This window comes from Ruegeria sp. CJ6 (genome assembly GCF_056536665.1).
Genome location: NZ_JBQFQB010000002.1, coordinates 226549 through 457234 on the forward strand (window position 1 = coordinate 226549; position 230686 = coordinate 457234).

General features: G+C 56.9%; 197 protein-coding genes, 2 pseudogenes and 1 riboswitch (1 of these 200 cut by a window edge). Of the genes and pseudogenes, 117 read left to right on the forward strand and 82 right to left on the reverse strand.

From position 1 onward, the window contains the following. Positions 1-150: 150 nt before the first annotated feature. The 3 genes from ACR0BT_RS06760 to ACR0BT_RS06770 are packed head-to-tail and all read right to left on the reverse strand — an operon-like array spanning position 151 to position 2560. Positions 151-1230: a helix-turn-helix domain-containing protein gene (locus ACR0BT_RS06760; RefSeq protein WP_170646940.1), complete on the reverse strand. Its 1080-nt coding sequence runs from the start codon at positions 1228-1230 to the stop codon at positions 151-153. Positions 1231-1289: 59 nt separating this feature from the next. After that, on the reverse strand, positions 1290-2027 hold the full coding sequence (locus ACR0BT_RS06765) for a hypothetical protein (protein ID WP_170596179.1): 738 nt from the start codon (positions 2025-2027) through the stop codon (positions 1290-1292). Continuing rightward, positions 2024-2560 (reverse strand): sigma-70 family RNA polymerase sigma factor, encoded by a 537-nt coding sequence (locus tag ACR0BT_RS06770; RefSeq protein ID WP_170422839.1) that lies wholly within the window; start codon positions 2558-2560, stop codon positions 2024-2026. Before ACR0BT_RS06770 ends, ACR0BT_RS06765 begins: the two co-directional genes overlap by 4 nt. Before the next feature lie 86 nt (positions 2561-2646). On the opposite strand from ACR0BT_RS06770, the gene ACR0BT_RS06775 reads away from it, so the two are divergent. Then, the gene (locus ACR0BT_RS06775; RefSeq protein WP_170422841.1) at positions 2647-3228 is read left to right on the forward strand and encodes a YceI family protein; all 582 of its coding nucleotides are present in this window, start codon (positions 2647-2649) and stop codon (positions 3226-3228) included. A 37-nt stretch (positions 3229-3265) separates the two neighbouring features. Here ACR0BT_RS06775 and ACR0BT_RS06780 read toward each other — a convergent pair whose 3' ends face one another. The 3 genes from ACR0BT_RS06780 to ACR0BT_RS06790 form a co-directional block, all read right to left on the reverse strand. Then, positions 3266-4288, reverse strand: a complete 1023-nt coding sequence (locus ACR0BT_RS06780) for a trans-3-hydroxy-L-proline dehydratase (RefSeq protein ID WP_480762772.1) — start codon at positions 4286-4288, stop codon at positions 3266-3268. Positions 4289-4351: 63 nt separating this feature from the next. Next, positions 4352-5410, reverse strand: coding sequence for an ABC transporter ATP-binding protein (locus ACR0BT_RS06785; RefSeq protein WP_480614367.1), 1059 nt, complete (start codon positions 5408-5410; stop codon positions 4352-4354). Further along, entirely contained in the window at positions 5407-6201 is a 795-nt protein-coding gene (locus tag ACR0BT_RS06790; protein WP_170394450.1) for an IclR family transcriptional regulator, read from the reverse strand. The genes ACR0BT_RS06785 and ACR0BT_RS06790 overlap by 4 nt, the downstream gene beginning before the upstream one ends. Positions 6202-6341: 140 nt before the next feature. On the opposite strand from ACR0BT_RS06790, the gene ACR0BT_RS06795 reads away from it, so the two are divergent. The 12 genes from ACR0BT_RS06795 (at position 6342) to ACR0BT_RS06850 (ending at position 20511) form a co-directional block, all read left to right on the forward strand. Then, positions 6342-7601, forward strand: a complete 1260-nt coding sequence (locus ACR0BT_RS06795; RefSeq protein ID WP_170394448.1) for an ABC transporter substrate-binding protein — start codon at positions 6342-6344, stop codon at positions 7599-7601. A gap of 94 nt (positions 7602-7695) precedes the next feature. Beyond that, positions 7696-8622 (forward strand): carbohydrate ABC transporter permease, encoded by a 927-nt coding sequence (locus ACR0BT_RS06800; RefSeq protein WP_170394445.1) that lies wholly within the window; start codon positions 7696-7698, stop codon positions 8620-8622. 1 nt (position 8623) lies between these two features. Next, on the forward strand, positions 8624-9472 hold the full coding sequence (locus tag ACR0BT_RS06805) for a carbohydrate ABC transporter permease (RefSeq protein WP_170394442.1): 849 nt from the start codon (positions 8624-8626) through the stop codon (positions 9470-9472). Positions 9473-9494: 22 nt separating this feature from the next. Continuing rightward, the gene (gene melA, locus ACR0BT_RS06810) at positions 9495-10835 is read left to right on the forward strand and encodes an alpha-galactosidase (RefSeq protein ID WP_480762773.1); all 1341 of its coding nucleotides are present in this window, start codon (positions 9495-9497) and stop codon (positions 10833-10835) included. A gap of 54 nt (positions 10836-10889) precedes the next feature. Then, entirely contained in the window at positions 10890-12599 is a 1710-nt protein-coding gene (locus ACR0BT_RS06815) for an IlvD/Edd family dehydratase (protein ID WP_480762774.1), read from the forward strand. Then, positions 12599-13366 carry an SDR family oxidoreductase gene (locus ACR0BT_RS06820; RefSeq protein ID WP_170394433.1) on the forward strand — a complete coding sequence of 256 codons (768 nt, stop codon included), beginning with the start codon at positions 12599-12601 and terminating at the stop codon, positions 13364-13366. Before ACR0BT_RS06815 ends, ACR0BT_RS06820 begins: the two co-directional genes overlap by 1 nt. Before the next feature lie 4 nt (positions 13367-13370). Then, positions 13371-14264 (forward strand): 2-dehydro-3-deoxygalactonokinase, encoded by an 894-nt coding sequence (locus ACR0BT_RS06825; RefSeq protein ID WP_480762775.1) that lies wholly within the window; start codon positions 13371-13373, stop codon positions 14262-14264. Next, positions 14261-14866 carry a 2-dehydro-3-deoxy-6-phosphogalactonate aldolase gene (locus tag ACR0BT_RS06830; RefSeq protein WP_480762776.1) on the forward strand — a complete coding sequence of 202 codons (606 nt, stop codon included), beginning with the start codon at positions 14261-14263 and terminating at the stop codon, positions 14864-14866. Before ACR0BT_RS06825 ends, ACR0BT_RS06830 begins: the two co-directional genes overlap by 4 nt. Next, the gene (locus ACR0BT_RS06835) at positions 14863-15723 is read left to right on the forward strand and encodes an SMP-30/gluconolactonase/LRE family protein (protein ID WP_480762777.1); all 861 of its coding nucleotides are present in this window, start codon (positions 14863-14865) and stop codon (positions 15721-15723) included. The genes ACR0BT_RS06830 and ACR0BT_RS06835 overlap by 4 nt, the downstream gene beginning before the upstream one ends. Then, positions 15720-17633 carry a beta-galactosidase gene (locus ACR0BT_RS06840; RefSeq protein WP_480762778.1) on the forward strand — a complete coding sequence of 638 codons (1914 nt, stop codon included), beginning with the start codon at positions 15720-15722 and terminating at the stop codon, positions 17631-17633. The genes ACR0BT_RS06835 and ACR0BT_RS06840 overlap by 4 nt, the downstream gene beginning before the upstream one ends. Before the next feature lie 67 nt (positions 17634-17700). Continuing rightward, positions 17701-19545, forward strand: coding sequence for a family 1 glycosylhydrolase (locus ACR0BT_RS06845; RefSeq protein WP_480762779.1), 1845 nt, complete (start codon positions 17701-17703; stop codon positions 19543-19545). Positions 19546-19584: 39 nt separating this feature from the next. After that, complete coding sequence (locus tag ACR0BT_RS06850; protein ID WP_223118484.1) at positions 19585-20511, forward strand: carbohydrate kinase family protein; 927 nt, start codon at positions 19585-19587, stop codon at positions 20509-20511. A gap of 135 nt (positions 20512-20646) precedes the next feature. Here ACR0BT_RS06850 and ACR0BT_RS06855 read toward each other — a convergent pair whose 3' ends face one another. The 3 genes from ACR0BT_RS06855 to ACR0BT_RS06865 form a co-directional block, all read right to left on the reverse strand. Then, positions 20647-21912, reverse strand: a complete 1266-nt coding sequence (locus ACR0BT_RS06855; RefSeq protein WP_170394412.1) for an ABC transporter permease — start codon at positions 21910-21912, stop codon at positions 20647-20649. Next, positions 21909-22715 carry a taurine ABC transporter ATP-binding protein gene (locus ACR0BT_RS06860; RefSeq protein ID WP_170394409.1) on the reverse strand — a complete coding sequence of 269 codons (807 nt, stop codon included), beginning with the start codon at positions 22713-22715 and terminating at the stop codon, positions 21909-21911. The genes ACR0BT_RS06855 and ACR0BT_RS06860 overlap by 4 nt, the downstream gene beginning before the upstream one ends. A gap of 74 nt (positions 22716-22789) precedes the next feature. Beyond that, the gene (locus ACR0BT_RS06865) at positions 22790-23785 is read right to left on the reverse strand and encodes a taurine ABC transporter substrate-binding protein (protein ID WP_170394406.1); all 996 of its coding nucleotides are present in this window, start codon (positions 23783-23785) and stop codon (positions 22790-22792) included. Between the two features lie 176 nt (positions 23786-23961). Between ACR0BT_RS06865 and ACR0BT_RS06870 the strand changes: the two genes are divergently transcribed. From ACR0BT_RS06870 to hisD (ACR0BT_RS06885), 4 genes are all read left to right on the forward strand, one after another. After that, positions 23962-24936, forward strand: coding sequence for a LysR family transcriptional regulator (locus ACR0BT_RS06870; RefSeq protein ID WP_170394403.1), 975 nt, complete (start codon positions 23962-23964; stop codon positions 24934-24936). Positions 24937-25154: 218 nt separating this feature from the next. Continuing rightward, positions 25155-26168, forward strand: coding sequence for a D-cysteate sulfo-lyase (gene cuyA, locus ACR0BT_RS06875; RefSeq protein WP_480600422.1), 1014 nt, complete (start codon positions 25155-25157; stop codon positions 26166-26168). A gap of 35 nt (positions 26169-26203) precedes the next feature. Then, the gene (gene cuyB / locus ACR0BT_RS06880) at positions 26204-26899 is read left to right on the forward strand and encodes a cysteate racemase (protein WP_480762780.1); all 696 of its coding nucleotides are present in this window, start codon (positions 26204-26206) and stop codon (positions 26897-26899) included. A gap of 8 nt (positions 26900-26907) precedes the next feature. Beyond that, on the forward strand, positions 26908-28182 hold the full coding sequence (gene hisD, locus ACR0BT_RS06885; protein ID WP_480762781.1) for a histidinol dehydrogenase: 1275 nt from the start codon (positions 26908-26910) through the stop codon (positions 28180-28182). 33 nt (positions 28183-28215) lie between these two features. Here the strand turns inward: hisD (ACR0BT_RS06885) and ACR0BT_RS06890 are convergent, their stop codons facing one another. Genes ACR0BT_RS06890 through ACR0BT_RS06910 form a run of 5 tightly spaced genes read right to left on the reverse strand, consistent with a single transcriptional unit; the run spans position 28216 to position 33034 of the window. After that, positions 28216-29682, reverse strand: a complete 1467-nt coding sequence (locus tag ACR0BT_RS06890) for an aldehyde dehydrogenase (protein ID WP_480762782.1) — start codon at positions 29680-29682, stop codon at positions 28216-28218. A gap of 9 nt (positions 29683-29691) precedes the next feature. Beyond that, the gene (locus ACR0BT_RS06895; protein ID WP_480762783.1) at positions 29692-30729 is read right to left on the reverse strand and encodes an LLM class flavin-dependent oxidoreductase; all 1038 of its coding nucleotides are present in this window, start codon (positions 30727-30729) and stop codon (positions 29692-29694) included. A gap of 1 nt (position 30730) precedes the next feature. After that, complete coding sequence (locus ACR0BT_RS06900; RefSeq protein ID WP_170561568.1) at positions 30731-31651, reverse strand: flavin reductase; 921 nt, start codon at positions 31649-31651, stop codon at positions 30731-30733. Further along, on the reverse strand, positions 31648-32460 hold the full coding sequence (locus tag ACR0BT_RS06905) for an alpha/beta fold hydrolase (RefSeq protein ID WP_480762784.1): 813 nt from the start codon (positions 32458-32460) through the stop codon (positions 31648-31650). Before ACR0BT_RS06905 ends, ACR0BT_RS06900 begins: the two co-directional genes overlap by 4 nt. Beyond that, positions 32432-33034, reverse strand: coding sequence for an amino acid synthesis family protein (locus tag ACR0BT_RS06910; RefSeq protein WP_480762785.1), 603 nt, complete (start codon positions 33032-33034; stop codon positions 32432-32434). The genes ACR0BT_RS06905 and ACR0BT_RS06910 overlap by 29 nt, the downstream gene beginning before the upstream one ends. Positions 33035-33136: 102 nt before the next feature. Between ACR0BT_RS06910 and ACR0BT_RS06915 the strand changes: the two genes are divergently transcribed. Continuing rightward, positions 33137-33823 (forward strand): GntR family transcriptional regulator, encoded by a 687-nt coding sequence (locus ACR0BT_RS06915; RefSeq protein ID WP_170511995.1) that lies wholly within the window; start codon positions 33137-33139, stop codon positions 33821-33823. Positions 33824-33923: 100 nt separating this feature from the next. Beyond that, positions 33924-34898, forward strand: coding sequence for a LysR family transcriptional regulator (locus ACR0BT_RS06920; protein ID WP_480762786.1), 975 nt, complete (start codon positions 33924-33926; stop codon positions 34896-34898). A gap of 14 nt (positions 34899-34912) precedes the next feature. Here the strand turns inward: ACR0BT_RS06920 and ACR0BT_RS06925 are convergent, their stop codons facing one another. Next, on the reverse strand, positions 34913-36430 hold the full coding sequence (locus ACR0BT_RS06925) for a trimethylamine methyltransferase family protein (RefSeq protein ID WP_480762787.1): 1518 nt from the start codon (positions 36428-36430) through the stop codon (positions 34913-34915). Between the two features lie 189 nt (positions 36431-36619). Here ACR0BT_RS06925 and ACR0BT_RS06930 point away from each other — a divergent pair, with 189 nt between their 5' ends. Continuing rightward, entirely contained in the window at positions 36620-39055 is a 2436-nt protein-coding gene (locus tag ACR0BT_RS06930; protein WP_480762788.1) for a GcvT family protein, read from the forward strand. Between the two features lie 8 nt (positions 39056-39063). Here the strand turns inward: ACR0BT_RS06930 and ACR0BT_RS06935 are convergent, their stop codons facing one another. Continuing rightward, positions 39064-39981, reverse strand: coding sequence for a GlxA family transcriptional regulator (locus tag ACR0BT_RS06935; RefSeq protein WP_480762789.1), 918 nt, complete (start codon positions 39979-39981; stop codon positions 39064-39066). A 95-nt stretch (positions 39982-40076) separates the two neighbouring features. Between ACR0BT_RS06935 and ACR0BT_RS06940 the strand changes: the two genes are divergently transcribed. From ACR0BT_RS06940 to ACR0BT_RS06955, 4 genes are all read left to right on the forward strand, one after another. After that, positions 40077-41237: an acyl-CoA dehydrogenase family protein gene (locus ACR0BT_RS06940; RefSeq protein WP_223118494.1), complete on the forward strand. Its 1161-nt coding sequence runs from the start codon at positions 40077-40079 to the stop codon at positions 41235-41237. Between the two features lie 7 nt (positions 41238-41244). Further along, complete coding sequence (locus ACR0BT_RS06945) at positions 41245-43260, forward strand: acetate--CoA ligase family protein (RefSeq protein ID WP_480762790.1); 2016 nt, start codon at positions 41245-41247, stop codon at positions 43258-43260. 3 nt (positions 43261-43263) lie between these two features. Continuing rightward, positions 43264-44043, forward strand: a complete 780-nt coding sequence (locus ACR0BT_RS06950; RefSeq protein WP_170407705.1) for a carnitinyl-CoA dehydratase — start codon at positions 43264-43266, stop codon at positions 44041-44043. A gap of 147 nt (positions 44044-44190) precedes the next feature. Beyond that, positions 44191-44772, forward strand: a complete 582-nt coding sequence (locus ACR0BT_RS06955) for an XRE family transcriptional regulator (protein WP_170801715.1) — start codon at positions 44191-44193, stop codon at positions 44770-44772. Positions 44773-44786: 14 nt separating this feature from the next. On the opposite strand, the gene ACR0BT_RS06960 is transcribed toward ACR0BT_RS06955, so the two are convergent. The 3 genes from ACR0BT_RS06960 to ACR0BT_RS06970 are packed head-to-tail and all read right to left on the reverse strand — an operon-like array spanning position 44787 to position 46845. After that, on the reverse strand, positions 44787-45584 hold the full coding sequence (locus ACR0BT_RS06960) for a metal ABC transporter permease (protein WP_480762791.1): 798 nt from the start codon (positions 45582-45584) through the stop codon (positions 44787-44789). Beyond that, positions 45584-46330, reverse strand: a complete 747-nt coding sequence (locus ACR0BT_RS06965; protein ID WP_480762792.1) for a metal ABC transporter ATP-binding protein — start codon at positions 46328-46330, stop codon at positions 45584-45586. The genes ACR0BT_RS06960 and ACR0BT_RS06965 overlap by 1 nt, the downstream gene beginning before the upstream one ends. A 2-nt stretch (positions 46331-46332) precedes the next feature. Continuing rightward, entirely contained in the window at positions 46333-46845 is a 513-nt protein-coding gene (locus tag ACR0BT_RS06970) for a Fur family transcriptional regulator (RefSeq protein ID WP_223118497.1), read from the reverse strand. A 56-nt stretch (positions 46846-46901) separates the two neighbouring features. On the opposite strand from ACR0BT_RS06970, the gene ACR0BT_RS06975 reads away from it, so the two are divergent. Continuing rightward, on the forward strand, positions 46902-47900 hold the full coding sequence (locus ACR0BT_RS06975) for a zinc ABC transporter substrate-binding protein (protein ID WP_480762793.1): 999 nt from the start codon (positions 46902-46904) through the stop codon (positions 47898-47900). A 463-nt stretch (positions 47901-48363) separates the two neighbouring features. Here the strand turns inward: ACR0BT_RS06975 and ACR0BT_RS06980 are convergent, their stop codons facing one another. The 3 genes from ACR0BT_RS06980 to ACR0BT_RS06990 form a co-directional block, all read right to left on the reverse strand. Further along, positions 48364-48633, reverse strand: coding sequence for a hypothetical protein (locus ACR0BT_RS06980; protein ID WP_480762794.1), 270 nt, complete (start codon positions 48631-48633; stop codon positions 48364-48366). Positions 48634-49080: 447 nt separating this feature from the next. Then, the gene (locus ACR0BT_RS06985; protein WP_480762795.1) at positions 49081-50229 is read right to left on the reverse strand and encodes a TolC family protein; all 1149 of its coding nucleotides are present in this window, start codon (positions 50227-50229) and stop codon (positions 49081-49083) included. Positions 50230-50674: 445 nt separating this feature from the next. Further along, positions 50675-51817 carry an alpha-D-ribose 1-methylphosphonate 5-triphosphate diphosphatase gene (locus tag ACR0BT_RS06990; RefSeq protein ID WP_480760884.1) on the reverse strand — a complete coding sequence of 381 codons (1143 nt, stop codon included), beginning with the start codon at positions 51815-51817 and terminating at the stop codon, positions 50675-50677. A gap of 49 nt (positions 51818-51866) precedes the next feature. Between ACR0BT_RS06990 and ACR0BT_RS06995 the strand changes: the two genes are divergently transcribed. Beyond that, the gene (locus ACR0BT_RS06995) at positions 51867-52538 is read left to right on the forward strand and encodes a DUF1045 domain-containing protein (RefSeq protein WP_480762796.1); all 672 of its coding nucleotides are present in this window, start codon (positions 51867-51869) and stop codon (positions 52536-52538) included. Here ACR0BT_RS06995 and phnN read toward each other — a convergent pair. Genes phnN through phnG form a run of 7 tightly spaced genes read right to left on the reverse strand, consistent with a single transcriptional unit; the run spans position 52514 to position 57470 of the window. Further along, the gene (gene phnN, locus ACR0BT_RS07000) at positions 52514-53065 is read right to left on the reverse strand and encodes a phosphonate metabolism protein/1,5-bisphosphokinase (PRPP-forming) PhnN (protein WP_480762797.1); all 552 of its coding nucleotides are present in this window, start codon (positions 53063-53065) and stop codon (positions 52514-52516) included. The genes ACR0BT_RS06995 and phnN overlap by 25 nt on opposite strands. Next, complete coding sequence (gene phnL, locus ACR0BT_RS07005; protein ID WP_170394324.1) at positions 53062-53745, reverse strand: phosphonate C-P lyase system protein PhnL; 684 nt, start codon at positions 53743-53745, stop codon at positions 53062-53064. The genes phnN and phnL overlap by 4 nt, the downstream gene beginning before the upstream one ends. A 3-nt stretch (positions 53746-53748) precedes the next feature. Beyond that, the gene (gene phnK, locus ACR0BT_RS07010) at positions 53749-54519 is read right to left on the reverse strand and encodes a phosphonate C-P lyase system protein PhnK (protein ID WP_480762798.1); all 771 of its coding nucleotides are present in this window, start codon (positions 54517-54519) and stop codon (positions 53749-53751) included. Then, the gene (locus ACR0BT_RS07015) at positions 54516-55367 is read right to left on the reverse strand and encodes an alpha-D-ribose 1-methylphosphonate 5-phosphate C-P-lyase PhnJ (RefSeq protein ID WP_170509531.1); all 852 of its coding nucleotides are present in this window, start codon (positions 55365-55367) and stop codon (positions 54516-54518) included. The genes phnK and ACR0BT_RS07015 overlap by 4 nt, the downstream gene beginning before the upstream one ends. Further along, positions 55364-56452: a carbon-phosphorus lyase complex subunit gene (locus ACR0BT_RS07020; RefSeq protein ID WP_480762799.1), complete on the reverse strand. Its 1089-nt coding sequence runs from the start codon at positions 56450-56452 to the stop codon at positions 55364-55366. Before ACR0BT_RS07020 ends, ACR0BT_RS07015 begins: the two co-directional genes overlap by 4 nt. Then, positions 56452-57015, reverse strand: coding sequence for a phosphonate C-P lyase system protein PhnH (gene phnH, locus ACR0BT_RS07025; protein ID WP_170407664.1), 564 nt, complete (start codon positions 57013-57015; stop codon positions 56452-56454). The genes ACR0BT_RS07020 and phnH overlap by 1 nt, the downstream gene beginning before the upstream one ends. Next, positions 57015-57470, reverse strand: coding sequence for a phosphonate C-P lyase system protein PhnG (gene phnG, locus ACR0BT_RS07030; protein WP_170394307.1), 456 nt, complete (start codon positions 57468-57470; stop codon positions 57015-57017). Before phnG ends, phnH begins: the two co-directional genes overlap by 1 nt. Positions 57471-57551: 81 nt before the next feature. Here phnG and phnF point away from each other — a divergent pair, with 81 nt between their 5' ends. Next, entirely contained in the window at positions 57552-58271 is a 720-nt protein-coding gene (gene phnF, locus ACR0BT_RS07035; protein ID WP_170407661.1) for a phosphonate metabolism transcriptional regulator PhnF, read from the forward strand. Here phnF and ACR0BT_RS07040 read toward each other — a convergent pair. The 5 genes from ACR0BT_RS07040 to phnC all read right to left on the reverse strand — a co-directional run bounded on the left by ACR0BT_RS07040 (position 58268) and on the right by phnC (position 62933). Next, on the reverse strand, positions 58268-58885 hold the full coding sequence (locus ACR0BT_RS07040) for a DapH/DapD/GlmU-related protein (RefSeq protein ID WP_170407658.1): 618 nt from the start codon (positions 58883-58885) through the stop codon (positions 58268-58270). The two genes, phnF and ACR0BT_RS07040, sit on opposite strands and share 4 nt — an antisense overlap. Next, complete coding sequence (phnE, locus tag ACR0BT_RS07045) at positions 58885-60210, reverse strand: phosphonate ABC transporter, permease protein PhnE (protein ID WP_480762800.1); 1326 nt, start codon at positions 60208-60210, stop codon at positions 58885-58887. Before phnE (ACR0BT_RS07045) ends, ACR0BT_RS07040 begins: the two co-directional genes overlap by 1 nt. After that, a complete protein-coding gene (phnE, locus tag ACR0BT_RS07050) occupies positions 60207-61082 on the reverse strand; it encodes a phosphonate ABC transporter, permease protein PhnE (RefSeq protein WP_170509514.1) in 876 nt (291 codons plus the stop codon). Before phnE (ACR0BT_RS07050) ends, phnE (ACR0BT_RS07045) begins: the two co-directional genes overlap by 4 nt. A gap of 65 nt (positions 61083-61147) precedes the next feature. Further along, positions 61148-62059, reverse strand: coding sequence for a phosphonate ABC transporter substrate-binding protein (phnD, locus tag ACR0BT_RS07055; protein ID WP_170407648.1), 912 nt, complete (start codon positions 62057-62059; stop codon positions 61148-61150). 58 nt (positions 62060-62117) lie between these two features. Next, the gene (gene phnC / locus ACR0BT_RS07060) at positions 62118-62933 is read right to left on the reverse strand and encodes a phosphonate ABC transporter ATP-binding protein (RefSeq protein WP_170465735.1); all 816 of its coding nucleotides are present in this window, start codon (positions 62931-62933) and stop codon (positions 62118-62120) included. Between the two features lie 218 nt (positions 62934-63151). On the opposite strand from phnC, the gene ACR0BT_RS07065 reads away from it, so the two are divergent. Next, entirely contained in the window at positions 63152-63445 is a 294-nt protein-coding gene (locus ACR0BT_RS07065; protein WP_170646977.1) for a hypothetical protein, read from the forward strand. An 86-nt stretch (positions 63446-63531) separates the two neighbouring features. On the opposite strand, the gene ACR0BT_RS07070 is transcribed toward ACR0BT_RS07065, so the two are convergent. Both ACR0BT_RS07070 and ACR0BT_RS07075 read right to left on the reverse strand, forming a co-directional pair. Continuing rightward, the gene (locus ACR0BT_RS07070) at positions 63532-63918 is read right to left on the reverse strand and encodes a carboxymuconolactone decarboxylase family protein (RefSeq protein WP_480436495.1); all 387 of its coding nucleotides are present in this window, start codon (positions 63916-63918) and stop codon (positions 63532-63534) included. 198 nt (positions 63919-64116) lie between these two features. Next, a complete protein-coding gene (locus ACR0BT_RS07075; RefSeq protein WP_170394282.1) occupies positions 64117-65208 on the reverse strand; it encodes an aromatic ring-hydroxylating oxygenase subunit alpha in 1092 nt (363 codons plus the stop codon). A gap of 214 nt (positions 65209-65422) precedes the next feature. Between ACR0BT_RS07075 and ACR0BT_RS07080 the strand changes: the two genes are divergently transcribed. From ACR0BT_RS07080 to ACR0BT_RS07095, 4 genes are read left to right on the forward strand one after another with little or no spacing between them, the layout of a single operon-like run. After that, complete coding sequence (locus tag ACR0BT_RS07080) at positions 65423-67897, forward strand: FAD-dependent oxidoreductase (protein ID WP_480762801.1); 2475 nt, start codon at positions 65423-65425, stop codon at positions 67895-67897. A 47-nt stretch (positions 67898-67944) separates the two neighbouring features. Next, positions 67945-69060 carry a mandelate racemase/muconate lactonizing enzyme family protein gene (locus ACR0BT_RS07085; protein ID WP_480762802.1) on the forward strand — a complete coding sequence of 372 codons (1116 nt, stop codon included), beginning with the start codon at positions 67945-67947 and terminating at the stop codon, positions 69058-69060. A gap of 13 nt (positions 69061-69073) precedes the next feature. Continuing rightward, entirely contained in the window at positions 69074-70177 is a 1104-nt protein-coding gene (locus ACR0BT_RS07090) for a mandelate racemase/muconate lactonizing enzyme family protein (protein ID WP_170611748.1), read from the forward strand. Positions 70178-70206: 29 nt separating this feature from the next. Then, complete coding sequence (locus ACR0BT_RS07095) at positions 70207-71568, forward strand: aminotransferase class III-fold pyridoxal phosphate-dependent enzyme (protein WP_480562081.1); 1362 nt, start codon at positions 70207-70209, stop codon at positions 71566-71568. 173 nt (positions 71569-71741) lie between these two features. On the opposite strand, the gene ACR0BT_RS07100 is transcribed toward ACR0BT_RS07095, so the two are convergent. Then, positions 71742-72221: an invasion associated locus B family protein gene (locus tag ACR0BT_RS07100; protein ID WP_170407630.1), complete on the reverse strand. Its 480-nt coding sequence runs from the start codon at positions 72219-72221 to the stop codon at positions 71742-71744. Between the two features lie 18 nt (positions 72222-72239). Continuing rightward, positions 72240-85451, reverse strand: a complete 13212-nt coding sequence (locus tag ACR0BT_RS07105; RefSeq protein ID WP_480762803.1) for a hypothetical protein — start codon at positions 85449-85451, stop codon at positions 72240-72242. Between the two features lie 384 nt (positions 85452-85835). Here ACR0BT_RS07105 and ACR0BT_RS07110 point away from each other — a divergent pair, with 384 nt between their 5' ends. Then, positions 85836-86873: a zinc-dependent alcohol dehydrogenase family protein gene (locus tag ACR0BT_RS07110; RefSeq protein WP_223118673.1), complete on the forward strand. Its 1038-nt coding sequence runs from the start codon at positions 85836-85838 to the stop codon at positions 86871-86873. Positions 86874-86938: 65 nt separating this feature from the next. Here ACR0BT_RS07110 and ACR0BT_RS07115 read toward each other — a convergent pair whose 3' ends face one another. Next, on the reverse strand, positions 86939-87742 hold the full coding sequence (locus ACR0BT_RS07115; RefSeq protein WP_170407624.1) for a helix-turn-helix domain-containing protein: 804 nt from the start codon (positions 87740-87742) through the stop codon (positions 86939-86941). A gap of 131 nt (positions 87743-87873) precedes the next feature. On the opposite strand from ACR0BT_RS07115, the gene ACR0BT_RS07120 reads away from it, so the two are divergent. The 11 genes from ACR0BT_RS07120 (at position 87874) to ACR0BT_RS07170 (ending at position 102051) form a co-directional block, all read left to right on the forward strand. Next, on the forward strand, positions 87874-89850 hold the full coding sequence (locus tag ACR0BT_RS07120; protein ID WP_480762804.1) for a CocE/NonD family hydrolase: 1977 nt from the start codon (positions 87874-87876) through the stop codon (positions 89848-89850). Between the two features lie 25 nt (positions 89851-89875). After that, entirely contained in the window at positions 89876-91441 is a 1566-nt protein-coding gene (locus tag ACR0BT_RS07125; RefSeq protein WP_170561646.1) for an ABC transporter substrate-binding protein, read from the forward strand. 86 nt (positions 91442-91527) lie between these two features. After that, positions 91528-92466 carry an ABC transporter permease gene (locus ACR0BT_RS07130; protein WP_170422950.1) on the forward strand — a complete coding sequence of 313 codons (939 nt, stop codon included), beginning with the start codon at positions 91528-91530 and terminating at the stop codon, positions 92464-92466. 11 nt (positions 92467-92477) lie between these two features. After that, positions 92478-93335, forward strand: coding sequence for an ABC transporter permease (locus ACR0BT_RS07135; RefSeq protein ID WP_170394253.1), 858 nt, complete (start codon positions 92478-92480; stop codon positions 93333-93335). Then, the gene (locus ACR0BT_RS07140) at positions 93332-94312 is read left to right on the forward strand and encodes an ABC transporter ATP-binding protein (RefSeq protein ID WP_480762805.1); all 981 of its coding nucleotides are present in this window, start codon (positions 93332-93334) and stop codon (positions 94310-94312) included. Before ACR0BT_RS07135 ends, ACR0BT_RS07140 begins: the two co-directional genes overlap by 4 nt. After that, the gene (locus ACR0BT_RS07145) at positions 94309-95253 is read left to right on the forward strand and encodes an ABC transporter ATP-binding protein (RefSeq protein WP_170596257.1); all 945 of its coding nucleotides are present in this window, start codon (positions 94309-94311) and stop codon (positions 95251-95253) included. The genes ACR0BT_RS07140 and ACR0BT_RS07145 overlap by 4 nt, the downstream gene beginning before the upstream one ends. Positions 95254-95256: 3 nt before the next feature. Further along, positions 95257-96900, forward strand: a complete 1644-nt coding sequence (locus ACR0BT_RS07150) for an amidohydrolase (protein WP_480762806.1) — start codon at positions 95257-95259, stop codon at positions 96898-96900. Between the two features lies 1 nt (position 96901). Further along, on the forward strand, positions 96902-98407 hold the full coding sequence (locus tag ACR0BT_RS07155) for a M81 family metallopeptidase (protein ID WP_480762807.1): 1506 nt from the start codon (positions 96902-96904) through the stop codon (positions 98405-98407). Positions 98408-99158: 751 nt separating this feature from the next. Further along, the gene (locus tag ACR0BT_RS07160) at positions 99159-100106 is read left to right on the forward strand and encodes a hypothetical protein (RefSeq protein WP_480762808.1); all 948 of its coding nucleotides are present in this window, start codon (positions 99159-99161) and stop codon (positions 100104-100106) included. Positions 100107-100320: 214 nt separating this feature from the next. Beyond that, positions 100321-101379 carry a glycosyltransferase family 2 protein gene (locus ACR0BT_RS07165; protein WP_480762809.1) on the forward strand — a complete coding sequence of 353 codons (1059 nt, stop codon included), beginning with the start codon at positions 100321-100323 and terminating at the stop codon, positions 101377-101379. Between the two features lie 12 nt (positions 101380-101391). After that, the gene (locus ACR0BT_RS07170; RefSeq protein ID WP_170407560.1) at positions 101392-102051 is read left to right on the forward strand and encodes a sulfotransferase; all 660 of its coding nucleotides are present in this window, start codon (positions 101392-101394) and stop codon (positions 102049-102051) included. 274 nt (positions 102052-102325) lie between these two features. Here the strand turns inward: ACR0BT_RS07170 and nadC are convergent, their stop codons facing one another. The 5 genes from nadC to ACR0BT_RS07195 all read right to left on the reverse strand — a co-directional run bounded on the left by nadC (position 102326) and on the right by ACR0BT_RS07195 (position 109575). Next, positions 102326-103192 carry a carboxylating nicotinate-nucleotide diphosphorylase gene (nadC, locus tag ACR0BT_RS07175; RefSeq protein WP_170635930.1) on the reverse strand — a complete coding sequence of 289 codons (867 nt, stop codon included), beginning with the start codon at positions 103190-103192 and terminating at the stop codon, positions 102326-102328. 12 nt (positions 103193-103204) lie between these two features. After that, positions 103205-104743, reverse strand: coding sequence for an L-aspartate oxidase (locus tag ACR0BT_RS07180; RefSeq protein ID WP_480762810.1), 1539 nt, complete (start codon positions 104741-104743; stop codon positions 103205-103207). Continuing rightward, on the reverse strand, positions 104740-105711 hold the full coding sequence (gene nadA / locus ACR0BT_RS07185; RefSeq protein WP_480591330.1) for a quinolinate synthase NadA: 972 nt from the start codon (positions 105709-105711) through the stop codon (positions 104740-104742). Before nadA ends, ACR0BT_RS07180 begins: the two co-directional genes overlap by 4 nt. A 77-nt stretch (positions 105712-105788) precedes the next feature. Next, positions 105789-106670 carry an NUDIX hydrolase gene (locus ACR0BT_RS07190; protein WP_170561666.1) on the reverse strand — a complete coding sequence of 294 codons (882 nt, stop codon included), beginning with the start codon at positions 106668-106670 and terminating at the stop codon, positions 105789-105791. An 865-nt stretch (positions 106671-107535) separates the two neighbouring features. Then, complete coding sequence (locus ACR0BT_RS07195) at positions 107536-109575, reverse strand: alkyl/aryl-sulfatase (RefSeq protein WP_480762811.1); 2040 nt, start codon at positions 109573-109575, stop codon at positions 107536-107538. Between the two features lie 317 nt (positions 109576-109892). On the opposite strand from ACR0BT_RS07195, the gene ACR0BT_RS07200 reads away from it, so the two are divergent. Next, positions 109893-111590 (forward strand): tetratricopeptide repeat protein, encoded by a 1698-nt coding sequence (locus ACR0BT_RS07200; protein WP_480762812.1) that lies wholly within the window; start codon positions 109893-109895, stop codon positions 111588-111590. Positions 111591-112156: 566 nt separating this feature from the next. On the opposite strand, the gene ACR0BT_RS07205 is transcribed toward ACR0BT_RS07200, so the two are convergent. Further along, positions 112157-112510, reverse strand: coding sequence for a hypothetical protein (locus ACR0BT_RS07205; RefSeq protein ID WP_170394225.1), 354 nt, complete (start codon positions 112508-112510; stop codon positions 112157-112159). Between the two features lie 341 nt (positions 112511-112851). Beyond that, positions 112852-114069, reverse strand: coding sequence for a 3-sulfinopropanoyl-CoA desulfinase (acdA, locus tag ACR0BT_RS07210; protein ID WP_480762813.1), 1218 nt, complete (start codon positions 114067-114069; stop codon positions 112852-112854). A 95-nt stretch (positions 114070-114164) separates the two neighbouring features. On the opposite strand from acdA, the gene ACR0BT_RS07215 reads away from it, so the two are divergent. Then, positions 114165-115049 carry a LysR family transcriptional regulator gene (locus ACR0BT_RS07215; protein WP_170596278.1) on the forward strand — a complete coding sequence of 295 codons (885 nt, stop codon included), beginning with the start codon at positions 114165-114167 and terminating at the stop codon, positions 115047-115049. A gap of 287 nt (positions 115050-115336) precedes the next feature. Here ACR0BT_RS07215 and ACR0BT_RS07220 read toward each other — a convergent pair whose 3' ends face one another. Then, on the reverse strand, positions 115337-116248 hold the full coding sequence (locus ACR0BT_RS07220; RefSeq protein WP_480614248.1) for a LysR family transcriptional regulator: 912 nt from the start codon (positions 116246-116248) through the stop codon (positions 115337-115339). 107 nt (positions 116249-116355) lie between these two features. Here ACR0BT_RS07220 and ACR0BT_RS07225 point away from each other — a divergent pair, with 107 nt between their 5' ends. The 5 genes from ACR0BT_RS07225 to ACR0BT_RS07245 all read left to right on the forward strand — a co-directional run bounded on the left by ACR0BT_RS07225 (position 116356) and on the right by ACR0BT_RS07245 (position 120919). Further along, entirely contained in the window at positions 116356-117132 is a 777-nt protein-coding gene (locus ACR0BT_RS07225; protein WP_480762814.1) for a CmcJ/NvfI family oxidoreductase, read from the forward strand. Positions 117133-117145: 13 nt separating this feature from the next. Continuing rightward, positions 117146-118111, forward strand: coding sequence for an LLM class oxidoreductase (locus ACR0BT_RS07230; RefSeq protein WP_480762815.1), 966 nt, complete (start codon positions 117146-117148; stop codon positions 118109-118111). A 12-nt stretch (positions 118112-118123) separates the two neighbouring features. Further along, positions 118124-118912, forward strand: coding sequence for an SDR family NAD(P)-dependent oxidoreductase (locus ACR0BT_RS07235; protein ID WP_170509410.1), 789 nt, complete (start codon positions 118124-118126; stop codon positions 118910-118912). A gap of 91 nt (positions 118913-119003) precedes the next feature. Next, positions 119004-119849 (forward strand): enoyl-CoA hydratase/isomerase family protein, encoded by an 846-nt coding sequence (locus ACR0BT_RS07240; protein WP_170394211.1) that lies wholly within the window; start codon positions 119004-119006, stop codon positions 119847-119849. An 83-nt stretch (positions 119850-119932) separates the two neighbouring features. Next, positions 119933-120919, forward strand: a complete 987-nt coding sequence (locus ACR0BT_RS07245; RefSeq protein ID WP_480762816.1) for a zinc-dependent alcohol dehydrogenase family protein — start codon at positions 119933-119935, stop codon at positions 120917-120919. 182 nt (positions 120920-121101) lie between these two features. Here ACR0BT_RS07245 and ACR0BT_RS07250 read toward each other — a convergent pair whose 3' ends face one another. From ACR0BT_RS07250 to ACR0BT_RS07265, 4 genes are read right to left on the reverse strand one after another with little or no spacing between them, the layout of a single operon-like run. Beyond that, positions 121102-121899: an ABC transporter permease gene (locus tag ACR0BT_RS07250; protein WP_170625582.1), complete on the reverse strand. Its 798-nt coding sequence runs from the start codon at positions 121897-121899 to the stop codon at positions 121102-121104. Continuing rightward, positions 121896-122648: an ABC transporter permease gene (locus tag ACR0BT_RS07255; protein WP_170423024.1), complete on the reverse strand. Its 753-nt coding sequence runs from the start codon at positions 122646-122648 to the stop codon at positions 121896-121898. Before ACR0BT_RS07255 ends, ACR0BT_RS07250 begins: the two co-directional genes overlap by 4 nt. Positions 122649-122657: 9 nt before the next feature. Continuing rightward, the gene (locus ACR0BT_RS07260; RefSeq protein WP_170394204.1) at positions 122658-123422 is read right to left on the reverse strand and encodes a transporter substrate-binding domain-containing protein; all 765 of its coding nucleotides are present in this window, start codon (positions 123420-123422) and stop codon (positions 122658-122660) included. Positions 123423-123463: 41 nt separating this feature from the next. Continuing rightward, positions 123464-124261 carry an ATP-binding cassette domain-containing protein gene (locus tag ACR0BT_RS07265; RefSeq protein WP_170561701.1) on the reverse strand — a complete coding sequence of 266 codons (798 nt, stop codon included), beginning with the start codon at positions 124259-124261 and terminating at the stop codon, positions 123464-123466. 77 nt (positions 124262-124338) lie between these two features. Between ACR0BT_RS07265 and ACR0BT_RS07270 the strand changes: the two genes are divergently transcribed. Genes ACR0BT_RS07270 through ACR0BT_RS07285 form a run of 4 tightly spaced genes read left to right on the forward strand, consistent with a single transcriptional unit; the run spans position 124339 to position 128563 of the window. Next, on the forward strand, positions 124339-124995 hold the full coding sequence (locus ACR0BT_RS07270; RefSeq protein WP_480735361.1) for a TetR/AcrR family transcriptional regulator: 657 nt from the start codon (positions 124339-124341) through the stop codon (positions 124993-124995). Then, positions 124992-126176 (forward strand): pyridoxal phosphate-dependent aminotransferase, encoded by a 1185-nt coding sequence (locus ACR0BT_RS07275; RefSeq protein ID WP_480762817.1) that lies wholly within the window; start codon positions 124992-124994, stop codon positions 126174-126176. Before ACR0BT_RS07270 ends, ACR0BT_RS07275 begins: the two co-directional genes overlap by 4 nt. Beyond that, on the forward strand, positions 126173-127777 hold the full coding sequence (locus tag ACR0BT_RS07280; protein WP_480762818.1) for a 5-guanidino-2-oxopentanoate decarboxylase: 1605 nt from the start codon (positions 126173-126175) through the stop codon (positions 127775-127777). Before ACR0BT_RS07275 ends, ACR0BT_RS07280 begins: the two co-directional genes overlap by 4 nt. 3 nt (positions 127778-127780) lie before the next feature. After that, complete coding sequence (locus tag ACR0BT_RS07285; RefSeq protein WP_480762819.1) at positions 127781-128563, forward strand: arginine deiminase family protein; 783 nt, start codon at positions 127781-127783, stop codon at positions 128561-128563. A 120-nt stretch (positions 128564-128683) separates the two neighbouring features. On the opposite strand, the gene ACR0BT_RS07290 is transcribed toward ACR0BT_RS07285, so the two are convergent. The 3 genes from ACR0BT_RS07290 to ACR0BT_RS07300 all read right to left on the reverse strand — a co-directional run bounded on the left by ACR0BT_RS07290 (position 128684) and on the right by ACR0BT_RS07300 (position 132819). Continuing rightward, positions 128684-130201 (reverse strand): glycosyltransferase family 2 protein, encoded by a 1518-nt coding sequence (locus tag ACR0BT_RS07290; protein ID WP_480762820.1) that lies wholly within the window; start codon positions 130199-130201, stop codon positions 128684-128686. Between the two features lie 92 nt (positions 130202-130293). After that, positions 130294-131424, reverse strand: a complete 1131-nt coding sequence (locus tag ACR0BT_RS07295; protein WP_480762821.1) for a glycosyltransferase family 61 protein — start codon at positions 131422-131424, stop codon at positions 130294-130296. A 522-nt stretch (positions 131425-131946) separates the two neighbouring features. Beyond that, positions 131947-132819 (reverse strand): hypothetical protein, encoded by an 873-nt coding sequence (locus tag ACR0BT_RS07300; protein WP_170647002.1) that lies wholly within the window; start codon positions 132817-132819, stop codon positions 131947-131949. A 474-nt stretch (positions 132820-133293) separates the two neighbouring features. Here ACR0BT_RS07300 and ACR0BT_RS07305 point away from each other — a divergent pair, with 474 nt between their 5' ends. From ACR0BT_RS07305 to ACR0BT_RS07365, 13 genes are all read left to right on the forward strand, one after another. Beyond that, positions 133294-134289 (forward strand): glycosyltransferase family 2 protein, encoded by a 996-nt coding sequence (locus tag ACR0BT_RS07305; protein ID WP_480614228.1) that lies wholly within the window; start codon positions 133294-133296, stop codon positions 134287-134289. A gap of 72 nt (positions 134290-134361) precedes the next feature. Beyond that, positions 134362-135057 carry an FkbM family methyltransferase gene (locus ACR0BT_RS07310; protein WP_480762822.1) on the forward strand — a complete coding sequence of 232 codons (696 nt, stop codon included), beginning with the start codon at positions 134362-134364 and terminating at the stop codon, positions 135055-135057. Between the two features lie 398 nt (positions 135058-135455). After that, positions 135456-135556: riboswitch (TPP riboswitch) on the forward strand. Positions 135557-135635: 79 nt separating this feature from the next. After that, positions 135636-136424: a bifunctional hydroxymethylpyrimidine kinase/phosphomethylpyrimidine kinase gene (gene thiD / locus ACR0BT_RS07315; RefSeq protein ID WP_480762823.1), complete on the forward strand. Its 789-nt coding sequence runs from the start codon at positions 135636-135638 to the stop codon at positions 136422-136424. Then, the gene (locus tag ACR0BT_RS07320; RefSeq protein ID WP_480762824.1) at positions 136421-137449 is read left to right on the forward strand and encodes an FAD-dependent oxidoreductase; all 1029 of its coding nucleotides are present in this window, start codon (positions 136421-136423) and stop codon (positions 137447-137449) included. The genes thiD and ACR0BT_RS07320 overlap by 4 nt, the downstream gene beginning before the upstream one ends. Further along, positions 137446-137643, forward strand: a complete 198-nt coding sequence (gene thiS / locus ACR0BT_RS07325) for a sulfur carrier protein ThiS (protein ID WP_170394182.1) — start codon at positions 137446-137448, stop codon at positions 137641-137643. The genes ACR0BT_RS07320 and thiS overlap by 4 nt, the downstream gene beginning before the upstream one ends. Before the next feature lies 1 nt (position 137644). Continuing rightward, the gene (locus ACR0BT_RS07330; RefSeq protein WP_170647008.1) at positions 137645-138415 is read left to right on the forward strand and encodes a thiazole synthase; all 771 of its coding nucleotides are present in this window, start codon (positions 137645-137647) and stop codon (positions 138413-138415) included. Next, entirely contained in the window at positions 138412-139008 is a 597-nt protein-coding gene (locus tag ACR0BT_RS07335; protein ID WP_480762825.1) for a thiamine phosphate synthase, read from the forward strand. Before ACR0BT_RS07330 ends, ACR0BT_RS07335 begins: the two co-directional genes overlap by 4 nt. Beyond that, on the forward strand, positions 139005-139973 hold the full coding sequence (locus ACR0BT_RS07340; RefSeq protein WP_480762826.1) for a ThiF family adenylyltransferase: 969 nt from the start codon (positions 139005-139007) through the stop codon (positions 139971-139973). The genes ACR0BT_RS07335 and ACR0BT_RS07340 overlap by 4 nt, the downstream gene beginning before the upstream one ends. A gap of 42 nt (positions 139974-140015) precedes the next feature. Then, positions 140016-140924, forward strand: coding sequence for an ABC transporter substrate-binding protein (locus tag ACR0BT_RS07345; protein WP_480763033.1), 909 nt, complete (start codon positions 140016-140018; stop codon positions 140922-140924). After that, a complete protein-coding gene (tenA, locus tag ACR0BT_RS07350; protein WP_480762827.1) occupies positions 140921-141592 on the forward strand; it encodes a thiaminase II in 672 nt (223 codons plus the stop codon). The genes ACR0BT_RS07345 and tenA overlap by 4 nt, the downstream gene beginning before the upstream one ends. Continuing rightward, positions 141589-142314 (forward strand): ABC transporter ATP-binding protein, encoded by a 726-nt coding sequence (locus tag ACR0BT_RS07355; protein WP_480762828.1) that lies wholly within the window; start codon positions 141589-141591, stop codon positions 142312-142314. Before tenA ends, ACR0BT_RS07355 begins: the two co-directional genes overlap by 4 nt. After that, the gene (locus tag ACR0BT_RS07360) at positions 142311-142964 is read left to right on the forward strand and encodes a TenA family protein (protein ID WP_170801767.1); all 654 of its coding nucleotides are present in this window, start codon (positions 142311-142313) and stop codon (positions 142962-142964) included. The genes ACR0BT_RS07355 and ACR0BT_RS07360 overlap by 4 nt, the downstream gene beginning before the upstream one ends. Further along, positions 142961-143704 (forward strand): ABC transporter permease, encoded by a 744-nt coding sequence (locus ACR0BT_RS07365; RefSeq protein ID WP_170625596.1) that lies wholly within the window; start codon positions 142961-142963, stop codon positions 143702-143704. Before ACR0BT_RS07360 ends, ACR0BT_RS07365 begins: the two co-directional genes overlap by 4 nt. A gap of 258 nt (positions 143705-143962) precedes the next feature. On the opposite strand, the gene ACR0BT_RS07370 is transcribed toward ACR0BT_RS07365, so the two are convergent. The 3 genes from ACR0BT_RS07370 to ACR0BT_RS07380 form a co-directional block, all read right to left on the reverse strand. Next, positions 143963-144892: a glycosyltransferase family 2 protein gene (locus tag ACR0BT_RS07370; RefSeq protein ID WP_480762829.1), complete on the reverse strand. Its 930-nt coding sequence runs from the start codon at positions 144890-144892 to the stop codon at positions 143963-143965. Further along, on the reverse strand, positions 144882-146630 hold the full coding sequence (locus tag ACR0BT_RS07375; protein WP_480502978.1) for an ABC transporter ATP-binding protein: 1749 nt from the start codon (positions 146628-146630) through the stop codon (positions 144882-144884). The genes ACR0BT_RS07370 and ACR0BT_RS07375 overlap by 11 nt, the downstream gene beginning before the upstream one ends. Positions 146631-146767: 137 nt before the next feature. After that, complete coding sequence (locus ACR0BT_RS07380; protein ID WP_480762830.1) at positions 146768-147481, reverse strand: DnaA N-terminal domain-containing protein; 714 nt, start codon at positions 147479-147481, stop codon at positions 146768-146770. A 440-nt stretch (positions 147482-147921) separates the two neighbouring features. Here ACR0BT_RS07380 and ACR0BT_RS07385 point away from each other — a divergent pair, with 440 nt between their 5' ends. Further along, a complete protein-coding gene (locus ACR0BT_RS07385; protein WP_170423104.1) occupies positions 147922-149229 on the forward strand; it encodes an AAA family ATPase in 1308 nt (435 codons plus the stop codon). Continuing rightward, positions 149226-150332: a ParB/RepB/Spo0J family partition protein gene (locus tag ACR0BT_RS07390; protein WP_480762831.1), complete on the forward strand. Its 1107-nt coding sequence runs from the start codon at positions 149226-149228 to the stop codon at positions 150330-150332. The genes ACR0BT_RS07385 and ACR0BT_RS07390 overlap by 4 nt, the downstream gene beginning before the upstream one ends. A gap of 881 nt (positions 150333-151213) precedes the next feature. On the opposite strand, the gene ACR0BT_RS07395 is transcribed toward ACR0BT_RS07390, so the two are convergent. The 8 genes from ACR0BT_RS07395 to ACR0BT_RS07430 are packed head-to-tail and all read right to left on the reverse strand — an operon-like array spanning position 151214 to position 158498. Then, complete coding sequence (locus ACR0BT_RS07395) at positions 151214-152056, reverse strand: fumarylacetoacetate hydrolase family protein (RefSeq protein WP_170423108.1); 843 nt, start codon at positions 152054-152056, stop codon at positions 151214-151216. A gap of 17 nt (positions 152057-152073) precedes the next feature. Further along, a complete protein-coding gene (locus tag ACR0BT_RS07400; RefSeq protein ID WP_480762832.1) occupies positions 152074-152829 on the reverse strand; it encodes an SDR family oxidoreductase in 756 nt (251 codons plus the stop codon). An 8-nt stretch (positions 152830-152837) separates the two neighbouring features. Continuing rightward, on the reverse strand, positions 152838-154340 hold the full coding sequence (locus ACR0BT_RS07405) for an aldehyde dehydrogenase (NADP(+)) (protein ID WP_480762833.1): 1503 nt from the start codon (positions 154338-154340) through the stop codon (positions 152838-152840). A 12-nt stretch (positions 154341-154352) separates the two neighbouring features. Beyond that, positions 154353-155465 carry a fumarylacetoacetate hydrolase family protein gene (locus ACR0BT_RS07410; RefSeq protein ID WP_170625603.1) on the reverse strand — a complete coding sequence of 371 codons (1113 nt, stop codon included), beginning with the start codon at positions 155463-155465 and terminating at the stop codon, positions 154353-154355. A 1-nt stretch (position 155466) separates the two neighbouring features. Beyond that, positions 155467-156297, reverse strand: a complete 831-nt coding sequence (locus tag ACR0BT_RS07415; protein ID WP_480762834.1) for an amidohydrolase family protein — start codon at positions 156295-156297, stop codon at positions 155467-155469. Then, positions 156294-156722 carry an RbsD/FucU domain-containing protein gene (locus ACR0BT_RS07420; RefSeq protein WP_170394147.1) on the reverse strand — a complete coding sequence of 143 codons (429 nt, stop codon included), beginning with the start codon at positions 156720-156722 and terminating at the stop codon, positions 156294-156296. Before ACR0BT_RS07420 ends, ACR0BT_RS07415 begins: the two co-directional genes overlap by 4 nt. Beyond that, positions 156712-157764, reverse strand: coding sequence for an aldo/keto reductase (locus ACR0BT_RS07425; protein ID WP_480762835.1), 1053 nt, complete (start codon positions 157762-157764; stop codon positions 156712-156714). Before ACR0BT_RS07425 ends, ACR0BT_RS07420 begins: the two co-directional genes overlap by 11 nt. After that, positions 157761-158498 carry a GntR family transcriptional regulator gene (locus ACR0BT_RS07430; protein ID WP_223118555.1) on the reverse strand — a complete coding sequence of 246 codons (738 nt, stop codon included), beginning with the start codon at positions 158496-158498 and terminating at the stop codon, positions 157761-157763. Before ACR0BT_RS07430 ends, ACR0BT_RS07425 begins: the two co-directional genes overlap by 4 nt. Before the next feature lie 84 nt (positions 158499-158582). Between ACR0BT_RS07430 and ACR0BT_RS07435 the strand changes: the two genes are divergently transcribed. The 6 genes from ACR0BT_RS07435 (at position 158583) to ACR0BT_RS07460 (ending at position 168256) form a co-directional block, all read left to right on the forward strand. After that, the gene (locus ACR0BT_RS07435; RefSeq protein WP_223118556.1) at positions 158583-160136 is read left to right on the forward strand and encodes a UxaA family hydrolase; all 1554 of its coding nucleotides are present in this window, start codon (positions 158583-158585) and stop codon (positions 160134-160136) included. A gap of 29 nt (positions 160137-160165) precedes the next feature. Next, complete coding sequence (locus ACR0BT_RS07440) at positions 160166-161704, forward strand: sugar ABC transporter ATP-binding protein (protein WP_480762836.1); 1539 nt, start codon at positions 160166-160168, stop codon at positions 161702-161704. Then, positions 161701-162708 (forward strand): ABC transporter permease, encoded by a 1008-nt coding sequence (locus ACR0BT_RS07445; protein ID WP_170394139.1) that lies wholly within the window; start codon positions 161701-161703, stop codon positions 162706-162708. Before ACR0BT_RS07440 ends, ACR0BT_RS07445 begins: the two co-directional genes overlap by 4 nt. Positions 162709-162755: 47 nt before the next feature. Beyond that, positions 162756-163700 carry an ABC transporter substrate-binding protein gene (locus ACR0BT_RS07450; RefSeq protein WP_170694956.1) on the forward strand — a complete coding sequence of 315 codons (945 nt, stop codon included), beginning with the start codon at positions 162756-162758 and terminating at the stop codon, positions 163698-163700. Positions 163701-164539: 839 nt separating this feature from the next. Next, the gene (locus ACR0BT_RS07455; RefSeq protein ID WP_480762837.1) at positions 164540-165790 is read left to right on the forward strand and encodes an aminotransferase class V-fold PLP-dependent enzyme; all 1251 of its coding nucleotides are present in this window, start codon (positions 164540-164542) and stop codon (positions 165788-165790) included. Positions 165791-165811: 21 nt separating this feature from the next. Next, on the forward strand, positions 165812-168256 hold the full coding sequence (locus ACR0BT_RS07460) for a GcvT family protein (protein WP_480762838.1): 2445 nt from the start codon (positions 165812-165814) through the stop codon (positions 168254-168256). 16 nt (positions 168257-168272) lie between these two features. On the opposite strand, the gene ACR0BT_RS07465 is transcribed toward ACR0BT_RS07460, so the two are convergent. Continuing rightward, positions 168273-169160: a LysR substrate-binding domain-containing protein gene (locus ACR0BT_RS07465; RefSeq protein ID WP_170423129.1), complete on the reverse strand. Its 888-nt coding sequence runs from the start codon at positions 169158-169160 to the stop codon at positions 168273-168275. A gap of 203 nt (positions 169161-169363) precedes the next feature. On the opposite strand from ACR0BT_RS07465, the gene ACR0BT_RS07470 reads away from it, so the two are divergent. Genes ACR0BT_RS07470 through ACR0BT_RS07500 form a run of 7 tightly spaced genes read left to right on the forward strand, consistent with a single transcriptional unit; the run spans position 169364 to position 178135 of the window. Further along, the gene (locus ACR0BT_RS07470) at positions 169364-170719 is read left to right on the forward strand and encodes an MmgE/PrpD family protein (RefSeq protein WP_170608943.1); all 1356 of its coding nucleotides are present in this window, start codon (positions 169364-169366) and stop codon (positions 170717-170719) included. 16 nt (positions 170720-170735) lie between these two features. Further along, on the forward strand, positions 170736-171977 hold the full coding sequence (locus ACR0BT_RS07475) for an FAD-dependent oxidoreductase (protein WP_480762839.1): 1242 nt from the start codon (positions 170736-170738) through the stop codon (positions 171975-171977). A 1-nt stretch (position 171978) separates the two neighbouring features. Next, a complete protein-coding gene (locus tag ACR0BT_RS07480; RefSeq protein ID WP_480762840.1) occupies positions 171979-172242 on the forward strand; it encodes a sarcosine oxidase subunit delta in 264 nt (87 codons plus the stop codon). Next, positions 172242-175079 (forward strand): 2Fe-2S iron-sulfur cluster-binding protein, encoded by a 2838-nt coding sequence (locus tag ACR0BT_RS07485; RefSeq protein WP_480762841.1) that lies wholly within the window; start codon positions 172242-172244, stop codon positions 175077-175079. The genes ACR0BT_RS07480 and ACR0BT_RS07485 overlap by 1 nt, the downstream gene beginning before the upstream one ends. Positions 175080-175081: 2 nt before the next feature. Then, positions 175082-175630 carry a hypothetical protein gene (locus ACR0BT_RS07490; RefSeq protein ID WP_480762842.1) on the forward strand — a complete coding sequence of 183 codons (549 nt, stop codon included), beginning with the start codon at positions 175082-175084 and terminating at the stop codon, positions 175628-175630. Continuing rightward, the gene (locus ACR0BT_RS07495; protein ID WP_480762843.1) at positions 175627-176592 is read left to right on the forward strand and encodes a D-2-hydroxyacid dehydrogenase; all 966 of its coding nucleotides are present in this window, start codon (positions 175627-175629) and stop codon (positions 176590-176592) included. Before ACR0BT_RS07490 ends, ACR0BT_RS07495 begins: the two co-directional genes overlap by 4 nt. Positions 176593-176596: 4 nt before the next feature. Further along, entirely contained in the window at positions 176597-178135 is a 1539-nt protein-coding gene (locus ACR0BT_RS07500) for a trimethylamine methyltransferase family protein (RefSeq protein WP_480568324.1), read from the forward strand. A 42-nt stretch (positions 178136-178177) separates the two neighbouring features. Here ACR0BT_RS07500 and ACR0BT_RS07505 read toward each other — a convergent pair whose 3' ends face one another. From ACR0BT_RS07505 to ACR0BT_RS07525, 5 genes are all read right to left on the reverse strand, one after another. Continuing rightward, complete coding sequence (locus tag ACR0BT_RS07505) at positions 178178-178918, reverse strand: aspartate racemase/maleate isomerase family protein (protein ID WP_170561818.1); 741 nt, start codon at positions 178916-178918, stop codon at positions 178178-178180. Further along, complete coding sequence (locus ACR0BT_RS07510) at positions 178915-179982, reverse strand: pyridoxal phosphate-dependent aminotransferase (protein WP_480562160.1); 1068 nt, start codon at positions 179980-179982, stop codon at positions 178915-178917. The genes ACR0BT_RS07505 and ACR0BT_RS07510 overlap by 4 nt, the downstream gene beginning before the upstream one ends. Further along, the gene (locus ACR0BT_RS07515; protein WP_480762844.1) at positions 179979-181631 is read right to left on the reverse strand and encodes a hydantoinase B/oxoprolinase family protein; all 1653 of its coding nucleotides are present in this window, start codon (positions 181629-181631) and stop codon (positions 179979-179981) included. Before ACR0BT_RS07515 ends, ACR0BT_RS07510 begins: the two co-directional genes overlap by 4 nt. Beyond that, on the reverse strand, positions 181631-183727 hold the full coding sequence (locus tag ACR0BT_RS07520) for a hydantoinase/oxoprolinase family protein (RefSeq protein WP_480762845.1): 2097 nt from the start codon (positions 183725-183727) through the stop codon (positions 181631-181633). Before ACR0BT_RS07520 ends, ACR0BT_RS07515 begins: the two co-directional genes overlap by 1 nt. Before the next feature lie 257 nt (positions 183728-183984). After that, positions 183985-185592: an ABC transporter substrate-binding protein gene (locus tag ACR0BT_RS07525; RefSeq protein WP_170596386.1), complete on the reverse strand. Its 1608-nt coding sequence runs from the start codon at positions 185590-185592 to the stop codon at positions 183985-183987. A 218-nt stretch (positions 185593-185810) separates the two neighbouring features. Here ACR0BT_RS07525 and ACR0BT_RS07530 point away from each other — a divergent pair, with 218 nt between their 5' ends. The 4 genes from ACR0BT_RS07530 to ACR0BT_RS07545 all read left to right on the forward strand — a co-directional run bounded on the left by ACR0BT_RS07530 (position 185811) and on the right by ACR0BT_RS07545 (position 190447). Then, positions 185811-186791, forward strand: a complete 981-nt coding sequence (locus ACR0BT_RS07530) for an ABC transporter permease (protein ID WP_170465664.1) — start codon at positions 185811-185813, stop codon at positions 186789-186791. Then, positions 186788-187708: an ABC transporter permease gene (locus ACR0BT_RS07535; RefSeq protein WP_170596389.1), complete on the forward strand. Its 921-nt coding sequence runs from the start codon at positions 186788-186790 to the stop codon at positions 187706-187708. The genes ACR0BT_RS07530 and ACR0BT_RS07535 overlap by 4 nt, the downstream gene beginning before the upstream one ends. After that, complete coding sequence (locus tag ACR0BT_RS07540) at positions 187698-189338, forward strand: ABC transporter ATP-binding protein (protein WP_480762846.1); 1641 nt, start codon at positions 187698-187700, stop codon at positions 189336-189338. Before ACR0BT_RS07535 ends, ACR0BT_RS07540 begins: the two co-directional genes overlap by 11 nt. 797 nt (positions 189339-190135) lie before the next feature. Next, positions 190136-190447 carry a helix-turn-helix domain-containing protein gene (locus ACR0BT_RS07545; RefSeq protein WP_170611906.1) on the forward strand — a complete coding sequence of 104 codons (312 nt, stop codon included), beginning with the start codon at positions 190136-190138 and terminating at the stop codon, positions 190445-190447. Between the two features lie 83 nt (positions 190448-190530). Here the strand turns inward: ACR0BT_RS07545 and ACR0BT_RS07550 are convergent, their stop codons facing one another. The 7 genes from ACR0BT_RS07550 to dctP all read right to left on the reverse strand — a co-directional run bounded on the left by ACR0BT_RS07550 (position 190531) and on the right by dctP (position 197587). Further along, on the reverse strand, positions 190531-191205 hold the full coding sequence (locus ACR0BT_RS07550) for an adenylate kinase (RefSeq protein ID WP_170596395.1): 675 nt from the start codon (positions 191203-191205) through the stop codon (positions 190531-190533). A gap of 121 nt (positions 191206-191326) precedes the next feature. Then, positions 191327-191734, reverse strand: a complete 408-nt coding sequence (locus ACR0BT_RS07555) for a universal stress protein (protein ID WP_170423167.1) — start codon at positions 191732-191734, stop codon at positions 191327-191329. 127 nt (positions 191735-191861) lie between these two features. Next, a complete protein-coding gene (locus tag ACR0BT_RS07560) occupies positions 191862-193376 on the reverse strand; it encodes a malonate--CoA ligase (protein WP_480762847.1) in 1515 nt (504 codons plus the stop codon). Positions 193377-193381: 5 nt separating this feature from the next. Next, positions 193382-194638 (reverse strand): malonyl-CoA decarboxylase, encoded by a 1257-nt coding sequence (locus ACR0BT_RS07565; protein WP_480762848.1) that lies wholly within the window; start codon positions 194636-194638, stop codon positions 193382-193384. Next, positions 194635-195951 carry a TRAP transporter large permease gene (locus ACR0BT_RS07570; RefSeq protein ID WP_170423173.1) on the reverse strand — a complete coding sequence of 439 codons (1317 nt, stop codon included), beginning with the start codon at positions 195949-195951 and terminating at the stop codon, positions 194635-194637. Before ACR0BT_RS07570 ends, ACR0BT_RS07565 begins: the two co-directional genes overlap by 4 nt. A 5-nt stretch (positions 195952-195956) precedes the next feature. After that, a complete protein-coding gene (locus ACR0BT_RS07575) occupies positions 195957-196499 on the reverse strand; it encodes a TRAP transporter small permease (RefSeq protein WP_170423175.1) in 543 nt (180 codons plus the stop codon). 101 nt (positions 196500-196600) lie between these two features. Next, positions 196601-197587, reverse strand: a complete 987-nt coding sequence (dctP, locus tag ACR0BT_RS07580; protein WP_480762849.1) for a TRAP transporter substrate-binding protein DctP — start codon at positions 197585-197587, stop codon at positions 196601-196603. 138 nt (positions 197588-197725) lie between these two features. Between dctP and ACR0BT_RS07585 the strand changes: the two genes are divergently transcribed. The 12 genes and pseudogenes from ACR0BT_RS07585 to ACR0BT_RS07640 all read left to right on the forward strand — a co-directional run bounded on the left by ACR0BT_RS07585 (position 197726) and on the right by ACR0BT_RS07640 (position 206348). Next, complete coding sequence (locus ACR0BT_RS07585; protein ID WP_170423179.1) at positions 197726-198382, forward strand: GntR family transcriptional regulator; 657 nt, start codon at positions 197726-197728, stop codon at positions 198380-198382. Between the two features lie 180 nt (positions 198383-198562). After that, positions 198563-198820, forward strand: coding sequence for a metal-sensing transcriptional repressor (locus ACR0BT_RS07590; protein WP_480735289.1), 258 nt, complete (start codon positions 198563-198565; stop codon positions 198818-198820). 4 nt (positions 198821-198824) lie between these two features. Further along, complete coding sequence (locus ACR0BT_RS07595; protein WP_480762850.1) at positions 198825-200162, forward strand: MFS transporter; 1338 nt, start codon at positions 198825-198827, stop codon at positions 200160-200162. A gap of 768 nt (positions 200163-200930) precedes the next feature. Then, positions 200931-201878, forward strand: a complete 948-nt coding sequence (locus ACR0BT_RS07600) for an ABC transporter permease (protein WP_480762851.1) — start codon at positions 200931-200933, stop codon at positions 201876-201878. Next, the gene (locus ACR0BT_RS07605; RefSeq protein WP_480762852.1) at positions 201784-202446 is read left to right on the forward strand and encodes an ABC transporter permease; all 663 of its coding nucleotides are present in this window, start codon (positions 201784-201786) and stop codon (positions 202444-202446) included. Before ACR0BT_RS07600 ends, ACR0BT_RS07605 begins: the two co-directional genes overlap by 95 nt. A 6-nt stretch (positions 202447-202452) precedes the next feature. Further along, entirely contained in the window at positions 202453-202671 is a 219-nt protein-coding gene (locus ACR0BT_RS07610; RefSeq protein ID WP_480762853.1) for a hypothetical protein, read from the forward strand. Then, positions 202668-203408: an ABC transporter ATP-binding protein gene (locus ACR0BT_RS07615; protein ID WP_170596408.1), complete on the forward strand. Its 741-nt coding sequence runs from the start codon at positions 202668-202670 to the stop codon at positions 203406-203408. The genes ACR0BT_RS07610 and ACR0BT_RS07615 overlap by 4 nt, the downstream gene beginning before the upstream one ends. Positions 203409-203478: 70 nt before the next feature. Next, positions 203479-203925: pseudogene (locus ACR0BT_RS07620) on the forward strand (ATP-binding cassette domain-containing protein); the annotation flags it as partial. A 165-nt stretch (positions 203926-204090) separates the two neighbouring features. Then, positions 204091-204390, forward strand: coding sequence for an oligopeptide/dipeptide ABC transporter ATP-binding protein (locus ACR0BT_RS07625; RefSeq protein ID WP_480763034.1), 300 nt, complete (start codon positions 204091-204093; stop codon positions 204388-204390). A gap of 164 nt (positions 204391-204554) precedes the next feature. Beyond that, complete coding sequence (locus ACR0BT_RS07630) at positions 204555-204923, forward strand: hypothetical protein (RefSeq protein WP_170465622.1); 369 nt, start codon at positions 204555-204557, stop codon at positions 204921-204923. A gap of 59 nt (positions 204924-204982) precedes the next feature. After that, complete coding sequence (locus tag ACR0BT_RS07635; protein ID WP_480735279.1) at positions 204983-205711, forward strand: HupE/UreJ family protein; 729 nt, start codon at positions 204983-204985, stop codon at positions 205709-205711. 16 nt (positions 205712-205727) lie between these two features. Then, a complete protein-coding gene (locus tag ACR0BT_RS07640) occupies positions 205728-206348 on the forward strand; it encodes a transmembrane anchor protein (protein WP_480762854.1) in 621 nt (206 codons plus the stop codon). Between the two features lie 596 nt (positions 206349-206944). On the opposite strand, the pseudogene ACR0BT_RS07645 reads toward ACR0BT_RS07640, so the two are convergent. Together ACR0BT_RS07645 and ACR0BT_RS07650 are read right to left on the reverse strand one after the other, a co-directional pair. Continuing rightward, positions 206945-207055 (reverse strand): annotated as a pseudogene (locus tag ACR0BT_RS07645) (IS5/IS1182 family transposase); the annotation flags it as partial. 884 nt (positions 207056-207939) lie between these two features. Then, positions 207940-208701, reverse strand: coding sequence for an HpcH/HpaI aldolase family protein (locus ACR0BT_RS07650; RefSeq protein WP_480762855.1), 762 nt, complete (start codon positions 208699-208701; stop codon positions 207940-207942). A 200-nt stretch (positions 208702-208901) separates the two neighbouring features. Between ACR0BT_RS07650 and ACR0BT_RS07655 the strand changes: the two genes are divergently transcribed. Further along, positions 208902-209792 (forward strand): SMP-30/gluconolactonase/LRE family protein, encoded by an 891-nt coding sequence (locus ACR0BT_RS07655; RefSeq protein WP_480762856.1) that lies wholly within the window; start codon positions 208902-208904, stop codon positions 209790-209792. Here the strand turns inward: ACR0BT_RS07655 and ACR0BT_RS07660 are convergent. Then, positions 209789-210787: a nuclear transport factor 2 family protein gene (locus ACR0BT_RS07660; protein ID WP_480763035.1), complete on the reverse strand. Its 999-nt coding sequence runs from the start codon at positions 210785-210787 to the stop codon at positions 209789-209791. The genes ACR0BT_RS07655 and ACR0BT_RS07660 overlap by 4 nt on opposite strands. 157 nt (positions 210788-210944) lie before the next feature. On the opposite strand from ACR0BT_RS07660, the gene ACR0BT_RS07665 reads away from it, so the two are divergent. The 15 genes from ACR0BT_RS07665 (at position 210945) to ACR0BT_RS07735 (ending at position 226506) form a co-directional block, all read left to right on the forward strand. Next, positions 210945-211994, forward strand: a complete 1050-nt coding sequence (locus tag ACR0BT_RS07665; RefSeq protein ID WP_170394099.1) for an ABC transporter ATP-binding protein — start codon at positions 210945-210947, stop codon at positions 211992-211994. 85 nt (positions 211995-212079) lie between these two features. Beyond that, positions 212080-213306 carry an extracellular solute-binding protein gene (locus tag ACR0BT_RS07670; protein WP_170394097.1) on the forward strand — a complete coding sequence of 409 codons (1227 nt, stop codon included), beginning with the start codon at positions 212080-212082 and terminating at the stop codon, positions 213304-213306. A gap of 63 nt (positions 213307-213369) precedes the next feature. Beyond that, positions 213370-214398, forward strand: coding sequence for a carbohydrate ABC transporter permease (locus ACR0BT_RS07675; RefSeq protein ID WP_170394095.1), 1029 nt, complete (start codon positions 213370-213372; stop codon positions 214396-214398). Position 214399: 1 nt separating this feature from the next. Further along, on the forward strand, positions 214400-215281 hold the full coding sequence (locus ACR0BT_RS07680) for a carbohydrate ABC transporter permease (RefSeq protein WP_170394093.1): 882 nt from the start codon (positions 214400-214402) through the stop codon (positions 215279-215281). A 178-nt stretch (positions 215282-215459) separates the two neighbouring features. Continuing rightward, on the forward strand, positions 215460-216449 hold the full coding sequence (locus ACR0BT_RS07685; protein ID WP_480762857.1) for a nuclear transport factor 2 family protein: 990 nt from the start codon (positions 215460-215462) through the stop codon (positions 216447-216449). A gap of 132 nt (positions 216450-216581) precedes the next feature. Beyond that, on the forward strand, positions 216582-217118 hold the full coding sequence (locus ACR0BT_RS07690; RefSeq protein ID WP_170394089.1) for an ester cyclase: 537 nt from the start codon (positions 216582-216584) through the stop codon (positions 217116-217118). A gap of 4 nt (positions 217119-217122) precedes the next feature. Continuing rightward, a complete protein-coding gene (hisD, locus tag ACR0BT_RS07695; RefSeq protein WP_480762858.1) occupies positions 217123-218454 on the forward strand; it encodes a histidinol dehydrogenase in 1332 nt (443 codons plus the stop codon). Continuing rightward, positions 218451-219503, forward strand: a complete 1053-nt coding sequence (locus tag ACR0BT_RS07700) for an ester cyclase (RefSeq protein ID WP_480762859.1) — start codon at positions 218451-218453, stop codon at positions 219501-219503. Before hisD (ACR0BT_RS07695) ends, ACR0BT_RS07700 begins: the two co-directional genes overlap by 4 nt. Before the next feature lies 1 nt (position 219504). Further along, positions 219505-220272 (forward strand): SDR family NAD(P)-dependent oxidoreductase, encoded by a 768-nt coding sequence (locus ACR0BT_RS07705; RefSeq protein WP_480762860.1) that lies wholly within the window; start codon positions 219505-219507, stop codon positions 220270-220272. Then, on the forward strand, positions 220272-221291 hold the full coding sequence (locus tag ACR0BT_RS07710) for a LacI family DNA-binding transcriptional regulator (protein ID WP_170465610.1): 1020 nt from the start codon (positions 220272-220274) through the stop codon (positions 221289-221291). Before ACR0BT_RS07705 ends, ACR0BT_RS07710 begins: the two co-directional genes overlap by 1 nt. After that, positions 221288-222277, forward strand: a complete 990-nt coding sequence (locus ACR0BT_RS07715) for a nuclear transport factor 2 family protein (protein ID WP_170611474.1) — start codon at positions 221288-221290, stop codon at positions 222275-222277. Before ACR0BT_RS07710 ends, ACR0BT_RS07715 begins: the two co-directional genes overlap by 4 nt. Before the next feature lie 152 nt (positions 222278-222429). Further along, positions 222430-223392 (forward strand): cupin domain-containing protein, encoded by a 963-nt coding sequence (locus tag ACR0BT_RS07720; protein ID WP_170663400.1) that lies wholly within the window; start codon positions 222430-222432, stop codon positions 223390-223392. Between the two features lie 102 nt (positions 223393-223494). Further along, entirely contained in the window at positions 223495-224619 is a 1125-nt protein-coding gene (locus ACR0BT_RS07725; protein WP_170646841.1) for a cobalamin-independent methionine synthase II family protein, read from the forward strand. Then, the gene (locus ACR0BT_RS07730; RefSeq protein ID WP_480762861.1) at positions 224616-225320 is read left to right on the forward strand and encodes an alpha/beta fold hydrolase; all 705 of its coding nucleotides are present in this window, start codon (positions 224616-224618) and stop codon (positions 225318-225320) included. The genes ACR0BT_RS07725 and ACR0BT_RS07730 overlap by 4 nt, the downstream gene beginning before the upstream one ends. A gap of 463 nt (positions 225321-225783) precedes the next feature. Further along, positions 225784-226506 carry a response regulator gene (locus ACR0BT_RS07735; RefSeq protein ID WP_170394071.1) on the forward strand — a complete coding sequence of 241 codons (723 nt, stop codon included), beginning with the start codon at positions 225784-225786 and terminating at the stop codon, positions 226504-226506. On the opposite strand, the gene ACR0BT_RS07740 is transcribed toward ACR0BT_RS07735, so the two are convergent. Further along, positions 226485-227861, reverse strand: a complete 1377-nt coding sequence (locus ACR0BT_RS07740) for a sensor histidine kinase (RefSeq protein WP_170422645.1) — start codon at positions 227859-227861, stop codon at positions 226485-226487. The two genes, ACR0BT_RS07735 and ACR0BT_RS07740, sit on opposite strands and share 22 nt — an antisense overlap. Before the next feature lie 299 nt (positions 227862-228160). On the opposite strand from ACR0BT_RS07740, the gene ACR0BT_RS07745 reads away from it, so the two are divergent. Both ACR0BT_RS07745 and ACR0BT_RS07750 read left to right on the forward strand, forming a co-directional pair. Next, positions 228161-229936: a type I secretion system permease/ATPase gene (locus ACR0BT_RS07745; RefSeq protein WP_480762862.1), complete on the forward strand. Its 1776-nt coding sequence runs from the start codon at positions 228161-228163 to the stop codon at positions 229934-229936. A 39-nt stretch (positions 229937-229975) separates the two neighbouring features. Then, a protein-coding gene (locus ACR0BT_RS07750) for an HlyD family type I secretion periplasmic adaptor subunit (protein WP_480762864.1) crosses the window boundary here: on the forward strand, positions 229976-230686 show its 5' portion. Its footprint extends 621 nt past the window's final position; the window shows 711 of its 1332 coding nt (coding positions 1-711); it begins with the start codon at positions 229976-229978; its stop codon lies beyond the right edge, outside the window.

Consider the following 230686-nt stretch of genomic DNA (forward strand, 5'->3'; position numbering starts at 1 on the left):
GCCCGGACGGTTATCGTTCTTGCAAATTGGTTTCTGACCGATCCAGACAACACGCAAAGATCTGTCTTATCCTGTACCAAGATCGATACCAGGAACCCAGCTAACAACCCTATCATTTCACTCTTTGTGAAAGCGACAGATCAATGCCAGTTACAAGGCCGCCGTCCATACGCGATATCGACCCTGCCCGGTTACTTCGCGGATCAGCCCCCTATCGCTGAATTTGTCCAGATTTCGCTGTGCCGCTGCACGCGAGGCATGGGTCAGTTCTTCGGCCAGCGGGGCGGAAACCATCGGCCAAGCCGTTAATGCATCAATCAGCACGGGTGGGGTTCGACCGCTTAGGTCCGAAATGGCGTCGCGGGCGCGCCCTTCCCAAGCGCTGATCCGGTCCAAATGCAGCAAAGCCGCAAGTGAGGCCTGGCCTGCCCCCTGAATCCAGGCCGAAAGTTTCTCGTCCAACGATCCTGCCCCCCGCAATGCACCTGGGCCCGACAGAGAAAGCGGCATGAACAATGCGCCACCTCGACCCATCGCGGCGGCATGGCGGGCCGCGATGACCGCGGCCTCGGTATCCTGTCCGATGCCAGGAGACAACGCGCGCCACGCGTGAAATCCGATGGCGGCCTGGGTAACCGGGTGCAAACCGGCGACATTTCGCATGGTTTCCGCCAGATCAATCACTGCTTCGGGTGTATCTTCGAAACCTTGGGCCTGACGGTCTAGAAAAGCGGTCAGCCCCGCATCCCAGCCGCCCTCTGATGGCGCAGCACCCGACGACAGCCGCCTCACTGCCCATCCCGCCCGATACAAAGCCTGCACATCATCACCGGTTGCTCCGATCCGCAAACCGGTCCAAAGCGCAAGGCGGTCGACGCTGATCCGGTCGCCCGTCCACCAGCCCAGATCCGAGACCTCCATCAGGGCCAGACGGTGACCCCACCCCTTGGGACCCGCGCGCAAACGTTCATCCAGAGCTCCAAATGTGACGGCCAGATCGGCAAGTTCAGCCGATAACTCGGATTGGGCCGCACGCCAGTCCCTTGGGTCAAACAGCAAACGCTGGTCCGGTCTCGGTACAGAGGGCAGAAATTCTCCCGGGTCTTCTTCGCCGTCGGGCGGAAGGAACCACAAATCGTCGTCTTCCGGCGGATCGGCGTCATAGATGCTGCGCGGCCCTTCTTCCAAGGCCTCATCATCCGGGTCCGGTATCTGAGGGTTCGGCTTCATGTCGGGTATTCTTCGGGCATTTACCGCGGTTCACAAGTGGTTTTGCGGATTCTTGTCGCTCAGCCTGAGAACGCCTCGGTCAAAACACTTAGTTCTCCACTCAGGTCTGTTTGCGCATCTCCACCCAACAGCATATAGCCGTAGCCATCATTCGCCCATGTCGCTGTCGCAAGACCACTGAGCACCGCAAGGTTCACATCCTTGACCGGTGCTCCCGCGCCTTGCCGGATCACACAAAACGCCACCGGATTGCCCTGGGCGTCAGCAAAGACCACCTGCACCAAAGGTTTACCTTTGAACGACAGTACCTGAGCACGTTTCAGATCAAGGCCCGGCAGAGTTTCCAACACGTCCCGGTTCAGTGAACGACCCAACTGAGCCTCGGCCTGAACAAACTGCGCGTCCAGCGTTTGCTGAGAATTGTCCAGATCGGCAATCGTGTCCGGTGAATAAAGCGATTGATAGATCGCAGCCTGCTCCGCCCAGCCCAATGCCTGTGGTCGCGTGGCCCAGAATGTTGCAGACGCAGCAATAACAGCAACTGAGGCTGCGACCGCCAGCAAACGGAGCGGTCCGGCATTGGATTGTTGAGCGCTCGGAATGGGCAGATCGATCGAAGGCGCCTCAGTTGGAATGCCTTCAAAAGCCTGCTGCACAACCTGGGCAAATGGGTCGAGCGCCATGAGTCGGTGTTCGAGTGCAGAATCCTCGGCCACCGCGTCTTCGATGGCGCGGGCTTCGGCCTCATCGAGGCTGCCTTCCAGATAGGCCAGAAGTGTTTCGTCGGAAAACTTCATTTGCCACTCCGTTGCACGGTGTCAGCCGCATCGTGCTGCATAACGGTTTTCAGTTTCTGCCGGGCATTGGAAAGCCGGCTCATGATTGTGCCGATGGGTACGTCCAGCATATCCGCAGCTTCGCGGTAGCTGTAGCCTTCGACAAACACAAGCATCACCGTTTCACGTTGCGCCTCTGGCAGCTGCATCACTTGAGTAAACACCTGAGCGGCGAAAATATTCGTTTCTGAATCAGGCCCTGTCGCGACTAATTCCGCCTCGGGCGTGACTGAAAGCGCCTGTGCCTTTCTTACGGATCGCGCCCGTATCTCGTTCAGCCATATTGAACGGCAGATCGTCATCAGCCAACTGTCCAGCCGTTCATACGAGGTGACCTGGTGGTGCTTCTCCAACGCCCTCAACGCCGTCGCCTGCAACAGATCATCTGCAACATCCGACGCCCCCGACAAAGCCAGCCCAAACCGCCAGACCCGTTTCGAGTGGGTCTGGATAGCGCCGCGCACGGCTTGTTCGGTGCTTATCTCAACACTCATCGAATAAAACGCGACCTGTGTGTGTTTGCTTTGACATGGGACCGGGCCCGCTTGGTCAGAACTGTCATAGATCCTGGAGGAAAGAAATGAAACTTCTGTTCAAAACAATCACGATTGCGTCGGCTATTATTGCAGGCCCGGGTCTGGCCGCTGATTGGACACTAAACCCGGATGCGTCTCATCTGGCTTATGGAACGGTCAAGATCGATGATGTAGGAGAGGTCAATTCTTTCACCAACCTTTCGGGTCATGTCAGCGAAGATGGCAAGGTTAATATCGATATCGATCTGTCGTCGGTCGAAACGAATATCGACATCCGTAACGAACGGATGATCGAGTATGTGTTTCGCAAGGCCGCGACCGCGACATTGAGCGCGAACATTGATATGGACCAAGTGTCGAAACTGGATGTGGGGGCCAGTAACACGATTGAGGTGGATGCGAAGCTGGCTCTGGCGGGGACCGAGGTGGAATTCTACACCGATATGTTTGTCCTGCGTGTGGCCGAAGATACCGTCATGGTTTCAACCAACGACATGGTGTTCATCAGCACCGAGGATGCGGGCGTTTCGGCAGGCGTAGACAAGCTGATGGAGTTGGCGCAACTACCCAGCATCACCCGCACCGTACCGGTGACCGCACGATTGATGTTCAGTCTCGAAGGTTGAAACCAAAGAATAGTACTGGGTCGAATTTGGCCCCGGCTTATGCCCCCCAAGTGTCGCGTAGGCGATAGCCGCCAGGCCATGGGTCATCGGGGTCGAGCATGTGCTGGTGCGTACCCGTAATCCAGCCTCGCCCCGAGATTTCCGGGGTGATCGCCACGCGGCCGTTCAGATCATGCCGCTCTACGATACGGCAGCGAAATTCACTGTTGATGACTGAACGCGCGTGGTAGCGATCGGTCATCGTCATTTCTCCCTTGGCCAGCAAAACCGCCATCCGGGCTGAAGCACCGGTGCCACAAGGTGAACGATCCAGCTTACCCGGTTTGATGGCGACAGTATTTCGTCCGATGAGAATATCGCCCTGACGATCGAGCGGGCCTGCAATCTGGCAAAACGAAATGTGACTCCAGTCTTTAGTGGGGTGATCGAAGCCTAGCTGCTCATTGGCGGCATCGGTGATACGCGCGCCAGTCCTTGCAAGATCAGCTCCTTCATCAGGGGTAAGCTCGAAACCCAAATCGGCGGCATCGACAATTGCAAAACTGTCGCCACCAAACGCGGTATCCACGCGCAACGTCCCGATGCCCTCAACCTCGATCCGAGCATCCAGCTTGTCGACGAAACTTGGCACATTATGCACAAAGATACGTTCGGCCTTGCCATTGCGGCATTCGGCGCGGACGCGGATCAACCCTCCTGGGGCTTCCAATGTCAGATGGGTTTCAGGCTCGTGCATCGGAAGAATGCCACTGTCCAACAGAACCGTTGAGACACAAATCGAGTTGGAGCCTGACATCGGTGGCGTGTCTTCCGGTTCCATTATGATGAACGCTGCATCGGCCTCGGGGTTTTTTGGTGGAACCAACAGATTCACATGGCGAAAGACACCGCCGCGAGGTTCATTCAGCATGAAATCCCGCAATGTCTGGTCTTCAGCGATAAAGGTCCTTTGGTCCCATACCGTCTCTCCCGGAGGCGGAGCGACGCCGCCGACGACAACGTCGCCCACTTCGCCTTCAGCATGGGCCGAGATTACATGGATGGTTTTGGAACTGCGCATTGAGCCTCCTGAAAGCCGATGGATAATGCGCAGTCATGCAAAACAGATCCGGTCTGGCAAGCCTTATCGCAGCCGCTGACCCGACTCTGGATCAAACAGCATCGCACGCTCAGGACGAACCGAAAGCCCGATGCGGTCACCGGTCGTACTGCGTTGGTCTTCCCGTTCTTCCACAATCAGCTTATCGCCATTTGGCGTCAGCAGATAAGAATATGAAACACCACCGAGCGCTTCGGTCAGATCAACTGTGCAGGTGTCACCGTTTCGATCCACCTGAATATGCTCGGGGCGAATACCCAATGTTACTTTCGTCGCTCCTTTGGGAACGCTCTCGGTGACCGGGACATCATCAGTAAGTGCAGGGTGCCGCACCATGCCGTCCACGACATCGCACTCAAGGAAGTTCATTGCAGGAGACCCGATGAAACCCGCCACGAACTTATTGTCGGGGTCGCGATACAGGTCCATGGGGGCTCCCACTTGCTCAATCCGACCGTCACGTAATACCACAATCTTGTCGGCCATGGTCATCGCCTCAACCTGATCGTGCGTAACATAGATCATCGTCGCGCCGATTTCCTGATGAAGCCGCGCAATTTCAACCCGCATTTCCACGCGAAGTTCTGCATCCAGATTCGAGAGCGGTTCGTCGAACAGGAACACCTCGGGGCCGCGCACAATGGCACGCCCGATCGCGACCCGCTGACGCTGACCGCCGGACAACGCTTTGGGTTTGCGTTTCAGATATTGGTCGAGCTTCAGAATATTTGACGCTTCCTGAACCTTCTGATCGATCTCGGCCTTGGCAACACCGTTCATCCGCAGACCAAATCCCATGTTCTCGGCCACGGTCATATGGGGATAGAGCGCATAGGTTTGAAAAACCATCGCCACTCCGCGTTTGGCAGGATCCACATGCGTGACTTCACGTGCGCCGATATGGATTTCCCCGTCCGAGGTTTCTTCCAAACCCGCGATCATCCTCAACAGCGTGGACTTACCGCAGCCCGAGGGGCCCACGAACACGCAAAACTCACCATCTTCAATCTGCAGATCAATCCCGTGAATGACCTGCGTCTGGCCATACCGTTTGATCGCGCCTTTCAGGGTTACACCTGTCATGTTGCTTGCATCCTATTCTGTTGGCCCTCGGGGAACCGCCACGCCTGTGCTTCTGTGCCGATCTGTTCAGCGACGCGCCGGACGCGCGGCACCCAAGATTGCAATTGCTCGAAATCCATTCGCCCAGTCGATCCTGTCACCGATAGGGCCCCCAACATGCGGCCCCCGTTAGTCAGAATCGGGCAGGCAATGCAGATGATGCCGGGCTCATGCTCTTCATCATCAACTGCGTAACCGCGGCTGCGGATCTTAACGAGATCAGCCCGCAATGCCTTTTCCGAGGCCAAGGTCTTGTCAGTGAACCGATGAAAGCTTTGTTGCGAGATCGTCTTTTCCAACTGTGCCTCGTCCAAATAGGCCATCATCGCTTTGCCAACGCCTGTGCAATAGGCCGGGCCGACCTTGCCGGCCTCAGAATACATCTCAATTGGTCGTTGCGCGTTGCGCTTATCCACATAAAGCACCTGCCCGGAATCAAGTTGCGCCAAGTGCACGGTCTCCCCTGTCTCGGCGCTGAGAGCGTCCAGGAAAGGCCGCGCAATTGGAGCTAATGAGCTATGCGTCCATGCCGAATGCGCCAGTCGCACCAATCGCATACCTGGCGAATAGGTCTGCCGTTCCGGTTCGTAGTGCAGCATGCCCTGATTGGTTAGCGACTGCAGAAAACGGTATAGCGTCGCCTTGGGAAATTCACTGCGTTCCAGCAATTCCCCGAACCGCACCGGGCGTTCGAAGGCCGCGACCTGTTCCAGCACGTCACATGCTTTTCCTATTGTTCCGTCACCTGCCACGGGTGCCTGTTCTCCTCCACTTTCCCTCGGCTTTGGGCACGAGGGTCTTGACAAGAGTAGCCGAGTCGATGTGTAGTTTTCAATATATAAAACAAGGTTTCAATATTTGAGACCAATATGGAAGCTTAAGGGAGGAAACTATGCATTCCATGTTCAAGCGCACAGCGGCTGCTTTGGCTGCCAGTGTGGCACTTGCTGCGCCCGTCGCGGCAGAGCTGACCGGCGAGCTGCGAATCTTCCTCGATACGTCCAACCCGGCGCCGCGCGCGACGATGGAAGCGATGATCGAGCGATTCGCGGCCGAACATCCCGGTCTGGAAATCGAAACCACCGTGATCGACCGTGAGGCCTACAAGACCCAGATTCGCAACTTCCTGACGGCTGACACGCCAGACGTTGCCACCTGGTATGCAGCCAACCGGATGAAGCCTTATGTTGAAGCGGGTCTTTTCGAAGACGTCTCGGACCTGTGGGCTGAACCTGAAATCGCCGACAATCTGGCCTCGACCAAAGGTGCGATGACCATAGATGGCAAACAGTGGGGTGTCCCGTACACCTACTATCAATGGGGCGTTTATTACCGCAAAGACATCTTTGATGAGCTGGGTCTGACCGAGCCGACCACTTGGGAAGAAGAACTGGCCAATTGCCAGAAGATCGTCGATTCCGGCCGCGCCTGTTATACCATCGGCACCAAGTTCCTGTGGACAGCAGGTGGCTGGTTTGACTATCTGAACATGCGCACCAACGGGTTCGACTTTCACAATCAACTCGCAAATGGCGAGATCAGCTGGGAAGACGACCGGGTTAAGCAGACCTTCGCCAACTGGAAACAGCTGATCGACATGGGCGCATTCATTGACAACCACCAGACATATAGCTGGCAAGAAGCCCTGCCCTTTATGGTCAACGGTGAGGCCGCCGCCTATCTGATGGGTAACTTCGCTGTGGCTCCGCTGCGTGAAGCAGGCCTAACCGACGATCAGTTGGACTTCTATCAGTTTGTCGCCATCAACCCCGATGTTGAACTGGCCGAAGACGCGCCGACCGATACGTTCCATATCCCGGCCAATGCCTCGAACAAGGAAGCCGCGCGTGAGTTCCTGCGTTTCGCAGTCTCTGCGGACGAACAGACCGAAATCAACAACGGTGCAAACCTCGGCCAATTGCCTGTGAACGCGCAATCTGCAGTCGACGACGACAAGTTCCTGCAGCAGGGCTTTGTCATGCTATCGTCTAACAGCCCCGGCGGTGTTGCACAGTTCTGGGACCGCGACGCACCAGCGGAAATGGCAAAAGTGTCGATGGAAGGCTTCCAGGAATTCATGGTCAAGCCGGACAACGCTGACAAGATTCTGGCCAAGCTGGAACGTGCGCGCGAGCGCATCTACGACAACTAAATCTTGTCCAGGGTCGGGCTGAAGCCCGGCCTACACCTTGCACAATAGTAGGGCGGGCTTCAGCCCGCCTTCACCCACCAGATCCGAGATGCCCATGACCGCTGCCGTTGACGCCCCCGAGCAAGAAAGCTGGTTCCACAGAAACCAACAGCGCATCGCGCCCTGGCTGTTTTTGGCTCCGGGTCTGTTGTTCTTCATGGTCTATGTGATCATCCCGGTTTTTCAATCTTTCAATCTGTCTCTTTATGAATGGGACGGTTTAGGTGCAGCTGAATATGTCGGCTTTCGCAACTATGAAGATCTGTATTGGGAATGGGTGGACCGCGACGCTTTCTACATCTCGCTCAAGAACAACTTGATCTGGCTGATCCTGTATCTGGCCGCAATCCCTGCAGGCTTGTTTATCGCACTGTTCCTGAACCAGACGGTCTGGGGCATCCGCCTCTACAAGTCTTTGTTCTTCTTTCCCTTCGTCATCTCTCAGGTCGTCGTTGGGCTAGTATTCACATGGTTCTACGACCCAACCTTTGGCCTGCTAAATGAATTCCTAAGCCTCTTTGGCCTCGGTCCACTGAACGTGCTGGGGGATGAGCGCTTCGTAACCTACGGCATTATCTTCGCAGGTCTATGGCCACAAACGGCCTATTGCATGATCCTCTACCTCACCGGCCTGAACGCCGTCGACCCCGAACAGATCGAAGCCGGGCGTCTGGACGGCGCAAAAGGTGGGCGAATGCTGTGGCACATCATTCTGCCGCAGCTGCGCCCGGCAACATTCATCGCATTCGTTGTGACAATCATCGGCGCGCTGCGCAGCTTTGACCTGATCTCGATCATGACACAGGGCGGTCCTTTTGGCTCGTCCCGCGTGCTGGCCTACTACATGTTCGAGGTCGCGCTGTCCGAATACGGCTTCCGCATGGGATATGGCGCAGCTATCGCTGTGATCCTGTTCCTGATTATGCTCTGCTTCATCGCCTACTTCCTGTGGTCGATGTACCGCGAAGAAAGGGGGCACTGAGATGTTTCCCAAACCGATCGAAAAACAACCCCGTGCGGCACAGATCACTTATCAGGCGATGTTGCCTCTGGCACTGCTACTATGGCTGGGCCCCCTTTTGGCGGTCGCGCTTTTCTCGGTCAAACCAGCCGCAGACTTCACCAATGCGAATTACTGGGGGATGCCGTCCAGTTTTGAGGGCGCGTTCAACTATGGTCAGGTCTTTTTCAATTCGGATATGCCACGTTACTTGATGAACTCGTTCCTGATCACCGTACCAACGGTAATCGGGGCCGTTGCACTCAGTTGCATGACAGGCTTCGCGCTGGGGATCTACAAATTCAAATCGAACCTCTGGATCTTCTTCATGTTTGTGGCGGGCAATTTCGTACCCTTCCAGATCCTGATGGTCCCTGTGCGAGATCTCACGCTGGAGTTGGGCCTTTACAACACCAAAACAGGGCTTGTGCTATTCCACATCGCCTTCCAGACCGGGTTCTGCACGCTCTTCATGCGCAACTTCATCCGCGCCCTGCCATTCGAACTGATCGAGGCCGCACGGGTCGAGGGCATTAGCGAATGGCGAATCTTCTGGTACGTCGTTCTACCACTGATGAAACCGGCCATCGCCGCACTCAGTGTCCTGATTTTCACCTTCATCTGGAACGACTATTTCTGGGCTGTTGTTCTGACCCAAGGGGCCGAAAGCCAGCCCGTGACAGCCGGGATCACCAGCTTTAACGCGCAATTTCGCGCTGCTTATCAGTTGATGAGTGCCGGTTCTATAGTGGCAGCCCTGCCGCCGGTTGCCATGTTCTTCCTGATGCAGAAACACTTCATCGCGGGCCTGACCCTCGGTGCCGTAAAATAACGTCAAACCAGAGGTTTACCTCATGACCAAGATCACCTTTGTAGGTGCAGGTTCCACGATCTTCATGCAGAACATCGTGGGCGACGCCCTGCTCACCCCTGCCCTTGCAGACAGCCACTTTGCGCTGATGGATATCGATCCGGTGCGCTTGGCCGAAAGCGAAGCTGTGGCCAAGGCCATGATCCGCTCAGTCGGCACGGGTGCAACCGTCTCAACCCACACGGATCGTCGCGCGGCGCTGGACGGCGCAGATTTCGTGATCACTGCCTTTCAGGTTGGCGGGTATGAGCCTTGCACAGTGACAGATTTTGAAATCCCAAAACAATATGGCCTGCGTCAGACTATCGCCGATACGCTGGGTGTTGGTGGCATTATGCGCGGCCTGCGCACTGTGCCCGTTCTGTGGGGCGTCGCGCAGGACATGATGCAGTTGTGCCCCAACGCAACTCTGCTGCAATACGTGAATCCGATGGCCATCAACACCTGGTCTCTGGCTGAGCGCTTCCCTAATCTGAAACATGTCGGCCTGTGCCATTCTGTCCAGAACACGGTCGAAGAACTGGCGCATGATCTAGACCTGCCCAAGGCGGACTTTCGCTACAAAGTTGCCGGTATCAATCACGTCGCGTTCTTCCTCAAGCTCGAGCATGAAGGCCGCGATCTGTATCCGGCTTTGCGTCAGGGCTATCGCGCCGGGCATTTACCCAAGCCTCCGCTGCTAATGCCGCGCTGTCCAAACAAAGTCCGGTACGAAGTGATGGACCATCTTGGATACTTCTGCACCGAAAGTTCCGAGCATTTTGCAGAATACGTTCCTTGGTTCATCAAAGACGGTCGCAATGACCTGATCGAACAGTTCAGCATACCGCTGGACGAATACCCGACCCGCTGTGTCGAGCAGGTGGCCAATTGGAAGGAACAGGCCAAGACCCTGACAGATGGTCGGAACATTGAAGTAACCCGAAGCCATGAATTCGCCGCCGACCTTATGAACGCAATCGCGACAGACACGCCGTACACAGCTTACGGCAACCTGCCAAATACGGGTCAGATTCCGCAACTACCCCTAGGTGCAGCGGTTGAAACGCCGTGTCTGGTTGACTCGAATGGCGTCCAGCCTTCCGTGGTCACGGATATCCCGCCACAACTGATCGCGTTGATGCGGACCCAGATCAACGTACAAGAGCTAACGGTTCGCGCGCTGACCGAAGAAAACCCCGAATACATCTATCACGCCGCAATGATGGATCCCCATACTGCGGCCGAGCTGGATCTGCGCCAAATTCGCGGCCTCGTCACCGATCTGCTTTCTGCCCATGGCGATTGGCTGCCAGATTGGTGCCGCCCCGCCCGCGCAGCTTAATCTTCGTCTTCTCAAAAAACACTCAATTCCAACGCCAGACAGACAGAGCCAATAATGACCAAAAAACGCCGTTCACAGCATTGGTACGGAAAACTCGATAAGGACGGGTTCATTCACCGGTCCTGGATGAAAAACCAGGGCTTTCCGGATCACGCTTTTGACGGGCGCCCCATCATCGGTATCTGCAACACATGGTCGGAACTGACGCCCTGCAATTCGGGCCTTCGTGATCTGGCCGAAGGCGTGAAACGGGGCGTGTGGGAGGCCGGCGGCTTTCCAGTGGAATTCCCCGTTATGTCGCTGGGCGAGACCCAGATGAAACCCACCGCCATGCTGTTTCGCAACCTGCTGGCGATGGATGTGGAGGAATCGATCCGCGCCTATGGTATCGACGGCGTTGTCCTGCTGGGTGGATGCGACAAGACCACCCCGGGGCAGCTGATGGGTGCAGCCTCGGTCGATTTACCGTCCATCGTGGTTAGCTCTGGCCCGATGCTGAACGGCAAATACCGGGGTCAGGATATCGGCTCGGGCACAGATGTCTGGAAGTTTTCCGAGGCTGTTCGTGCCGGAGAAATGACACTTCAGGATTTCATGAACGCTGAATCAGGCATGTCGCGTAGCGCGGGTGTGTGCATGACTATGGGCACCGCTAGTACTATGGCCTCATTGGTTGAGGCGATGGGCATGTCGCTGCCCACCAACGCCGCCCTGCCCGCCGTTGATGCCCGCCGCATGGCGCTGGCGCATCTGACCGGCAAGCGCATTGTCGAGATGGTGGACGAGGACCTCAAGCCATCAGATATCCTGACCAGGGAGGCGTTTGAGAATGCCATCCTCGCCAATGCGGCCGTCGGAGGATCGACAAACGCAGTGGTCCACCTGTTGGCACTTGCAGGTCGCGTGGGTGTCGACTTGACGTTGAAAGACTTTGAAATCGGATCAGAAATCCCCCTGCTGGTCAATTGCATGCCTTCCGGCAAATACCTGATGGAGGACTTCTGTTATGCAGGCGGCGTGCCAGTGGTTCTGAGCGAACTCAAACCTTTCCTGCGCCCGGCAAGAACAGTTCTGAACAAGGACATCTCGGCCCACTGTGAAGGGGCTGAGTGTTTCAACTCAGACGTCATCCGCCCATTTAGTGATCCGGTAAAACCCACCGCAGGCCTGAGGGTTCTGCGCGGCAATCTTGCGCCCAACGGGGCAATCGTGAAGCCTTCAGCGGCCACAGATGCACTGCTGGAAACCGAGGCCGAAGCATACGTTTTTGAGAGCATCGAAGATCTGAAAGCCAATATCGACCGCGACGACTTACCAGTAACACCTGAGACCATTCTGGTCCTCAAAGGTTGTGGGCCCAAGGGCTATCCAGGGATGCCCGAGGTTGGGAACATGCCGATCCCGGCCAAGCTGGTCAAAGACGGCGTACGCGACATGATCCGGATCTCGGACGCGCGTATGTCTGGTACTGCATTCGGGACAGTTATCCTGCATGTCAGCCCTGAGGCTCAGGCCGGTGGTACGTTGGCGTTGGTCAAAACCGGTGACCGTATTCGCGTGTCCGCCAGCAAGGGCGAGCTGCAGCTGCTGGTCGACGAAAAGGAACTGGACGCCCGCCGCGCCCTGTGGCAACCGGACGATCCGCATTACTCGCGCGGGTATGCGAAGCTTTATATCGACCACGTGTTGCAGGCTGATCGCGGCGCGGACCTTGATTTCCTTGTGGGCAAAGACACGCGCCTAGTGACGAGAGAGAGCCACTGATGGATCAACCTGCTACATTTCAAGACCTCAACGGAGCCTCTGTTTATATCACCGGCGGCGGTTCGGGCGTTGGTGCAGCGTTGACTGACGGGTTCATGGCCCAAGGGGCTAAAGTTGCCTTTATCGGTCGGTCAGATGCCGGTGAATTTGTCGAACAGATGCGTGACAAGCACGGCCGTGCCCCCTTGTTTTTGCAGGGTGACATGACCGATACCGAGCTGTTGCACGCCACCATGGCCAAAGCAGCTGAAGCCCATGGCCCGATCAAAGTGCTGGTCAACAACGCCGCGAATGACAAGCGGCACTCACTTGAAGAAACTACAACCGAGTTCTGGGACTGGATGATCGAAGTCAACCTAAAGGCCTACTATTTTGCCTGTCAGGAAGCCGCGCGACAGATGAAGGACAAAGGCGGTTCGATCATCAATTTCAGTTCGATCAGTTACCTGATGGGGAACGCAGGTTATCCAATCTATACCAGTTCAAATGCGGCGATCACCGGCATGACACGCTCGTTGGCGCGTGAACTTGGGCCACATAAAATTCGCGTCAACGCGCTGGCACCGGGATGGGTTCTGACACAGAAACAGCTGGACATGTGGGCCACACCCGAAGATCTGGCTGCGCATATGGATCGCCAGAGCCTGAAAGAGCATCTGACGCCCGAAGACATGATCGCACCAACCCTGTTTCTGGCTTCAAGCGCAAGCCGTGCAATGACCGGGCAGTGCATGGTGGTTGACGGCGGCGTGGTAGGAACGGGGTGACGCTATGAATGTCGAGTGGATCGCTGTTGACTGGGGAACATCTCATCTGCGGGCATGGGCCATGCAAGGGGACAGCATTCTGGCACAGGCCGCGTCGCAGGATGGTATGTCCCGCACAGCGGGCGGGGTTTTTCAGTCGGCCCTGCTGGCTTTGATCGAAGATTGGCTGCCCGGGCAACCGGTAGATGTGATCGCCTGCGGAATGGTCGGGGCACGACAGGGTTGGGTCGAGGCCCCGTATTCTGCGGTTCCATCCGAGCCTATTCCGGTCGTACCCTTCCGCGTTCCAAACACCGATCCGCGTATTCGGGCCTTCGTCGTTCCTGGGCTGAGACAGAACAGCCCCCCCGATGTGATGCGCGGCGAAGAGACTCAGATTGCGGGGTTCCTCAGCACGCATCAGAATTGGGACGGTGTGATTTGCTTGCCCGGCACTCATACAAAGTGGGCCCAGATCAGTGCCGGAGAGGTGGTCAGTTTCCGAACCTTCATGACCGGCGAGTTGTTTGATCTGCTGCGCGGGCAATCCGTTCTGCAGCATTCAATTGACGAGGGCTGGAACGACGCGAGTTTTACCGAAGCGGTTGCCGACATGCTGTCGAAACCCGAGCAGCTGGCAGCGCGCCTATTCGGGCTACGGGCCGCTGATTTGCTGCACGGTCAAAGCAAGAGCGTTGCACGCGCCCGTCTTTCAGGGTTCCTGATTGGCGCCGAGCTTGCCGCATCGCGGCCCTATTGGCTGGGCCAACAATTGGCGATCATCGGCTCGGAAAGTCTGACCAAGGCCTACGCGACCGCCCTGCAGCAACAAGGTGCCATGGTCGAAACCGCAGACGCCACAATCGCAACACTTGCGGGTCTGTCGCAGGCCCGAACATTAACGAGGCAAACCGCATGAGCCGCCCCATCATCGCCATCTTGCGTGGGCTGACCCCTGACGAGGCAATACCCGTCGGTCACGCCCTGTTGGAAGCGGGCATAGACCGGATTGAGGTTCCGTTGAATTCTCCCGATCCGCTGGAAAGTATCCGAGTTCTCGCCTCGGAAATCGGGGACCGCGCGCTTATTGGGGCGGGTACTGTATTGACCCCCGATCAGGTTGACGCGGTTGCCGATGTCGGGGGCAAACTGATCGTTTCGCCAAATTGCGATGTGTCCGTAATCCAACGCTCTGTCGCGCTTGGGCTGCAAAGCTGGCCGGGTGTGTTCACGCCGACCGAGGCCTTCGCAGCGCTCCAGGCTGGGGCTACAGGGTTAAAACTTTTCCCCGGTTCGCTTGCCGGTCTTGCAGGGTTGGCTGCGCTGCGCCCTGTTTTGCCGCCGGGTGCTCAGGTCTTTGCGGTGGGCGGTGCGGGCCCCGAGAACTTTGGAGCCTGGATCGAGGCCAGCGCCGACGGCTTCGGAATTGGATCTGCGCTCTATAAGCCCGGAATGTCAGTTGGAGAAATAGCAAACCGTGCCCGGCAAATCGTTGCTGCCTATGATGAGGCCGTTGGATGAGTCAGGTCTATGACGACCGCCCCTGCGAATTGGGCGAGGGGCCATTGTGGCACCCTGAACGGCAACAGCTTTTCTGGTTCGATATCATCGGCAAACGACTGATGACGCGAGAAAATGAACAAGCGCGTAGCTGGGCGTTCGATGAACATGTCTCAGCCGCAGGATGGGTAGACCGTGACACTTTGCTGATCGCGTCGGAAACCGGCCTGTGGCGATTTGGTCTTGAGAGTCGAGCCAAAGAATTGATCGCCCCGCTTGAGGTCGACAATCCGGTGACTCGATCCAATGATGGGCGCGCCGATCCTTGGGGCGGGTTCTGGATTGGCACCATGGGCAAACAGGCAGAAGTAGGCGCAGGTTCGATCTATCGCTATTGGAATGGCGAGCTACGGCCATTGGTCCGAGATATCACCATCTCAAATGCAATTTGCTTTGCGCCGGACCGATCCTGCGCCTATTACAGCGATACCGCCACCAAGCTGGTCATGCGTTGGGAACTGGACGCGCAGACAGGCTGGCCCATAGAAAAAGCGGCGGTCTTCCTTGACCTGCAAAGCGAAGATCTGAACCCGGACGGTGCCGTGGTTGATCACGACGGAAACATCTGGATCGCCCAATGGGGTGCCAGCCGGGTTGCAGCCTATACGCCCGGCGGTCAATTCCTGAGAGCGGTTGGTTTCGATGCCAAACACACTTCGTGCCCGAGTTTTGGTGGTGATGACCTGACTACACTGTTCTGCACCACCGCCCGCCAAGGGCTGGACGCGGACACTCTTGTAAGAACGCCGACGAATGGCATGACACTCACCGCGCCAAATGTGGCGCAAGGTCAAGCTGAACACAGAGTTATACTATGAAGCCGGAACTTGGCGTTTGCTATTACCCTGAACACTGGCCCGAAGAAAACTGGGCTCAGGACGCCGCGCGCATGGTCGAGACTGGCTTGAAATGGGTCAGGATCGGCGAATTCGCCTGGAGCCGAATGGAACCCACTGCTGGAGACCTGCAATTCGACTGGTTGGATCGCGCGATTGAAACCTTGGGTGCGGCAGGGCTGAAGATTGTGCTGGGCACCCCGACGGCAACACCTCCGCGATGGATGCTGGACAAGCATCCCGACATGCTGGCTGTGGATGTTGATGGCAATCTACGCAAGTTCGGCTCACGCAGACATTATTGCTTTAGTCACACCGGCTATATCGACGAATGCAAGCGGATCACGAAGATCATGGGTCAGCGCTATGGCCGCAACCCGCATATCGCTGCTTGGCAAATCGATAACGAATATGGCTGTCACGATACGACGCTCAGCTATAGTGCTGCGGCGTTGTATGCTTTTCACCGCTGGCTGGCGAACCGATACAACTCGATCGACGCGTTGAACGATGCCTGGGGGAATGTGTTCTGGTCGATGGAATATAACAGCTTCGATCAGATCGAGCTGCCGAACCGGACCGTGACCGAGCCCAACCCGGCACACGTCTTGGCGTTTCGCAGGTTCAGTTCGGATCAAGTGGTGGCGTTCAACAAGGCCCAGGTCGATGCGCTGCGGCCGCTAACGGATCAACCATTGCTGCACAATTACATGGGGCGTGTGCTGGAATTCGATCATTTCGATGTAGGCAGGGATTTGGACATCGCGACGTGGGACAGCTATCCGATTGGCTTCCTGTCGGATCGGTTGGAAGTGGACGAGCCGCACAAGACTGCATTTCTGCAGCAGGGTGATCCGGACATGCAGGCCTTTCACCACGACCTATACCGCGCCGTCGGTCGAGGCCGTTGGTGGGTCATGGAACAGCAACCCGGTCCAGTGAACTGGGCCCCCTACAACCCGGCACCCCTGCCCGGCATGGTGCGTCTCTGGTCGCTTGAGGCGGTGGCCCATGGGGCCGAAGTGGTCAGCTATTTCCGCTGGCGGCAAGCACCGTTCGGGCAGGAACAGATGCATGCCGGTCTACTTACCCCGCATGGCGACGAAGCACCCGGTTTGGCAGAGGCGCGTCAGACCGCCGATGATCTGGCCGCGATAGGCACGGTTAAACCAGCCCATGCACAGGTTGCTATCGTCTTCGATTATGCATCTGACTGGGCCTGGACAACGCAGCCTCAGGGCGCGGGGTTCGACTATTTCCGGCTCGTATTCTCTGCCTACCGCGCGTTGCGGCGCGCTGGGTTGTCGGTGGATTTCGTGCCTCAGGACAAGGTCGGCAAGGAGCACTATAATCTGATCCTAGCACCGGGCCTGGCTGCCCTAGGCGATCTTGAACAAAGGCTACTACAAGGATGTGATCTTGCCGTTCTGGGACCGCGCAGCGGGGCAATCACCGCAGATTTTCAGATCCATGATTCGGGGCGCCCAGGTCTTGATGGCCTCAGCAGCCATGTCGATCTGATCGAAACTTTGCCACCCGGCGTAACCCGTATTGTCGAAGGGGGTGGTGCTGCGGAACATTGGGTTGAGCGCTTGTCAGGCTCCGCCCAAAAATTGCTTTCTTTCGCAGATGGCGCTGCGGCGTTGCATGGCGGTGCCGGTCTTTGGTATTTGGCGGGGTTCCCCGATGAGGCCCTTTGGGATCGCGTCATAGCCATGGCGGCCCAGAAAACGGATCTGGCGCTCCATCCGATGCCCAAAGGGCTGCGGCGGCGCGAGACGCAGTCGCACGAAGTGCTGATCAACTATAATGCGCATTCAGTGACATGGGACGGCCAGCAGATCGAGGGATGTGATGTCCTGTTCAGGACGCGCGGTTCATATAAACGTTAATCTAGATACCGCTAACATAACCTGTTAGATGGCGTGACGCTGGTCATGGCTCCAACAGGTTGCGACAATGAAATATACCCGTTCTGACTTTCCCAATGGCTTTCTGTTTGGTGCGGCTTCCCCTGCAGAACCGGCAACTGGCCTAGACATGCACCGCTTTACAGTTCGTTGGCAACACATCATGCCAGACGGTCGCATTCCTGATGCACGCGCATTGGATCAGTGCGAGCAGCGGATTGATCAGCTTTTGGCACACAGCATTCGGCCATGCATCGTGCTGGATCACAACGATATCCCCCCAGCGCTGGAGGATATCGGCGGGTGGCGCAATCGAGTAATGGTCGACTATTTTGCAGCGTTTTCTGAGGTAATCGTCGCTCGGATGGGTGATCGGATATTCAACATCTCTACCTTGAATCCGTCCGTCGGAATCGAACGCGACCCTCGCACCAATGCCCGCAGCCTGCACCATCAATTGCTTGCACAGGGCGCGGCGCGTCAGGAAATGCGGAGCTATGGGATGGCCAATCTGGGTGTAGAGGTCGATCCGCTCATCCTTGATACGATAACCAACGGGCAATACTCGCAGTCTTTGCTGGATCGATTGGCCAGCCACTTTCCCGAAAATTGGCGGGATGATTTTTCCATCATCGCCGAGCCGATTGATTGGTGCAGCGTAGTCGTGAAAGAAGGCACTGACATAGACAGGCTCATGCGCACAACACATGAGCAATCGCTGCCTTCATTCGTGACCGTAGCTGCCGATGCGGGTCACGACTTGGTGCATACGCTGGAGCGCATGCATGACGCGCTTGAATCCGACACCTTGGTACACGGCATTTTCGTTCAGTCCGGGACCGACGTCGAGGCGTTACAGACAATCCAAACAAGTGACGCCCAGCCGGCCCCATGGATTAGACCCAAGGGAGGGTTACACGCACATTGGAATCTGGTGGCTGATATCGGCGGCACAAATACAAGATTGGGCGTCGTAACCGAGGGGGCGCTGACCGATCTTCGCAAACATCCCACCGGCTCCGTAAGCGACCTGCAAGACGCATTACACAGTTTGTGCGACGAGGTCGGAACAAAACCGCGCGCGGTCGTTGCTGCCGGGGCGGGGCCGGTCCAGAACGGCACCATTCGCCTGACCAATGCCAATCTTGATCTTTCCGAAGACGCTCTGGCCCGAGCAACCGGCGCGCACCATACCTATGTCATCAATGATTTCACGGCTGCCGCTTGGTCAGTCGCCGAGATTACCGAGAATGATGTTGAGGTATTGCAGGGCTCACCCGCTCCACCACTGGGGACACGGCTAGTTGTCGGGCCGGGAACCGGGCTGGGTGTGGGCGCCCTGCTCTACTCTGAAGGACATTTTCACACCGTTTCCGGCGAAGGCGGCCATGTTGGATTGTCCCCGCGCCATCTTGACGAGGTCGAGGTTTTCCGCGCAGCGCGCCAGATCATACCCGAGTGCTTTTTTGACGATACGCTCACCATCGAGGCCGAGATGTTCCTGAGCGGAACCGGGCTGCCGGTCCTCTATCAGGCGATCGGGATGGCCGAAGGTCAGCCCAACGGCATGATACGTTCGGCAAAAGACATTCTGCAGGATGCTCAGGACGGCTCGGATGCCTGCGCTGTTAAGGCGGCGCGAATGTTCACCGAGCATCTGGGCGCCATAATGGGCGATCTTGCTGTTGCTCTTATCCCCTCCGGAGGTGTGTTTCTTGTTGGCGGGGTGGCCGAAAAGAACCGCTGGCTGTTTGGTCAGGATTTTCTGCGTGCCTTCAACGCGGGTGGGCGGTTCGATGAATTGCGGCAATCGATGAACCTGTATGTGTCAGAACAGGATGAGTTTGGCATTGTTGGCGCTAACAATTTCTGTAAGAATGCCTTGGCACGGTAATTTGGCCGCGCATTTTCAAGCAGGCCGAGGGATAGCAGAATGATCCTGTGCTGTGGAGAAGCTCTGATCGATATGATTGCCGAACCAACGGTTTCTGGCAGCAAAGGGTTTGTGCCACATTCCGGTGGTGCAATCTTCAACACCGCGATTGCACTGGGTCGTCTGGGCATACAAACGGGGCTGCTGTCAGGGCTATCTACCGACATGTTCGGAGAGCAGTTGATCGCCGCCTTGCAGATCAGCCATGTCGCGACCTCGCACGTTATCCGCTCGGACCGTCCTACGACACTTGCATTCGTGCAGTTGCGGGATGGGCACGCCACATACAGTTTTGTCGATGAGAATACGGCGGGCCGGATGCTGCGGCCCGAAGACATGCCGGATCAACTACCGGGCGTTTCCGCACTGTATTTCGGAGGGATCAGCCTGGCTTGCGAACCCTGTGCCGATGCCTACGCGGCCACACTTGATCGTCATGGCGCGGATCGTGCCGTAATGCTGGACCCCAATATTCGACCCAGCTTTATCAAGGATCAGACGCGATACCGGACCCGCTTGAACCGTATGATCGCAAAGACCGACATCATTAAAGTTTCCGATGAAGACCTTGATTGGATTATACCGGGCCCCGAAAGCCATGCCGAGAAAATTCCACTGCTGCTTCGAGCAGGACCAGCGATTGCAATCGTGACCAAAGGGGGGGATGGCGCGACAGGCTATCTTTCTGATGGAACGGACGTATCCGTACCCGTCCAGAAAGTTAAGGTCGTGGATACTGTTGGTGCTGGCGATACGTTCAACGCAGGTGTGCTGGCTGCGCTAAGCCAAACCGGTCATCTCAACAAGCCCGCCTTGCGCACTTTGCCCACAAGCAGTCTTCGCGACGCGCTTGAATACGGTGCAAAGGTCGCTGCCGTCACCGTATCCCGAGCGGGGGCAAACCCGCCTTGGGCACAGGAGCTCTGAAGGTATACAGACCGATGCCGTGTTCAAGCTAAGACAGCAGCAAGGTCCAACGCCGCGTTCTTAATCGCAGCTGAAACAAAAGGCCCCCGAGATTGCTCGGGGGCCGCTTTGTTACCACAGTATCGGAAAGACCGATCAGCTGCGGCCTTTCCATGGCACCAGCCAGTTCTCGGCCTTGCGCATCAGGATATCGATTCCATATCCGATCACCCCGATAAGGACGATCCCCATGATGACAATGTCAGTCAGCTGGAATTTGGATGCGGCGATGATCATCATGCCGGCGCCCTTTTGTGCGGCAACCAGTTCAGCCGCAACAACAGTTCCCCAACAGACACCCATGGCCACACGTGCACCGGTGAAAATCTCGGGCAGCGAGTTGGGCACGATCACATGGCGCATGATCTGCCATTTCGACGCCCCCAGAGAATACGCTGCGTGGATTTTCGAGATGTTCACACCGGACACACCAGCCCGCGCGGCGATGGTCATGATCCAAAGGGCCGCAAGGAACAGCAGAACGATCTTGCCGGTCTCCCAGATGCCGAACCAGATGATCACCAGTGGGATCAGCGCAAGTGGCGGCACCGGTCGCATGAACTCGACAATCGGATCGAACCAGCCGCGGAACCAACCGGATAGGCCCATTGCATAACCCAGCGGAATCCCCACAAGCGCACCTGCGATAAACCCAGCAATCACGCGCAACAGCGACCAGCCCAGATGCTCCCAAAGCGAGAAGTTCTGGTAGCCTTCATTCGCAATCTCAAAGAACCGGGCCACAACGGTTTCAGGGGCTGGAAGCCAGATGGGGTTCATCTGCAAGCCCTGTTTGGGGGTGAAACTGATCGCCCCTTTCCCGGTCAGCGTTACGGTACCATCGCCTGTATCAACCTTTTGGCCTTCACCTATAGGTGTGCCGTTGATCGCGACGATCTTTGCACCCTCATTACGTTTAGCATCATCGTTCTTGTCGAACAGGATCGTCGATGAGCGGCCCGCAGCAGCAGCAACCGCATCGTCTTTGGCAAATCCGCTGCCGGGCTCGACCTCGAATTTTTCTGCTTCCTCACCGAAGGCTGGAACACGAACAAAAATCGTGGCTTCATCCGTGCTGCCATCCGCGTTTTCGAGCGTATAGGTGAATTGCGTATCACCCACAAATGGGCCCGGCACATGGATCGGAAACAACTTCGAGCCGGTGAAAGCCGCCCAGATTACAAAGATCACGAGAACCGAGATTATCGATGCAGCCCTATCCGCTCGTACGGCACTTTCGTCGCCGAAAGTCACAGTTTTCAAGCTTGTGAAATCCTGACGCGATTGCAAACCGCGGCGTAACGCGTAGACGATAAAAAACGCGCCACCGAACAGGCCGATATAGAAGAGAAGTACAATCATGATGCCTGCTCCGTCCGACCCATAATTTCTTCTTCCATCTCCCAGATCATCGAGAGGATCTCATCGCGCTTTTCCGCAAAACCTTCGGATTTCTTCACATCACGCAGATCGGCATTCACACCGCGTTCAGCAAAAGGCAGATTGTATTCGCGGTGAATGCGCCCCGGTCTGGGGGCCATGACAATCAGACGCTCACCCAGCAACAAGGCCTCTTCGACCGAGTGGGTGATCAGGATGATCGTCTTGCCTGTTTCTTTCCAAAGCTTCAGGACAAGGCCCTGCATTTTCTCACGGGTCAGCGCATCCAAAGCACCCAGCGGTTCGTCCATCAGGATGACGTCCGGCTCGTTTGCCAAGCACCGCGCCAACGCAACACGCTGCTGCATCCCGCCCGATAGTTCATAAACCGCCTTGTCCTTGAAATCCTGAAGCCCGACGACCTCAAGCAGATGGTCGGAAATCTGGTCACGCTCGGCTTTGGGCATGCCTTTCATGCGCGGGCCAAACTCGACATTTTCCCGCACATTCATCCATTCGAACAATGCGCCCTTCTGAAACACCATCCCGCGTTCAGCATCAGGGCCTTTGACCAGATGGCCGTTCAATTCAATCTTGCCAGATGTCGGCGCCAGAAATCCTGCAACGATGTTCAGCAACGTCGTTTTACCACAGCCCGACGGGCCAAGGACAGACATCAGCTCACCCTCTTTAAGGCTGAGTGAAACATCTTGTAGGGCCTGTACTGAGGAGCCGTTGGGTAAGTCAAAGCGCATGGACAATTCTACGATGTCCAGTTCAGGCATCCTGCCTCCTTCCTGCTTTCATAGCTGTCGACCGGCCCGAAACCGGGGCCGGTCGCATGAAATGTCCTGCGTGATTAGTTATTCGCAGCTGTCAGCGGGCCTGCATTAACGGCACCATCATACGAATCCAGAGCGGATTCGATGCTGCCTGCCGACACGAACACGTTTGCAACACCCTGCATGAAGTCTTGCGCGCCACCGCCCAGCCACTTCTCGGACAGCTGGTCTTCAACTGACGGGAAGGTGAAAGTCGCGATTGTGGCTTCAGCGTCTGCAGGATCCATACCAGCATCCTTTGCAATCACCGGCAGCATTTCATCTTTGCTGTCGCCTGCGTTCCATTTGGCGTTGGCATCTGCGGTAACCTTAAGGAACTTCGACAGAAGCTCGGGCTCTTCTTCGATGAAGCTTGCCGGAGCGCTAGTGACGTCGAACACCAGGATACCGATCTCTTCTTTTTCAGCACCGGTCAGCAGGATGTTGCCATGCTCGGTCATGCGACGAAGCGCGCCACCCCAGCCGCAAACCATGTCGAGGTTGCCCTGCGCAAATGCCGCGGCGCCATCGGCCGGAGCCATGTCAACAATTTCCATTGAACCGATGTCGACACCAAAGTGAGACATTTGCGACAGGAAACCGTAATGCGCAGCTGTGCCGATCGGAACACCGACCTTCTTGCCGTTCAATTCACCCGCATTGCCCTTGTCGATTTCAAGCGCTTCGGCAACAACGCAGTTGTCGTTGTCTGAATAGCTGACCGCCACATCGACGATCTGGATGTCCTGACCGGCCGAAGTGGTTACCACAAACGGTGGTACCCCTTGGCTGACCGCGATCTGTACATCACCCGAGGCCATCGCAGCTGACATGGCGGTACCGGTGTCGAAAGACACCCAGTTGATCTTGACGCCCAGTTCTTCTTCGTAGGTTCCGTTTGCTTTCGCATACTGGAACGGCATCGGCCATTCGAGGAAATATGCAACCGTCAGTTCATCAAGCGCGGCGGCTTGTGAAGCGGTAACGGCCGCAATCCCGGCATATGCTGTTGTGAGCAGATATTTCTTGATCATTTTGACTATTTTCTCCCTGCTGGTTCCACTTGTCGGCTCTTGAAACGTCCGAACTCTGGAACAGTAGAAAAACCATAGTCCTTACGCGTTGAATTAGTAAATCAAAATACTGGTTGCGTAAAAAGCGAAACTTTGTTTCGCTTTTGACTGATAGTTCGCTGGTTTGGGAGCCCCCGATGACAAAGAAAGCACTCAGTCTCAGGTGGCTGGAGGTCTTCCAACTTATTTCCAAGTTGGGTTCAATCCAAAAGGTGTCAGCTGAAACCGGTTTGTCAATCAGTACGGTCTCCAATCACTTGCGCAGTCTTGAAAAGGCGCTGGATGTGGATTTGGTGGACCACAGCCGCAGACCCATGGGTCTGACACCCGCAGGCACGGTGTTCTCACGACATGTGCATGACGGCCTGATCGCCTTGAAACGGGGCGAGGCCGAGCTTCGCTCGGGCAGTTGGCAACATGCAACAGATTTGCGTCTGGGCCTGATTGACGATTTTGACAGCCGGGTCGCGCCAGAACTGTTCCGTCATCTCTCTGCAAGCCTGCCGCGGTGCAATTTTCGCCACTTTACCCGCCCCAGCCATGAGATTCTTGACAAACTGCAGTCTCAAAAGCTGGATGCAGGCGTTGCGACCCGACCTCCTGAGCACTTTGAGGGGTTAATCGAATTCCCGCTACTTCGAGATCCGTTTATAGTCATTCTTCCGCCTGCATATGACGGACCGGTCGAGGAACTGACCAAATCAGACAGTCCGCTTCCGCTTTTACGATATTCGCGTGATCACACCATCGGCAGACTCATCGAAATTCAGCTAACCCGTAGCAAGATTAACCTACCCAACCGGTTCGAACTTGAATGTAATCAGTCAATTATCGGACTTGTCGCCGGGGGCAGCGGTTGGACAATCACGACTGCTGCCAGCTACTATCGCGCACGACGATTCCACAAAGATACACGCGCATTACCTTTCCCGGGCAAAAGCTTTGCGCGTACCGTATCGTTGTTCACGACCAATATCTATCCGTCGACAACCACACGACTGATCCACAACACACTGCAAAACCTGATCCGTCGTCATGTGACCGAGCCTATGAATTCGCGGTTTCCGTGGTTGAATGACGACTTTCGAACCATTCCCGCACCCCCCGAATGAGCAACCAGGTAATCTGAGCGCAATATCGAAGTTATTTTCCGGCTTTTTCGAAACCGGGTACAGTGCGCTTGACCGACGCGCCCCATCCGCTGTGATTAGGCCTGACCTTGCGGCTTGACTACAGGCGGCATTCTAAACCCAGAAACCTACCCAGCGGCCCATGTTGGCAAGACCTACCGGTCTTGAACCATGTGCCGGGCCCAGATCAGGACAGCTTGATGCACCTTTCCCGTTTTCCCCGTGTTTTTCTTGCCCATCTGCCAACTCCGCTTGAACGGATGGATCGTATGTCCGAGGCTCTGGGAATCGATCTTTGGATCAAGCGAGACGACTGCACCGGCATGTCGACGGGTGGCAACAAGACCCGCAAACTAGAGTTTCTGTTCGGCGAAGCGCTCGAACAAGGCGCAGACATGGTGATGACACAAGGGGCAACGCAATCGAACCATGCGCGTCAAACCGCTGCATTCGCTGCCCGGCTGGGTTTGAAATGTCATATCCTACTGGAAGACCGCACCAGCTATAACAACGCCAACTACAACAACAACGGCAACGTTCTGCTGGATCATCTGCATGGCGCAACCACCGAGAAGTTTCCCGGCGGCCACGACATGCCCGCCGAGATGGAGCGTTCGGCCGCTAAGAAGCGTGAAGAAGGTCACAACGTCTATGTCATTCCGGGCGGAGGTTCGAACCCGACCGGAGCGCTCGGCTATGTGAACTGCGCGCTAGAGCTTGTGAGCCAGGCCAATAACTCCGGTCTCAAAATCGATCGCGTGGTGCATGCGACGGGCTCCTCGGGCACGCAAGCCGGGCTGGTCACCGGGCTTTGTGCCATGAATACGGGCATTCCGGTTCTTGGCATTGGCACCCGCGCACCGCAGCCCAAGCAAGAGCAGATGGTCTATGATCTAGCCTGCAACACGGCTGAGAAATTGGGTTGCCCAGACGTGGTGCGGCGCGAGGATGTGATGGCCAATACCGACTATGTAGGCGACGGCTACGGCTTGCCGACCGAAAGCGGCATTGAGGCGATCCGCATGTTTGCCGAACTGGAAGGCATTCTGCTCGACCCGGTCTATTCCGCCAAAGGGGCCGCCGGTCTGATCGATCTGGCGCGCAAAGGCTCGTTCAAGGATGAGCGTGTGGTGTTCTTGCATACTGGAGGCTCGGTTGGCCTGTTCGGTTATGATTTCGCTTTCGATCACACCGACCGCTGGGTCAATCTGTAAATCACGGTGATAAGTTCCAGCAAGCAGGTCTTCGCATGAAACCCCGCGTCACCGGCATATTGGGCGGAATGGGCCCCGAGGCGACAATTCTGTTGCAGCAGCGCGTGTTATCCACGGTACAGGCGGCGGATGATGCCGATCACCTGCCACTACTGATTGACATGAACCCACAGGTGCCTTCCCGCATCGCGCACCTGATCGAGGGCAACGGGTCTGATCCCGGGCCGGTTCTGGCCGATATGGCGAAAGGATTGGAGCAATCAGGGGCAACCGCGCTTGCGATGCCGTGTAACACCGCACACCACTATGCGGCGCAGATAGAGGACGCCGTCTCGATCCCCTTTCTGAACATGGTAGACCTGTCCGTGGATCAAGCGGCGCAGCTCCTGCCTTCTGGCAGCCAGGTCGGAATTCTTGCCTCTCCAGCGCTGCGAAAGGTCGGAATTTTTGACGCCCCCCTGAACCGCGCCGGATTTACCGCAATCTGGCCCGAGGATGAAGATAGGATGCTCGGCACGATCCGCCACATCAAATCTGAAGGGCCAACCGGCGCTGCACTCAGCACACTTTCCGACGCTGCTAACGCCCTTTCGGGCCGGGGTGCCGCGCTTTTGTTTGTGGCCTGCTCCGAATTCTCTCTGCTCACCCGCGACTTGCCCAAAAGCGTTCCGATCATCGACACCGTCGATATTCTGGCAGGCGCTATCCACTCCCACTCTCTGACGCGTTGAGGTTTCCCATGGCCGTCTCTTATCTGAAAACCGCCCTGCCCCGCCCCGATGCAGAAAATTCGGATATCCGCGATATCGTCGCAATCATGCTCTCCAATATCGAGCGCGAGGGCGAAGAGGCCGTTCGGCGCTATGCCGGAACGCTCGATGGCTGGACGGGAGAGTTCGTGTTGACTGATGAAGCGCGCAAAGCCGCATGTGACCGCGTGCCTGAACAGGTCAAAGACGACATCCGCTTTGCCCATGCCAATATCCGTCGATTCGCCGAAGCGCAGATGACCACGGTGAGCGAATGCGAGATCGAGGTGATGCCCGGCCTGATTGCAGGTCAGAAACAGATCCCGATCTCGAGCGCGGGATGCTACGTTCCTGGTGGTCGGTATAGCCATATCGCAAGTGCGTTGATGACAATTACCACGGCAAAGGTGGCTGGGGTGTCCCACATCACGGCGGTCTCGCCACCGCGTCCCGGTGCGGGCATCCCTGATGCAATAGTTTATGCGATGGACCTTAGCGGTGCAGATCTGATCCTGAATTTGGGCGGAGTTCAGGGGATTGCTGCGATGGCCCATGGCTTTTTTGGTGCGCGGCCAGCCGACATTCTTGTCGGTCCGGGAAACTCCTATGTCGCCGAGGCGAAACGGATGCTGTTTGGTAAGGTTGGCATCGACATGTTTGCAGGTCCAACCGATACCTTGGTCATTGCCGATCACACAGCATCGATCGAGACTGTCGCCTGGGATCTGGTGAGCCAAGCCGAGCACGGCGTCGATAGCCCTGTCTGGCTGGTCAGCACCGATAAAGCTCTGGCCCAGGGCGTTATCGCACGCGCCGATGCCCTGATCGAAAGTCTTCCCGAGCCGAACGCTAGTGCAGCGCGCACGGCATGGCGCGACCGGGCCGAGATCATTCTTTGCGACAGCCGCGACGAGGCTGCCAGGGTCGCCAATAACTACGCGCCCGAACATCTGCAGGTGATCGCCGAGGACCTGGATTGGTGGCTGGACCAACTGACCACCTATGGATCGCTGTTTCTGGGTGCCGAAACAACAGTGCCCTTCGGCGACAAGACGTCCGGGCCAAATCATGTTTTGCCGACAAGCGGAGCGGCCCGATATACCGGCGGTCTGTCAGTGCACAAATTCACCAAAACGGTGACATGGCAGCGCTGCTCAGCGCAAGCCTCGCACGAGCTTGCTGAACGCACTGCTAGGATCAGTCGGATGGAAGGCATGGAAGGCCACGCACGCGCGGCAGAAATGCGATTGTCTAAAGTGTGCTAAATCTGGCCCAAGGATGCTGTTGATTGGTCAGATTCACCGCATCACGAACGGATCGGGGATCGGATCGTCGCTTGTGCGCAACCAGACCGATTTGACCCGTGTGTAGTCAAGCGCCGCCTGCAGGCCCCCTTCGCGCCCGTGGCCCGACAGTCCATGACCTCCGAATGGAGCAATCGGGCTGACCGCGCGATATGTGTTAACCCAGACAATGCCAGCCCGAATTCTGCGGATCATTCGATGTGCGCGGGTCAAGTCTTTGGTAAAGACACCCGACGCCAGCCCAAACGCGGTGTTGTTGGCTATTTGTACCGCCTCCGCTTCGGTCCCGAAACTGACGACCGAGAGGATCGGACCAAAGGCTTCGCGCGTCAGACAGGGCGCATCAGGCGCGTCCGTACAATCAATGATTGTCGGTGGAAAATAGTGCCCCTCACGGTCCAAAGGTTGCCCACCCGCTATCACGGTAGCCCCTGCCGAGACGGAATCAGCAACCAGATCTGCAGCAGTCACAAGCTGAGCCTGAGTGCACAGCGGGCCAACCTCGGTCTTTAGGTCATCGGGCGCCCCGATCACGATCTCACCCGCTTTTTCGGTGAGCCGGGCCAGAAACTCATCTTTGATCTTGTCAGAGATTACCAATCGCGATCCCGCCACGCAGCTTTGCCCGGTCGCAGCAAAGATCCCCGAGACCTGCGCGTTCACAGCACTTTCGATATCGGCATCTTCGAACACGATGAACGGGGATTTTCCGCCCAGTTCCAACGAAGTCGAAGCGAGGTTTTCAGCCGAGTTGCGCACGATATGGCGCGCGGTTTCCGGGCCGCCTGTAAAGGCAACATGATCGACATCCGGGTGACTGGTCAGAACGGCGCCGCATTCCGGCCCGAAGCCGGTGATGACGTTCAGAACTCCGGGCGGGAAGCCTGCCTGATCGAAAATACGCGCGAATTCCAGCATCGGGGCCGGACCATCTTCGGATGCTTTCAGAACGACTGTGCAACCGGCGGCAAGCGCCGGGCCAATCTTGACCGCAGACAGGAACAGTTGCGAATTCCACGGCACTATGGCGGCCACCACACCAACTGGTTCGCGGCGCAGCCAAACCTCCATGTCGGGCTTGTCGATCGGCAGGTGCGCCCCTTCGATTTTGTCCGCCAATCCGGCATAGTAACTGTAGTAGTCAGCGACATAGGCGATCTGAGCAGAGGTTTCGCGAATGATCTTGCCGGTATCGCGCGTTTCAAGCTCGGCTAAGGTCTGAGCATTTTCGGCGACCAGATCGGCCAGCCGGTACAACAGTTTACCACGAGCCGTTGCTGTCATGGTCGCCCATTCGGGGGCATTCAGCGCTGAACACGCAGCCTCTACCGCGGCGTTCACATCATGTGTTCGGGCCTCAGGCATTTTCGCCCAAACGGTGCCCGTCGCGGGATCAAGGCTGTCGAACTGCGCGGTCCCATCCGAAAACGTGCCGCCGATATAGTGCTGAAACTGCCGCATTTTCTCTCCTTAGGCGAAGGCGGGCATGACGTCCGCGATGAACCGCTCTAGCGAGGCTTTCTTGCGCTCAAAGCTCATCCCACTGTCGATCCAGAAAGAATACTCATCATATCCAAGATCGCTATAGCCCTTGATGCGTTCGATTGCTTTGCCGGGCGTGGCGATCACATTGTCCCGGATCATCACCTCGGGCGAATAGAAGGGATGGTTAGCGATGTCGTCATCGCTCAGCGTCTGGATCAGACCCTGCGACACAGGGCGTTCGTTTTTGAACCACGCGCCGAAATAGCAATAAAAGCGATTGATCTCTTCCGCCGCGCGACGGGCATCCGCCTCGTCCGAGGCGATGTAGGTGTGGTTCAACAGCATGATTTCGGGGCGCGGGACGTCATGAAATTTGGCGCAAGCGGCATTGAACGTATCCATCAGCCGGGTAATCTCTTCGTCGCCCTGCCACAAAGGGGTGACCTGCACGTGACAACCGTTCGATACCGCAAACTCATGACTATTGGGATCGCGCGCGGCAACCCAGATCGGTGGACCGTTTTGTTGCAGAGGCTTGGGTGAAGATGTGGTTGCCGGGAAAGAATGAAACTCTCCGTCCAGCGCATGATCGCCCTCCCAAAGACCCCGCACTGCCGGAACAAGCTCGCGCATACGCTGGCCTGCCTCCCAGGCGTCCAGCCCCGGCACCATCCGCTCGTATTCATAGCTGTAGGCGCCACGCGCGATGCCCAGATCCAAACGGCCATTCGTGATCATGTCCGTCATTGCGGCCTCTCCGGCCAGCCGGATCGGATGCCAGAACGGAGCGATAACGGTTCCGGTTCCCAGACGCACATTGTTGGTCTGGCGTGCCAGATCGACGATATTCAGGAACGGGTTCGGCGAGATGGTGAAATCCATCCCGTGATGTTCGCCGGTCCAGACCGCATGCATACCACCCGCATCAGCGATCTTGGCCAGTTCTATGAAGTTTTCATACAGCTCCTGCTGGTCCTGATCGGGAGAGGTGCGTTCCATATGAACGAAAAGCGAAAACCGCATGTCAGTGACCTCCTCGTGTAATCGGGCGAACCTCGCCGCTGTTCTTGTTTCCGTAGTAAATGCCAAAATCTCCCAGCCGGGATTCCTCGGACAATCGTTCCAGCATGGTTCGGGTCGCCGTGTCGGTTACAGTGCCAAAGGATACGACATCCAGTGGGACGAAATTACCTTTCTTCGGCTCACCATCTGCGGCCTGACACAGAAACGCGATATGTTGACGCTTTTTCTCTGCATCCTCGTAAACCGAATAAACAAAGCCCGGCTCTGCGGTCAGCCCGGTGGCCTCAATCAATTGTTCCAATGCCGCTGAAACACCTTCTGACCCAACCACTGCCTCGGGCGGTGCAAGCGCGCCGTCACCGGCATCGATCAACAGAACCTCACCTGCGCGTTCGATCAAGGCTGAGACGATCAGGCCGGTGTCCTGCATCAAGGCACCAGCAGCTGTTGATGGTGTTACATAGGCCCCCCTGACATATCCGAGACCGGGTGCCGGAGTATTGTCGAAGGCTTTGACCTCGCCGATCAGGATCACATGATCCCCCGCTTCGACGGTTTTGTGCATAGAGCAGTCAAACCAGGCCGACGACCCATCGATCAACGGCGATCCCGCAGGTCCACGCCGCCACTCGACGCTGGCAAACCGGTCTTCGACGGGCCGGGCAAAGGTATTGGACACCTCGATCTGTGTCTCTGACAGGATATTGACGGCAAACCCGTCAGCGGCAATCAATGCGTCATAGTTCTTTGAACTGTTGGCGAGACAAACCAGCACAAGCGGCGGGTCTAGTGAGACGGATGTGAACGAGTTCGCGGTAAACCCGATCGGGTTACCTTGGGTATCATGCGACGTAACCACGGTGACGCCCGTCATGAACGCTCCAAATGCATTTCGCAGCGTGCGGGGATCAAGCGAGGTCATTGCGCAATCCTTTCTTCGGCGGGCTGGCCGAGCCATTCAACCAGATGCGCTGTTACTTCATCGGGTGCTGTCAAGTTCACCATATGTCGGTGGCCTTGGATCACAACTGCCCGACCGTTTTGAACTGCTGCGGCCATAGCTTGTGACATAGCCGGGGTTGAGTTCGAGTCTCCGTCGCCGGTGAGCGCCAGAAACGGGCATGAAATCCGATTCATCTTGCTGGCGTAGGTGGCATCGCCCCGCGCAAAAGCGGAATAGGCGATGGCGTAGCCTCGTTGATCCACAGACCCAAGCCACGACGCCACCTGCGCACGGGCAGCCAGATCACCCGGACTGTCACCAAACCAGCGCGACAACGGCGTTTCCAGATCAACTCGACCCGCGCTGATTTCAGCGGCCCGTTGGATGACTGCGGTGCGGGCTGAGGCATCGCGACAGAAGACGCCGTTCAACATAGCAACACGGCTAGTGATATCGGGGTGCTCTGCCGCAAAGCCGGCGGCGATCAGTGCCCCCATTGAATGCCCGATGATTGCGACCGGAGCCAGATTCAATGCGTCGACAACATCATGCATCCAGCCAACAAAATCCGGCAATTGGCTTCCAGATGGCAGACGGTCACTGCCTCCATGCCCCGGCAGATCAACCGCAATTATACGGCAATGCTGGCTCAGCGTGTCAAACTGAGGGCCCCAGGCCGCAGATTGCATGCCAACGCCATGGATCATAAAGACCGGTTGCCCTTCGCCCGCCTCTCTGAACGCGACTGATCGGCCCGAGTTAGACAGCTGCAGGGTTGTCAACGTCATGACCAAGTTCCTCGATGTCCTGATAGCGATCCCCGATCCGGTGGTGCGGCCGCCCTCCAATCGATGCACCCAGTGCAATCAGAATCTCATCTGCCGCAGGTGCATCTGCGACCGAAGTCTGGATCGTAAGGTAGTGAGAGCGACGACCGCCATCATGTTTGTCCATCAAGGGGATCAGCAGCGGCGCATTGGCTGGGCCGCGCGTATTGCAGAAGGAAAGGTAGGATTTCGCGCCGACTGCTTTGCGATAATGATTGCCAAAATGCAGCGTGTGGATCAGGGCCGACGCATGCTCGACCTCTCCGTTCAAGCCCACAATCGCGGATTTTCCATAGGCTTCGACCCGGTCGCCGCCACCTGAAGCATCCAAAATCATTTTGGTCAGCAACTCCCCCAATCCGGGGGCGCAATCGCGGATCGCGGGGTCAAGATCTTCGACAAATCCCTGACCAGCCCACGGGTTCCGAATGACAGCCATTGCGGCAATTAGCTTCAGCGGAGTGTCCGCCAACTTACCACCCTCGATCAGAGTGTCTTCGACATGCAGAAGCGTTTTTCGAATTTCGGCGGACATGGTGATTCCTTTGGCGAGCCTTTGGTCGAGAATATGGTATACCATAATACGATATGTCAATCATACTTGTTCCGGATCCGTACCACAGATATGAAAGCATCGATGATGAACACCGACTCCACCCTGCAAAAGATCGAAAAAGCACCGCAAACCTTGCGGGATATCGTGCAAGCGCGCCTGCGCGAAGCGATCATCGCCGGGCATTTTGCCCCCGGTGAGCGGCTTGTTGAACGCCCGCTTTGCGATCAGCTTGGTGTCAGCCGCACCGTCATCCGCGAGACGATCCGGTTTCTGGAAGCCGAAGGTTTGGTTGAGATTATCCCCAACCGCGGGCCAATCGTCTCGACCCTCAGCTGGGACCAAGCGCGGCAAATCTATGACATCCGATTACAGCTAGAAGGCTCAGCCGCCGCCGCCTGTGCACAAGCGCATGAGACAGGTTTCGCAAAGGATCTGGGCAAGGCATTGAAAGCAGTGGGCGCGGCGCAGAATGACACCGAATGGTCAAATCTGCTACAGGCCACAACTCGCTTCTATGAACTGATTTTTCTACAGGCTGGGCACAGCATCGCCTGGGATGTTGTGCAACGTCTGAACGGCCGGATCAGCCGCCTGCGGGCCTTGACCCTCGCAGCGCGGAATCGAGAGCGTTCTGGGATGAGCCACATGACTGCCATCCATGATGCCATCCTCAGTGGTGATCCTGCCAAAGCCCGAAAAGCAGTCGAAAGCCATATCGCGGATGCTGCACAGACCGCGCGCGGCTTTTTGGAAAGCTCTGAAACCTGATTGCTCGGCAATTGAGCCAGAATTCCAAGATTCTGATATCAAAGCTTTCAAAATCTGCGTATTTTCGTCAGGACCGCCCTGATCTCATGAAAGAACCGGAATGCCGCGTCAGTCTGCTCCCAAAGACCTCAGCCTCAAATGGCTGGAACTGTTTCAGATATGCGCGCAAAAGGGCTCGCTACAGGCGGCCTCCAAAGAAACAGGGCTGACGATCAGCACCGTTTCCCATCACCTGCGCAATCTCGAAGACCATCTGGGCGTTGAATTGTTCAACCACACCCGCAGACCCATGGTTCTGACCCCAAAGGGCCGGGTCTTCCTGCGCAGTATTGACGATGCGCTGCACCTGATCCGAAAGGCCAAGGCAGAGGCATCTGCGGGCAGTATTACCGAGGCCAGTTATCTGCGTTTCGGCACGATCGAGGATTTCGACAGCGACATCATTCCGGAACTGGCAGTCTACTTGTTTACGAACATGCCTGCCTGCGATTTCATGTACCATACAGATTCTAGCCACGCGATTATCGACATGCTGCGCGACAGGCAGTTGGATCTGGGGATTTCCACTACTCCTAGCGAACGTATGCGCGATCTGCAGGATCGCCCCCTTCTGCGCGATCCATTTGTGATCGTTTTGCCTGCGGTGAGTGACAAGTCTTTGCACGACATTGTTGAGGGTCGAACCAAATTGCCGTTTCTACGATATTCCAGCAATCTGATCATCGCGCGCCAGATCGAGTCCCAATTACGCCGGATGGGGATTTCGTCCTCTCACAGGTTTGAATGCAGCAACAATCAGACGCTGATGTCGATGGTGTCCTCCGGTGCGGGATGGACCATCACGACGCCGCTGCTGTATTCTCGGGCAAAACGGTTTCAATCAAAGCTGTGCATGCACCCGTTTCCGGGCAAGAGCTTTGCACGCACACTGGCACTGGTCGCGACGCCGGATTGTTCAAGATCAGTGATTGAGCTTGTGGATGCCAAAACCCGATCATTGATCAATGACCGCATCATTTCCCCACTGCGCGATGATATCCCGTGGCTGACGGATAGTTTCAAACTTATCGAATAGCACTGGATCAGCCTTCAAAGAATGTTGAAGCGATCTCGGATATGCCGATCCTGTTCGTCTGACAGGTATCTTGGCGTATGGGTCTGCAAAATTTCTTGCGCCCGATGTCGCGCGCGGCTCCAGGCATCTTGCGCTCCGTTTTCTGCCCAAGTCCGGGGCTCATCCCTGTCTGCGAGTGAGGGATAAAAGTAATCCCGTTCCATGGCCGCAAAAGTATGCTGACCACCCAGAAAATGGCCCTCGCCCAGAACTGCTTCGCAGATTGCGTCAAAGCCCAGATTCTCGTGTGTCACCTCTATGCCCCTCAAAGCGCGGTAGGTGTACGAGTGCATTTCATCATCCAACACGAACGCCTCAAAACTTGCACCCAGCAACGAGGCCGTCATGCCCGAGCTTTCATAGATCAGATTACCACCTGCCAGCGCCGCCGCCATTGAGGTCAGTCCCTTTTCCATCCCGTATTGAGCATCGATCGCCTTGGCATCAGACATCGAACAGGCCACGCCTGACGGCAGCCCAAGCCAATTTGATAATTGTGCTGATGCTGCATTCAGGACAGCCGTCTCTCCGCTGCCACCTGAGAACGCGCCGGTCCGAAGGTCAATCACCAGTGGCCAATTTGAAAAGACCATAGGAAACCCGGGCTGGATCGCGTGGACCATTACCAGACTCGCAAGAGTTTCTGCCAATGACTGCGCCAGAAAACCAGCCAAGGTCGCTGGTGCAGTCGCGCCGGCCTGAGCAGCGGTGATGCAAGAAATCGGAATATTGTGTTCGATGCAGGCGTAGACCACATCCACCGCGTCTTCGCCGTAGCGCATCGGCGAGATCACCGGGCTTATATGTGCTTTCATGAACGGGCGCTTTGCGAATTCACCGGGTCCCCCGGCTGCGATATCCAATATCTCAACAATTGGCGCAACGTGCTGCGCCAATGTAAAAGACGTCGCGGTGGGCTTGGAGGTATTCTTCAACAGCGCATAGACGGTGTTCACATCCAGATCGTAGGTTTCCTCCAGATCGGTTGCAACGCAACAGCGCGTGAACCAGCTGACATTTGGCAAGACATCTTGAAGACGCGTGAAATCATGCAAGTCCTGCAAGGTTGAAGGCCGATAGCGACCACTGCGCAGATCAAGCGTCTGAACCGCCGCCCCTCCGGTTCCGAAATAGACGCGATTACCGCCAACTTCGATGGATCGGGCTGGATCACGCCCGTTCAGAACGAAGGTCTTGGCTGCCTGATCAATCGCCTGTTCCACAAGTTGAGGCGAAAAAAGTATCCTCCCCTCCCCGCTATCTTGCGCCCCAACCGCCAACAAATCAGAACGCAAGCGATCCGGCACCTCGCCGATCCCCAGCTTCTCAAGAAGATCCAGAGCTGTGTTGTAAATCCGCTCAAGCTCAACCCCAGTCAAGGGTTTGTAAGCGCCTCCCGGTTGACCTGGCGGACAGGGGTCGAGCGCAGGCTTTTCAGCCCGCTGTGCGATACGTCCTTTTCGACCGGACCTTTTCGCCTGCGGCTCAGCCATTTGTGATCCTCCAACCGCATCAGGTTGATCAATTCAACTAAACGCCTAAAGCCAATTTCAACCGCATTCGAATTACTACGAGTTAATGAGCTTTTATTTTCGATTTTTTACGTAACAATATCCAACCGCTTGTGAACCAACTGACCGAACAGGCTAATCCCCAAAAGACTACGTACCGGAGGGTCCTTGATGAAATCGCGCACTAAAGTGGTCGTCATTGGCGGCGGTATCGCCGGCTGCTCGACTCTGTATCACTTGACCCGTGAAGGTTGGACCGATGTGGTGCTGGTCGAGCGCGATGAGTTGACCAGCGGCACGACTTGGCATTCGGCCGCGCAGGTGACCAATTTTGGCATGAACCAGACCATGGTTGGTCTGAAGACCCACTCGATCAACCTGTACAAGGAACTGGCCGAGGATCCGGACTATCCTATCAACTACCATCACGGTGACGGCGGCATCCGGCTTGCAAATACGCCTGAGCAGATGCAGGGGTACCACCATTTTGCGTCTATGGCGCGCGGAATGGATGTACATTTCGAGGTCATAGATGCAGAGGAATGCGCCCGCCGGCACCCGTTGATTTCCACCGACAACCTTCTCGGTGGGCTATGGGATCCGCTAGATGGCGACATCGATCCGGCTCAACTGTGCCAAGCTCTGGCACGCCGTGCGCGCAAAGCCGGGGCCGAGGTATATCGCAATACTCCGGTCACAGGACTGACACAGCACAAGGACGATACCTGGACGGTTCACACGGAACACGGCAATATTGACTGCGATATCGTAGTTAACGCTTGTGGTTATCGGGTCAACGAAGTGGGCGCGATGATGGGCGTGCACCACCCTGTCGCTTCGATGGAGCACCAGTATTTTCTGACAGAAGAAATCGCAGCGATCCGCGACGCAGGCCATCGGATGCCCCTGCTGCGCTGTCCGATCAGCGACTATTATTGTCGGCAGGAGAAGAACGGCTTGCTGGTCGGCTTCTACGAGCAGGATTGCAAAACCTGGGGCATGGACGGGATCGATCCGAATTTTGTGAACGCGCTGTGCCCTGACGATCTGGACCGCGTGACGGATGTGCTGGAAGGTGCCTTCGCACGCATGCCTGCACTGATGGATGTCGGTATTCATACAGTGGTGAATGGTCCGATCACCTACACAATTGACGGCGCACCTTTGGTCGGGCCAATCCCCGGAAAGCGCAATGCTTTCTGCATCATCGGCCTACGCGCAGGTCTAGGTGAAGGAGGAGGCCACGGCTGGCTGCTGGCCCAGCAGATCGTTCACGGCGAGGCCTGTTATGACACGTGGTGCCTTGATCCGCGTCGGTTTACCGGCCACACAAATGTGGAGCTGACCGCGCTGAAAGCCATCGAAGATTACCAGAATGAATTCCGCTTTCATTTCCCGCACGAACACCGGCCTGCCGGTCGCCCCGCCAAAACCACACCGCTGACCCCGATCCTCGCAGCAGAAGGGGCTGAATTTACAGTGGTCAACGGTTGGGAGCGGGTCGACTACATCAAGCCTGCACCAGATTTTCACCCAACGCTGAGTTTCAGTTTTGATGAGACCTTTGACGTCGTGGCAGCGGAAATCAGAAACCTTCAAGAAAATGTCGGACTGGCCGAAGTGAACGGCTTCAACCGGCTGGAAATCACTGGAACCGATCGACATCGGTTTCTGGATCGGATGATGTGCGGCGCGGTGACAAAACGCGACGGGCGGGTCGGCCTTGGTTATCTGCTGAACCACCACGGGATGGTCAAAGCCGAGGCCACCATCGCCAACCTTCCCGCGAGTGATCGCGGCCCGGCACGGGTCTGGTACGGGTCCGCCGCCGCCAGCGAATACCATGATATGGACTGGCTAAAGGCGCATCTGCATGATGGCGAAGATGTGCAAATCCGCTCACTCACCAATGATCAGACAATATTAGTGCTGGCCGGACCCAAATCGCGCGACGTGCTGTCCGCTTGTGCTCGAGGAGACTGGTCGCGAGAAGCTTTTCCCTGGCTGTCAGTTCGCGAGTGCTTTGTCGGGTTCGCGCCAGCAACTGTATTGAATATCAGCTTCTCAGGGGAACTGGCCTACGAGATACATGTCCCGAACGCCTCACTATACGCGACCTATCTGGCGCTCAGAAAAGCTGGCGAGACGCATGACTTGAAATTATTTGGTGCTCGCGCCGTCGAGTCCATGCGGATGGAGAAAGGGTTCTTGCACTGGAAAGCCGATCTGCTCACAGAGTTCGACCCGTTTGAGACCGGTTTGAATCGGTTCGTGAAACTGACCAAAGGCGATTTCATTGGCCGAAATGCGTTGCAGAGACGCCTTGAGAGCGGTCCGAAGAAGAAACTGGTAAGCCTGAAAATCGATGCAACCAAAGCACCGGCGCATGGTGGAGCCTCTCTGATGTTGGACGACATGGTTATTGGCACAATCACGTCAGGTGACTGGGGCCACAGAACAGGGCTAAACCTTGCTTACGGCTTTGTGAATCCGGAATTTTCCGAACCCGGCAGCCGAATGCAACTTGACCTGTGCGGAGAAATGATCGCGGCCGAGGTGATTGCGCCGTCCCCGTATGACCCGGACCTCTCACGCGTGCGAGGCTAATCCCAAAGTTACTCCCCGTTTCGATAGGCTGTTGGTGTCTGCCCGAATTGCATCCGGAACGCCCGCGTCATTGCGCTTGGGTTCTCATACCCGCAGCGGCTGGCGATCTCGGCCACGGACTGCTGGGTCTCGACCGCAAGTTTACGCGCCAAATTCAGACGCAGGCGACGATAGAGCGCCTGCGGTGTTACACCCAGCTCGGACAAAACCCGGGTCTCAATCTTCTTTTGAGAGCACCCGAGCTGACGAGCGATATCCTTTATCATTACTGGCGCATCCAACGTGCCCTGCATGACGCCCAGCACCCGATTCACCAGCCTGTCTTCGGATTTCATCTGTGATGAAGCAGCACTTGGTTCACCACGGTTCATCAGAAGATGCGCCACCTCCATCGACAACAGCGGCCCGTGATCCGCAAGAATCAGCGCAGTCGCCAGATCATAAGCAGCCATCGCGCCTGAGCAGGTGATCCGGTCCCGGTCGATCACAAAACGTTCCCGCACGACCTCGACATCGGTAAAAGTTTCTTCGAACCGGGAAAGTTCATCCCAGTGAATGGTCGCGCGATGCCCTTCCAACAGTCCCGCACGCGCGAGCAACCAACTCCCTGTGTCCAGACCAGCCAGTTTGCGATGACGGGTTGCGGCCCTGCGCAAAGCGCGATGAGTATCGGGAACCGAGTGTTCCAGATACCCATAAGACGGCATGACAACCAAAGCATCACCCGCCTCAATGCCCATCGCTCCATGCGGCGCGACCTGCAACCCGCTGGAGCTTTGAACTGGCGCACCATGGGGTGAATAAAACTGCCAGGCATAGAGATCCTGCCCCGCCAAAGTGTTCGCCGCGCGCAATGGCTCAACCATGTTGGCGAGGCAAAGGTTCGAGAACCCGTCGAACAGCAAAAAGTTATAGATCTGGGTCAAATTTTTCTAACTCGGCATGATACCGTACGATTACTGCATGTCATCGTGTCAGGCAATTACGTTTCATTGCCAATCAGACATCAGGGGAACGCGTCATGCAATTTGGCTTAACCGAAGAACAGGAAATGATCGTCTCAACAGTGCGGAGCTTTGTTGAGAACGAGATTTACCCCCACGAAGCTGAGGTCGAACGCACCGGACAGGTGCCGCAAGAGCTGGGCGACGAAATCAAGCGGAAATGCATTGAACTGGGATTTTATGCCTGTAACTTCCCCGAAGAAGTTGGTGGCGCGGGTCTCTCGCATCTTGATTTCACTCTTGTCGAACGCGAGCTCGGCCGAGGTTCGATGGCATTGACCCACTTCTTCGGTCGCCCGCAGAATATCCTGATGGCCTGCAACGCCGACCAGCGTGAACGCTATTTGTTGCCTGCCGTGCGTGGCGAAAAGATGGATGCTCTAGCTATGACCGAACCTGACGCGGGGTCAGATGTTCGGGGCATGAAATGTCAGGCCATTCGCGATGGCGGTGACTGGGTCGTCAACGGTTCGAAACACTTCATCTCGGGCGCGGAGCACGCGGATTTCTTCATCGTGTTCATCGCAACAGGTGTGGATGAAACTCCGAAAGGCCCCAAAAAACGGATCACTACCTTCCTCGTAGATCGTGGTACGCCGGGTTTTGAAGTGCGCGAGGGGTACAACTCAGTCAGCCACAAAGGCTACAAGAACTATATCCTGTATTTTGACAATTGCCGTTTGCCCGACGCACAGGTTTTGGGCGAGGTCGATGGCGGTTTCGCCGTGATGAACGAGTGGCTCTATGCAACGCGCCTGACGGTTGCTGCTTTTTCGGTCGGGCGCGCGCGGCGCTGTTTTGATTATGCGCTGAACTACGCGGCTGAACGCAAGCAATTCGGCCAGCCGATCGGTAAGTTTCAGGGTGTCGGCTTTCAGATCGCCGACATGATCACCGAGATCGACGCTGCTGACTGGCTGACGCTCGCGGCCGCATGGCGACTGGATCAGGACTTGCCCTCAAATCGCGAGATTGCCTCGGCCAAGCTTTATGCTTCGGAAATGCTGGCAAAGGTCACGGATACGACGCTGCAAATCTATGGTGGCATGGGTCTGATGGACGACTTCCCGATCGAACGGTTCTGGCGGGATGCGCGCGTAGAACGTATCTGGGATGGTACGAGTGAAATCCAGCGGCATATCATCAGTCGTGATCTGCTGCGGCCTCTGGGTGCCTGAGGCCCGAATGAGCAAGGATATCTCCCGTCTTCTACGCCCGGAATCCATCGCGGTGATCGGCGGCGGCGCGTGGTGCAAGCAGGTTATCCTGCAATCGGAACGCATGGACTACGCAGGGAAAATCTGGCCTGTCTATCCCAAGGCGGATGAAATTGCCGGGCACAAGGCCTACGCACGGATTGAAGACCTGCCATCGTCCCCGGACGCGGCCTTTGTTGGCATCAACCGTCACGCCACCGTTGAGGCCGTTCAGGTTCTGTCAGACATGGGCAGCGGCGGAGCAGTTTGCTTTGCCTCTGGCTTCTCGGAAGCTGCAGCCGAGGATCAGGCAGGAGGAGATCTGCAATCAGAGTTGATCAATGCAGCAGGCAGCATGCCCATTCTTGGGCCGAACTGCTATGGCTTTATAAATGCGCTTGATGGTGCGCTATTGTGGCCCGATCAGCATGGAGCTGCTCGAGTAGATCGAGGCGTTGCCATTCTGACCCAGAGCTCCAACATCTCGATCAACCTGACTATGCAGAAACGAGCTCTGCCGATTGCCTATATGGTGACTTGCGGGAACATGGCGCAGACCAGTCAGGCTGAGATTGCCATGTCGCTGATCGATGATCCACGGGTCACTGCCGTCGGTTTACATATCGAGGGCTTCAAGGATATCCGCGAATGGGAGGCCCTTGCTGCCAAAGCACATCGGAAAGGCGTGCCTCTGATCGCACTTAAGGTGGGTGCATCCGAACAGGCGCAGGCAGCAACAGTTTCTCATACCGCCTCACTGGCAGGGAGCGATGCGGGTGCGCAGGCTTTGCTAAACCGGCTGGGCATCCCGCGCCTGTCCTCGCTGCCCGAGTTTCTGGAAACCCTGAAATTGTTGCATTGTTATGGGCCTTTGCCGGGGGGCAACATTGCTTCGATCAGCTGCTCGGGCGGCGAGGCCAGCCTGATCGCAGATATGGCGATCGGCACTGACCTCAGATTTCCAGAACTGTCCAGAGACAAGCAAACCCGATTGCGCGATGCGCTTGGTCCGATGGTCGCACTAAGCAATCCACTCGATTACCACACCTATATCTGGCGCGATGAAGATGCGATGGCGAAAGCTTGGGCCGGGATGACAGGCGACGATCTGGATCTGACCTTCTCGATCGTCGACTACCCGACCACCGATCCAACGGATTGGGCTGCCGCGACGCGCACGGCACTAAAGGTGCGGGCAGAAACGGGCGCGCGCTTCGCAGTGGTTTCTACACTGCCCGAATTGTTCCCTGAAAACACTGCGCAATCCCTGGTAGAAGGCGGTGTAGTTCCCTTCATTGGCCTTCGTGAAGCGCTTGCCGCTACACGCGCGGCGGCTCAAGTCGCGGCGCCTTCGGACACGCCAATCTGCCTGCCGGGCACATTAGATGCGACGCAGACGCTGACCGAAGCCGAGGCGAAGCAGGCTCTGGCCGCGCATGGTTTGCGCATTCCTCAGAACAGGTCTGTCCGAGGCGCCGAAGAAGCCCTAAGCGCGACGCGCGAGATGGAAGCGCCCTTTGCCGTCAAAGGTGTCGGCCTTGCCCACAAGTCTGAACATTCCGCTGTACGGCTGGGGGTACAGGCTGCCGATGTGGCGGGTGTGGCAGCGGATATTGGAACCGAAGAGATTCTGATCGAAGAGATGATCACAGGTGCGGTGGCAGAAATACTCGTCGGCGTCGTGCGGGATCCTGCCCACGGCTTTGTGCTGACTCTGGGTGCCGGAGGTGTCCTGACCGAAATACTGCGCGACACCACCTCGCTTTTGATCCCGGCAACGTCCAGCAGTATTCGCGCGGCACTGGGCGAGTTGAAAGTCGCGCCGCTGCTGTCAGGCTATCGCGGCCAACCAGCGGCTGATATGGATGAAATCGTTGCCGCCATTCAGGCCGTTCAAGACTATGTAATGCAAAATGCCGAAACGCTCGGCGAGGTCGAAATCAACCCGCTTCTCTGCACGCCCACCCGGGCGGTGGCGGTGGATGCGCTCATCAGAAAGGCCTGAGAAATGGACCCGATCAAGACCCGCCGTGACGGCGCAATTCTCGAAGTGACGCTGGATCGGCCAAAAGCCAATGCAATCGATCTAGCTACCAGCCGCATCATGGGGCAGGTATTTGCCGAGTTTCGCGATGATCCCGAACTGCGCGTCGCGATCTTGACCGGAGCAGGTGACAAATTCTTTTGCCCTGGCTGGGACCTGAAGGCAGCCGCCGAAGGCGATGCCGTAGATGGAGATTATGGTGTCGGTGGCTTTGGCGGTTTGCAGGAGTTACGCGATCTGAACAAACCGGTCATCGCGGCCATCAATGGTATTGCCTGTGGTGGCGGGCTCGAGCTTGCGATTTCAGCCGATATGATCCTGGCCGCTGAACACGCAACTTTTGCCCTGCCTGAGATTCGATCCGGAACCGTTGCAGATGCGGCGAGCGTCAAGCTACCCAAACGCATTCCCTACCACATCGCGATGGAGCTATTGCTGACTGGACGCTGGTTCGATGCCGAAGAAGGTCAGCGTTGGGGCTTGGTCAATGAAGTCCTGCCTGCCGATCAACTGATGGATCGTGCCTGGGAATTGGCGCGTCTGCTCGCCTCGGGTCCTCCGCTGGTTTATGCTGCAATCAAAGAGGTCGTGCGCGAAGCTGAAGACAGCAAATTTCAGGACGCCATGAACCGCATCACCAAGCGCCAGCTGCGCACCGTCGATATCCTCTATTCCAGCGAGGATCAGCTTGAAGGCGCAAAGGCCTTCGCTGAAAAGCGTGATCCGGTCTGGAAAGGAAAATAAGTTCAAAACACCGCTGCCTTCATCGCATTGGCGCAGTTTTGCGCCAATCGCTCAGCTAAGCTTGTTTTTTGTCAGAACACACTTTTACTATCCTGCAATTCAGGCCACAGCTACTTTAACTGGAAGAAGGAATGTCAAAGCGGCCCGATGCAGGACAAGAAAACAGAACCAGAACTTGAGATCGGGCGCACCCTGCAGCGTTTGCGACAGGAACGTCAGCTCACGGTGACCGAACTCGCTGCGCAGTCAAAGGTTTCCGCGCCCATGATCAGCCGGATCGAAAATGGTCATGTGTCGCCGTCCCTTGGTACCTTACACGCGTTGGCAGATGCACTATCTGTCTCTCTGATGGCGATGTTCAGCCATACCGACACGACCTCGGATGTGCATCACGTTCAGGCGGGAACCGGGTTGCCGTCGCGGCGTATCACACCAGACCATGCCCATGACTATCTACTGCTCGGCAAACACAGCGGGCCTAGCGGGTCATTCCAATCCGCACGCATCCGCATCTCAAAACAAGACCAACGCAAGTTGCCTAACTATCAGCACGAAGGCTACGTCTTCATCTACATGATTGAAGGCAGCGCCATCTATGGCTGTGGGACCGAAGAGTTCCAGATGTCAGAAGGTGACACGCTCAGCTTCGACGCCAAGCTCCCACATGGGGTACGGGTCATCCTTTCAGACGAAATTGAATTCGTGACCGTGTCGACGCGACCGCATTGATCTTTGCAGATGCCCTAGGCTCCACGCCGCGTTTGCCATCCGATCAGACTGAAACACGCGAACACTACTGCAGCAACACAAACTATGGATGGCCCTGCAGGCGTATCAAATATGTAAGCAGCCCGTAGCCCGGCGATTGCGGAAAATGCACCAATCGCCGCCGCAATCAAAGCCATCGCTTCCGGTGATCTGGCCAGACTGCGCGCAGCCGCCGCCGGGATGATCAGCATTGCAGCAATCAAAAGAACACCTACGACCTTTATCGCCACGGCCACTGTAACTGCCAGAGACAGCGTCAGGATCAACTGCTCTCGCTTGGGGTCAAAGCCGCTGGCATAGGCCAGCTCTTCATTCATGGTCGCCGTCAAAAGCTGCGACCAGCGCCATACGATGAGGGCCACGACAAGCGCTGCGCCACCCCAGATCACAACCAGATCGGTGCGTGACACCGCCAGAATATCACCGAAGAGATAGGCCATCAGGTCGATGCGAACACCGGACAGGAACGATACGGCGACTAGACCGAAGGCAAGTGCAGAATGTGCTAGAACACCCAGCAGTGTATCCATCGCGTAGCCACGTCCGGACAACAGTGTTACGGTAAGTGCCATTGCAAGCGCAACAGCTAGCGCCCCAGTAAAGATGGACAGCTGAAACGTCAGCGACAAAGCGACACCCAAGATTGCCGCATGGGCGGTGGCATCCCCGAAATAGGCCATTCGACGCCAGACAACAAAACACCCCAGTGGTGCCGCAGCAAAAGCAACGCCAACACCTGCAAGCGTCGCGCGCGTCATGAAATCATCCAGCATTATTCTGCGGCTTCCTGAGAGGTTTCACAGTGACCGTGATCGTGATCATGGTCGTGATCATGGCGATAAAGGGCCAGTGCGCCTCCGGTACCCGTTCCGAACAGGGCCCGATATTCCGGGGCCGAAGCTACGACTGCGGGGGACCCTTGGCAGCACACATGACCATTGAGGCAGATCACCCTGTCAGACGCGCTCATGACCACGTGCAATTCATGGCTGATCATCAGTATGGCGCATCCGGTTTCACGCCGGACCTCCTCGATCTGACGATAAAACGCCGCCGACCCCGGTTGGTCGAGACCCTGAGTGGCTTCGTCCAAAAGCAGAACGTCGGGCCGATTGATCAACGCTCGCGCCAGCAAAACGCGCTGAAACTGTCCGCCTGACAATTGCGACATTTGGCGCTTTAGCAGATCCGGCACCCCAGCAGTTTCAAGCGCTTCTGTACATTGAAGCCTAGAGACACGATCCGTCAGACGCATGAATCTTTCCACTGATATCGGCAGGGTCGGATCAATGTGCAGTTTTTGGGGAACATACCCGATTTTTAGCCCAGGCTTCAGCGTAACCCTACCTTCTGCAGGCTTGGTCGCGCCAATGACGGCACGCAACAGGCTGGTCTTTCCCGATCCGTTTGGACCAACGATCGTCACGATTTCACCAGCCTCAATCGTCATGCCGACATGGCGCAGAACGGTATTCGCGCCATAACGCACGCTGAGATTTTCAACGGAGATCAGGGTCATGTCTACGCCTTCTCGGTGCAGTCTGGGCAGAGTCCCTCGGCTTCTACAACGGTTCGCTCGATTTCGAAACCCGCCGCGCGCGCGGCTGCGCCGAGGACGCCATTGGACGGTGCCGACTGAGCTTCGGCGACAGCGTCGCATTTTCTGCAGATCATGAAGGCCGGGGAATGGACCTCTCCGGGATGAGAGCAGGCCACAAAGGCGTTCAAACGTTCAATCTTATGGACGAACCCGTACTGGACCAGAAAATCCAGCGCGCGATAAGCCACCGGCGGCTGCGAGCCAAAACCGGCTTCGCGCAAACGATCAAGTATAGCGTAAGCCCCAAGCGACTTGTGATCTTGCAACAGCATTTCAAGAACTTTTCGCCGCACAGGGGTTAGCCGCAACCCTTCTTCCCTGCACCGAGCATCCGCTGTGGCCAACGCCGTTTCGACGCAATTCTTGTGATCATGCTCCTGAAATCCTACCGGCGCATCTTCAACAACCGAAATAGGGTGCGTCTCGCTTGTCATGTTACTCCATATCATATAGGTCGGTCGCAATGTTATAAAATCACATAGAGAACCTGATGTCCAGAAAGTTGCTCCCACTAGCCATGACCACTGCATTGATGGCCGGAAACGCCGTGGCGGATGCACCCAAGGTTGCGGTTGACATCGCACCCGTTCACTCATTGGTGGCCCGGGTGATGGAAGGTGTCGGAACACCTGATCTGATCATACAACCTGGCGCATCGCCTCACGAATACAACCTTCGTCCATCAGAAGCAGCCGCACTGCAAGAGGCCGATCTGGTATTCTGGATTGGCGAGGACTTGACCCCTTGGATGGAAGGCGCTGTCGATACGCTCAGCGCTGGTGCATCGGTTACGGAATTGCTTGAGTCGGACGGAACGGTTCTGCTTGATATCCGTGAAAACGCAGCATTCGAAGCGCATGACCATGGCGACGAAAAAAACAACGATGATCATGCAGAGGACGAAGAGCATGATGAGCATAGTCACGAGGAAGAGCATACTCATGATGATCAAGAAGCTCATGAGGGCCACGCACATGGCGCGCACGATCCTCATGCCTGGCTCTCTCCGGCAAACGCGGAAATCTGGCTGAACACAATCGCGGTGCAGCTTTCTGCAGCTGACCCAGACAACGCAGATGCCTACTTTGCAAACGCGGCAGCCGCGCGTGAAGAAATGGCCACTCTTTCAGCGGAAGTGACCGAAACACTGGAACCAGTCAAAGGTGGCAGCTTTATCGTATTCCACGATGCCTATCAGTATTTCGAAGATGCCTTTGGCTTGCCGGCCTCGGGCGCAATTTCCCTCAGCGACGCGACTGCCTCAAGCCCGGCAAGGATCGCCGAAATTCAAAGCCGTATCCGCGACGAAGGTGTGGATTGTGTTATGACCGAACCGCAGTTCAACCCCGGGATCGTCACAACCGTTCTTGAAGGTACTGAAGCCAAAACCGGCATCATGGACCCGCTGGGATCTGATCTGGAACCCGGAGCGGATCTGTACCCGCAACTCATCCGCAATCTGGCCAAAACACTGTCTGAGTGCCTCTGACTCAATCAACAGCCCGGTCGGGATTTGGTTCCAACCGAGCTGAAGTCTGAGTGGTCTTTCCACTCATCGCTCCAACAAAGTCATCAGTATTCGGCTACCGGCCTCTCTAAGCTGTCCAATTTGACGGCTAAGCTGCCGGCGCAAGTCAATCATCGCCAGCGAACTTTCGATGCCGCGCTCGACCAGAGGTTGGATCACGCCAATCTATTCCTCCAGAAACGCCGCCTCCACACCTGTACGGTCGGGAAGATCAAATTCTTGTCCGGATATCTGAGCCTCAAGTCTCGCGCGCGACGCGATCGCAATCGCCTGTCGCGGCCCGCCAATCGCCCAGATCACGCCACGAATACGAAAGGGAAGGGCAGATCGACCAAAGCAACCAGCGAGGCAGACGTAAAGAAATCCCGGACGACCTCAAAATCCCGAAGAACTAGGCCATGCGTCCATTCTGCCCGCCCCGGGCTTACATTTTAAGCACCATCAACTGATTGAACAGCCGTTCGGTGATCTTCAGGTCCGCCCATTTTCCCGCTGTATCGATGAACCGTGTCCGCAGGTTCTTGATCAGGAAATCGAACAACAGTGCAAGGCCAACCCCGACGACCAGAGCCAGCAAGCTATCAACCACTTCGTTTGGCAGAATGGGGTCATGAACGACCATGGTGAACAGCGACGTCGTCGGCCCAAGCACACTTATCACCAACGCCGCCAACATATTCTGAATGTAGACCACGCGCAGATCGCTAAACGCAGACCAATACCATTGGCCTTGCGGGGCAGAGCGGTCCTCGTCCGAACGGCGCGAGCATTATGCGCGCAATATCCAGCGCGTCTTGCGCAGCCGTGTTTCCTGTCGCCGCCAGATCTGAGGTTCGCTGAATCCGCTGCTGGCATCGATCGCAAGAAAGCGTCGGTGTCTTCTCGATCCAGAACCACTAAAGGTTGAACATCTGGGGCAAACGCCAGGACCAGAAACAAGTACAGGTCCAGTTTCAGTAACCGCGCTTTCCCAAAACCTGACTGTAGCCCACCGCTTCCACTGCGCTGACCGCCTAGGCGACTTCATCGCCCTAGAACACCCGAAAGATATCCACCTCGGACAACCCAAGACCCAAATGCTCTGTCAGTAGTCGGAGGTGCGTATTCAGCGGGTTAGTCGCAGTCGGGTTCACGACGGATATCACAAGGTTGGATCGGTCGGCTGTGCAACACCCAACGCGTCCAGGATATCGCCCGTGACCGCCAGCACGGCATATTCTGCACGACGTGCCTGAGCCTCAAGCTGGATCACCCGAACCTGCGCAAGATTCAACTCGCGCAACGCATCCAATATCTGTACCAGCGTGCTGCGCCCGATATCAAACTGTCCACGAGCTGCATCCAGCGCTTGCTCATTGATCTCGACAGCGCGCCGGGCTGTGGCGAGCCGTCGCTGGATTGAATTGGTCTCTTCCAAGGCCTGGGAGAGATTACGTTGCAACTCGCGCCGCAATTCTTCTTCATCAGCCCGGCTTTGTTGAAGATTCGCTCTTGCGGTTTCGACATTGGCGCGCGCGGATCCCCCTTGGTAAATCGGGACCGTTACACCCAATCGGGCCTGCACACCGTCGTCGATACTGCCCTGGTCGAAATCTGTCTCAAGAATCGCAGAGAGTGTTGGGCGGGTCGCTCGTTCGGCAACCACGACCTCTTGTTCACGCACTTGACTGAAGGCGACCTGAGTACGCAGACGCGGGCTGCGTGCAACCATTTGCTGCGAGGTGGCCGCTGCCAGAATGGGTGCGGGGGGGATGGTCGGAATTATATCGGGTCGCGTTCCGAAGACTTCGACCCATGTTGCCGTCGCCAGTTCCACATCCGTCTGAGCCTGCGCTAATTCTGTCTCGGCGTTAGACTTCCGCCCCTGCCCCGCCAGCAAATCTGCCACCGATCCGGCCCCGGCATCAAAACGGGACTGGAGGTCGCTGACCAAAACGTCCGTACGATCCAGATTCTGCTGGGCTTGGTCTTCGAGGCGGCGATTTCGATCCAGATCAATTATGGTCTCGATGGCCTCGAAGCTCAGCGCGCTCAGCTCTGACAATTCGTTTAACCAGGTCTGCCGGGCTTCAATCTGACGCAAACCCACACGACCCGAGACTTTGCCACCATCATAGATGATCTGGCTAAGCCGCAGGATCGGTACTGTATCCCCATCGGACGTCAGGGATGTCTCGGCCTCGATCTGCGGCAGGAACGCGCCTTGCTCGGCATCAATGCGGGATTTCGAAGCCAAAACGCTGGCGGCTCCGGCTGCGGTGGTGGGCGATGTCGCGACAGACCTTCGCACCAACTCAGCGAATTCAGTGCGTGCGACATTTCCCTTCAGATTATTCCCCCCCGATAAGGGAGCGGGGGCTGGTGTCGCCCCGGGATCAAAGGACTTGGTTCCCTGTAAATCCTGACTGCAGCCCGCCAAAATAATAGTGGCTATCACAACCGACAACCATGCCCTCATCCCGCCAAAGCTCCTGATTTCAACTCTGAGATAAGCAACAAATTTCCAGTCAGTTAATCGTGGAACTTGCTGCCCGCATTTTGCGTTACAGGAGAAAGTGCGGTAAAAAAGTAACCATATTCTTTACGAGTTTAATGTTCTGGCACGACATCGGTTTATCAAGATGCGGGTCCAAAAAAATCAAGCGGAGCAAGGGCGCAGATCCCATCTGGTAATCCGCGAGCTTTCGGCCGCCAGCCATGTTCTGTTTGGCAAGTGCGATTCAACCAATCACAACTCATCCAACCTTGTTGCCTTGGCTCCAGACACCGCGCAAAACTGGTGTTTGACCCATGCGACGCACACGCAGAACGTCACCGCGCAGGCCAACATTCAGGATGCCACGGTCATCAAGACCAACAGCCGTCGCAGGATTACGTGTAACCGTGGCCACAGCACGAGGCAGGTCGTCCCAAACATTGGCAAGATGAAAAGCCGACAGCAGTAGCGCAGAGGGCACGTAGTCGGAAGACACAATTTCCAGAAGATCGGCCTTTGCAAGATCTTCAGCCGCGACATTGCCGGAATGCGAGCCGCCACGGATCAGATTCGGGGCACCCATCATGACGGCGATGTTGCGGGTACGGCAGGCCTCGGCCGCCTCGAACGTGGTTGGGAACTCGGCGAAAGTCACACCATTTTCGGACGATTTTTCGACATGCTGCGCCGTGGTATCGTCATGGCTGGCCAGCGCGGCGCCAAGACGGGCGGCCTCGATCACTGCACCGGCTTCGTGCTTTTCTCCGAAACGCTGCTGCAGACCACGCAGGTTCTCGACATGTGCAACGAAATCGGCGTCGGTCATACCGCGCTTTTTGGCGACATAGGTCTTCAATGCACTCAGATCGCTGAATTGGCGTTGACCCGGCGTGTGGTCCATCAGACTGACAATGCCAACCCTGTCTTCCGGCCCGAAGGTCGCCAATTCCTCAAGCAGTGTCTCCGAGCAGATCTCGGCCCGCAGGTGAAGGAAATGGCTGATCTTGAAATAGCCTGCGGCGCGCGCCGACAACAGTTCGTCCGCCAGTTTGCGGGCATAGTCGATGTAACGGCCCTTGCCGCTGTGAATGGAACCTACTCGCATGGCGTCGAACACAGTTGTGATTCCGGTCGAAGCCAGCTCGCTATCATGCGCGATCAGGGCCGGAAGATGAGGCCAGTCCACTTCCGGGCGAGGCTCGATATGACGTTCGATATTGTCGGTGTGCAGCTCGACCAGTCCCGGAAGGATGTAATCACCTGCACAATCGACCGCGCCGGTCGGAACATGATCCCCTTCGGTGATCTCGGAAATGATGCCCTGTTCGATTGTCACCGAACCGGTTACTACCCGATCGGGCATCACAAGCTGGGCATTCGCAAGGCACAGATTATCTGACATATCGCTGTCACAAGCCTTTGCCAAAGAGGGCGCGGGAAAAGGGGAATTCATGTCATACTCTCGATTTGCAATCTACTACGTGCCGCCCGAAGGACCATTGGAACAGTTCGGCGCGCGCTGGCTGGGATGGGATGTCGTGCAGGGCTGCGAGGTGCCTCAGCCCGATCTGCCCGATTTGCATGACGTTACGATGACACCGCGCAAATACGGCTTTCACGGAACGCTGAAACCACCCTTTCAACTTGCCGGAGGTTATTCGCTTGAAGCCCTGAAAGCGGCGGCGTCTGAGATGGCCGCTGGCCTGGCGCCTTCGAACTGTGAAGGGCTGAGTCTGACGAGGCTGGGCCGGTTTCTCGCCTTGACCCCACAGGGCGATGTGAGCGGCTTGCAAAGAATTGCTGCGGCGTGTGTACGTGAGCTTGACCCGTTTCGCGCCCCAACCAACGAGGCTGAACTTGAGCGGCGGCGCGGTGCAAGGTTGAGCCAACGTCAGGACGCACTGTTGATCGAGTGGGGTTATCCCTATGTGATGGACGAGTTTCGGTTTCACATGACGCTGACGGGTCGGCTGCCGAATGGCGATATTCCTGTGTGGACCGAGGCGCTGCACCGCCATTTGCCAGCCTTGCCCGAGCCCTTCGTCATCGACCAAATTGCCTTGTGCGGCGAGCGCATTGATGGGCGTTTCGAGCTTATTCATCGGTACGCGCTCGCTGGTTGAAGGACCCCTGCGGCGCGCGCAACCGTCTCGGCCAGCGGGCCGTCGTTGGAAATGGTGATAACGTCCAACCCATCGGGCAAGGGTTTTTCTGCCTGAGCAAGCCGATTTGCAATCTCGCTATCGCTTTCTCGGCCGCGAGCCGTCAAACGCCGTGCAAGAGTTTCCGGCTTCGCGGTGATATTCAGGACAATGAAGCGCGGGAATTTTTCTGCGGCCTCGAGCAGAGCTTTACGCGAGAAATTTGCCAGACAATCTGCGCCATCACTCAGCCGATCTTTGACGGCAACCGGTATCCCGTAGCAAAGCCCATGAGCAACCCAATGCACCGCAAAGGCACCATTCGCCGCCATTTCTTCAAATTCGGCGATTTCGACGGCGTCATAGTCTTCCCCGCCCAACTCTGGTGCCCGGGTGATGACGCGGCGCACCAAATGCAAATCGGGCAACAAGTCACAAAGCCCTAGCATCACACTGTCTTTGCCAGCCCCCGACGGGCCAACCACAGCGATGAGGCGACCCCGGGTCATGCCGCGACCTCGGGTGAAAACTGACTGGCGTCGATTTCGCGATCACAAACGCGCGCCCTAGCCGCTTCGTCATGGAAAATGCCGATGATTGCAGTACCACGCGCCTTTGCCTCTTCGATGAGCCTTAGAACAACCTCGCGATTGGCCGCATCCAGACTGGCAGTCGGCTCATCCAACAGCATCGCGGGATAGGAATGGGCGAACCCGCGTGCGATGTTGACACGCTGCTGTTCACCACCCGAGAAGGTAGTCGGTGAAAGGGTCCAGAGCCGCTCAGGAATGTTCAGTTGCCGCAACAGAGCTTCAGCCCGCGCCTTCGCGTCAGCAGCGGAAATGCCCACAGCCCGCAAGGGCTCGGCCACCACATCAACTGTGGGCACGCGCGGCACCACGCGCAGGAACTGGCTGACATAGCCCAGAACCTCGCGGCGCAGGGCGATAACTGTCCGAGGCTCTGCCTGCACGATATCCACATCACCGATGCGAATTTCTCCGCTTCGGGCCAGATAGTTGCCATAGATCATACGCATGAGGGTGGACTTGCCCGCTCCAGACGCGCCCGTCAGCGCTACGCATTCGCCCGGAGAGACCGAGAAGGATACATCGCTCAGCACCTCGATCACGGCCGCACCTTGATTATGGAGGGTGAAAGTCTTTGAGACGTTGTTAAGCTCAATCATTGCTCACACCTGCAAAACGGAACTGACAAGAAGTTGGCTATAGGCGTGTTGCGGGTCATCCAGCACTTGATCGGTCAGGCCTGCCTCGACCACGCGGCCCGATTTCATCACCATCAACCGATCTGCCAGCAGGCGCACCACGGCCAGATCATGCGTGACGATGATCGCCGACAAGCCCATGTCGCGAACTAACCCACGCAACAAGTCGAGCAACCGCGCCTGAACGGACACGTCCAGACCGCCCGTTGGCTCATCCATGAACACCAGCCGAGGACCGGTCACGAGGTTTCGTGCAATCTGCAGGCGCTGCTGCATCCCACCCGAAAATGTCGTCGGGCGATCATCCACACGGGAGGCATCGATCTCCACTCGTTGAAGCCAATCCGTGGCCTTGTCACGTATGTCGCCATAGTGACGCTCTCCAACGGCCATCAGCCGTTCACCTACATTCCCACCGGCACTGACGCCCATGCGCAACCCGTCGCGTGCATGTTGGTGGACAAAGGCCCAATCGGTGCGGCTCAGCATCCGGCGCTCGGGCTCGGACATCGTTACCGTGTCCTGCGGACCTTTTGCGCGGGTGTCGAACACAACCTCTCCGGCATCCGGGGTCAGATGCCCGGCCATGCAATTCAGCAGTGTCGACTTACCTGACCCGCTTTCGCCAACGATCCCCATGACCTCACCGGGATAGAGGTCGAATGACACAGCGGCACAGCCAATATTTGGGCCATAGCGCTTTGTGATGTCCCGAACAGACAGCAAAGGTGTCATGCGGCGTCCTTTCCTTTGTGACCCGCCGCCTGGCGCGCCTCGCAATAATCGGTATCCGAGCAGACGAACATCCGCCCACCCGCGTCATCGATGATTACCTCGTCCAGATAGCTGTCCTCGGCACCGCACAAGCCGCAGGCTTGGTCGGCCTTGGACGCCTCAAACGGATGATCCTCAAAATCCAGTGAGACAACCTGCGTGTAGGGTGGCAGCGCGTAGATCCGTTGTTCACGCCCAGCTCCGAACAGCTGGATCGCAGCCATATCACCAAGCTTTGGGTTATCGAATTTCGGGATTGGCGACGGGTCCATCACATAGCGGCCTTCGACCTTCACCGGGTAAGCATACGACGTCGCGATATGCCCGTGACGACTGATATCTTCGTACAGCTTCACATGCATCAGCCCGTATTCCTCAAGGCTGTGCATCTTGCGGGTTTCGCTCTCTCGCGGTTCCAGAAAGCGCAACGGCTCAGGTATAGGCACCTGATAGACAAGAATCTGACCCTCTTGCAGCGGCTCCTCGGGAATCCGGTGGCGAGTCTGAATCACGGAGGCGTCGCTTGTCGTTGTGGTTGTTTCAACCCCTGCAGTGCGTTCAAAGAAGGTGCGGATCGAGACCGCGTTTGTGGTATCGTCCGAGCCCTGATCGATCACCTTGAACGTGTCATCCGGGGTCAACACAGCGGCCGAGACCTGCACACCGCCCGTACCCCAGCCATACGGCATAGGCATTTCGCGCGAGGCAAACGGCACCTGATAGCCCGGGATCGCCAGACTTTTCAGAATTGCACGGCGGATCATCCGCTTGGTCTGCTCGTCCAGATAAGCAAAGTTATAGGCGTTCATTCCGCAGCCTCCTGCACCTGATCCGCGCCAGCCTCGCGGCGTAGTTTGCGCACCAGTTCCAGTTCAGACTGGAAGTCGACGTAATGCGGCAGCTTGATATGCTCTAGAAACCCCGTCGCCTGTATGTTGTCCGCGTGATAGAGGACAAACTCGGCATCCTGAGCAGGTGCGCCAACATTATCCTCACCCAGTTCTTCCCACCGCAGCGCACGGTCGACCAAAGCCATCGAGATCGCCTTGCGTTCCGTCTGACCAAACACAAGCCCATAACCTCGGGTGAATTGCGGCGGCTCGGTTTTGGAGCCCTTGAACTGGTTAACCGTTTCGCATTCGGTCAGAACGACCTCACCGATTTCGATGGCAAAGCCGAGTTCAGGGATCTCCATTTCAACCGGCACGGACCCGATCCGAAGCTCACCAACAAAGGCATGATTGCGCGCGTATCCGCGCTGTGTGGAATACGCCAGACCGAGGGTGAAACCTTCATCCGCGCGGGTCAGCGCCTGAAGGCGCAGGGCGCGATCGGCGGGCATTTCAAGCGGCTCGCGGGTCAGATCAGGTGGCGGCGTATCGTCATGCGGCGCTTCCTCGATCAGGCCTTCGCGATTGAGGAAATCCGTGACATGCGGCACATCACCCAGTTCAGCTTCGCGCGCTGGGGCTTTGGGCACCTCACCATCAGCAGCCAGTTTGAAATCCAGTAAGCGATGAGTGTAGTCGAAGGTCGGCCCAAGCACCTGCCCGCCCGGCAAATCCTTGAAGGTTGCCGAAATGCGCCGGTCACAAGCCATTGCCCCGGTATCAACAGGCTCGGATGCGCCAAAGCGTGGCAACGTGGTTCGATAGGCGCGGATTAAGAAGATGGCCTCGATCAGATCGCCGCGCGCCTGCTTGATCGCAAGCGCGGCCAGATCAGGATCGAACAACGAGCCTTCGGCCATAACCCGATTGACCGCCAGGCTAAGCTGTTCGCGGATTTGCGCGATGCTCAGTTCCGCCACATCGGTATCACCGCGGCGTTCTTCGGCAAGCCAAGCGTGGGCGTTCTCAATCGCGCGCTCACCGCCTTTTACTGCGACATACATCAGGACACCTCGGTCGTTCTTGGCAAAGCCGCTAGGCGGCTGCTATTCGTGAAGATGAAGTCGAGCCCCAGTGGATATAGCGTCTGATTATGCTGAAACGCCTCAAGCTCGGGCAATGAAAGCGCGGCTTTATCCTTGATTCCCGGACCTGTCAGCGTCGCCCCTGAAGCGATGAGTTCGGGGCATTCCACGATCAACGTGGCAGAACGATCCGGATATTCAGACGTCCCGATCGGGTATGCGTTCAATGGTTCCAGATCCAACCACGCACCAATGGCAAACATACAATGCGACGGGCCGGTCAGCGGTGCGCCGGTGTGGAATGCAAGCCAGCTGCGTACGGCGTCGCAATCTAGCGCACCTGCCAGATAAACGGGCGTCTCAGTGTCGCAAAGCGTCAACAACACCGCACCTGCTGCTGGTGACATTGGGGCCGGAGGAACTGCGCCAGAAATCTCTTGCACGGTACCGGGACGCGCCATTGCTTCCATCACGCTGCGAAAGGCGTGGGCAGATTGGATCGCGGGATTCTTGAAACCGCCGATCAGGGCTTCTGACTGCATCAATCCTCTCCTCGTACCATGGTGAAGAAATCAACCTTAGTGGCTGCGGCTTTGGCGGCACGCGCGGCCTTTGCATTGGTCAGCTCATCTCGCAAAGGGGTCAGCACTTTTGTGCGCAACAGATCAGACACATCTGTCTGCATCAGTGCATCAACCAGCGCGGCGACTTCGGCATCTTCTTTCCGACGGCCTTGTATATAGGCATGTCCGACTTCGCCCGCCCCCAGAGTCAGCGCACAGCGTGTTACCGTCATTTCGCCCAGATTGAACGGCGCACCAGTCCCACCTGCGCGAGCCCGAACCATGGTGCTGCCAATCTCAGGAGCACGCAGCCATGTGAAGCCGGGGCGAGGCATCGCTGCATCCAACAGTGCGGCCACGCGCCCCTCCGGCGCTTTGGCCAGCAGGCTCATCCAAGCCTTCCGGTCCGCGTTTTCATCAAAAGTGTCTTTCATCTCGACAACTTTTCCATATACTATACAACTATACACATCTTATCATATTTGCCGCCGTCAGACAGAGGAATTTTGTGAAACTTGCGTGACACTCCCACCAAAACCCCGATCTGGAAGGCCATTGCCGACGCACTTCGCAGCGATATGGCCGAAGGGCGCTATGGCCCGGGTGATAAGCTGCCAACCGAAGCGGCACTGGCAGAGCGGTTCGGTGTGAACCGCCATACGGTGCGTCACGGCATCTCGGCCCTTGTGGATGAGGGCCTAATCCGAACGCGCCGGGGCGCGGGCGCTTTTGTGGCAGCCACGCCCACCGATTACCCCATCGGCTCGCGGGTGCGGTTCCATGAAAACCTCATCGCTGCTGGTCGCAGACCAGAAAAGAGGGTGCTTCATGTTGAAGAACGGGCAGCGACCGAGGGCGAGGCCACCGCACTGACCGTTTCACCCGGTGATCAGATCTGTGCGTATCACGGCCTCTCATTGGCGGACGGGCACCCGATTGCCGTGTTTGAAAGCATGTTTCCCCTTGAGCGCCTGCCTGGCATCACTGCTGCGCTGCAAGAGACCAGCAGCGTTACCGAGGCATTAAACAGGTCGGGCGTCACTGACTATACTCGGGCCTCAACCCGTCTGAGGGCAACGCGCGCAACGGCCACCCAAGCGCTACATCTGCAGGTTTCAGAAGGTGATCCGCTGCTTAGATCATCCGGGGTGAATGTGGACGAAAAGGGACAACCGGTTGAATTTGGCCGAACCTGGTTTGTTGGAGATCGGGTGACACTGACCCTTGAGAGTTAAGGCTCGTATTTCTCCAGAAACGCATCAGCCGTCAGAGCACGGAAATCGTCGAGCGCCAACCGCAACTTGTCATGAGACCAATTCCACCAGGCCAATGCGATCAACCGATCGGCGATGTGTCGTGGCTGACGCAGTCGCAAGGGTCTTGCAGGTGTACCGGCAACAATTGTGTAGGGGTCTACATCCTTCGTCACCAAGGCACCCGCAGCCACAACAGCCCCGTCACCCAGTGTGACCTCGGGCTTTATCATCGCGCCTGCGCCAATCCATGTATCGTTCCCGATATGGACAATTCGGGATTTGCGGTGACTGAAAAACACCTCGTCCCGATCCGCATCGTCCCAATAATCGTTCGAGCGATACAGGAAATGGTGACAGGACGCCGTGTGCAGCGGGTGATCAGTCGCGCCGATCCGCGAAAACGCGGCGATGTTGGCGAACTTACCGACCTTCGCGTTGGCGATGTCGGCATAACGATCGCAATAGCTGTAGTCGCCCATTTTTGTATGTACGACGCGACTGCCCTTGCCGATTTCAACATAGGCCCCGAACGTGCTTTCGGTAATCTCACATTCGGGGTGAATGCAGGGCTGTTCCGCTGAAAGCCGCGCCATCAGTCTTTCCGCCCGATCAGCTTGCCGCGCAACCAGCCCGAGGCCCAATCCATGAACATCACCATGATGATGATCAGGACAATGTAATAGGCGACCTCTTCCCAATCTTTCTGCGTCTGGATGGCTTGCGTCAGCATCAGTCCGATGCCGCCACCGGTGATCGCACCGATGATCGTTGCCGAACGTGTATTGGACTCGAGGAAATATAGAATCTGGGCCAGCAGCACGGGAACAACCTGCGGGATCACCCCGAACCGGTATCGCTGTAGCGGTTTAGCCCCGGTCGAGGACACCCCCTCGATCTGTTTCTGATCAACGTTTTCCAACGCCTCCGAGAAGATTTTGCCAAACGTGCCCGTGTCGGTAATCAGAATCGCCAACGCGCCGGTCAATGGTCCGGGGCCAAAGGCCCGAGCCAGAACCACAGTCCAGATCAATGCGTCCACACCGCGCACAAAGTCGAAAAGACGGCGCGTTGCGGCGCGAAGCAACATGATCGGCGAAAACCGTTTGGCGGCGAGAAAGGCCAATGGCAGCGCGATCATCGCGGCACCCATCGTACCCAGAAATGCCATCAGGATCGTTTCTCCGATGGCCCAGGCCACATCCTTATGCCGCCACATCGCGTTGTTCCACCAGTCAGAGATTGCGCCTGCGATATTCGAACGGCTTGGATCGATCTGCGCGCCAAACAGGATCTCTCCAATCCCATGGCCGTGGTAGGGACTGTCAAGCGTGAACCAGAACAGCTCCCAACCCGGGAAATAGTTGAACACTTCAGTCCGAGCGCCCGTCATGGTGATCCGGCCCTCAGGCGTTGTGACGCCAACACGCCGTTCAGATGCGGAAATCCAGTCGGGCAGTTCAGAGGGCAGATTTGTCGTCAGGCGGCGTCCCTTGGCCTGCACTTCGATCAGCTGGAAGTCGGGTATTTCAATCTCGGTCCGGTTGTCAGACAGGAACCGCACGATATGATTGCGGCCCAGATCGATCGTCGTCACCTCTTCACCCGATACCCAGTCGGGACGTTTACCCTCGGGATAAGTGCCCTTACGCTCGCCCTCAACAGCATAGGTCACTTCACCGCTCTGATTATTGCGTGTGACATGCACTTTGTGTGACCAGCTATCAGAAGCCAGTGTAACGGCGTTGTCCAGATTGGCACGTTGCGCAAGGCCCGGCAGGTCGAAGGCGAAGAAGATGTAGGTGAGATAAACGAGGATCACGACGGGGATGCTAAAGCCGATCAATCGTTTACGCTGAAATAGCTTTTCGGCATCAAGCTTGGCCTCGTCCAGCCCGAAGTTCCAATCAATTGTGGTCATTGGCCCTGCCCTTCGGTCAGACGGTTGCGGTAGCGGCTGGACACCTGATCGAAGAATACGATGGTGCTGAATAGCAGGATGAAAATCGCGCCGGCCTCGTCAAAACGACCCGGACCCCAAGCCATGGCATTGCGCAGTTCGTAACCCAACCCTCCCGCGCCGACGAAGCCCAGGATAGCAGAAGCGCGGATATTGATCTCAAATCGCAGCAACGTGTAGCTGATATAGTTTGGCGCGACCTGTGGCAGGATACCCAGCATCATCTGTTTCGACCAAGTCGCCCCGGTCGAAGCCAACCCCTCAACCGGTTTCAGGTCAGCGTTTTCGGATACTTCCGAGAACATTTTACCAAGCGCCCCTGCGGTGTGGATTGAGATAGCGATCATCGCCGGCACCGGACCGCCCCCAAGGACGAAGATCAGCACAAGCGCGATAACGATTTCCGGCACTGCGCGCATAACATCCGAGATACGCCGGAAGACCGGGATTAAACCCGGCCATTTCGCCAGCCCGCGTGTGCCAAGAAGCGACAGGATCAGACCACCGATGGCCCCGATCAACGTGGAAACTGCTGCAATGTTCACCGTCTCAACCAGTGCAGGGAAGTACTTCACGATCAGGCCAGGCAGATCGGCCCGCTTTTCCCAAGCTTCAGACAGCACATCCGCCGGGTAATCACCGATCTGATGCAATCCGTCCCAGAACCCACCCGCGTTTCGGGAATCCGCAATGTTGAAACCTGATACCATCAGGACCACAAAGATCAGCAGCGTCAGCCCGCCATAAAGCCTGCGCTTGTGAACTTGTGCCATATAGCTGGATTGAATGGTCTCGACGCCGCCTGGCGCCGCACCGATTGATAAATCTGCCATCCCGAGCCCCGAATGAATAAAGACCGGCAACCCCAATGGGTTGCCGGAAATGTCATGTGCGCGCGTTAGCCACCGATTTTGGCTTTGCGGGCCTCAACAATCGAGATGTAGGTGTCATGCGATACCGGCTGGAAACCCAGCGTCTCGCCTGCCGCCACACCATAAGCGCAATCGGGGTCACGCTCGTGCAGGCCATCGACAAGATCTGTCATGGTCGCACGGACATCGGCAGGCAACGCCTTGCGCAGAACCACAGGGCCTTCGGGGATAACGTTCGATTTCCAGATCTGGACCATGTCGTTCATGTCGACAAGACCTGCGTCAACCGCTTTGCGCAGGGCACCAGAATTGTATCCATCTTCCCAGTTGCCCTGACCATCGGCCCAGGTCACACCACCATCAATGTCGCCATTATTCACAGCGACGATCGTCTGCTCGTGGCCACCAGTGAATTTGACCTCACCGAAATACTCACCCGACTCCATGGTGATACCTTCTTTGTATTGCGGGATTTCGATCGACGGGATCAGATAACCTGAGGTCGAGTTCGGATCACCAAACCCAAACACTTTGCCTTTCATGTCGTCCAGTGAGGTGACGCCACTATCCTTACGGGCGAACCCGATCGAGTGATACCCGATTGAACCATCCACATTGACCTTGATCAGAACGGGCTCAACTGCTTCGGGGTCTTGCAGATAGGTGGCCGCGTAAGAAGAGGCACCCAGCCATGCCATGTCGAGTGTACCGCCCAACAGGCCCTGTATCACACCGTTGTAGTCCGCCGGGGCGAATAGCTTGGTCTCAACGCCTAACGCCTCAGAGGTATAGTCTGCGAGACACTGGTACGAGTTCATGCGGTCCTGGGCATTTTCACCACCAAGGATGCCAATGCGAAACTCGGTGATTTCTTCGGCAAGAGCAGCAGTGCTCAAAACGGTCGTGGCGGCAAACGCCAGTGCGAGGGTCTTTTTCATCGTTTTCTCCGTTCGGTTAGATGAAGGTGGCCCGCGACGGACGCGGGGGGAAACTGGCTCAGACGTAGGCTTCCGCTTCGCGGACCTCGGGCCTGTCCAGTGTTTCGATCTCGGTCGAGGTTGCGGCCTCGGAAAAGTCTGCGCCTGCACCGTAGATGTCGCGCGCTACGCCCGTGGTCAGCTGCGCAGGGGTGCCGTCGAACACAATCCGACCATCACGCATTCCGATGACCCGGTCGCAGTAGCGACGCGCGGTATCCAATGTGTGCAGATTCGCAATGACCATACGGCCGTCTTCTTCGTGAATGGCCCGCAGCGACTGCATCACAACCTGTGCATTCATTGGGTCCAGCGAGGCGATCGGCTCATCCGCCAGAATGATCTTCGGGTCCTGCATCAGCGCGCGGGCGATGGCGACGCGTTGCTGCTGGCCGCCTGATAAGGCTTCGGCTCGCTTGGGTGCTTGCTCGGCAATGCCTAGCCGATCCAGAATTTCAATCGCCTTATGAATATCCGACCGCGGGTACAGGTTGAACATCGTCGAAAAGGTCGATTGCCTGTTCAGCGTGCCATGCAAAACGTTCGAGACGACATCCATGCGCGGTACAAGATTGAACTGCTGAAAGATCATCGCACAGCGCGATTGCCATTCGCGTTTGGCAGCACCGCGAAGCGCAGAGATCTCTTCGCCTTCAAAAGCAATTGTGCCGGTCGTTGCATCGCTCAGACGGTTGACCATGCGCAAAAGCGTGGATTTTCCAGCCCCGGAGCTGCCTATAATCCCGATCATGGTTGGCTTGTCGACAACGATATTCGCCGAATCCACGGCCCGTTTGTCACCAAACTTTTTGGTCAGCTTTTCAATTCTCAGCATATCGCCCCCATCGTTGCGAGGCTGATAGAACGTCAAAACAAAAGCTTCGTGACGCTTTTGAATCGTTTCGTTTACATCTACGCGAAAGATTTGTGACAGGCGCGATGATTGCCTGTCTCTGCAGCGAGTGTCGTATCTCGCAGGGCTCCACGCGAGTTTTATCCACAGGGCGTCACAAAACTGTTACGCTTGAGCGCAGAAAGAACTAACCTTCACCTATGACCCGTCTTCATGCCAGCCTTCTTCTTCTATGCCTTGTGGTGCCTTCTACTGCGCAGTCTAAAATGGCGGATGTCAGCTGTGATGACAGCGCGCGGATGGCACAGACACTGAAACAGGTTCTGGGGGCCGAACGTCAGGGCATGGGTTTGCGTGATCCCGAAACGATGCTGGAGGTTTGGGTCAAACGTACAAGCGGAGACTGGATGATCGTTCAGAACTACGCCAACGGTACTTCATGCATCGTCGCGATGGGGGACCATTGGCAAGGTGAGGTGCCAGACCCGGCTTAGGCAGGTGTCAGCAGACTGCGCGAACTGCAGACGCGCAATCTCGCTGATTGTGTCGTTCCTTCTAAAGATCTCGCGAAGGGATCAGGTCAGTCCAGCAGCCCACGTTCGGTCAGGACTTTGCGCGCGACACGGAAGCATTCAAGAGATTGCGGGACGCCACAATAAATGCCAATCACATGAATGATTGATCGGATTTCCTCTTTGGTGACACCATTGTTCAACGCGCCGTTACAGTGGATTTCCCATTCATGCATCTTGCCGAGTGCCCCAATCATAGCGAGGTTCATCATCGAACGGGTCTTGTGATCGATCGTGTCATCCCCCCAGCCGAAGCCCCAGCACCAAGCAGTCATGTTCTCTTGGAATGAGCGGGTAAAATCATCCGCCGCTGCCAGGTTCTTCTCAACATACTCGGCGCCCAGCGTCGACTTGCGCTGCTTCAGGCCATGTTCAAACAGGTTATCGTCCATCATTCTCTCCTCAGGTGAAACTACCGATCTGCAACTTAGTCGGTCCTGGCTCGATATACCGCTAAAGCCGCCGCCCCTGTCTTACAACCAACCCCACCACCGAAGGCAAGGGGCTCGATCGCGTCGTTCTGGTCGGGTGTGCCCTTTGGCACAGCGTTGGCTTCGGTGATGTCTTATCTGGCCCATCCACAGCACGTAACGTTATTCAATCGCCTCGCGCATCCATTGTTGAAGCTTCGCAACGGAATGCTCGCTCATGACGCCACAGGCCGGATCAAGCACCAGCGGTCCCGGTTTGTACCCTTTGGATTTCAGGCCGCGGTGAACGGATTCCACTAACCGAATATCCTCGGCCACAGTCGTTTCGCGATCCTGAGTGGCAAGGCCACGGATCACGTCGCTTTCATGACCGCCTTCTGTGTACCACCCGCGCCAGACGGTACAGCTGTCCACTGTATTTGCCCGCCAATGATAGGTGTTCAGAACATTTCCCGGATAGCATTGGAACGAGAACATCGGCCACAGGAACCAGCTTTGATAGTCGCCCGCGTGCTTGTTGCTTTCCAGATCAATCGGATAGGTCATCTTTTCGAGGCTTTGGCACTCGGTCGTGTGACGCAGCACGTAACCTCCCGACACATCGGGCTGAATGTCATAGGTTTCCGGTTTGATCACGCCTTCGGCAAAGGTCGGGTGATTAGTTGGGCAGTGATAGCATTCCGAGTAATTCTCGATCGAAACCTTCCAATTGCAGTTTTCGGGAATTTCCACCCACTCTAAGGGGGCCAGAGCGTTAGTGTTCGGCACGAACTCAGACAACTCGTCCCGGACGCCGGGATACCATTCGTCCATCGTTGCCGCGTTATCGTCCAAATTGACAAAGATGAACCCGAGGAAGTCTTCGGTCCGTACTTCGGTCAGACAGATTTTCGCGCGATCAAAACCGGGAACTTTCTTGATGTTCGGTCCAGACCGCAGGCCGCCAGTCAGCTCATAGGTCCACTGATGATAGGGACAGACCACTACACGGGTATTTCCGGTTCCGGTCACCATTTCATGCGCACGATGCTGGCACACGTTGTAGAAAGTCCTGACAAGATTGTCGCGTCCACGAATGGCAAAAAGGTTCTGACCAGCGATTTCGAACGCAAAGTAGTCGCCTACATTTGGGATATCTGCCGCATGACCTGCGTATTGCCAAGTTCTACACAACAGGCCGTTCATCTCTTTGTCGAATATGTCAGGATCCGTATAGTACCGGGCCTCGAGCGAGTGGGTTGGCAGGACAGTCATATTTTTTCTCCTGATACAAGCCGAGCTGGTGTTTCAGTCAAAAAGATCGCGTAAGGATTCGTAACATCCGTACGCGTCAGAATACCACTTGAAACATCTGTACCGCACATTGCTTACCTCGGTATGTACATTTGTGCCATTTTTAATTGACAGTGGTACATATGTAGCAATAGGAAGTCCACAGAATTCCATGTCTCGGAAACAGGAAGTTGCGATGTCTAAAAAGGAACTGCCTGCACGCGCAAAGGTCGTCATTGTCGGCGGTGGCGTCATGGGTTGCGGACTGGCCTATCACCTGGGCCATGAAGGTTGGGGCGAAGACACGGTGCTGTTGGAAAAGGCCGAGTTAACTTCGGGCTCCACCTGGCATGCCGCTGGTCAGATTACTCACTCCACCAGTTCCTACGGGCTGGGCAAAATGGTCGACTATAACATTGGCCTTTATTCCAAGACACTTGAGGAAGAAACCGGTCAGGCGGTTACATGGCATGGCTGCGGTTCATTCCGTCTGGCCTATACCGAGGATGAGATGGACTGGCTGCGCCACACATTATCAGTTGGCCGAGCGCTGGGGTTCAACATCGAGTTGGTAGGGCCTGACTTCATAGCTGAAATGCACCCCTACTATAACCTCGACGGTGTCATTGGCGCGCTTTACACGCCAGATGACGGTCACGTTGATCCTTCGAACGTGACTATGGCCATGGCCGCTGGGGCCCGTCAGAAAGGTGTGAAGATTTTCCGCCACTGTCGCGCGACCAACATCACCCAGAACGATGCAGGTGAATGGGTGGTGAAAACCGAACAAGGCACCATCACCTGCGAACACGTGGTCAACGCCGGTGGCACATATGCCCGTCAAATGGGCGAATGGTCGAACCTGCAGTTGCCTATGACCTCGATGACCCATCATTATTTTGTCACTGAAGATGTGCCGGAATTCAAAGACCTGAAGACCGAGCTGCCGGTGATCCGCGATGACAAGATGGTTTCGGGCTATATCCGCATGGAACAGAAAAAGGGCCTGATCGGGATCTATGAAAAGGAGAACTCGAACTCTGTCTGGCATGATGAATGCCCATGGGAGTACGAAAACTGGCTGTTCGAGGCGGATTATGACCGTGTCATGCCTTGGCTGGAAAACTCATTGGAACGGATGCCGATCTTTTCTGAACTGGGCATCACCCGCGAAGTCCATGGTGCAATCAGCCACCCGCCAGATGGCAACCCGATGGTCGGCCCCGCGCCGGGCGTCAAGAATTACTGGTGTTGCTGTGGCACGCAGATCGGCATCGGTTGGGGGCCTGGTCTGACCCGTGAACTGGCCAAATGGATGGTACACGGTGCTGCTGATATCAACATGCGCGACTATGATCCGCGCCGCTTTGGCAGCTATGCCAAGAAAGACTGGCAGGTCATCAAGGCGCACGAGGATTACAAGCTGCGGCACGAGATCCCCTTTCCGCATTTCAATCGCCTTGCAGGGCGTCCGATCAAACCCTCGCCGCTTTATGAGATCCTCAAACAAAAGGGCGCGGTCTATGAAGAGGTTTTCGGCCACGAACGCCCCCGCTGGTTCGCGCGCAATGGTGTTGAACAGCGTGACCACTATTCGTTCCGCCGTAACGAGGTTTTCGACATGGTGGCGCTGGAATGCCAGGCCGTGCGTGAGCGGGTCGGCATCATGGACGTGACCGCGTTCACCAAGGTCGAAGTTTCAGGCCCAGATGCCTATGCCTATCTTGACAGGCTGACGGCCAACAAGATGCCACAGAAAGATGGCTCGATCACCTTGACCCACTTTCTGAACCGCCGTGGCCGTATCGAGCTTGAGACGACCATCGTTCGCATGGCGGAAGACCGCTATTATCTGGTCTGCGCGGCGTTCTTTGAACAGCGCCTTGTCGATCACTTGAACCAGAACCTCGCGGGAGAGACCGTCTTTGTCAAAACGCTCTCTGAAGATTGGTCGGCTTTGTCCCTGAACGGGCCAAAATCCCGCGAGGTACTGGCCAGATGCACCGACGCAGACCTGTCCAACGCCGGGTTCCGCTGGCTGTCGGCTCAGGAAATCACCATTGCGGGGCACAAGGTCTGGGCCTTTCGCATGTCCTATGCGGGCGAGTTGGGTTGGGAATTCCACATGCCGGATGAAGCCTGCGTTGACGTCTACAACGCACTGTGGGCTGCCGGCGAGGAATTTGGCATCGAAAACTACGGCTCGTTTGCGATGAACAGCCTGCGCATGGAAAAAGCATTCCCCGGTGCTGGAGAACTGACCAACGAGGTCACGCTGCCAGAGGCCAATGTCAGCCGGTTCTTCAAGCTGGACAAAGAGTATCTAGGTGTCGAAGCAACGCGCGCCAGTGCCGCTCAGTCTGAGGCGGGCGAGATGCCTTGGATTTGCGCCTATTTGGAGATCGAACCGGATGGGGTCGAAGATGGTCATGGGGGCGAGGCTATTCGGATCAAAGGCGAGGTTGTCGGTGCAACAGCCTCGGTCGCCTATGGCCACAGCGTCGGCAAAATCCTCGCCTTTGCTTACGTCAAGCCACACGTGAATGTTCCGGGCACAAAGATCGAAGTAGTTATCGCTGGTGTACCCCGCAAAGGGCGTGTCCTCGGCGAAGCAGCCTATGATCCGAAATCCGAACGCCCACGCACGGACGCAGTTCGTGAACTGGCGTGATCTGAAAACCAGAGCATCGGCCATCGCGGAAGCCCTATGGTGACGCCATGAAGATAACCCGTATCCGTGTGTTCAAAACCCCCCTGCCCTATGTCGGCGGATCATACGGCTGGGGCGCGGGCAACGCGATCACAACGTCGATGTCTTCGGTAGTGGTGATCGACACGGATGCGGGTCTACAGGGCTGCGGCGAGTTTGCCCCATGCGGCGAGAACTACATGATCGCCCATTCCGAAGGCGTCGAGGCCTTTGCCCGCCTCGTCGCCCCGCGCTTGCTGGGGGAAGATCCCCGCCAGCTGTCCAAGATCGAACGGTTGATGGATGGCACGGTCCAAGGTCACGGCTACGCCAAAGCGCCCTTTGATGCAGCGTGTTGGGATATTCTGGGACGGTCCACCGGACAACCTGTTTGGATGCTGATGGGCGGCAAACTCACCGATGGTGCGCCGATGTACCGGGTTGTGCCGCAAAAGCCTGTCTTGGAAGAAACCATCGCCGAGATGGAGCAGCACCGCGCAGCGGGATACCGGCAGTTCCAGATCAAGGTAGGTGGCGACTGGGTGACCGATATCGACCGTATCCGCGAAGGCGTGCCCCTGCTGAAACCCGGTGAAAAGGCTATGGCAGATGCCAATCAGGGTTGGCGCGTTGACAACGCCATCCGTGTGGCCCGCGCAACCCGCGATCTGGATTTTATCCTCGAACAACCCTGCCACAGTTACCACGAGTGCCAGCAGGTGCGCCGCGTAGCCGAGCAACCAATGAAACTGGATGAATGCGTCACCGGGATTGAAATGGCCCGACGCATCGTGAACGATCGGGGTGCCGAAATTTGTTGCTTGAAGATTTCGAACCTTGGCGGCCTGTCCAAAGCTCGCCGGGTGCGCGATTTCCTGATTGATCACGGTATTCCGGTTGTCTCCGAGGACACATGGGGCGGTCAGATCACCACCGCCGTAGTTGCCCATTTTGCGGCCTCAACACCCCAAGAGATGCTGATCAATTCAACCGATCTGATGAACTACAACACCCGTAACACCGGGATTGGCGGCCCCACAGTAAGGGACGGTAAACTCTATGCCTCAGATACTCCGGGGCTTGGGGTGACGCCGGACTTTGACAGCCTTGGCCCACCTGTCGCAACCTACGAATCCTGCGCCTGATGGAAACCGCCTGATGAAGATTACTCGCATCACCGCCTGGGAAGTCCCGCTGACCTCGCATGACACCTATTACATGGCCGAGGGCAAGACCTGCGATACGACGGTTTCAGTGGTCGTCCGCCTGGATACCGACACCGGCGCATCGGGCTGGGGAGAGGTTTGTCCGATCCCGCATTATTTACCCGCCTATGCCAAGGGCGTGGTTCCAGCGCTTGAAGAGATGGCACCCGTTCTCATCGGCGCTAACCCGGTTGGTCCCGAAGCGCTGATGGAGCGCCTTAATAAGCATCTGATCGGGCATGGCTACGCCAAGTCAGCCATTGATACAGCGCTTTGGGATCTGACCGCACAGGCAGCCGACCTACCGCTTTACGCTTTGCTCGGTGGGCGGGCGGTCGCGGATTTGCCGCTGTATCACTCGATCACCTGTATCGCGCCGGATGAAATGGCGCGCATGGCGCGCGATGCCTTTGATCAGGGCATGCGACAGTTTCAGGTGAAGCTGGGTGCAGATAACAACTGGGAAGCCGACGTTGCTCGTTTGATTCAAGTGCGCGAGGCTGTTGGTGATGGCCCGTTGGTTTATGGAGACTGGAATTGCGGGTCAGATACGCTGACCGCCACACGAGTTGGCCGCGCTGTCTCGCATCTGGACATAATGCTGGAACAACCTTGCGCCACGATCGAGGAATGCGCCCATGTCCGCGCCGCGACTGGTCTGCCGATGAAGCTGGACGAAAGCGCCTGTGACATTCATTCGGTTCTGGCAGGACACCGCGCTGGCTGCATGGATGCCGCCGCACTGAAACTGTCGAAGATGGGCGGCCTTTCGACGATGCGTCAAATCCGCGATCTCTGCCTGTCGCTTGGCACGCAGATGTGCATCGAGGACACCTGGGGCAGCGATGTTACGACGGCCGCCTCGCTGCATCTTGCAGCCTCAACCCCAGCGCACGGCATCATGAATACTTGTGATCTGTCCCACTATGTCAAACCGCGTCTCGATCCGAATGCACCTAGCCGCCGGAACGGTCGCATCGCCCCACCCGAAGGCCCCGGCCTTGGCGTCACGCCTGATGCAGACGCTTTGGGCCAGCCAGTAACCATCATCGATTGATCCCAACCCCGCACGCCAAGAGGCCTGTTATGGAAGACTTCAGCAACGCCTACCCCTCCCATGATCCCGAATGGGTCAAAGACATGCATGCGGATCATTATCTGCAAAGCTGGTCGAAACAGGGCAGCCGCCCGCGCGTCATAACAGGTGCTCAGGGCAGTTGGTTCTGGGACAGCGACGGCAAACGCTACCTCGATTTTCAAAGCCAACTGGTAAACGCCAATATGGGTCATCAGCACCCCAAGATCGTACAAGCGATTAAGGATCAGGCGGACAAGCTTTGTTATATCGGCCCGGCCATGGGCTCGGATGTTCGATCAGAACTCGCGGCAATCATGACCGAGATCACGCCTGCCAACATCTCATCAACCTTTTTTACAACCGGAGGGTCCGCCGCCAATGAAACCGCGATCCGTTTGGCGCGGCATTACACCGGTCGGACAAAGATCATTGCCCGCTACCGTTCCTATCACGGAGCAACCGGAGGCACGCTGTCGCTGACGGGCGATCCACGTCACCATCTGACCCGCGCCGATATGCCGGGCGTCGTGCGGATGCTTGATCCTTACGTCTATCGGTTACCAACAGGCCACAAAGACCCGGCCCAGTGCCCGGTCGCCCAAGGCGGGCCGCATCTGGAAGAAATCCTGATGTATGAAAACCCCAACACCGTGGCCGCTGTCATTCTGGAACCTATTGTCGGCACAAACGGGATCATCGTGCCACCCGACGGATATCTGCAATCTATTAAGGCAACCTGCGAAAAATACGGCATCCTACTGATCGCGGATGAGGTCATGGCCGGGTTTGGCCGGACCGGAAAATGGTTCGCCGTCGATCACTGGGGTGTTCAGCCGGACATCATTTGTTCGGCCAAGGGCATCAACTCGGGTTACGTGCCGCTTGGCACCATGTCCGTCAGTACCGAGCTGCATGACTGGCTGCGCGATTACCCATTGCCCGGAGGCCTGACTTATGCCGGCCATCCGCTGGCATGCGCATCTGGCATTGCCGCGATCCGAGCCATGCAGGAAGAAGGCACGCTGGCCCACGCCACCGCGATGGGTGAGAAGATGCGCGCCGAACTGCACAAGCTGGCAAAGAAACACCCCTCGATCGGGGATATTCGCGGCAAGGGCATGTTCAACGGGATCGAACTGGTCAAGAACCGCGACACCCGCGAACCGCTGGTGCCGTTTGCCGCCAAAGGTGCGGACGCCAAACCCATGAGCGAGATGATGAGCTTTGCGATGAACGAAGGCCTCTACCTGTCATTCTTCTCGAACGTGATCCGCCTGACCCCACCGCTCAACATCAGTGAAGACGACCTGATGACAGGGCTGGCGATTCTGGACCGCACCCTCGACATCGCCGACCGGGAGTGTCTCTGAGAACTAGTCGGCGCGAACGCTCGCATCTCGGAAATCTAAGGCCATCACATAGCCCTACGCCGCAGCCTCCGCTCGTTGCGAGCGCAATCACAAAATGAACGCTCTGGTCAGACCCTTCTACGCGTTGCTAACCAAGAAGGCCTGTGCGGCCTTCTGGAAGGAAGGCCAGGCAATCACGGCAGCATATCGGATATTCTGCTAAATCCCGCCAGATCGAAACCAAAGGAAATTGGATCGCCGACCCGGTTTACGCTTTCAATACTCAACAGATTGCCAGCGCGCATCTTTGACATCCAGTCCTGAGAAACAGGAGAACGGGCAAAACAACCCTGTGCTTCGCAGGTTAGAAAATCCAGCCGCGCGATCTCGGCATCATCCACTTTAGCAATCAGCCCTTCAGAGAACAGCAGGCCAAATGGCAGTGTCAGCACCGCTTCGATCTCGTCTCTGCCGGCAGGTTTGACGAACGCAATCGAGGCAAGCCTTTGATTGTTCTCGGTTAAGATAATGGTCTGGGTCATTTCACAAATCAATTCAGTTCCGTTGACCTGATTGCTGCAGTTGACCGACCACAATGGCGCTTCGTTTTCCTGTGCGCCAAGTTGAGTTGTCAAACCGAACGACGCCACCAAAGCGTAGATCCAAGTTTTCATACTGCTGTTCCTCATAAACTAGAATTGTATCCCAAGGCCAATGCCAACCTGCAGGGCTTGGGTTGAGTCTCCAAACATATGGTCCAGGCTCAGGTTGATAAAGCTGCTGTCATCCAAAGCAAACAATCCCAACCGCGCGGACACGACGCCGTGGGCGTCACCGATATAGCTGGTATTCACGAACCCTCCATCGGCGGCGCTGGCCCCACTGAAGCCAGCGGTTACCGACACCGTGTCGTCAGACGAGAGGATGGCACCGGCGCGCAGGCTCGCACGCAGTTTCTGCGAGGCGCTCAGTATCTGCTCGGTCCCGATCTCAATCGACGGCGTCAGCGAATAGATCATCTCGTTGTCGTCCTGCAAGACGACACCTGACAAAGTGGCATCGCCATTGCTTTCCGTCGCCAACCGCGTCGCATCGACGGCCAGTTCGGGGCGCAGATACGCTCCACCAGCGCCAAGTCTTTGATCATACGCCAGGCTGAGCCGCAGGTTCTGGTGGTTCATCTTGTGCTTGATCTCGCTGACACCAACGGTGTCCACAATAGTGCCATTGGGCAAAACGCCCCGGATCCCACCTGCACGGCTTGTATCGTAGTTCGACCAACCTGCCGACAGCATGGCCGCAAACTCCCACGCGCCCGTGTATTTGGTCAGCGATGCGCCCAGATTGAACCGATCGCCGGATGCATTGTATTGCGATCCGTTCTGCAGGCTGATCTGGTCGTAGCCCAGGGCAAACCCTGCATACAACTCATCCCCCACCGGTAGACGGACACCCGCCGACCAATTGGTGTTATTGACGTTCAGATCGTTGTAAATCCCGGTCTGCTCGCGGTCGAAGAAATAGCGGCCGCCGGTAAACCAGATACAGTTACGCGGATCATCCCCGGCTTGATAATTGGTGTAGCGTTCGCAGTTTTGCAGCGTATCCGCGAATACCCGCGTACCAAAATACGCATCCACCGCATCTGCGGCGTAGTCCGCTGTCGACAAGCTCTCAATGGCCGCGATCACATCGGCCTCGGATTGCATGTTCCCGATCAGCGCCAAAAGCTCGCCCTGGTCGGATGTTCCCCGCCCGTTCAGGACATCATTGATATAGTCACCGATCGCGGTCTGGTTGGAGTTCATCCTGGGCGTCGAATAGTCTGGTGTGATCACCAGATCGATCGAACTGCCGTCCGAAGTCGCCCCGTTCAAACCAATGGAGTAATCCAGAACCACAGTGTCCTGGATGGTCGTGCCAGCATCTGCGGCCGTTCCATCGGGATTGATGATGACAAGCGGCAATGCGCGTTCGAGCGTGTTCAACCGCGGCACCAATGTACCACCAATGGTGGCATCCCCGGTGACATTGATCAGATCGCTGTCTCCACCCGATATGCCAGTGGTTCGGAAATACACGTCGAACGTTGAAGTCGCAGTGCCGCCAAAGGCCAGACTTCCGGTCACGTTCGTGGTCTGGCTGACATTTTCGGTGAAGGAAAAATCATCCGCTTGAACAGCAGCCGTCAGGCCTCCGTCGACGCCCCAATTTGCGCCCAGAACCAAGTTGCCATCCACCTGCATGAGCCCGGCGTCGCCCAGATTCACGGTATCCAATGCATAGAAGGTTGCACCATCTTCCACGGTCAGGCCATTCGTCCCGTCACCAAGGTTCAGGTTCCCAAGCGCGCGTCCGGACAGCGTGATTTGTTCATTGCCATCGCCGCCGTTCACCAGTTGGTTATTGCCCGCGATCAGCACCGTGTCTTCTGATAGGGTCAGCGTGTTGTCGGTACCTCCTTCGACAATGATCGAGGCAACCGAGTTCGCTTGCCCGGTGCCGCCCATGACAACACCATCGAACCCAAGCATAATGGCGTCTGCACCGTCACGGCCTTCGGATTGTGCAAAGACACCAATGCCACCGCCGCCGACCGACAAGACATTGCCGGTCAGGGTCATGTCGATAGCACCGCCCGACCCGGCGCCACCTGCGGCACCCCGGAATATGGAATCGACGATGCCGCCGCCGCCACCCAACGACTGCGCGGCGACACCGATCGCGTTCTCTCCACTGGTGACCGTGTTACCAGTTTGCAAGAACAGAATGTCCCCGCCGTCCCCGCCATTCGCTGCTGACAGATTTACGGTCACCTGGCTGGGGTCCAGGTCTGTCGTGACAAGACCACCGCCGCCGCCGATGCTCTGGATCACGAACGCATGCGATCCGGTACCACTTGTGTTTACGTCACCGGTATTGGTGAAATCGACGTTGCCGCCATCTCCAGTTGAATCGTCCTGAGCCCCGAGGGTCACATCGACGCCTCCAAGACCAGCAACGACAGCTTCACCACCACCCGCGCCGATGCTTTGAACGCTTTGGCCAAAGGACCGGTCACCGCTGGTGAAGACATCTCCATTCAGATCAAGATCGATATCACCGCCACTGTTGCGGAAGCTTGGATCGGACCCCAGGATTACCGAAGCAAACCTGTTGGTATCAGCCGGGCCCGTGCTGTTGAGCACCAGCTTACCGCCGCCGCCGCCAATAGATTGCGCCGTACCTGCCGAGGAAAACGCACCATCAGTGCCGACATCGCCAGTCCGGCTGCCGAACACATCGCCACCTGCTGCATCATTCGTATCAATCGCGCCCAGGCGCGCATCAATCTCGATACCGTCGCCATCCTGAAGGCTGATGTTGTTGGCCGATGTGCCACCACCGCCGCCAACACTCTGCAGCATCAGACCTGTCGAGCGGTCACTGGTGGTCGCTATGTTACCGACGTGCGACTGGGCAACCTGGCTGCCCGCCGTGCCCGAAACATCATCACCGCCCAGCGAGATGTCACTGATATAAACAGTGCCGGTTCCACCCGCGCTTGCCGTCGCGGTCGTAAAGTCGACCGATGTTTCGGAGTTGCCGCCGCCGCCATTGACGGATTGTGCGAAGATGGCCTCGCTGCCTGCACCATTCACCAGAATGTCACCGGTTGAATTGACAGTCGCGGTTCCCACCGATCCGGTGGTCCCTTCTCGCGCGCCCAACACATGAGAGATCGTGTAGTCCAGCGCCGAGACCAAGGGCGACGATACCGAATATCCCGCATTACCGCCGCCGCCACCTACGGATTGGGCATAGATACCGAACCCGTTTTCAGCGTTCACGACAATCGTACCGGTATGGTTGACCGTGACATCTCCACCATCCGCACCGTCGCCACCAGAACCGCCAATGGCGATCTTCGAGTATGACTGGCCGGTCATGGTGTTTTTGAGGTCGTTCACATCCATCGCGACGGCCAAACCACCGTTACCGCCGCCCCCACCAACGGATTGCGCGAAGATACCGTAGGCCCCTTCGCCATCAACGCGGATGTCGCCGGTATTGGTGACAACCGAGTTTCCGGCAGCGTTGCCACTGCCACCCGAACCACCGATGTTCAACTGCGCGGTCGGAGAGCTGTTGTCCCCAGTCTTTAGCCGCAGCGTCCCAGTAATCGAACTCCCACCATTGCCGCCGCCGCCACCAACGGATTGAGCAAAGATGCCATGCGCACCTGCACCAATGGTGATGATCGTGCCCGCATTTGTGACGGCCACGTTGCCTCCGGTTCCACCGGAACCACCCGAGCCACCCAGGCCAAATTGCAACGCCCGCCGAGTGCTCGCCTCGGCCCCGCCATAGCGACCATCAACCGAGATTGTCGATCCGCCATTGCCGCCGCCACCGCCGACAGACTGCGCGAAGATACCGTGGCTTTCCGCTCCGCTGGTCACGATCGTACCATCGGCTTCGTTCACAACAGTGGTTGTACTGCCAGAACCACCGGTGCCGCCGGTGCCACCAATAAGGATCGCGTTTGTCGTAGACCCCTCCGAGGACCGGCCCAGAATAATGTTTCGAACCTGCTGTGCATCACCACCGCCACCACCGACCGATTGCGCGTAGATACCCACCGACTTGTCGCCCGTGGTCAGGATCACGTCCCGGTTGGTCACAGATACCCCCGCCGACATCGCACCCGAGCCGCCGTTGCCGCCGATGGATAATGTCGCGGTGTTTCCAATCTCTTTACGCAGGCTGATGATGCGGTTTTCCACGACACCACCCATGCCGCCGCCGCCTCCGACGGACTGCGCAAAGATACCATGGGCCATGGTGCCTGCTGTGCTGATTATTCCGTCGCTCACAACGGTCACGATGTCCGAGGTCATACCGTCCCCACCTGTACCGCCTATGTTGATCGATGCTGTGGTGCCGACTGTGGACGGGTTGACCACAGCTTTGATGGTATCGAGGTTCGATTGTCCGGCCTGTACCATGCCGCCAGTTCCGCCTGCGCCACCGATGGATTGCGCCATCAGCCCAATCGAGCGATCTCCGAACGTTGCGATCTGGGCAGTGTTGGTCACGTCCACCGTGCCACCAACGCCTCCGGTGCCGCCGGTACCACCGATGGACAAGGCAATTGACGTGCCCTTGCCAGCCGAGTTGCTGGCCTTACCGCCATTGCCTCCGCCGCCGCCAACTGACTGCGCAAATACGCCATGTGCGTCATCGCCCTGCGTGACGACGGTGCCCGCCACCACAGAAGTCACATCGCCTGCCGCGCCACCCGTACCGCCTTCAAGCCCGACTGACAGGCTGGCTTTGTTGCCTTTGCTGTCGCCGGATTTCGGGGTGCCGATGCTGACCGAAGTTGATGACGAGTTACCCCCGCCATTGCCGATGGACTGTGCAAAGAAGCCATAAGACCGGTTGCCCGTCGTGCTGATCGCGCCGTTCGAGCTGGCATAGACGTCCCCACCGCTGCCCCCGGTTCCACCCGTGCGGCCGATCTGGATGTTTACATTGCCGCCATCAACCGACGTCGATGCCGAATTGTAGCCAGCATTGCCGCCGCCGCCGCCAACGGACTGCGCAAACAGACCATGGGAATCTGCGCCCGAGGTCGCGATGTCGCCTGTATTGCGCACATCCACCGAACCACCGATGCCGCCCTCACCCGTGCCGCCGCCAATAGCCAAGCCAAAGCCTTTGTTGGTCGCGTCGGAGGCAAGCTCATAGGTCATGCCGAGGTTCAAGGCGGCGTTGCCGCCGCCACCGCCGATGGATTGCCCAAACACACCGTGGCTGCCATCTTGCAAGGTGACGATATCACCATAGTGATCAACATCGACCTCGCCACCGTCCCCTGCCGTACCTGCATCGCCACCGATGGCAACCACCGCTGACACACCGGTTTTATTGCCAGAGGAATCTGCAGGGTTCACCTTGCCTTCAAGCTCATCCAAAACCGCGTTGTAGTTGGCGATGACCGAGTCATCGACGCCGGTATTGGTCGGTGTCTTACGATCGGATGAATCGCCTGTGCCGCCGTTGCTTTGGTTGCCGGTGGTCTTGCTGATACCCACAACTGCGTTGATCCCCGCATCGCCGCCGCCGCCGCCAATGCTCGACGCCTCGATACCGTGCGATCCAACGCCATCGGTCGTGATTGTCCCCGCAGCAAGGGCCGCTGTGCCACGCGCGACGGTCACGTCACCCGCATCGCCGCCACCGCCGCCAAAGCCGCCGATCCCCATCGCGATAGGTGAGCTGTCCTTGGTACCAACAAAGGTCGCATTAATGCCGCCGGTACCACCGCCGCCGCCGATGCTCTGGGCAAAGATTCCGCGCGCGTGATAGCCATTTGTTGCGATGTTGCCGGTCTGAGTGACCGACACGTCACCCGCATCCGCACCAGTACCTCCGTGGCCGCCAAGGCCGCCCACAATGCTCAGATCCGTTTTGCCGTCCGAGTTGTTGGAGTCGCCATAGTTCAGCTGCCCGGTCACGTTCAAAGCACCGTTGCCACCGCCGCCTGCGATCGACTGGGCCAAAACTCCATGTTTCCAGTTGCCGGCGACTGACACAGTTCCCGCGTGATTGACGCCCACATTGCCCGAGACATTGCCGTCACCGCCAAAGCCTCCGACGCCAAACGTAACCGAAGGGATCTTGCCATCTTTGCTGAGCGCAATACCGCCCGAGACATTCAGACCGCCATTGCCGCCGCCTCCGCCGATGGACTGTGCCAGCAGACCCGCCGAGCCATCGGTATCGGGTTTTTCTTCGTTGAAGACACCCATGTCGATGAACAGGCGTTCCAACCCGAAGTTCGACGCCAATTCCTCGGTCTCATCTACGATTGAGTCGCCCAGGAAATCGCGCAGTTTGTCTTCGAAGGTCGTTGTGTTGGGGATCGAGATATCGTCCGGGTTCGTTGTAACCGTAATATCCGCTTGCGAGGTGACCGTGACGTCTCCGGCCTGACCGCCATCGCCTGCGAAACCACCGACGCCCACGATCAGAGAGCTGTCGGATACGATCCCGCCTGACACGTTCAGACCACCGTTGCCACCGCCGCCGCCGACGGATTGGGCCAGCAGGCCGGATTGGCCAGTGCCGTGAGCTGTGATGGTGCTGCCTGCGCCGATGTTCACATCAACATTCCCGGCGTCTCCACCGCCGCCACCAAAGCCCCCGACGCCCACGACAACCGCGTAGGATTTGCTGCTATCTGTCTGGCCTGCGCCGGGTTTGCCGCTTATCGCGAGGCCACCCGAGACGTTCGTGCCGCCGTCACCGCCACCGCCACCAAGCGACTGGGCAATGATGCCACTGGCCCCTTTGCTTTCATCAACGGCGAAAGTGCCATCCGATTGCTCGACCATCGGTACGGCCTGTACATTGCCGGTATAGTCCAGATCGACATCGCTTGCATCACCACCGGCCCCGCCAAAGCCGCCAACACCCGCTGAAACCGAAAAGATCGTGTCCGACCCCGATGGTTTGGTCAGCGCCAGAGTGCCCGAAATATTCACGCCCCCGGTGCCGCCACCGCCACCAAGGCTTTGCGCAAACAGACCATGCGATCCGTCACCCGCCGTCACTACATCGCTTTGAACATCCAACGTGACCGCATCGGCATTGCCACCACCGCCACCAAAGCCACCAAGTCCCAGGGCAACCGCTGCACCGGATTTGCCGGTGAGATTGACAGCGCCAGAAACGTTCAGACCGCCGTTACCGCCGCCGCCGCCGACCGACTGGGCTATGACACCAATACTGTCTACGCCAGTGGTTACCACCGAAGTTGTGCCACTGCTGTCCGTTCTTGAGCGCAATGTGCTGTTCACTTCACCAGCGTTACCCGCCCCGCCACCGAAGCCGCCAACGCCCAGACTGACCGAGCCGCCATTTTCCTGGCTGATACCCAACGAGGCCGAGATATTAGTGCCGCCGTTGCCACCACCGCCGCCAAGGCTCTGTGTCAGGATCCCGGTGCTGCGATCACCTGTTGTGGTTACTCCACCGGTGATTGTCGATTGCACCAACGCTCCGGCATCAGCGCCGCCGCCGCCAAAACCGCCCACACCGATGCCGACCGCCGCATTGGCTGATCGGGACAGAGACAACGCTGCCGAAATGTTGGTGCCGCCGTTGCCACCACCGCCGCCGAGGCTTTGCGTCAGAATGCCGACCGAGTCATCACCGGTTGTCATGACATCTCCGGTGACCCGCTGCGTGACGTTATCTGCCGCACCACCGTCCCCGCCAAAGCCGCCGACGCCGATCCCCAAACCGCCGGAATAGTTGCTGGCTACAGAAATGGCCCCGGAAATGTTTGTGGCGCCATTGCCGCCACCTCCGCCAAGGCTTTGTGCGATAATACCTGCCGACCGTGGACCCGAGGTGCTCACATTGCCCGAGAACGTGTTGTCGACTACCCCGCTGGTCCCGCCACTGCCGCCGAAGCCGCCCACGCCGATACCTGCCGCACCCGATCCAGTGCGTGCGATGCTCAGAGCGCCCGATATGTTGACGCCGCCATTACCGCCGCCGCCGCCAACGGATTGGACCAGAACGCCCGCCGCGTTCTCACCACTTGTAGTGACATCGCCGGTGACCGACCCCGTCGCCGCGCTCGCAGCACCGCCATCTCCACCCGAGCCACCGATGCCAACCCCGACGGCGCCGCCCCCGGTCCCCGAGATGTTCACGGCTGCTGATACGTTCAGCCCGCCATTGCCGCCGCCACCCGCAGCAGATTGCACCAAGACGCCGCCAGAATTGTCACCGGTAGTGGTAACATTGCCAACGACCGTGCCTTCGGCCGTATCCGCGTCGCCCCCGTCGCCACCGCTGCCACCAAGACCAACAGACGCACCACCGCTGCCGGTTCCTGCGACAGTGACTGTGGCGGAAACATTCATGCCTCCATTGCCCCCACCGCCGCCAAGGCTTTGCACGATCACCCCGCCGGATTCATCGCCTTGTGTCGAGACGTTTCCGTTCAATGTGGCTTCAACTGTGCCTCCGTTGCCGCCGGTACCGGACGCCCCACCAAGACCCACGGATGCCCCACCCGAGCCGGTGCCCGCCGCGGCCACTGCAACCGAGACGTTCATGCCACCATTACCGCCGCCACCGCCGACAGATTGTGCCAAGAGACCGCTGGAGGTTTCACCTTGCGTGATCAGATTCCCGGTTACATTCGCCGTGACCGCCGAGGCGTCACCGCCGCCAGTTCCACGACCGCCCAAGCCAACTGCCGCAGCGCCAGAACCCGTACCTGCGCCACCGACGGAAGCGGAAACGTTGAACCCGCCATTGCCGCCGCCGCCGCCGATTGATTGCGCCACAACTGCGCTGGACTGCGCACCTTCGGTTTGAACACTATTGGCAACCGTCAGGCCAACAACACCCCCCGTGCCGCCGCTGCCACCGGACCCACCCAGGCCAACGCTGATCGCGCCCGATCCGGTGCCGGCCCCAGCCAAAGCCGGTGAGACATTGAAGCCACCATTACCACCGCCGCCACCAACGGACTGCGCGAGGACACCCACCGAAGCATCCCCTCGGGTCACAACGTTTGCTGTTGTGCTGGCCGTTACCAGACTGCCGTCACCCCCGGCAGATCCTGAGCCGCCCAACCCGACCGAAACCGATGCCGCACCCGTTCCAGCCCCCGAAACGGTTGGCGAAACGTTGAACCCTCCGTTACCACCGCCGCCGCCAAGAGACTGCGCAACAAACCCGCTTGAAGCAAAGCCATCCGTCAGGATGGTACCGTTCGAAGTCAGCGTGACGGTGCCGCCATTGCCGCCAGTATCGCCCGAACCGCCGAGGCCGACACTCACCGCGCCACTGGCTGTTCCTGCACCCGACAAGACCGGGGCTACGTTGAACCCACCATTGCCGCCACCGCCGCCGATGGACTGCGCAACCACGCCCGAGGATTGATCCCCCCGGGTTTCGACCGCGTTGTTCGACGTAGCAATTACCGTGCTCCCATCACCACCTCCGCCGCCGTCGCCGCCCAAGCCGACCGAAACGCCCGCCCCAGCGGTGCCCGAACCCTGAACCGATGCGCTGACGTTGAAACCTCCGTTACCTCCGCCACCGCCGATGGACTGCGCGAGGAAGGCTGTCGCCGAGTCGCCTTGCGTCAGAATTGTCCCACTGGATCTTAGCGTAACCGACCCGCCATTACCGCCACCTGCGCCCGTTCCACCAAGCCCGACGCTGACCGCACCGCTTGCAGTACCTGCACCGGCCCCAGTCCCCGAGATATTAAACCCACCATTGCCGCCACCACCGCCGATGGATTGGGCGACGACGCCAGAAGAACGGTCCCCGACAGTTACAATCGTATTTGTAATCGTCAGATTGACTGTGCCACCCGTCGAGCCCGTACCTGCGTCGCCGCCAAGGCCAACTGAAACTGCACCGCTCGCAACCCCAGCCCCTGCAAGTGACGCGCTAACATTAAAAGCACCATTGCCACCGCCTCCGCCAACGGACTGTGCCAGAACGGCAGTAGAGTCCGCGCCACCGGTGCTTACGGTGCCTGTGACTCGGCCTGTCACCGATTGACCGATTCCACCTCCTGAGCCGTCGCCACCAAGGCCAACGGTGACGGCACCGCCACCTGCCCCCGCACCAGCAACACCGGCCGTCACGTTGAAGCCACCATTGCCACCACCGCCGCCGATGGATTGGAAAACTACGCCGCCTGAACCTTCGGACACTGTTGTGACGTTTCCTGCAACCTGGCCTTCAACCACGCCGCCATTGCCGCCTGTATCGCCGTTGCCGCCGAGCCCGACGCCAATTGACCCAGCACCAGCTCCTGCAGCTGCCACTCCGGCGGTGACATTGAAACCACCATTACCACCGCCACCGCCGATGGATTGAATAACGACAGCCGTCGAGCGTGCACCTTCGGTCCGAACGTCGCCGTTGACGCGCACGCCGGTTACCGTACCGCCTATGCCGCCGCTGCCTCCGTCGCCGCCAAGTCCGACTCCAATCGTTCCGGCACCGCCACCGCCGGCCGCCAAGCCAGCAGCGACGCTGAAGCCGCCATTGCCACCGCCACCGCCGATGGATTGCACCACGACCGCACCGGCATCATCCCCACGGGTGGTGACATCCGCATCAACTTGGGCCGTCACTGTGCCGCCCGCACCTCCACCGCCAGCTTTGCCGCCGAGGCCTACACTGATGGACCCGGCAGCGCCGCCCGCAATATCGGCGCTGGCACCGATGGCATAACCACCATTGCCACCGCCGCCGCCAACGGATTGCGCAACGACACCGCTGGAGAATGCGCCACTGGTTTCGATTGAGGTCCCACCGGCACGCAAAGTGACGTTGCCACCGATACCGGCACCACCACCATCTCCGCCGACACCAACGTTGATCCCGACCGCAGCGCCTCCGCTTGCGCTGATACCGGCCGCGATGCTTCCACCACCATTACCGCCACCGCCGCCAACGGATTGGGCGATGATCGCGCTGGAGCTTGTGCCAGTCGTGGTCACGTCAGCATTGGTATAGACCTGAACAAGTCCACCATTGCCCGCACTGCCGGCCTTGCCGCCAATTCCAACTGATACGTTGCCCGAAAATAGTGCCGAGGCGCCACCGGTCGCGGCGACCGCCAATCCACCATTGCCACCACCACCGCCGACGGACTGAAACAGCATACCTGTCGACCGGTTTCCGGTCGTGACGACAGTGCCTTCAAACCCAGCTGCTGTTGCGACGCCACTACCATCGAACTGGCCAACCGTGACCGGACCACCCGTGCCGCCCGTACCACCGTCACCGCCAACCCCAACAGCCAGCGAACCCGATACCGGACCTCCAGAGGCTGCGACAGATACCGCATAGCCACCATTGCCGCCGCCACCGCCAACAGATTGCAGCATCACCCCAACCGAGTCGTCACCACCGGTTTGTACAGAAGCTGAACCGCTGCCGCTAAGCGTGACCGTCCCACCGTTGCCACCATTGCCAGCGGACCCACCAACCGAGACCGATGCCGCGCCAAATGCGCCAACCGCAACCGAGACCGCTCCGCCACCGTTGCCGCCACCGCCGCCGACGGATTGTGCAAATACACCTGCCGAGCGCGCGCCCGAAGTCCGGATAGCCGACGGCTGGCTGCCATCGGTGTTGGATAAGGTAACGTTGACATTGCCACCGGTCCCTCCGGCCCCGCCATCACCACCGATGGCTACCCCGACAAACGCACCTACCGAACCGGACGAACCACCATTGCCGCCACCGCCACCAATCGACTGGGCCAGAATACCCATCGCATCATCACCCGAGGTGGTGATGATCCCGTCATTCACGATCGTCACAGTGGACCCGCTGCCACCACCGCTGCCATTGCCACCGACCGAGACCATTCCACCGGACGAGCCGCCGTCACCGCCACCGCCGCCGATGGATTGCGCGATAATCCCGCGGGCGTTGTCGTCTTCGGTTACAATACGCCCGTAGTTGCTGACGCTCACCGCAGCGCCCGTTCCGCCCCGAGATCCTGTGCCACCAATCGCAACAAGCCCATATGAATTTGCACCGGTTCCGCCGCTGCCGCCGATGGATTGCGCCATGACACCGTCAGCCCCAATGCCCGAAGTCAGGATGCTTCCCGAACCTTGCACAGTGACATTCACCGAGTCCCCGCTACCGCCGTTCGAGCCCACGCCACCAAGAGAAAGGGATACCAGACCGCCTGCAGTTCCGCCCGAACCGCCGCCGCCGCCGATGGACTGGGCAACAATACCGCGCGCGAAATCACCTTGTGTTTCAATCGCGCCACCGTGCGAGACGTTAACCCTGCCTCCATTTCCGCCATTATCGGCCCCGCCAATGAGCGAAACCAACAAGTTGCCACTTGTCCCCGCTGACCCCCCCGAACCGCCGATGGATTGGGCGTAAATCCCGTTCGCGTAGTCGCCGGTCGTCAAGATGCTACCGCTTGAGGCCGTGTTTACCGTTACGGTGCCACCGCTACCGCCATAGCCTCCGTTACCGGACGAGCCAACCAGCCCCCATTGTGACCCACCATTACCGCCATTGTTCGAAACGCTCAGCGCATAGATGCCATCAGCCGAGTCGCCGGACGTAGAAATGTCACCCCGCTGCGTAACTGTTACATCGCCACCATCTGCCGAGTGGCCACCGGTGCCCCCACCCGGAGCCGCGAAGCCGCTTCCGCCATCACCAGCCTCGCCGCTGCGGCTGAAGGCAAATATACCGTCATAGCCGTCGCCCGATGTCTGGATCGTGCTGCTGGAGGATTGTGTTGCGTTAACCGTGCCGCCTTCCCCGCCGTCGCCGCCATCGCGCCCGTCCCAAAAGCTCAGATACGAGTCACCGCCCTGACCACCGTCACCGCCAACGCTACCCACTTGCCAACCGACATTGCTGGTTGCGTTGACATTCCCGCTCAGGGTTTGTGTCTGGGTTGGGCCATCGGCACCGTTTCCACCTGAACTTGGTGGCACAACAAGCGCACCATCGCGCCCATTGCTGCCATCTCGCCCGTAAACGACCTGGCTCACACCGTTGGGTCCGGAGACGTTCACCGGCGGGGTGACAGAGCCAGGAGTACCCGAACTGTTGAAGTTGCTGTTGTACTGAGACAGGGTCAGCTGAGTGGACAAGCTGGCCGTTCCGGTCGCACCAGAATTACTGATCTGAGCCGTTGTTCCCGTTATGGATACAATCTCAAATGCCAGCGGGGGATTGTCGGAGTTGTAAATTGTATCGCCGGCATCTTTGACGAGAAACACATAGCCATCCGCCGTCTCAACAAAAGCCGTCGTCCCGGCTGTAGGTGTTGAAGCGGGATCCACGATCAGTGCGGTGACTGTCGTATCCAGACCAGTCACAGGGTTGTTAACAGTGTCTCCAACAATTGAATCTGCGGTCGGCGCGGCAAGCAAAGGTGTTGAATTAAATAGAAAAATAGAAAGCGCAAACAGCAGGTTTGAAAACTTTGACACCTTGAGACCCTACAACCCAATTCACCAGCACAGAAGGCAAAGAAGAGCTGCACCCAAAAGCAACACATTGCTTTTGGGAATTTCCCCATCACCACCTAAAGAAAGATATGCGCAAGTTTAAGGAGAGTGGATTTCTTAAATTTGTCTAAAACTGGATTTGGTTAAAATAGTGCTAAAATGCCACAACCTGGGTTCATCCCTAAGGCTGGATCAGTTCGGCTGAGTTGGTTTAGGTTCACACAACTTTTCGAAAAAATGAAAGAGCACACTATGAAGGCTGTCCTGTTCGAGAAGTTCCAACAAACCCCCAAGGTTGTCACAGTCGACGACCCTGCACCCGATACTCATGGCGTTGTTCTGAAGGTCGAAGCCACCGGCGTTTGTCGTAGCGATTGGCACGGGTGGATGGGGCATGACAGTGATATCGAGCTGCCTCACATACCCGGTCATGAGTTGGCTGGCGTGGTCGAAGCCGTCGGACGGGATGTAAAGAACTGGAAAGTTGGCGACAAGGTAACCGTGCCTTTCGTCTGCGGCTGCGGAACGTGCAGCGAATGTCACGCAGGGCATCAGCAAACCTGTCTGTATCAAGAGCAACCCGGCTTTACCCATTGGGGCAGTTTCGCGGAATATGTACCAATTCATCAGGCTGACCTTAATTTGGTCGCGCTGCCTGAAACCATGGAATTTGCAACCGCCGCCAGCCTTGGCTGCAGGTTTGCCACTTCATTCCGCGCGGTCGTCGATCAAGGAAGGGTCTCGGCCGGTCAATGGGTTGCCGTACATGGCTGCGGTGGGGTCGGTCTGTCAGCCGTTATGATTGCTGCCGCCGTCGGGGCCAATGTCATCGGGGTTGATCTAGACGAAGCCAGACTCGAACTTGCGCAAGAACTGGGTGCAGTTGCGACCATTAACGGTACAGATGCTGATGTTCCCGAAGCGATCCGCGAAATCACCAAAGGCGGCTCCCATGTGTCAATCGACGCTTTGGGTCATCCCGTCACTATGACCAACTCAATCCTCTGCCTGCGTCCGCGCGGCAAGCACATTCAGGTCGGTCTGATGCTGGGTGATCACGCTTCGCCAGCAGTACCCATGCCAAAGATCGTAGGACAAGAGATCGAATTGCTTGGTTCGCACGGGATGCAGGCGCATCGCTATGGCGCGATGCTCGACATGATTAAAAATGGCAAGTTGGATCCGGCCCGGTTGGTGGGGGAAAAAATCAGCCTGGAAGACGCGCCCAAGGCCTTGATAGGGATGGATAAGTTTACCTCAATCGGTGCGACGGTCATCACAAGGTTCTGAGTCACAAACAGGATCCGCCCCGTGCGAAAATGGCGCCACTAAACGGCGATTTAAAAATGCATCACTCAATTGGCAAGTTCTGTTGGTATCGCTGAAAAATGGGCATCGCCTGATCCCAAAAGGTACTTTCGGACCGCCAGGTCGATTGATTTACTCTGTTCTGAATAGACACCGCAGGCAGTGAGCGCTTCACGGGCGGTAATGCGCTCATCAAGCCGTTTCCAGATTGTTTTCGCCGCATAGGGGTGTGGAAACGGCCGCCAAGCCACACCCATTGTCATGCCACGCAAGTATTTTAGCTGTTGGCGATGCGCGGAATAAAGGATGGTCTGCGCAATGCTTCCTTCCTTGCCGCATTCATGTTCGGTGGCGAAGATCCTGTTGCCGCGCAGGGCAACCAGCCCTTCGTAGCGCGAAATCTGCCGAACGCTTTTGTCCGGGGACGTGGCGTTTTCGTGCGAGCGGATCGTCACCACGCCATCCACCTCCTTAAGTCGGATCAGAGAACAAAAAATGCGCCCCTGCCAAGACGGGGTGCAAAAGAAAGAATGATAGAAGCCCACATAGCGTCTGAGATTCTTCACCTGATCACTGTACGGCTTAACAAACAAGCTGGCAGGAGTTTCTTTCCGACGGACGATCGAGTCTTTCAATGTTTCTTCAAAATCCGTCCGAGGCGCAAAAAGCTGCGCCTCAGGCAGATCGAAATACCGAGCGATACGGCGCAGGTTGTGGGCTGATGGCAAGCTTTCGCCGTTGAGGTAGCGATTAAACTGCTGCCTGTTCAGGCCGATTTCTCGACAGACTTGCGAGATATTGCCTCGCTCGGCGCACAAAGACCGTAAATTTGCGGAAAAACTTTCGGACATAAGCGTCATTTCTTTCGCGTTTTGACGCTATAATGCTAAAGATTGAATAAAAGCGCGTAAAGTAGCTCAGTTCAATAATATTCGGAATGCGGGTTGGCTGTACCAAACGCAAAAACGGGACCTCGCTCCGAATGTCCACAAAAATCATCGAAAACACCTGGATCCCCCTGCCGGATGGTCGGAAACTGGCTGCACGAATTTGGTTGCCCGAAACCGGGCCGTCACCCGCCATTCTGGAATACCTCCCCTATCGCAAACGGGATGGAACTGCGCCGCGAGATGCAACCACTCATCCAGTATTTGCCGAGGCAGGATACGCCTGCATCCGCGTCGACATTGCCGGAACCGGTGATAGCGAGGGGCAGTTCGACGACGAGTATTCGGAACAGGAACTCCGCGATGGTGAAGCCGTTCTGAGTTGGATCGCCGCACAAAACTGGTGCGACGGAAACATTGGGATGATCGGTATCTCCTGGGGAGGATTCAATGGGCTGCAGCTGGCCTTTCGCCATCCGCCCGAGCTCAAGGCGGTGGTCAGTGTCGCCTCGACCGTGGATCGGTACGCCGATGACATACACTTCATGGGCGGCTGCCTGTTAAGCGACAATATCAATTGGGGCAGTCAGATGTTCGCCTATTTGACACGGCCCGCAGACCCCGAGCTGCGATCTGATTGGCGAGAAGACTGGCTTGCCCGACTTGAGAATGTACCATTCTCAGCAGCCGATTGGCTGCGTCATCCAACGCGCAGCGCGTTCTGGAAACATGGCTCGGTTTGCGAGGATTGGTCGGCGATTCAAGCTCCGGTTCTTGCGATAACGGGTTGGTCGGATGCATATGTCAACGCTCCGCCAGCGCTGGCAGCAAATCTGGCCGTGCCGTCAAAAGCGCTGATCGGACCGTGGGAGCACCGCTATCCGCATATCTCGAAACTACAGGCTGGGGATTTCCACTCCGAGGTGATCGGCTGGTTTGATCGCTGGCTGAAGGGGCAGCAGAATGGCGCCGAAGACCTGCCCGCCTACCGAACCTATATGCAGGATCATTTTGGCCCGAGCAAAAAGAACAAACCCAGGCAGGGCCGCTGGATCGCCGAGACAGAATGGCCGTCGCCCAATGTCAGTGATGAAGTCTGGCATTTGGGATTGGGTGGGTTCTCCGACGTCGCCACTACGGCCGAGACAACCGTATCGAATCCGGCCCATATCGGACAGGCTGGCGGGTATTTCTGCCCGGGCATGCGGATCGACAATGAGTTGGCCGAAGATCAGGCAGCCGATGACGCACTGTCGCTTTGTTTCGATACGGCACCGCTGGACAAGCCGCTTGAACTGCTTGGACGGGCGCGACTGAAACTGTCCTTCACCGTGGACAGACCGGTAGTCCAACTGATAGCGCGGTTGTGTGATGTCGCCCCGGATGGGGTTTCTCAGCGGATCACCTATCGGGCGCTGAACCTGACGCACTACAAGAGCCACGAGACCCCTGAAGCGTTGGTTCCCGGTCAGGTCTACAGTGCGGAAATTGCACTAAATGAGTGCGCGCATCGCGTGAAACCCGGTCATATCCTGCGTCTTGCGCTGTCTACCGCTTACTGGCCAATCGTTTGGCCCGCGCCAGAAGCAGCAGAGGTGACGTTACAACTGCAAGGTTCGGCGCTGTATTTGCCGGTTCGGACGATGTCTGAGGAAGCTGATCCTGCACATCCCGGACCAGCGCAGGATTATCCGACGTTGCAAAGCACCGAGCTGCGCGCGCCGTCGGGCCGATCCGAACGGCGCATCGAAGCGGACGGAACCGTCGTACTTGAGACATTCGACGACTACGGCAAAGCACAGGACCCCGGCCACGGCCTCATCGTCGGAAGCCACGTCGCCATGCGCTATGCGATCCATCCCGATGACCCAGCGACCGCGCAATTCACGGCGGGCTGGCGTTTCACGTTCGAGAGGGACGAATGGCAGGTCGAGATCAGCACCGAAAACGCGATGACCTGTGACGTCGAGAATTTCTATCTGCATCGAAAACTGCGCGCCACCGAAGGCGCGGACAAAACAGAAGTTCTGACAAAGGAATGGAGCGAAACCATCCCGCGCAGGCTTCTGTAAACGATCTGACCCAAGGGAGAACATCATGAAAATCGAATGGACAAAAGCAAATGTCGGGCGCAGAGGCTTCTTGAAAGGGGCAACTGCGCTTGGGGCGGCATCCGCACTGCCTGCAAGCTGGGCCAATCGCGCCTTCGCCGCTGATGACGGGGTGTTGCGGGTGCGCGCCTACGGTGATGCCCAGAACTTGGACCCCGCACATTCCGTCGGTGTTGTCGAAGAAGAAGTGCATGCCTCGATTTACAACAAGTTGATCCAATACAAGCCCGGCGAGGAATGGGGTTGGCAGCTGGATGCGGCGGCGATGATCGAGCAGGTTGACCCGACCCATATCAAGTTCGCCCTACGCGATGATATCGGTTTCACCAATGGCTTCGGTGCGATGACCGCTGAAGACGTGAAATTCAGCATGGAGCGCATCGTGGACGATGCGACCGAAAGCCCGAACAAGCCCGATTTGGGTCCGTTCAGCCATGTCGAAGTGAGCAGCGAACGCGAAGGTACCATCGTTCTGAACGAGCCGTTTGCTCCGATTTGGTCGATCGCCCTGCCCTACATCACCGGCAACATCGTCTCGAAAGCTGCGGTCGAGGCCGCAGGGGGCCGCATCGGGGCTGATCCGGTCGCTGAATCCGGCCCTTATCTGCGGGACAGCTGGTCACCCAAAGAAAAAACCGTGCTTAAGCGCAACCCGGATTGGAAGGGTGACGCACCAACATGGGACACAATCGAAATCCTGCCGATCGACGACGAAAACACCGCCGAGATCGCCTTTGAGGCGGGCGAACTGGACATGACTCGGGTTTCGCTGGGATCGGTCGAACGCTATCGGGCCGGTGTTCCGAATGGCGGATCTTTGGTCGAGAAACCCTCACTGTTCTATGTCTGGTTGGGCATGAATCTGGATCACCCCAAGCTTCAGAACCCAAAACTGCGTCAGGCGATTCAACATGCAGTCGACGTACCAAGCATCCTAGAGGCGGCCTATTTTGGAGCCGCTGAACCCTCGACAGGCATCATCGCACCTGGCCTTGCGGGCCACCGCCCGCAATCTCTGGTCCCTCCGGCGGCAAACTTCGAGAAAGCGGCGCAATTGCTGGCGGAATCTGGCGAGACCAATGTGACGCTTACGCTGGACACGCTGAACAAGACCACTTTCACCACGACGGCTCAGATCATTCAGGCAACTCTGGCGCAGATCGGGATCACGGTCGAAGTCAACGTACTGGAATCCGGTGCATTCTGGGCAAGCGGAGACAACGAGAACCTGCAACTGGTTCTGAACCGCTTCTCGATGACCCCCGATCCATATTATGCGACGGCCTGGTTCACCACCGAACAGGTCGGCATCTGGAACTGGGAGCGGTTCAGCAACGCTGAATTTGACGAAATTCACAACTCGGCATTCAAGGAAGCGGATGTGGCCAAACGCGCTGAGATGTATCAGCGGGCGCAGGATCTGATGGAAGAAAGTGGTGCCTACCGCTTTATCACCCACGAGGCGACACCGGTGATTCATTCGGCGCGTGTCACCCCCGCGCTAAGACCCGACGGTCTGGCACTGCTGCGGTACTTCGGCAAGGCGACCTGACCTCCCCAAGGTCGGCTATGTCCGGCGGGGTTTGACGCCCGCCGGACAAAACAGCTCGCCACCCATCCACAAGGAGCCAGCTTTTCATGTTGAAGTTTGCAACCCGCCGCTTCGGGCTAGCGCTGCTTATCCTGTTCGTGGCGGTTACCGTCATGTTCCTGATGATCCGCGCCGTCCCCGGGGACCCGGTCCAGATCATGTTGGGGCCACGCGCAACACCTGAGCTTCAGGCCCAGCTCACCGCTGCGTTGGCGCTGGATCAACCAATCTGGAAACAGCTGGTCATATTCTATGGAAACCTGGTCCGTGGCGATCTGGGAATCGACGTATTCTCGGGCCGGTCCGTGACAGATATCGTGTTTCAGCAGCTACCCTACACTCTGGAACTGATCTTTGCGTCGATCCTGTGGTCCGCCACTTTGGGAATTGCGCTTGGGGCATATGCTGCCGCCCATCCGAACACTCTGATCGATCGCATTGCGGCGGCGATTTCGGTCAGTTTTGTTGCAGCACCCGCCTTTGTCGTAGCACTTCTGTCGCTATTGGTCTTTGCCGTGCATCTTCAGTGGTTTCCAGCCATCGGCGCGGGCGAAGGCTTCTGGGGCCGCATTGATCACCTCGTCTTGCCCGCCTTTGCCATCGGGCTAAGCTGGGTGGGCTACATCGCGCGGTTGGTGCGCGCCTCGATGTTGGAAGTCTTAGGCGAAAACCACGTTCGGACCGCACGTGCCTTCGGTATCGCAGAGCGCCGCGTGGTGATGGTTTATGCCTTGCGTATCGCCATTCTTCCGGTTGTCACGGTGATCGGTGTCGGCATGGGTTTCCTGCTGAGCTCGGCCGTATTCGCCGAAATAGTGTTCGCGCGCCCGGGTCTGGGGAAGCTGGTGATCGACAGCATAACCACCCGCAATTACCCGATTGTCATGGGCTCGGTTCTGATCTCAACCGGTTTGTTCGTCGTGTCGACCGCACTGGCGGACCTGATCAATGCGTGGCTCGACCCACGCGCTAGACAAGCGCATTGAGGAAAGCCGAAATGGAAAAATCTCGTTCTGAACTTGGTCAGATCATTGTCGGCGTCGCCCGCGACCCTCTGGGTCTGATTGGTTTGGTCATTGTCGGCACCATCGTCTTCTGTGCGATTTTCGCCTATTGGATTGTGCCCTATGATCCCGTGGCCATGGATATCAAAGCCCGGTTGCAAGGCCCGTCTGCCGAGCACCTTCTGGGTACGGACCAACTTGGCCGCGATACGTTTTCCCGCGTGATTGCCGGCGGTCAGGTTGCGTTGAAAGTCGCCTTGCCTGCGGTCTTTGGTGCGATGGTAATTGGCCTAACCTTGGGAATGATTGCGGGGTATGGGCCAAAATGGCTCGACAACCTGTTGATGTTGTTCTTTGACACCATCCGATCCTTCCCAACCGTGATGTTCGCGCTGGCCGTTGTGGCCCTGGTCGGTCCCAGTTTGCAAACGGTTGTGTTCGTGGTGATGGCGACTTCGATCCCAACCTATGGCCGTGTGGCGCGAACGCAGACCCTGACGTTGCGCAATTCCGAGTTCATTCTGGCCGAGCGGTCGATGGGGGCCAGCATGGCCCGCATCTTGGGTGTGCACATGCTACCAAATATCGTGGGGGTTTTGGCCGTCCTGGCTGCTATGGACATCCCGACGGTAATCGCGCTTGAGGCGGGGCTGTCCTTTCTCGGGCTTGGCGTGAAGCCCCCAACCCCCAGTTGGGGCGCACTTCTGAAGGACGGGTATTCCCTGATCCGACAGACACCTTGGCTGGTGGTGGGCGGCGGTCTGCCGATCATTCTGGCAACCCTGGGCTTTACGTTTTTAGGGGAATCCCTGCGCGACGTGGTTGATCCCAAACTGAGGAAACAGCGATGACCGAAACTCTTCTGGAAATCGAGAACCTCAGCGTCGATTATGAAACGGCACGCGGAGATCTCAAGGCATTGCGGGATATCACCTTTGACATCCGCAAAGGTGAAATCGTGGGCATTGTCGGTGAGTCTGGTTGCGGAAAATCAACCTTGATCTCGTCGATCCTGCGGCTGACCGCACCGAACACGCGGTTCCGGCAAGGCGAAATACGCTTTAAGGGGCAGGATCTGTTGCAAGTGCCTGAACGCAGGATGCGTGATCTGCGCGGGGCCGATATCTCGATCATCTTTCAGGACCCGATGCAGACCCACAATCCGGTTCTGACCATTGGCCAGCAGATGGTCGATATTCAGCACCGGTCCAAGGCTAGTAAGCAGGAAAAACTGGCCAATGCGGCAAAGATGCTGGGGGCTGTCGGTATCCCGGACCCAGAGGCGCGGTTAAAGCAGTTCCCGCATGAGTTCTCGGGCGGGATGCGGCAGCGGATCGCGATTGCCATGGCGTTGATGTCGAAACCCGACCTGCTGATCGCGGATGAGCCGACCACCGCGCTGGACGCGACGCTTGAGGTGCAGATCATCGAACGCCTGCAAGAGCTGCAGCGCGAGTTCGATTGCGCCATCCTATTTATCTCGCACCATCTGGGTGTGATCGCGGAACTGTGCGACCGAGTGGTTGTGATGTACGCAGGCGCCGTCGTCGAAAGCGGTGAAGTGCGCGAGATTTTTCACAATCCCAAGCACCCTTACACACGCCGTCTAATCGACTGTGACCCGGGCCATATCAAGGAACGCGCACGGGTCCTGCCAACCATTCCGGGCGAAGTACCCGATCTGGCCAACCTGCCCGGTGGATGTATCTTCCGCGACCGCTGCGACCAGGCGATGCCGCGCTGTGCAATGGACGTTCCCCCCTTGGATCTTCTGAAAGAAGGGCATCACGCCGCCTGCTGGCTGAACCATGAGGAGGCCGTGACATGAGCCTGCTGAATGTCCAAGACCTGCAAACCAGCTATGGCCCGGTCAACGTGCTGGCGGGCGTCAGCTTTGAGGTCGAAGCTGGCGAAACCTATGCGCTTGTCGGCGAAAGCGGTTCGGGCAAGACAACTGTCATCCGTGCGATTGCGGGCCTGGCCCCGGCGCAGGCCGGTTCGGTCGTGTTTGACACGCAAGAGATACGAGGCGCGCCGGAACGGGTAATGCGTCCGCTGCGCAAGGACATGGCGATGATGTTTCAGGACCCTGTGGGCAGCTTGTCACCACGCCTGACAATTCGAAGCCTGATCACGGAACCCTATCGCATTCAGGGCATGAAAGATCGCGATCTGGATGCCGAAGCCAAGCGTCTGCTGGAAATGGTGAACCTGCCGGTGCATTTCGCGGACCGCTACCCCTATCAATTGTCCGGTGGCCAGGCACGACGGGTTGGTGTTGCCCGCGCTTTGGCGCTGGAGCCGAAACTGATCCTGGCGGATGAACCAACGGCAGGGTTGGATGTTTCGGTACAGGGTGAGCTGCTGAACCTGCTCAACGACCTGCGGGAACGCCTGGGCCTGGCGATGGTGATCATCACCCACAACCTGAACGTGGTGCGCCACGTGGCAGACCGCATGGGCATTATGTATCTGGGTCGACTGGTCGAGGAAGGCACAACCGAGGCGATCTTCGACGATCCGCGCCACCCCTATACCCGCTGCCTGCTCAGCGCCAACCCCGAGCCGGACCCCGATGCGCGCCTTGAACGGATCGCGCTCAAAGGTGAGCCGCCCAGCCTCTTGCAACGCCCGTCGGGTTGTGAGTTCCGCGAAAGATGCCCGTTTGCCAAAGACATCTGCACACAGACACCGCAATGGGAGATTGCGGCGGGCCACGGGCTGCGCTGTCTCGCACCCTTGTCGGGTGCGCCTGCTCCGGGTCACTAAAGGATGAGGGAAACACTCTATTTCGGCGGTCCCATCCTGACGATGGACGCCGACAATTCCCGACCCGAGGCGGTGTTGGTGCGGGACGATGTCATCATTGCGGTGGGGGACGAAGCAACGCTGCGGCGGCAGATGTCATCCGATGCGGGTATATATGACCTAGCTGGCCAGACCCTGATCCCAGCCTTCATCGACTCGCACGGCCACTTCCCAGATCCCGGCTTCATCCAGCTGTTTCGGGTTGATCTTGCATCACCTCCGCGCGGCGTGTGTATGGATATGGCGCAAGCTTTGGAAAAGCTGCGCTGCCGGGCCGAAGAGACGCCCGAGGGCGATTGGGTGATGGGCGTTTTGTTCGACAACACCGCCATTTCAGAAGGCCGCATGCCTACCCGGGCCGAACTGGATGATGTCTCAACGGCGCATCCAATCTGGGTTCTGCATGCTTCGGGTCACAACGGCGCGGCCAATTCGATGGCGCTGAAGCTGCATGGCGTCAATCGCGACACCCCGGACCCGGCCGGAGGGCGTTATGGCCGCGACCCCGATACCGGCGCCCTGACGGGGCTGGTCGAAGGGCTGTCGGCCATGGGCGAAATGGGCGATACTGATTTTCTGATCGGCCGGGACAGGTTCTGGCAAGGGTTCAACGCCTGCCGTGATGAGTATTTGTCCCACGGAGTAACTTATGCACAGAACGCTTGGGCATCGCAGGTTATGCTCGACCACTTTGCCAGCCTTCGTGCCGATCAGGATCCCGGCATTGATTTGGAATTATTGCCAATTGCCGATCTGGAACCGGCTCTGAGCCAGGGCTGGATCGACGATAACTGGCCCGGCAACCCACATTTTACGCTGGGTGCGCGCAAGCTGTTTACCGATGGCGCATTCCAATTGCAGACTGCCTATCTGTCTGCGCCCTACTACAAGTCGCTGGACCCCGATCACCCCTGTGGCATGATCTATGCCACGCAGGTCGACATGGATTCCGAGGTTCTCCGCCTACACGCTATGGGGTTTCAGATCCACTGCCATTGCAACGGGGATGCCGGGGCCGAGATGTTCATCGATGCGGTGGACAAGGCCTTGTCAGCGCATCCGCGAGACGATCACCGCCATACAATCATCCACGGCCAGGTTCTGCGCGACGATCAACTGGACCGCATGGCGCGGCTTGGAATAACTGTCAGCTTCTTTTCAGCACATGTGCATTTCTGGGGAGACCGACATCACGATACCTTCCTCGGCCCGGAACGCGCTGAACGGATTTCGCCAGCCGCAACTGCGGAACGATACGGTGTACGCTATACGATCCACAATGACGCGTCGGTTACGCCAACGCGGCCAATCCATCTGGCGCATTGCGCGGTGAATCGACTGACTGCATCCGGCCGGCAACTGGGTGAAAAGGAAAGAGTCAGCGTACTGTCTGCGCTCCGGGCACAAACTATCGATGCGGCGTGGCAAGTGTTTAAAGAAGATGAGCGCGGTTCGATTGAGCCCGGAAAACTGGCAGATTTCGCCATCCTTTCTCGCAATCCCCTAGATGATCCTGAACGGCTGCTCGACACATCAATTGTTGCAACCATCCGGCGAGGACAGATTGTGTTTGGCGCCACCAAATCCAGAAAAGAACTGGAATTTTAGAATGACAGCCAAACGCATTGCCATTGCCGGATTTCAACACGAAACCAACTGCTTCGGAGCGACCAAAGCGGGTCTGCCCGAGTTCGAGATGGCAGATTCCTGGCCCGAAATGTTGCATGGCGCGCGTGTCATCGCAGACACCAAAGGCATGAACCTACCCATCGCCGGGTTTTCTTCCGCCGCGAACCAGGCAGGTTTCGAGCTTTTCCCAATCCTGTGGTGTGCGGCAGAACCTAGCGCTCATGTCACGGATCACGCGTTCGAGAAGATATGTACTATGATCTTGGATGGCCTTCGCGGCGCGGGACCGCTGGACGGAGTGTATCTCGACCTGCACGGTGCCATGGTGACTGAAAGCCTTGCCGATGGTGAGGGAGAGCTGTTGCGCCGAGTACGTGATCTGGTAGGGCGGGATGTTCCGGTCGTGGCGAGCCTGGACCTGCATGCCAATATCTCTGACCAGATGATCTCGCAGGCGGACTATCTGGCAATTTTCCGCACGTACCCGCACCTCGATATGGGCGAAACCGGTGCGCGATGCGTACCGGTTCTGCAAAGGCTACTGGCAGGAGAGAAGCTGCACAAAGCCTTCCGGCAGGTGCCCTATCTGATCCCATTACATGCGCAATACACCTGGGCCGCACCGTTTGATGAGATTTATCAGTTGCCCACCCGGTTCGAACAGGCCCATGTCTATGCAGAAATCGCACTGGGTTTTACAGCGGCAGACTATCCCGATACTGGTCCGTCCTGCGTTGCCTACGCGACCAGTGCCGCGCAAGCGACCGCCGCAGTAGATCAAATTGTCGACCTTTTTCTGGCCCGAGAACCCGATGTGGACTGCTCGATGTTGTCGTTGGACGAAGCCGTTCTGGCCTGTCGTTCGCATCGCGACAAACCGCTCGTGTTAGCGGATGTACAGGACAACGCAGGCGCAGGCGGCACATCCGATACCACCGGACTTCTGGCCGCTTTGATCGAGGGGGAAGCGCAGGAGGTTTTGATGGGTCTCTTCCACGACGCCGAAAGCGCAGAGAAAGCGCATCGTGCAGGCCAAGGCGCAAAACTGAACCTTGCCATCGGCGGAAAATCAGGTCTGCCCGGGCACCACCCCGTTGAGGCAAAGTTCGAAGTTCTGGCCATCGGAGATGGCATCTGCCGATACTCAGGTGAGATGTACGGAGGCGGCATCGCGACGCTTGGCAAAACGGCCGCTCTGAGGATGATAGAGTCTGGCGCGAAGATAGACTTGGTCGTCACCAGTGTGCGCAACCAATGCCTAGACCGCGCTCATTTCACCCATATCGGCCTGAATCCCACATCCTATTCAGTGATCTGTGTCAAAAGCACCACACATTTCCGGGCGGATTTCCAACCCATCGCAAGCGACGTGAAAGCCGTTGCCGCTCCAGGCACCTTTCTCTGCGATCTGGACCAGATCCCCTACTACAACATCGCAGGCAAACGCCGCATCGAAACACGTGGACCCAAAACCAGAACCCATTGATTTCCCACCCGCATCGCAGCTCGCAATCGACATAGCAGGCGCAGAAACTGCATTGATATCCCGCTTGTAAACTAAGAGATTGGAAACTTCTCGCTTCACGTTTTGACAATGCTGCGTCATCATTCGCTTCAAACCTACAGAAGATAGGGCTTAAACCGCTTCTGTTCGGCAGAAACCCAAGCCCATTACGACCAAGCTTTGATAGAGCAACCCTGCGGCAAATCCCGACCCAGCGAACGGACCTTGCTAGCGCGATTCACGGTTCGAAATCGAGCGGTGAAGATGTCTGACTTATATTGGTTGGCTGGCGCACATATAGCGCGTCTTGAGCCCTTATTCCCCAAATCACACGCCAGTCAACTACGCGAGACCCACGGAGTTACAGACCCAGATTGTGATGATGTGCTAAAACCCGCTTTTTATCGGAATAGTGAACGAAACCGCAACGCTGGGAAATACCATCAGACCGGATACCTCCGCTCAAACAATCTGGTCTGAGATCCGGCCTGTTCGGCGTTGGATGTAGACGGCAAGTGTAGCTATCGATAGACAACTTCCACAGGGTCAAACCGAAAACGAGGGCCCGAGGCAACCCAGGCAACAGGAAGAAACTATGAAGCGCTGTGCAATTGTACAATTTGAACCGCGCCATGAAGAAGTCATCCCCAGCTTGGTGGCCGCCTGTAATGCCAACGGGTACCGACCACGAATCTTTCTGCATCGCCGGATCTTAAAGCTGCGCGGAGATATCATGGCCTTGGTCCCGGGATTGGAATTTGATGTTGAGTATGTGCCGTTGAGCACGCCGGATTACCGGGCTGCGGATGCACCAAAACATATCAAGTCTACTATGGCTGCAATTGAAGCGGCCGAACATGACTTCGTCCTCATGGCCTCTTTGAGTCGTCCAAAAGCGGCAAGCTGGGCGCGTGGAGTGAAGAAGCCATTGATCTTGGTCCTGCATAATCTGGATCAGTTCAGCCAGATGGCACCCCTGCGCGAGACGCTTCAGATGCCAAATGCGCGCTACATCAGCCTGAGTGCACATGTCACGGCTGAATGGATCAGCCGGGTGGGCAAAGCCCATATGGACAGGATCGCGACGTTGGAGCCGTTTTATTGGATCGATGATCCGGAACCAAAATTGGGCCAGCCGCGTCAGGTCGTGATCCCCGGCAACGTTAACATGCGGACACGTGATTACCCTGGCTTGCTGGATCTTCTTGGCAATCGACCGGACGCCTTTCAGAATTTGCATTTCATCCTGCCGTCAGGAGGCGGAGATCGCGCCAAGGTTGAAAGTGAGATCCAGGACCGAAAGCTTGACGCCCGCTTTACGTGCGTGCCTTTGGACAACAGCGGGCAGGTCGGGCATGCCGCGTATTTTGACGCACTGGCGGGCGCTCAGGTGATACATCCGCTCATGCCATTTGACTATGAACAATATCAACGGATCAAGATCACATCTGCCCTGTCCTCTTCGGGTGGATTCTGTGTGCCGATCGTCATGGACCGCTGGTCAGAGGCCTGTTACCGACCACCAATGCTGATTGCTGACAATGGGTTAGAGGCAAGCCTGACCCGCATTTCAGAGGCGAGTGATGCAGAACTCAGCGATCTGCAGGCAGCGCTGAAGTCTTACCGCCGATCTGCACTTTCAAACGGAGCTGTCGGGCTAAGACGGCTAATTGAACAATAAGTGCATCTATTCGGTTCACTCTCAGCCTTTTAGATCCACCTACCACCGAGTTGGAAATCACCCAAGTTGGCAACATGATGCCACGCCGTACTTTTTTCGTTCCTACGCGAAATTCGCAGTTCAGAACATCTGCAAAACCGTTATTCTCAATGAGCACCACATGACATGCGGTCTGGCGGATGACCAGACTGAAGCGTCGGATCAAAGGAATAGAATGACACGAAAGCTAGCGATCCTGACGGTCAAAGATGAAGGCGCGTTCCTGTTGGAATGGCTCGCCCATCATCAGATGGTTGGTTTCACTGATTTTCTGATCTTCTCGAATGATTGCGCGGATGGCACCGATCTGATGTTGCACCGACTCGAAGAGATGGGGCAAATCACTCATGTCAGCCATGAGGCCAAGCCCGATAAGAGCGTACAGTGGCAGGCTATGAAACAAGCCGCCAAACATCCTCTATTGAAAGAAGCAGACTGGATACTGGCGCTCGATATTGATGAGTTTGTAAATATCCATATTGGCGACGGCTCATTAAACGCGCTCATCCATAGCCTCCCCGAGGCGGATGCGATCACGCTCACCTGGCGGCTATTCGGAAATGCAGGGATCGTTTATTTTGAAGATGCGCCGGTGACCCAACAGTTCACTTCGTGCGCCCCCAAACCCATCCTTTGGCCGTGGCGCGCCTCGATGTTCAAAACGCTTTATCGCAACAACGGGATTTACCGTAAACCAGGCATTCATCGGCCAATTTCGCCTGATCAGACCCGCGTGGATGAGGCGCGCTGGTATGATGGATCAGGCCGTTTGCTTGGTGGCGATCATCGCCGCCAGCGGGTATTTTCCAACTATACGCAAGATACGACCATGAGGGTTCAGCTTAACCATTATGCTTTGGGCGCGATGGACTCCTTTCTGCTCAAACGTGCGCGTGGACGTGGGGTGCATTTCAAAGAGAAAATCGGCATGGATTATTGGGTCGATTACAACTTTAACAGCGATCAGGACGTCTCTATTTCCCGCTACCAATTGGCACGGGCTGCTCGGGTTACCGAGCTAAAATCAGATGCCACACTGAAGAAGCTACATGACAAGGCCTGCGAATGGCGGCACAAGCGATTTAAGGAACTTTTGGAGTCAGAACCTGAACGCGCGTTTTTTGCTCGCCTGATGATGGCTGGCCAAACCACACCTCTGACGGAGCATAAGGCCCGTCAGCTTATTTCAGTTGCCATGCGCGCGAACCAGAAAGCCGCCGCAGAGTCCGAGTAGGAGCCTTCCTTCGTGCCGCAATCATCAAAAACCCATCCTGAATATCTGTCTACTCGTGCAGGCCGTACGCGGCGGATATTTCAGGTCGGTTTCAACAAGTGCGGCACAAGGTCGATTTCCGCCTTTCTAGATAACAACGGCATTCCGACGGTTCACTTCAAGCGTGGCAATCTGGCCCGCGCGCTCGCTAACAATCTTAAGTATGGCTATGCGCCGCTCAATGGCATCGACCGTTGGGTCGGCTACACCGACATGCAGATGGTGAGCGGCTCGCGCGTGATTGAAGGTTGCCGTTATTTTCGTCAACTCGCGGCATATTATCCCAATTCCTATTTCATATTGAACACTCGAGACAAAGACAGGTGGATCGCAAGTCGCCGAAACCATGGCAATGGGTTTTATGCCGAGCGTTATCGTAAGGGTATGAATTTCGAGTCGGTTGATCAGGTAATTGATCATTGGTCAGAAGAATGGGACCGGCATCATCAGGAGGTGCCCGAATTTTTTAAGGACCAACCGGATAAATTATTGATATATAATATAGAAACAGACAGCCCTGACCAGATGTCCGAGTTCCTTGCGCCTGATTTTGAGACTGATCCGACTTTCTTCGGCCATGAGGGTAAAACGTCCGGAGGCAATGACGCCGACGATGCGGTTTCTCCGAATTGAGATGTCATGGCCTGCTTATTTAAGCAGCATAAGAAATCGAGTGTGGGCGAGAACGAAAGGTTCGGTCGCCAACTCTCTGACGAATGAATGCGACTTAAAACTTGCCCAGCTTAGTTGGCTAACGGAGTGACAAGACTGAACAGGCAGGCTGCGCCGCCGCGCATCTTTTGATTGCGTTGTTTCCAATTGTGTCGGCGATGCTCTTCCCGTTGGCAATTTCTTGGAAAGGCCGTTGATTTCGACCATTCGGGCACTGAATTTCGTGACTGTTGGCTTACTCTTGGCGCTGCGAGAGCACAAAATCCAGACCAATATCGAGGCAGTGTGCGCTGTGGGTTATCCAGCCCATAGAAATCAAATCAACACCGGTGTTTGCAACAGCGCGCACATTATCTGGGGTTATCCCGCCTGAAGCTTCGGCAATGGCTTGACCATCAATCATGCGTATAGCTTCGTTTAAGGTTTTTGGATCCATGTTATCCAGAAGCACCGCATCAACACCGATTTTCAGTACTTCGGCCAACTGCTCCAGCGTGTCGACCTCGATCTCGATCTTGACCATATGACCGACTGTCTCTTTGGCCCGCGTCAAGGCCGGGCGGACACCCCCGGCTATGGCGATGTGGTTGTCCTTGATCAGCACCGCGTCACTTAGGGAGTAGCGATGGTTCATGCCGCCGCCTGATCGCACAGCGTATTTCTCTAACGCCCGCAAACCGGGCGTTGTTTTTCGGGTACAGACGATGGCAGCACGCGTGCCTTCGACGCGGCGAACCATATCGGCAGTCACACTTGCAATACCCGATAGATGACCCAAGAAGTTGAGCGCCGTACGTTCAGCAATCAGCAGACTGCGCGACGGCCCTTTGAAAGTGGCGATCACTGTGCCGGGCGCGACTGTCCCACCATCCTCGACATGGCGGATTACTTTGATCGACGGATCTATCAGCTCACAAGCCAATTCAGCACAATCCAGACCGGAAATACATCCGGATTGACGCGCGCAAGCCACAACTTCGGAAACATGATCCGAAGGAATAACAGCCGAAGAGGTGACATCTCCGGCGAGGCCCAAATCTTCATCAAGTGCGCGGCGGATCACCGGCTCCAGCATCGTTCGGGGCAACGGGGCTAGGGGCATGATAGTCATTTCTCAAGCAGTCCTCAAAAAGGGTTCCTGACTGGTCAAACTCGCATGAGCAAGTACTTCGGTCAGAGTCATCAAAAGAGATTGCGCGTTCGCCTCAGGATTAGGGAAGTCACTTCGGTAATGTCCGCCCCGCGATTCTCGGCGCAGATCGGCAAAGACCGCGATCGAAAGCGCGACTAGTGCCGGGTCAGAAGCGCAGGCAGCGGTTTCGACCAACGGCAACAACTTTGAAATGGCAAAACGTAGGCCCGTCTGGTCACGGATCACACCCAGATATTTTGAAACCAAAGGCCGGACAAAGCTTGGATCAGAATTAGGCAGCACGTCCACCGCAGGAGCAAGTGAGAGATTTCGCAATTCACTCGTGGCAACATCATTTGCGGCACGGCGTCCCATCACCACCGCCTCCAGCAGTGAATTGCTAGCAAGGCGATTGGCACCATGCAGGCCAGTCGCCGCGCATTCACCTATGGCCCAAAGGCCTGACAAAGTGCTTCTTCCATACTCATCAACGGCGATACCGCCCATGTGGTAATGCGCAGCCGGAAGTATCGGTATGGGATCGCGCGCCGGATCAATTCCGCTTGCTGCGCACAATGCATGGATGCCAGGGAACCGCTGGACAAATTCGGCACCAAGCGCGGCACGAGCATCAAGAAACACTCGCCCACCTTCCAATATGACCTGATGCACGGCACGAGCCACCACGTCGCGCGGGGCCAGTTCAGCCCCCGGAATATGCGACATGAAGCGCTTGCCGGTTTGGTCGATCAGAATTGCGCCCTCGCCCCGGACGGCTTCACTGACCAATGCCAGAGGTGTCTGCTTGGCATCCAGCGCTGTGGGATGAAACTGGACAAATTCCATATCGCGCAAGGCTGCCCCGGCGCGGGCGGCCATCATGACACCCTGGCCGAAATTACCTGAAGGGTTGGTGCTGGCATCAAACAGACCGCTGCAACCGCCTGTCGCAATAACGACCTGAGATGTGCGCAATACCTCTGCTTGGGCATCTTTTTGCAGATGAACGCCTGTGACGTGTCCGTCTAGCGTTAACACCCGTCGGGCTTCGACTCCGGTCAAGCAAGTGATCGACTGGCATTGCAACACGGCACTCGCAAGGGCCGATGTGATTTCGGCTCCGGTACGGTCGCCGCCTGCATGCAGTATGCGGCGGCGGGAATGCGCGGCCTCGCGCCCCAAGGCATATGTGCCGTCGGCGGTTCTATCGAAACGAACGCCATGTTTCTCTAAACCAGTGATCGCCTTTTGCGCTTCGCAGAGAATGGCCGACGCCAGGGTTTCGTCGCACAGCCCGTCGCCCGCCCGCAAAGTATCGGCCAAGTGTTGCGCAGGATCACCATCCGCGCCTAGTTCGGCGGCAATCCCTCCTTGAGCCCAAGCGCTGGAACATTCCTGGCCCAGCCCTGCACGGGTGATTAGTACTACGGGTTGTGGAGCCAGTTCCAGCGCAGCCGTCAGCCCGGCGATGCCGCCACCGATGATGGCAGTTCGACCATGAAGCCCTTCGAGCCCGATCATTTCACTGCCAGCATCCGTTCCACCGCGCGGCGCGCATCTTCTGCGATGGCCGGATCGACGGTGACCTCGTGATGGCCAAGTTCCAATGCGTTGCGAATGTTGCGCAGACTAATGCGCTTCATATGTGGACACAGGTTACAGGGGCGCACGAATTCCACCTCAGGATGGTTCAGCGCCACGTTGTCGCTCATCGAGCATTCGGTCAACAGGCAAACCCGCGTCGGTTTTTTGTCGCTGACGAAATCCGACATGACTGCGGTAGAGCCAGAAAAATCTGCTTCGGCAACCACTTCGGGCGGGCACTCAGGATGGGCCAGGACCGTAACACCCGGCCACGCTTCGCGCATTTCACGTATATCGGCTGGAGTAAACAGTTCGTGCACCTCGCAATGTCCATGCCATGCGATCAATTCGACATCGGTCTCTTTAGCGACGTTCTTGGCGAGATACTCGTCCGGGATCATCAACACGCGCGACACCCCGAGGGATTCCACCACCTTTACTGCGTTGCCCGACGTGCAGCAGATATCCGATGCCGCCTTCACCGCTGCCGAAGTGTTTACATATGTGATCACTGGAACGCCGGGATGGGCTTCACGCAGAAGCGCAATATCCTCGGGTGTGATGGAATCCGCCAGTGAACACCCCGCGCCCAAATCTGGGATCAGCACCGTCTTTTCCGGGTTCAGCAGCTTGGCAGTTTCCGCCATAAAATGTACACCAGCCAACACAATGACATCGGCATCAACCTCGACAGCTTCGCGCGCAAGCGCAAGGCTGTCGCCCACGATATCGGCAACTCCGTGGAAGATCTCCGGCGTTTGGTAATTGTGGGCGAGGATGACCGCATTCCTCTCACGCTTGAGATCAAGGATGGCTTCCAGATCATCTTCAAACAGCATCCATTCGGGTTGCGGGATGATCTGCTTTACCCGGTCGTAGAGGTCTGGAAGGCGAAAATCTTTCATTGGCTTCTCCATTTATACTCGCATCGAGTATATTGGAGCCATGCTTATTCTCGATTCGAGATTATGTCAAGCGAGGTTCAGGACCGGGAGAGAGGTAATCTGACGCCCGACAGCATGCGAGCCTCTAGAATGGCCGGCCGATATCGGAACAGGCGTGCCGGACGACCACCGGTGCCGCTGGACATTTCGCCGGTATCTTCAATCAATTCCTGCTGATCAATCTGGCGGCGAAAATTGGGTTTGTGCAGGTGTAGACCAGACAGCGCTTCGACTGTGCGCTGTAACTGCAGCAAGGTGAAGCTTTCGGGCATGAGCTCGAACACAACCGGAGAGTATTTTATCTTGGCCCGCAAGCGAGATATGCCGGTGGCGAGAATGCGACGGTTGTCCGCTTCCATGTGACGACCGAATTCAGGAGTGTCAACAAGCCCTGCTTCGTACATAAGCTCATAACGTTGCAAAACCAGCTCTTCGTTCCAGGTCTTCCCATTCAGACCAAACAGATAGTCCACACGCTGCAGTTTTAGCGGATCACTTCCTGCCCAAGCTGAGATACGTTTGATAATTTGCGGTAGCTCTTCTGGGCTGCGATCACGATGATCCTCCCATGGGAAGTATTGATACCAGCTACGCCATGCCGGACGTCCAGCACCAGTAGTATCCTGCTCCCGCACCAGACCGAGATAGCTGATCGAGATACGCTGAGAGTTGTCGGCATAACCCGAGCGTGGATCGCGATCCTTGTCTGCAAAGGTGTAAAGCTGTTCAAGATATCCCACCGGATGGCCGGTCTGCGCCTCAATCCAGGCCCGCAAGCCGCTTTGCAAGCTGCGGTGTGAAGATTCGAACGGTCCCGAAGGTAGCGCGTTACCGCCACGCAAGGTCATGACACGCGGCTGATCATCAGTCACGGCGATTAGGATTGCGATCAGTTCGGCAGGGGCTAGTCCACTTGGCAAGGAATTTCCTGTTTGTAGAATGTCGCGAAGCGTTGGTTAGAATGTGCGTTCTAACCCAAATTTAGTACCTTGGCTTGAAGAAAAATACAGTGTGACGGGTGCTTCTTCAGAGAACAAGCATTTCTGGCCCAGTTAATCGTCCCACTGTTCTAACATCAGGTTACTACTTTCGGTCCAATGAACCTGAAATACAGTTTCGTCTCACGACTTGAGAAGTGTCGCAAGATATGGGTTCGGGCTGACCAAACAGCCCGTTGAGGTATTCGTTTCGCTAAGGTAGTTCTCAGAACGGTCTTACGTATGATCTTTTTGAAGGCTGCCGTTTCCGCAAAGACATTAATGATTACACTAAATACTTCGATTTGCGACACACAGTGTCTTATCGAAATTTGGAAGCGATCATAGCATATCGCAGCTAAGGTCTGACCACTTCACATTCGACAGTTGGGTTGTGAAGCTTCCTCCAGTTCGAAGATACCCATCCGACCCGCGGCGCTAAGCAGCCAGTTCTTTGAATCGTTGTACGGGACGGGGTCCAGGAGTGAATTGAAATCTACGGATCGGGACCTCTAGGTAGTTTGATATCTTGGCTGATGTTCACAAATTGCAAGTTTCAGAACATCCCAGTTTGATTTTTGCGTCATGCGCTTTGGCTTTCTTAGGCTGAAGATTCTGATCCCGCATTGACACCACGGATGAAAGAGTCCGCGCACGGCGGTAACAATCCAGCAGTCGTTCGGGCGGGGCATTCTGCTGCTCCGATACCAGCACTACTGGTCGAAAACTTCTCCCGGTCCAATAGTCAGAAAGAGAGAGGCCCAGGGCAGCAAAACCCTGAGCCAGCTTTCAATCGGACGGTCCCGTTTCAGCCGCCACTCGAGTTTGCTAACCCGGGCTGGGCAAAATCATTGGCGGGTGGTGTCAAATCCTGCGCACCGGTGCCGGGCATCAACTCGAAACCCAAATCGAATTGATCCAGGGCCGAAGCCAGTTGCGCTACGATCTCGGCGTTGCCCTCAGACTGCGCGGTGCCATCAGCGAGCATCTCGGTCAATCTGCGCTCACCGGTCATGACCTTTTCCAGGTCCGTGCGGCTCAGACTGATCGAAAGATCGGCGTCTTCCGCCACCTGATCGACGATATGAGTCAGAGTGGCATTGCTCATCTCGACAACGATGTTCTCGTCCCGGTCGGGGATCGACAGGTTGATGGTGAACTCCATATCGGCGGCTTTGGCGCTATTGACACGAATGGCCAGAAAGTCGAGCCACATCGTGGTCTGCATGGACTTGATCGTATCGGGACCGGTGGTCTCGATAGTAGCGCCCTGAGGAATACCATTGCGCAGTTCGAACGCCGCGCCAAGGAACGAGTTGCGGACCGAAGGGCTTTCCTTCTGATACCCGATCTGCTCGAACGCGTCGGCCAACAGGTCCTTGGCGGCCTGGTTCTGTGGCTCGGCGTAGACCAGTTTGTTTAGAATCTCGGTCGCTTCAAGATATTTACCGGTGTCCACCAATTCCTGCCCTTTCGACAGGATCGGTTCGGCGCCGCCCATCATCTCGACAAACAGCGGCGCGCTGTCTTCTGGCGACAGGGGTGTCAGCGTGGTGGGGTTGGCATCCCAGTAGCCCAGATAACGGTTTATCACCGCCCGGCTGTTATGCTCGACCGAGCCATGATAGCTGCGCGCGGCCCATTGCTGCTGCAGGCTTTCCGGCACGTCATAGACGTTGTGAATCTGATTAATGGTCACGCCCTTGTTGGCCAGATTCAGTACCCCGTTGTTAAGATTGGCGTAAGTGTCACGCTGCGCACGCATCACTTCCTGAATGCGCTCATTTCCGTAACGGGGCCAAGAGTGAGAGGCGAACATCAACTCGGCATCCTGCCCAAACTTGTACAGCGCGTCATTGACATGCTTGGACCAGCTCAGCGCATCGCGCACCAGTGCGCCACGCAAGGTATAGATGTTGTGAATTGTGCCAGTGATGTTTTCCGCCGCCCAGAATGCCTTGAGGTCGGGGAAATAGGTATTCATCTCAGCAGGTGCTTCAGTACCCGGTGTATTCTGGAAGATCATACGCACGCCGTCTACGATGATCTCTTCATACGCGTCCGAGACATAGCGGGTCGGTTCGATCAGGCCCGTGGTGCCAGCCGAGATGTTTTTGCCGATGGACTGATCCACATGGCCGAACGGGCTGCGTGGCAGCAATACGCCGTATTGGAAAAACAGACGGCGGTTCATCACGTTGCCCGCATAGACGTTTTCGGAAACCGCATGTTCCATGAAACCTTCGGGCGCGATCACCTCCACGCCGTTTGCCACGTCCTCATCGGTGATCACCCCGCGCACACCGCCATAATGGTCGGCGTGGGAATGCGAATAGACAACCGCCTTGACAGGAAGTTCGCCCACGGTGTCGTTCAGCAGCTTCAGCGCTGCGGCGGCAGTTTCCTTGGAGGCCAGCGGGTCAAAGATGATCCAGCCGGTATCGCCACGAATAAAAGTGATGTTGGACAAATCGAAGCCACGCACCTGATAGATGCTGTCGTCGAGAATCTCGTATAGGCCGAAATTCATGTTCAGGATCGCCTGACGCTGCAACGACGGGTGGATCGAGTCGAACTCTTTGCCCTCGAGCAGATAGTCATAGCTGCCGATGTCCCAGGCGACGGTGCCATCCTCGGTTTTGATCTGGCGGTATTCTGGAACCGCAATTAGCCCCTTGCGGCTTTCTTCAAAGTCACGCTCGTCATCGAACGGCAGGTTATTGCGTTGGGTTTGCTGGAATTCGATCGTGTAATCCGAGGGCAACTTGCCCTTCGGGTCAAAGTGCTGAGGACTATCATCCTGCGCGACGGCAAGACCTGAGGTCAGCGTCAAAAGGGTGACGGTCAAGAGTAAGGTGGTTCGGCGTGGCATATATAATCGGTTCCTATCATGAACGCTTCAAAAGAGATCGCAGCGCAGGAGGTCTGACGGGACGAACCACGAGGTTGAAATTCGTCCCGCCGGTGCATTGACCTCCAGAAGTGCCGAGATGCGCGATCTTTTGGAAGCCGGGTGCCTGCCTGTACGACCAGCAGTGCGGCCCTCTTATCCGCAGAATTTTTCCCGAGAAGTGCAAACATGTTGCCACCTGTCAAAAAACACATGTATCAACGAGGCCAACATAATGGTTTTCCTCGGTTTTCCCGAGGCAGAGGGATATTGAAGTGGATACTACCGAGCGCGAAATTCGGGTACAGATGCAACGTATCCTGGATCATCCGGATTTCACCGCCAGCCCCAAACGCCGCGCATTTCTGAACTATATCATCGAGGAATATCTGGCCGGTCGTTCAGATCAGATCAAAGGCGTGTCGATTGCCATGTCCGTCTTTGACCGCGACGAAAGCTTCGACCAGCAGGTCGATCCGATTGTCCGACTTGAGGCGCGGCGACTACGGCAGGAGATTGACACCTACTATGCCGGGCCCGGTCGGGGCGATCCGATACGTCTCACCATACCCAAAGGAGGATACGCGCCGCGGTTCGCAAAATCTTCACTGCCCGGCCCTGTTCCGGCACCTGCTGACGCCCGGCCAAATGCCGGGTTCAGCGGACGACGACGCGCTGGGATTGGACTGGCTGTCGCCTTTGGCCTGGCATTGTTTGGGCTAATCTGGGGATTGACCCGTTCAGGGACGCCAGAGGAACAGGCAAATCACAGCTTGCCCAAGGGGCCCGTCGTGGCTGTACTGCCCTTTGAAACTCTGGGAGATGGCCCCGAGTACCTCGCCGATGGTCTTACCCGGCAGTTGACGACCGAGTTGATCCGGTTCCGGGACATCTGGGTCTTGCCCCTTGGCAGCACACTGCATTCTGGTGAAACCGAGATTGATACGGCGAGCTTGCGTACAGAATTCAACGCCGATTTCGCGCTGGAAGGCAATGTGATGGACAGGGGCGACACCTTGCGCCTGTCCGCACGCCTCATTGATCTGAAAGACCGAAGATATATCTGGTCGCAAAGCTACGAGGTCAGCAATACCTCCAAGGAGATCTATGCGGTACAGGACAGCATTATCCGAGATGTAATGGGTAAACTGGCCGGGAAATACGGGCTACTGACGCTTGGCGCGATGCGAGATGCCGATAGAATTCCACCCAACAATCGCGATGCTTATGACTGTGTGCTTGGTTATTACAGCTATCAGGTAACCATCAATCTGGATCGCCATGCCGAAATCAAATCCTGTATCCTGAGCGCGCTCGAGAGGGCTCCGGATTATGCCGAGGCCTGGGCGGTGCTGTCGAACTTGTATCTGCAACAGATACGTTTTGGGCTGGGCGGAAATCGCGAACAGATTCTGGCCGCAGCCGATGCCGCAGCACGCCGGGCGGTCGAGATCGACCCAAATCTGGCGGCGGGACATCTGATGATGGCCAATATGCGGTTCGTGCTCGGTGATTTTGCCGGGTTCCGCGAGGCCGGGCAACGGGCGATCGACCTGAATCCGAATGACACCGACATTCTGGCCCATTACGGGATGCGTCTGGCGTTCAGTGGCGAATGGGACAAAGGACTTGCTATTGTAGACCGGGCAATCGCTCTGAACCCTGTGCATCCTCAGTGGTATCTGTTTCCGCGGGTTTTTTACGAGTTCGACCGGGGCGACTATGAAGCGGCGCTGGCACAATTGGAACAAATCGATATGCCAGGTTTCTTCTGGACCCATCTATGGCAGGCCGCGCTACACAGCAAACTGGGAAATGGGGAACAGGCCCAGGCGGCCCTACGCAGCTTGTTGGTTCTACGCCCAGATTTTTCATCTGTTGCATCGGATATACTTGCCATTTGGCAACTTGACGCCACATTTAAGGAGAACCTGTTGGCCAGCCTCCAGAAGGCTGGTTTGTCAGATTCTTGACCGGCTTATCCAGTTTCCGCACACTTATTCATCGGTGGGTTTCACAGTTATCTGGAATCGCATCACCCTTGTACGCAGCAATAAGTAAACCACGTCAGATGGCTGACTTTATATCATCAGATCGTCGTTCGATTTTCTAGCTTTCACGCAAGCGGGCCAACGGTCGCTGCCAGTCCATGTCTGGAATGGTTTGTCAGAGTTGGCGTTTTTTTTGGGACGGCCTTTTACGTAGTTTCGGCATTGCAAAACACTTTGCTCATCGGTGCTAAACATGCGGAAGTTGATCACCTGTAGCCTGAAAGAAGCGCGCTTCTGGGTGGGATATGTCAATTAGATGCGCCAACATGCAAGGCAATCGAAACGCGTCTTTGGAAGATCTGCGCGACACTGTTCACCCACCCAATCAGGCCGGTTTCTTTAACTGTTACAACTGAAACGTTTATTCGGCATTAGAGCACTCCTTCTCTGGTCAAAATTTACCCCAAATTACGAACTCTGTTCGGACCCTTTTCTGAGTCACGGCCAAGGCCCCGTTCGATAAACCACTGAGTAATCTGCAGCCATTACTAGCCCACCACACCGTGACCACGCACCTGCATGCAGTTCACAAGCACATGACGCCGCGCCATTTCGTCATTGTACTGGCCGCGCACAGATCCGACTATGCCACCTGCGATCGCACCTCCGATGACATCTTCCTTCTCGCCAACAACCCAACCAGTAACCGCGCCATCAATAGCGCCGAACGTAGCATCCATTTTACGCTGCCCAGGATTGAAACTCGCGGCCATCAATCGGCATTCAGCCTCATCTGTGTAGAAGGTCGCATTCCTGGTTCCGTCAACCATCAGTGGCTTCTGCATCGGGTACTGAGTGCATGCGGTAAGACTGATGAGAGCAACAAAAATGAACTTTTTCATCGCAGCTTTCCTTTCGGGAATCGAAGTAATTGCTTGGCGTACGAGCTAAACTTGCCTGCCTAGGCAAATCTCATTTAGGAAGTTTACGATTGTCGAAAAATAGCCCAGCCATTTTACGCAGCGTAAAATTGCATTTGTTTCGCTGGCTCGGTCGCAAACTTCTCTGGCGCATGAATGCAGCGCCTTTCTTGCGCAGCTAAGTTGGCTAAATAGGCAACTAGATTAGCGCGAAAAAACCATCGGCCGAGCATGCCGAAGGCGTGACGGCACGCAGCCGCGTAGGGCTGCGGTACAAGGAAGTCGGCGGCCCGAAAGTCCTTTTTCAATTTTTATAGGGTCTTCTATTCAGCCGCGTAACGCTCCATGTCGGCAAGGCGCGTATATCCGTCCCGCGTCTGTGGTGTTTTAATGCCTAGAATATTTCCGGCGATTTGGGTCCGGAGAATCTGTGCGGTCCCGCCGCCGATAGTGAACATGCGCACATCGCGATACATCCGCTCCAGAGGTTCACGATCGCTGTAGCCGCGCGCGCCGAACATCTGCAGCGCTTCGCTGACCACCTTAATAGCCATCTCGGACGCAAAAAGCTTGGCGCGGGCGGCCATGGTCATATCGGGATACTGACTGCCGTTTGGGCCACGCGATCGTGCCGCTTCATGGAGCAGCAGCCTAGCTGCATGAACTTGCGTGTCCATATCGGCCAGCATCCATTGAAGCCCCTGGAATTCTGCAAGCGGGCGCCCGAACTGTTCACGTTGAACGAGGTAGCGTTTTGCATGTTCAAGTGCCCCTGCCGCAACACCCATAGCAACTGCTCCCGCACCGACGCGTTGCGAATTGTAAGCGTTCATCAGGTCGGCAAAGCCACGCTTCAATCCTGAAGGCGGTTTGACCAGCCATTTCTCGTTGATCTCGACATTTTCGAACCGCAATTCTGCTTCGGGCATACCGCAAAGGCCCATCGTGTATTCGCGACCCACCACGGTGAACCCCTTGGGCGTATCTCCTGACATCGGGTCGGCAAACAGAATGAAACCGCCAATCCCCTGATCGACGCCTGCCTCATCGAGCACGCGGGCAAAGATCAGGTACAGCTTCGAGACCCCTCCACCAGTGATCCAATGCTTGGACCCGTTGAGGATGTATGTGCGACCCTGTTTCCGCGCGGTAGTCTGCATATCGGTCGCGGCACTTCCCGAGTCAGGTTCGGTTATGCAGATCGCAGGCTTGTCTCCTGCCAGGACATGCTGAGCACAGAAAGCCTTCTGCTCGTCATTGCCGTACCCCATGACCGCACTGATGCCGCCCATGTTGCCCTCGACAACGATGCGGGCGGTCAGGGTGCAGGTTTTTGCGATCTCTTCCACCACCATGGTGACATCCAGAAAACTCGCGCCCTGCCCACCATATTTCTTGGGAATGGTCATACCCATGATGCCAGCATCGGCCAATTCGCCAACATTCTGCCAGCAATACCTGCGCGATCTGTCCCAATCTGCGGCACGTTTCTCAAATTCTGGGGCCAGTTCTTTCGCAACGTTCACAAGCGGATGCGGCATGCGTGTCCCTCGTCTCTGTTTTTTAACAGAATACGCTTGCAGTAATACAACACAATCGAATAAAATTGGATATCTAATCCAGTATACTTTAACTTATGCAGACACGTTCTCTCAGAACCCTCATACGGGTCTCGAATGTCGGCTCCTTTGCGAAAGCGGCCGAGCAGCAAAACATGACATTGTCTGCACTTTCAATGCAGATGAAGGCGCTTGAGGCGGAGCTTGGCGTCGACCTCTTTGACCGCACCGTACGACCACCGCGACTTACGCCAATCGGCCGGAGCGTCGTCGAGGCAACGATCCCGCTCCTGCAGCACGAAGACAGCCTTCTCAAAATCTGTCGCCCGACGGACACGCTTGTCGGGCATTTCCGAATAGGATTTGTCACAACTGCTGCCGTTCGCTTGCTGCCGAACTTCCTGAACAACGCAAAACGTCAAACACCGCAAGCGACCTTCTCATTCGAAACCGGCCTGTCCAAGGTTCTACAAGAAAAGGTTGTAAGCGGTCAGCTTGATGCCGCCCTTCTTACCGATGCAGAAGGTGTTCCCGACACGCTTGCGGAAAAGGTGCTTCGAGAGGAACCCTTTGCCTTTGCAGCCCATAAGAAATTGCTGAAAGACGGCCTCGCGGGTTTATTGAATGCGCAGCCCTTCTTTCACTTTATGCCCGACACCGGGATCGGAAAACTCATTGCTGGAGAGATGCTTAAGCACAAAAGACCAAAGGGTTCCGAAACCATTGTCCTTGATAACCTTGAAGCGATTATGGAATGTGTTTCGGCAGGCCTGGGATTTACGCTTCTGCCTGTCCCCGATGTTTTGCGGTATCGGTCTGACGACGTCAAAAGTATTTGTCTCCCACAATCGTCGGCTCGGAAACTTGTTCTTGCGACCGTGCGCAAGGGCGCGCTGGCTGGAAGTGAGGCGATGCTTGCCGCGCTATTCTCGACAGGCGAGGCCGTCGCTGCGGGCGAATAAGAAACACCTTTCCTGCACTCGCGGCTTCGGCTTGATCGACTAAGGTCTTGAAACCCTCTTTTGGGTTCACGCAAGAACGACCGGAACCGGCCTTGGATAAACCGTTTAGATGCTGCGATGCAGCCTGTCTAACTAGCCACTCGCTACGGGAGCGATGGCCGCATTCACGGGAACTCAAAAATCGCGGAACAGTTCAGGCTATTGCAATTGTAAAAGGCGTGTCCGCCTCGTGCATTTCTCCAAACTGGCGCCGTGATGTCTTAAGGCGCGCTTGACCAATATTGGGATCATGTTTCCCAAGGTGGATTTGAGCCAATCTCTGTGATCAGAAAATCCATGAATACCCGAACTTTGGGAGATAATACGTTGGACTTGGGATAGATAAGCCATAGAACATTGTCTTCCGTAGCCTCAAAGTCTGGCAGAATTTGCATCAACCGGCCCGATTTCAGGTGATCATACACGCTCCATAGTGCGTTTAGGGATATTCCGGCGCCGGCCAGAGTGGCGCAGACCTGACTTTGGCCGTCGTCGATGATCAATTGACCCTTGGCCATCGCTGGATCAAATGTGGCTTTCTCACCTGCCTTTCCCGTTAGCGTGCGCAATTGGCGATTTTGGAAAGCGATCAGGTGGTGGCTTTTCAGATCGGCAGGTGTTTTGGGTGTGCCGTATGTGTCAAGATAGTGCGGCGCGGCGCACAGTATGCGTCGGTCATCAGCCAATTTTCGGCCTTTCAGGCTGGTGTCGACAAGCGGCGCATTTCTTAGTGCAAGGTCGTAACTCCCCTCGATAAGATCAAACTGCACATCCGACAGGCGCAAATCGAGCGTCAGATCGGGGTGCTGTTGAAGAAATTTCGGCAGGATTGGTGCAATGTAGAGCTGAGCAAAGGTGCTGGGTGCAGCGAAGCGCAATGTACCGCGGATGGTCGCTGTTTGTTTGCCCAACGCCGTAAGTGCCGCCTCTTCCTGCGCAATAATCTCTCGGGCGAAGGGCAGGAAATCGGCGCCTTCAACAGACAGCGACACTTTGCGCGTTGTGCGATGTAACAGTTCGGATCCCAGGCTTTGCTCCAACTTGGCAAGCTTTGCGCTCGAGACAGCTGGAGCCATGCCCAAAGCGCGCCCCGCCGCACTGATGTTCAGCCTTTCTGCCGCCGCTACAAACAATCTCAGCGCGTCTGTATCAAGCCCCATTATATCGCAAACCCGAATTATCAATCCATGAATGGGCAGTTTATACGCAAATAGATTAGCGTTAAATCCCCTTCATGGATGCAACTCGGCATGGGAAGGAGACGCAGATGACGCGGACAGCCACAGTCAACTACCACGTTCACAAGCCCTGGCGGCAAGCCTTTGAACTAGATGCAGGCGGGATTGCTGGTAATTTGATTTCGCCCGAACTGGCCAGCACGGCTGTTGCATTGACAGATGCCCGCACCACGAGCAACACAGTTACATTTGCGTCTGATGCTGTTGAGTTCGCGCTGCTGGAAACGCAGGTACAAGATTTTACCGGCGAGGTCTGGAAACCGACATACGATGCGGAACTAACGGCAATGCTCTCGTACAAGTTAGGTGCGCGCGAGGTTGTGGTTTTTGATCACACGGTTCGGATAGATGACCCAGGAGCGACGCGCAAACCCGCGCGCAACGTCCACAGTGACTATAGCAAGGATGGAGCCGAACAGCGGCTTGTCGATCTTTTGGGTGCCGAGGCCGCAGCGGAGTGGGCGCGCGGTCACTATGCTTTTGTTAATGTGTGGCGCCCTGTGGATCATCCTATCAACTCAGCACCCCTGGGCTTTGTTCGCCCGTCATCAGTTGAACCGTCTGATTGGATTTTGCTGGACCTGATCTATCCCGACCGCAATGGGCAAATAATGGGGCTGGTAGGAAACCCCAGGCATGAATGGATTTATCAATCGAAGATGACGCCGGATGAGGTCGCGATCTTCAACATCTATGACAATCTAGGTGCTCCGTCGATCGCGCATAGTGCGCTTGATATGGTCGAAGATTCAAACGTCAACACCATTCGCAAAAGCATCGAGAGCCGCACCTTGGTGCGCTATTAAAGGAGAGCCGGACATGTTGGATAAAATGCAGCCTGCTGATTTTGCCCAAATCAACGTGGCCTATAACCGGGTATTTCGACCGGGACAGCTGAGCGTTGGCCTTGTGTTGCCGCTCGAAGCATATGCAGTCGGTGCAGAGCCGACGCTTCGGGATCATCTGGAAGCGGCTCGGAAAGCGGAGAACCTCGGGTTTGCATCACTTTGGCTGCGCGACGTGCCATTCAACGTTCCAAGCTTTGGTGATGCAGGACAGATTTTCGATCCATTTGTCTATCTGGGTGCGCTTGCTGCGGTGACGGACCGAATTGCCCTTGGAACGGCGAGCGTGATCCTGCCATTGCGTCACCCCGCTCATGTAGCCAAGGCGGCGGCGAGCGCGGATGTGCTCTCGGGCGGACGGTTGCTCTTGGGTGTAGCCTCCGGGGACCGGCCTGAGGAGTATCCGGCTATGAACCAGAGCTATGATGACCGCGGGGCACGTTTCCGCGACAGCTTTGACTACATCCGCGCCGTTGGATTGGACTATCCCGAGCGTGAAAGTGCACAGGGTACGCTGTCTGGCGGGATTGACCTGCTGCCAAAGCCGCATGGGACCCGCCTACCGATGATTATTACGGGTGGTAGCCAGCAATCCCCCGATTGGGTGGCGCAGAACGGCGATGGTTGGATGACCTATCCGCGCAATGCGACTGCCCAAAGGCAGGTTATTGCGGACTATCGGAGGCGCGGTAAGGAAGCGGGCCAGCCAGACAAGCCTGTCATGCAATCCCTGTATATCGATGTCGTTGCCGATCACGCCGCACCACCGCGCCCGATCCATCTTGGGTTTCAGTCTGGCACCGATTTCCTGCGTAGCTATCTACGTGAAATAGAAACGCTTGGGGTCAATCACGTTGCACTGAACCTACGGTTCAATCAAGCGCCCATCGATACGACCCTCGAACACTTGGCAGATACCGTACTGCCCGACTTTTCCTAAAGGATCAGATCAATGACCAAGACTATACTCATTACAGGTTCAACCGACGGCATTGGTTTGCTCACGGCAAAGAAGCTGGCCGCCGATGGACACAAAGTACTTCTGCATGGACGCAGTACCTCCAAATTGGACAGCGCGGCCTCCGAAGTCGGCGGCGATGTCGAAACTTATAGCGCTGATCTGAGCGATCTGTCCGCAGTGCGAGAACTGGCTGAGAGCGTAAAGGCCAAACATGACAAACTGGACGTGTTGATCAACAATGCAGGTGTGCTGAAAGCTCCGCAAACCGTGCTTGCGAATGGGCAGGACATCCGCTTTGTCGTCAACACACTCGCACCCTATCTGCTCACAGAATTGCTGATGCCGATCATTCCCGCCGCCGGGCGCGTCGTGAACCTGTCATCGGCAGCGCAGGCCCCGGTGAATATTAATGCACTGGAGGGTAGTGTCCCGCTGGCTGATATGGAGGCTTATGCGCAAAGCAAGCTGGCGATCACCATCTGGACCCGGGAATGGGCCAAATCTCTGTCCGATGCACCCGTCATGGTCGCGGTAAATCCGGGATCGCTGTTGGCCTCAAAGATGGTGAAAGAAGGATTCGGCCTAGCCGGGAACGATATGAACATCGGCGCTGATATCCTGATTGACGCAGCATTGGGTGATCGGTTCGCTGATGCGTCAGGTGCCTATTTTGACAATGACAGCGGTGCCTTCGCGAATCCACATGCCGCAGCACTGGACAAAGCACATGTTGCCGACGTCATGAACTCGATCAGAGGTTTGATTAACCAGACCAACTGACCCGCGCTGCACTAAATCCAGACGCGCTTCCAACTTTAACCTCCCTTACCCCTCGCGTGTGCCGCGTCGAGGCCCAAGAAAGGACTGTCTGATGAAATATGAGAACTTTCAAACCTTTGACGTTGCTGTTGAAAACGGCATCGCAACAGTCACATTCAACTTTGGCACCGTAAACGTGCAAGGCCAGGAAATGCTGGCCGACCTCAACAGTCTGGCCATGCGGCTAGAGCGAGACCGCGAAACCAAGGTCGTGATCTTTCAGTCCGCCAACCCGGAAATCTGGGTCTGCCACTACGATACCGAGCTGCTCAAGGATATGTCGACTGAGGCCGTATCCCGGGAGGACGCACAGCTTTTGGACCTTCAATCGGTCTGCGAGCGGATCAGCAAGGTGCCACAAGCCACCATCGCAAAGCTGGAAGGGTTCGCACGTGGTGGCGGACACGAGTTGGCGTTGGCGCTCGACATGCGATTTGCGGCGCGGGGTAAGTACAAGTTCATGCAGATGGAAGTTGGAATGGGCATCCTGCCTTGCGGCGGCGGTGCTTCGCGCATGGCACGTCAAACCGGCCTTGGAAAAGCACTTGAGATCATCCTGAGCGCACAAGACTACGATGCGGATGATGCAGAACGTCTGGGCACCATAAACAAGGCTTTGGAGCCAGATGAGATTGGCCCGTATGTGACAGCGCTCGCCGAGCGGATCGCAAAATTCCCGGCAGAGTCGATCAATGCCTGCAAGCAGATGGTCTATGAATCCATTGACAAACCAATTGATGAAGCGCTGAAGGCCGAAGCCTATTGGCTGTATCAGGCCACAAGCAAAACCCCGGCGGTCAAACGGTTCACCATCGCGGATGAACAGGGTCTGGAACACGACATCGAAAACCAGCGCAAGTGGGGCGATCTGGTTATGCAGGTTCAGGATATCAACTGATCCGTCCTCCAACACAATGATCACGTCAGGCGTGCGCTGTTCAAAGCCGCGCCTGACACTTCGTCAAAAAAAGGAATATCCCAATGAAAGCAATGGTTCTGAACGCCTACGGACCCGATGCTCCGTTCGAGCTTGTAGAAATGCCCGAACCGGTCGCAACGTCTGGGCATGTAGTCGTCAAAGTGGCCGCGACCAGCGTCAATACCGTCGATACAATGATCCGAAGCATGGGCGCGGATCTACCTCTGTCCCCCAATTTGCCCGCGGTCCTTGGCATGGATTTTGCTGGCACAATCACAGCCGTTGGCGAAGGTGTTACAGGTTTTTCCATAGGCGATGAGGTGTATGGCTGCGCCGGTGGTATGATGGACCTCCCTGGTTCGCTAGCCGAGTACATCAATGCGGATGCCCGCCTGATTGCACACAAACCCAAGACGCTGAGCATGCGAGAAGCCGCGGCGCTGCCTCTCGTAGGCATCACCGCCTACGAAGGATTGACGCGCGCCGGTGTTGGCGAAGGGCAGACCGTTCTGGTTCAAGGCGGTGCCGGTGGCGTTGGTCATGTTGCCGTTCAAGTTGCGCGCCACCTTGGCGCAACCGTGTCGGCAACAGGTCGCGGAGCGGATCAGTTAGCCCTCATCGAGGGTCTCGGTGCGCGCCCGTTGGATTTCACAACCCAAAAGGTCGAGGACTACGTGGCCGAACACACTGATGGCGTGGGCTTCGATGTGGTGTTTGATAGCGTGGGTGGGCCTAACATGACGAACTCGTTCGAAGCGACCAAGCTCAATGGCCAAGTCGCCTCAACAGTCGCGATGGTCGAGATTGATCTGACACCTGTGCATTTCAAAGGTCTGTCTCTGCACGTCGTCTTCATGCTGATCCCGATGGTGCATGATGTTGGGCGTCAATCCCATGGTGACATCCTGAAAACTCTGGCGGAAATGGCGGATGCGGGCCAACTCAAACCAATTGTTGACGAACAGAGATTTGGGTGGACCAATGTCGATGCTGCCTATGAGCGCCTGACAAACGGAGCGGCGGTCGGAAAAGTTGTTGTAGAGCTGTGAACGGAACCGGCCGGGATTGGTGCGCAGAGATATAATTGTGCACCATTACAGTATGGCCTGATATTGATATCGACCGTCAGTACTCAGCCAAGCTGAATGCAAGTTGCAGCTCAGATTGCTATGAACTCAAAGCACTGGTCGGAGCTGACGCAGGACATGGATCCCCTCCGCTGCTGGCGATACTAACTGATACCGCCATTGCGGTTTCCAGTCCCAAGAACCTTTACTTCCAGCCAGTGGAAACCAAATGCGATCACGCCCGCGACGAGAATATAGAATACGGCCAACAGGATGAGCGGCTCGTAAATAATGAAAGTGTCGGAGCGCACACGTGAAGACACGGCGTAAATGTCGACGACAGTGATCGTCGCAACCAATGGAGTTGCTTTGAGTTGTAATATGGTTTCACCGCCCAATGTCGGCAGGACGTTGCGGATAGCCTGCGGCAACCAGATACGGCGAAACATGGTGAAACGTGGCATGCCAAATGCCTTGGCTGCCTCAAGCTGACCCTTGGCGACCCCTTTGAAGGCACCGCGCATCACCTCTCCTTCGTAGCCGGCATAGGACAACGTCAGCGCCAGTACTGCATATGGCCAGGCCTGCCGCAAATAGGGCCACAACTCGGAAGAGCGTATCCAGGGGAACTGCGGAAACAAAGACCCAAGCCCATAATACAATAACCAGAGTTGCAGCAGCAGCGGTGTGCCACGGATGATAGTGCAAAATGCCTTGGCCGGGGCGGCAAGATACCAAGGCCCAACCGCCTGTGCCAATCCAAGAGGAACGGCGAGTAGGAAACCCAAAACTACGGTGACCACCAACAGCCAGATTGTCGTCCAAATGCCCTGAAGGGCGAGCGGCGCATATTTCGGGATCCAGTCCCACTGAAGAGAGACGGCGCACCAGACAACGATTCCAGCGAATATCAGCATCATCACAATGCGATGTGGTTGCATCAACGATCTGAAATCAATCATCTGCCCCCTCCCTTCAGAGAGGGTTGGCCGCGACGCGCCCATTTCTCAATCCGAGCGAAGATGCCGCCCGAACACAGCGTTACCATGAGATAAAGAAATCCCGCTGCCAGAAAGAAAGTAAAATAGGCGCGTGTACTGCTTGCAGCCTGGCGGGTTTCGAGTGTCAGCTCGTTGAAACCCACAACAGCGAGCAACGCGGTATCTTTGGTTGCAATCAGCCACAGGTTGGCAAGACCTGGCACGGCGAAGCTCATCATGGCCGGGATTGTCACGCGGCGCATGGTCATGAAGGCGGGCATACCGTAGGACTTGGCCGCTTCGATCTGACCGGGCGGAACCGCCTGAATAGCCCCGCGCAAAATCTCGGTCGCGTAAGCGCCCTGGACCACACCCAGCACCCATATGCCTGCGCCAACACCACTGACCTCAACCCGACCCCCGCCCATTGCGGCGGAGATTTTGTTTATGATGTCAGATCCCACGTAATACAGGATCAGGATCAGGACCAGCTCGGGCACAGCCCGGATCACCGTCGTGTAGATGGCGAGAAGATCGCGCGTGACCTTCCCGCCATAGAGTTTGCCATAAGCTCCGAACAATCCGATCACGAGACCGAGGGCATAAGCGCCGAAAGCGATCTGCAATGAGTGGGACAATCCGCGCAGCAGATTGGCCCCCCATCCCGGCGGCGAGAGCGACAAAAGCTCTGCGCTCTGCGCCAATCCAAGTGAATCCAACAGTCCGTTCACGGCAGCGGCTTAGTAAATGCTGGCCGAGAAATAGTTCGATGTGATCTTCTCGTGCGTGCCATCGGCAAGAATTGCGGCGATGCCTTTGTTCAGCGCCTCACGCAGGTCATCTTGCCCTTTGCGCACTCCAGCCCCAACGCCGCGTCCCAGAATAGCGGGATCATCTGCAACGGCGCCTTTAATTTCACAGCAAGCGCCCGCATCCGAGTTTACAAAGTCGGCCATGGCGATGCTGTCTGCTTGAGTTGCATCAATACGGCCTGCGAACAGGTCCTGATTGGCCTCATCCTGTGTCTGATAAACCCGCAGTTCAGCATCCTTGAAATATTCCTGCGCATAGGCCTGGTGGATGGTCGAAGCCTGAATGCCAACAACTTTACCCGCCAGCGACTCCGGTGTCGCTTCGATATCCATCGATTTGTCCGCAACGATTACAGCGGGTGTGTTGTAGTAAGGATCGCTGAAATCAATGGTTTTCAGCCGCTCCTCGGTGATCGACATAGAGGCCATGATGGCGTCGATTTGCTGCCCGGTCAGCGATGGGATGATACCGTCCCAGGCTACAGGCGTTATAACACAGTCCAGTTCGGCAGCTGCACAGACGGCATTGATAACATCGATCTCCCATCCAACCCAGTTGCCTGAGCTGTCAAGCGAAGCGAATGGTGGATAAGGTTCAGCCGCGATACCGATCTTGACCTCTTCGGCACTGGCGACACCAACTGAAAGGATGGCGGCGGCAACTCCGGACGCAAGCAGTTTCTTAAGGTTCATTTTGTTACTCCCTTTTGGTTCATTAGTTTGTTTTGACTGGATCAGGCGACCGAGCTGAGGAACTGCTTCAACCGCTCTGATTTTGGATTACCGAAGACCTCGGCAGGTGGCCCCTGCTCTTCAATGCGGCCTTCGAAAAGATAGACAACGTGGCTGGCAACTTCTCGCGCAAATTTCATTTCATGGGTGACGAGCAACATGGTGCGTCCTTCACCAGCGAGATCACGGATCACGTTCAAAACTTCGCCGACCAACTCGGGGTCCAGCGCCGATGTGGGCTCATCGAAAAGCATCACCGAAGGATCTACGGCAAGCGCACGGGCAATGGCGGCGCGTTGTTGCTGACCGCCAGATAGATAGGCCGGAAAGGTGTCGGCCTTGTCACCAAGCCCTACCCTTTTCAACAGGTCGTGCGCCCGCGAGATAGCCTCTGCCTTTGGCACCTTGAGGACATGTATCGGCACTTCGATCACGTTCTCCAAAAGCGTGCGATGAGTCCACAGATTGAACTGCTGAAAAACCATTGCCAGCCGCGTTCGGATACGCTCGATCTGGCGGCGGTTCGCGGGACTGCCATCGGCGTGCATTTCAACCAATTCACCGCCAATGGTGATTTTTCCCGAACTCGGCGTTTCCAAGAAGTTGATGCAGCGCAGCATGGTGGATTTGCCCGAGCCTGACCCCCCGATGATTGCGACAACGTCCCCCTTGTTGGCAGTCAGGGAGACACCCTTCAGGACCTCTAGCGCACCAAAGGATTTGTGCAGGTCCTCAATCTTTATCGCCTCAATGGACGCAGTGGCTTCGGGTGTGGGTGATGCTGCTTCGGCTGTGTCCATATCCAACAATCTTCTGATTTCAGCTTGCAGTAAGCCTCGAATCTCGCAATTATGCAAGTGTATAATAACTCCATGCCATGGATGACACTGACGTGCAGGACGACAGCCGCAAATTTAAACGTGAGTCTGCTGAGTTTCGGCGCGAGGCGCTGATATTGGCGACTTTGGACCTGATCGCCGAGATGGGCGTCCACGGTGCCACGGTGCGTGATATTGCAGCCCGCGCGAACGTGACCCAAGGGTTGATCCGTCATTATTTCTCTTCAAAGGAAGAGTTGGTTCAAGCGGCGTATGAGCACCACATGAATACGCTAACCGATCAGACAGCAGCTTCGTCAGGAATGGGAAGCGCGGTATCTCAGTTGACCAACTTCGTTGACGCGTCGCTGCGACCACCAATCGTTGATCCAAGCGCCGTGGCGTTGTGGGCCAGCTTTCTGAACAAGGTGCAACATGATTCAAAAATGCAGCGCATTCACCAGCAGACCTATAACTATTTCCGGGGTCACCTCGAGGAGCTGATCGTCGCCGCATTGCTGGAAACCGGACGTTCAGTTGCTGCAACGGAGGCAACGCAACTGGCCATTGCTTGCAACGCGGTAATCGACGGCCTTTGGCTGGAAGGCGGTGCGCTTCCGGACGCGTTTTCCGAAGGGCAACTGGCGCGGATCGGCTTGGACTCCGTGAGCGCCATCCTGGGGATACCATTAAACAAAGAGGCGGAGCAGCCATGAAGACAACATCTGTGACTGAGCGTTTAGCGGGGTTGGGTGGTGCCAAATGGGGTGTACACCTGAAAGCACGTGACCTTATCAAAGCCGGAGTGGATATCGTCGAAATGACGATTGGAGAACCGGATGTGCCCGTGCCCACCGTATTGGTAGAAGCCACCGTAACCTCCTTGCGGGCACAACGGACAGGGTATTCCAACGGGCGCGGTGAAGCCGGACTGCTTGACGCGCTTGCTGCTCGCTATTCAGCCTCTCGTGGGCGGCCCTTCGGACCCGAGAACTTTTTGTGCTTTCCCGGGACGCAAACCGCCCTTTTTGCAGTGATGTCCGGGATTGCAGAGGCCGGAGACGAAGTTTTGGTTGGTGATCCGATGTACGCGACATACGAAGGAGTCGTGCGTGCATCCGGGGCGGATATGGTGCCTGTGCCGCTTCGGCCAGAGCACGGGTTTCGCATGCAAGCCGAAGATATTGCCGCACGCATCACTCCACGCAGCCGCGCCATTCTTCTGACAACGCCACACAACCCGACAGGTGCAATTCTGACTACCACGGAAATTGCCGAAATCGGGCAGCTCGCCATGGCGCACGATTTATGGATCATCTCGGACGAGGTCTATGAAGAACTGATCTTTGACGAGGCCGAATTTGCTTCACCATTGGCAGACCCGAAACTGGCGGATCGTGTCATAGGTGTATCATCCATCTCGAAATCACATGCTGCCCCAGGGTTTCGTAGCGGTTGGTGTGTCGGACCAGCAGCGTTTTGTGAAGCGCTGCTGCCGTATTCCGAAACAATGCTCTTTGGCAATCAGCCCTTCATCGCGGACATGACCGAAAAGGCAATCCGCGACGGGTCCGAGGTTGCGCCCGGCATGGCCGCTCGTTTCTCTCGCCGCGCCACCCTGCTGGCTGATCGTCTTGAAGCAGAAACGGATCTGACGGTTCATCGCCCAGAGGCGGGAATGTTCGCCCTCATCAACGTTTCTGCCACCGGGTTTGATGGTGAAGCTTATGCGTGGGATCTGTTACAGGCCGGGGTGGCTGTCATGCCAGGGTCCGCCTTTGGCGACGGTCTGAAAGACTGGGTCCGGGTCGCGCTGACGATTAGTGACGCCGATTTTGCCACAGCGGTTTCTCGCATCATTGATCACGCCAACAGCAAATCACGCGAGGTTGCATGAGCGGAATGACAATCGGCGAAGCTTTGGTTGCCAAGCTTCGCCAAAGAGATGTGACCTGCGTCTTCGGAATTCCGGGCGTTCACACGGTCGAACTTTACCGCGGTCTTGCGGCTTCGGGCATTCGTCATATCACGCCTAGGCATGAACAGGGTGCTGGTTTCATGGCTGATGGCTACGCGCGTGTTTCGGGGAAACCGGGTGTGACCTTTGTGATCACCGGCCCCGGATTGACCAACACCTTGACACCGATGGCGCAGGCGCGCGCTGATTCAATTCCGATGTTGGTGGTCTCTGGTGTCAATAAGACCACTTCACTTGGCAAGGGCTTGGGACATCTGCATGAATTGCCAGACCAACTGGGGCTGGCCAGAACAGTTGCGTTGGTGTCAGAACAAGTTCCCGACACCAACGCTCTGGACCCGGTCTTGGACCGCGTTTTTCACGACCTGACGAACGGTCGCCCAGGGCCGGTGCATATAGAGGTCCCGTTGGATGTAGCAGCAGAAAAATATCAAAAATCACCAGTCGAGACGCTCGATCCAGCACCCCCGGTCAATCCAGACTTTATCTCACAAGCGGCTAGGCAACTGGCTGAAGCAGATAGAGTTGTCATTCTGGCGGGTGGCGGCGCGAAACAAGCTGAAACCGATTTACAGACATTGGCTGAAACTCTCGATGCCCCCGTCGTGCAAACCGTCAACGCACGGGGCCTGATGCACGGACATCCACTGACCGTTCCGGCCAGCCCCAGCCTCAAAGCAGTACGCGAGCTGATAGAAAGCGCTGATTGCGTTCTGGCTTTGGGAACCGAATTGGGGCCAACCGACTATGACATGTACGCCACCGAGCAAATAGCAGGAAGGTCAGGCCTGATCCGGGTGGATCGCTGCAGCGATCAACTGGCGCGACATGAGGCAGCGCTTACCATTCAAGGTGACGTTAATTTGGTTGTACCGGCGCTGTTTGGGGCATTGTCCAATGAGGCCAAGCAAGACGACGGTGCCGAGCGCGCCAGCAAAACACGCCGCGCCGCCTGGGAGGAAATAGGTCCGGACTATCGCCATCAGGTCGAAATCCTGAACGCCATTCGCTCGGCAGTTCCGAATGCATTGATGGTCGGAGACTCTACCCAACCAATTTATGCCGGCAATCTTTTCTATGACCACGACCGGGCCGGGGGTTGGTTCAACGCTGCAACGGGATATGGCGCGCTCGGCTACGGGATACCCGCTGCCATCGGCGCGTCGATCGCCGATCCGACTGCAAGGGCGATCTGCATTGTCGGCGATGGAGGTGCCCAGTTTTCATTGCCTGAAATCATGGCCGCAGCAGATGAAAACCTGCCGGTCACCTTCGTGATCTGGAACAATCATGGATACCAGGAAATTGCCGCGTCGATGCGGGATGTGGGTGTGACCGTCATAGGTTGCGATCCTTCGCCCCCGAATTTTTCTGCATCAGCCAAGTCTTTTGGCATTCCATTCACCAAGGTTCCGGCCGAACCACAGGCTGTCGCGCAGGCGTTGCGCGAAACTGTCGCTTTAGATGGGCCAGCAATGATCGAAGTCATCGCTCCGAAATGTGAACCTCAGAAAGATTGAAACATGTCAGACCCGACCTTTGAGTTCTCCCGCGCCATCACCCGCCGCCCGGCTGCGACCATTGCCGGCGGTTTGCGTGCAAAGGATATTGGAAACCCCGATTTCGAAGGAATGATGGCGGCACATAAGGCTTATGTGGCTGCACTGAAAAGCACCGGGGCTGAAGTGATCGAACTTGATCCCCTTGACGCGTTCCCCGACGCACAGTTTGTCGAGGATACGGCCCTTTGCCTGCCGCAAGGCGCTGTGCTGATGCGACCAGGCGCACCATCGCGGATGGGTGAGGTGGCAGAAATGGCGCCAAATCTTCGCGCTTGCTACGAGACGGTTCTGGAAATCAACGGCCCCGGCCATATCGAGGCCGGAGATATTCTTGTAACTGGCCGCGAAATTTTGGTGGGCAGATCAGACCGCACGGACGCTGAGGGTGTCGCCGAGCTGGCTAAAATCACTTCCGCGTGGGGCCACAAACTGCGCGAGGTGTTTACACCGGAAGGCGTTTTACACTTCAAGACAGATTGTTCACTGATGGATGCTGAAACAATCCTGTCTACCCGAAGACTTGATGCATCAGGCTGCTTTGAGGGCTACCGAGTGCTTCATGTTGCTGATGGGGAAGAAGCTGCTGCCAACGCGATCCGCTTCAACAATCTGGTGCTGATGGCTGCTGGCTTCTCACGCACAGCGGACATGTTGGATCGTGAAGGGTTTGAGATCGTAGAAATTGACAACACCGATTGCGCCAAGCTGGATGGCGGCATGTCATGTCTCTCGCTAAGATTTTGAAGGGTTATTCGTCAACTTTTGGTTATCGGCGGTCATATAGTTGGCGAATGAATATCAAGCCGCACGCTATCTGCGACAGCCGGGGCCGTTCTATGAATCTGTTCATCGCGGCAGGACAAGTCAGCTATGCATATCCGCATCTATGATGGCGCGGATCCGTTGCAAATCCTCAAGTTCGATGCCGGTGATCTCGTCATAAAGGTCGCGAAACTCGGGCTCATCCATCAAAAACTCAATCTTAGCCTGGTGCCAGGCAACAGCTTTTTCGTGTAGCTGCGCAATCTGGGGAATGGCTAGCAACGCTTCCATCGCCACTGACAATCTGGCCAGGTTGCGTTGGATAGTGACGTCCTGATACTGGTTCCAATCCATCCGTATCCAATAGTTGCGCCCGACAGTGCGATCCACATGCAGGGCCCGTCCGCGTTGGCGCTTGACCAAGAAAGACTGCGCAGATCTTAGTGCGTAGTGGTTTAGCTGGACCAGTTCATAACCGATGGTCTTGATATCGGATCTCCAGCCATTCTTTGCCACTTTGTGCGTGATATCCTGACCCGATCCATTGACCCATAGCACCTGTCCGGCTTTTGCTTCTTTAAGCTTATTGGGCCGGTGACAGCTTAGTTTACGATAGGCACGAATATTCCTGGTGGCGGTCTTGAAGCCCCAAGCGGTATGCGGTTTGGGCAGATATGACGCAGCGCATCGGTCAAATTGCGCCAGGACCGACCTGTCTTCGTAGGTCTTTATCCCGGCCGACCCAAATTGCCGCCAGGTCATGGCAATATTGCTGACCCCCTCGGGCAGGCGCTTATAAAGTTCCGGCAGTGTCCCGTTACCAAAGCGGATGTTGATAAACTCATCCACATCAATATGAATAACCCAATCAGCACGTTTGACCACCTTGAGCTTTGCAGACTGGTTCAGAGCCCACTGTTGCGGGGAATTGCCCTTCCATTTGTTGTTGTCGACATGCGTGACCAGACCGGTTTTGGCCAGCGCATCCAGCATCAGATCCGTGCCATCCTCGCAGCCATTGGTATAGATAACAAAGTGATGCACACCGATCGATTGATGGTATGCAATCCATTCCAATAGGAAAGGGCCTTCGTTTTTCATGCAACCGATCAGCACCGTGCCGCTGGTACCCTCTGGCGGCCTGAGGTCCACCGGCACCGTGTCACCCATGGGTCGACTTTCGTCAAAACTTGTCAGGTCATTGCGCGGCAAAAAGCGACGGGCAAATGGCAGCACTTCTTTTGGAGTGGATTCTTCTTTTGCAGAGGAGGCCAGGGTAGAGAATACAGGAGGCTGCGCAGTCAGATCATCTGGCCATTCAATCCGGTTAACTATCGCATCGGCACCAAATTGTGTGGCCCAAATTCTGGCGCGATCAGATCCTGAATCAAGATCAGTCAAAATCAGGATGTCGGCCGCCAATTGCCCCAAAACTTCGTGGACTCGACCAACAGAGACTTCCGTGGTGAGGTTTTCTGCTAGCCCTGGCATGGCCAAAAGCATGAACCGCGGTCGCTCATTAGCAATCGCACTGGCGAGTGCGGGCAAAAAATCGGGCGGCTCGGCCTTTGCACGTCTTCGCCATGTAATCTGCGCAAACGTAACCAGTTGCTGCTGCAAATCCGCATTATCGATACTCAAAACAGACGCAACCCCATTGGCTTGGTGCGCCTGATCCCGAGCTGTGTCGCGTATATCCAGGATTAGCTGCATTAGTCAGCGGGCTCTTGATGGATGGGAACCAGCTGGTCGCCAAGGGCTTGTTCCAGTTTTCGGATGGTTCGCCGCCGCTGCCGCCAGAACATTTCTTCCCAGGCCAGATCAGGTGAGACAAATCCTGCATCGGCAAGCATTTTATGCAATCTGGACATGTCAAGCTCTCCAAGTGAATGGCGGTTGGGGCGACCGCGCGAAGCCAATACCCAATCAGTGCGAATGGCATTGGCGACTAAAGGCTCTTGCCCGCAAAAGGCCGCTAGCTGAGCCGAGATATTGTGATGCACCGAAGAAGTGCGGCGCGGGATCATTGCAACCTGCTGATCTGGACGGCCTACCAGAGCAAAAAGATGCAGTGCCGACCCGTCTAGTGCAACGATCTGACGGGCGGCTTTGTAACGCGCGATCTGCTTTTCCATCGGGTGTTGTTCCGGATAGAAAATCTCGTAACCGTTCTGGCGCAAATTCTCTTCGAGAAACTCTTCTCCGATAACGCCACCCCGCCGTATTCCAAGACCCGCGCGCGAGATATAAAGCCGCTCCGGCCCATCAGGGGGAACGTCGGCGCCAAAATTTTGATGAATCAAGGCACGATATTCAGGCGTTCCCGCCACAATCGGGCCCAGCCCAAACCCCTGACCGGGCACCTGCAGATGTTCTACCTGAGTTGGCTCGGTCACCACTTTGATTGGCAGATCAATACCCAGAAGCGCAAAAAAATTATGCTGCATAGGGCGTGTTTCACCCCCATTGGCGGGTCGCTTGGGGGTAAAGAGGACCCCATCAATATCCTTCGCGATTGCCGGCAGCGGCCAAAGACGTGCGGTGCTTTCAGCAAGGAAATGACCAAAGTGTACCCATAACAGCCCGGCATAAAGCCAGCGACCCGACAATTGCGGCAAAGGGCCTGTTGGCGATACCGGTTGGGTGGTCATGGCACGCTTTCCCCGCCAAAGCGCCCCATGCGCGCAATATTCCCGGTCTTCAGTCAGAACACCGGCTTCCTGCACCGTATCGGAGACTGCGGGCGGAACCACAATAGCCCGCTCAAGTGCAACAAGTTCACGTGACCATCCTTGATCAGGCTGAGGAGGTTGGTTCAGATCATTATCGTTAAGCGTAGACATCTTTGTTCACACCCGGTCAGAGCGACCGGGTCGACAAAGACATGCTTTTAGTCGGTCTTCTGGTGTTAAAGGCCGGGATAGATGATCGGCGAATATCCTTGTGATCTGTAGCCAGCTTCTTTGACATTCGCCTATCCCATAAACTGGACCCCAGATTAATCCAAGATCTGTGTTCGGGCTTCATAACATTCGGCCTTATTCACCCCAGTATTCTGATATGGCCGTACCTGCGCCGCTGCAAGTAATCGTAGTGAAATTTCTACGCCAGAAAAAGTAAAGGCTCTATCCGTAGGAAGACAATCGAATATGTTGACAGTGTCGCAGTTTATCATCCTTGCCTGAAGCGACCGCCATTACTTTGATTGCCAAGTTGTTGCACGTTGTACTCAATACAGTGGCCGGTTGGGGAACTGTCTGCCGAACAACTTGGCACTACGGTGTTAGCAGATGACGCCTAGTGTTTTTGATTCCGATCGTCCGAAACTTGGACACATACTGGCGCTTCTGACTTGCCCGGACATTTTAATCTTGGTCAACAGACTTCAGCACATCCTGTGGCATCGCCTTAGAAGGATCGATGTCATGTTTCTTGCATAGCTTGGCGACCTGGCTGTTGGGATGCGGCAAAGGAAACCCACCGTCCATATTGTATTTCTTGCGCATGCTTGAGCCGCCAATGTGATGAACCCCCAACGCGTTTTCATCGAGCGATATGCGGGAAAACCGCGGCCGGAAATAATTCAAGCGCATGGCCGTAGGTTCTTGGGAATAGAATGACTCGGGTGGCAGGGCGTGTTTAACTTCACCGTTTTTGCCCAGAAAATACGAGATAGCCTGAGGCCCGAACGTATAAAATGGCAGCTGCGACAGGTTTTCCAACGGTACCGAGAAAGAGCCGTCTTCATTGGACTTGCCGATGGAAACATCAATATTTTTTTTCCACGGCCAGTCATTGGGGATCACGATCTCAGACCCGTTCATAAAGTCATGCATACCCTGCAATGTTGGAGAACTGTGCGGCAGCCGGAGAGCCGCATTGTTAAAATAGCGTTTCTCTTTTGCGAAAATATACGGAATGTCGGGGATCGGCTGCATACACAACATATCGCAATCCATCCAGATTTCGTCGGATTCCCGAAGCATGTTGATCCTGAAAAAATCCGACAACGGGGCATAAGCGCTGTTTCGCTTTTCGTTTCGCCATATTTTCAGGTGGTCAGGCAAGAAAATACGTGCATCCGCATTTTCAACGCCCGGTGGTGTATTCGTGATTTCATTCAAAGAGTACAACTTGACCTTATGGCCGTGATCCACAAAGCTTTTGAGGCAGAGTTGCTCGAAAAAAGTCAGACTGGATCCATGCCAAAACGATGAAATTACTGGAGAAATATCCATGCTGGATCGATGCCCGTTATGTTTTTCACTTGCTCCGCATTAGCATGGCTCCGGTATTCGATCCACTGGTTTAATGATCCCGATACAACCGCAATTGTGATGGTGACCCAACCGTCCAATATGAACTGTCTGTAGCGCAGGTCCGTTAGTCAGAATTCTCGCACCTTTGTGTTTCGCGAAAAAGAACGAGCGGTAACGATCAAACTATAGGGGCTCGCAATAAGCAGTAATTGTTTGGTTACCTCAACTTTGGTCCAGTTTTCTCAGTCCTCCCCGACAAAGGTCGTAAGATCACCCAAACTGTCTTAAATCGGATCGTCCAATAAGACCTCAGGATGCTCTTGCTTAAGGCGGAAAATTCACCGATCAAGGTTGCCACAAATCCAGACTTACTGGGCAATAGAGGAAGCCGGTGACTCTAAAGACGTGCAATCAGCGATTTTGGCCCTTCCCAAACACAGGACTCCTTTGAAGATGGCCACCTGGGGTGTCGTTACCATGGTCAAAGAGCCGCCAGAGCTGGTGGCTATATTTGCTTCCTATTATGCGTCACTCGGCGCGCAAGAGATCTTTATCTTTCTGGATGGTGATGATCCGAAAGCGCGGCAACTTCTGGCTCAGATACCGAACTGTCGCGTTGAAGTGATGGATGACACGTTTTTTCGAAGAAACTGGGACTGTGCTTATCCAGAAAACAGTTTCAGACGCCAAAGGCTGATAGCGACAAAAGCCTATCGAGAAGCAAAAGTCGATTGGATGCTTTTCCTCGATGCGGACGAGTATCTGCAAGCCGATGATTTTGCACAAGAGCTTGCTGACCTGCCCTCGGATGTTGATACGATTTCAATTCCTAATGGCGAGCGTGTGTTTTCAACCGAGGACACCACACCCGGACTTTTTGGTGGTCTTATGCTGAAGCCTAAGCACACCCGCGGCTATGTCGCCCGAAGCTTATTCGGAGAAGAACGACTCAAATACAGCGACAGAGGATTTTGTGCGCATCGTTTCGGAAAAAGCGCCACCCGAACGGGGAAGAACATCAAGTTAGGTGTTCATGCGCCACAGCGGTGGAGAGGCAACATCAAGCGACATGTTTCTCAACAATCGGTCATTTGTCACTTTGACGGACTGACCGAAATTCACTGGATGCTCAAATTGCTGAGATATCATGATATGGGAACATATGAATCACCTAAGGGCAGCAACGATTTCCGCTATGAACAGGTCCAATTCCTGAAAAATTCATCTTCTATGAATGCTGTTCAAGAGCTTCATGACATTATCCGAAAATACGACAAGGACACCGAAGAAAGACTGAGGGGTCATGGTCTTCTCGATGATGTGCAGGTCCGCCCTTTCCGGGGTTTGGATACTTATTATCCTGAACACGAGTTTGACTTGTCGGTTGAGTGGTTCAACGAGGTTCTGAAGACGAATATGTCGGACCTCTATGCGAGATTACCGACATGATGTTTGATGCAAATAGTCTGACCTTATGCAAAACATGCTCTACCGGCCGCTCATCCTTGGAATGGAGCAAGAATGACCGAAACGAACCCTGATGTTGCGATCCAGTACCGTGGATTGAAGATACCTTCATCGCCATTTCTGGACGAAACGATCATGAATCTGATCGAGCAGGACAATTATGAAAGCTGGGAAATGGATGGCGCTTTGAGCGTCGTTCAACCTGAGGATCGTATTCTGGAAATGGGCGCCGGGCTGGGTATCGTGAGTGGTGTTGTCGCGCTCGAGAACAAACCAGAGGCTATTCTCAGTTTTGAAGCCAATCCAAATCTAATTCCACACATCCGTCGTTTACATGCCCTAAATGGGCTTTCAGACCGGATCGAAGTCCGGAATGCGATTCTAAGCGCCAATCCAAAGGATCCCGACTCAATTCCGTTTCATATTGACGCTTCATATCTAGGGTCTTCAGTTTTTGATAATGCTGGTGAATCAACAACATCAGTGCGCGTGGCTAAAGCGGACTTCGAAGCTGTGAAACGAGAGTTCGCTCCGACGGTTCTTGTGATGGATATTGAGGGGGCGGAACTGGATTTCTTGAGGAATGCGGACCTGTCGGGCATTCGAGCCATTGTTATTGAATTCCATCGCCTCATTTATGGGCACAAAGGTGTTCGGGCCTGTAAAAGGATTCTTTCTAACGCAGGTTTTCTACGGCTGGACGATTTGTCTTGGAGGGTCGTTTGGACCTGCACGCGAAATCTTGGCTGAACCCTCTTCATTGCGATGGGCATTTTTCGGGTTAGGTGAATTGGCCAAGGCAGTTGAGCGCCCTGACATGAGACTATCGGCCGGCTTGTGACCTGAATTTGCCCATCGCAATTCACGCGCTGCAACTATCTGCATCTATGAGCAGTAACTTGTGACAGAATCTCAAAAAACTGTTTCTGTCTTCGATCTCGGATCGCGGGGCTGATGAAATGACCACGGTGTCGGCGCTGTATGTCCCCGTCTTATTGTGTCGTTTTCCGGTCATAGCATCTGGAAACACCACGATTTTGCGACACCAGCAACACCCCGAGTTAATCGAAATACTCAAGGGGAGGTCGCAACCACCAAACTGCGCGCAACAAATTTGTTGACGAGACCTGATCTCATCAATAATCGGTAACCATCTGTTGGGGTGCCCCTCGGGGCTGAGATGCTGACTTGCAAACCCATTGAACCTGACCCGGTTAGGACCGGCGGAGGAAACAGGCATAACGGGCGCCCCGTGTCACAACTCGTGTCACTACGCAGGCTCTGGGTCTTTCCACGCACATCCTGACCATGACAACGAAGGATGTGCCATGGTTGCGACTGCATTGACGATTGCCGGTTCCGACAGCGGAGGCGGCGCGGGCATTCAGGCGGATCTCAAATCATTCGGCGCGATGGGCGTGTACGGTTGCAGCGTACTCACCGCGATCACAGCGCAGAATACCTGTGACGTGACCGCAGTACATCCGGTACCCGACAATGTGGTCGCCGCTCAGATCAAGGCGGTCCTGGACGACATCCGCATAGACGCCATCAAGATCGGAATGCTGGGTACGCCATTATTGGTCGAAACAGTGGCCCGTGCATTGGAAGGTTTTTCCGGACCTGTCGTCCTCGACCCCGTCATGGTGGCGAAATCCGGGGTCGCCCTGCTTGAAGATCAAGCGATTGCCGCGCTGAAGCAGTATCTTCTGCCGCGCGCTGACCTGCTGACACCAAACCTGCCCGAGGCGGACAAGCTGCTGGGACAAACCCATAAGGGCGACAGTGCCGGACTGGTTGCGCCGTTGCTGGCGCTAGGTCCTAAGGCAGTTCTGATCAAGGGCGGCCATGCCGATGGCATTGATTGCCTTGATGTGCTGGCAAAGTCAGGGTTCGTTGTCACGCTGGGGGCACCGCGGATCGCGACCCGCAACACGCATGGTACTGGCTGCAGTTATTCCGCAGCAATTGCGGGCTGCCTTGCGCGGGGCATGGATCTTGAGACTGCGGTGCGGCGGGCGCATGGCTGGTTGCACGCCGCAATAAAACGTGCCGACGGGTTGGAGATTGGACAAGGCCACGGCCCGGTGCATCATTTTCACGAGATGTGGGCATGAGCGCTGTCACCATACTGGGTGCAGGGGTTGCCGGGCTTTGCGTTGCAGCCGAGCTGGTGTCACGCGGTGTTTCCGTACGGATGATCGACCCGGCAGGTCCCGTGAATACGCATTCCTGCAGCTGGTGGGCCGGGGGCATGTTGTCGCCGGAATGCGAGGGCGCAGTCGCCGAACAGCCCGTTGTGGAACACGGGCGTAAAGCAGCGGATTGGTGGCAAAAGCAGGGGGCGCAGTTCGGTCTGGATGTGACCCGGAACGGTACCATGGTTGTCGCTCTGGGCCGGGATCAGAGCGAGCTGACGACGTTTGCACGGCGCGCCGAAGGCGTGGAATGGCTGGACCGCGAGGGCATCGCGCTCCACGAGCCGCATCTGGCCGAGCAATTCGGCAAGGTGTTGTTCATCGCGAGTGAAGCGCATCTCAATCCCCGCCCGATGTTGACCGGGTTGCATGCACACCTGGTGGCTTCGGGCGTTGAGTTTCTGACTGCAGGCGAAACGCTGGGTCAGGTCATCGACTGCCGTGGTCTGGCCGCGCAGGATCGGCTGAGCGATTTGCGCGGGGTAAAGGGTGAGATGCTCATCGTGCGCTGCCCGGATGTTTCGCTATCGCGTCCCGTGCGGCTGCTGCATCCTCGTTTCCCGCTCTACATCGTACCGCGCGGCGATGGCGTATTCATGTTGGGCGCAACCCAGATCGAAAGTGGGCAGCGCACCCGCGCAAGCCTGCGATCCGTGATGGAACTAATGAATGCGGCCTACGCGTTGCATCCAGCCTTTGGTGAAGCCGAGCTGCTGGAAATCGGAGTCGATGCCCGCCCGGCCTTTGCGGACAATCAGCCACGCATCCGCCATTTCGACGATCGCATCATGGTGAACGGGCTGTACCGCCATGGCTATCTGCTTGCTCCGGCGTTGGCAGGGATGGTGGCAGATCTGGTGACCTGCGGCACGCAGCCCGCGCTTTGGTACGAGAACTGCCAAAACACGAAAATCGCACACAAAACACCGGGGAGAACCACATGAAACTGATGGTGAATGGTGAGGCCGTCGAGGCCAAAGGCCCCAGCCTTGCCGATCTTCTGGTCGAACTAGGCAAAGGCAATGACAAACTGGCCACGGCGGTGAACGAGGTGTTCGTTCCGGCATCAACACGTGCGGCGCAAATGCTTTCCGATGGGGACCGGATCGAGCTGGTTTCGCCGCGGCAGGGGGGCTGACATGCCGGAATTCTACGGCAAGGAAATAGCGTCGCGCCTGATGTTGGGCACCGCGCAGTATCCGTCGCCCGCAGTGCTCGCCGATGCGTTTCGACGTTCGGGCGCAGGCATTGCCACGGTGTCGCTGCGTCGCGAGGCGGGTGGTGAAAGGGCCGGGCAGGATTTCTGGTCTCTGATCCGTGATTTGGGTGTCGAGGTGTTGCCCAATACCGCCGGGTGCTACTCAGTACGCGAAGCGGTCACTACGGCGCAGATGGCGCGCGAACTTTTCGAGACCAACTGGATCAAGCTTGAGGTGATCGGCCATGCCGACACTCTGCAGCCCGACCCGTTCGGCCTTGTGGAGGCGGCGCGCATCCTTGCCGACGATGGGTTCGACGTCTTCCCCTATTGCACCGAAGATCTGGTGCTGTGCGAGAAACTGATCGAGGCAGGCTGCCGGGTACTGATGCCCTGGGGTGCGCCGATCGGCACCGGATTGGGGCTGAATAATCTCTACGGCCTGCGCTCGGTCCGGGCTCATTTCCCCGAGGTGCCTCTGGTGGTCGATGCAGGGCTGGGTCTGCCATCACAGGCGGCACAGGCCATGGAAATCGGCTACGACGCGGTGCTGCTGAACACGGCGGTCGCTAAGGCTGGTGATCCGGCGGCGATGGCCGAAGCGTTTGCGCGCGCGATCGAAGCCGGGGCCTTGGCCTTCGTTGCCGACGCGATGGAACCGCGCGACATGGCCGCGCCTTCTACCCCTGTTTTCGGAAAGGCCATGCTGTGACGCTGCCGTCGTTCTACCCGATATTCGATGACGTTTCATGGCTGCGCCGAATGCTGCCGCTCGGCGTGCGGTTGGTGCAACTGCGCATTAAGGAACAGCCCCTGGATGCGGTGCGCGCGCAATTGGCGGAGGCGCGGGAATTGTGCCGCGACCACGGCGCGGCTCTGGTCGTCAATGACTATTGGCAAATGGCGATTGAGCTTGGCTGCGACTGGGTGCATCTGGGGCAGGAAGATCTGGACACCGCTGATGTTGACGCGATCCGGGCCGCCGGGTTGAAACTTGGCGTCTCAACCCATGACGAAGCAGAGCTTAAGCGTGCGCTGGCTTTGCAGCCGGACTATGTGGCGCTTGGGCCGGTGTATCCGACCATCCTCAAGAAGATGAAGTGGCACCAGCAGGGTGTCGAAAAGCTGACCGACTGGAAGGCGCGGATCGGACCTATTCCGCTTGTGGCGATAGGTGGCATGTCGGTCGAGCGCGCGCCGGGTGCTTTCGCCGCCGGGGCCGACATCGTGTCCGCCGTGACCGACATCACCTTGAAGGACGACCCAGAGGCCCGTGTACGCGAATGGCTAAGGATCTGCCCATGAGCCGCTATGCACGCCAGATTGCTGTACTTGGCTTTGGCGCGTCGGGGCAGGAAAACCTGCGCACCGCGCATGTACTGGTGATTGGCGCAGGAGGGCTTGCCGCACCAGTGCTGCAATATCTGGTCGGGGCCGGTGTGGGACGTATCCGTTTGGTTGATGCTGACAAGATCAGCCTGTCGAACCTGCACCGCCAAACGCTGTTCCGTGAACGCGACATAGGGCAATCCAAAGTGCAGGTGGCAGCACGCGAAATGGTGGCGCTGAATGATGAGGTGCGGATCGAACCGGTCGAAACCCGCTTTGATCCGGCCAATGCCTCGCAACTTTGTCAGGGCATCAATCTGGTGCTGGATTGTGCCGACAGTTTTGCCGCCAGCTATGTGGCCTCGGATGTTTGCCTTGATGCCGATTTGCCGCTGATCAGCGCCAGCGTGGTGGGCTCGGAGGGCTATGTCGGAGGCTTCTGCCACAAGGCTCCGGGTCTGCGCGCACTGTTCCCGGATCTGCCTGCAAGGCTGGGTTCCTGCGACGCCGATGGCGTGCTTGGCCCGACGGTGGGTATGATCGGCAGTCTGCAAGCGCAGATCGCGGTTGCGGTGCTGAGCGGGGACCTTACGCCAATGGGGCGTCTGGTGACCTATGAGGCCACCAGCATGCGCTTTGGCGGTTTTCGCTTTGACGGCGCGCCGGATCCCGCACCAGAGCCGGACTTCATAGCGCAAGAGATGCTTCGGGCCGACGATCTGGTAATCGACCTACGCGCCGCAGATGAAACTGGCCCGGAGCTGGCCGGGGCTCAGCGCCTCAGTGTCGATGAAATCGATCCGCGTGACCCCCTTTTGCAAAACAACAGACGCCTCATCCTTGCCTGCCGTTCCGGTCTTCGGGCCTGGCAGGCGGCGATGCGGATTTCCACGAAAAACGGGCCCGAAATCAAACTTCTGGCCCTAGGTGACAACAACTGAAACGAGGAAACCGAATTGAAACATTTTCTGACCGTAGCGGCGATGCTGATGGCTACACCGGCGCTGGCACAAGACAAGATGACTCTGCTGCTGGATTGGTTCGTGAACCCTGATCACGGTCCGATCATCGTGGCGCAGCAAAAGGGTTATTTCGCAGACCAGAATCTTGAGGTCGAGATTGTGCCGCCTGCTGATCCCTCGGCCCCACCGAAACTGGTGGCCGCTGGGCAGGGTGACATCGCCGTGAGCTACCAACCAAACCAGCACCTACAGGTAGCCGAAGGTCTGCCGCTGATGCGCGTAGGTACACTTGTGGCGACACCGCTCAGCTGTCTTCTGACACTAAAGGACGGCCCGATTCAAGAGATCAGCCAGCTAAAGGGCGGCAAGATCGGGTTCTCAGTTGCCGGCGTAGAAGAAGCGGTGCTGAGTGCCATGCTGGGCAAGCACGGTGTCGCGCTGGACGAGATCGAAATGATCAACGTCAACTTCTCGCTCAGCCCGTCGGTCATGTCCGGACAGGTCGATGCGGTGATCGGTGCCTATCGCAATTTTGAGCTGAACCAGATGGAAATCGAAGGCGTCGAAGGCCGATGCTTCTATGTCGAAGAAGAAGGCGTGCCGACATATGACGAGTTGATTTACGTCGCCAACCCCGAGCTGATGGACACGGACAAGGTGCGCCGCTTCCTGCGCGCCACCGAGCTGGCCACGCAATACATCGTCAACAACCCGGATGAAAGCTGGGAGGTTTTCAAAAGCTACGCGGAAGAGCTGGACGACGAGCTGAATGCAAAGGCTTGGGTCGACACCCTACCCCGCTTTGCCTTGCGTCCTGAGGCGCTGGACGAAGGCCGCTACATCCGCTTCGAGGAATTTCTGGCCAAAAGCGGCTTGGTCGAGGGCACCCGCCCGGTATCGAAAATCGCGGTCGATCTGGGGGCACAATGAACTACGGTACCTCATTTGAGGCGTGGCGAGCGGCGGCCGGGGAAACCTGGCCTGCCTATACCCGCCACGCATTCGTGCGGGGCATGGGTGATGGAACCCTCCCGCGCGCGGCGTTTTTGCACTATCTCAAACAGGACTACGTTTTTTTGATCCATTTCGCCCGCGCTTGGGCGCTAGTGGTGACCAAGGCCGAGTCCGTCGCGGATATGCGCCTCGCCGCGGGGACAGTGAATGCACTGATCAATGACGAGCTTGCCCTGCATATCGGCATCTGTGCCAAGGCTGGGATTTCCGAGGAAGAACTTATTGCAACGCAAGAGCGTCAGGCCAATCTTGCCTATACACGCTATGTACTGGATGCCGGGCATTCCGGGGATATGCTTGATCTTCTGGCCACACTGGCCCCCTGCGTCATGGGCTATGGTGAGATCGGGGCAGAGCTTTCGGCGACAAAGACCTCGGAAACCTATGCCGATTGGATCAACACTTATGGCGGGGAAGATTACCAACAGGTCTGCTGCGATGTTGGCGCGCTGATCGATGGCGTGGTAGCGCGGCGCATCGGGGATGACCCGCAAAACTGCCCACGTTGGGCAAATCTTTGCGACCGCTTCCACAAGGCGACCGAGCTTGAGGTCGGCTTTTGGGGCATGGCATCGCAGCCATGAGCCCGGCCCCCGCCCTATATCTGCGCGGATCACTGTCGATTGGCGACACATCCATCGCGCGCGGCATTGATCTGCGACTTGATGCAGGGCGGTGGACCTGTCTTCTGGGGGCCAGTGGTGTGGGCAAATCCACAGTGCTCAAGCTGCTGGCCGGAGTGGGAGACCATGTTTCTTTGGACGGTGAAATCTGGGCCTCGGACGGTGGCGCGCTGGCCGGGCGGGTGGCCCTAATGGCGCAGAGTGATTTGTTGCTGCCTTGGCTATCAGCGCTCGACAATGTGGCAATAGGGGCACGATTGCGCGGCGAGACGCTTGACCGGGATCGAGCCGAGCACGTGCTGGAGCAAGTTGGGCTAGGCGCGCATCTAGACAAGAAACCGGGAGAGCTCTCCGGTGGGCAGAGACAGCGCGTGGCCTTGGCCCGAACCCTGATGGAAGACCGCCCCATTGTGCTGCTGGACGAACCTTTTTCCGCCCTTGATGCCCTGACTCGGGTGCATATGCAGGACCTCACCGCACAGCTGCTGAAGGGACGTACGGTGCTGCTTATCACCCATGACCCGGCCGAAGTGGCGCGGCTGGGGCAGAACATCATGATCATGACGCGCGACGGGCTGCACCCGGTCGAAACTCCAATGGGCAGCATCCCGCGCCCTGTTGATGATCCGGGCGTGCTAGGCATCCAGGCCGCGCTGCTTCAACAACTCAGGACGGACAGATGAGCGCAAGCGAAACTCTCAGGGCGCTGAACCAGGACAACTGGACAGCGGCCACGACACATGACTTTACCAATGCGCTGGCTACCGGAACGCTCGATCACGGCAAAATGGCTGGCTATTTACAGCAGGATTACCTTTTCGTGGAAGGCTTCGTGCGTCTGCTGGCCTCAGCAGTGGCGCATGCACCCAACCTCGCCGATGCTGTGCCGGGCGCGCGCTTTCTGGGCCAGATCTGCGGGCCAGAGAACACGTACTTCCTGCGTGCATTAGACGCGCTGGACGTGCCCCAGGCAAGCGAAGCCGCACCCGAAACCCTGGCGTTTCAGGCCCTGATGGACGAAGCCCGCACATCCGGGCGCTACGAGCGGATGCTGGCGGTGTTGGTGGTCGCGGAATGGGTCTATCTGGATTGGGCCAGCCCGGTCGAAGCCCGCGCCGAAGATCTGCCGTTCTGGCTGGGGGAATGGATCACTCTGCACTCAGGCGACGGGTTCGAAAGTGTGGTCGCCTACCTACGTGGGCAATTGGACGCGATCTGGTCGACCCTTTCGGACCAGGCACAGGCCGAGGTCGCTGCAACCTTCGGCAAGGCCGTCGCCCTTGAGCGTGCCTTTTTCGATGCCGCATGGGCAGGCTTCCCGGTAGCCCGATGACAGGTTGGCGTGCGGGTATCGCCGCCACCGCAATGGCACTAGCGCTTTGGCAACTGGTGGTTTGGGCCACCGGCTTGCCGCGTTTTATCTTGCCCCCGCCAGCGCTGGTTTCCGAAACCATTTGGAACAGCCGCAACCTTCTGCTGGAGCATGGGCTGGTCACCGCGACCGAAGTGCTGATCGGGCTGGCCCTTGGCGCAGTGCTGGGCGGGCTGTCGGCCATCGGCCTTGCCGCCTCACCGCTAGCACGCGCGCTGGTGCGACCAATTTTGGTGTTTTCCCAGACCATCCCCGTCTTTGCCCTGGCACCGATTCTGACCCTGTGGCTTGGCTTCGGGCTCGAGGCCAAAATCGCCATGGCGCTGCTGATCATTTATTTCCCGGTTACTTCGTCTTTCTTTGATGCATTGATGCGCAGCAATCGCGACTGGCTGGATCTGGCTCGGGTCATGGGGGCGTCACCCGCCCGAGTAATGTTGCACATCCGTATTCCATCTGCTCTGCCCGGATTTGCCAGCGGCCTGCGTCTGGCTGCCGTCTATGCCCCGATCGGTGCCGTCATCGGTGAATGGGTCGGAGCGTCGCGTGGGCTGGGATATCTGATGTTGCTGGCCAATGGCCGTGCCAAAACCGATCTGATGTTCGCCGCGCTGATCGTGTTGGCGGTACTCACCATCATCCTGCACGCAACGGTCAACGCCCTGTGCAATCGGTACCTGGATCAGCGTGATCAGATATGAACAAAGTACTGACCATAAGTATACGCGAACGCGGAGATCGACTTTAATCGTGCCACTAGCTGTGATGAAAGAGCTCAAAGCTAGAGTACATTGATTTCCAGAGCGCCATGTTAAACAAAGCTAGTTGGTCGAGCGGCGAACACAGAGTGTGCCGCAGTCACTTGTCCAAGAGTCCTACCGTAAGGATCAACTTGAATTAAGCCGAACCAGAACACGTAGCGTCATGGTCTGAAGGTGGTTTATCATTGCCAGTGGCCACTACTTCCGCTGGTCAGGCCTCCGCAGCCAGAGAAGCCGAATGGTTTCCGTAATTTTTGCAACGCGGATCACATAGTGAACGCCCCACACACCAAAAGCCTGTTTGGTTGACAGATACTGATTCCTCAGAAGGTTTTTCAACGTCTTGAAGGAAGGGATCAATTTCTGCAAAGGCGGGATGTAATTTACGATGCCGCGCTTGGCATTGCGGCGCAGCCTAGCACCCTCAATACGACGGGCTTTGGTGATGTGATCCCCAAGACTGTCGCGCGCCGGGTGACGGACGATGGCGTCTTCGGCAAACACAATCGCTTCGCCCGCAGATTGTGCACGATCATTCCATTCCATGTCCCCGCCGGACAACACCGTGTCGTTGAACCGACCGATGCGATCCATAAGCTCCCGCCGAACGATCAGATTGGCCGTAACCGCGCGCCCACGCTCCACCCATTTTTTTTGCTCTAATCCCAAATGAACATCATAGAGTTCGGTCGTCTTCCAATCCTGCCCGTTCGGGATCAGCACAACATTGCCACCAAAGCGATTAACCTCGGGGTGGTCTTCGGCTATTTTCAACCCGGCCTCTAGATAGAGCGGGTCAGGCTGACAATCGGAGTCGGTGAAAAACAGTAGCTCCGAGGCGGCTTCTTCGATTCCCCGGTTGCGCGCTGCGTATGAGCCGGGTTTTGCCTCACTTAGGATGCGGGCGTTGGCGGGCAGGCGAAACCCGTCTGGCATGGGGTCGGTCGGATCATTGTTGACTGCAAGTATCTCGAACTGGTTTGTGTTCAGTGTCTGAGAGGCGAGCCCATCCAGACAAAGCTGCAATTGGTCCCAGCTTTGATAGGTCGGGATGATCACTGACGCGCTCAGGGGCGAACGCGCCTGTGTAATGTCAGGCCGTTGGATCACGTCGGAATCATTCGGCATTGACGGCGTTCGAGTACTGATGGTCATACAGGGTTTTGAATGGCCCCGGTTTCTTCAGCAACTGTTGGGCGCTGCCCTGCTCAAGAACTTCACCAGCCTCAATCACGACGATCTTGTCCGCATGCATGATGGTTGAAAGCCTGTGAGCCACGATGATTGTCGTACGCCCTTCGGTCAGGCGGCCCAAGGCTTCCTGAACCAGATGTTCCGACCGCGAGTCCAGCGCACTAGTTGGTTCGTCCAGCAGCAGGATCGGGCTGTCGCGCAGAAGCGCGCGCGCAATCGCAAGGCGCTGTTTTTGACCACCGGACAGGAAGGCACCATTTTCACCAACCAGAGTGTCAAAGCCTTTCTCAAGCGACATGATGAAGTCATAGGCATTCGCGGCCTTGGCAGCCTCGATCACGTCGTCTTGCGAGGCACCCTCACGGCCAAATCGGATGTTGTCGGCGATTGAGGCCGAAAACAGAAACGTCTCTTGCCCGACGAACGACATGTTCTGGCGCAGTGATTTGAACGAGGCGTATTTGATATCCTGACCATCGATCGATACCGAGCCACTGGTCGGGTCATAGAGGCGCAGGGCCAAATTCAGAATGGTCGACTTGCCGCCGCCGGACAGACCAACGAGAGCGGTGGTTTGTCCGGCTTCGAATGTAAGCGAAAGACCCTTCAGAATCGGATCGCTGCGGCGATACCCGAATGTAACGTCGTCAAACACGACCTCTCGCGGGCCGTCGGGCAGGCTTTTGGGATTGGCCTCTTCCGGTAGGGTATCCGGCTCGTCCAACATATTGAACAGCATTTGCACCCGGCGCAGACCCAGCTCCATTTTTACCCGCACTTTGGTCAAGCGCTTCGCGGGCTCATAAGCCATCATCACAGCTGTCACGAATGACATCAGTTCACCCGGAGTGGACGCTGCAGCGCCAAACAGCTTGCCAGCGCTCAATCCGATGACCGAGGCGATTGCAAAACCGGCCAATATATCCGTCAGCGGGCTCGTCGCAGCTTGCAGACGCGCAAGCTTGTTGCGGCGCTTCTCAACGCTTTTCACCGCCGAATTCATCTCGAGGGCCATGCGTTCCTCCAGCCCGAAGGACTTAACCACACGAATACCTGCCGAAGTTTCCTGAATGACCTTCATGATCGTTCCCATCCCCTGCAGTTCCATATCAGCAATCTCTCGAACTTTGCGGAGAAGCTTCCGAACGCCTAGAATCGCCAAAGGGCCGACGATCAGGGTAAAGAGCGACAAGATTGGCTGCTGATAGAACATCACGGCGAGCAGTCCGATCAGGGTGAGCATGTCACGAACAGCGGTAGTAACCATGATCTCGATCACAGTGCGCGCAGCAAGGGCCGTTTGCGTCACCTTCAACAACAGATCCGAGCTTTCTGTCAAATTGAAGAATGACACCCCTTGCCGCAAAAGCTTGTCGTAAAGCTTGATCTGCTGTTTCGAGACAATCCGGTTCCCAGCCCGTGTAAGGGCCACAATCTGGACGTAGGTTGCAATGCCTTTGACCAGGAAAATCGTGAACACGGTCATCGAAACGCCAAAAATCTTGGCTGAGTTTTCACTGTCAAACAGCGAATCCACCACATCACGCATGATAAAGGCGATACCTGCTGTGGTTGCCGCAACAAATACCATCGCGATGATCGCGATCGTATAAGGGACCACTTGCTCGCGCATATTTTCGGAGAGCAGTCGCCACAGGACGGAATCACTCAATACGGCCGCAAATTTTGATTTGATCTTTTGCAATGCACATGTCCACTGTGATCAGGATCGAGCTATGTCACATCTGACGCGCTCATAAACAGTTTCCGCTAGATAGTCGCCTGTTGCCAGTTGAGCAAGCCCGCGCCCTATTCTGCCGCTTCAATGCGAATTGTTCGAACCGAAGGGTCTACACGCGAATAAGCGGCCAAAACCCTCTCCGACCATTTCTGTGCAATGTAATCCGCCATAAAACGCGTTGGCGCAATCAGAATCGCCAGGCCCCCTGCCCTTTCGGCTTCGTTCAGATGCTTGAACCAACTGGACCAAAGTTCTGGGTCACGCTCATGTAGGATCGATTGAACCTGTGCCCAAACGTCTTCACCCTGTGGGGGCGGGTTCGATGGCTTTGACTGAAATGGCACAACATTGGTATCGCGCTCTGGCTTCTGCTGCATTCGTTCTTGGAAATCCGTCCCGATGACGGGCCAGGTTTCCATTGTGTCCAGCATGATCTGCTTGAGGTCGAGTTCATAAACCGCAACCCGACCCCGAGCGGCGGGTCGTTTGACCGCAATCCAGCCTGCGCTGCGCAGCTTAGCCATCTCACGTTTAACTGTGCGTTCGTTCACGGACCACAACCGAGCGATCTCTTCCCGACCAATCGACAGTTCATTGGAGCGCCAGTTATAGCGCGTGGTAATTAATGTCATGATGCGAAGAACACTGCGATGACGATGCTTGTCACCTGATAAGGCGTGAACGGCGAGCGCCGACAAGATATCGTACTTCAGTGCAGGCGCATTTCGCCCGACCGGTTTCGCAACCTGCATCCGTTTCCTCACCGCTCTTTTTTGCCTCATGCGGGTTGATCCCGCCGTAATCGCGCCGTTTCCCAACGCTTTTCGTGATTGTTCACTGATTAGCGTCCAATACTTCGATTCTGTCAAGAGTTCGTTGAGATCACGCTATTTGGTAGCTGCTATTCGCTATCAAAAAATAAAAGAAATAGGTGAATTTATGGTGATGGGGGACATACTGGGTGTCCCCTTATCGAGCAATAATGTCCCCCTATATGCCGTATTTGCTTGAGTTGTGTCCCCCTAAATCTGGTAGGATATCCGAAGTCAGGAGGATCGCAGAAAGAAGCAGCGTTCCGAATCGGTCAGCACTAGATACGGCCATATTTTCTTACCCGTGGGTAACATCACAACCTTACAATAATTTCTTTTGCCAAATATGCAAATCGGGCGTAAATAACAAAAGAGAGAAAAATAACGTCCAGAAGAATGAGAACTGAGGCATGTACACGCACGAAGACCTGAATGCATTGCGCACCCAGTCCCTGAAATTGCAGGGCTGGATTCGCCAGCAGACTTTCAGCCCTGAGATGGAGAAGACGCTAAGGCGGTTCTCAAGCTGGGAGGTGTCCGAGCTGATCTTTAAGGTGAACCAATCGACTTTCCGAGGAAAGCTGGCCGCCGATCCTTCATTGCCGGGAGGCGAGGTCGAGCCTGATGGGCGGCAGCGTTGGTTTAGTCTGGAAGAGGTAAATGAGCTCAGGCGGCGGCTTAAGGTTAATCGCAAAGCGCTCACTCCCCCACGCCCTGCGGGCAAGCGGGCGGTTCGGGCCGCTGTTGCCAATTTCAAAGGGGGGGCTGGCAAGTCGACCGTGGCGTTGCATCTTGCGCACGCCGCTGCTCTGGACGGCTACCGAGTATTAGTGGTGGATTTTGACCCTCAGGCGACGCTCAGCCATTCGATGGGTCTAACCGATGTCGCTGAAGATTTCACCGTCTGGGGTATCATGGCGCGGGATCTAATCCGAGAAACCGAGCGCATGAATAACCGCCCTGCGGCTGCGGAGTCAGGAACCGCCCTGCCCCGCCGAGAATTACCACCTTCTATAACGGATATGGGCCTCGGCGAACTGCGCATTTCTGATTTTATCAAGCAGACCTCGTGGTCAACGATTGATGCGATCCCTTCTTGCGCCAACGCTGCTTTCGTCGAATTCGCATCAGCACAATATCGGCACCTGAATCCTGAGTGGTCTTTTTTTGCAGCTGTGTCCCGCTATCTGGATCAAATACCGAATGATGCTTATGACCTGATCCTGTTCGATTGCCCGCCTGCGATAGGATACCAATCGATGAATGCGGTGTTCGCAGCAGACATGTTGTATATCCCGTCGGGGCCCGGATACTGGGAATACGATTCAACCACCTCATTCATTGGACAGTTGGCTGAAGCCCTCGAAGATCTGGCCTATGGTTTCGACAAGACCTTACCCACGGGTAAGATTGGTTTACCCAAGACATTCTGCGAAATTCGGTTTTTGCTTACGCGCTACGAACCGGGGAATGCACTGCACACAGCGATGTATGACGCATTCCGCAAAGTCTTTGGTGAGCACCTCGCCGAGCACCCGGTCGAGATGACGCGTGCGGTCGAGCAATCTGGTCGGTTCCTGAGTTCAGTTTATGAGATGGATTACCGTGAGATGACGAGGGAAACCTGGCGTCGTGCGCGTTCGACATTTGATAATGTTTATGATGAATTCCGGGGCGTCATGCTATCGGCCTGGGACAAGCTGGAGGATGACGTATGAGCCGAAAACGCAGAATGTTCGATATCGATATGCCAGCGATGGAAGAAATCCCGGTTGGCAAGATTCCGGATAAAGCGCTTGAGAAAAGGCGCGGACCGATGGCCACTGCAATCTCCGAGAACGCTAATGCGCTACGCGACCAGCAAACTACCGAAGATGCAATCAGAGTCGAAAATGACAGGTTAGCGCACGAGCTTGTACGACTACGTTCAGAAGGGTATGTTATTGAACAGATCGCATTGGCGGATGTTGTTACCGAGCGCCTGACGCGCGACCGCAAGCCTGGCCCTGATCCTGAGTTGGATGAGTTGAAGGCTTCTATTCAGGATGTGGGTCTTTCGAACCCGATCCGGGTCGAGCGTCGCAACGATGGACGCTTTGAGTTAATTCAAGGAATGCGCAGATTATCGGCATTTCGCGCATTACTTGAGGAAACTGGCGACGCGCGATTTGCGACGATTCCGGCCGGTGTTTCTGACGTTGCAGAGCTGGATGATAGCTATCGTCGCATGGTCGATGAAAACCTGATCCGAAAGGATATCTCGTTTGCGGAAATGGGCGCGCTTGCGCGTGCCTATGCGCAAGACCCCGCCAATGATTGTCCGGATGTCGACAAAGCGGTTTCAACCTTGTTCAAATCTGCAAGCTATACCAAGCGCAGCTATATACGGGCGTTTGCGAGTTTGCTGGCCATGTTGGAAAAGGTTCTTATGCACCCAAACGACATTCCACGGAATGTGGGTGTTGAACTCAAACGAAAGCTCGACTCTGATCCCGGATTGATCCGACAAGTCAGTACGGCTTTGGTGAGTGAACCAAATCGCAACAGCGTGCGCGAAGTGGCCATTCTTCGCGATTTTCTCACAATCGAAAATGCGACCGCCGCTAAGCCAAAGGCTGAAGCCGTTGGTAAACCACGCCGCGCGAAGACAACGTTTCAGGTAAAGGGCAGGGCAGGGATTGCAAAATGTTCTGCATCCAGCGGAAGGATCGAACTTCGCTATGATCTCGATTTTACCCGTGTCGATAGGGCGAAATTAGAACGTGCTGTGGCCACCTTGATCGAGGATCTGCGAGAAGAAGACGATCTTACCCACGGGTAAGACGGGCTTAGCGAGATAGATCCGAAGCGCGGCGCTGGTTAATTTCAGCGCCGTTTTTTTGCACAAACAGACCAATCGTGTAATACGGTACCCTGGGAGACCATCTAAACGCTTAGCTTTTACCGCCCGGCCTCAAATTCTTGTTTTGTAGTTCGGGCAGGTACGTTCCGAGCAGAGTTGACGAATACAAGTTCGGGCCATCAGTAGAAGGTTTCTTAACGTATTGATATGGAACTAGGGCAGATAATCTACAATTTATGTAGTTAGTCGCGGCTGAACAGATACACAGTTTTCGCGGCAGGGCAGGGACGACGCGATCGCTTCTATCTTCGAGCGCCCCGGCACTACATTTCAACGGGAAGACCAACATAGCGTACCGAAACATATTCGAGGCGCGTGAGCATATAACGGATTGGCCGTGAGCACCTATCAATGATGGATATGATTGCGCTGTGGCTTGCCAAAGAAAGGGCGGCGATGGGTTGAATGATTGACCGAGTAGAAGGTCATTTGGGCGTAGTGTGCAAAATACTTTAATAAGTATTATTAAGAGCTGTATCGGTCTGCCTACTTTAATGCGAAGGCGCCCCATCTAGCCGGCTTAGGGGCCTGCTGAATCGTGATTTAAGGACAGGCTTTGTTAAAGCTTGCTAAAAAAACAATGACTCTTCTCAGTATTGAAACGCCCGAAGCAACCAGAAAGATGTTCGGTAACCTGATCCGATACTACAAATACCGGATTAATCGCGCGAGAAGCGCCTATAAGAATATATACTGGCCTGATAGATAATCAGTATACGGGCGGCGTTATCTGAGACAAAACCTTCTCGCTTACTTTTGTTGCTTCAAGGCTACATATGGCATTCGCCAACAGCGCGCTCTCATCCCTGGATGACGTTCTGACGTTGCGTGCCCAGACCCTGAATACCAAGCTCCATTTTGTCGCCGGGATTCAAGTAGGTCTGCGGGTTCTGTCCCATACCAACACCCGGGGGTGTGCCTGTAGAAATTACGTCACCGGGTTGCAAAGACATAAATTGCGACAGATGCGAGATGACCGTCGCTACGCCAAAATGCATCGTTTTGGTTGATCCGTCCTGATATCGGTGCCCGTTTACCTCAAGATACATCGGAAGGTTCTGCGGGTCGGGGACTTCGTCTCGTGTTACCAGCCAGGGGCCAATTGGGCCGAACGTGTCCGCAGACTTTCCTTTGACCCATTGGCCAGAGCGATGAAGCTGAAAGTCACGTTCTGACAAATCGTTCACTACGCAGTAGCCGGCGACGTGGTCTATGGCTTCCGCCTCAGAGACATATTTGGCCTCTTTGCCGATAACAACTCCCAGCTCAACTTCCCAATCGGTTTTGACCGATCCGCGCGGGATTTCTACGGTATCGTCGGGGCCGGCGATGGCCGAGGTGGCTTTGAAGAAGATCACGGGCTCAGCAGGCAATTCCATGCCGCTTTCTGCTGCGTGATCGGCATAATTCAGGCCAATGCATATGAACTTTCCAACATTGCCAACGCAAGGACCGATGCGCGGGTTGCTGTCTACCAATGGCAGGCTGGCCAAATCTAGTGCGCGGAGCTTTTCAAGAACGACATCGCCAAGAGTATCGCCCGAGATATCATCCACCACACCGGAAAGGTCGCGAACCGAGCCGTCTGAGGCCAAAATGCCGGGTTTCTCAGCGCCCTTCGGGCCATAGCGTAGTAGTTTCATTGTCAGGTCCTTCCTGCTCAGATCGTCCAGCCGCCATCTATGGCAAAGGGCTGGCCCGAAGTGTATTTGCTGGCATCACTGGCCAAATACAGAGCCAGTTCAGCGATCTCTTCCGCTGTGCCAATACGGCCCATCGGTTGACGGGCGATGAAATCAGTCATTGCCTGCTCATAATCCCCGGTAGTGCGAAGCCGGTCATGCAGGCTGGGGCTGTCCACCGTACCTGGACAAATCGCGTTGCACCGAATGCCCTGGGTCACAAAATCGGCTGCCACAGACTTGGTCAGGCCAATCACCGCTGCTTTTGACGCGCAATACGCAAATCGGTTGGGCACGCCTTTCATGGACGATGCGACCGACGACATATTGATGATCGATCCTCCGCCTGCTTTCAGCATTCCGGGTAGAGTCAGTTGGATCAGTCTGAACATGGCCTTTACGTTGAGGTCAAAGCTGAAATCCCAATCCTTTTCAGTGCATTCAAGAATTGATCCCCCCGCCACATAACCTGCGCAGTTAAACAGAATGTCCAGTTGCGGCAGATTGACCGCTGCATCTGTAACGGCCTTATCGTCCATTACGTCCAGTTGCAGCGGTTCGATACCCGGAATACCGCCCAATTCGGCAAGCGCTGCATCGTTGATGTCGCTGGCTATCACCCGTGCGCCTTCGGCAGCGAACAATTCGGCGGTTGCACGGCCAATGCCTTGGCCAGCTGCTGTGATGAGAGCGGACTTATCTGCAAGCCGGTTGGATGGGTTGATTGTCGACATGAACAACCTCACAATTTCTCGGGTAGAAGCTCGGATGGGATGTCCTGATAACAAACCGGCCGCAGGAAACGGCGTATCGACAATGTTCCCACGGATGTTGCGCCAAAGTTGGTTGAGGCGGGGTAGGGGCCTCCGTGAACCATGCTGTCGCAAACTTCGACCCCGGTCGGAAAGCTGTTGGCCAACAATCGCCCAGCCTTTCGTTCAAGCAGCGGTAGCAGTGCCTGAGCGTCCGCTTTGTCACCTGCGTCCAGATGTAGTGTGCAGGTCAACTGCCCTTCGATGGCCCGCGCGATCTGTTGCATCTGAGAGCTGTCGTTCACGCGCACGATGATGCCCAATGGTCCGAAGACTTCTTCTTGCAGCTCCCGATTGGCGAGCCAGTCATCACCTGAAACAGTGAACAGGTATGGGGCCGCATCGCGTGACTTGCGGCTTGTGCCGATAATCTTCGATACACCGGTACCAGCAGCTACACGCGAAACTCCGTTTCGGTATGCCTCCGCAATTCCATCGGTCAGCATTGTCTGCTCGGCCACCGAAGACAGGCCAGCCTCTGCCGCTGCTTGAAACGCGTCAGCATCCGGACCTTCGATGATCACGGCGATACCGGGATTGGTGCAGAACTGTCCAGCGCCCATGGTTAGGGACGCGGCCCAGCCATTGCCGATTTCAGCACCGCGCGCGGCCGCCGCTTGCGGCAGTATGAACATCGGATTGATTGAACCCAGTTCGCCAAAAAACGGAATGGGTTCATCGCGTTGCGCGCATAAATCGAACAGCGCCCGTCCACCTCCGAGGCTGCCCGTAAAGCCAACCGCCCGGATCGAGGGATGTTGCACCAATCGCTTGCCCACATCCCGTTTGCCACCCTGTACCAATGAAAACACTCCGGGATGAATCCCTGTCGCTTTGATGGCGGCGTCGATTGCCTGGGCGACAATTTCGCCAGTGCCGGGATGGGCCGAATGGCCTTTGACAACGACAGGGCATCCTGCGGCTAATGCTGCGGCTGTATCACCCCCTGCGACTGAGAAGGCCAATGGGAAGTTCGAAGCGCCGAACACCGCAACAGGACCCAGCGGGCGCTGTATCATGCGCAGGTCGGGGCGGGGCAGGGGTGCACGATCCGGCATGGCCGGGTCATGGCGCATGTCCAGGTAATCGCCCGCTTCGATGTGATCGGCGAAGAGGCGCAGCTGGCCGACGGTACGGCCACGTTCCCCCTGCAGGCGTGCCTCGGGCAAGCCGGTTTCCTGCGTGCCGATTTCGGTGATGGCATCCCCGCGGGCATCAATCTCATCTGCGATCTTGCGCAACAGCGCGGCACGTTCGGTACGCGAGGACCACCCGAAAGTGGCAAATGCCGACTCTGCTGCCTCCACTGCGCTATCAATCATCGCCGCTGTCCCCACAGAAAAGTCATGGCTTGGTCCATGCGCTGGTTCCGACGCAAAAGTAGTGTCTGCGCCGATCCATTCGCCAGCAATCAGGTGTTTTCCGGTCAACATATTCGTTCTCTCTTACAGCAGGCCGCGATGGGCGAGGTTTCGCATCAGGTGTGAGGCCCCAAAGGACCATTCGGGGCATTCCGTCGACAGGCGCACGGTGTTTGTCAGCGCTCCAAGGCGCGTATTGGAGATAGTGACGACATCGCCAATTTTGTGAGTGAACCCACCGCCAGGTGTGTCACGGTCTTGGGTCGGGGCGAACAGAGTGCCAAGGAAAAGCATCAGCCCATCAGGATATTGGTGATGGCGCCCGATAGTCTGCTTCACAAGGTCTGCAGGATCGCGACTGATCTGGGACATAGAAGAGCTTCCGTTCAGCACAAATCCATCCGATCCGGTCACGGTTAGCGCAAGTTCAGCCTGGCGTACATCGTCCAGTGTGAACCCATCATCGAACAACCGGATCATCGGTCCGATCGCGCAAGAGGCATTGTTGTCCTTTGCTTTGCTCAGCAATAAAGCCGAACGACCTTCAACGTCACGCAGATTGACGTCGTTCCCCAGCGTAGCGCCCTTAATCTCGCCCTTAGAAGTAACGGCCAGAACGACCTCGGGCTCGGGGTTGTTCCAGGTCGAAATCGGGTGAAGACCGATTTCTGAACCGAACCCGACCGAAGACAAAACTTGTGCTTTGGAGAACACCTCGGCATCGGGGCCGATCCCGACTTCCAGATACTGGCTCCAGAGGCCTTCAGCGATCAGTGCTTCTTTGACCTCTGCGGCGGCGTCTGATCCCGGCACGATGTTCGAAAGGCTGTCGCCGATCCGATCTCCGATGCGCGCCCGGATCGCGTCGGCTTTGGCAGGATCACCGGCGGCTTGTTCCTCGATTACGCGTTCGACCATGGACCCGGCAAATGTGACACCACAGGCCTTGACCGCCTGCAGGTCACACGGGGCCAGCCATTGGTGGTCGGCGTCCAAAGGGCCGATATCTTCACCTTGGGCGTTGCGCACATGATCTGCTTCATCGTCGCGTTCCAGAATGTCCCTGACAGTTGGTGCCGTTTTTGACGTGATATCGATAATCCGCCCATTGCGCAGGGTCACCACGCTGGGGCCGATTCCGCCGCGCTCAATACGGCCGAGCCACAGCCCGTTCGAATCCAATGTACCTATGGTCATTTTAATTCCTGAGGTTGTAGGCGCAGGCGGCGTTGCCACCCATTATTGCCTGTCGTTCTGCGCTGCTCAGATGTTTCAGCAACATGTCGGTGGTTTCACACCAGCGCTCATAGCTACTGGCCAAGGTGCAAACTGGCCAATCGCTACCCCAGATCAGACGCGATGGACCGAAGGTGTTCAGCAGGTGATCCACGTACGGGCGCAGATCGTCGATCGTCCAGTCTGCTGCAGCCTCGGTCACAAGGCCTGAAAGCTTGCACCATGCATTTGTATCTCGGGCCAAGGCGGTTATGTTGTCGGACCAGTCACCCAAGATTGCGTCTTTGATCAATGGTTTCGACCCATGGTCAATGACAACACTCATATCGGAATGATGCTGAAGAAGTTGCCTGAGGGGGCCCAGGTGTTGAGGCAAGGTCAAGGCATCAAATGTCAGGCCATGCCGTTGAGCTGCCTCGAAAGCGGGCGTTAGCGCGTCGCCTAGCATCCAAAGCGGGTCGGCGATGTCCTGTATCATCGGACGTAGACCGACCAGTGCCGGATGGGCGTCTAACGCAGAAATCTGTGAGCCAACATCATCGGCTTCAAAATCAACCCAGCCGACAACACCTTTGATAAACGCATTCTGATCGGCCAGCGAGAGCATGTATTCCGTCTCAGCCACAGTGGGCGCCGCCTGGACAAGGACTGTGCCATCGATCCCGGCAGCCTTAAGCAGGGGCATTAGATCGTCCGGCGTGAAATCCCGGTAGATCGTGTCCAGATCGGGCGTCAGCCAGCCATAGTCGCAGCGCGCCAAAGCCCAGAAATGCTGATGCGCGTCGATCCTCATGCGATCACACCCTTTTTCAGGATGATGTTGCCATAAAGCCTGCGTTCGCCCGTTTGAACGATGGCAAACGCGTTGGCCGCACGCTCGTAGAATGCAAACCGTTCCAAGCCCTGAACTTTGGCCGGGTTGTCGGCGGTCGTGTCGATGATGCGTTGAAAGTCCGCGACTGCGTCGGGAACCGCCTCTGCGTCGCCGACAACCTGCATGGTCAACGCCGGATCAGGAACGAACGTATCCAAAGGCATCACAGAAAGTACGGCCTTCAACATTTCACTGGCTGTAGACCCATCGGCCCGGATGCAGTCTGGTCCCATGCTGGTGCCCGGAAAATTCGCATCTGCGATAACAATCTCATCCCCGTGGCCCATGGCCCTGAGGGTGAAAAGCAACTCCGGCGAAAGGATCGGGTCGATGTTACGCAGCATCAGCTGTCTCGCTTGGCAGTGGCGCATCAGGTCGGATCAGGCCTTCGGACCGCAAGTCCGACCACAGGCCGGAAGAAATGTTGCGCTCCATTAGTGCCACGTTGGATCGTACTTCGGATGCGTTTACGGCTCCGGGAACTACTGTTTTGACGCAAGGATGACCCAGAACAAATTGCAGTGCTGCAGCAATCAACGGAGTGTCGTGCGCCGCGCAAACGGCTTCGATTTTGCGAACCCGGTCCAGAATGTCTTCGGGCGCGTCAGCATAATTGTACTTGGCGCCGGGCACTGCTCCGGTCGCGAGAATGCCTGAATTGTAAGGTCCTCCGAGGATGATTCCGACATCGCGCTGCTCGCAGAGTGGCAGGAAACTGTCGAGGGCCTCTTGTTCAAGCAATGTATAGCGCCCAGCCAAAAGGAACCCGTCGAAGTCGCCCAGCCCAAGAAGTTTCTCGCAAACCTGCCATTCGTTTACACCTGCGCCGATTGCTGCGATTTCACCCGCATCGCGCAGCTCGGTCAAAGCCTTGTAACCTCCGCCATCAAACAGTTCACGCACCTTGGCGTCCGAAACCTCTTGGCTGCCTTGGCTGAAGACACAGACATCATGGACCAGAAGAATGTCAGAATTGGCGACACCGATCCTGTTGCGGCTTGCCTCGTAAGACCGCATTACGCCGTCATAGGTATAGTCAAACACGATCCGTTTCTGCGGTACATCGACGAAAGCTTCGGGCGTTACTTCATGCGGTTCGCAATCCAGTAACAGGCGACCGATCTTGGTTGAAAGCTGGATGTTTTCGCGCCCGAACCGACCAATCGCCTGCCCAAACCGATGCTCTGATCGGCCAAGCCCGTATTGCGGCGCTGTGTCGAAAAACCGGATGCCTGCGTCAAAAGCGGTCTGCAATGCCGCCTGCGCGTCCTCGTCCGAGACTTTTCGGTACAGGTTCCCCAATGGTGCCCCACCGAACCCCATGCGGGTCAGGGGAACGGGCCGCGTGGTCCGGTTGTTCAGTAATTCTGTTTGGGAAACGGTCATCCTGCCTCGCTATTCAGCTGTGGGGTGAGGTTGAACAGATGCGGCTTCAGTTGCTCCAACTGCTCAATGCGCGGCATCAACTGCCCGAGGTGGGCGCGCATAGCGACCTGCGCGGCCTGTTCGTCGCGATTGCTGATTGCTTCGAAAATGGCCCTATGTTCCTCTAGTGTCTCGGCAATTCTGCCGGGGGTGGGCAGCAACAGCATGCGTGCGCGGCTGACCTGTAAGGAAACGGTTTGGGCAACGTCGGCGAGGCGGCGGAAGCCTGTAAATTCCATCAGAAGACTGTGGAACTCTTCATCGGCCTGATAAAAGCCCGGGATATCATCATCCATGATCAACAGTTCCTGCAGACGCATGTTGCGGCTTAACCTTTTACGCTGAACGTCGGTTATGTCGCGCGCGACTTTGGCGACAGTTGCAAGTTCAAGCGCTTCACGCAGGAATACGCCTTCGCGGATCTCGTCCATCGAAAAGTAGGATACGCGAGTGCCTGATTGCGGCACTACATCCACCAGCCCTTCCGAGGCCAAACGCGCAATCGCATCGGCCACAGGTGCGCGCGACACACCCAATCTTTCACACACAGGTGCCTTCCTGAGGTTCGCTCCGGGTGGGAAGTCCAGCGAGAGAATCGCCTGCTTCAATGAGTGGTGAACCCGCTGAGCGAGCGGTCCTTCGATCGTTGTGATCTCGGGCAACAGTTCGGCATCAATATCTTGGTATTTGTTCATACTGCATAAGTTAGCATTCTAACATGTTAGTTGACAAGTAGAGATATTGGATTTAGCAACATTGACCAAGCAAGTGGAGAAGAGATGCGAGCGAACGGCGGCATAAACGTTTTGGAAGAGGCGACTCGCGATGTCGTAAAGCTAAATCCGCAGGACAACATCGTTATTGCTTTGCGTGACTTGCAGGCGGGTGAGCAGCCGGCACATGTTCCCGTGCAATTGGCTGCGCCCGTTACCCGCGGCCACAAGCTAGCCGTGTCATCAATCCAATCTGGCGAGAATATTGTCCGCTACGGTCAGATCATCGGGCAGGCCAAATGCGATATAGCGCCTGGCGAACATATCCATGTGCACAACCTTGGCATGGGGGCGCATCAGCAGGACTATGCACATGCCAGCGCCAACACCCCGCTGCCTGTTCTGACTGAAAAGCGTACATTCGACGGATACCATCGATCTGACGGTAAAGTGGGAACCCGAAACTACATCGGGATTCTAACCACCGTGAACTGCTCGGGTTCGGTAGCGCGTTTTATCGCCGACGCAGCGGAAAAGACCGGGTTGTTGGAAAGCTATCCCAATGTTGACGGTGTGGTCCCGATTGTGCACGGGACCGGATGTGGAATGTCCAGCAAGGATGAGGGCTATGCTACCCTGTTTCGGACGTTGGCCGGCTATGCACAGCATCCGAATTTCGGGGGTATTCTGCTGATCGGTCTGGGCTGCGAAGTCATGCAGGTGGCAGATCTTGTCGGCGGTCGACCAATCCGCGCTGACGGTGCGCTGCGTTACATGACCATTCAGAACGAGGGCGGAACACGCCGCACTATCGAACGGGGGCTGGCGGAGTTGCGCGGCATCGCCCATCTGGCCAATCAAGCCGAACGCGCTCCGGCTCCGATCAGTGCCATCACGGTCGGTATGCAATGCGGCGGCTCGGACGGGTATTCTGGGATAACCGCGAACCCGGCGCTGGGGTATGCGTCGGATTTACTTGTGCGCCATGGAGGAACAACGATCCTGTCGGAAACCTCGGAAATCTACGGTGCCGAACACCTGCTGACCCGGCGGGCCGAGACTGTTGAGGTGGGTGAAAAACTGATCGAACGCATCCACTGGTGGGAGGACTACACGGCCCGAAACGGCGGTGAGATGGACAACAACCCAAGCCCAGGCAACAAGCGCGGGGGGCTCACAACCATTCTTGAGAAATCGCTTGGTGCCGTAGCTAAGGGAGGCACCGCGCCACTGCGAGACGTCTACAAATTCGGTGAGATGATCGACAAGAGCGGGTTTGTCTTCATGGACAGTCCCGGTTTTGATCCGTGTTCGGTCACCGGGCAAGTCGCTTCGGGTGCGAACCTGATCGTGTTTACCACCGGGCGCGGTTCGGTGTCTGGATATCAGCCAACGCCATGCATCAAGCTGGCCACCAATTCCGAAATGTATGCCCGCATGGCCGAGGATATGGATCTGAACTGCGGTGACATCGTGACAGACGGGATCAGCATCGAGAGCAAGGGCGAAGAACTGTTCGAAATACTGATCCGTGTCGCCTCAGGCAAGAAAACCAAAAGCGAGGAACTTGGATTTGGGGGCGTTGAATTCGTCCCCTGGCAAATTGGTGCGGTGATGTAAACCGCGTTGGCCCAAGGGGAGAGGGGCAAATGGGAGGCAATAAAAATAGACTGGTCGAAATGACGGGGATTGATAAGTTTTTCCCCGGCGTGCACGCGCTGAAATCCGTGCAATTCGATCTTGAACCGGGTGAAGTTCACGCGCTGATGGGCGAGAACGGTGCCGGCAAAAGTACGTTGATGAAAATCCTGTCGGGTATTTATCAACGTGACGGCGGGACCTTGAAGATCGAAGGGCGCGAAGTCAGCCCGACAACCCCGCGCGAGGCGCAGGATCTAGGTATAGGGATCATCCATCAGGAATTGAGCCTGATGAACGACCTGACCGTAGCCCAGAACATTTTTATCGGACGCGAACCGCGTAAGGGCTTTGGCCGTTTGGACGAGGCGGCGCTGAATGCGCAGACTGCCGAAATCTTTGCTTCGATGAACCTCAGCCTTGATCCCAAGGCGTTGGTTGGCAGCCTGACCATCGCAAAACAGCAAATGGTCGAGATCGCCAAGGCACTGTCCTTTCGGTCCAAGGTGCTCATCATGGACGAGCCAACAGCGGCCCTGAATGACGCCGAGATTGCTGAGCTGTTCGTGATCATCCGCCGCCTCAAGGCTGAAGGTGTAGGCATCGTTTACATTAGCCACAAGATGGACGAGCTGAAGCAGATCTCGGATCGCGTGACGGTTATGCGCGATGGGGAATATGTCGGAACAGTTGGGGCTGCTGAAACCCCGATCAGCCAGATCATCGCCATGATGGTGGGCCGAGAGGTCAAGGAAGAACCGCTGGACGTGCCCGATCTGGGTGATGCGGAGATGTCTCTGCAGATCACCGGGCTGAGCCGGAGCAACGAAATTCAGGACGTCAGTTTCTCGGTCCAAAAGGGTGAAATTCTGGGCTTCGCCGGTCTTATGGGCGCAGGTCGCACCGAGGTCGCGCGCGCCATATTTGGGGCCGACCCCAAGGATAGCGGAGAAATCCGGGTACATGGTCAGGTGGTGTCGATCAAATCACCCACCGACGCCGTCAAAGCGGGGATTGGATACCTGTCCGAGGACCGAAAGCACTTCGGTCTCGCCACTGGTATGAATGTACGCGACAACATCGCGCTTGCCTCGATGGACCGATTCACCGGCGCAGGCGGGGTTCTGCACGATGGTGAAATCAGCGACACCGCCAAAAGCTACATCCAGCAATTGGGAATTAGAACGCCATCGGATGTGCAGGAGGTTCGCCTGCTGTCAGGCGGCAATCAGCAGAAGGTTGTCATCGCCAAATGGCTGCTGCGCGACTGCGATATTCTGATCTTTGACGAACCGACCCGCGGTATCGACGTCGGCGCGAAATCCGAGATTTACAAGTTGCTGGAAGAACTGGCAGGGCAGGGCAAGACGATCATCGTGATCTCATCCGAACTGCCCGAAATCATGCGCCTCAGCCATCGCATCGCCGTGATGTGCGAAGGGCGGCTGACCGGCATTTTGCCCGGCGGAAAAGACACCACTCAGGAAGACATCATGCATCTGGCCACGCAACGTGCAGCGGCGATGCAGGTAACAGGGACAGTCCAATGACCACAGCAACCGACATCGAAAAGAAAAAGCCACTCTCGGGTCTTGCGGACAGCGGCGCGTATCAAAAGCTCTTGGCCTTTGCCAGTTTGATCGTTCTGCTAATCGGTTTTTCCATTGCTTCACCCAACTTCATGCAGACGTCGAACATGATCGCCATTCTGCAGGCGACATCGGTGAATGGCGTTCTGGCTGTTGCTGCGACGCTGGTCATTATCACCGGTGGGATCGACCTTTCAGTCGGAACACTGATGACTTTCTGCGCTGTGATCGCCGGGGTGGTCCTGACATATCTCGGCATGCCCTTGCTGTTGGGAGTGGCCGCAGCCATTGCGGCGGGCGCATTTTGCGGACTTTGCTCGGGCACTTTCGTAGCGAAAATGAAAATTCCGCCCTTCATCGCCACGCTTGGGATGATGCTGATCCTCAAAGGCCTGTCGCTGGTGATCTCTGGGACACGGCCAATCTACTTCAATGACACGCCGGGCTTTGACCAGATCTCGCGCGGGTCGCTGATCGGAGAGGTCTTCCCATCGCTACCCATCCCCAACGGTGTGCTTATCCTGTTCCTGGTGGCCATCGCGGCTTCGTACATTCTGGGGCGCACAGTTCTGGGTCGTTACACCTTTGCGCTTGGCTCTAACGAGGAAGCGGTGCGTCTGTCAGGCGTGAACACCGACATGTGGAAGATGCGCATTTATGCGCTGGCCGGAGCGATCTGCGGCATCGCCGGTATCCTGATCGCCTCGCGCCTGAACTCGGCGCAGCCGGCATTGGGTTTGGGATACGAATTGGAGGCGATCGCAGCCGTGGTGATCGGTGGCACGTCTTTGTCCGGTGGGCGCGGCACGATCCTGGGCACGCTGATTGGCGCCCTGATCATGGCTGTACTGACCAACGGATTGCGCGTGCTGTCAGTCGCGCAGGAATGGCAGACCGTTGTGACCGGAGCGATCATCATCCTGGCCGTCTATGCCGATATGGCGCGACGCAAGAAATCGGGATGACCAAGCAACTAAATCAAAGACCAAAACGACCAACTGGAGGAGAAAACATGTTAACACGTCGTTTCATTCTGGGTGCGCTGAGTGCAGCCACCCTGGCAGGTCCCGCCTCGATGGCGGCAGCCGAAGAGATTTACATTCCACTGGTATCCAAAGGGTTCCAACATCAGTTCTGGCAAGCGGTGAAGTCCGGCGCCGAACAGGCAGCAGACGAGTTTGATGTCACCATCACGTTCGAAGGTCCGGATAACGAAACAATGGTGGACCGCCAAATCGACATGCTGGCTGCCGCTTTGGCCAACAACCCCAAAGCCATTGGGTTTGCCGCTCTGGACAGTCAGGCCGCAATTCCGCTTTTGAAGCAGGCCAACGAAAAGGGCATTCCGATCATCGCCTTCGACAGCGGCGTTGACAGTGACATCCCGCTTTCAACTGCGACAACAGACAATCTGGCGGCGGCTGGGCTTGCAGCCGACAAGATGGCCGAAAAAATCGGCGGCAAGGGTAAAGTTGCGGTTGTCGCGCATGACCAGACCAGCCGAACCGGCATCGACCGCCGCGACGGTTTCGTCAATCGCATGGCCGAGAAGTACCCGGATATCGAAGTCGTCACAGTTCAGTACGGTCAGGGCGACCACCTGAAGTCGACCGAGGTCACAAAGGCGATCCTGACAGCAAACCCCGATCTGAATGGCATCTTCGGCACCAACGAGGGCTCGGCCATCGGCGTTGTGAATGGCGTTCAGGAGCTGGGCACCGAGGGTTTGGTGATCATCGGTTATGACAGTGGCAAGGCCCAGAAAGACGCAATCAAGAGCGGCCTGATGGCGGGTGCGATCACGCAAAACCCTGTGGGCATCGGCTATGAGACTGTGAAAGCAGCGGTTGCGGCTCTGAATGGGGAAGAGGTTCCAGGTCTGATCGACACAGGCTTCTACTACTACGATGCCTCGAATATTGACGACCCGAAGATCTCGGCCGTTCTGTACGACTAAAAGTACTTATTAACACTGTTCGGCCTGCCTTTTTGGTGGGCCGGACAACCAATGTTCATCGTTCAGGTGAATTATGTCAGTTTTTGCGGGGCAACGGCGTTTGGGTCGCAACACCGGTCTGTCGCTGCTCTGCGTATGTCCTTGGTGCGTCGATGATGGGTTTAAGCCTAATTAGCAGAAATTTTGGCAAATTGATTTAATACTCGAAGTCTGGACATAAGCTAACCTGTTGCAGACGATTAACTTTTCAGCTTTCAATCAGCAAGCTCTATACACCAATATGTTACAAGCTATTGACCATCGACGAATGCGCCACCAGCGCGTGAGTGGTTCGCGGTATCGCCGCGTCGAAGGCAAGTTCGTGATCTCTTACAATGGCGATTAATCAGGTCTGAAAGACGTGACGAAATCCCAAACTGCTGTAAACAAATGCATGAATCGCTATCTATCTAAATACCCCTGCCGATATGGGAATATCTGGGATGCAGGACGCATGCCCGCTCCTACGATGTCTGGTTTGTGATGGCGGTACAGGCTGCGCCAATGAGGTTGGGTCGTCACTCTCTCAACACCGTCCTGCAAAGCGATGTCTCTAGAACAACGCTCAGGTTACAAACCGTCGGCCTGACCAGCGGTTTCTCAACCGAGCGAATGCATGCGTGAGGGTGTGATCGGGCCGACGAAATTGAAATTCGCGAACCATATTGTTCTTGTGGCTGAGCTCTCTTGGCTCGATGGTCTCAATTTCCACCCACAATGCCCCAAGTTTTTTTGTGAGTAGTTTTGCAAAAGGGCGCATATATCTTGCCAGAATGACATTTTCGCAGGAATGGTTCCCGATGACCAAGATCACTCCAGAATTGCTTGAACAAATCCGTGCCCGATTTGCGCAGGTTGACCACTGCCCGCAGCAGGGACCGCGTATTTTCTTTGAAAACGCGGGTGGCGCGCTGACGCTGAATTCGGTTGTGGACACCTCGCAGGCTTATGCTGCGATCCCTGACAATCAGGGCCGCGACAACCCGGGAAGTCACGAACTGGTGCGGGTAATCAACAAGGCCAAAGAAGATATGGCCGTGTTCATGAACGCCCCCGGTGGCCAGTTCTTTGTCGGCGAAAGCGGGACCGAGCTGCTGTTTCGTTTGATTATGAACGCCTGTCTGGGCACGGGCACCGGTCGGGTGCTTGGCACAACGCTGGAACATCCCGCGACCCGAAGCGCTTGCGCGCGTTGGGCCGGGGTGGCCGGGCAAGATCATGTTCTGGTGGTCCATGACGACGCCACAGGCACCGTCACCGCAGATGCTTATGCGGCGCAGGTTACGCCGGACACAAAGGTTGCGACTATCGTGCACACCTCGCCGGTGACCGGTATGGGCGTGGATGTAGCGGCTGTGGCTGCCGAGATCCGCACCGTTGCGCCCAATTGCTTCATCATAATCGACGGTATCCAGCACGCCGCGCATGGCCGGATCGACCTGACCGCCTATGATGTCGATGGCTATGTGATCTCGCCCTACAAGGTGTTCTCGCGCCATGGTTACGGGGTGGCCTGGATTTCTGACCGGCTGACCAAGCTGCCACATAACAGCTTGATCGACGGCCCCGCCGACAATTGGGAAATGGGGACGCGTGATACCGGCTCTTACGCTACAATGTCTGACGTAGTCAGCTATTTCGAATGGCTGGGCGCACAGGTCAGCGACGCCACCGACCGGCGCGAAAAATTCGTCGCTGCCGGAGAGGCGATCCATGAGCAGGAAAAAGCGTTGACTGATGCGATGATCCGCGGAACCGGCAACCTGCCCGGGCTGGCCGAGATGGAGAAGGTGACCATTCTGGGCGGTGTCGATAACCCAGCACGCGAGGGGCTGGTGTCACTGCAGGTCGAGGGCGTGCCGTCGGTCGATGTGGTCAAGCAACTGAACGAACAAGGCATCCGTACGCATTTGCGCAAGGCCGATCACTATTCGGGCAACATCCTCACACCGCTTGGCATGGACAGCTGCGTGCGTGTTTCGATGTGCCACTACAACAGCGTCGCCGAAGTGGCCCAGTTTCTGGGTGCAATGAAAACCATCGCCGCCTGAGGCATTTGAGAGGGGAAGCTCATGAAAACGCATGCGCAAGCGGTTGTAATCGGCGGCGGCCTAGCCGGCTGTTCAATTCTGTATCATCTCGCCAAGTTGGGTTGGACCGATGTGGTCCTGCTAGAGCGGGACGAACTGACCAGCGGCTCGACCTGGCACGCGGCGGCCAACATTCATGGGCTGCATGACAACAACAATATCACCCGCATCCAGCACTATACGATGAATCTGTATAAAGAGCTGGAACAGGAAACCGGTCAAAGCTGCGGCGTGTTCCAGCCCGGTTCGCTCTATTTGGCGCAAACCGAAGAACGCGAACATCAGCTGCGCCTGCAGGAAGCCAAGGCTAAATTCTATGGTTTGAATTTCCACGAGGTCAGTCGCGAGAAGGCCAAGGAACTGCACCCGCTGGCGCAGTTCGACGATATCCGCTGCATCATGTATGAACCCGATGGCGGCAATGTGGATCCCTCGGGCGTGCCCCACGCCTATGCTGCCGGTGCCCGCGCCATGGGAGCAACCATAGAACGGTTCTGTCCGGTGCTAGGTACGGATCAGCAACCCGACGGGTCTTGGATCGTGCGTACCGCAAAGGGCGATATTCACACGCAATGGGTGGTGAATGCCGCTGGTCTTTGGGGCCGCGAAGTTGCGGCGCTGGCGGGGCTGACTCTGCCGTTGCAACCGACCGAGCACCAGTACTTCGTGACTGAATCCATCGAAGAAGTTGCCAATCTGGGTCGTCGCCTTCCGTCAATTGCAGACCGGGATGGCGAGTACTATTTCCGTCAGGAAGGCAACGGATTGCTCATCGGGGCCTATGAGAAGGACATGAAGTTCTGGGCCGAGGACGGTACGCCGCTGGACTTTGCCCATGACCTGTTCCCCGACGATTTGGATCGGATCATGGAAAACGTGATCCGCGCTACCGAACGTGTGCCAGTTGCCGCCACCGCAGGGGTCAAACGGGTGATCAACGGGCCGATGATCTGGTCTCCGGACTCCAGCGCCTTGTGGGGTCCGGTGCCCGAACTGAAGAACTATTTCCTCTGCGGCGGACTGATCCCGGGTTTCTCGCAATCGGGTGGTCTGGGCCTGCTGGCGGCGCAGTGGATGATCGAGGGCGAGCCGCAATACGACATGTTTGCATGGGATCTGGCCCGCTTCGGCGACTGGGCCGACAAAAAATTCACCAAGGCACGGGTTGAGGACCAGTATACCCACCGTTTTGCCATCCACTTCCCGAACGAGGAGCGTAGTGCAGGTCGCCCCGCCCGAGTCCGCCCTGCCTTTGAAATGCAGAAAGACATGGGCTGTGTCTTTGGTCTGAACTGCGGCTGGGAGCATCCCCTATGGTTCGCCGATCAGCCCGGTGTACAGGAAACCAACGGCTTCACACGCCAGAACTGGTGGGAGCCGGTGGGACGTGAGGTACAGATGCTGCGGGAGAATGTGGGCGTCATCGACATATCGAATTTTGCGAACTACATCATCAAAGGACCCGGCGCGCAAGATTGGCTGGATCGCTTGGTCGCCAACCGCGTACCGACCGTGATCGGGCGGTCTTGCCTGACGCCGCTGATCTCTGTCCGTGGCGGCGTGGCTGGCGATTTCACCATAACCAAGGTGGCCGATGACGAATACATGATGATCGGATCGGGCATGGCCGAGCGCTATCATCAACGCTTCTTCAACATGATCGACCTGCCAAAGAACACAACCTTCGAAGTCGCCACGGACCGCATAGCAGGGTTCAACGTCGCCGGTCCGAAAGCGCGTGACCTGCTGCAGCGGCTGACCAATGCAGACCTGTCGAACGAGGCGTTCCGCTTTATGCGCTCGGCCACAATCGAGGTTGCAGGTGTCACCTGTCTGGCCATCCGCGTCAGCTTTACCGGCGATCTAGGGTGGGAGTTGCACTGCGCCGAAGAAGATCAGACCCGCCTGTACGCTGCGCTGCTGGATGCGGCCAAGCTGCTGGATGGCGGCCCCGTTGGCGGCCGCGCGCTGGGGTCGTTGCGGATCGAAAAAGGTTATGGCTCATGGGGCCGTGAGTATTCGCAGGAATACTGGCCGCAAGAGGTCGGGCTGGCGGGCCTGATCAAGCTAGACAAGGATTTCCTGCACAAGGATGCGTATCTGTCGGTCAAGGACAACGCCGCGCGCGAAGTGCTGTCAATCTTCGAGGTCGAAGTCTCCGAGGATGCCGACGCGACCGGCGGTGAGCCGATTTTTACCCCGGATGGTACCCCGGTTGGCCGCGTGACATCCGGTGCATACGGCTATTCGGTCGGCAAATCGCTAGCGCTTGGCTATATAAACCCTGAGGTCGCACAACCTGGTGATACGGTCGAAGTGTTCATCCTTGGCAAGCCCCATAAAGCGAAAATCCTGTCCGAGCCTCCCTTTGATCCGGATGGAAACCGCCTGCGCGATGTTAAACCGGCACTGGAAGGGGCTGCCTGAGCAGCCCCGTTGCAGGTCAGCGGTTCATGCTGGCGGCGGCGTTTAGCAGCCAGTCCTGAAACAGCCTGACCGACGGTGAAACGGGTTTTTCCTTGAGACGCACGAAATAGGCCCATGGGCTGTCCAAATCGAATTCGAACGGTTCGATCAGCAGCCCCCGGTCCACATAAGACCCGGCCAGAGAGCGGGGCAGGGCGACGCAGCCCAACGACTTCGCCGCCATCTCCATTGCCAGATTTGAAGCGTTGGTTCGCAGCCCTTCCTTCTGGTTCAGGTCTGCCAGATCAAAATGGCGTGCGACCCGTTCCCAATAAGCTGGACGACCCAGAATATGGATCAGAGGTGCCTCTTGCAGTTGCGCCGGATCGGTCAGCTGGGCGCCATTGACTGTGAATTCGGGCGCGCACACGACCGCAAGCTTTTCGGCCCACAGCTGCCGCGCGCCCACCGTCACATCGTCAATATGATTGACCGTTATCGAAATGTCCGAGACGTTCGGCTCGACATCAATCCAGACGGTGCCGTGTACCGTCAGGTCGATATCCGGGTGCTGGTCGCTAAAACCCCGGATTACGTCCGGTAGCCAATTCTCGGCCAGGCTGACCGGGCAAGACACGACGACTTTGCGGGTGTGTGACCGCTGGATGACCGATTGTGTGGCCACGTCAATCTCATGCAGAGCATGCCGCACTGAAGGCAGATACGCCTCGCCCACGTCGGTCAGCGACAATGACCGGGCATGGCGCACGAACAGAGGCCGCTGCAAAAACTCTTCGAGCGAACGCACATGGTTGCTGACGGCGGATTGGGTGCAGTTCAGCTCATCTGCCGCGCTGGTAAAGCTGAGGTACCGGGCGGCGGCCTCGAAGGAGCGCAGGAAGATCAGGTGGGGCAGGTTCATCATGGCGATAGGTTCCTGGGCGAGCGGGTAGGTGGTGCGCCGGGAATTCTGTTTCGCGGCGGGAATTGATCTGGTTCATATGCTACAATGGAGCGGAGCCAAAGCTACAAATTTTCCGGGGCCATTGCCCTCGTATTGTTTTCGTGCTGCGATGGGCAAACACACTTAGGTTTTGGCCGAACCCGAAACCTCATCTGTAGGGCATCGTGACCAACACATTTCAAACTATCGCAAAGTTTGCGCTAAATCGAAGGGTGCAGGATTTCCCCGACAGCGCGCTCGAAGCGGCGGCACTGATGCTGCTGGACACGATGGGGATCACCATCGGGTCCGGACCGATGCAGGCCGGTCAGATCGCGCGTGACAGCGCAGTGGCGCTTTACGGTGCGGGCGATCCGGGCCTCAGCGCACGGATGCTGTTCGATGGCCGCAAGGTTAGCGTTGCCGGCGCGGCTTATGCCGCTGCGACTCAGACCGATAATCTGGATGGCCATGACGGCTATAACCCCACCAAGGGCCATATCGGTGTTGCCGTTGTGCCGGCTCTGGCGGCTTTGGCGGAAACGGTCGCGGATTTTTCCGGCCCCGAGGCGTTGGCGACCGTAACTATTGGATACGAAATCGCCGGGCGCGCCGGGATTTCGTTGCATGACACAGTCAGCGACTACCACACTTCCGGCGCATGGAACGCGTTGGGAGTTGTGGCCGTTGCCGCCCGTCTGCGCGGGCTGAGCGCAGAACGGATGCGGCAGGCCATGGGCATCGCCGAATATCACGGGCCGCGCAGTCAAATGATGCGCGAGATTGCCAACCCCACCATGCTGCATGACGGCTCGGGCTGGGGCGCGCTGGTGGGTGTATCCTCGGCAGTGCTGGCCGAGAAGGGATTTACCGGCGCGCCGGCGATCACAATAGAGGCGGATGAGGTCGCGCATCACTGGCGGGATCTGGGCAGCTTCTGGCAGATGGAACATCAATATGTGAAGCCCTATCCGATCTGTCGTTGGGCCCATGCGGCGATCGACGCCACTAGGGCGCTGATGCGTGAATATGGCCTGTCTCATCAGGACATTGCCGCGATTCAGGTGAACACTTTCCACGAAAGTGCCTGCCTGTTTCAGGGTATGCCGGATGACACTTCGAAGGCGCAGTATTCGCTGCCCTTCGCTGTGGCGACGATGGTGGCGCACGGCCGTATCGGGGTCGAGCATATCACCGGCGCGGGCCTCTCCGATCCGCTGGTCGCGGCGATTGTCGACCGTATCTCGGTGGCCGAGACCGCGCGCCATTCCGACCGCTTTCCTCAAAGCCGCGTTGCTGATGTCGTCATGACCTTGACGGATGGGCGGGAACTGGCGTCGGGCGACGTCCACGCGCGCGGCGGGCCCGAGGCACCCATGGACCGTGACGAAGTGATCGCCAAGTTCATGGAGTTCGCCAGTCCACCGCTGGGGGTCAGCCGTGCCGCCGCCATACGCGACGCGGTTCTGGGGTTGCAGTCGCCGGACGCCAAATTCTCGGATCTCGGCGCGCTGATTTATGACGCCGCTGACAACCGCTGAAATCAGGACAACAAAAATGCCGCTAAGGCTGCTGAAATACGGGCTATCCGCCGATTACCCTGTCACCGGAGACATTCCGACCACGCCAGAGCTTAAACCCAGTTACGATGTGGTCATCGTAGGTGGTGGCGGCCACGGACTGGCCTGTGCCCACTACCTATCAAAGTATCACGGCATCACCAATGTGGCTGTGCTGGAAAAGGGTTATCTGGCGGGCGGCAACACCGCGCGGAACACCACTACCATCCGCTCGAACTACATCACCAAAGAGGGCATCGCGTTCTACAAGAAAGGTGTGCAGCTTTACGGGAAGATGAGCGAAGAGCTGGATTTCAACGTCATGTTCAGCCAGCGCGGTCAACTGACGCTGGCCCATACCGAGGCGACGCTACGCTCGTTCCATCTGCGGGCCGAGATGGGTAAACACGCGGGCACCCGGATCGAGGTCGTTGATGCGCAGACGGTCAAGGACCTGTCCCCGCATCTGAATATGGATGAGGGCGGGCCGCTGGAAATCATCGGCGGTTTGTGGCACGCCGATGGAGGCACTGCGCGGCATGATGCGGTGGCCTGGGGCTATGCAGCGCAAGCCAGTAGGCGCGGGGTGGAAATTCATCAACGTACCGAGGTTGAAGGGTTCGACACTGCCGGTGGCAAGATCACAAAAGTGCGCACCAATCGCGGTGATATCAGTGCCGGGCAGGTGATGATTGCTGTCGGGGGCATGAACTACGACATGGCGATGAAAGCCGGGGTAGAATTGCCGATCCGTTGCTATCCGTTGCAGGCGATGGTCACGCAGCCGCTGAAACCGTGGCTGCACACGCTGGTCAGTTCGGTCAGCCTGCACACCTATCTGGTGCAGTCATCGCGAGGCGAGATCGTGATCGGCGGTGGCTCGGACCCTTATCAGCTGTATTCCACCCGCTCGACACTGGACATGAAAGAACATCTGGCCGAAGGCGCGGTACATTTGTTCCCGTTCCTGCACGGGGTGCGTCTGTTGCGACAATGGGCCGGGATTACCGACATGACGCCCGATTACTCACCCATCATGGGTGCCAGCCCATTGTCCAACCTATGGCTAGATTGCGGTTGGGGCACCTGGGGGTTCAAAGCCACTCCGGTGGCGGGCAAGTACATGGCGCAGTCCATCGCCAACCAGAAGGTCGCGCCGATACTCGAACCCTTCACAATGGAGCGTTTCGCCACCTTTGATCTGCTCAATGAAATGGGCGCAACTGCCGCGAGCCACTGACATGAAGATCCTGATCTGCCCGATGAACGGGCCCCGCAATATTAATGAATTCCAGAGCTTCGGCCCTCTGCGCGCCGACCCCGACCCGGATGCAACCAGCGATCAGGACTGGGCACGTCACCTGTTCCGAGCCAACAATTCACGCGGAACGCTGGTGGAATGGTGGCGGCACGTGCCCTCGAACTATTTCTTTCTGGCCGAGCGCAACGCCACCACGAACGAGGTGATCCGCACTTTTGACCCCTCAGAGCTGGAGCAAAGGTGATGGCCCGACTTCCCGCACCCTGGGGCAACAGGATCAATCGAGATGCGCCGGTATCGTTCAGCTTTGAAGGGCAGGCGTTTCAGGGATACGAAGGTGATGTGATCGCCTCGGCTTTGGCCGGGCAGGGGAAGTGGATGCTGTCGCGCTCGTTCAAATACCACCGACCGCGCGGTGCGATGTCGATGGCGGGCACCGAGGCCGATACGCTGGTGCAACTGCCCTCGGACCCGAACGTGCAGGCCGACCGGCATCCGATTTCGGCAGGGCTGCAAGTTAAGGCGCAGAACGTCAACGGATCACTGGCGCGAGACCGCGACGCATTCATGGACAAGCTGGGGCGATTCATGCCGGTGGGGTTCTATTATCGCACCTTCATGGGCCCGACGCGCAATAGCTGGCTGAAACTGTGGGAGCCGCTGATCCGCAAGAAGGCTGGGCTGGGCGTTCTGGATATCAACGCACCGCATGAAGACTACGAAAAGGCCAACCTGTTTTGTGATCTGCTGGTCGTCGGCGCGGGGCTGGCCGGGTTGACCGCCGCCATCGAAGCCGCCGAGGCCGGGGCTGACGTCATTCTGGCCGAGCAGGAGCCGGTCTTGGGCGGTGCGCTGACCTATGGCCGCGATGCCGACAGGCTGTCCGACCTGCTGGCGAAAGTGCAAAGCCTGCCGAACCTCCGCATCATGACCGGTACAGTGGTGAACGGCTGGTTCGAGGACAACTGGCTGCCGCTGATCCGGGGCAACAAGCTGTTCAAGACGCGCGCGCGCGAGGTTCTGCTGGCCACCGGCTGCATCGAACAGCCCGCGATCTTCCGAAACAATGACCTGCCGGGCATCTTGCTGGGCACTGGTGCGCAACGGCTTATGCGGCACTATGGTGTGAAACCGGGCAAGCGCGCGGTGGTACTGGCCGCCAATCTCGACGGTTATCGGGTGGCGCTGGATCTGTTGGACGCAGGCGTAGAACTGGCGGCTGTGGTTGATCCGCGCCCCGGTGGCAGCGGCAGTGAGCTTGGCCAGCAACTGGCAACAAGGGGAACGCGTGTCATTCACGGCGCCGTGGGCGAGGCGCGTGGCAAGACCCATGTTACCGGCGTAAAGGTCGGAGGCGACTGGCTAGATTGCGATCTGTTGGTAATTTCGGTCGGCTATGCGCCAATGTGGCAACTGCCCTGTCATGCTGGCGCGAAACTTGGCTACAATGAAACGGCGGCGCGGTTTTCCCTGTCTCTGCCAGACGCTCCGCTGGGCATTGCCGGGGGTGTTGCCGGTGTCTTTGCGCCTGATGCGGTGGTGGCCGATGCGCAACGCGCGGCACAGACGGCGTTGACTCGTCTGGGGCTGCCAACCCGCGACATCGCGCAGGTCGAAGATGTCGAGGCTGCGTTGACGAATTTCGAACCGGCAATCGCCGGGCATCCCAAGGGCAAGGATTTTGTCGACCGGGACGAGGATATTCAAATCAAGGACCTGCAAAACGCGGTTAAGGAAGGCTATCGCGAGTTGGAGCTGATCAAGCGCTTTACCACCGTCGGTATGGGGCCGTCACAAGGGCGGCACTCGGCGCTGGCCACCGCCCGGGTGGTGGCCAAGGCGACCGACCGCACCATCGGGCAGATCGGCGTGACTACCGCCCGTCCGCCCTTTGGCCCCGAAACGCTGGGCGGGCTGTCTGGTCATCATCACCCGGCAGACAGGCGCACAGCGCTGCATCACGAACATATCCGGTTGGGGGCGGACATGCGCCCGGTCGGAGCGTGGTGGCGGCCTTATTTCTACGGCCCGAAACAAGACGCCAAGCGCCTCATCGAAGAAGAGGTGCATGCGGTGCGCAATGGGGTCGGCGTGCTGGATGTTTCAACTCTGGGCGGGCTCGAGGTGCGTGGCCCGGATGCGGGCGAATTCCTCAACCGCATTTACACCATGGCCTACAAAAAGCAGCCTGTGGGCCGCTGCCGGTACTGCCTGATGACAAACGAAATGGGCACGGTGATCGACGATGGCGTGGCGTATCGGCTGGCCGAGGATCTGTTCTATGTCACCGCCACCACCGGGGCCGTGGCGCGGGTTTATTCGGATATGTTGTTCTGGAATGCGCAGTGGCGGTTGGATGTGGATGTGCTGAACGTCACCTCGGCCTTCTCGGGCTTCAACATTACCGGTCCCAAGGCGCGCCCCGTGGTCGAAGCGCTGGACAGCGACATCGATTTCTCGCGCGATGGATTTGCCTATCTCGACGGGCGTAGCGGCATGGTGGCCGGGGTGCCGGTGCGCGCCATGCGGATTGGGTTCACCGGCGAGTTGAGCTACGAGCTGCACTGCCCCACCAGCTATGCCCACACCCTGTGGGATGCGGTGATGGCGGCGGGTCACGCGCACGAGTTGCGCCCTTACGGGCTGGAAGCCAGCCGGATTCTGCGGTTGGAGAAAGGCCATATCCTGATTGGTCAGGACACCGACGCGCTGACCTCGCCGGATGAGCTGGGGTTCGAATGGGCGATCTCGAAGACCAAGCCGTTTTTCGTGGGCAAGCGCTCAACCGAGATGCGCCGAAACAAAGGCCTGCCGCGCAAGCTGGTCGGGCTGACATTCGACGGGCCAGATGTACCGGGGGAAAGCTGTCTGGTACTGAGGGACGATGTACCGGTGGGGCATGTGACCTCGGTCCTGTGGTCGCCGACGCTGAACACCCATATCGCGCTAGCATATGTGCATGGCGATGACGCTACGCAAGGATCGCAGGTCACGGTGAAGTGCCGCAATGGCAAGCGCGTCGTTACAACTGTGCGCGGCCACACCTTCTTTGATCCTGAAAACAAACGGCAGGAGGTGTGATGATGCGAACCTATCCGCTTGACCCAATGGGCGCTGCTGAAGGCACACCGCTGGTTTCCGGGCAGATTTTCCTGCAGGACCTGACCCATACGCCGCGTTTTGGCCTCAAGGGCCGAGGCACCGTGGCGTTTTTGCAATCGCGGGGCCTGAAGGTGCCAGACGTCAACGAAACCGCCGATGGCCTTCTGCGTCTGGGTCAGGAAGAGGTGGTGGTACTGGATGCGCCTGCCGACCTGTATGCCCGGTGGCAGGTCGCCGCCACGCCAAAGGGCTATTATTCCTGGCGCGAGGAAACCTGGGCCATGATGCACCTGACCGGCCCGCGCCTGTTCGATCTGCTGGCCAAGATTTGCCCGGTCGACCTGTCGCCCGGTGCCTTTCCAGTGGGAAAGATCGCCCAGACCCGCGTGGGCTATGTCGAGGCAATCACATGGCGCAACGACCGCAAAGGTGTGGGGTTCGATGTCCTTTTCGACGTCGCCGCCACTGCTTTTTTCGCCAACGCGGTAGCCATTGCCAGCGCCGAGTTCCAACCGGAGGTACCCGCATGAAATCCCCCACCGTGATCTTGCACACCGATAACCCCGACGCTGCCCGTGCGGTTCTTGCTGAAGGTCATCCCGATCTGCCGATCCACACCTGCGACAGCTACGAGGCGCTCACGGGTTTGATCGAGGATACAGGGGCTGAAGTTGTCTATTCCGTTCGCTTTGCGGGCACCCCCGGCTTTCCACGCGCAGCACTGGTCGAGAACCCGCAAATCAAATGGGCTTCGGTCGGCGGCTCAGGTACCGATCACCTGAACCCTTGGAACCCTGATGAGGTAACGGTGACAAATGCCGCCGGGGTCGCCGCCGATATGATGGCACAATATGCGCTGGGGGCGATGCTGCATTTCACGCTGGATTTCCCGGGCTTTCGTGCCGCGCAGGCGCGGCGGGACTGGATCGGCGGCAAAGTCGAGCCCATCGACAGCAAGACGGTGCTGATCATCGGCCTTGGCAAAACAGGAGAGGCTGTTGCGGCACGATCCAAAGCTATGGGGCTGAACACAATCGGTGTACGGGCCCGCCCGAAACTGACCCCCAACGTGGACGAGGTACACGGGATGGAGGCTTTGCCTGATCTCTGGCCACGCGCTGACTTTATCGTCGTTTGCGTACCTCTGCTGGACAGCACGCGCGGTCTGGTCGGGGCAGGGGCTTTTGCCGTCATGAAACCGACGACGGTGATAATCGACGTCTCGCGAGGTGGGGTAATTGACGAAGCACCTCTACTGGCCGCGCTGGAACAGAACCGGATCAGAGGCGCGGCGCTGGACGTGTTCGTTACCGAACCGCTGCCTCAGGGGCACAGGTTCTGGGAACTGGACAACGTGATCGTCACACCGCACTGCAGCTCGGTCTATGACGGCTGGGATCTGAAATCGGTCCGCATGTTTTCCGAGAACCTGATGCGCTATCGCAAGGGCGAGGTGCTGAACAACATCGTAAATCCACAACGGGGATACTAGGTCAATGGCACGAGACAGACGCAGCGGCGGGCGACGCGGCAAATCCGGGCGCGCGGCGGCGGGAATCGAACAGCTGCCCTGGCAACAGGTGCGCAACAGCTATCCGCCGTTCGAGCTGTTGAACCCTGAACAGATGGATCAGCTGCATACAACCTCGATGCGCATTCTGTCCGAGGCCGGTATCCGGGTGATGGGCGACAATGTTATGGACATTTTCGAACGCGCGGGGGCCATCGTAGACCGCGACACCAAGACCATCCGTATGGACGAAACCATTGTCGCCGAAGCGTTGAAAACGGTGCCCTCGGAATTCACGCTGACCTCTCGCAACCGCGCGAAACAGATTACGCTGGGCGGCGATCATGTGAATTTTGGTTTGGTTGCCGGGCCGCCGAACGTACATGACTGTATCAATGGCCGCCGTCAGGGTAATTATGATGACTATTGCAACTTCATCCGGTTGGCGCATCACTTCAACGCTATCCATCTGATCGGCAATCAGGTGATGGCCCCGATCGAAATGCCCGCCAACAACCGCCATCTGGACACCTACAACGCCAACCTGAGCTATAGCGACCTGAGCTTTCACTGCACCGCTATCGGGCGCGGGCGGGCGATGGATGGCATCAACATGATGGCGATTTCGCGCGGTCAGAAACCCGAGGACATGCGCGGCGATCCGGGGGTGATCACAATCATTTCGGTGAACTCTCCGCGCCTGTTCGACGATGCCATGGGTGACGGCCTGATCGCGATGGCCGAGTATGGTCAACCGGTGACGGTCACGCCGTTCACTCTGATGGGGGCCATGACACCGGTCACGCTGCCTGCCGCGCTGGCGCAACAGAACGCCGAGGCGCTGTTCGGTGTGGTGCTGACGCAGTTGGTCAGCCCGGGAGCGCCTGTCATGTATGGCTCGTTCACCTCGAATGTGGACATGAAATCTGGGGCTCCGGCCTTTGGTACACCGGAGAATGCCAAGGCGAATATTGTCGGCGGGCAGTTGGCGCGGCGCTATGGCATTCCGTACCGGACATCGAATGCAAATGCGTCCAACGTGGTGGATTTGCAGGCGGCATACGAAACGATGATGGCCACCTGGGGCGCGGTTCTGGGAGGGGCTAATATCGTCTATCATGCCGCCGGCTGGCTTGAAGGCGGGCTGACCGCATCTTACGAGAAATTCGTTATGGATATCGAGATCATCCAGAACATGATGGAATTCCTCAAACCGATGAAATTTAACACGGATGAACTGGGCCTGGACACCATCAAATCGGTGCCCACTGGCGGCCATTTCTTTGGCGTCGATCACACGATGGAACGCTATGAAACCGCGTTCTACAAACCGATGCTGTCCGACTGGCAGAACTATGAAAACTGGGAGGCGGCCGGAGCCAAGGACGCCCTGCAACGCGCCACCGAGGTTTGGCAGCAGGCGCTACGCGAGTATCAGATGCCCGAGATGGACCCCTCCGTGCGTGAGGAGCTGGATGCCTATATCGCCAAACGCAAGGAAGAGATCGGCAGCGGCGAACCCTGATGGAATATCGGGGCAGGGGGGTCGACCGCTGCCCCGGTTCGGTTACAGCAGATCGAACAACCGGCCCGGCAGCGCCTCGTGGCGTGGCAGACCCAGCGCCCGCATCATGCAGAACATCATCGCCTGATTTGAGGTCACCACCGGCTTGTCCAGCGTGTCCTCGATCTGCTCGATGGCCTCGACTGCGCGCATGTCGGTGCAGCTGAGCACGACGGCTTGCGCGTCCGGGTGGTCTGCCTCACAGGCGAGGTCGTAAACCTCGTCCGGGGTCAGCTCTCCTTGTCCGTAATTGCCCAGCTCGCGACCAACGTCGGCGCAACGCACGGTTTCGATGTCGTTTGCGGCCATGAAATCCATCGCCTGCGTGTTGATCTCGCCCAGATAGGGCGAGGAAAAGCCCACTTTCGTCACCCCAAGCGCCTGAATGGCAGCGATCAGCGATCCGGCGGCTGTCAGCGATTGCGCTCCCGATCCGGCCTTGATCTGCTGCGCCAGATCGGCGTCGAAAGACGGTCCATGGGTCAGCGTGGCCGAGGTGCAGCCGTACAGCACCACATCTGGCCGCACGCCCGAAATCATCCGCAAATCGTGGCTGATGTCCGAGGCCCCAAGCCCCGCCATCTGGTCAGAACCGGGGATTTCATCGACATCATAACCACCCATGCGCTGGAAATGCACGGTGGTATCCGGGCAGCGCATCAAGGCCATATCGGCCTCGAGGTTGGTGTTGGTGAAGGGCACCAGAACGCCGATCTTGGCCCGGGTACGCGTTTCGTGGCTCATGACGTTACCTTTCTCAGAACGGCCAGACAGCGATCCATTACCGGCGTGTCGCAGATCGTGGCGCGCAGGCAGTCGGACAGACCATAGCCGCCCATACCGCGCATCAGCAGTTTCTCGGCCCGTAGCGCGGCGTCGGCATGTTGCGCCTGCTCGGTCGAGGCAAAGCGGATCAGCACGAAATTGGTGTGGCTGTCCGGTACGATCAGCCCCAGATCGCGGCAGTCCTCCGCGAGCCGATCGCGAATGGTTGCCGTTTTCGCGACCACGTCCCGCATATGCGCCTGATCGCGCATCGCCGCCGCTGCCGCAGCCTGCGAGGCAATCGAGATGTTGTTGGGGTTCAACAGCTTGCGCAGCTCTCTGGCGATGTCGGTGGGGAAATAGCCCCACCCGGCGCGCGCCCCGGCAAGCCCGTAAGCCTTGGAGAAGGTGCGGGTGATCACGGTATCCCCCCGATCAGCCAGCGCGAAAATCTCTGCTGGATCGTTGGCTTGGTCGGCGAACTCGGCATAGGCCTGATCGACCACCAGCAGCACGTCGCCGGGTAGCGCGTTGCGCAGGCGCAGGATGTCGGCATTCGGGATCAGGGTGCCGGTGGGATTGCCCGGGTTACAGACAAACACGATACGGGTCGCCGGGGTGACGGCGGCCAGAACCGCGTCGACGGATACGGTCAGATCGACCTCGGGCGCGGCGACGTATTCGGCCTGCGCCTGCGCCGTGGCCGAGGCCACGAAGGCATAGCCATACTGCGTGCCCAGCACGTGATCGCCGGGCCCGGCAAAGGCGCGGATCAGGCAGCCGATCAGCTCCATCGAGCCCGCGCCACACAGCACCCGCGCCGGGTCGACCCCGTGTACCCCGGCAATGGCCGCGCGCATGTCGGGCCATTCGGGATCGGGGTAGAGCGTCAGATCAGCCAGCGCTGCCTGCCCGGCCGCCACGGCGGACGGACTGGCCGGAAAGGCGCTTTCGTTCTGCGCCAGCGAGATGGTGCCTTCACCACCCAGATCGGCCAGCGCATAGGCGCCCATGGCGCCGACATGAGAAACCGGACGGATCATACGTCACCTCCGTACGCATTGGCGCCCTCGGCACTGACCAAACCGCGTTTGAGGTCCAGCGCCAGCGCATCCGAGTTGCGGTCGCCCGGATCGCCGAAACCGCCACCACCGGGAGTGTCGAAGATCAGATAATCGCCGCCTTCGACCCGCAGCTCTCCCTTGCCGGGAATGTCGCTGTCGCCATCACGGAACCGGATGCGCCCCGGCGCGCCGGGCTGACCGCCCATGCGGCCCAGGGCGGGGAATTTCAGCCGCTCGACCGACAGGAACACGATGAAGGGCGCGCCGTTGGCCGATGTCATCTCGATCCGCTGCCCAAGCCCGCCGCGATACTTGCCCGCGCCACCGGAATCCGCGCGCAGCTCGCGTCGCCAGATGGTCACCGGCGCGACGCTTTCGGTGATCTCCACCTGCGAACCGAACACGCCCGAGGGGTAGGCGGTGGCTGACAGACCATCCGCATGGGGTCGTGCGCCGGTTCCGCCGTTATGCACCGGTTCCACCGCGAATTCCTGCCCGCCATCGCGGGCCACTTCGGGCGCGTGGCGCATCGGCAGGTCGAACATGCAGCTTGCGCCTTCAGCCGGAACTTCATCGGGCAGCGCCTGATGCAGGCAGCCCAGCACCAGATCGGGTGTCACCTGACCCAGCGTGTGCCGCATCGCCACCGGCACCGGGCGCTGCGCATTCAGGATGCAGCCCTTGGGGCCGTCGACGGTGAACGGCTCCAGCGATCCGGCATTGTTGGGGATGTCCGAGCCGACGATGCAGCGCAGCGCGAACACCGTATAGGCGGTGGCATAGTTCAGCGGCACGTTGATGCCCTTGCGCGAACAGCCCGAGGTGCCGGTGAAATCCACATGCATCCCCGATTTACTGACGGTCAGCGCGGCGTGCAGTTCCAGCTCATTCTCATAGCCGTCCATTTTCAGGACGTTTTTGTAGATACCTTCGGGCACCTCGGCGATGGCCTCAAGCGTGCCACGGCGCGAAGTGTCGATGATATAGGACCCCAGCGCATCCAGATCGGTCAGGCCGAACTCTTCCATCATCGAAACCAGCCGGTTCACCCCGGCCTCGCAACAGGCGATCAGGGCATAGATGTCGCCCTCGTTGGCGATGGGCTCGCGGCTGTTGGCGCGGATGATGTCCAGCAGCAGCGCGTTGGGGATGCCTTCCTCGACCAGTTTGCAGGGCGGGATCAGCAGCCCCTCGTCATAGATGTCGGAGCCTTCCGGCCCCATGCCCAGACCACCCAGATCAACCAGATGCGAGGTGCACGAGGTGAAGCCCACAACCTTGCCATCCTTGAACGCGGGCATCATCAGCAGGAAGTCGTTCAAATGCCCCGAGGCCAGCCACGGGTCGTTGGTCATGTAGATATCGCCCGGTTTCATGGTCTGAACCGGGAAGGCGGCGCGCAGATGCTGCACCGCTTCGGCCATGGTGTTGATATGGCCCGGCGTGCCGGTTACCGCCTGTGCCAGCATCCGACCATTGACGTCGAAAATCCCGGCTGAGATATCGCCGCACTCACGCACGATGGGCGAAAAGGCGGCGCGTATCAGGGTCTGGCCTTGTTCTTCGACCACCGCCAGCAGACGGTTCCACATCACTTGCAGGCGGGCGGAGGAAAGATCGGTCGCCATCATGCGCCTCCTTTCTGGTCCTGAACCAGGACGAGGTTTCCTATGGCGTCCACATGGGCCGAGAAATCAGTCGAGACCAGCGTGGTGGTCTGCGGCTCGTGGATCAGCGCCGGGCCGCGCACATGGTCGCCGGACTTCAGATCGGCCCGCGCCACGAAGGCGGCCTGTTTCAGCGCGCCGTCCACATCGCAGGTGATCGGGCGAGTGTCGGGTGCGGTGAAGGTCGTCAATGCAGGTGTAGCGGGCACTGGTGGCACGGCGCTGTCAAGGGTCGCGACGCGCACCGCCCAGTTGAGAATCTCAATCTGCATCCCCGGCACCGGGCGTGAGAACTGCTTGCGATATTCTTCCTCAAAGGCGGTGGTCAGCGGTGCAATATCGTCTGCCGTCAGATGCCGGTCGGGCAGAGTGATCTCGATCTCGTGGCCCTGACCGTTGTAGCGCATGAAGGCGGTGCGGTGGGTTTCGGTCGGGGCATCGCCTGCGCCCTGGGCAACCACGCCTTTGGCTTCGGAAATCATTGCGTCGAACAGAGCGTTGATCTCATCCATGTCCATGCTGTCCAACAGCGAATAGCGCGAGCGGACGATTTCGAACGACACGGGTGCGAACAGGAAGCCCACGGCAGACCCCACGCCCGGATTGGGCGGGATTACAATGCGGCTGACCCCGGCGGATCGTGCCACCCGGCTGGCATGTAACGGCCCGTTGCCGCCAAAGGCAATCATCGTGCGCGGTCCAAGATCCTTGCCCGATTCCACCGCGTGCATCCGGCCCGCGCTGGCCATGCTTTCGTCGACGATGCGGCTGACGCCGTCGGCTGAGCCAACGGCATCGAGATCTAGTTTCGACCCGATCACCCGGCTCAGCGACTGTTTGGAGCCTTCGGGGTCCAGCTCGATATGCCCCTCGGCAAATGTGTCGGGCACGATGTAGCCCAGCGTAATGTCGCTGTCTGTCACCGTGGGCTCGGTGCCGCCGCGCATGAAGGCCACGGGTCCGGGTTCAGACCCCGCCGATTTCGGACCCACGGTCAGGCGTCCCAACCGATCCACCCCGGCGATGGAGCCACCGCCCGCGCCGATCTCGATCATCTCGATCACCGGGATGCGCACTGGCATGCCCGAGCCCTTTATGAACCGCGCGGCGCGGGCGATCTCGAACTGGCGCGAGGTCTGCGGGCGGGCCTTGTCGATCAGGCACAGCTTAGCGGTGGTGCCGCCAACGTCAAAGGACAGCACCTGATCCAGCCCGGTGCGGGCGGCGATGCGGGCGGCCAGAATGGCCCCTCCGGCGGGGCCGGATTCCACCAGCCGGATCGGAAAACGCGCGGCGGTGCGCACGGTGCACATGCCGCCGCCCGCCGTCATCATCAGGATCGGACAGGTCACGCCCTCGGCCTCGAACCGGTCGACGAAACGGGCCAGATAGGTCTGCATCAGCGGCTGGATATAAGCATTGGCGACAGTGGTGCACAGCCGGTCGAACTCGCGCGCCTCGGGGCTGACCTCGGACGAGATCGAGACGGTCAGATCGGGCCGCTTCTCAGCCAGCACATCGCGTAGGCGGCGTTCATGGGCGGGGTTGGCATAAGCGTGCATCAGGCAGATCGCTATGGCCTCTGCGCCGCTCGCGTCGATATCGGCCAGCAGTGCGTCGATGGCCGAGTCTTCGAGCTCGATCAATACCTGACCACCCGCCGACATGCGTTCGCGCACGGTCAGAGCACGCTCGCGCGGCACCAGCAGGTCAGGCTTCTCGAGGTTGATATCGTATTGCGAATAACGCCGCTCATACGCGATTTCCAGGATGTCGCGAAAGCCTTCGGTGGTCACCGTCGCCACCACCGCGCCGCGACGTTCGATCAGCGCATTGGTCGCCAGGGTGGTGCCGTGGATAAAGCCGGTCACCTGATCCAGCGTCCGGCCCGATTGCTGCATTACTCGCGCGGCCCCTTCCATGGCGCCGTCGGCAGGGTTCTGATGGGTGGTCAGGGTCTTGGTGGAGGCCAGGATTGTCTCTTCGCCAGAGACAAGGACCGTATCGGTGAAGGTGCCGCCAATATCGATGGCCAGGCGCAGCGTTTGAGTTGTCATGAGGTCTTCCGAAATTTCTGTAATCGCAGCGTAAAGCAAAAGGCCCGAGGCCCTGCTTTATGCAAGGATCACAAGATCACAGCCGGTTGCGCGGCGGTCCGTAGGATTCGGAATGTCAGTCTGTGTCATGGGCGAAATGTGCAGTTTCTAGATAGCGGCAGCAAGCTGGATTACGACAGAAAGGCCTGCAAGCGACATCTATCGTCTCTGCAGGCCAGAAATCTGCCGACACGGGCCACCAGACGGAGAGCGCGCGATCAGGCAAGCCACCAGCGTTCAGGGGCTTTGGCACCATCCATTTCCCAATTCGCGGCGATCTCGCCCTGGGCGACGGTTTTGGCAACACCCATGATATGATTGGCGAACATCGGAACGATCGCACCGCCATCATCATGAACCAAAGTCTGCGCTTCGGCATACAGAGTGCGGCGTTTGGCGTCGTCCAGCTCTGCACGGGCCTCGACCACGATGGCGTTGAAGCGATCGGCGGCTTCGCCTGTGCGCCAGGCGGTCTCGTTCCATTCGGTGTCGTTGGTATAGGCCGATGCAAACATCCAGTCCTCGGTCGGGCGGCCCGACCAGTACGAGAATGACCAGGGTTTCTTGTTCCAGACATTCGACCAGTAGCCATCCGAGGGTTCGCGAACCACTTCGATTTCAATACCTGCTTCGGCCGCGGATGCGGCGATCAATTGAGCCGCATCTACTGCGCCAGCAAATGCCGCGTCTGAAGATGATAGCTGCAGCGCGCCGCTATGGCCTGATTTCTTATAGTGATAGGTGGCCTTTTCAGCATCAAATTCGCGTTGCGGTAGATCGCCGTCGAAATAGCGGTTGGCGGTCGAGATCGGATGATCGTTGCCCAATGAGCCATGACCCAGCAGGATCTTGTCGACCAGTTCCTGGCGTTTGACTGCCAGCTTCAGCGCCATGCGCAGATCGTAATTGTCGAAGGGCGCGGCATCGACCCGCATTGGTATCGTGTAATGCAGGGTCGAGGTTTTCTCGAGGATGTTGATATGTGGTGCCCGCGATAACAGGGCGACCGTCTTGGGATCGACCCGGTCGATTGCCTGGACTGATCCGTTCATCAGCGCAGTCTGGCGCGCAGTCGGGTCGATGATAGTAAGGAACTCGACCTCATCGAAATGGGCCCGATCCTGTTTGAAGTAATTCGGGTTGCGGCGCGCCTTTACCCGCACGCCTGGTTCGTACACCTCAATGATATAGCCACCGGTGCCGATACCGGATTGCGGGTCGGTCAATTTGCCATCGGTCGAAGGCATTATGACCAAGTGATAGTCCGACAGGATGTATGGGAAGTCGGCATTGGCTGATTCCAGCTCGAACACCACGTTGTTGCCATCGGCGCGCATTGATTTGATTTGGGCGACCAAGCCGTTCACCGCAGATTTCGATCCCTCGCCTCGGTGGTGGTCGATAGTGGCGATGACATCGGCAGGGCTAAGGATTTGGCCATTGTGGAACTCGACCCCTTCACGCAGGGTGAATACCCAAGTGATCGCGTCGTCCGAGGAATACTCGGTCGCGAGTTCGGGCACCAAATTGCCGCTTGCATCTACTTCGACCAAGTTGTTGCCGAACAGATAGGCGACAGCGGTGTTGATCGTACCTTCATAGGTTGCTGGATCTAACGAGTCGGTGGTCGAACCGCTGCCAAAGCCAAATTTGATCGCTCCGCCTTTTTTGGGGACCTGCGCAAGTGCTTGTCCGGATAGGCTCAATGCTGCTGGAACGGCAAGGCCTGCAGCCAGTGCGCTTGACATGAAGCTGCGACGTGAAACCCGACCGCTCTGCAGTTTCTGCATTTGAGAGGACAGGAAAGGTGATCCGGGCTTTTTCATTTGGGGCCTCCTGGTTGAACCTGTTGTTCACAATGTTCTTTGAACCGCAGCACGCAGGCCCGTTCCGAACGTCCAAGCGAAGATCACTCGGCTGTACGGCTTCAACAAACGAAGAAAACGGGGACATAGGTCATGTTTTCTTTGTCAGTGTTGCGGAGATGATTTGTCTAGACTGCGCGCACCCGCCGAATGAAGCCCCGCAGACGCAAGGAGTTCAGATGCATCCGGTTCTGGTGACGATACTGAAACGCCTGGGACTTGGCGTAGTGACCCTAGTTGTCGTTTCCATCATTATCTTCTGTTCAATCCAAATGCTGCCCGGCGATTTCGGTGAGGCTGTACTGGGCCAGGCCGCGACTGAGGAAACGGTGGCGGCGTTCCGGGCCGAGCTTGGCCTCGATAAACCTGCCTATATCCGATATTTCGACTGGATCGGTGCGTTGGCGACCGGGGATCTGGGAACGTCGTTCTCAGGTCGGGCGAGTTCGGGTGTGGATCGATCACGTCCGGTAGTGGAACTGGTCGCACCGCGCTTATGGAACACATTGTTTCTTGCGGGTATGGCGGCGCTGATCTCGGTTCCGCTAGCGCTGTTTCTGGGCATCACCACCGCGCTGTGGCGCAATTCGCGCTATGATAAGCTGGCCAGCGCCAGCACCTTGACGGCGATCTCTTTCCCCGAGTTCTTCGTGGCCTATATCCTGATTTTGCTGTTCGGAACGCTATGGCCGGTGTTGCCGTCGTTGGCCAATGTGGAGCCAGGGATGCCGCTGGTCGAGCGGATCGTCAAATGCATATTACCTGCGCTTACACTGACACTTGTAATCGTCGCGCACATGATGCGTATGACGCGGGCTTCGCTGATCAGTCTTCTAGCTTCACCCTATGTCGAGATGGCGCGGTTGAAAGGAGAGAACGCCCGCCGCGTGGTTCTGCATCACGCGCTGCCCAATGCGTGGGCGCCAATTTCAACGGTGGTCGCGTTCAACCTGGCCTATCTGGTAGTTGGAGTGGTCGTGGTCGAGGTGGTGTTCGTCTATCCCGGCGTCGGCCAACTGATGGTCGATGCGGTCAGCTCGCGCGATATCCCGGTGGTTCAGGCGTGCGCCCTGATATTCGCCGCCACATATGTCCTTCTGAACCTGATTGCCGACATCATTGGAATCGTCACCAACCCGAGGCTTCTGCACCCAAAATGAGCCAGACAAGCAAGACATATTCAGCCGCCGCCGAGGTGGGTCGCGTGCGGACCCGTCGCAGCAAGCGCGAGCGTATTTGGATCGAGCTGAAGAAAGCGCCGCCGACAGCAATTTTCGGCATGTTTGTGATCCTGTTCTATCTAGTCATGGCAATCGGAGCGCCGGTCATCGCGCCTTACGGAGAGGCCGAGGTATTCCCGACGCCTTACGCACCCTGGTCGTCCGAGCATTGGCTGGGTACCGACCAGATCGGGCGTGATATCCTGTCGCGGCTGATCTATGGCGCGCGCAACACCATCGGTATCGCTTTTGTCACTACGCTGCTGGCGTTCTTCATCGGAGGCGGTCTGGGGCTGATCGCTGCGATTAACCGCAGTTGGCTGGATCAATTGATCAGCCGGGGCGTAGATGTATTTATGGCCATTCCCAGCCTGATTTTCGCGCTGATGCTGCTGTCGATTTTCGGCTCGTCGGCGCTGTCGTTGATTTTGATTATTGCGATTCTGGATTCAACCCGCGTGTTCCGCCTGACTCGCGCTGTGGCGGTGAACGTGGCAGTGATGGATTATGTCGAGGCAGCCCGGCTGCGCGGCGAAAAACTGCCTTGGGTGATGCGTCGCGAGATTTTGCCCAACATCATGCCTCCGCTGGTGGCCGAGTTCGGGCTGCGATTCTGTTTCGTTTTCCTAACCATCGCTGCGCTCAGCTTTCTGGGCGTCGGTATTCAGCCGCCCACCGCCGATTGGGGCACAATGGTGCGCGAGACCGCCAATCTGATCCAGTTCGCCAAATATGATTTCAAGGCCGGGATTACGCCACTGCTGCCCGCTGCCTCGATCGCGTTGATCACTGTGGCGGTCAACTTTGTCGTCGACTGGTTCTTGCACAAAACAAGCGGATTACGCGATGAACACTGAGACTGATCTTCTGCTGGATATGCGCGACATCCGTATCGAGGGGTTCTCGGACGAAAAGTGGAATCCGATCATCAAAGGTGTCAACCTGACCCTGAAGCGCGGTGAGGTGCTGGGCCTGATAGGCGAAAGTGGCGCGGGCAAGTCGACGCTGGGCAAAGCGGCTATGGGATACACGCAGCCCGGCTGTCGTATCACGGGCGGTTCGATCCGGTTCAAGGGGCAGGAGTTGCGCGATCTCGACGACCACGCGCTGCAGCATCTGTGGGGATCGCGGATAGCCTATGTGGCCCAATCGGCGGCTGCGTCGTTCAACCCGGCGCATAAGTTGTTGGATCAGACCGTTGCTGCAACGGTGCGCGAGGGACTGCAACCCGAGAATGTCGCGCGTGAGGATGCCCGCGCGCTTTATGCCTCGTTGTCGTTACCGCATCCCGAAACGATTGGTGACCGCTATCCGCATCAGGTCTCCGGTGGCCAGTTACAGCGGATCATGACAGCCATGGCGATGTCGCCCCGTCCCGATCTGATCATTTTCGACGAACCGACAACTGCGCTGGATGTGACGACCCAGGTCGAAGTTTTGACTGCTATGCGCCGGATCGTCGAAGAATTTCATACCGCCGCAATCTACATAACCCATGACCTGGCGGTGGTCGCGCAGATGGCGGACCGGATCAAGGTGCTGCGCTATGGAGAAGAGGTAGAAGAGGCGGAAACGCGCAAAATGCTGTCTGCGCCCGAGCAAGAGTATACCAAATCCCTCTGGTCCGTGCGTCTGTTGCAAAAACAAGCCGAGACTTCGGATGATATCATCCTTAAAATTGACGGTGTGGATGCGGCCTATGGCAAGAGCGCCAAGGTGTTGCACAATGTGTCAATCAGCCTGCCGCGGGGGCGCACGGTGTCGATTGTCGGCGAATCCGGATCTGGTAAATCGACCACGGCGCGGGTGATCACCGGCTTGCTGCCCGCCACAAGCGGGCAGGTCACGTTCAATGGCGAGGTCCTGCCAAACGAACTGAAAAACCGCAGCCGTGATCAGCTGCGCAGAATTCAGATGATCTATCAGATGGCCGATACCGCGATGAATCCGCGTCAAACCGTAGGTGAAATCATTGGACGTCCGCTGGAATTCTATCATGGTCTGCGGGGCCGGGCGCAGGAGGACCGGGTCATCGAACTGCTTGAAGCCATCGAGTTGTCGGAAGACTTCTTTGATCGTCTTCCCAGCGAATTGTCCGGCGGACAAAAACAGAGAATTTGCATTGCGCGCGCTCTGGCCGCGGACCCTGAGGTGATTATTTGTGACGAAGTGACGTCCGCGCTGGACCAGATTGTGCAGGAAGGCATCCTGCAATTGCTGATGCGCCTACAAAAGGAGCGCGGAATTTCCTATCTGTTCATCACGCATGACATTGCCACGGTCGAGGCTATTTCGGACGAGATTGTTGTGATGCTGAATGGTCAAGTCGTCGAGCAGGGATTGAAGAATACCGTTCTATCCGAACCCTTCCCGGACTATACAAAGCTGCTGCTAAGTTCGGTTCCCGAGATGGACCCGGATTGGTTGACGAACCTGCTGAAAGAGCGAAAAGAAAATCACTTAAATACAAAACATGACACTGCGTAGGCGCGGGCAATAACAACACTTGGGAATCTCAGTCGCAGTGGATTTCTCATTTTGCTTGTATTCCGAAACTCAGTTTTTACCGACATCTCGACAGATCGGTGTAAAGAGAACCTGCAACTCAGGAGCAACTCGCGAATTAAGGTGGCTTTTGACTGGATCGCATTGATGTTCTTGTTCACAATCAGTTCGATCCTCTTTTGGGCTGTCATAGGGTTAATATTTGAGGTCGCCGCAGGCCGTGTAATTGCCTCGTTCTTCGACACCCCATTGGTGACATGGGTTGCAGTCATCGCAACCTTCCTCGCCGGGTTTCCTCAGTCAGCGCGCGCGAAGCCTTGTCGCAAAATACGAGTGCAAGGCTGCGATCAATAATGTGCGAGCGGCGCTTGTCGTGATGACTGTCCCAATGGCATCATCTCCGACGGTCATGGGACTGCTCTCTGCAATGGGTGCTCGAGTAGTGGCTGGAATGCTGCAGAGCGCACCTTACATGCGTCGCAAAAAGATCTTACCGACTAAACTTCCTAGAACGACATAGTCCAATTTGGTGATGCCTCATGAACAATAGATCTGGGACCGAGTGAACGTCGATCACAATCTGGCATCCCCTGCCTTGTTCGTCGGAGGTGGCAGTAGCACTTTGCCTACCAAGCTGCTCGCACCGCGACCACTGATGCAGGTCACCCGGTTTTTTTCTGATCGACCCTGGCGAGCGGGCGCAGAGCTTTTACATCTCTTTTTCGCCCAACCTGACTCATGGGGGCAACGCAATCCTTCGAACGCAGCATTGAGTGCAAATGCGTTATGCGGGCCCGATCCCGGTTTCCGAATTGGCCCGCACCGCTCGACTTGAGCTGCGCACTTTTGGATTCCGATTCCTGACGGCCACGGGTTTCACGCCATCGGAATACCTGCAACAGCGTCGCATCACCAATGCCTGTCAGAGGCTGGAACTATCGCAGTCCAGTATCGAAACCATCGCCCGGGATATGAGGTATATGGATGTTTCAGCATTCCGCCGAATGTTTCACGAAATAGTCGACCTCTCGCCAGGAGATTACCGCAAGCGCTTTTCTTTTCTTAAAGACGCTTCGCATTTAAGAAAATGACGTCTGAACAGCCTTTCTTGGGTCTGTTTTTGCTTTGGCTAAGCGTAATTGCAAAGGTCTTATTCCTCTGCTTTCTTTTGTCATCACGACCTTGACGATATGGCGGCCTCGATGCTTCGATTGATTGCCTCGATCGGTCCCATTGCGTCAACATTCGCCAAAACGCCCATATGGCTATAGTAGTCGATCAAGGGTGAAGTCTGTTTATGATATTCAGTCAGTCGTGCGGCGACTGTTTCGGCCCTGTCGTCAGCGCGGCGCTTGAACTCAGAGCCTCCGCAATTGTCGCAGCGTTCCGCTGCCTCAAGCGGTTTGAATGTATCATGGTAACCTTCGCCACATCCTGCACAAGTAAAGCGACCGGAAATGCGGTCGACCATCTTCTTGTCATCCACCGCAAGACTGACGACAGCACTGATCTGCTGCCCCGTTTCCGCCAATAGTTGATCCAATGCGCGCGCCTGACTAAGCGTGCGTGGAAATCCGTCTAATATCACCCCTCCGGCACAGTCCGAATCCCTCATACGGTCACGCAAGATCGAAATGACGATGTCATCTCCGACGAGCCTGCCTTCAGCCATGATGGACTCCACCGCCTTGCCTGTTTCGCTGCCGCTTTCAATCGATCTGCGGAGCAAATCGCCTGTCGACAACTGAACCAAGTCAAATTTTTGCTCAAGCAGTCGGGATTGCGTTCCCTTACCGGCACCAGGAGGGCCGAGAAGGATTAACACTTTAGACGTATTCGGGCTGGTCACTCTTTTTCCTCTTAGAGAATATCGTAAACACGACTTGGAATAGACCGCTCAGTGCCATTTCAGATGTATTAGCGGTGTATGACGGTCGTGTGTGGGCGTTGCTTCTGATCCCTAGACCAGACTATCTCACCACGTGTACGGAACAATTTGCATGCCTGACTACGCGTGCCGCTGTGGACCCCAGAAGATAATCCTGCAATCCAGGCTGGTGGCTTGCGATAACGATGCAGTCTGCATTGTTATTCGTTGCATAATCGAGAATTCCACGGCCCGACTGTCCTTCGACAATTTCAATTTTGGAGTCCGCAACCCCGTCGACTAGTGGGCCCAGTTTGTCAGTAACGCTGGTCTTTGCGATATCCAGATGGTTTTCAGGAAGCAGGTCGCTTGTGTATTGCGGAAGGTGCTCAATGACATGCAATAGAGTAATATGACCACCATCCGAGCGGAGAGTTTGTGCGACATCCAGCGCTCTTTGCGCGTCGCGGTCGGTATCAAAGGAAACAGGGACTAGAATATTTCCATACATTTCTGGTTCTCCAGCAGGTAGAAAAATTCAACAACCAGAGAAGGGAACAGGTCCGCCTGCCCTGGTTGTTGAAGTTAGGCCTGTAGCATTATCGAGAAGAGGGGCTACTGGGCCGGGGAGGGTCATCTTACGCTGCCACGAACATGTCTTTGTATCGGTCGCGCAGGATGTTCTTTTGAACTTTGCCCATGGTGTTGCGGGGCAGTTCGTCCAGCAGGATCAGTTTGCGTGGATGCTTGAACCGCGCCAAGCTACCGCGCACGGCCTCCATCATTGCGTCCAGATCGGGGGTTTGGCCCCGCTCTGCAACGATCACGCCCAGAACAGTTTCGCCGAAATCGGGATGTGGAACGCCCACAACGGCGCTTTCCAGCACGCCGGACTGGTCATCCAGAATCAGCTCGATTTCTTTGGGATAGATGTTGTAACCGCCTGAAATAATAAGGTCTTTGTTGCGGCCAACAATATGAACATAGCCGTCTTCGTCGATCCGACCCAAATCGCCAGTGATGAAAAACCCGTTCTCGCGCAGTTCGGCGGCAGTCTTCTCCGGCATCTGCCAGTAACCTTTGAACACGTTGGGCCCGCGCACCTCGATCTCGCCGATCTCGCCCTGAGCCAGCGCATTGCCGTCTGAATCACAGATCTGCAGCTCGACCCCAGGCAATGGAAAGCCCACCGTGCCTGCGCGGCGGTCACCGTCATAGGGGTTCGAGGTGTTCATGTTAGTTTCGGTCATGCCATAGCGTTCAAGGATGCGATGGCCGGTGCGTTCTTCGAACTGTACATGGGTTTCGGCCAGCAAGGGTGCCGAGCCTGAAACAAACAGGCGCATATGTGCGGCCAGATTCTTGGTGAAGCGGTCATCGTCCAGAAGGCGGGTGTAGAAGGTTGGCACGCCCATCATGGTCGTGGCATTGGGCATCCGCCCGATGATCTCATCCCTATCGAACTTGGGCATAAAAACGATGCTACTGCCTGCAGCCAGCGTGACATTGGTGGCCACGAATAGTCCGTGAGTGTGAAAGATCGGCAGCGCATGCAGCAGCACGTCGTCGGATGTGAAGCGCCATTCTTTGACCAGCGTCTGTGCATTCGACAACAGGTTGTTCTGGGTCAGCATCGCACCCTTCGATCGGCCTGTAGTCCCCGATGTATAGAGGAATGCGGCCAGATCGTCGCCATCACGGTCAACGGTCTCAAAGCTGGCAGGCATTGCTGCAGCCTGCTCCATCAGGCTGCCGCTGCCATCGGCGTTCAGGGTTTCCACCTTCGCGCCTAGCTGCGCACCAACCGGGGCGAGTTTCTCTTCGCTGCGGCTGTCACAAACGATCAGCGAGGCGCCACTGTTTTCGATGAAATAGGTCAATTCATCCACAGTGTAAGCGGTATTGAGCGGCAGGAATACAAGACCTGCCTGCGCACAGGCAGCATATAGCGCCAGCGCTTCGGGCGATTTCTCGATCTGTGCCGCAACCCGGTCGCCGGGTTTCAGGCCCAGCTGCGTCGCCACATGGGCGATTTGTGCCGCGGTGCTCAGGAAGTCCTGATGGGTGATGGTCGTTCCGTCGAGCAACTGCAAGAAGGCTGTGTCTTTACCGGCATGTGCGCCGAACAAACCGTCATAGAGAGGATTGGCCATAAGGGTTACCTTTCCTGTGTCGTGGTGAGAGAGGCTGACGCGGCAAGCGATTTGGCCTCGGACGAGGCGATTACCTCGCGGGTGTTGGCGAACTGTTCGTGGTTCTGCGCTACGCGGCCAAGGTCATAAAGATAGTTGACCATGGTGCCACCGGACTGTGCCCGGCCCTTGTCCGAAACATCTGCGTCGGCATGAACCGCATGGACCAGCGCACCGTTGCCAAGATGGAACCGTGCCACCGGATCGAACGGCAGATCGCCCCGACCTTTGGCGTTCAACAGGTAATGTGCGGCCAGTGCTTTCATCTGATCGGGCTCTTCGATGTTCCAATCGATGCCTTCCTGCGACAACCATTTGGTCAGCCCCGGAATTGGCGAGAGCGTGACGAAGGTTTTCAGCCCCGCCAACTCAGCCGACAGGTCCGAGGCCACCTGTTTGATCAGCGAATTGCCGAAAGAGATGCTGGCCAACCCGGCCTGACAGTTGGAGATCGAGTAGAACACAGCCGTATCGGCCTGATCTTCGGGCAATGGATCGCGGTCTTCGGCGAGCAAGGCCTGTACGGAACCCGGAATACCGCTGTTCAGCGCCACTTCGACAAAGATCAGCGGCTCATCAGGCATCGAGGGATGAAAAAAGGCAAAGCAGCGCCGGTCAGTGGGTTCCAGCCTGCGGCGCAGGTCGTCCCAGCTGTCGATGGCATGGACCGCCTCATACGCAATGATCTTTTCCAGAATATGCGCCGGGCTTTCCCAGTTGATCGGGCGCAGCACCAGAAAGCCACGGTTGAACCAGCTGGCAAACAGGTGCCGGAAGTCCAGGTCAAGCGCCTGCAATTCGGGCTCCTTGCCGCCCAGCCGCAGCAGATCAGCGCGCATCTGTACCAGTGCGCCGGTGGCACCGGGCACGCGGTTCAACCGGCGGATCATTTCCTGCCGGGCCGGTTCCACCGCAGCCGCAAAGCTGCGATAGGTCGCTTTCGATGGGTCGCGTTCGTATTCATCCAGCGACGACCGCACCGCCTCGGGGTCGATATTCATAGCCGAGGCGATATAGCGGAAGAACTCCAGCTTTTCGTCGTCGTCCAGAGTATCGAACCGGGTCAGGATTTCCTCGGCCAGCGCCAGCCCCGAAGTTTCTCCCGCTGACCCAACCAGCGCGTCGGCCAGTTCGGTCAGCGGTCGGCCATCCGGAGCCACCGCGCTGTCGCGGCGGTAACGCCGCTCGAACACGGTGGATAGAAGATCCGCCAGCAGGGTCATACCGCTGCTCCCATCACCAAGTCAGGCAGCCATGTGGCCAGACCGGGGAACAGGCACAGCAGGACAATCGCGATCACCATGCAGGCCACGAAGGGGAGAGAGCCTGTCAGGATGGTCTTGAGCGAGATGTCGGGCGCAATGCCGTTGATCACATAGAGGTTCAGGCCGACAGGGGGCGAGATCAGGCCAATCTCCATGTTGATGGTCAGTACAACCGCAAACCAGATCGGATCGAAGCCAGCGGTGGTGATAATCGGCAGCAGGATCGGTGCCGCCATCAGGATCACAGCGACGGGCGGCAGGAAGAACCCGGCGATCAGCAGGAACACGTTGACCGCACCCATCAGAACCCAACGGTTCACGTCCAGCGTACCGATCCATTCAGCAATCGCCTGTGTGATGAACAGCGAGCTGAGCATGTACGAGAACACACCGGCAGCGGCGATGATGAACAGGATCATCACGCTTTCCTTGGTGCTGTCGCGCAGCACGACCCAGATGTCCTTGGGGTTCCACAGCTTGTAGATGATCATCGCGATCAACAGGCAGAGCAGGGCACCGACAGCGGCGGTTTCCGACGGCGTGGCGATACCGCCATACATGGCATATAGCACACCCAGAATGATGCCGAGGAAGGGCAGCACGCGCGGCAGGATCTCGAACCGTTCGGCCCAGGTGTAGCTGCCCGAACCCAGACGAGTCGCGTCACCGGATTTCCAGGTCGAATACAGCGACCAGGCCATGAAAAGACCCACCAGCATAAGGCCCGGGATCACACCGGCCAGAAACAGACGGCCAATCGAGGTTTCGGTGGCAATACCGTAAACGATCATGGTGACCGATGGCGGGATCAAGATGCCCAGAGTACCGCCTGCAGCGATCGAACCGGCGGCGACGCCGTCAGGATAGCCACGTTTGCGCATCTCCGGGATACCCATCTTGCCGATGGCGGCACAGGTCGCGGGTGACGAACCGGACATAGCCGCAAATAGGGCACAGGCACCGAGGTTTGATACGACGAGACCGCCGGGAACACGGGTCAGCCAGCGTTCCAGCGCTTCGTACAAATCCGCTCCAGCTCTTGTAGAGGCGATTGAGGCCCCCATGATGATGAACATCGGGATCGACAGAAGGGCGAAGTTATCGAGTTTGCCGAACAGGATTTCCGGCATCAGTTCCAGCGAGCGCGGGCCGTCGAAGACGATTAGGAACCCAGCCGAGACGATCAGCAGGCCGATGGCCACGGACACGCCCGAGAAAAGAACAAGGATGGTGGCGATGGCGACAATAGCGCCGAGCAGAAGGGGATCCATCGGCTTTACTCCAGACCAAATGGTTTATCGATGCCAAGCAGGACGGCGACGAGATCGGCGATCAGTTGCAACAGCAGCAGACCAAAGCCAACTGGGATGGCGAGGTAGGGAATCCACAGGCGAACGCCCCAAACGGTGTCGGATTTCCATCCGCGCTCCCATGCGAAGTGCCAATATTCGTAGCCGTAGAACAGCATGACTGAGACGATGGCGATGGACAGAACCGAAGTCAGGATCGCCATGTAAAAGCGGGCTCGAGGTGCGAGCGAAATCGGGATCAGGTCAACATTCACGTGACCGCGCAGGCGCTGCACATAAGGCAGACCGACCAGGGTTGCGGCGATGACCAGATAAATGACCGCTTCGGTTTGCCAAATGGTCGATTGATTCAGCACGAAGCGCACGATGATCATCTGGCAGGTGATGGCGACAGCAGCGACGATCATGCCTGCGGAACACCATCCAGCCAGAGTTGAAAGCGCAGCGACAAAGCGAAGGAAGGGATTGTTCCCTGTGTGGGAAGCAACGGCAGAGCTATGACCGGCCATTTGCGCCTCCTGTGATTGAGATGCAATTAAGTCTGAAGATCAGAGAAGATCAGAACCAAGATCGGATGCCGAGCGGCGGCAGGCCGCCCGGCAAGATGGGGTCATTCGACTGCGAGAGCCTTGTCCAGCAGGTCCTGCCCATCAGGAACCTCTTCTACGAACGCCTTGTAAGATGTTTCCATTGCCAGCGTACGCCATGCTTCGAAGTCTTCGGCGCTCATCTCCGCAATCTCAACACCGGCGTCAGCAAAAACTTTCGCCGAGTTGGCGTCCTGTTTCTTGGCCTCTTCCAAATAGAAGGCCTGTGCCTTTTCCGATGCAGCCAGCAATGCGGCTTGCTGATCTTCGTTCAGTCCGTCGAAGGTGGATTTGTTTATCAGCAGCGGCTGATACATGAACCACAGCGCCACATCGCCCGCAGGGGTATAGCAGGCAACCTGCTCGTAGATGCGGTAGCTGACAAAGGACGAGGACGACGTGTTGGCCGCCTGCAAAACGCCGGTTTGCATGGCGTTATATATTTCTGACGACGCCATTGATGCGATCGAGGCATCAGCGCCGGCCAGCATCTGCTCAAAGGATTTACCTGCCGCGCGGGTCTGCAGGCCTGCGACATCCTCAGGGTTCGTGATGCACTTGTCTTTACCGGCGAAGCCACCGGCCAGATAGCCATGCACAAGCACCATCACGTCGTCCTGAGCCATTTTCTCTTCCAACGCCTCCATGAAGGGCGAGTCGGCCAGACGGGCAGCGTGATCGTGGTTTTTCACCAAACCCGGCATCAGCGTCAGATTATAGGCAGGCTGCTGACCGCCGGCGTAGGACAGCGGCAGTATGGTCATATCCAATTGACCGCGGCTGAGCGGCTTGTACTGCTCGCGCGGCTTGAACAGCGATTTCGAGCCGAAAATCTTGATTTCCAGATCAACGTCCGCCGCCGCAACCTCGTCTGCAACAATCTGTGCTACTTGATGGCGAATGTCCTTGTTCGACCACTGATGTGACAGGCGCAGTTCCTCCGCTGCCCCCAATGTACCTGCGGATGCAAGCGCCAACGCAGCGACGGCCGTTTTGAACACTGATTTCATTTTTTCCTCCCGTTTTCAGTCCCGGATGAGCCGGGGATGAATAGAAGCATAAGGCAGCAATGTTTTTTTAGTCAAGGTTTTTGTATACAAGATATGATTTCTTGAGTTCTCGCCTAATCACAAGTAAAACAGAAACCTATGGACCAACGACTTGCAGATACCATCGCTCAGGATTTGGAAGAGCTGATTTTTGACGGGACATTTTCGGACGGTGACCGTCTAGATGAGGTCAAACTGGCTGAGCAGTTCGGGGTCTCACGAACGCCACTTAGAGAAGCATTCCAGAGACTTGCCTTGTCGGGGTTGGTCGATCTGATAGCGCGGCGGGGCGCTTTTGTCCGACAGCCCGGCCCGGTGGAACTGATGGAGATGTTCGAGGTCATGGCCGAGCTTGAAGCCGTTTGTGGTCGACTTGCGGCGTTGCGCATTTCCGATGAAGCTTTGCTTGAACTGACCGAAGCTAACAGCAAATGCCAACTGGCCGTGGATGCGGGCAATCCCGATGCGTACTATCTGGAAAACGAGCGGTTCCATCGAATCATCTATCAACAGTCCGGCAATGCATTCTTAGAGCAAGAAACTTCCAAGCTGCACAGAAGGCTCAAACCATTCCGTCGACAGCAGCTTCGGTTCCGTGGTCGTATGGCCCAGTCCATGGCCGAACACGAAGAAATTGTCAGAGCCCTGAAAAAAGGCGTACCGGAAGAAACAGCGAATGCGCTGCGTGACCATGTCGCCGTACAAGGTGAGAAGTTTCGCAACCTTATGGCTTCACTAAAGAGCGCAGCTGAGTAGAAGTTGCCGTTAATACACGCGGAATTTCATTGTGAGCGCGACTGAGCTGGTCAGCTAGCGTTGATGCCAGTGCGCCATTGAAACAGATCTCAAGTATAATCGAGTCAAATTTCGAACCCATATTGACGCGGCAGGATTTCCTATTGTCCTATCCCCCTGGTAGGGATATGTGGTTGCGATATGAATCACAAGCACACCTCACACCCAACGATTATCGCGCGGCTTAAGCGGGCCGAAGGCCATCTTGCGAAAGTCATCAAGATGTTAGAACAGCAGAGTCCCTGCACAGACGTCGCGCAGCAACTACACGCGGTTGAAAAAGCAGTTACGAACGCAAAACGAGCGCTTATTCACGACCATATCGATCACTGTCTGACGGGCAGCGATGATTCCAGGCAAGCCGCGGAAGAATTGAAGAGTATTAGCAAATATCTTTGATCCGATGCTTTCAGTTCTGAAAAATCGAACATATCGCCATCTGTTCTTCGCCCAAATCGTAGCGTTGTCGGGCACTGGTTTGGCAACAGTGGCTCTCGGCTTGCTCGCCTTTCAGCTTGCCGAAGATTCTGCTGCGTTGGTGCTGGGAACTGCGCTCACGATCAAGATGGTCGCATATGTCACAGTGGCGCCTTTAGCTGCCGCATTCTCGGAACGTCTGGACCGGCGCGCAATGTTGGTCGCGTTAGATCTGGTCAGAGCGGCAGTTGGCTTGGCGTTGCCCTTTGTTTCCGAGGTATGGCAGATTTATGTGCTGATCTTCATCCTCCAATCGGCATCCGCCGGGTTCACACCGACCTTTCAGGCAACCATTCCTGATGTCTTGCCGGATGAGAAAGAATACACCAAAGCACTTTCTCTTTCGCGATTGGCCGTGGATATGGAGAGCTTGTTGAGCCCGATTTTGGCCGCCGCACTGCTAACGGTCATGAGCTATGACAATCTGTTCTGGGGCACCGTCTTGGGCTTCCTTGCATCAGCCGTTCTGGTTGCATCCGTATTACTGCCATCGCCGAAACCTTCCAAACCGAGAGGTATCTACGATCGGACAACACGCGGAATGCGGTTATATCTCAGGTCGCCCCGATTGCGAGGATTGCTTGCGGTAAATTGGGTCATCTCTGCTACGGGCGCCATGGTCATTGTCAACACAGTTGTCATTGTCCGCAGTGATTTGGGATTGTCAGAAAGTGCCGTCGCTTTGGTTCTTGCCGCTTTCGGGGCAGGGTCAATGATGATGGCGATGACTATCCCGAGCTTGCTGGATTACCGCAGCGAGCGCGCGGTCATGCTATCCGGTGCAATACTGAATATACTTGCATTGGCGCTATTGGCCCTCAGCGTCGTAGCCACTCCTATATCAATGTCGACCATCATGGTTGGCTGGTTTGCGATCGGCGCGGGATACTCCGCAATGATCACTCCTGGGGGGCGTGTTCTGACGCGGTCCGCCCATCCTGAAGATCGGCCTTCCGTGTTTGCAGCGCAGTTTGCATTGTCACACGCCTGCTGGTTGGTCTTTTACCCGGTTTCCGGCTGGTTGATCACTGAATTCGGAACCTTGGTTACGATGCTCGTGCTGGCGGTTCTCGCGTGCCTCGGCTTGATTACGGCATGGCGTATCTGGCCAATAGACGCAGATCTACCTGTAAAGCATGAGCATCCTGATTTGCCGCCCGACCACCCTCACCTGAAAGGTGCGGGGCCGCACAAACATGTGATCATCGTCGACAGTTTGCATCGCCAGCTGACGCGCTCGGTGCGAGCCTCTGATCGCCTATGAGGTGCTGCTATTCGAAAAGCCAATATTAAATGTGTAGACATAATGATATATTGCATCTTTATAAAAGATGGTATTGGACGTGTTTATCCATCTTCACTAGGCATTCAGTGCCAAAGGTAAACGCCTTTTGTCTGAACCACCCATGGATGGGAGCGAAGTTGGTTGCAGAGCTACAACGTATAGAAGCACCACCCCGCTTCACTTTACGGGCTGTCTATACTGGGCCCGCACAGTGTATTTTGGACTGCTTCCTGATTGTCTGACAGCCTCACTTGTAGCTGGTTCTCATGTTCATTAAGATCCGGCAGTCACCCATCAGGCAGAAGCGTCAGCCAAATCGGCTCCTGTGGCTTCTGGGCTGGGTGCTCAATTCGCTTCACGACATGTGTCGCACAGTCAAAGTAACAAATCCTCGGACGACGATAGTGCTCCGGTAAAACTCACTGCCAACCAGAGCACGACGCATGTACATGAAGTACCTTTTGTCGCATTTCAGATGGCGACGGCGGCCGAGCGGGGTTATCGATCGATCTGCCTTATGTCGTCACGGTGTTCGCAGGTGTTTGAGCTGTCAACGGACATTTTTCATCCTCCAAGACTTGGGTGATCGCACGCATGAAATTCACGTATCGCACGGGCTGAAATCTTCTTCAGACTGATAGCGATGTGTCCGCCCACCCGGGCAATCTAATGCGCAATCAAAAGTCACATCAGAAGCTCTGAGTATCGACGTCGGACTTTCTGACCCAACAGTTTTAGAAAATCGAAATGCCAATTATTACCCGCCGCGCCGCGCTGATGGCCGAGCGTGTTGTCGGCCCTTTGGCTTCGGCGGAACTGGTTGCACAGATCGAGGACGAGCTGGGCCTGAACGACCCTCTGCCCGTCCGCTATGTCCGATGGCTGGGCGATGCACTGACCGGTGATCTGGGCATCTCGCTGCGGTCCGGCAAACCCATCGGGCAGGAGTTCGCTGAGCGCCTGCCCGTGACCGCCACCCTGCTGATCTGGGGTGGTGTGATCGCCTTATTCCTATCGCTGCTGGTTGGCCTTGCGGGCGCAATCAGCAATGGTGGCTGGATCGACAGGCTGCTACGGGCGTTTTCGCTGCTGGCGGCCTCGACCCCCAATTTCTTTGTCGCGGCCCTGCTGGTGATTCTGTTTTCCGTCACGCTGAGCTGGCTGCCCGCATTTGGCGGCGCAGGCGTGGCCAGCTGGATCATGCCGTGCCTGACCATTACGCTGTTTCCCGGCGCGGTGCCCAGCCGTGTGGCGCGCGTCGGCCTGCAAGAGGTGATGGCTCGCCCTTTCGCCACCACTGGCTTTGCCAAGGGATATGGCCGGTCAGGCGTACTGCTGCGCGAGGCGCTGCCCAATATAGCTGTGCCTTACCTGACCACATTCGGCGCGCAGTTCACGCTGATGATCATCGGGTCGATCGTGGTCAAGACGGTCTTTGCCATCAAAGGCGTCGGCGCGTTCTTCATCGAGGCGATCCGGTTCCGCGATTTCGTCTCGATGCAGGCGATCCTGCAGACCTTCATCGTGTTCTTTGTGTTCGTTAACCTGTTTGTCGATCTGCTGTGCATGCTGATCGACCCCCGCATCCGGAGGCAGAAGAATGCATATCCTGAAAAAATTGCCGTGGCTGGTGATCACCCCCGTGGCCCTGTTCACCTTGATCGCCATTCTCGCTCCGTGGATCAACCCTTATGATCCAACTGCGCAGAACTATGGCGCCATCCTGCAGGGTCCTAGTGCCGCCCATTGGCTTGGCGCCGACTATCTGGGCCGCGATATGCTCAGCCGTCTGATCAATGGCGCGAGTGTGTCTCTGTTTGCCATTTCTATGGTGCTGGCCTCGGCGTTGTTGATTGGCGTGGTGATCGGGTCGTTAGCAGGCTATTTCGGCGGCAAGGTCGAGCTTGTGCTGATTAGCGCCATCGACATCGTACTGTCGCTGCCCAGCCTGATCGTGGCGCTGGCTTTCATCGGCATCTTCGGCCCCGGCAACTGGTCGATGATCGCGGCGCTGACCATGGCATGGTGGGCCAACAATACCCGCATGAGCCGCTCCGTCGTCGCATCAGAACTGCATCAGCCGTATATCGAGGCCGCGCGGATCATGGGTGCGGGCCATGTACGCATATTCTCGCGCCATATCCTGCCGCATGTGCTGGCGCTGGTGGTGGTCTATGCCTCAGCGGATTCAGGCGCGCTGGTGCTGGCGATTGCCACGCTGTCCTTTCTGGGTTTGGGGGTCGAACCGCCCACACCGGAATGAGGCCAGATGTTGGTCGACGGCATGAGCTATCTTGAGGAATATCCTCGCCTCGTCATCGCGCCCGTTCTTGCCCTGACCATGGTGGTGGTCAACTTCAACCTGCTGGGTGAACATTTCGCGTTGCAAAAAGTGCCGCGCGCGCTGAACCCGCTCCGTTTGCGCAAACTGCGCCGCAAGCGCCACAGCGATGAGGCCGAGATTCAGACACAGGAGGCCAAGGCATGACCCAACCCGTCTTTCAAATTGAGGATCTTGTGATCGATCTTTACACTGAGCAAGTCTCGGTCCGGGCGGTCGATACCGCCTCGCTGTCGGTGATGCCGGGTGAGATTCTGGCAATTGTCGGCGAAAGCGGATCGGGCAAAACGGTGATGACGTTGGGCCCGTTGGGCCTTCTGCCCGAAGGCGTATCAGTCGATATTCGCGGCAGTGCTGTGTGCTGCGGGCAATCGCTGCTGAACCGCTCCGACCGGGTGCTGGCGGGCAATCCGCGCGTGCTGATCGCGGATGAGCCGACAACGGCACTGGACGCCACCGTGCAGGCGCAGATTCTGGAACTGATCAAGGATATCCAGCAACAGGAAGATATCGCGGTGGTGCTGATCACCCATGATATCGGCGTGGTCGCTTCGGTCGCCGACCGCGTGGCGGTGCTCTATGCGGGTCGGGTGGTGGAAAGCAGCACGGTTGCGCAGGTGCTAACCGCACCGGTGCACCCTTATACGCAGGGGTTGCTGGCCTCGGTCCCTGATCTGCGGGCCAACAGCAACGAAGTACCCAAGGGCATCCCCGGATCGTCCCCTGATCAGTCGCGGCTGCGCACCGGTTGCCCGTTCGATACGCGCTGTTCGCGCATGCTCCCGGTCTGCGCCACCCAACGCCCGGCGCTCATCCCGGTGCCTGAGGACGGGATTCATGTCACAGCCTGCCACGCGGCGCAGGCGGAACTGGAAAGTGCCTGAGATGGAGACGCAAAGCGCAATCGAGGTTCACGACCTGAAGGTTCATTTCCCCGGCAGCGGCCCCGACCGGATGGTGCGTGCGGTGGATGGCGTAGATCTGACCGTCGCGCGCGCTTTTCACGCCATCGTTGGCGAATCCGGCTGCGGCAAGACCGCACTGGCGCGAGCCATGGTCGGGCTGCAACCGGCCACATCGGGTTCGGTGCGCATTCTGGGGCAGGATCTGGCCGACGGGATGCGCGACCGTAAGGCGCTGGCAAAACAGATGCAGTTCGTGTTCTAGAACCCGCTGGGTGCGCTCAGCCGCCGCCAGACGGTTTATCAGTCGCTTGAGGAACCCCTCTCGATCCACAGGTTCGGTCGCAAGGATCGTCAACAGCGCATCGCCCGACTGATGCATCTGGTGGGGCTGCCTGAAACGGCGGGTGAGCGTCTGCCACGGTCTCTGGCCGGCGGGCAACGGCAGCGTGTCGCGATTGCTCGCGCCCTGATGCTAGAGCCCGAAATTCTGATCTGTGACGAACCGCTTTCGGCGCTGGATGTCTCGACTCAGGCGCAGATCGTGAAGCTGTTCGTAACCCTGCAGCAGGAACTCGGCCTGACGGTACTGATGATCTCGCACGACTTGGCGGTGGTGCGGGAAATGTGTAGCGACATGACAGTGATGTATCTGGGTCGCGTGATGGAGAAAGGTTCAACCGAGAACCTGTTTAACGATGCACAACATCCTTATACCCAAGCGCTTTTGTCTGCTGCCCCGTCTCCCGACCCGCGTATTGAGGCAACCAGGCAGCGCATCGTACTGCACGGTGACCCGCCCAGCCCAATGGACCCGCCACCCGGATGCCGTTTCCAGACGCGCTGTCAGCGGGCGCAAGACATATGCCGGCAAAAAGGGCCAATTCTCACAGGTCAACACAATGAACACGCAGTTGCGTGCTATTTTCCTGGTTCGGCTGCACCGCGAGAACACGCAAATTGAAGTCCTGATCTGTCGAGAAGGAGATCTTTAGGCCTTTTCGGCAGATCGGAGACTTCCCGCTGACAATGATATCCAGGGTTGCGAGACAACGATTATTGACGCTAAGTGAGTAGGATAGCGCATGAAGAAAAACGGACGGAAAACCGTCGCGGGCAGGAACAGTGATGCAGATTGTGTCGGGCAGACAACTGGCTGATTGGATCAGACACGCGTTTATCGCGATGATGGTTCTATGCGTATTTGCCTGGTCAGTGGCCCCGTCTTTCACACACTCTGCCAACTATTTGCTTAGCGTGTCAGAACGCAGCCAGATAATGGGTGATCACGGCCATTCCCATGGCGAAGCACTGGACAATTACTGGGCGCTGCATGGCCATAGTCACGATGCGGTCGATCATGATCACAGCTCGGCGATCCTGTTCCTGGTTGCCGAGGCGGAATCGGTCGACAGATTTAGGTTGCCTGATGCGCTGGAACCGTTTCTGGACAAACCTGACCCCATATATAGGCTTGACCGACCTCCGCGCGTGTGACCGAACCCGCTTTTGCGGGGTTTGACGATCAATCACACAACATAGCGGAGAAATATCTCATGCAAACCGTCCAAAGGGGCCGGTTAGGGGAGGCTATGCGCCAATCCCTGACGCTGGCAGCCCTTGTCTTTGCGGCGCTCGCCTACAGCGCGTCTTATGCCGCAGCCCATAACGTCACGGCTGGCGATGCCGGCTATATTCAACAGATCTGGGGCGTCAAACTGATCCCCTTCGCCTATCTGGGTGCCAAGCACATGGTGACGGGATATGACCATATCCTGTTTCTGTTCGGGGTCGTGTTTTTCCTGTACCGGGCCAAACATGTCGCCACCTATGTCAGCATCTTTGCCGTGGGCCATTCCACGACCATGCTGCTTGGCGTCTACTACGGCTGGAACGTCAATGCTTACATTATTGATGCCATCATCGGTTTGTCTGTCGTCTACAAGGCGCTGGACAATCTGGGAGCGTATCAGCGTTGGTTCGGCCATCAGCCCAATACCAAATGGGCCACGCTGATCTTCGGCTTTTTCCACGGCCTTGGTCTCGCAGCCAAGATTTTGGACTATGATATGCCCGAAGACGGGCTGTTGCCCAACTTGCTGGCCTTCAACGTCGGCGTCGAAATCGGCCAGTTCATAGCCCTTGCCCTGATCCTGATCTTCATGGGGTTTTGGCGCAAATCCAAATTCTTCTGGAAACACGCCTATGGCGTCAACGTCGCGATGATGGCGGCTGGTTTCGTGCTGATGGGATATCAGCTGACCGGCCTGTTCGTCTCAGCCTGAATAAACGGAGATACACATGTACAATTCTGAAAAACCAAGCCCCGAAGAACTGCCTAGCTCGGCCCAGTTGATCAAGTCCACTATCATTGCGGCCGTGGCCGCTGTGGTTTTGCTGGTGACCGTGGTTCTGCCCGCAGAATATGGCATTGATCCCACTCAGATCGGCAGTGTTCTTGGTCTGACCGAGATGGGAGAGATCAAGACCGATCTGGCCGAAGAGGCCGCTCGGGACGCGCAGCAGGCACCAGAAGATCAATCCAGCTTGTTTAAGGATATCTTTGGCGCCTTTGTGGGCGCCGCCTATGCGCAGCAAAGTGCCGAGCCCTGGGCGGATGAATTCTCGTTCACTCTGACCCCTGGAGAAGGAATCGAGTGGAAGCTGGTCATGGATGAAGGTGCTGTGACTGAATTTGATTGGGTTGCCGAAGGCGGCCGGGCAAATTTTGAACTCCATGGCGACAACGCTGACGATTCCATCAGCTATGAGAAAGGCCGTGGCAAAACCGGTGCAAAGGGAACATTGGTTGCCGCATTCACCGGCAATCACGGCTGGTTCTGGCGCAACCGTGATAAGCAGGACATCACGATCACCGTGAAGCTGCGCGGTGCCTACAGCGACATCAAGCGCACCTATTGATATCTTAACGCCCCGTTTCGTCTGAAACGGGGCGTTCCACAGATCATTTGGCTCACGACCCGTTGCGTGAAATTACTCTATCTCAGTTGCTTAATTTCATTCCTGAAAGCTTCGGTTGGGTTTGAACATCCGTGGCGCTTTCTTGTTCTCCTTCAAGGAATCCCAAACCGCTGACACATAGGACACAGGAGCGGCGATGCCTGCGTCTAGCCGACTGTGAGGAACCGATATTCGCTTAGAATGTGTAGGTTTAGGCTGGCCGAGAATTCCGGCGCCGAGGATTTGTTTTCCAAGCCTAAGTATCCCCCCACAAATGCTACCAGTTATTGTCCCCGATCTTGAAATGAGCGGTCGAAAGCGAATTCCAATCGAAGGGGAGAATCCCAATCCGTTCGAAACAGGCTGGCGCAATCACTTTCCTTCAATTCTATGATACGCGCAGCTGTCTTGGTGTGTGATGTACTTCGAATTCCCATCAAATTTCGAAGTCTTCTTCTACGCGAATTTTTACAGATTAACCCTACATAAGCAGTCGATACCCAAGCCTTATTAGCTTCATGATACCATACTAATAGATGATGGTTTCCGCGAGCGCTGGCTGCGAGCAAGACCTTTGGACATCGGTCAAAGCGCGTCGCCACACGTCTCCAACTCTTGAGTCTGTCGGACATGATCTCGTTGCGGTTTTGCCGTTTGTAACGGCGCTTCCGTCGGCTGTTGAGAGTCCTGCACGGGCCATAAGCGACAGGAGCGCCACACCAGCGCAAGCCATTGTGATTGAAGAAAATTATTCCGTTAAATACACACCTATCGTCGACCCGGGGCTTTCCAAGCGAGTTCGGCAAGAAGGACTTAGACGTGCGATCTGCCCGCCAGCCAGCCTGAAAAGATCACGCATTTCAAAGTTCCGTTATCGATGCCGTGAAGCATGCAGTGCGATCTTAATCAATGAAGCCGGGCGTTGGTCTCTTCTTTAGTGAATTCGTCGACCGCCTTTTCTTAATGGCGTTGCGCTGGTGGCAAATCTGCGGAGGATCTCGAAAAACTGGTCAACAGTTTCCGGCTTGAGGCGGACGAGCGTTTCCTATCCGGCCGCCGCGAACCTCTGCGTCAAACAGACGATCATAAACTCTAAGAACCAGTTCGGCGCAAGGTGGTCGAGTTTTTCCTGCTACTGGCGGAATCGCCGATCAAATAGTGCTGGAACGGCTACATTGCGGATGCGGCAGATGGTCTGCCGCGTTTGCAAACTCTTACCTCTGGTCTCTGGACATCTATGGGGATTAACGTGTGCGGTTTAGGATATGCGACGGTGACTGGTGAACTGCTAGACGAACTGATCTCGGGCCAACGCCGTGCAGTCTCCGATCTCGACTGTTACTGATAAACCTAGCCCGTATAGCGATTTTTGCCTGATCAAGGCGGGTACGGCGGACTGGAGAAAAACCGACAGGACACCGCTATTCAGCGAAGCGAATAATCCGCAATCGCGCATCGCATTTCTAGCAAAGAAAGTACTGTCGTCGCAGCATTTACCAGCCCGCGGATATTTCGATCCCAAGACCCTTTCCACTAAAAATCCCTGTGCGTTTCACGTCCTCGCGGCGCCATGGAAGTTCTCTGCTTCCGCGTTTGCAGCGCGAAGCATGAAGGCGTGTTCTGAAGCGACGAAGATCATGGTCACCCCATAGTCGCGCAGCTTGAGTCCGGCTTCTGCGCTGGCTGCAAAGGTCATCAGCGTCTTGCCATGTGCTTTGGCTGCATCGCCCGAGCGTCGCATTGCATCAAGAACCTGTGGGTCGGACTGATCGGTCACGCCGTAACATACCGCAAGATCCGCAGGTCCTACAAAAATCCCGTCGATGCCCTCGGTCCCGGCGATATCATCGACTTCTGCGACGCCTTCTGGTTCTTCGATTTGGGCAATGATAATCGTCTCATCTTCGCTTTGCTTGAGGACGTCAGCCATGGATCGGGTCGCAAACCCTGCCCACCGGGTTGATCCGGCATAGCCGCGACCACCATGGCCAAAACGGCCCTCGCGCGCAATGCGACGGGCCTTTTCGGCGCTGTCGACATGCGGCACAACAATACCTGTCGCGCCACTGTCGAGCGCCTTGAGAATTTCGTCCGCAGACCCAGTCGGCACCCGCACCAACGTCGGCAACCCCAGAGCCCGGGCGACGGCGAGGCAAACATCCAACCGACCCCGGTCAAAGGGTGCGTGTTCCGCATCCAGGCACAAGAAGTCCAGTTTTGACTTGGCAATTATCTCGACCAGTTCATGGGCTGGTGTCTTGAGAAACGTTCCGACGAGAGGCTCGCCAGAAAGCATGCGTTGTTTGAAATTCATGGGAAAGTCCTGACGGTTTTGTTTGGGCGGCACATGGCAATTGGCAGCCAAGCGGTTTGGAAACATCGGCTATAGCGTAGAGCATTGAAGTTGGCAGGGCCAGACTATCGAACAGTCGTTATTGCGTTTTCACCCGAAACGCTGTTCTTGTCGGGACTTGCCGTTAGTGTTGGCAGGCGCAACTCTGAAAAGGTGTTCTCATGGTATTCGATATCCGTTCCAAAGGCTTCACAGATCTGGTGCACTCTGACGCTCAACTGGAAGAAATCGCTAGCGGTCTGGGGTTTACCGAAGGGCCAATATGGCACCCCGAAGAGCATTGGCTAGTATTCTCGGACATTCAGGAGAGCCATCAATACAAGTGGAGCGAGGGTGAAGGAGTTCGCGTTTTTCGCACCCCATCCAACCAAGCGAACGGAAATTGCTTCGACAAAAGCGGGGCAGTGATCTCTTGCGAGCACGCCAGTTCGCATTTGGTACGCCATGATCACGGCGGCAAGCGGGTTACTTCGATCGCCACGCATTTTGATGGCAAAGAACTCAACAGCCCCAACGATGTTATCTGCGACTCGCACGGTCGGATTTGGTTCACTGATCCAAGTTTTGGTCGTATCCGAGAGGATCTTGGCATTCTGAGAGAGCAAGAACTGCCGGTGCAAGGCGTGTTCCGGCTGGATCCCGACGGCACGTTACACCTTGTCACGGATGATTTTCAGCAACCCAACGGGTTGTGTTTGTCAGCTGACGAAACAAGGCTGTTTGTCAATGACAGTTGGGGTGGCCATATCCGCATCTTTGATGTCGCCGCTGATGGCTCACTGACCGGTGGGGTGGTCTGGGCCGATGTTGTTGGCGATGGGGAAGGGGTACCGGACGGTATGAAGTGCACCCGCGACGGCCAGATTTTGTGCAATGGTCCCGGCGGTGTACATCTGTTTGATGCCCAAGCGCACTGCCTTGGTGTCATTCTGACGCCGCAAAAATCTACCAACTTCTGTTTTGGAGGAACCGGGTTCAGCATGCTGTACATCACTGCCTGCACGTCCGTTTACCGTATTCCGACCAAAATGACGGGCCTGGCCATGATCTAAAGGCCCACACGCGTCATGCGGTCCAGAATATCGATACCTTGTTGCTTCCAGAAATGAAGCAGATCGATGAAAATCCAGTTCTCGGCCAGCTTGTCACCGTGGCGACGATAGATGTCGATCACCCGGAACTCACCGGCTTTGTCAGTGGCAGGCATTCCCATGAACCCGCCGGTTGGTCGGGCGGTAAAGTTCGGCCAGCCAAAAAAGCCGCCATAGTGACCCTCAGCCATGCGGCAGATATGGTTGGTTTTTGACCGGTCGGCAAACCCAGCACGGAACGGGCCAGCGTGTTGTTTGGCGTAACGTTCGATTGTGTAGGTCGCTCCGATACCGGAGGGGCCCCACCAGATCATGTCTTCGCACCATGTGCGGCGCAACTCATCTTCAAGGCTGAGCCCGCTGTCCCACCGCCCAAGATCGGAGATCATCGCGTTGATAGCGGCCAATGTCTTTTGGCCGTCTTCGGCGGGTTGAGGCGTGAACATCAGGCCGTCATGGGTCATGGGCCCGGGCTGGACAAGTTGTGCGGCGGTCTGCGGCGGGAAGGGCTGCAACCCGGCCTGCATCATGAAATGCGGGATGTCGAAATACATCGCGGTTTCGACAATCTTACCTTTCTCAATCCTGTTGAACTCGCAATAGCGCAGCAAGGCCATTTTTCCGGTTGGCGCAATGCCCAGCCAGTCCTTGTCGAACAGCCCCATGAGATGGCCCATCGAAACAACCCAGACTGAATTGAACCCGTCGATTTCATTTTGACCAGCCATGAACACGTCCATCCGACGCTGCAAGTTAGTTAGGCTGTGATTCAGCGGCTGCCAGAATTTTTGCGCCACGTTGCTAGCGCCACGCAGCTCGTTGAACGGGTGAAAGCCGCGCCACAGGAGGTCCTCGTCGCAATACTCAGCGATCACATCAGAGTGGGCTGATTCCTCTTCATCGCTCAGAGCTTTGTAGAAGTTCAGGACAATTTCTTTCTCGGCTTCGTAAGACATATCTTTTACTTTCAATGCTTTGCCCGGAGGGAAGCGTCAGTCTTTAGCAAGATTGCGGGCGCTTTTGCATTCGCTTGCAAAAAATACTTGCCAGATGTTCCTTTGGATGTCTATGCTTTTGCAAACGTATGCACTCAGGTGCAACTGGGAGGACAGTATGGCCGAGATTCAACTGCGCAATGTTGGAAAACGTTGGGGTTCGTTTGTTGGAGTGGACAATTTCGACCTGACAATATCCGACAAGGAATTTCTGGTGCTTCTCGGCCCGTCGGGTTGTGGCAAGACCACGACGATGCGCATGATCGCAGGTTTGGAAGACGCAAGCGAGGGTGATATTCTGATCGACGGTACCCGCGTCAACGATATGGAGCCCAAAGACCGCGACGTCGCGATGGTGTTCCAGTCTTACGCTTTGTATCCGAACATGAATGTCTACGAGAACATTCGTTTCCCGCTGAGGGTACGTGGCATCGACGCTTCCACCCATGACGAAAAAGTGCGCCGAGCGTCGGCGATGGTAGAGTTGGACGACTTTCTGCATCGCAAGCCGGCAGAGCTGTCAGGTGGGCAACGTCAGCGGGTGGCGCTGGCGCGTGCGATTGTACGCGAGCCCAACGTGTTCCTGATGGATGAGCCGTTGTCCAACCTTGACGCAAAACTGCGCGTTTCGACTCGCGCGCAGATCAAGAACCTCAGCCATGAACTAGCCGTGACTACGATTTATGTGACACATGACCAGATCGAGGCGATGACACTGGCCGATCGCGTGGTGATCATGAAGCAGGGTGTTGTCCAACAGGTTGGCTCTCCGACGGCGATCTACGACGAGCCTGCGAACACGTTTGTCGCCAGCTTTATCGGCAACCCGGCGATGAACCTGGTTGATGGTGATGTTCAGGGCGGTGTGTTCCGCGCGCAGAATACCGAAGTGCATGGTCTGAATGCTCCGGATGGCCCAATAACTTTGGGTTTCCGCGCCGAGGACGCCAATGTCGTAGAAAGCGGGGGCGAGATTAACGCGCCCATCTATACGCAGGAATTGCTGGGCGACAGCACCATGGTCTCGGTTCGGATCGGCGGAGCGCTGGTCTCGGTCAAGGCCGACAAAACCTATCGTGCAGAAATCGACGATCAGGTGTCGATTCATATCCATACCGATCACTGCCACCTATTCGATGCGCAAACCGGCGCGCGCCTTGAGATCTGAGAGACGAAAACCAATCCCGCAATGACGGGACAATCTCGGGTGCAGGCTTCGAAGATGCACCCAATCACCTAGGGAGGAATCAAAAATGTTTCTAAAGAAAATCGCATTGGCCGGGTCACTGACCGCCTTTGCTGCGAGCGCGGGTTATGCCTGCGAGATCACGGATCGGGTCAACATCGTCGGCAACGAATTTGCCGCCATTCAGGCTGTGGCCGCTGCCGCAAAGGAATGCACGGGCGCATCTGTTGAATCCAACCTGACATCCGAACACCAAACCATCAACGTGGCCGGTCTGTCGGGCAATCCGTCGGAATACACCTCAGCCATCATCGCCAACAGCTCGATTGTGGCGTTGATGAATGAAGACGTTATCCGACCGCTCAATGACCTGGTCGAAAAACATGGTCAGAACCTGCAGCCGGGACAGTTAATCAAGATCGGCGATGACATCATGGCCATCGCCTTCATGGCCAACGCTCAGCACCTGATGTACCGCAAGGACGTTCTGGAACAGGCAGGCGTCGAAGTGCCGACCACGTATGAAGAACTGCTCGAAGCGGCCGAAGCCATTCGCGCGCAGGGCATAATGCAAAACCCGGTTGGCGGTGCTTATGCTGCGGGATGGAATCTGGCGCAGGAATTCAACAATATGTTCCTTGGCTATGGAGGTACTCATTTCAAGCCCGGCAGCGCAGAGCCCAACGTCAATACCGAGGCCGGTGTCAAAGCGCTGAACATGATGAAGGCTTTGTCCGAGTATATGAACCCCGACTTTCTGACCCATGATTCCAATGCCACCAACGCGGAATACCGCGCGGGCAATGTGGCGATCATGAATATGTGGGGGTCACGGGCGTCACAGCAGACCACAACCGAAGGTGTCTTGCAGGAAGTAATCGATGGCCATGCCATTGCAGCGCCGCTGACCGTGGGTGGCGGCACGACTCCGGCCTCGACCCTTTGGTGGGATGGATGGACCGTCGGCAAGAACATCTCAGATGAAGAGGCTGAGGCGACTTTTGTCGCGATGACGCATGGCGTCCGCCCCGAAATGTTGAACGATGAAACCACGCCGCTGGCAGTCTGGTTGATCGAAGGGTACGAACCTGCAGACGACGCGCAGGGTGTATTTGACGCTGCCAAAATGGGCACGACTCCTTATCCGATGCTGCCCTACATGGGTTTGATGCACAGTGCACTCGGCAATGAACTTGCCGATTTCATGCAGGGCAAGGAAAGCGCTGAACAGGCGCTGGCCGATGTCGAGGCCGCCTATCGCGCCGCGGCAATCGAACAGGGCTTCCTACAGTAAAACGCCCCTCGCGGGTGCCCAATTTGGGCACCCGCCCAATCAAGCCGACACGGGAATTGCGACATGCGCCATAAGACATTCCTTTGGTTTTTCCTGCCCACAGGACTTGCAATGCTGCTGTTCATTGCAATGCCCATCGTCTCGGTGGTGATCCAATCCATTTATGCCCCACACCCGGCGGTTCTGGTGGAAGTCGAAAACTGTACTCCGCTTGTCGGGTGCACAACCGAGACCACCATCGATCAGGAAGCCACCGCAGCGCTTCGTGCCGAACAACCATTGGGCAGATTTGTCGGGCTGGATATCTACTTTGATCGCGGCCACCTGGCGATACAGGAGGTTGGCGAAATCTGGGCGGCGAGTGACACGTGGGGTGACCTTTTCTCAGAGGTCGGAAACTTGCCCTTCTATCGGGCCATGGCCTTTACGCTGACCTTCACATTCATTGTGACACCCCTCACGATCATTCTGGGGCTGGTGATTGCGCTGGCGGTCAACTCACTGCACCGGCACCTCAAGGGTTTGATGATCTTCTTCTCGCTCTTGCCCATGATTGTGACACCGCTGATCGGCTCGCTCATTCTGTTTTGGATGATTGACAGTCGTGGCGTCATCGGCAACGCCCTTGTAAACTTGGCCGGAGATCCGGATTTCAGTCTAAAGGCTTCGACCGGGCTGATGTGGGTGGCGCTGATGGTTTATGGCGTCTGGAGTTCGGCCCCCTTTGCCTTCGTGGTATTCTATGCCGGTTTGCAAACTTTGCCCAAAGATCAGATCGAGGCGGCCCAGATCGATGGGGCAACCCGCTGGCAACAGGTCAAATTCGTGGTTGTTCCCCATCTCATGCCACTGGTTACGTTTGTTGCGCTGATCCAGTTGATGGATAATTTCAAGGTGTTCGAACCGATTATCGGCTTCAGCGCCGGTGCCCATGCGCAATCGCTCAGCACTTTCATCTTCAACGACCTCGGCGGTGAAACGCGACAACTGTCCTCTGCAGCCGCTACGTCTGTGATCACGATTATCGGGGTCGCCATTCTGTTGTCGCCCGTGCTTGTCCGCACCTGGCGTGACTTCAAAGGAGCAAGATAACATGGCCAGCCGTGCGCAAAGAATGCCCAAAAGCCTTCGGATTGCTTCGTCGCTTTTTGTGATCCTTTGGTTCATCCTGGCCGCTTTCCCGTTCCTCTGGACGGTTTGGGGGTCGTTCAAGGTAGAGCTGGATTTCTTCTCGATCGCCGATTGGACCAACGCCTTAACCGGCGCGCGGACCGAGGCAGTTTATGGCTCACCCTTTACCACCACCGGTTACGAAGGGGCTTGGATTCAGGAAGAATTTTGGCGGAATGTTCTGAACACGGGGATCGTTTGCGTCTTTGTGGTCGCCATCTCGCTGACCATCGGAACGCTGGGGGGCTATGCGCTTTCGCGGTCGAGCTATAACTACACATTCTGGCTTTTGATCACGGCGCTGATCTTCCGCGCGATGCCGCCGATCACGTTGGTTTCGGGTTATCTGTTGCCCTTCTTTGAATGGAATATCTGGGGGATACTGCCGACGACAATTATCGTACTTGTCGCGATCAACCAGCCGTTCACCCTGTGGATGCTACACGCCTTCTTCAAGAACATCCCCAGCGAGCTTGACGAAAGCGCAAAGGTCGACGGCTGCAACCAGTTTCAGGCCTTCCGCCGCGTGATCATTCCGGTGATGTGGCCGGGTGTGATCACCACGGGGCTGTTCTCGTTTCTTCTGGCCTATAACGACTTTGCCGTTGGGGCGATGCTGTTGTCAGAAAGCAACCGCACAATGGTTCCAGCCATCGCCGCATTCCTTGGTACAACGCAAACCGAGGGCAACGTAATGTTCGCCGTTGCGGCCGTGGTTTCTGCGACGGTTCCGCTGTTCATCTTGGTGATGTTCTTCCAGCGTCAGATTGTGGGCGGTTTGACCGCCGGGGCTGTGAAAGGCTGACGCTGATGGGACGCACGCATCCTCAGTCCGTATTTGCCCATGCGCACGCAGCCAGCCTGAATATGGCTGCGTGCCGGGCAAGGCGACCAGGGCGAATTCCTTTTGCTTTGATGCGCGCAGGGCCTTGCGGGGCGTTTCTCCGCAGACGCCTTGAACAGATCCTACAGAGACAAAGTTAATGGAACGCCTCGACCGTAAACCCTTTCTGTATTTCACCGCCGCGCAACGCCATCCAGGCAATTTCCGACCGGCCTATGAGGGATTCTTCGCCCCCGGTGCACATGTCAACGTGGTGCATCCTTTCAACGAGGTCGCGGGTGGCCTCGGGCTGCACGATCACGTCATCGCCCCGCTCGCAGCCTCCTTCGATGGGCTTTTTCGGCGCGATGATATCGTCATGGCCGGTGTATTTGAAGGACAGGGCTGGATCAGCGCCACCGGCTATTTCGTCGGTCGGTTCTCGCGCGACTGGCTTGGTATCCGCGCCACAGGTGAGCTTGCCTATCTGCGCTTCGGCGAGTTCCACCGTATGCAGGATGGCAAGGCGGTGGAGAGCTATGTCTTCTTCGATATCCCAGAACTGATGCTGGCTGCAGGGCAATGGCCGATCACCGATAGCCCGGGCAAGACCCGTGGCTTCACCGGGATGATTCAGGGTCCAGCAAGCCATGATGGCATCTTGACCACGCCGCAAGACCCAGTCGAGGGGGCCAAGAGCTATCGTATGGTCACAGAAATGCTGGCCAAGCTTGCCACCAAGAACGAGGCCTGGCGCCCGTTCTGGCATGACAACATGGTCTGGTACGGCCCCGGCGCCTTCGGTTCTTTCGTCGGGCTCGAGAGTTTTGCAAGCTTCCAGGTGCCTTTCGAGGCCACCTTCGAAGGTTGGTCCGGAGGTAGTGCGGGAAATGGCATGACTGCGCATTTCACCCGCTTCGGCGAAGGCAATTACGTATGCTCGGGCGGCTGGCCTTCCTTGACCGGTGTCCAGGTGAAACCCTTCCTCGACCAGCCCGCAAGCGGAAAACGCGTCTTCATGCGGGTCTGCGACTGGTGGCGTCGAGAGGACGATCTGTTGGTCGAAAACTGGGTTTTCGTCGACATCCCGCATGTGTTGTTGCAGCTGGGATATGACCTTTTTGCCGACATCGCCGAGCAAGCCGCATGAGCAGCTCTGCAAGACATAACGCCGTTGGCCGCCACCCGGCGCTCAACCGGATGCCGAGGGATTTTCTGTCAGCTGATTGAGCTACCCGATGAAGACAGAATTTCTATTGGCACCAATACAAGGATGAGAAAGATGAAGGGTTCCCGCCCGGAACAGGCCGTGCTGACACGTGATACGGACCTCGACAAAACAGAAGACACCCGCCGTGTGATTGAAACCATGGTGGATGGTCTGAACGATCACCGCATAGATGACATCGGCGAATTCTTCTCGGAAGGCTTCCGCTGGATGGGCAATGAGGGCTGTGGCACAAAAACTGGCCTGAAAGAGTTTCAGGACAATTGGCAACGCCCGTTTCAGGCGGCTTTTTCGGACAAGACCTGCATCGACGAAGCGCGCCTTTACATGGGCGAATGGGCGGCTGCGTTTGGTCGACAGGAAGCAACCCATTCGGGTGAGTTCCTGGGGATCGCCCCCACCGGAAAGCGGGTCGAGATCCGATATATGGATTTCTGGAAAGTGGTCGACGGCAAGATCGTCGACAATTGGGTGAATGTCGATTTCGCGCATGTAGCGGCACAGCTGGGTGTCGATCTGTTTAACGGCGAAGGCTGGGAAGCATTTGACCGGGGTGAGAAGTCTCCGCCCCGGCCTGAAACTAAGGATTAGGACAATGACAATCGAGTATCTGAAACGTGGTAAGTCCGATGCTGACCGAGCCGAGGATGACGCCAAAACACGCGCTGTCGTCGAAGCGACACTGAAAGACATCGAAACACGTGGCGATGCTGCGGTACGCGAGCTAAGCGAGAAGTTCGATAACTATTCGCCAGCATCGTTTCGGTTGTCTCAAGACCAGATCGACGACCTGATCAATCAGCTGACGGATCGAGAGCTGGCGGACATCAAATTCGCGCAGGAACAAGTGCGCAACTTTGCACAAGCTCAGCGCGACTCGATGCTGGATATCGAAGTTGAGACTTTGCCGGGCGTCATTTTGGGCCACAAGAACATCCCCGTACAATCGGTGGGCTGTTATGTGCCCGGTGGCAAATTCCCGATGGTGGCCTCGGCGCATATGTCGGTGGCGACCGCCTCGGTGGCGGGCGTACCACGCATCATCGCCTGCACCCCTCCGTTTCAGGGCAAACCCAATGCAGCGGTGATCGCCGCCATGTATTTGGGTGGGGCGCATGAGATTTACGTGATGGGCGGCATTCAGGCTATCGGCGCCATGGCGTTGGGAACCGAGACGATTGATCCAGTCCACATGCTTGTCGGTCCGGGTAACGCCTTTGTCGCAGAAGCTAAACGTCAGCTATTTGGCCGCGTCGGTATCGACCTATTCGCCGGCCCGACCGAGACCATGGTGATTGCTGATGAGACCGCCGCAGACGCAGAGCTTTGCGCGACCGATCTTCTGGGTCAGGCCGAACATGGGTATAACAGCCCCTGCGTATTGCTGACCAATTCTCGCAAACTGGCCGAGGACACGATGGCCGAAGTGGACCGGCTGCTGGGCATTCTACCGACAGCGGGCACCGCAAAAGTATCGTGGGAGGAATATGGCGAAGTGATCGTCTGCGACACGTATGATGAGATGCTGCAGGTTGCTGATGACATTGCATCTGAACATGTGCAGGTCATGACCGATCGCGACGACTGGTTCCTTGAGAACATGACTTGTTACGGCGCACTGTTCCTTGGCCCGCGTACCAATGTCTCGAACGGTGATAAGGTAATTGGCACCAATCACACGCTACCTACCAAAAAAGCTGGCCGCTATACTGGTGGTCTATGGGTGGGTAAATATCTGAAAACACATAGCTATCAAAAGGTTATGACTGATGAGGCGGCAACCTTGATCGGCGAATATGGCTCGCGCCTATGTATGCTCGAAGGTTTTGTGGGGCACGCCGAGCAATGTAACGTCCGCGTAAGGCGTTACGGCGGCATCAATGTCCCCTACGGCGCGCCTGCACCCTACAGGGACGCCGCAGAATGAGTGACAGGCATACTGAGCACAAGACCCTGATCGCACAGGTCAGGGCTGCGATGTATGACTTTACCGAAGCCGGTGTCCGGCAGGCGTTGGATAAGATTTGTTCTCCCGACGCTGTGTTCCATCTGAGCTATCCGTTTGGCGACACCAATGGGAGTAGTGCTTATTACGATTGTTGCTATCGCGATCTTCTGACCGCATGGCCCGATCTTGAGCGTCGCGATTATATCGTCATGGCTGGACCTGATGAATTCGGTGCTGATTGGGTTGGATGCGGCGGGTACTATACCGGCACTTTCGCGGGGCCATGGCTGGAGATTCCGCCGACAGGCCATCAGGTCACCATGCGGTTTCACGAGTTTTACCGGATCGAAAATGGCAAAGTCGCCGAGGTGCAGGCGCTTTGGGATATCCCCGAAGTGATGATGCAAGCGCAGGCCTGGCCCATGGCACCCGGTTTGGGGCGGGAATGGCATGTTCCGGGACCAGCGACGCAGGACGGACTGGTTCCCAGCCCGTATGACAAGGCCAAGGGCAAAGAGACCTGCCAGCACATTGTCGACATGCTGGATCATCTGACCAAACATCCCGTAGAAGGTGGTCCGGAGGTGATGGAGTTGGAGCGGTTTTGGCATCCTCGGATGAACTGGTACGGCCCCTCGGGGATCGGCACAGGGCGGGGTATTGCGGGGTTCCGTAATTGGCATCAGATTCCATTCCTCAACGCAATGCCGGATCGCGGGCAGGATGTAGATGACATCACCTGTCATTTCTTTGGCGACGGTGACTATGCGGCTGTTACGGGTTGGCCCAACATGATCCAGACTGTCACTAATGATGGCTGGATGGGGATCGCACCGTCGGGCAAGAAGATCACGCTGCGCAGCCTCGATTTCTGGCGGCTTGAAAATGGCAAGATTCGCGAGAACTGGGTTCTGGTTGATCTGCTGGATACCTATCGCCAGCTGGGTGTTGACGTCTTTGCCCGTTTGCGAGAGTTCAACAAGGCGCGCGTTCCGGGCCGCATTCCATTTCCGGTTGGCGAGGTCTGATATGTCCCAATTTCCCAGCACCCCAAGTTTCAATCTTAACGGCAAACGCGCATTGGTCGCGGGCGCGTCGTCCGGTATCGGCATGGCCTGTGCCGTAGCACTGGCAGAGCATGGTGCCGAAGTGACACTGGCGGCGCGGCGCAAGGATGCGTTGCAGGATCTGGCAACAGAGATGAACGCTCGGGGATGGTTGGCGAATATACTTGAACTGGATGTTTCTGACGTTGCAGGCACTGCTGATGCGGTGGCGCAAAACGGGCCATTTGATGTCCTGCTGAACTCAGCCGGTCTGGCCCGACACAGCAGGGCCGTGGACACACGGCCCGAGGATTTTGATGCGGTAATGGATGTCAATGTCCGGGGGGCCTATTTTCTGACCCAAGCGGTGGCAAAAGGATTGTTAGAAGCTGGGCGCCCCGGATCGCTGATGAACATCTCCAGCCAGATGGGCCATGTAGGCGGGCGGGAAAGGGCAGTCTATTGCGCGTCAAAATTCGCAGTCGAAGGCTTTTCCAAGGCGATGGCGCTGGAGTTCGGTCCTGCAAAAATTCGGGTCAACACGATCTGCCCAACTTTTATTCTGACCGATTTGACCAAGTCGACTTTTGATGACCCGGACAAGCGCGCATGGATATTGGACAAGATCAAGTTGGGTCGCCCGGGCGAGATCGAAGACATCATGGGGGCAGTGGTTTATCTTGCCTCGGATGCATCGGCTTTGGTGACGGGCACCGCGTTGATGATAGACGGAGGTTGGACAGCAGACTGATGGCGGCGCAAAAAGTTACATCCATGGAGGTCGCCCGCCTCGCCGGGGTCAGCCAGTCTGCCGTTAGCCGTGTGTTCACTCCGGGGGCTTCAGCCTCGAAGAAGACGATTGAAAAGGTTCGTCAGGCCGCCAAGCAACTGGGCTATCGGCCGAACGTCCTTGCGCGTGCCGTAGTGTCCGGCAAAAGCCGGATCATTGGGCTTGTTGTGGCGTATCTGAATAATCAGTTTTATCCTGAAGCACTGGAAAGGTTGACGAATACGCTGCAGGAGCGCGGCTACCATGTGATGATATTCATGGCGTCGAACCAGGCCGAAAACGTCGATAGCGTGGTTGAGGAATTGCTCGACTTTCAAGTCGACGGCATAATCGCGGCATCGGTGGCCCTGTCGTCGACCTTGTATGAACGTTGTCGGACCGTGGGTGTACCGATGGTGTTGTTCAATCGGGCACAGGATGACCTCACTATGTCATCGGTTACATCCGACAATGTCGCCGGTGGCCGAAAGGCAGCCGAGTTTCTGCTGGCTGGCGGTCATGAGAAGATCGGATATATCGCCGGGTGGGAGGGCGCTTCGACCCAGCGCGATCGTGAAGCGGGGTTCGTAGCGGCCCTGCAAGAGGCGGGTGTCAAACTGCACGCCCGTGGAGCCGGAAACTTCATCGCAGAACAGGCGCGTGAGGCAACGCTACGCATGTTCGCGTCCGATCCACCGGACGCTGTGTTCGTGGCCAATGATCACATGGCGATCTCTGTGATGGACACGCTGCGGTTCGAGTTGGGCCTGCAAATTCCGGCCGACGTCTCGGTTCTGGGATATGACGATGTCGCCGTTGCCTCTTGGCCAGCCTACAATCTGACAACTATTCGTCAGCCTGCCAATCGGATGGTTGCCGAAACCGTCGATATTCTACTTAGCAAGATCGAAAATCCCGCTGCTGCGCCGCGCCGCACCGAGATTGACGGACCTTTGATCGTTCGCGGCTCCGCCCGCATACCTGAAGGATGGAAGACATGAAGGGATTTGATCCCAAATTCAAAGATTTCCCGGATTATATCATCGGCATCACCAAAGAGATTTGGGAAGACCGTGGCATTGCGACTCTGCATCAATATTACAGCCCAGACATCGTCGTCCGCTCGCCCGGTTCGGTTGTGTTGGGTAACCAGAATGTCATTGGTGCAACAATGGCCACGTTGGCCGAGTTCCCCGACCGTCAGCTGCTGGGCGAGGATGTGATCTGGTCGGGCACCCCGGAAGAAGGCATGCTGAGCTCGCATCGTATCCTGTCGACCGCCACGCATCGGGGCAATGGTGTCTATGGCAAAGCCACCGGAACACGCCTGCGATACCGAATTCTGGCCGACTGCCACGCCATCGACAACATGATCGATGACGAATGGCTGATCCGAGATCAGGGTGCGATTGTCCGGCAAATGGGCTGGGATCCCAAGGAATATGCCGCCGATCTGATAGCGCGTGAAGGTGGGGCCGAGGCCAGTGTGAAGCCTCTGTCACCCAAGATCGACATCGAAGGCCCCTACAAGGGGTACGGCAATGACAATGAATGGGGACACCGCCACGCGGATCTGCTGACACGGATAATGAATGCAGATATGGGCGCGATTGAACGAGAGTATGACCGAGGCGTGCAGACCGAATATCCCGGCGGTGTCACGGGCCATGGCTGGGATTCGGCTGATCGGTTCTGGATGTCTTTGCGTGCAGCCATGCCAAGCGCAACCTTCACCATCCATCATCAGATCGGGCGCGATGATCCGAATATGCCACCCCGCTCGGCCCTGCGCTGGAGCTTGCATGGCAAGCATGACGGTTGGGGCGTGTTCGGCAAACCCACAGGCGCTGAGTTGTATGTGTTGGGGATCAGCCATGCCGAATGGGGCGAGTTGGTTGGAGGCGACATCAGGCTGCGACGCGAATGGACCTTGTTCGATGAAACCGCAGTCTGGAAACAGCTTCTGTTGGAAACCGGGGATCTCTGATGCCTCAAACGCGCGTCGCATTGGATGCCAGTGAAGGAACTCGGCGGTACCACGGCCACCGGGCGTCCTTGCGGGCGCGGCGGCTGAATAATCGCCCTCCGGGTGCATGAGGATCGAGACCTCTTGTACCAATTCAATGAACGGAGACCATTATGAGCACGATCCAACAACGCATTGTCCGCTACGGCGAACTGCAGCCTTGTAAAACCGCATTTATTGACGCGCACACGCCTGGTTCGGACCAGAAGGAAAACTTTACCATCGTAGGCGGTGGCGTATCCGAAAGCCCCGATCAGCATGTCCACATCACCGACAAAATCGGTTTCAATATTGGCGCGGCGGGGCAACCTCCGAAATGCCGGAATTCGCTGCACAGCCACACCACGGCCGAGGTGTTCTTTGTCGCCAAAGGACGTTGGCGGTTCTTCTGGGGTCGCTATGGCACTGCGGGTGAGTTTATTGCCGAGGAAGGTGACATATTTAACATTCCAACTGGCATCTTTCGCGGTTTCGAAAATGTCGGGCAGGATTATGGGATGATCATGTCGATCCTGGGCGGCGATGATGCGGGTGGCGGTGTCACCTGGGCACCACAGGTGATCGAAGACGCTCAGGCGCATGGGCTGATGCTGGGCGACAATGGCGTGCTGTATGACAGCAAGAAGGGTCAGGAACTGCCCCACAACGTGCGCCCCATGCCGCTGCTGACCGAAGAAGAGCTTAAGAGCTATCCGGAAGTTCCGGTCGAAAATGTTATCGGCAAATATGTGGCACGCTATTGGGATCTGATGGCGCTTTCCGCTAACAAGCCAGCCAAAGTGATTGGCGAAGATGCCCTGATCACGGACAAGCCGGGGTTTGAGGTCGATTTCCTCGGACGCGGCTCTTGTTTGAACGAACCCGTCGCGGCGCATATGCCCGTCGTCCTCATGCCTGCGAGTGGTCATTGGCGGATTACAGTCGATGGCTATGAAACAACTTTGTCCGCAGGCGATACAGCGCTGGTTCTGTCAGGTGAAAGCTACAGTATCGTGCCCTCAATGACCGGAGAGGCCGGTCTGTATCGTATCACGGCAACGGACGATCCCGCCGGTGCTACCTGGACCGGTGCATAAAGGCAAAGTTGCGCGCTCCGATCTTTTTCGGGGCGCGCAGTATGTGACCCGTGCTTCACTTTGGACTCGGCACAGGGAATTAATTGAATTGGAGATGACAAGATGACCCGAATTTCAACCACCCATGTGGGAAGTCTGCCGCGCAGTCAGGAAGTCGTCGATTTCATCTTCGCGCGTGAGCGGGAGGAACCGTTCGATCAGACAGATTTTGATGCCTGCATGACGAACGCGGTGTCCGAGACCGTAGGCAAACAGGCTGCAGCGGGGATCGATATTGTATCGGATGGCGAGACTTCGAAAATCTCTTACGCAACCTACGTCAAGGACCGCTACACCGGGTTTGCAGGCGACAGCCCGCGCAACGCTCCGGCTGATCTGAAGATGTTTCCGGGCTTTCTTCAACGTTTGGCGAATGATGGCGGAACTCCGCAATACGCGCGGCCCATGTGCGTAGGCGATGTGCGCTCGAAAGGGCAGGGCGAGTTGCAGAAGGATATCGACAACCTCAAAAGAGCCATGGTTGAGCACGGGATTGAGCGCGGATTTATGAATGCTGCCAGCCCGGGTGTGATCTCTCTTTTTCTGCAGAACGACTATTACCCGACGCGCGAGGCGTATCTGGCCGCGCTGGCCGATGCGATGAAATCCGAATATGAAACCATCGTCGCGGCGGGCCTGGATATTCAATTGGATTGTCCCGATCTTGCCCTGTCGCGTCATATGCTGTTCACCGATCTTTCTGACGAGGAATTTGTCAGTATTGCCGAAATGCATGTCGAAGCGCTGAACCATGCATTGCAGGATGTGCCCGCCGACAAGGTTCGGGTTCACATCTGCTGGGGCAATTACGAAGGTCCGCATTGCTGCGATATCGGAATGGACAAGGTGTTCTCGACTTTGATGTCAACCAAGTCGCGCTATGTGCTGTTTGAAACCTCGAACCCGCGCCATGCACATGAATGGACGGTGTTCCGCGACCGCAAGTCCGAGATACCGGATGACAAGGTACTTGTGCCGGGTGTGGTCGATACCACCACAAACTTTGTGGAACACCCCGAACTGGTCGTGCAACGTCTTGAGCGGTTCGTGAACATCGTGGGAGCGGAGCGGGTGATCGGCGGATCGGATTGCGGTTTTGGCACTTTTGCGGGGTTTGGCGCTGTCGATCCTGATATCGCCTATGCCAAACTGGGTGCGCTGGCCGAAGGGGCTGCTCTGGTCAAATGACACCACTTGTCCTTTTGCCGGGCATGATGTGCGATGCTCGGTTATTCTCGCCGCAAATTGGTGCATTGTCTGGCAGATATCCGATATTTGTCGCCCCCATTGGTGCGCATGATACGATGCAGGCTTTGGCCGCCGAGGTTTTAAGTCATGCGCCCGACCGGTTCGCATTGGCCGGTCTTTCCATGGGAGGCATTGTTGCGATGGAAATACTGCGGCAAGCACCGGGGCGTGTAGCGGGGATGGCGTTGATGGACACCAACCCGCTGGCAGAGGCGGATCAGGTTAAGGTAAGGCGTGAGCCCCAGATAGAGGCGGTTAAAAATGGTCGGCTACGCGATGTGATGGCCGAGGAAATGAAGCCCAACTATCTGACCGATGGCCCTGATCGACAGGCAATTTTGGACCTATGCATGGATATGGCTATGGCCTTGGGGCCGGAGATTTTTGTTAACCAATCCATGGCCCTACGAGATCGCCCGGATCAAAGTCCCACATTGCGCGCTTTCAAGGGATCTGCGCTGGTCCTTTGCGGTCGTCATGACGCGTTATGCCCAGTCGAACGCCACGAATTGATGCATGACCTGTTGCCGCAAAGCCGGTTGGAAGTCATCGAACACGCGGGGCATTTGCCAACTCTGGAACAACCGCGGCAAACCACGGCGGCGCTGCTGCGCTGGCTGGAGACAATCGAAACAATCTAAGCCGGATTTCCGCAAGGCCGTAGATAGCTCTGGTGGAAACTGACTACGATATTACTCTGTCGGACTTGGAGCCTCTTTCGTAGCGTGGATGCAGCAGTAACGTTTAAGGGTTTCAGAAGCACCCAAATCTTGTTCAGAGCCTACTGTCGTGATCAAAACTGCACTTAAGTCGGGGCGCACGCGATACACCAAATACAAGGCCTGCTACCAAGTCTCTGACAAAGGTTGCTTTGTTGCGCGCAGCCACCTGCGGAATGTCCCGGAAGTTGGAGGAATTTGCTGTTTGGCGTGACAAACTTTTCAATCGTCCGGAATGCCCCGGTGGATGATTGTCTGGTTTAGCCATGAGTGGCGATTGCGGTCGCCGCGTACCAGACAGTTTGATCGTTCTCTGCAACATTGACAGCTTCGAATAGCAAATGTTGTTATCGTAACGACAGGCATCGTCCCGAGGAGAAGAGCTATGCAAGACGTCGCGGATCAATCCGCTGGCTATGATGAGCACATTCTGATTTGTGACGATGACATCGAGTTTGCTCAGGGTGTTTGTGCATTTCTGACTGACAAAGGGTACAAAATCGAACACGCGCAAGATGTACCCGCTGCGCGGTTGATGATGGCTGATGAAACCTACAGCTTGTTTCTGCTGGACCTCGTGATGCCAGGAACTAGTGGTAAGGTGTTATGTCACGAGATCGCTTCGCGCATAGATGCCGGGATCATCATGATCAGTTCGATTGATGACGACGCCGAGCGGATTTCCCTGCTGGAACTGGGCGCGGATGATTACATCATTAAACCATTCAACGAGTTGGAACTCCTCGCGCGCGTGCGTGCTGTGCTGCGCAGGCGTGCTGGTGGAACGCAGGGAAAATCCCGGGTTACCCGGTTCGGAGAATGGGAGCTTGTTGAAAACGAGCGACATCTCAAAAGTGAAGATGGTCGTCTCATCACACTCACCTCAAGCGAAGTGCGGGTTATGCGCTTCTTTGCTGAAAACCCGGACGTGTTGTGTACCCGAGAAGACCTTCTTGCCGTTGCCCGGACCCGACAGCATGGCGGTGCAGGAGACAGAAGCGTTGATGCTCTGATCAAACGGTTGCGATCGAAGATTGAGAGCGACCCTTCAAATCCGGAATATATTCGAACGGTCTGGGGGCAGGGTTACATCTTTCGTCCCGGCTGAACTCCGGTATCAAGCGGCAACAGCACATTTGCCCTAAGGCCTCCGCTCAGGCGGTTCTCAAGCGTTACAGTGCCCCCCTGATCAACCACAATCGCCCGGACTATGGCGAGGCCGAGGCCCGTTCCGGGTTCGGTGGCTCCTAGTCTCTGGAAAGGCTCAAATGCTGTTTCAAGTTGTTCGGTTGGGATACCTGGTCCTTCATCGTCTATGTGAATTGCGGCCATATCGTTCGACGCGGTCAAAGAGACATTTGTTCGACCCCCGTATTTGACCGCATTCTCCAACAAGTTTCTAAGAACCCGGGTAAGCGCGTTATGTCTTCCTTTGACCACCGCAGATTGTTCGATTGTGCAGGTCACATCGCGACCCGCCTCAACCTGTTCATCTACAAGCGCCTCAACCAGTGAGCGCAAATCCAGGCGTGCAAGCTCTCCATCGTGATGCGTTTCGCGGTTGAGGTTGGTGACGGAGTTTACAATATCGCTGATGGTTTCCAACCGCTTGAGCAGTTGCTCTTTGGGTGCTGTTGGTTCCAATTTCTGGATCGCATCGTGCATCCGTGCAATCGGTCCCTTCAGGTCATGCCCGAGGCTACGAAGCAAGGTTGTCTTGTACTCAAGCGCCAGAACAATCCGGGCTTCCATGCGATTGAACGCAATAATTGTGTGGCGGATATCAATGGCACCCGCCTCGACGAGTGGGCCGACTTCTTCACCCCGGCCGATCAACTCGGCATTGACGGCCATCGCGCTCAGCGGTCGCATCACTTTCTGAATAAGAAACGCAAGTGCGCAAAGCAGGGTAAGCGCGACCAGACTGTCGATTGAGCCAACGATGACCAAAGGTACAATGTTCTTGTTTTTCATGAGCAAATAGCAGTTCAGCCATTCGTCATCATCCTTGAGCCGGACCGAAAAAACGCTCACCAGAAACGCGTCAACGCTTTCTGCATCGATAGGTTCGCCCGAGTGGCTCTTGAACAGTTGCAACAGCGCGCTTTGGTCGTGTTTGGCGTCAACGACCGTGTCTGCCACGGACAGTTCCGCGACGGCGATCCCGCGGTGTTCCAGCCGCGCCGTCAGCCAGTTAGCCAGATTCGGGCGGTCGCGGCCATTGGCCAAAGCGGTTGCTGCATCCTGCGTGCCGACCCTGACACTCCATTCTGCAGGAAAGAAACCAAGCGCTGCTTCAGAGCGGCTGTCAGGAGGCACGCGGGCCAGGGTTGAAACCACCTGCGCAAGAAAGGCATCGCCCCTGTTTCGGATCTCTTCAGCGCGAGAGTTTCGGATCTGGACCACGTCGGTGACTACCGAGAACACGCCGACAATCGTCCAGCTGATAAGCACGATGCTCATAACTTGTGTTCGAAGTGTCAGATCATTCCAGCGCATTGCGCGTAGGCTCCCTGTCCCATCCCCTCACTTGGGACGCTAATTCAAATACCGCCGCATTCCCAAGCGGAAATTGCATCCACCATGCCGCTGATGACGCAAAGGGGTTTCACCCACCGGTACCGCATTTCGGGGCACTCGGTTTCGCCAGATCGGCAAACAACCGGCCAAATTCGTCAATTGAATCAAAGTGTGACAAGCCCTTGGGGCATCGGCGGCTGGTCTCCAAGTATCACCCACAGAGTTTTTATTGGGAGCCAGCTATGTCAAAGCATTCATCCGTTCATCCACAACTTGCCAGCGCCCGGCGCGCGCTGAAGGGCAATCTGATTGCCACCGGCGTTTTCAGCGGTGTTGTGAACCTATTGATGCTGACAGGGCCGATTTTCATGCTTCAGATCTATGATCGCGTGATGTCTAGCCAAAGCGTGAATACGCTTGTCGCGCTCAGCACACTTGTCGCCGGTCTGTACTTGTTCATGGCCTTGATTGACGGCGCGCGGACCCGTGTGCTGGTTGCCATGGGGCATCGCTTTGAACAAAGGCTCGCCCGCACAGCGTTTGATTGCACTTTGTCCGAACCGTCGCGCAACCGTCCGGGTGGCAACCCTGCGGCGGCAATTCAAGATGTCGAAAAAATTCGCGGTTTCCTGTCGGGTCAGGGTGCCGGAGCTTTGTTCGATCTGCCGTGGATCCCGGTCTATCTGGGATTGGTTTTTGCCATGCACATGTGGCTGGGTATGGTCGGTGTAATTGGCGCGCTGGCATTGGTTGCCATTGCCATCGTTACGGATATCAAGGTCCGCGCTGCCGCGTGCGTTCAGTCTGAGCATTCGGCCAAGCGCAACCGTCTGGCAGAAGCCAGCCGCCGGAATGCCGAAATGGTTCGTGCGATGGGGATGCAGTCCAATCTTGGCAAGACCTGGCAAGATGTGAACGATCTCCACCTTGGTGCGAGTGCTAAGGCGGCCACTACTGTCGGAGTGTCTGGTAGCTTTACCAAGGTGTTCCGCCTGGCACTTCAGTCCGCCGTTCTTGCGGTCGCCGCTTATCTAGCCATCCATGGACATATATCGGCTGGCTCAATCGTTGCGGCATCGGTCATCATGTCCCGTGGCTTGCAGCCTATCGAGACTCTGGTCGGTAGTTGGCGCAATCTGGTTGCTGCCCGGCAAGCATGGGCTCAGCTGAAGCAAACTCTTTCTGGTGACGAAGCTGACCGTCGTATTTCCATGCCCAAGGCACAGAAGTCGCTGACCGTTGACGGCCTGATCGCTGCCCCTCCGATGGCCACTGCCGCTGTTCTCAAAGGTGTTGGTTTCGATATGAAAGCAGGCGAGGCACTGGCTGTGATTGGAACGACCGGCAGCGGAAAATCAACCTTGGCGCGCACACTTGTTGGTGCATGGTCGGCGGCCAAAGGCAGCATCAGTCTCGACGCTGTGCCGATCGACCAGTACCTGCCTGAGGAGCTTGGCCCCCAGATCGGCTTTCTGCCGCAGGATGTTGAGCTCTTTGACGGAACGATCGCCCAGAATATCGCGCGTTTTGATCCCGAGGCGACGGACGAGTTGGTGATTGCCGCCGCCAAGGCAGCGGGTGTTCACGAACTGATCGCTAGCTTCAAAGACGGCTATGCCACCTCGGTTGGCGAGCGTGGCGCGGCCTTGTCCGGTGGTCAGCGACAGCGTGTTGCCCTTGCACGAGCGCTTTATGGTGATCCATTTCTTGTGGTTCTGGACGAGCCCAACTCGAATCTGGATGCCGTGGGTGAGGCCGCACTGAACCATGCCATTCTCGCCGCCAAGGCACGCGGGGCGATTGTGATCGTCATCGCGCACCGGGCGAGTGTGCTGGGTTCAGTCGACAAGATTCTGATCATGGAAGACGGTCGCGCCGGAGATTTTGGTCCTCGAACAGAAGTGATGGAGCGGTTGCGTCAACGCAATCAGGCCGCCGCCGGAGCTGCACAGCCTGCCGCTGAACAGAAGACCGTCGAACAACCCCAACAAACAGAAATCGTTGCCGCTACGGGCTGACCCAGTCCCGCGCTGTAAACAGAATGAATGGAGGAAGTCATGAATACCAACAGGAATTCCAGCACGAACACCAAAGGGTTTAGGGATCGTTCTGCCCGATCCATCGGCTTTGGTCTGGTCGCAATTGCTGTGCTCGCCGTAGGATTCGGTGGTTGGGCGATGAAAGCCCCGATGTCCGGGGCGGTCGTGACGGCTGGTAGTGTGGTGGTCTCGTCCGACCTCAGAGCTGTGCAACATCCCGACGGAGGTATTGTCGGCGCCATTCACGTCAAAAACGGAGATTGGGTTGAGGCTGGCGATGTTGTTCTGACACTTGATGATCAGCTGTTGTCAGGCAGCCAAGCCTTGGTCGATGACAGGCTCGTGGCGCTTGAAGCGCAGTTGGTTCGTCTGACGGCCGAGCGCGATGGTCTGGACGATCTCGTACTGTCCGAGGAGCTTGCGTCCCGAAAAGACGAAGACAAAGTTGACCGCGCACTCGCAACGCAGCGCGCGGTGAGGGAAGCACGTCGTCTGTCGCAGGATGGTGAAGTCGCGGCCTTGGAAGAGAAAATCGAACAGGCAGAGCAGGAAATTGTGGGCCTGGAGGCGCAGCGCGAAGCTTCCGAAGAAGAGATCAAACTGATCGACAGCGAATTGGAGGGTCTGACGCAGCTCTTTGAAAAGGGTTTAGTGCCTGGTACTCGGGTGACGACTTTGCAGCGTCAAAGAAGCAGTCTTGTCGGTAATAGTGGCGGCCTGACCTCTCGG

Excerpts from the sequence above, each read along its gene's own strand:
- ACR0BT_RS06760 (WP_170646940.1), bottom strand. The coding sequence starts at position 1,230 with ATGAAGCCGAACCCTCAGATACCGGACCCGGATGATGAGGCCTTGGAA.
- ACR0BT_RS06765 (WP_170596179.1), bottom strand. The coding sequence starts at position 2,027 with ATGAAGTTTTCCGACGAAACACTTCTGGCCTATCTGGAAGGCAGCCTC.
- ACR0BT_RS06770 (WP_170422839.1), bottom strand. The coding sequence starts at position 2,560 with ATGAGTGTTGAGATAAGCACCGAACAAGCCGTGCGCGGCGCTATCCAG.
- ACR0BT_RS06775 (WP_170422841.1), top strand. The coding sequence starts at position 2,647 with ATGAAACTTCTGTTCAAAACAATCACGATTGCGTCGGCTATTATTGCA.
- ACR0BT_RS06780 (WP_480762772.1), bottom strand. The coding sequence starts at position 4,288 with ATGCGCAGTTCCAAAACCATCCATGTAATCTCGGCCCATGCTGAAGGC.
- ACR0BT_RS06785 (WP_480614367.1), bottom strand. The coding sequence starts at position 5,410 with ATGACAGGTGTAACCCTGAAAGGCGCGATCAAACGGTATGGCCAGACG.
- ACR0BT_RS06795 (WP_170394448.1), top strand. The coding sequence starts at position 6,342 with ATGCATTCCATGTTCAAGCGCACAGCGGCTGCTTTGGCTGCCAGTGTG.
- ACR0BT_RS06800 (WP_170394445.1), top strand. The coding sequence starts at position 7,696 with ATGACCGCTGCCGTTGACGCCCCCGAGCAAGAAAGCTGGTTCCACAGA.
- ACR0BT_RS06805 (WP_170394442.1), top strand. The coding sequence starts at position 8,624 with ATGTTTCCCAAACCGATCGAAAAACAACCCCGTGCGGCACAGATCACT.
- melA (WP_480762773.1), top strand. The coding sequence starts at position 9,495 with ATGACCAAGATCACCTTTGTAGGTGCAGGTTCCACGATCTTCATGCAG.
- ACR0BT_RS06815 (WP_480762774.1), top strand. The coding sequence starts at position 10,890 with ATGACCAAAAAACGCCGTTCACAGCATTGGTACGGAAAACTCGATAAG.
- ACR0BT_RS06820 (WP_170394433.1), top strand. The coding sequence starts at position 12,599 with ATGGATCAACCTGCTACATTTCAAGACCTCAACGGAGCCTCTGTTTAT.
- ACR0BT_RS06825 (WP_480762775.1), top strand. The coding sequence starts at position 13,371 with ATGAATGTCGAGTGGATCGCTGTTGACTGGGGAACATCTCATCTGCGG.
- ACR0BT_RS06830 (WP_480762776.1), top strand. The coding sequence starts at position 14,261 with ATGAGCCGCCCCATCATCGCCATCTTGCGTGGGCTGACCCCTGACGAG.
- ACR0BT_RS06835 (WP_480762777.1), top strand. The coding sequence starts at position 14,863 with ATGAGTCAGGTCTATGACGACCGCCCCTGCGAATTGGGCGAGGGGCCA.
- ACR0BT_RS06840 (WP_480762778.1), top strand. The coding sequence starts at position 15,720 with ATGAAGCCGGAACTTGGCGTTTGCTATTACCCTGAACACTGGCCCGAA.
- ACR0BT_RS06845 (WP_480762779.1), top strand. The coding sequence starts at position 17,701 with ATGAAATATACCCGTTCTGACTTTCCCAATGGCTTTCTGTTTGGTGCG.
- ACR0BT_RS06850 (WP_223118484.1), top strand. The coding sequence starts at position 19,585 with ATGATCCTGTGCTGTGGAGAAGCTCTGATCGATATGATTGCCGAACCA.
- ACR0BT_RS06855 (WP_170394412.1), bottom strand. The coding sequence starts at position 21,912 with ATGATTGTACTTCTCTTCTATATCGGCCTGTTCGGTGGCGCGTTTTTT.
- ACR0BT_RS06860 (WP_170394409.1), bottom strand. The coding sequence starts at position 22,715 with ATGCCTGAACTGGACATCGTAGAATTGTCCATGCGCTTTGACTTACCC.
- ACR0BT_RS06865 (WP_170394406.1), bottom strand. The coding sequence starts at position 23,785 with ATGATCAAGAAATATCTGCTCACAACAGCATATGCCGGGATTGCGGCC.
- ACR0BT_RS06870 (WP_170394403.1), top strand. The coding sequence starts at position 23,962 with ATGACAAAGAAAGCACTCAGTCTCAGGTGGCTGGAGGTCTTCCAACTT.
- cuyA (WP_480600422.1), top strand. The coding sequence starts at position 25,155 with ATGCACCTTTCCCGTTTTCCCCGTGTTTTTCTTGCCCATCTGCCAACT.
- cuyB (WP_480762780.1), top strand. The coding sequence starts at position 26,204 with ATGAAACCCCGCGTCACCGGCATATTGGGCGGAATGGGCCCCGAGGCG.
- hisD (WP_480762781.1), top strand. The coding sequence starts at position 26,908 with ATGGCCGTCTCTTATCTGAAAACCGCCCTGCCCCGCCCCGATGCAGAA.
- ACR0BT_RS06890 (WP_480762782.1), bottom strand. The coding sequence starts at position 29,682 with ATGCGGCAGTTTCAGCACTATATCGGCGGCACGTTTTCGGATGGGACC.
- ACR0BT_RS06895 (WP_480762783.1), bottom strand. The coding sequence starts at position 30,729 with ATGCGGTTTTCGCTTTTCGTTCATATGGAACGCACCTCTCCCGATCAG.
- ACR0BT_RS06900 (WP_170561568.1), bottom strand. The coding sequence starts at position 31,651 with ATGACCTCGCTTGATCCCCGCACGCTGCGAAATGCATTTGGAGCGTTC.
- ACR0BT_RS06905 (WP_480762784.1), bottom strand. The coding sequence starts at position 32,460 with ATGACGTTGACAACCCTGCAGCTGTCTAACTCGGGCCGATCAGTCGCG.
- ACR0BT_RS06910 (WP_480762785.1), bottom strand. The coding sequence starts at position 33,034 with ATGTCCGCCGAAATTCGAAAAACGCTTCTGCATGTCGAAGACACTCTG.
- ACR0BT_RS06915 (WP_170511995.1), top strand. The coding sequence starts at position 33,137 with ATGATGAACACCGACTCCACCCTGCAAAAGATCGAAAAAGCACCGCAA.
- ACR0BT_RS06920 (WP_480762786.1), top strand. The coding sequence starts at position 33,924 with ATGCCGCGTCAGTCTGCTCCCAAAGACCTCAGCCTCAAATGGCTGGAA.
- ACR0BT_RS06925 (WP_480762787.1), bottom strand. The coding sequence starts at position 36,430 with ATGGCTGAGCCGCAGGCGAAAAGGTCCGGTCGAAAAGGACGTATCGCA.
- ACR0BT_RS06930 (WP_480762788.1), top strand. The coding sequence starts at position 36,620 with ATGAAATCGCGCACTAAAGTGGTCGTCATTGGCGGCGGTATCGCCGGC.
- ACR0BT_RS06940 (WP_223118494.1), top strand. The coding sequence starts at position 40,077 with ATGCAATTTGGCTTAACCGAAGAACAGGAAATGATCGTCTCAACAGTG.
- ACR0BT_RS06945 (WP_480762790.1), top strand. The coding sequence starts at position 41,245 with ATGAGCAAGGATATCTCCCGTCTTCTACGCCCGGAATCCATCGCGGTG.
- ACR0BT_RS06950 (WP_170407705.1), top strand. The coding sequence starts at position 43,264 with ATGGACCCGATCAAGACCCGCCGTGACGGCGCAATTCTCGAAGTGACG.
- ACR0BT_RS06955 (WP_170801715.1), top strand. The coding sequence starts at position 44,191 with ATGCAGGACAAGAAAACAGAACCAGAACTTGAGATCGGGCGCACCCTG.
- ACR0BT_RS06960 (WP_480762791.1), bottom strand. The coding sequence starts at position 45,584 with ATGCTGGATGATTTCATGACGCGCGCGACGCTTGCAGGTGTTGGCGTT.
- ACR0BT_RS06965 (WP_480762792.1), bottom strand. The coding sequence starts at position 46,330 with ATGACCCTGATCTCCGTTGAAAATCTCAGCGTGCGTTATGGCGCGAAT.
- ACR0BT_RS06970 (WP_223118497.1), bottom strand. The coding sequence starts at position 46,845 with ATGACAAGCGAGACGCACCCTATTTCGGTTGTTGAAGATGCGCCGGTA.
- ACR0BT_RS06975 (WP_480762793.1), top strand. The coding sequence starts at position 46,902 with ATGTCCAGAAAGTTGCTCCCACTAGCCATGACCACTGCATTGATGGCC.
- ACR0BT_RS06990 (WP_480760884.1), bottom strand. The coding sequence starts at position 51,817 with ATGTCAGATAATCTGTGCCTTGCGAATGCCCAGCTTGTGATGCCCGAT.
- ACR0BT_RS06995 (WP_480762796.1), top strand. The coding sequence starts at position 51,867 with ATGTCATACTCTCGATTTGCAATCTACTACGTGCCGCCCGAAGGACCA.
- phnN (WP_480762797.1), bottom strand. The coding sequence starts at position 53,065 with ATGACCCGGGGTCGCCTCATCGCTGTGGTTGGCCCGTCGGGGGCTGGC.
- phnL (WP_170394324.1), bottom strand. The coding sequence starts at position 53,745 with ATGATTGAGCTTAACAACGTCTCAAAGACTTTCACCCTCCATAATCAA.
- phnK (WP_480762798.1), bottom strand. The coding sequence starts at position 54,519 with ATGACACCTTTGCTGTCTGTTCGGGACATCACAAAGCGCTATGGCCCA.
- ACR0BT_RS07015 (WP_170509531.1), bottom strand. The coding sequence starts at position 55,367 with ATGAACGCCTATAACTTTGCTTATCTGGACGAGCAGACCAAGCGGATG.
- ACR0BT_RS07020 (WP_480762799.1), bottom strand. The coding sequence starts at position 56,452 with ATGTATGTCGCAGTAAAAGGCGGTGAGCGCGCGATTGAGAACGCCCAC.
- phnH (WP_170407664.1), bottom strand. The coding sequence starts at position 57,015 with ATGCAGTCAGAAGCCCTGATCGGCGGTTTCAAGAATCCCGCGATCCAA.
- phnG (WP_170394307.1), bottom strand. The coding sequence starts at position 57,470 with ATGAAAGACACTTTTGATGAAAACGCGGACCGGAAGGCTTGGATGAGC.
- ACR0BT_RS07040 (WP_170407658.1), bottom strand. The coding sequence starts at position 58,885 with ATGGCGCGGCTTTCAGCGGAACAGCCCTGCATTCACCCCGAATGTGAG.
- phnE (WP_480762800.1), bottom strand. The coding sequence starts at position 60,210 with ATGACCACAATTGATTGGAACTTCGGGCTGGACGAGGCCAAGCTTGAT.
- phnE (WP_170509514.1), bottom strand. The coding sequence starts at position 61,082 with ATGGCAGATTTATCAATCGGTGCGGCGCCAGGCGGCGTCGAGACCATT.
- phnD (WP_170407648.1), bottom strand. The coding sequence starts at position 62,059 with ATGAAAAAGACCCTCGCACTGGCGTTTGCCGCCACGACCGTTTTGAGC.
- phnC (WP_170465735.1), bottom strand. The coding sequence starts at position 62,933 with ATGCTGAGAATTGAAAAGCTGACCAAAAAGTTTGGTGACAAACGGGCC.
- ACR0BT_RS07065 (WP_170646977.1), top strand. The coding sequence starts at position 63,152 with ATGACCCGTCTTCATGCCAGCCTTCTTCTTCTATGCCTTGTGGTGCCT.
- ACR0BT_RS07070 (WP_480436495.1), bottom strand. The coding sequence starts at position 63,918 with ATGATGGACGATAACCTGTTTGAACATGGCCTGAAGCAGCGCAAGTCG.
- ACR0BT_RS07075 (WP_170394282.1), bottom strand. The coding sequence starts at position 65,208 with ATGACTGTCCTGCCAACCCACTCGCTCGAGGCCCGGTACTATACGGAT.
- ACR0BT_RS07080 (WP_480762801.1), top strand. The coding sequence starts at position 65,423 with ATGTCTAAAAAGGAACTGCCTGCACGCGCAAAGGTCGTCATTGTCGGC.
- ACR0BT_RS07085 (WP_480762802.1), top strand. The coding sequence starts at position 67,945 with ATGAAGATAACCCGTATCCGTGTGTTCAAAACCCCCCTGCCCTATGTC.
- ACR0BT_RS07090 (WP_170611748.1), top strand. The coding sequence starts at position 69,074 with ATGAAGATTACTCGCATCACCGCCTGGGAAGTCCCGCTGACCTCGCAT.
- ACR0BT_RS07095 (WP_480562081.1), top strand. The coding sequence starts at position 70,207 with ATGGAAGACTTCAGCAACGCCTACCCCTCCCATGATCCCGAATGGGTC.
- ACR0BT_RS07100 (WP_170407630.1), bottom strand. The coding sequence starts at position 72,221 with ATGAAAACTTGGATCTACGCTTTGGTGGCGTCGTTCGGTTTGACAACT.
- ACR0BT_RS07110 (WP_223118673.1), top strand. The coding sequence starts at position 85,836 with ATGAAGGCTGTCCTGTTCGAGAAGTTCCAACAAACCCCCAAGGTTGTC.
- ACR0BT_RS07115 (WP_170407624.1), bottom strand. The coding sequence starts at position 87,742 with ATGTCCGAAAGTTTTTCCGCAAATTTACGGTCTTTGTGCGCCGAGCGA.
- ACR0BT_RS07120 (WP_480762804.1), top strand. The coding sequence starts at position 87,874 with ATGTCCACAAAAATCATCGAAAACACCTGGATCCCCCTGCCGGATGGT.
- ACR0BT_RS07125 (WP_170561646.1), top strand. The coding sequence starts at position 89,876 with ATGAAAATCGAATGGACAAAAGCAAATGTCGGGCGCAGAGGCTTCTTG.
- ACR0BT_RS07130 (WP_170422950.1), top strand. The coding sequence starts at position 91,528 with ATGTTGAAGTTTGCAACCCGCCGCTTCGGGCTAGCGCTGCTTATCCTG.
- ACR0BT_RS07135 (WP_170394253.1), top strand. The coding sequence starts at position 92,478 with ATGGAAAAATCTCGTTCTGAACTTGGTCAGATCATTGTCGGCGTCGCC.
- ACR0BT_RS07140 (WP_480762805.1), top strand. The coding sequence starts at position 93,332 with ATGACCGAAACTCTTCTGGAAATCGAGAACCTCAGCGTCGATTATGAA.
- ACR0BT_RS07145 (WP_170596257.1), top strand. The coding sequence starts at position 94,309 with ATGAGCCTGCTGAATGTCCAAGACCTGCAAACCAGCTATGGCCCGGTC.
- ACR0BT_RS07150 (WP_480762806.1), top strand. The coding sequence starts at position 95,257 with ATGAGGGAAACACTCTATTTCGGCGGTCCCATCCTGACGATGGACGCC.
- ACR0BT_RS07155 (WP_480762807.1), top strand. The coding sequence starts at position 96,902 with ATGACAGCCAAACGCATTGCCATTGCCGGATTTCAACACGAAACCAAC.
- ACR0BT_RS07160 (WP_480762808.1), top strand. The coding sequence starts at position 99,159 with ATGGCCTTGGTCCCGGGATTGGAATTTGATGTTGAGTATGTGCCGTTG.
- ACR0BT_RS07165 (WP_480762809.1), top strand. The coding sequence starts at position 100,321 with ATGACACGAAAGCTAGCGATCCTGACGGTCAAAGATGAAGGCGCGTTC.
- nadC (WP_170635930.1), bottom strand. The coding sequence starts at position 103,192 with ATGCCCCTAGCCCCGTTGCCCCGAACGATGCTGGAGCCGGTGATCCGC.
- ACR0BT_RS07180 (WP_480762810.1), bottom strand. The coding sequence starts at position 104,743 with ATGATCGGGCTCGAAGGGCTTCATGGTCGAACTGCCATCATCGGTGGC.
- nadA (WP_480591330.1), bottom strand. The coding sequence starts at position 105,711 with ATGAAAGATTTTCGCCTTCCAGACCTCTACGACCGGGTAAAGCAGATC.
- ACR0BT_RS07205 (WP_170394225.1), bottom strand. The coding sequence starts at position 112,510 with ATGAAAAAGTTCATTTTTGTTGCTCTCATCAGTCTTACCGCATGCACT.
- acdA (WP_480762813.1), bottom strand. The coding sequence starts at position 114,069 with ATGCCGCATCCGCTTGTGAACGTTGCGAAAGAACTGGCCCCAGAATTT.
- ACR0BT_RS07215 (WP_170596278.1), top strand. The coding sequence starts at position 114,165 with ATGCAGACACGTTCTCTCAGAACCCTCATACGGGTCTCGAATGTCGGC.
- ACR0BT_RS07220 (WP_480614248.1), bottom strand. The coding sequence starts at position 116,248 with ATGGGGCTTGATACAGACGCGCTGAGATTGTTTGTAGCGGCGGCAGAA.
- ACR0BT_RS07225 (WP_480762814.1), top strand. The coding sequence starts at position 116,356 with ATGACGCGGACAGCCACAGTCAACTACCACGTTCACAAGCCCTGGCGG.
- ACR0BT_RS07230 (WP_480762815.1), top strand. The coding sequence starts at position 117,146 with ATGTTGGATAAAATGCAGCCTGCTGATTTTGCCCAAATCAACGTGGCC.
- ACR0BT_RS07235 (WP_170509410.1), top strand. The coding sequence starts at position 118,124 with ATGACCAAGACTATACTCATTACAGGTTCAACCGACGGCATTGGTTTG.
- ACR0BT_RS07240 (WP_170394211.1), top strand. The coding sequence starts at position 119,004 with ATGAAATATGAGAACTTTCAAACCTTTGACGTTGCTGTTGAAAACGGC.
- ACR0BT_RS07245 (WP_480762816.1), top strand. The coding sequence starts at position 119,933 with ATGAAAGCAATGGTTCTGAACGCCTACGGACCCGATGCTCCGTTCGAG.
- ACR0BT_RS07250 (WP_170625582.1), bottom strand. The coding sequence starts at position 121,899 with ATGATTGATTTCAGATCGTTGATGCAACCACATCGCATTGTGATGATG.
- ACR0BT_RS07260 (WP_170394204.1), bottom strand. The coding sequence starts at position 123,422 with ATGAACCTTAAGAAACTGCTTGCGTCCGGAGTTGCCGCCGCCATCCTT.
- ACR0BT_RS07265 (WP_170561701.1), bottom strand. The coding sequence starts at position 124,261 with ATGGACACAGCCGAAGCAGCATCACCCACACCCGAAGCCACTGCGTCC.
- ACR0BT_RS07270 (WP_480735361.1), top strand. The coding sequence starts at position 124,339 with ATGGATGACACTGACGTGCAGGACGACAGCCGCAAATTTAAACGTGAG.
- ACR0BT_RS07275 (WP_480762817.1), top strand. The coding sequence starts at position 124,992 with ATGAAGACAACATCTGTGACTGAGCGTTTAGCGGGGTTGGGTGGTGCC.
- ACR0BT_RS07280 (WP_480762818.1), top strand. The coding sequence starts at position 126,173 with ATGAGCGGAATGACAATCGGCGAAGCTTTGGTTGCCAAGCTTCGCCAA.
- ACR0BT_RS07285 (WP_480762819.1), top strand. The coding sequence starts at position 127,781 with ATGTCAGACCCGACCTTTGAGTTCTCCCGCGCCATCACCCGCCGCCCG.
- ACR0BT_RS07295 (WP_480762821.1), bottom strand. The coding sequence starts at position 131,424 with ATGTCTACGCTTAACGATAATGATCTGAACCAACCTCCTCAGCCTGAT.
- ACR0BT_RS07300 (WP_170647002.1), bottom strand. The coding sequence starts at position 132,819 with ATGGATATTTCTCCAGTAATTTCATCGTTTTGGCATGGATCCAGTCTG.
- ACR0BT_RS07305 (WP_480614228.1), top strand. The coding sequence starts at position 133,294 with ATGGCCACCTGGGGTGTCGTTACCATGGTCAAAGAGCCGCCAGAGCTG.
- ACR0BT_RS07310 (WP_480762822.1), top strand. The coding sequence starts at position 134,362 with ATGACCGAAACGAACCCTGATGTTGCGATCCAGTACCGTGGATTGAAG.
- thiD (WP_480762823.1), top strand. The coding sequence starts at position 135,636 with ATGGTTGCGACTGCATTGACGATTGCCGGTTCCGACAGCGGAGGCGGC.
- ACR0BT_RS07320 (WP_480762824.1), top strand. The coding sequence starts at position 136,421 with ATGAGCGCTGTCACCATACTGGGTGCAGGGGTTGCCGGGCTTTGCGTT.
- thiS (WP_170394182.1), top strand. The coding sequence starts at position 137,446 with ATGAAACTGATGGTGAATGGTGAGGCCGTCGAGGCCAAAGGCCCCAGC.
- ACR0BT_RS07330 (WP_170647008.1), top strand. The coding sequence starts at position 137,645 with ATGCCGGAATTCTACGGCAAGGAAATAGCGTCGCGCCTGATGTTGGGC.
- ACR0BT_RS07340 (WP_480762826.1), top strand. The coding sequence starts at position 139,005 with ATGAGCCGCTATGCACGCCAGATTGCTGTACTTGGCTTTGGCGCGTCG.
- ACR0BT_RS07345 (WP_480763033.1), top strand. The coding sequence starts at position 140,016 with ATGCTGATGGCTACACCGGCGCTGGCACAAGACAAGATGACTCTGCTG.
- tenA (WP_480762827.1), top strand. The coding sequence starts at position 140,921 with ATGAACTACGGTACCTCATTTGAGGCGTGGCGAGCGGCGGCCGGGGAA.
- ACR0BT_RS07355 (WP_480762828.1), top strand. The coding sequence starts at position 141,589 with ATGAGCCCGGCCCCCGCCCTATATCTGCGCGGATCACTGTCGATTGGC.
- ACR0BT_RS07360 (WP_170801767.1), top strand. The coding sequence starts at position 142,311 with ATGAGCGCAAGCGAAACTCTCAGGGCGCTGAACCAGGACAACTGGACA.
- ACR0BT_RS07365 (WP_170625596.1), top strand. The coding sequence starts at position 142,961 with ATGACAGGTTGGCGTGCGGGTATCGCCGCCACCGCAATGGCACTAGCG.
- ACR0BT_RS07370 (WP_480762829.1), bottom strand. The coding sequence starts at position 144,892 with ATGCCGAATGATTCCGACGTGATCCAACGGCCTGACATTACACAGGCG.
- ACR0BT_RS07380 (WP_480762830.1), bottom strand. The coding sequence starts at position 147,481 with ATGAGGCAAAAAAGAGCGGTGAGGAAACGGATGCAGGTTGCGAAACCG.
- ACR0BT_RS07385 (WP_170423104.1), top strand. The coding sequence starts at position 147,922 with ATGTACACGCACGAAGACCTGAATGCATTGCGCACCCAGTCCCTGAAA.
- ACR0BT_RS07390 (WP_480762831.1), top strand. The coding sequence starts at position 149,226 with ATGAGCCGAAAACGCAGAATGTTCGATATCGATATGCCAGCGATGGAA.
- ACR0BT_RS07395 (WP_170423108.1), bottom strand. The coding sequence starts at position 152,056 with ATGAAACTACTACGCTATGGCCCGAAGGGCGCTGAGAAACCCGGCATT.
- ACR0BT_RS07400 (WP_480762832.1), bottom strand. The coding sequence starts at position 152,829 with ATGTCGACAATCAACCCATCCAACCGGCTTGCAGATAAGTCCGCTCTC.
- ACR0BT_RS07405 (WP_480762833.1), bottom strand. The coding sequence starts at position 154,340 with ATGTTGACCGGAAAACACCTGATTGCTGGCGAATGGATCGGCGCAGAC.
- ACR0BT_RS07410 (WP_170625603.1), bottom strand. The coding sequence starts at position 155,465 with ATGACCATAGGTACATTGGATTCGAACGGGCTGTGGCTCGGCCGTATT.
- ACR0BT_RS07415 (WP_480762834.1), bottom strand. The coding sequence starts at position 156,297 with ATGAGGATCGACGCGCATCAGCATTTCTGGGCTTTGGCGCGCTGCGAC.
- ACR0BT_RS07420 (WP_170394147.1), bottom strand. The coding sequence starts at position 156,722 with ATGCTGCGTAACATCGACCCGATCCTTTCGCCGGAGTTGCTTTTCACC.
- ACR0BT_RS07425 (WP_480762835.1), bottom strand. The coding sequence starts at position 157,764 with ATGACCGTTTCCCAAACAGAATTACTGAACAACCGGACCACGCGGCCC.
- ACR0BT_RS07430 (WP_223118555.1), bottom strand. The coding sequence starts at position 158,498 with ATGAACAAATACCAAGATATTGATGCCGAACTGTTGCCCGAGATCACA.
- ACR0BT_RS07435 (WP_223118556.1), top strand. The coding sequence starts at position 158,583 with ATGCGAGCGAACGGCGGCATAAACGTTTTGGAAGAGGCGACTCGCGAT.
- ACR0BT_RS07440 (WP_480762836.1), top strand. The coding sequence starts at position 160,166 with ATGGGAGGCAATAAAAATAGACTGGTCGAAATGACGGGGATTGATAAG.
- ACR0BT_RS07445 (WP_170394139.1), top strand. The coding sequence starts at position 161,701 with ATGACCACAGCAACCGACATCGAAAAGAAAAAGCCACTCTCGGGTCTT.
- ACR0BT_RS07450 (WP_170694956.1), top strand. The coding sequence starts at position 162,756 with ATGTTAACACGTCGTTTCATTCTGGGTGCGCTGAGTGCAGCCACCCTG.
- ACR0BT_RS07455 (WP_480762837.1), top strand. The coding sequence starts at position 164,540 with ATGACCAAGATCACTCCAGAATTGCTTGAACAAATCCGTGCCCGATTT.
- ACR0BT_RS07460 (WP_480762838.1), top strand. The coding sequence starts at position 165,812 with ATGAAAACGCATGCGCAAGCGGTTGTAATCGGCGGCGGCCTAGCCGGC.
- ACR0BT_RS07465 (WP_170423129.1), bottom strand. The coding sequence starts at position 169,160 with ATGATGAACCTGCCCCACCTGATCTTCCTGCGCTCCTTCGAGGCCGCC.
- ACR0BT_RS07475 (WP_480762839.1), top strand. The coding sequence starts at position 170,736 with ATGCCGCTAAGGCTGCTGAAATACGGGCTATCCGCCGATTACCCTGTC.
- ACR0BT_RS07480 (WP_480762840.1), top strand. The coding sequence starts at position 171,979 with ATGAAGATCCTGATCTGCCCGATGAACGGGCCCCGCAATATTAATGAA.
- ACR0BT_RS07485 (WP_480762841.1), top strand. The coding sequence starts at position 172,242 with ATGGCCCGACTTCCCGCACCCTGGGGCAACAGGATCAATCGAGATGCG.
- ACR0BT_RS07490 (WP_480762842.1), top strand. The coding sequence starts at position 175,082 with ATGCGAACCTATCCGCTTGACCCAATGGGCGCTGCTGAAGGCACACCG.
- ACR0BT_RS07495 (WP_480762843.1), top strand. The coding sequence starts at position 175,627 with ATGAAATCCCCCACCGTGATCTTGCACACCGATAACCCCGACGCTGCC.
- ACR0BT_RS07500 (WP_480568324.1), top strand. The coding sequence starts at position 176,597 with ATGGCACGAGACAGACGCAGCGGCGGGCGACGCGGCAAATCCGGGCGC.
- ACR0BT_RS07505 (WP_170561818.1), bottom strand. The coding sequence starts at position 178,918 with ATGAGCCACGAAACGCGTACCCGGGCCAAGATCGGCGTTCTGGTGCCC.
- ACR0BT_RS07510 (WP_480562160.1), bottom strand. The coding sequence starts at position 179,982 with ATGATCCGTCCGGTTTCTCATGTCGGCGCCATGGGCGCCTATGCGCTG.
- ACR0BT_RS07515 (WP_480762844.1), bottom strand. The coding sequence starts at position 181,631 with ATGGCGACCGATCTTTCCTCCGCCCGCCTGCAAGTGATGTGGAACCGT.
- ACR0BT_RS07520 (WP_480762845.1), bottom strand. The coding sequence starts at position 183,727 with ATGACAACTCAAACGCTGCGCCTGGCCATCGATATTGGCGGCACCTTC.
- ACR0BT_RS07525 (WP_170596386.1), bottom strand. The coding sequence starts at position 185,592 with ATGAAAAAGCCCGGATCACCTTTCCTGTCCTCTCAAATGCAGAAACTG.
- ACR0BT_RS07530 (WP_170465664.1), top strand. The coding sequence starts at position 185,811 with ATGCATCCGGTTCTGGTGACGATACTGAAACGCCTGGGACTTGGCGTA.
- ACR0BT_RS07535 (WP_170596389.1), top strand. The coding sequence starts at position 186,788 with ATGAGCCAGACAAGCAAGACATATTCAGCCGCCGCCGAGGTGGGTCGC.
- ACR0BT_RS07540 (WP_480762846.1), top strand. The coding sequence starts at position 187,698 with ATGAACACTGAGACTGATCTTCTGCTGGATATGCGCGACATCCGTATC.
- ACR0BT_RS07545 (WP_170611906.1), top strand. The coding sequence starts at position 190,136 with ATGCGTTATGCGGGCCCGATCCCGGTTTCCGAATTGGCCCGCACCGCT.
- ACR0BT_RS07555 (WP_170423167.1), bottom strand. The coding sequence starts at position 191,734 with ATGTATGGAAATATTCTAGTCCCTGTTTCCTTTGATACCGACCGCGAC.
- ACR0BT_RS07560 (WP_480762847.1), bottom strand. The coding sequence starts at position 193,376 with ATGGCCAATCCTCTCTATGACGGTTTGTTCGGCGCACATGCCGGTAAA.
- ACR0BT_RS07565 (WP_480762848.1), bottom strand. The coding sequence starts at position 194,638 with ATGACCCTGCTGGCGGATCTTCTATCCACCGTGTTCGAGCGGCGTTAC.
- ACR0BT_RS07570 (WP_170423173.1), bottom strand. The coding sequence starts at position 195,951 with ATGGATCCCCTTCTGCTCGGCGCTATTGTCGCCATCGCCACCATCCTT.
- ACR0BT_RS07575 (WP_170423175.1), bottom strand. The coding sequence starts at position 196,499 with ATGGCCGGTCATAGCTCTGCCGTTGCTTCCCACACAGGGAACAATCCC.
- dctP (WP_480762849.1), bottom strand. The coding sequence starts at position 197,587 with ATGAAATCAGTGTTCAAAACGGCCGTCGCTGCGTTGGCGCTTGCATCC.
- ACR0BT_RS07585 (WP_170423179.1), top strand. The coding sequence starts at position 197,726 with ATGGACCAACGACTTGCAGATACCATCGCTCAGGATTTGGAAGAGCTG.
- ACR0BT_RS07590 (WP_480735289.1), top strand. The coding sequence starts at position 198,563 with ATGAATCACAAGCACACCTCACACCCAACGATTATCGCGCGGCTTAAG.
- ACR0BT_RS07595 (WP_480762850.1), top strand. The coding sequence starts at position 198,825 with ATGCTTTCAGTTCTGAAAAATCGAACATATCGCCATCTGTTCTTCGCC.
- ACR0BT_RS07600 (WP_480762851.1), top strand. The coding sequence starts at position 200,931 with ATGCCAATTATTACCCGCCGCGCCGCGCTGATGGCCGAGCGTGTTGTC.
- ACR0BT_RS07605 (WP_480762852.1), top strand. The coding sequence starts at position 201,784 with ATGCATATCCTGAAAAAATTGCCGTGGCTGGTGATCACCCCCGTGGCC.
- ACR0BT_RS07610 (WP_480762853.1), top strand. The coding sequence starts at position 202,453 with ATGTTGGTCGACGGCATGAGCTATCTTGAGGAATATCCTCGCCTCGTC.
- ACR0BT_RS07615 (WP_170596408.1), top strand. The coding sequence starts at position 202,668 with ATGACCCAACCCGTCTTTCAAATTGAGGATCTTGTGATCGATCTTTAC.
- ACR0BT_RS07625 (WP_480763034.1), top strand. The coding sequence starts at position 204,091 with ATGGAGAAAGGTTCAACCGAGAACCTGTTTAACGATGCACAACATCCT.
- ACR0BT_RS07630 (WP_170465622.1), top strand. The coding sequence starts at position 204,555 with ATGCAGATTGTGTCGGGCAGACAACTGGCTGATTGGATCAGACACGCG.
- ACR0BT_RS07635 (WP_480735279.1), top strand. The coding sequence starts at position 204,983 with ATGCAAACCGTCCAAAGGGGCCGGTTAGGGGAGGCTATGCGCCAATCC.
- ACR0BT_RS07640 (WP_480762854.1), top strand. The coding sequence starts at position 205,728 with ATGTACAATTCTGAAAAACCAAGCCCCGAAGAACTGCCTAGCTCGGCC.
- ACR0BT_RS07650 (WP_480762855.1), bottom strand. The coding sequence starts at position 208,701 with ATGAATTTCAAACAACGCATGCTTTCTGGCGAGCCTCTCGTCGGAACG.
- ACR0BT_RS07655 (WP_480762856.1), top strand. The coding sequence starts at position 208,902 with ATGGTATTCGATATCCGTTCCAAAGGCTTCACAGATCTGGTGCACTCT.
- ACR0BT_RS07660 (WP_480763035.1), bottom strand. The coding sequence starts at position 210,787 with ATGTCTTACGAAGCCGAGAAAGAAATTGTCCTGAACTTCTACAAAGCT.
- ACR0BT_RS07665 (WP_170394099.1), top strand. The coding sequence starts at position 210,945 with ATGGCCGAGATTCAACTGCGCAATGTTGGAAAACGTTGGGGTTCGTTT.
- ACR0BT_RS07670 (WP_170394097.1), top strand. The coding sequence starts at position 212,080 with ATGTTTCTAAAGAAAATCGCATTGGCCGGGTCACTGACCGCCTTTGCT.
- ACR0BT_RS07675 (WP_170394095.1), top strand. The coding sequence starts at position 213,370 with ATGCGCCATAAGACATTCCTTTGGTTTTTCCTGCCCACAGGACTTGCA.
- ACR0BT_RS07680 (WP_170394093.1), top strand. The coding sequence starts at position 214,400 with ATGGCCAGCCGTGCGCAAAGAATGCCCAAAAGCCTTCGGATTGCTTCG.
- ACR0BT_RS07685 (WP_480762857.1), top strand. The coding sequence starts at position 215,460 with ATGGAACGCCTCGACCGTAAACCCTTTCTGTATTTCACCGCCGCGCAA.
- ACR0BT_RS07690 (WP_170394089.1), top strand. The coding sequence starts at position 216,582 with ATGAAGGGTTCCCGCCCGGAACAGGCCGTGCTGACACGTGATACGGAC.
- hisD (WP_480762858.1), top strand. The coding sequence starts at position 217,123 with ATGACAATCGAGTATCTGAAACGTGGTAAGTCCGATGCTGACCGAGCC.
- ACR0BT_RS07700 (WP_480762859.1), top strand. The coding sequence starts at position 218,451 with ATGAGTGACAGGCATACTGAGCACAAGACCCTGATCGCACAGGTCAGG.
- ACR0BT_RS07705 (WP_480762860.1), top strand. The coding sequence starts at position 219,505 with ATGTCCCAATTTCCCAGCACCCCAAGTTTCAATCTTAACGGCAAACGC.
- ACR0BT_RS07710 (WP_170465610.1), top strand. The coding sequence starts at position 220,272 with ATGGCGGCGCAAAAAGTTACATCCATGGAGGTCGCCCGCCTCGCCGGG.
- ACR0BT_RS07715 (WP_170611474.1), top strand. The coding sequence starts at position 221,288 with ATGAAGGGATTTGATCCCAAATTCAAAGATTTCCCGGATTATATCATC.
- ACR0BT_RS07720 (WP_170663400.1), top strand. The coding sequence starts at position 222,430 with ATGAGCACGATCCAACAACGCATTGTCCGCTACGGCGAACTGCAGCCT.
- ACR0BT_RS07725 (WP_170646841.1), top strand. The coding sequence starts at position 223,495 with ATGACCCGAATTTCAACCACCCATGTGGGAAGTCTGCCGCGCAGTCAG.
- ACR0BT_RS07730 (WP_480762861.1), top strand. The coding sequence starts at position 224,616 with ATGACACCACTTGTCCTTTTGCCGGGCATGATGTGCGATGCTCGGTTA.
- ACR0BT_RS07735 (WP_170394071.1), top strand. The coding sequence starts at position 225,784 with ATGCAAGACGTCGCGGATCAATCCGCTGGCTATGATGAGCACATTCTG.
- ACR0BT_RS07740 (WP_170422645.1), bottom strand. The coding sequence starts at position 227,861 with ATGAGCATCGTGCTTATCAGCTGGACGATTGTCGGCGTGTTCTCGGTA.
- ACR0BT_RS07745 (WP_480762862.1), top strand. The coding sequence starts at position 228,161 with ATGTCAAAGCATTCATCCGTTCATCCACAACTTGCCAGCGCCCGGCGC.